The sequence below is a fragment of the Lentzea sp. NPDC036955 genome (assembly GCF_055608005.1).
Genome location: NZ_JBVJRC010000007.1, coordinates 281,608 through 509,401 on the forward strand (window position 1 = coordinate 281,608; position 227,794 = coordinate 509,401).

Genomic DNA, 227,794 nt, shown 5'->3' on the forward strand with positions numbered 1-227,794 from the left:
GTTGCAGCGAGTCACGTGGCGGCGGCCACAGCGGTTCTCAGCGCCCTCTCAGCTCACCAGAACGCCAGCGGCCCCGCTCACCAGGGGGCGAACGGGGCCGGAGAACGACATGGGTGGTTATGCGGCGGCCACTGCCTTGGGCGGCTCGCCGATCTTGCTGGTGAGCCGGTGGCTGAGCATCGGCTGCAACCGCAGGTCGGACAGGTCGTCCGAGAGCGTCGTGGGCAGCACGCGGCCGCCCTCCAGCTTGCCGCGCCCGTGGTCCGCACGACCGCTCTGAACGGTGTCCGGCACCGTGTCCGGCGTCTGCTGGACGGCGCCGATGTCGGAGGCGACGTGGTGCAGGAGCTCGGACAGCGGCAGTTCCAGTGCCTCGCAGATGGCCGCGAGGAGCTCGCTGGACGCCTCTTTGCGGCCGCGCTCCACCTCGGACAGGTACCCCAGGCTCACGCGGGCGGTCCGAGAGACCTCGCGCAGCGTGCGGCGTTGGTTGGTGCGGGCATGGCGAAGCCGATCACCGATCGCCTCGCGCAGCAGCACGGTCATCGCGCGCCTCCTTCCGGCCGGCCGTGTCCCTACGTTACCGATCGACACCGACAACGGGCAGTGACTTCCGAACACGTCCGCCCAGGGCGAACGAACGGTTGGTCGTCATTTGTTCCCGTCCGCGGTGCCCAGCAGCTCGTCCGAGAGCAGGACCAGGGCTTTTTCCACCGCTGTGAGACGGACCGCTTTTCGGTCGCCACTCACGGTGATGGTCCGCACCGTGGACACTCCAGGCCCGCTCAAGCCGATGTGGACCGTGCCTGGAGCGACGCCGTCCTGCGGGTCCGGTCCGGCGACCCCGGTGAGCCCGATCCCCCAGTCCGCCCCGCACCTGGTCCGGGCACCGCCGGCCAGCTGGAGGGCCACCTCGGGGTGCACGGCACCGTGCTCGTCGAGCAGCTGCTGGTCCACGCCTGCGAGCTCGTGCTTGAGCTCGGTGGCGTAGACGATCAACCCACCGCGGACCACGGCACTCGCCCCCGGTGTGTCGACGATCGTCGCGCACAGCAGACCCGCGGTGAGCGACTCGGCCGTGGCGACGGTCTGGTTCCTCGCCTTGAGCAGATCGACCACGTTCGTCATGCGACGGCCCGATCTGCCCTTGCTTTCATCTTGAACGCCCTGATGACGTAATCGATTCCCGTCACCACGGTGAGCACCAGCGCCAGTGCCATGATCGCCCACGCGACCAGCTCCAGCACGTCGTTCCCCGGCAGCACGAACAACCCGATCGCGATGACCTGCGCGAGCGTCTTGGCCTTGCCGCCGCGGCTGGCCGGGATGACGCCGTAGCGGATCACCCAGAACCGCAGCAGCGTGATGCCGACCTCGCGCACGGCGATGGTGATCGTGATCCACCACGGCAGCACGTCGAGGATGCTCAGCCCGACCAGCGCGGACCCGGTGAGCGCCTTGTCCGCGATCGGGTCGGCGATCTTGCCGAAGTCGGTGATCAGGCCGTGCTTGCGGGCGAGCGTGCCGTCGATGTGGTCGGTGAAGCTCGCGACGGCGAACACGCCGAACGCGATCAGCCGCCAGGTCGTGTCGAAACCGCCAGCTTCGAACAGGGAGAACAGGAAGACCGGAACGAGGACCAGCCGCGTCATCGTCAGGATGTTCGCGACGTTGAGCAGCGGGACCTTCCGGGCCTCGGTCATGTGCCCACTACCCCGATCGGCTCGACCACGAGGTCGACGCCCTCGGAGTCGACGACCCGGCAGCGGACGAGGTCACCGCGCTTGAGGTCCTCGGCTTCGAGCACGATGCACTCGCCGTCGACCTCGGGCGCCTGGTGCTCGGCGCGCCCGACGCAGTCGCTCTCCTCGTCCTCCTCGTGCTCGATGAGCACGACGACCTCGGTGCCCACCCGGTCCTCGGCGCGCTGGCTGGTGAGCTCCTCGACGAGGTTGCCGATCCGGGTGACCCGCTCGGCGATGGTGTCGGCGTCGAGCTTGCCGTCGAGGTCCTCGGCCTCGGTGCCGTCCTCGTCGGAGTAGCCGAAGATGCCGACCGCGTCCAGGCGCGCCTCGGTGAGGAACCGCTCCAGCTCGGCCAGGTCCTCCTCGGTCTCACCGGGGAAGCCGACGATGAAGTTGCTGCGGATGCCCGCCTCGGGCGCGTGCTCGCGGATCTGCCACACGAGCTTGAGGAAGCTGTCGGTGTCGCCGAACCGGCGCATGCGCCGCAGCACGTTCTCGCTGGAGTGCTGGAACGACATGTCGAAGTAGTTCGCGACCTTGTCGGTCTTCGCGATGGCGGCCACCAGGCTCGGCTTGGTCTCGGCCGGCTGCAGGTAGCTCACCCGCACCCGCTCGACGCCCGGGATGCCCGCGAGACGCGGCAGGAGCTGTTCGAGCGCACCCTGCTCCCGCGGCAGGTCCTTGCCGTAGCTCGTGGAGTTCTCGCTGACGAGGAAGAGCTCCTTGACGCCGTTCTCGGCGAGCCACATGGCCTCGGACACGACCTCGTCGGGGTGCCGCGACACGAACGCGCCGCGGAAGCTCGGGATGGCGCAGAAGCTGCACCGCCGGTCACACCCGGACGCGATCTTCAACGGCGCCACGGGCGCGTCGTCGAGCCGCTTGCGCTGGACCTTCGTCGGCCCCCAGCCGTGGCCGGGCACCTGCACCGCGTCCTTGGCCTCCTGGCGCTTGACCGGCGTGATCGGCAGCAGCGTGCGCCGGTCCACCGGCACGTGCGACTCGACCGGCTTGCCGTGCAGCACGTCCTGCAGCCGCTCGGCCAGGTCGTTGTACTGGTCGAACCCCAGGACCGCGGCCGCCTCGGGGAGGCTGTCCGCGAGCTCCTTGCCGTACCGCTCGGCCATGCACCCGACCGCGACGACCTTGGCGCCGGTGTCGGACGCGGCGAGCAACGTGTCGACCGAGTCCTTCTTGGCCTGCTCGACGAAGCCGCACGTGTTGACGACGACGACGTCCGCGCCCTCGTCCACCAGCTCCCAGCCGCCCTCGCCGAGCCGTCCGGCGAGCTCTTCGGAGTCGACCTCGTTGCGGGCGCAGCCCAGGGTCAGCAGCGACACGCGTCGCGGAGTGGTGGGAGAAGACACGGCGCTCAGCGTAACCGCCCCGGGTGCCGACGCTTGAATCGCGCTGCCGGGACGTCCGGGCCCGGAGTGTGCGAGGCGACGTATCCACAATCTGTCCACTTCTCGCTACTTCCGTGAGTGCACTCTTCGGCACGTGCTCGTCGAGGCGTTGAGGTCGGGGTACGCGGTGCCTGCGCTGCTGCTGGTGTTCGCGCTGGTCAGCCGACCTGTCTGGGTGGAGTTGGCGCGGACGTTCCGCGAATGGGTGCGATCGGCCGCTGTCCGGCGTCGCGCCGACCTGGAGGAGAAAGTGGTCAACCACGCCCTGCACAGCCGGTCCGAGAACCAGCGCAGGCACTCCGTGGAGATGCTCCGCCTGCTCCTCAACGCGCCCGAGCCCTCTCCCGGGGAGCTACCGCCTCCCGATCCCGAACCGGTCGAGAACCCCGACGAGGGCGCGGCCCATACTTGACGGTTGTGACCAGTGGGGTAGTCGTGCGGCGCGCCCGCACCAGCGACGTGCGCGCCATGAAAGCGTTGATCGACGGGTATGCCGGCAAGGTCCTGCTCTCCAAACCCCTGGTCACGCTGTACGAGGCGGTCCAGGAATTCTGGGTGGCCGAGGAGGACGGCGAGCTGCTCGGGTGCGGCGCCCTGCACGTGATGTGGGAGGACCTGGCCGAGATCCGCTCCGTCGCCGTGTCCCCCGTCGCGCTGGGCCGCGGGGTCGGGCACCGGATCGTCGCCCAGCTCATCGCCACCGCGAAGGAGCTGCAGCTGGCCCGGATCTTCGTGCTCACGTTCGAGACGCGGTTCTTCGGCAAGCACGGGTTCGTGGAGATCGAGGGCACGCCGGTGAGCCCGGAGGTCTACGAGGAGATCATGCGGTCGGTGGACGAGGGTGTCGCCGAGTTCCTCGACCTGAGCTACGTGAAGCCGAACACGCTCGGCAACAGTCGGATGCTCCTGGAGCTATAACCCTTCGAGTATTCACTCGAAGAGTCTTGACTCGACTAACGCGGGCGCACCAAGCTCGTACCCGTGTCCGAATCGCTCACCATCGACGAGCTCGCCGCCCGTGTCGCGCTGCCCAGCAGCACCATTCGGATGTACCAGACGAAAGGTGTGCTGCACGCGCCGAGACGGCAGGGGCGCGTGGCGTACTACGACGCCTCGCACGTCGAGCGGCTGACGTTGGTGCAGCGGTTGCAGCAGCGGGGGTTCTCACTGCCCGCGATCGCCGAGCTCATCGCCGCGCGCGAGAAGGGTGAAAGCGTCGCCACGGTCCTCGGCATGGGTGAAACCGAGGGGCCGGACGACTGGGTGCGGATCAAGGTGCGCGACATCAAGCACCTCGTGCCCATGGGTGAGGTCCAGCCGCGTCTCCTCCTCCGGGCAATGCGGCTGGGTCTCGTCCGCTGGAAGTACGGCTGGCCGCACGCGCGCAGGTGGGCCCTCGAAGCCGGTGGGCGGCTCGCGGGGCTGAGGGTGCCCAGCGACGACGTGATGGACAGCTTCACCCGGCTCCGCGCGGCCACGGACTCCATTGCGGCGGACTTCGTGCGGTTGTTCGAGCAGCGGTTCTGGCCGGAGCTGGCCCGCAAGGCCGGTGACGACAACCAGTTGGAGAACGTCCGCTCGCTGCTCGTCGAGCTGACCTTCACCGCGGAGACCGCGGTGGTCGGCACGCTGCGGGAGTCCATCCGGGACGCGGCGGAGGAGTTCGCGGCGCGGCACGGGTTGTTGCCCAGCGACGACTTCCAGCCCGCGTGGGCCGAGCAGCCGTTGCCGCCGATCGCCGAGAACATCGTCGATCCGGCCGGTGACCTGCCGAGCGAGCAGGAGATCGAGAACTTCCTGCGCAGAGGGGACGAGGACGAGCCTGGTCGCTGACCCGGCCTGGTGCTCGTCGTGCGCACCACGCAGTCTGTCCGATGTGGACCCCGAGAGCTGAGCGGCGGTTCAGCAGTGGCGGCACGAACCGCGGTGCGGTCACCTGACGTTCACCGGATCGTGTCTACCGGCACCTGTGGATCACCGGCTACAACGGAACGAGACCCCGCTCACACACAGAGGAGCCCGTCATGTCGAAGACCGTGCGCTCGGCATTCGTGGGTGTCGCCGCGTCCGTGGCCCTGATCTTCACCGGCGCGCCCGCCCAGGCCGTGGACATCGTCGCGGTCACCGACGACTACGTGTTCACGAAGACCGTCGGCCAGTTCACAACACTGCGTGCCCAGCAGCCCTACGCGGACCAGCTCGACTGGTCGTCCGACGGCTGCTCGTACTCGCCGGACAGCCCCTTCGGCTTCAAGTTCCAGCCCGCCTGCCACCGCCACGACTTCGGCTACCGCAACTTCAAGCGGCAGTCGCGCTTCACCGATGCGAACCGGCTGCGCATCGACAACCGCTTCAAGTCCGACATGTACGGCATCTGCGCCGGCAACTGGGCGTGCAACCGCACGGCCGACGTGTACTACGCGGCCGTGCGCCAGTTCGGTGGCAGCGGCTCGTCGACGGCGGCCACTCTGCAGCAGGCCGGGCTGCGGTAGGTCGCCCGGCACTGTCAGACCCGCTGAGTACGTTGAAACGCAGGGGTCCCCGATCAGGGGGTACCCCTGCGTCAGCGTTCGACGGGAGAGGAACGGGCGCGGCCGGACCTCGCCGAGCCGGACCTCGCCAGGCCAAATCTCGCCAGGCCAGACTTCGCCGAGCTGGACCCAGCCAAGCCGGACCCAGCCAAGCCGGACCCAGCCAAGCCGACCTCGCCAAGCCAGTCCTCACGCCCCCAAGCCCGCCCCATCACACCGGACCCGTCAGCCCACCCGAGCCCCGAACGGCCCAGACGCCCTAGTCCTCGTCGCCCGGCCCGCCACCGCGCATCAGGTAGATCACCGACTCCAGCTCGTCCGGCTTGATCAGCACCTCCCGCGCCTTCGACCCCTCCGACGGCCCGACCACGCCCCGCGTCTCCAGCAGGTCCATCAACCGGCCGGCCTTCGCGAAGCCCACCCGCAGCTTGCGCTGCAGCATCGAGGTCGAGCCGAACTGCGAGGTCACGATCAGCTCGGTGGCCTGGACGAGCAGTTCGAGGTCGTCGCCGATGTCGGCGTCGATCTCCTTCTTCTCGCCGGCCTTGGCCGCGGTGACGCCGTCGGTGTACTCGGGCTGTGCCTGGTTCTTGGTGAAGTCGACGATCTGGGCGATCTCCTCGTCGCCCACGAACGCGCCCTGGATGCGCACCGGCTTGCCCGCGCCCATCGGCAGGTACAGGCCGTCGCCCATGCCGATCAGCTTCTCGGCGCCGGGCTGGTCGAGGATGACCCGCGAGTCGGTCAGCGAGGAGGTCGCGAACGCCAGCCGTGACGGCACGTTCGTCTTGATCAGGCCGGTCACGACGTCGACCGACGGGCGCTGCGTCGCCAGCACCAGGTGGATGCCCGCGGCACGCGCCTTCTGCGTGATGCGGACGATGGCGTCCTCCACGTCGCGCGGCGCGGTCATCATCAGGTCGGCGAGCTCGTCGACGATCGCCATGATGTACGGGTACGGGCGGTACACGCGTTCGGAACCGGGGGGTGCGCTGATCTCGCCGGACTTCACCTTGCGGTTGAAGTCGTCGATGTGGCGCACCCGGTTGACCTGCATGTCCTGGTAGCGCTGCTCCATCTCCTCGACGAGCCACGCCAGTGCCGCCGCGGCCTTCTTCGGCTGCGTGATGATCGGCGTGATCAGGTGCGGGATGCCCTCGTACGGCGTCAGCTCGACCATCTTCGGGTCGATGAGGATCATCCTGACCTCGTCGGGCGTCGCGCGGGCCAGCAGCGAGACCAGCATCGAGTTCACGAACGACGACTTGCCGGAACCCGTGGAGCCCGCGACCAGCAGGTGCGGCATCTTCGTCAGGTTCGCGGTGACCATGTGGCCCTCGATGTCCTTGCCGAGGCCGATCACCATCGGGTGCGTGTCCTTGACCGTCGAGCCGGCGCGCAGCACGTCGCCGAGGCGCACCATCTCGCGGTCGCTGTTCGGGACCTCGATGCCGACCGCGGACTTGCCGGGGATCGGTGCGAGCAGCCGGACGTTGTCGGTCGCGACCGCGTAGGCGATGTTCTTGGTCAGCGCGGTGATCTTCTCGACCTTCACGCCGGGGCCGAGCTCGACCTCGTAGCGCGTGACCGTCGGGCCGCGGGTGAAGCCGGTGACCTGGGCGTCGATCGAGAACTGGTCGAGGACGCCGGTGATGGCCTCGATCATCTGGTCGTTGGCCTTGCTGCGGGCCTTGGGCGCGTCGCCGTCCTTGAGGATGGTCGGCGGCGGCAGCTGGTAGTCGCCCTCGACGGCCCGCACGGCCATCGCCGGGGCGGGTGCCTTCTTCGCGGACTCCTTCGGCGCGGGCTTCGGCGCCGGTTCCGGTTCCTCCAGCGGCAGCTCGATCTCCGGTTCCGGCTCCACCGGTGCCACGGCCTGGCGGCGGCGCGACGGGCGCCGCAGCTTGACCGGCTTCGGTTCCTCCTCCGGCAGCTCGTCGTCCTCGTCCGCGAACACGTCGGTCTTCTGCCGCGGGTGCAGCAGGGACCGGATCCGCTCGGGCGCCTGGCGGATCGGCGTGTGCGTCACGACCAGCAGGCCGTAGGAGAAGATCAGGAACAGCAACGGTCCCGCGACCCAGGACGTGAGGCCCTGCGCCAGGAACCCGCCGGCCAGGTAGCCGAGGGCGCCACCGGCGTCGCGGCGGGCGACGGGGTCCATCGGCAGGCCGCCGATGAGGTGGAACATGCCGAGCACGCCGATCATCATCAGCAGCGAGCCGATGATCAGCCGCGGCCGCGCGTCGGGCACGGCGTCGGTGCGCATCAACGTGATGCCGATGCCCAGCAACACCACCGGCACGATCACCGCGGGGAACCCGACGGAGCTGCGCACGGCGACGTCCACCCATTGGCCGACGGGACCACCCGCCTGCCACCACACACCGGCACCGGTGATGAACGCCAGCGCGATCAGCAGCAGCCCGAGCCCGTCACGGCGGTGCTCGGGATCGAGGTCCTTGGTGCGGCTCACCGTGCGCACCACACTGCCGACGCCACGTCCCACGCCGCCCCACACAGCGCTGACGGCGCCGCCGCTCTTGCGCGCGGGGGGCTTTCTGGACGCGGTGGACCGCGCCCGTGGCTTCGCTGGTGCTTTGCCGCGTGACGTGGTCTTTCTCGAAGTCCCTGTGCGCCCGGCCATGTGTACAAGGTAGTCCCTTGCGCCTCACCAGCCTCGTTCGCAACTGGGACGCGCGCGAAACCCCATCGTTCACCCGTTCGTGCACGAAGACGATCCGACACGCCGTACGCTGCCCCGCGTGTCCACACCGCTCTTCTGGCGCGTGCTCATGGTGGTCGACCGCGGCCTCGTCGCGCTGACCGGCAAGCTCGAGGTTTCCGGTGACGTGCCACCGGATCTGCTCGGCAAGCCGTTGCTGCTCGCCTCGAACCACATCGGCAACCTCGACCCGTTCGTGCTGATCGCCGCGTGCCGCAAGGTCGGGATCAACCCGCGGTTCATGCTCGCCGGCGGCCTGCTCGACGCCCCGGTCATGGGCCCGGCCCTGAAGGCGTGCGGTCACCTGCGCGTCGACCGCGCGTCGGCGAACGCCGGTGAGGCCATGCACCGCGCCGTCGCGGCGTTGCGCAACGGCGGCGACCCGATCGCCGTCTACCCCGAGGGCAAGATCACCCTCGACCCCGGCATGTGGCCCGAGCGCGGCAAGACCGGTGTCGCCCGCATGGCGCTGGGCGGCGACATCCCGGTGATCCCCATCAGCCAGTGGGGCGCGCACGAGGCGGTGTACTGGGGCAACCTGCACGTCAACGGGTGGCGGGACCTCCTGCCGTACCTGACGTCGTGGTTCTCCGCGGTCCGCAAGCGCCCGACCTTCAAGGTGCACTTCGGCAAGCCGGTCGAGCTCGGTGACCTGTCCGCGGACACGATGGGCGACGCCCGCCGCGCGCACGAGCGCATCATGCGCGCCATCACCGAGAACCTGGTGCCGCTGCGCCTGGACGAGCCCGACCTGCCGCGCTTCCAGGACCCGACCCGCCCGACCACCGGCGTCTCCCCCTGGCGGCCCGCCTGACCGCGTAGGCGATCACCGTGACCAGCATGAGGAACGGCGCCGGGCTGCCCGCCCAGAGCCCGATCGCCAAGTCTGCCGCGGGCACGACCAGCGCCAGCGCGAACGCCTTCGCGCTCGCCACGGGCAGCTTGACCCCCGGGTCCGCCCACGGCGTGCGCCCCCAGGGCTTCGCGACGCTGAGCCACGTCTGGAACGAGAACGCGCTGATCATGCACGCCGTCCCGACCGGCAGCCACGGCGTGACGTGCCCCTGGGCCGCCGCTTCGAGGTTGTCGCTCAGGATGAAGATCCCCGCGTAGAGCTGCACGACGGTGATCGCGAACTTCGCGGTCACCCACCAGTGCCGGAAGAACCCCCACGGCGTCGTGGCGCTGAGCATCATGCCGGTGAACGCACTGGCCGCCCCCATGAACGCCAGCACCCGGTGGTCCAGCACCCGCGCCATGCGAAAAGCGCTGCCGTCACCGGTCTTCAGGCCGTAGAGCACCAACGCCAGCAACGCGACGGCCTGGCTGAGCCAGCCCACCGACGTCACGACGTGCAGCCACACCACCAACGTCCTCAACCGCTTCGCCATGACGTGTAGTGTGCCTACACATCGGCTCGCTACGCATCAGGGATCTCCCCCGGGTGCTCCTAGGCCAGCTCGTGCAACCGGGCCCGGACCTCCGCCGTCAACGGGTGGTCGTAGTCCTCGTAGATCGTCAGCGCTTCCAGCAGGTGCGTGCGCGCCACCTCGGGCTGCCCGGAGCTGGTCTCCCCCAGACCGTGCAGCGCCTCCGCCAGGCTCTTGCGGTCCCCCAGCACCCGCAGGGCCTCGACGGCGGTGCGGAACGAGTCACGGGCCTCGGCGCGTGCGCCGAGGCGGAGCTGGGCGCGGCCGATGCTCACCAGCGCCATCGCCTTGCCGTGCACGGCGCCGTGGGAGTCCATCAGGTCGTAAGCCATCCGTGCGGACGCGAGAGAAGCCTCGAACTGGCAGGCGGACCGCAGGATGTCGCTCAGGAACAGCCGCGTGCCGCCCTCGCCGAACCACGAGCCGACCGCGGCGTGCTGGTCGAGTGCGAGGCGGAAGCGGTCGACGGCGAGGTCGAACTGGCGCAGGCCGCCGTAGGCCATGCCGAGGCCCGTCAGGCTCCAGGCGGCGCCGACGCGGTCGTCGATGTCGCGGCGGAGTGCGAGGGCCCGGTCGAAGAGCTCCAGCGCGTCGGCGAAGCGCTGGCCGCGGCAGGCGGCGAGGCCCAGGCCGTGCACCGCCCAGGCGCGGGCGGCCTGGTTGCCGTCGACGGCGGCGGCGCGTTCGGCGACGCGGTAGGTGCGGGTCCACTCGTCGAGCGCGCTGGAGACGATGAAGTAGTTCCACAGCGCGACGGGGATCTGCCAGGCGGTGGAGGAGTGCGCGTCCTCGGCGAGGCGGGTCACGGCGAGCAGGTTCGCGGACTCCGCGCGGCACCAGCCGAAGGCGTCGTCGTGCGACGTGAAGTCCTGAGTGGACAGCGGCGGCAACAGGAACGCCGGGTGGTCGGGCGGGGAGATGGCGAGACCGGCGGCGTTCGCGGTGTCGGCGTACCACCGCAGCAGGCGGGTCACGGCCTCGGAGCGGCCGGTGCCGGACTCCTCGGTGGCGCTGAGCTCGGTGGCGTACAGGCGCAGCAGGTCGTGCAGGCGGAAACGGCCGCGGGCGACCTCCTCCAGCATGTGGCCGCCGGCCAGCACGTCGAGCAGGGTCCGCGCGCGCGACGAGGGGACTCCGGCCAGCGCGGCGGCCGCGGCGAGGCTGATCTCGGCACCGGGGTGCAGGCCGATGAGCCGGAACATCCGCGCGGCGTCGGGTTTGAGGGCCAGGTAGGACCACGAGAACGCGGCGCGCACGGCGGTGTCCTCGTCGTCGCCGGTCGCGAGGACGTTGAGGCGGTCGCGTTCGTCGGCGAGGTCACCGGCCAGGTCGGCCAGGGTCAGGTGCGGGCGGGTGACGACGCGTTCGGCCGCGATCCGCACCGCCAGCGGCAGGTGACCGCACAGCTCGACGAGCCGCGCGGCCGCCTCGGGCTCGGCGGCGACGCGGTCGGGGCCGACGGCGGAGGTCAGCAGCGCCAGCGCCTCGTCACGGGTCAGCGTCGACAGCGTCACCGGGTGCGCGCCGTCGCGGGCGACAAGACCACCGAGGTGGTTGCGGGAGGTCACCAGCACCATCGACGACGACCGGCCGGGCAGCAGCGGGCGGACCTGCTCGGCCAGCCGCGCGTTGTCGAGCAGCACCAGCACGCGCTTGCCCGCCAGCACGCTGCGGTACAGCGCGGACTTCGCGGGCAGGTCCTCCGGAATGCGCTCAGGCGGCACGCCGAGGCTCTGCAACAGCTGGTGCAGCGCGGCGGCGGGCTGCACCGGCGGCGACGAGGCGTCGAACCCGCGCAGGTCGACGTGCAGCTGCCCGTCCGGGAACCGCTCGGCGACCTGGTGCGCGAACCGCACGGCCAGCGCGGTCTTGCCGACACCGCCGGTGCCGGTGATGGCGACGAGCGCCGGGTTGTGGTCGTGCGGCACGACCTCGGCGAGCTTCGCGAGCTCCTTCGCACGGCCGGTGAAGTCGCGGATCTCGTGCGGCAGCTGGACCGGCACCAGCGCGGGGGCGACCGGTTCCGGCTGCGGCTCGTGCCGGCCGACCAGCAGCTGCTCGTGCAGCTGCCGCAGCTCGGGACCGGGCTCGATGCCGAGCTCCTCGACCAGCAGCCGGCGCAGGTCCGCGAAGACCGCCAGCGCCTCGGCCTGCCGGCCACCGCGGTACAGCGCGGACATCAGCAGGCCGTGCAGCCTCTCCCGCAGCGGGTGTGCGTTGATCAACGTCGTCAGCTCCGCCGCCACCTCCGCCTCACGCCCGACGGACAGCATCAGCGCCGCACGCTGTTCCACGGCCGTGAGCCGCAGTTCGGTCAGGCGCGCGCGTTCGACCGCGGCGAACGGCCCGGGCACACCCTCCAGGGCAACGCCGCGCCACAGCCCGAGGGCGGCGTCGAACGCTCTGATGGCGGCCGCCGGCTCACGGCGCAACCGCCCGGCCTCGTCCAGGTGGGCGCGGAACATCGCGACGTCGTTCGCGTCGGCGGGCAGCCTCAGCAGGTACCCGGTGTCCGTGGAGAGCAGCACCGAGCTCGGCGCGCGCGAGGCCCTGCCCGGCTCGAAGAGGCGCCGCAGACCGGCGACGTAGGTGTGGATGCCGTTGTCGGCGCTGGCCGGCGGCTCGTCACCCCAGACCGCGTCGATCAGCTCACTGCGGGACACGACGTGGTTGGCGCGCAACGCGAGCACCGCCAGCACGGCGCGCTGCCTGGGCGGCCCGAGGGTGAGCTCCTGGCCGGCCACGGTCGCCGCGAGCGCGCCCAGCAGACTGACGCGCAACTCGTTCTGCACCCTTTGTCCCACTTCGTCGCTGTCCGCAGTCAGCTAGCAACCTACCGTCAGGGTTCGTCCAGAAGCCATCCAGAGTCCGTGCAGAGCCCTTCTCCACACTTCACATCAGGTGGATTGGGCCGAAATGAGGGGGGCGGGGATGAACGCGGCCGAGGTGTTCGACACGCTGGGGCTGGAGTACCAACGAGCATGGTCGCACCAGCCGGCCCTGCACGGCACCCTCGCCTGGTTCGCGGCGACCCAGCCGGCCGGCTCGCGCGTGCTCGACATCGGGTGCGGCACCGGCGTTCCGGTCGCCCGCACGCTCGCCAAGGCGGGCATGAGGGTCACCGGTCTGGACGTCTCGCCCGTCATGGTCGACCTCGCCACCGAGCAGGTCCCCGACGCGACGTTCCACAAGATCGACATCCGCGACTTCGAGTCGCCGCCCGGTTCCTGGGACGTCATCTGCGCCGTCTTCTCGCTGCTGCAGATGACGCAGGCGGAGATCATCGACACCCTCGGCCGCGTCTCGACCTGGTTGCGGCCCGGCGGCCACTTCTTCCTGGCCACCGTGGCGATCGACGTCGAACAGGTCCGGCTGCCCTGGATGGGGCAGGAGATCGAGGTGTCCTCGTTCTCCGAGGAGAACTTCGAGGCGCACCTCGGCGAGGTCGGCCTGCGGGTCGTGCGCCGGAGCCGGCCGGTGTTCACCCCGTCCTACCCCGGCGCCATGCCCGAGGAGTCGCTGCACCTGGTGTGCCAGCGCCCCTAGCGGCTCAGTGGTGCGCGGCGAGCGCGCGGCCGATGTAGTGCGCCGACAGCGTGGCGAAGATGTACGCCTGGAGCACCTGGATCAACGCTTCCAGGAACACGATCGCGATGGCGAGCGCGAACCCGAGCAATGACACCGGCTTGAGCCACACGTTGGTTTGCAGCAACAGGAACTCGCTGCCGAGGGTGAACACGAGCACCAGCAGGTGGCCCGCGAACATCGCCGCGAACACCCGGATCGCGAGGTTCACCGGGTCGAAGAAGAACTTGAGGATGACCTCGGTCGGGATCAGCAGGCCCCACAGCACCGGCTTCGGCACGCCCTCGATGACGAACTGGTTGCGCAGGTAGCCGCGCAGCCCGAACTTCCTGATGCCCACGAAGTGGTAGAGCGGGAAGACGATGAGCAGCGCCACCGCCACCGGGAACCCGAAGTGCGTCATCGTCGGGAACTGGACCAGCGGCACCAGCCCGTAGAGGTTGTTCACCAGCACGAAGCAGAAGATGCTGACGATCAACGGCACGTACGGCGCGAACTCCTTCGCACCGATCTGCTCCCGTGCGATGTTGTTGCGCCCGAAGTCGTAGATCGACTCGGCGGCGAACTGCCAGCGGCCGGGCACGACCGTCAACTTCCTCGTCGTGGCCAGGAAGAAGACCGTGATGATCACGATCGACAGCGCCAGCAGCACCATCGGCTTGGTGATCTCAAGGGCGAACGGCAGCCCGAACGGGTCGTGCCAGGTGAAGATCGGCGGTAGGTAGATGTCCGGCTTGCCGGGTGGGTTGAAGACGATGTCTGCGGCCATGGGCGTCCCCCTCGTCCAAGGTCTGGGACCAAACTTTATCGGACGAGGGGGACGCAGGTCACAGCAGGGTCACGGAAATCGGACCGATGATCAGACGGGGATGACGGTCGGCACGATCATCGGCCGGCGCCGGTAGGCCTCCGCGACCCAGCGCCCGACCACGCGGCGCACGGCCTGCGCGATCCGGTGGGTGTCGGTGATGCCCTCGGCCTCGGTGCGCGCCAGCTCCATCTCCACCAGCGGGACGACCGCCTCCAGCGCCTTCGGGTCGTCGGAGAACCCGCGCCCGGAGATCGTCGGCGCCGTGACGGCCCTGCCGGTCGTCCGGTCGATCGCGACGGAGATCGAGATGAACCCGCCCTCGCCCAGCACCAGCCGGTCCGACAGCGTCGACTCGCCCACATCGCCCACGGACAGGCCGTCGACGTACACGTGACCGACGACGACACGTCCGCTCACGGCGGCCTTGCCATCCACGAGGTCGACGACGACGCCGTCCTCGGCGATCACGACGTGGTCCTCGGCCACACCGGTCGCCACGGCCAGAGCGGCGTTCGCGCGCAGGTGGCGCCACTCGCCGTGCACCGGCATGACGTTCGACGGGCGCACCGCGTTGTAGAGGAACAGCAGCTCGCCCGCGGGCGAGTGGCCGGAGACGTGGACCTTGGCGTTGCCCTGGTGCACCACGGTGGCGCCGAGCTTCGCGAGGCCGTTGACGACGTTGAAGACCGCGTTCTCGTTGCCGGGGATCAACGACGACGCGAGGATCACCGTGTCGCCCTCGCGGATCGAGATCTGCCGGTGCTCACCGCGGGCCATGCGCGACAGCGCCGACAGCGGCTCGCCCTGCGACCCGGTGGAGACGAAGAGGACCTCGTCCTCCTCCATCCGCATGGCCACGTCGAGGTCGACGAACAGGCCGTCCGGCACGTTCAGGAAGCCCAGCTCGGACGCGATGCCCATGTTGCGGACCATCGACCGGCCCACGAAGGCGACCTTGCGCTTGTACTGCACGGCCACGTCGAGGACCTGCTGGACGCGGTGCACGTGCGAGGCGAAGCAGGCGACGATGACCCGCTGGTCCGCCTTGCGGATCACGTTCTCGAGCACCGGGCCGATCTCGCGCTCGGGCACCACGAAACCAGGCACCTCGGCGTTCGTCGAGTCGACGAGGAACAGGTCCACGCCCTCGTCGCCCAGCCGCGAGAACCCGGCGAGGTCGGTCAGCCTGCCGTCGAGCGGCAGCTGGTCGAGCTTGATGTCACCGGTGTGCAGCACCAGGCCCGCGGCGGTGCGGATGGCGACGGCCAGCGCGTCCGGGATCGAGTGGTTGACGGCGAAGAACTCCAGCTCGAACGGGCCGAAGGGGTGGCGTTCGCCCTCCTTCACCTCGACGAGCCGCGGGTTCTGGCGGTGCTCCTTGCACTTGGCGGCGAGCAGCGCCAGCGTGAAGCGCGAGCCGACCACGGGCACGTCGGGGCGCAGCTTCAGCAGGAACGGCACGGCACCGATGTGGTCCTCGTGACCGTGCGTCAGGACGATCGCGTCGATGTCGTCGAGCCGGTCCTCGATGGCGCGGAAGTCGGGCAGGATCAGGTCCACGCCCGGCTGGTCGTCCTCGGGGAACAGAACGCCGCAGTCGACCACGAGCAGCCGGCCGGCGTGCTCGAAGACGGTCATGTTGCGGCCGACCTCGCCAATTCCGCCGAGTGCGACGACGCGGAGGCCGCCTTCCGGCAGTGCGGGTGGCAGTTCGGTCGAGTGGGTCACGCGTTGACTCCCAGTTCGGCCGCGATGGCCTCGATGTCCTCGGCGGCGGCCGGCACGAGCGGAAGACGCGGGTCACCCACGTCGAGTCCGCGCAGGCGCAGCGCCGCCTTCGTGTACGTAACGCCGGGAACCCGGCGGAAGGGTCGCAGCAGCGGCAGCAGCGACTCGTGGAGCTCCCTCGCCCTGACCACGTCCCCGCTCTCGTAGGCGTCGGCCATGTCGCGGAGGCGGTCTGCGGCGAGGTGGCCGATGACGCTCACGAACCCGACCGCGCCCACGGCGAGCCACGGCAGGTTCAGCGGGTCATCGCCCGAGTAGTAGGCGAGGTCGGTGCTCGCGATCACCCGGCTGCCCGCGTGCAGGTCGCCCTTGGCGTCCTTCACGGCGAGGATCCGCGGGTGCTCGGCGAGCCGCAGGATCGTGTCGACCTCGATCGGCACCACCGCACGCGGCGGGATGTCGTAGAGCATGACCGGCAGCCCGGCCGCGTCCGCCACGGCCGTGAAGTGGGCCAGCAGCCCCTCCTGCGGCGGCCGCGAGTAGTACGGCGTCACCACCAGTGCCCCGTGCGCGCCCGCCTTCTCGGCCTGCTGCACGAGGTGGATGCTGTGCGCCGTGTCATAAGTGCCCGCACCCGCCACCACGGTCGCCCGGTCGCCGACGGCCTCGACGACCGCCGTGATCAGCGCGGCCTTTTCCCGGTCGGTGGTCGTCGGGCTCTCCCCCGTGGTCCCGTTGACGACCAGACCGTCGTTGCCGGAGTCCACCAGGTGTTTCGCCAGCTCCTGCGCCTTGGCGAGGTCGACCTCGCCACGCGTGTCGAAGGGCGTGACCATGGCGGTGAGAACGCGGCCGAACGGGCGGTTCGGCCCAGCGTACGGGCTTCCGGACATGCGCGGAACGTTACCCGAGGTCACACACTTCGGTTCACCGACCGCACGCGTGCCACGGCGGCGGCGTCACCGCTGTACTCGACGCGCGCCTGGTCGCGCCCGAACGCCAGCAGGACCAGCTCGGCCACCTCACCGGTGATCACCACGCCGTTCGCGCCCGGCTTGGCCACGACGTGCTCGCCGTCGGGCCGCACCAAAGTCACCCCGTCGGGCGACGAGCGGTAGGTCATGCGCGCGGTGAGCGGCAGCAGCTTCCACAGCGCGCGTTCGCGAGAGGCGTCGTACGGGCGTGGCTCCCAGTCGGGCTGTGCGCGGCGCACGTCCTCGTGGTGCACGAAGTACTCGCCGGCGTTGATCAGCTCGTCGACCGGCTGGATCCAGAACGGCGGTGTGCGCACGAGGTCGAGCAGCTCGCTCCACGCCTTGTGCGCGTACTCGCCCTGGACCTTCTCCGTCCACTTGGCGAACGCGGGCACGAGGATGCCCGGCGCGGTGTCCGGGCGGCGCTCGCGGATCGCCAGGTGGGCGGCGAGGTCCCTGGTCAGCCAGGGGCTGCACAGGGTCGGCGCGTCCGGGCCGAGCTCGGTCATCAGGTCGACGAGCGCTTTGCGTTCGTCGCGGGCTAGACCCACGTCATGTCCTCCTGGCCGGGCTCAGCGCAACGCCTCCATTGCACCACAGCCGGGTCAGGGCTCGTTCGGCCTGTAGCAGCCGGTGAAGCCCGCCGGCTTGGCCGAGCCGCCGGCCAGCAGGGACACGGTCTGGGCGCGGGTGAGGTTCTCCGGGTAGTCGGGCCAGTCCGGTTCCTGGCCGTTGACGTGCAGCTCGTCCAGCCAGTAGCCGGACTGGCCGGAGGTCTTGGCGAACTCCAGGTCGCAGCCCTTCACCCGGACGACGACCTCGATGGTCTTCTCCGAGGACTTGACCGTGCGCTTGCCGATCTTCTTGGTCTTCTTCTCCTTCTCCGTGCTGGGCTCGCCGGGGTTGGTGAAACCGGCGGCCTTGAGCTCGGAGACGAACCTGTCCTCGTTGTTCGCGCACGCGGGCAACGTGGCCGCGCAGCCGAGGACCAGCAACAACGAGATGATCCGTCTTTTCACCGTCAGCTGTCCTTCTTCGCGCTGATGCTGCCGTCGAGCTTGCTGCCGTCCTTGGCGCCGGCGACGCAGAAGACCTTGCGCTGGGCGCTGCCGCTCTTGTCCTTCTCCCACGCCGACTGCGAGGGCACCAGGACGGACATCTTCAGCTTCGAGCCGTCCTTGATCCACTGCGAGTCCAGCATCAACTGGCAGCGCGGGATGCCGACGTCCTTCAGCGCCTCGACGCCAGGGTAGGCCGCGTCCGGGAGGCTCGACGACACCGGCAGCAGGTCGATCGCGTCGAACACCTCGAAGTCGTGCGGCTTGTCGCACTCCTCGCGGGCGTCGGAGTCGAGCTGCTTGGTGGGCGCGACCTCACCGACGCCGCAGTAGTTCTCGTACAGGGCGAACACCGGCACCTCGCCGCCCTCGCCGTAGGTCATGGCGCTGGTGCCGCCGCTCGTGGGCGAGGTGAACCAGCTGTGCGTGTAGATGCCGCCGACGAACGCCGCGACGGCGATGGCCGCGGCCGCCACCGACGCGATGATGCGGGTTCGCTTCTTCTTCGCCGGGTCCACGGCCGCGGTGTTCTGCTGGTACTGCTGCGTCGCGACCGGCGGGATGCCGGTGGGCGGCGTGGGCTGGTTGCCGATGCTGGAGAGCATGGCGCGGGCCTGCGGGCCGGACAGGCGGGCGTTCGGGTCGGCGATCAGCAGACCGGTGATCACCGCGCCGAGCACGCCGGTGGCCCTGGTCAAGCGCGGGGTCTCGCTCATGATCGCGTGCAGCGTGGAGGCCGTGGAGGAGCGCTCGAACGGGCTCCAGCCCTCGACGGCGTAGCAGAGCGTCGCGCCCAGCGCCCACAGGTCGGACGCGGGGCCGGCCTCGTGGCCGTGGATGCGTTCCGGTGCCATGTAGGCGGGCGAGCCGATGAGGCTGCCGCTGGTGGTGAGGCGCGGGTCGTCCACGGCCTGGGCGATGCCGAAGTCGGTGAGCTTGAGCTTGCCGTCCGGGCGGACCATCAGGTTGCCGGGCTTGACGTCGCGGTGCACGATCTTCGCCTGGTGCGCGGTCTCCAGCGCGGACAACGCCTGCAGCGCGATCGACACGACCTGGTTCGGCGGCATCGGGCCGTGCGTGCTGATCAACGTCGAGAGCGTGGCCGCCTCGACCAGCTCCATGACGATGTACGTCGTGCCGTTCTCGTTGATCGCGTCGTAGACGGTCACGATGCCGGGGTCGTTCAACTTGCCGGCCGTGCGCGCTTCACGCAGAGCGCGCTCTTCGAGCACACGGCGTTCTTCGTGCGCGAGGCCGTCCGGCAGGTGCAGTTCCTTGATGGCGACGAAGCGCCCGATGTGACGGTCCTGTGCGCGCCACACGATGCCCATGCCACCGCGGCCGAGCTCGGCCACCAGGGCGTACCTGCCCGCGATGACGCGCGGTTCGACAGCCTGTCCGTGCAACGTGCGCTCCTACGACCTCGGAACCGGGGGGCGTTGACGGTACTTCAGACCCGCCGACTGGAGGATCGGTTCCTACGCTTCCGGCGCTACAACCAGTTCGTGACCTGCGGCACGCAGCGCGACGACAGCGCGGTCGAGGTCGCTCTGCTTCACCAGCAGGTGGTCGGTGTCGTAAGTGGACAGCGCGAACAACGGGACGCCCGCCGCCGCCAGCTCACCGGCCAGCGCGGCCATGATGCCGGTCAGGGTGAACTCCAGCGGCCCGCGCACGGTGAGCAGCCGCCAGCCCTCCTCGGCGGTGCCGACGGGCAGCTCGAACGACGACGGCGCGATGACCGACACCTCGTCCGGGGTCCTGGTCACGGACACCAGGACGTCGGTCAGGTCCAGCAGCCCTGCGGGCAGCGGGGTGCCGGGTGCCAGGCGCGTGACGGTGTACCCGCCGGGGCGGACGTCCACGATGAGCCGCTTCATGACCGTCAGCCTTCAACGACCAGCGGGCTGGAGGCAACTTCGGTGCCGTCCGGGAGTGTCGAGACGACGAAGTCGGCGAACGCGTTCGGCGCGGCCTTCGTCAGCTCGCGCAGGCACGCCACGGCCAGTTCGCGCAGCTCCACGTTGATGTGCTCGGTGGCGCGCATCGCGATGAAGTGCCGCCACGAGCGGTAGTTGCCCGTGACGACGATCTCGGTGCCGGTCGCGTTCGGCAGCACGGACCGGGCGATCTGCCGCGCGCGCCGGCCGTTGACGGTCTTCTCCAGGCTGTGCACCAGGTCCTCGTAGGCGCGCAGGCTGGCGTCGGTGGCCGCGACGAACCGCGCGTGCAGCTCGGGGTCCGCCGCGATCAGCGCGGGCTCGACGACGTCGGTCGGGTCGGTGCGCTGGGAGAGCTGCGAGTACGAGAAGTGCCGGTGCCGGATCAGCTCGTGGGTGAGCGAGCGGGGCAGCTCGGTCAGGTAGAGGGTGGCGCTGCCGTGCTCGAACGCGGCCAGGTGCCCGACGTCGAGCAGGTGGTGCAGGAACGTCGCGTTCGTGTTCGTCATGGGGTTGGAGCGGTCCCAGGACTGGTAGCAGGCCCGTCCGGCGAACTCGACGAGCGCCGCGCCGCCGTCCGCGTCGGTCGTCCACGGCACGTCGTCCGGCGGGATGAACTCGGTTTTCGCCACCAAACGCACTCTCGGCATGGTGCCGACACTAGCCGGTGCTTGCGCGACACCACGAGTGACGTCATAGTGATGTCATGGATCTGTCGCCCTACATCGCGTCACTGCGCGAGGACCTGGCGACGGCCGCATCTGCGGGGGACGAAAGCACCCGTCGAACGGCCGCCGCGTTGTCCGCAGCGCTCGAGCCAGCCGCGCGACTGGCGATCATGAACGCACTGTCGGACCTGGCAGCCGAGGTCACCGCCTCGTTGGACGGCCAGGTCGTGGAGGTCAGGCTGGCCGGCCGCGACGTCCAGGTGGTCGTCACCGGTTCGGCCCCCGAGCAGGACAGCGGGCCGCAGCAGGACGTGCCACCACCGTACGTCGCCGGTGACGCCACCGGTGACATCAGCCGCATCACGCTGCGGATGATCAACGAGCTGAAGGCGAAGGCCGAGCAGGCCGCAGCCGCCCAGGGTGTGTCGCTGAACTCGTTCATCCAGCAGGCCGTCGGCGGTGCCATCCAGGGCAAGCACCGCGAGCACTGGAAGCAGCAGCACAAGGGGCCGAGCGGACAGGGCGGCTCCGGCTCGCGCGTCCGCGGATGGGTGCAGGGGTGAGCGGGATGACCGATCCGTCGAGTGGGCCGACCGCCGTCGTGCGGCAGCAGAGCTTCGAGTTCGCGGGTGTCGCGGAGATCGACATCTCGCTGCTCAGCGGCCGGGTGCAGGTGCACCTGGTCAACGAACCGGGCGTGCACGTCGAGGTGCGCCACGACCCGGCGGCGGGCAACACCTGGACCGAGGGCCTGTCGAGCGTGCTCAGCTGGGTCAGCGGCCAGTTCGGCTCCGACCGGGGCACCCCGGTCGCCGGGCCGGAGGAGGCCGTGCGGGACGCCCGCGTGGAGTTGCTGGGCAACCGGCTGCGCATCGAGTCGTCGAAGGCGCTGCCGTTGCGCGCGGTGCCGCTGTCGGTCGTCGTGACGGCACCGGCGGGCTCGCACGTGCAGTCCAAGACCGGTGCCGCCGACGTGTCGGTGACCGGCGAGGCCGGCCGGGTCGACCTGAACACCGGCACCGGCGCGGTGAACGTCGACCGCGCGACCGGCGAGGCGAAGATCAACTCGGGGTCGGGCACGGTCCGCCTCGGCACGATGCTCGCCCGCCTCAAGGCCAAGACCGGCAGCGGTGACGTCGAGGTGTCGTCCGTGGGTGACAACGCCGTGCTCATCACCGGTACCGGCGACGTGTGGCTGGGCGCGGTGCAGGGTGACGTCATGGTGCGCACCGGCAGCGGTGACCTGACCGTGGCCGACGCCGCCGCGGGCGACATCCAGCTCGGCACCGGCTCGGGCAACATCCGCGTCGGCATCCGCTCCGGCACGCTGGCCAAGATCGACCTGGTGTCCACGTCCGGTGCGGCGCGCAGCGACCTCGACGTCTCCGCGGAGCCGCTGGGCGAGGCCGCGCTGTCCGTCACCGGCCGCACCGGCAGCGGCACCGCCCTGGTAACCGCCGCAACAAGCTGACCCCAGGGGAACGCAGGGGCCCCGCGTTCCCCTAAGGGAAACGCGGGACTCCCGCGTGACTTCCGCTTCGGCGGACCGCACGCGGGGACCTCCCGTGCTCCAGTGGAGTACGAAAGCTCCCCGCGTGCACTTCGGGCTAGGGCTCCTGGAACGGTTTTGAGCCGCCGGGGACGTCGTCCGGGAAGATCGGGCAGCGGATCTCCCCGGTCAGGAACTTCCGCACGAACGACGAGAACGTGCCGTCGTAGGACCAGCTCTGCCGCAGGTCCGTGATCACGACGGTCCACTCGTCCGGCTCGCCGGCGGTGTACCAGAGGCAGTGGTCGCCGCCCAGCGTCGTGCCCCACGGCAGCAGCCCCGGCTGCTCCGGGTGGGCCCGCAGCCCCGGCTGGCGCCGCACCGCCCGCAGGACCTTGGGCGCCTGCGACATCCAGTTCATGAACCCCGCACGTGCCGTGGGGTGCAGGATGCGGACGTAGCCGCCCACGATGAGCGGCGGGTACGCCTCCGCGAGGTGCACGTAGTCGGTCGGCAGGGGTGTGCCCAGCCGTGCCCGGACGGCGTCCCAGTCAACCGGGTCCGGACGCCGCTCGGGCGCTCCCAGCAGGTCGATCCACTCGTCAGGCGGCACCGCTCACCTCCGTGACCCTCAAGCATCGCCTGCGGAACTCGGACCTCGGTTGTACCGCAGTCCAGCGATCACCAGGGAGACGACGGCGTCGAACGCGGCCTGAATGTGAGGATCCCCCCACTCGGGCGCGTGGCTCGGGTGGTGGAACCGGTCCGTCGCGTCCCACACCGCCTGTGCCGTCACAGCGACGTCGTCCGCCATGAACTCCTGGGTTTCCACTCCCGCGCGGATGATGCGCGCGAGCAGCTCCACCATGTGCCCGACGTGGTACTCCGGGATGCTGTCGCTCTCCTTGACCAGCACCTGGAACGTCTCGAACAGCTCGGGTTCCTCCAGGTGCGCGCGCCGCTTGCGGTCGAACAGCTCCTGCAGCCACGCGCGCAGCCGGTCGGACGCGCTGCCCCCGTGGTCCGACATCGCGGCGAACTCCCGGTGGGTGTGGTCGAGCCACCGGCGCGTCACGGCCTCCCGCAGCGCCGCCTTGGTCGGGAAGTGGCGGTAGACGCTGCCGTGGCTCACCCCGAGCGCCTTGGCGACGTCGACCACCGTCGCCTTGGCCGGCCCGTACCTGCGCAGGACCTCTTCGGTCGCCACGAGGATCGCCTCCCCGGTCAACGCCTCCGCCACGTCCTCACCTCTCGCTGTCCAGCATCGCCATCTGCTCGGCGGCGTACCGCGTGCCCGCGGCCGCCCCGACCGGGACGACGGTGTCGATCTCCCGCAGCTCCTGCTCGGTGAGCTCGACGTCGAGCGCGCCGATCGCCTCGCCCAGCCTCGCACGCTTCGTCGTGCCGATCAGCGGCACCACGGTGTCGCCCTTCGCCAGCACCCACGCGATGGCCAGCTGGGCCACCGTGACGCCCTTGTCGGCGGCGATCCCGGCGAGCTTCTCGACCAGGCCGAGGTTGTGGGTGAGGTTGTCGCCCTGGAACCGCGGCGTGTGGCTGCGCCAGTCGTTCGCCGCGAACTCCTTGCTCGGCGTGGCCGAGATGAGCCCGCGCGACAGCACCCCGTACGCGGTGATGCCGATGCCCAGCTCCCGGGCCGTGGGCAGGATCTCCGCCTCGATGCCCCTGCTGAGCACGCCGTACTCGATCTGCAGGTCCGTGATCGGGTGCATGGCGTGCGCCCGGCGCAGCGTCTCCGCGCCCACCTCCGACAACCCGATGTGCCGCACCCACCCCTTCTCGATCTGCTCGGCGATCGCGCCGACCGTCTCCTCGATCGGCACGGCCGGGTCGAGCCGCGCCGGCCGGTAGACGTCCACGTAGTCCGTGCCGAGCCGCTCCAGCGAGTAGGCCAGGAAGTTGGCCACCGCCGCGGGCCGGGTGTCGAACCCGATGAACGCCCCCGCGCGGTCTCGCATGCCGCCGAACTTGACGCTGAGCTGGACCTCGTCGCGGCGGCCCTTGATCGCCTCGCGGATCAGCAGCTCGTTGTGGCCCTGACCGTAGAAGTCACCGGTGTCGAGCAGCGTGACCTCGGCGTCCAGGGCGGCGTGGATCGTGGCAATGCTCTCGTCCCGATCGGCCGGTCCGTACGCGTTGGACATGCCCATGCAGCCCAACCCGAGCGCGGACACGACCGGGCCGGTGCTGCCGAGCTGACGCTTCTGCATGACGAACTCCTCCTCTGTGGCTGAGGTCGACTATGCACCTTGGGATGACAGATTTCAACATCTGTCAGCCGTTATTTGTACGCTCCGCGCTTCACGCCTGCGCGGCCGCCAGTTCGCCTGCCAGATCTCCCTTCGGCACGACCAGCACGTCCTCCAGGCCCAGCCACTCCGCCATGTGCGCGAGCTCGGCCGCCAGCTCCGCCGCCACGCGCGGCCGGTCCACCTCCGGTTCCGCGAACGCCGACTGCACCCGCAGCACCCCCGCTGCCCGGTCCGCCTTGAGGTCGACCCGCGCCACCAGCCGGCCGTCCAGCAGGAACGGGAACACGTAGTAGCCGTGCACCCGCCGCGGCTCCGGCACGTAGATCTCGATGCGGTACCGGAAGCCGAAGATCCGCTCGGTGCGGGCCCGTTCCCAGATCAGCGGGTCGAACGGGCACAGCAGCGCCCGCCCGGTCACCCGGCGCGGCGCCTTCGCCTCGACGTGCCGGTAGGCAGGACCGCGCCAGCCGTCGACCGCCACCGGCTCCAGCACGCCCTCCTGCGCCAGCTCGGCCACCGCCGCCTGCGAGCGCCGCGGGTCGAGCCGGTAGTAGTCGCGCAGGTCCGGTTCCGTGGCAACGCCCAGCGCCACCGCCGCCCGCGTGACCAGCTCACGCGCGCCCTCCTCCGGACTCAGCCGCCGCGCCAGCACGTCCGGCGGGATGACCCGCTCGGTGAGGTCGTAGAGCCGTTCGAAGCCGCGGCGCGTGCCCGTCGTCAGCACGCCGACGCCGAACAGCACCTCGCAGATCCGCTTGACCTCCGACCAGTCCCACCACGGACCCTTCGCCCGGCCCGTGTCGCCCATCAGCGCCTTCTCCAGCGCGCCCGCGCCGATCGGGCCGAGCTCCTTGACCGCCGCCAGCACCTCGTCCACGAGCTGGGGCGAACGGTCCACGATCGTCTGGTAGTTCTGCCACCAGCCGCGCTTCTTCGCCCCGGAGTGGAACAGCGGCCAGTCGGCCACCGGCACCAGCGACGCCTCGTGCGCCCACGTCTCCACCAGCATCCGCGGCCTGCGCGCCGAATGCGTCCACGCCGCGTCGTCCAGCAGCACCGGTTCGTACGCACCCAGCCGCGAGAACAACGGCATGTAGTGCGCGCGCACCGCCACGTTCACCGAGTCGATCTGCAACAGCTGCACCCGCGACAGCACGCGCTGCAGGTGCCTGCGCGTGGCCGCTGACGGCCGCCCGTCCGTGAAACCCTGCGCCCCCAGGGCGATCCGCCGGGCGACGTCCGCACTCATCCTCTGCACCCCGTCGATGCTGCCACGCACCCCTGACAATTCCCCGGGGGACGGCCGATAAGGTGCGGCAATGGCCGACGCCGGCGTGCACACCGCCACCGCGAACGACGTTCCGGAGATCATCCGCATCCACCGCGAGACCTGGCGCCTCGCCTACGCGCAACTGCTGCCGGAAGACGTGCTGAGCACGCTCGACACGGACGAGGCGTGGTCGCTGGCCGTGCAGAACGGCGCCGTGCTCGTGGCGACTGAGGGCGAATGGACCGTCGGTTTCGCCGTGGCGACCAAGGCCCCGGACGACGAGGTCGCCAGGGCGGACGGGTCGCTGCCCGAGGACGCCGCGACGACCGCGTTGCTGAGCGTGCTCACCGAACCCCGCTGGGGCCGCCGCGGCCACGGCACCCGGCTCGTCGCCGAAGCGTGCCGCGAGCTTGAGAAAGCAGGCGCCACCAGGGGGATCGCGTGGGTCCCCGAGGCCGACAAGGCGTCGCGGAACTTCTACGAGCGACTGGGCTGGACGGGTGACGGCACGGTGCGCACCCTGGACGCGGGCGGTCGTCCGTTGCGCGAGGTGCGGCTGTCCGGTCCGCTCGAGGTCCGACTCGGCGACTGAGAACTGTGTAGCCTCGGGCGGGTGTTCGGCTTGGTGGGCCTCACCTTCGGCATCGCTCTCGGCTCCGCGCTCCTCCCCTTCATCAGCATCGAAGCGTGGGTGGTGGGGCTTGGCGCGCGCTGGCCGGGCCTCCCGTTCTGGGTGGTCGGGCTCGTCGTCGCCGTCGGCCAGGTGCTGGGCAAGCTGGTGTACTTCTACGCGGCGCGCGGTGACATCCAGCTGCCGAAGTGGTTGCACCGCAAGAAGAAAGAGCGCACGAAGCCAACGCTGGCGCAGCGCTGGTTCGGCGAGGGCACCCGCATGCACCGGTGGGGCGACTGGATCCACGTGAAGTGCCGGGCGCACCCGAACTGGATGGCCGGCACCCACGCTGTCAGCTCGCTGGTGGGTCTGCCGCCGTTCATGGCGACGAGCGTCCTCGCCGGCCTCGCCGGGATGTCCACGCTGGTCTTCGTGGTCACCGGGCTGGTCGGCCGGTTCGCCAGGTTCAGCCTCCTGTGCGCCTCACCCGGCCTGATCATGGCGTGGCTCTAGCCGAACACGATCGACACCGCCACCGAGAACGCGATCACGAGCGCGGCGAACACAACACGGGTCTCCTTCAGCACGTGCCTCAAACTAGCGAGCCCGCACCGGACAAAGCCACGTGCAAACGGGTGAGAGCCGGATGATCCAGCTCTCACCCGCCGTTTCACGCCCGATCATTCGAGCACGAGCACGCCATCCGGCAGTCCCGGCACCTCCACGGAGTGCCACATCGGCTTCCAGTCCGGGATCTCCAGCATCCGCCGCAGGTCCGCGAACCCGCTGAGCCAGCCCATCCACGACCCGTACGGCGGCCGCTCCGGATCGAACCCGCTCTGCACGAACGTCAGGTGCGTCTTCCCGCCCGACTCGGCGAGCTCCCACGACGACACCATCCCGTCCGGGAACTCGATCGCGAACCGGTTCTCGTCGAGCGCGAGGACCTTGCCGGGGTTCGGTTCGTCGTCGAAGCTCCCCATGGCCCACCGGCCGCCGACGTGCGGCTCGATGGACGCCCGCGCCCCGAACCACCGCTGGAACTTCTCCATGTCGGTCAACGCGTCGATGATCCGCGCGGCCGGCGCCGCGATGTCGACCTCGAACCGCTGCTCGGACGTCGAGAAGTCGCAGAACCCGAACACCTCGCGTCCTTCGACGTGCTCGACGAGGTTCGCGAGCATGAACGACCAGAACGTCTGCTCGACCCCGGCGTGCACCTCGTCCACGATCGCCTCGCCCCACTCCGGGTACGGCGACTGCGCGGCGACGACAACGGTCTCCCCGTCCCGTTCCTCGACGGACAGCTCCACCGTGTGCTCCTCGCCGTGCAGGAACCACGAGAACCGCACCGACCGCTCGTCGAACCCGAGCAGCTTCTGCCGACCCCGCTCCCCCTCCGGCGTGAACCGCCCCCAGAACTCGAAGACGCCGCGCTCCAGGTCCACCTCGGCGTGCTCCGCCAGCCACACGCGCAGCTCGCCGGCCCTCGTCAACGCCTCCCGCACGCGCTCGACCGAAGCCCGTGCCCGAACGCGCACCACTCCCGTGCTCATCGGTTGTCTCCCTTCGGATAGCAGGCGAGGGCAACGCGGAACGCATCACCCTCGTCCCCGCCATAACGGGTGAACAGCTCCTGCAACGTCGTCTGCAGCTCGGCCAGGAACCGCTGCCGGTCCTCCGGCCGCACGCGGATCTCCCCCGACACCCCGACCGACGGCAGCTCCCCGTCCCGGTCGAGCGCCGCGATGTCCGACTGCACCTGCTCGGCCAGGTCCACGAGGTGCCCCAGCGCCAGCTCGTCCCTGGTCCCGATCCGCCCCACCAGCGCGGGCGACAGCCAGTACGACCGCGCCACCGCCTGGTAGAGCCCCTCGTGCACCCCGCGCACCTTGCGTTCGGCGACCTGAACGGCCAACCCGGCCTTGACCAGCTGCTTCACGTGGTAGTGCACCCGCTGCGGCGTCTGCTCCAGCACCTCGGCGACCTCGGTGCACGACCGCGGCGCGGCGAGCTGCCGCAGCACTTCGATCCGCTGCGGCTTGAGCAGGGTCTCGGCCTGCTCCATCCGGTCCAGGTAGATGACGTCTCTCATCGCAAAAACAACTTTGAACGTTCAAAGCTTTTTTGTCAATGGCGCATGTGCCTGCTCGCCGGTCGAGGGCCGCTTTCACCCGCACAAACGAACGCAGGGGTCCCCGTTGCGGGAACCCCTGCGTCTCACCGTGTCCAGCACCCCGACGAGGTCAGGAGTGCAGCTGGATCGCCTTCTTCATCGTCTCCCGGGCCCGGCCGCGGTCCCCGGCGACGTCGTACGCGTACGCCAGCCGGAACCAGGCGCGCCAGTCGTCGGGCGAGGTCTCGACCTCACCGCGCCGCTCCTCGAACCACGCGTCCGCGGCATCCCGGTCGACCCGCCCGGACGGACGGCGCGGCAGGTGCGAGACGTCCGGCAGCAGCCCGTCCGCGTCGAGCTCGCGGGCCATCCTCTCGGTCTCCCACCCGAACCGCAGGTTCGAGTACACGAGCCACACACCGAGCAGCGGCAGGATCAGCACGCCGACGCCGAGCAGCACCGCCACCACGTCACCGGTGCGCAGCAACGCCACGGCACGGCCGGCCAGCAGCACGAAGTACACCGCGAGGGCCGCGATCAGCAGCCCCACGGTGATCCGGGTCTTCACAGGTCCAGGTACTTGTCGAGACCGACCGCGAGCCCCGGCCGCGAGACGATCTCCCGCACCCCGAGCACCACCCCCGGCATGAACGACGTGCGGTGCAACGAGTCCTGGCGCAGCGTCAGCGTCTCGCTCTCGCCGCCGAACACGACCTCCTGGTGCGCGATCATGCCGGAGATGCGCAGCGAGTGGACGCGCACGCCGTCGACGACGGCGCCACGGGCACCCGGCTCCTCCTGCGTGGTCGCGTCGGGCATCGGGTCCATGCCCTCGCGGGCCGCCGCGATCAGCCGGGCCGTGTGCGCGGCCGTGCCCGAAGGCGCGTCGGCCTTGCGCGGGTGGTGCAGCTCGATGATCTCCGCCGACTCGTAGTAGCGGGCCGCGATCTCCGAGAAGCGCATCAGCAGCACCGCGCCGATGCCGAAGTTCGGCGCGATCAGCACACCGACCGACGGCTGGTCGGCGAGCAGTGCCGCCACGGCGTCCAAACGGGACTGGTCGAAGCCGGAAGTGCCGACGACGCAGTGGATTCCGGCGCCGATGCAGAACTCCAGGTTCCCCAGCACGACGTCCGGGTGCGTGAAGTCGACGACGACCTGAGCGCCCGCGTCCACCAGGGCCGGCAACGGGTCGTCGGCGTCGAGTGCCGCCACGACCTCCATGTCCTTCGCCGCCTCGACGGCGCGGACCACCTCGGAGCCCATGCGGCCCCGCGCGCCGAGAACACCGACGCGAATCATGCAATCACCTCGTGTACCTGGTCCGGCAGATCGTCGGCATGATCGTAGGGACCGACCACCGCGGCGGCGACCGGTCGGCGCAGCAGATCACGTGCGAGCAGCGCCACTTCCTCGGCGGTGACCGCGTCGATCCGCGCGAGCGTCGCCTCGACGCTCAGGTGGTCGCCGTAGTTCAGCTCGGACTTGCCGATCCGCGACATGCGCGAGCTCGTGTCCTCCAGGCCCAGCACCAGCCCGCCGCGCAGCTGGCCCTTGCCACGGGCCACCTCGGCGTCGGACAGGCCACCGCGCGCCACGTCCACCAGCACCTCGCGGATCACGCCGGCGACGTCGCCGAGGCGGTCCGGCTGGCAGCCCGCGTACACGGCGAACGTGCCCGTGTCGGCGTACATGCCGACCGACGAGTACACCTGGTAGGCGAGGCCGCGGCGTTCGCGGACCTCCTGGAACAGCCGCGAGCTCATGCCGCCGCCGACCGCCGCGTTCAGCACGTTCAACGCGAACCGGCGCTCGTCGTGGCGGTCGAGGCCCTTCATGCCGAGCATCAGGTGCGCCTGCTCGGTGTCGTCGGTGTGCAGCACCAGCTTGCGGGCGTCGGCGATGCGCGCCCGGCCCGCCCGCGGTGCGACCGCGCTGCCCTCCCGCGACAGCCGGTCACCGATCGCCTTGCGCACCAGGCGCATGACGTGCGCGTGCTCGATGTTGCCCGCGACGGCGAACACCATGCGCGGCAACGTGTAGTTCTTCTTGTAGAACGAGTACAGGTTGTCCCGTTCCATGTCCTGGATGGACTTCTCGGTGCCCAGCACCGGACGGCCCAGCGCGTGCCCGCCGAACAACGCCTCGATGAACGCGTCGTGCAGCAGGTCCTCGGGGTCGTCGTCGCGCATCGCGATCTCTTCGAGCACGACACCGCGTTCGGTCTCGAAGTCCCGCGGCGCGCACAACGCCTCGAACACCACGTCCGCCACCAGGTCCACCGCCAGCGGCAGGTCCTCGTCGAGGACGTGCGCGTAGTAGCAGGTGTGCTCCTTGGCGGTGAACGCGTTCAGCTCGCCACCGACCGCGTCGATCTCCTCCGCGATCGCCGCCGCCGAACGCCGCGCCGTTCCCTTGAACAGCAGGTGTTCCAGGTAGTGCGCCGCGCCCGCGACCGCCGGGCGCTCGTCGCGCGACCCGACCTGCACCCACAGCCCGACCGAGGCGGACCGCACGCCGGGGATGCGTTCGGTGATGACCCGCAGCCCCGAGGGCAGCATGCTGCGCCGCACCTCGGAGCCCGCGGAGGTCTCGAGCACCCGCGTGCTGCCCGGCTTCTGCAGGTGCCCCAGCGCTGGAGTACGCGGACGGCCGCGGGTGGATGCACCCGCGGCCGTCACGTTGTTGTCAGTCGTGCTCACTGCGCGGGAGCCGCCTCAGCGGCCTCGGTGGCAGCGGGCGCCTCGGTGGCGTCGGACGCGGGCGCCTCGGCGGCGTCCTCGTTCACGACCACCAGGCTGATCTTGCCGCGCTGGTCGATGTCGGCGATCTCGACGCGGAGCTTGTCGCCGACCTTGACGACGTCTTCCACCTTCGCGATGCGCTTGCCGTTGCCCAGCTTCGAGATGTGGACGAGGCCGTCCTTGCCGGGCAGCAGCGAGACGAACGCGCCGAACGCCGCGGTCTTCACCACGGTGCCCAGGAAGCGCTCGCCGACCTTCGGCAGCTGCGGGTTCGCGATCGCGTTGATCATGTCGATCGCGGCCTCGGCCGAGGGGCCGTCCGCCGCACCGACGTAGATCGTGCCGTCGTCCTCGATGGAGATGTCGGCACCGGTCTGCTCGGTGATCGAGTTGATCATCTTGCCCTTCGGGCCGATGACCTCGCCGATCTTGTCGGTCGGAATCTTGACCGACGTGACGCGCGGAGCGAAGGCGCTCATCTCGTCCGGGTCGGAGATGGCCTCGGCCATGACCTCCAGGATGGTGTAGCGCGCGTCGCGGGCCTGGCCCAGCGCCGCCGCCAGCACCTCGGACGGGATGCCGTCGAGCTTCGTGTCGAGCTGCAGCGCCGTCACGAACTCCTTGGTGCCCGCGACCTTGAAGTCCATGTCGCCGAACGCGTCCTCGGCACCGAGGATGTCGGTCAGCGCCACGTAGCGGGTCTCACCGTCGACCTCGTCGGACACGAGGCCCATCGCGATGCCGGAGACCGGTGCCTTCAGCGGGACACCGGCGTTGAGCAGCGACAGCGTCGAGGCGCAGACCGAGCCCATGGACGTCGAGCCGTTGGAGCCCAGCGCCTCGGACACCTGGCGGATCGCGTAGGGGAACTCGTCCCGCTTCGGCAGCACCGGCATGAGCGCGCGCTCGGCCAGTGCGCCGTGGCCGATCTCGCGGCGCTTCGGCGAGCCCACGCGGCCGGTCTCACCGGTCGAGTAGGGCGGGAAGTTGTAGTGGTGCAGGTAGCGCTTGTGCGTCTCGGGGGACAGCGAGTCGATCTGCTGCTCCATGCGCAGCATGTTCAGCGTGGTGACACCCAGGATCTGGGTCTCGCCGCGCTCGAACAGCGCCGAGCCGTGCGTCCTCGGGATCACGGCGACCTCGGCACCCAGGTCGCGGATGTCGGTGACACCGCGGCCGTCGATGCGCACCTGGTCGCGCAGGATCCGCTGGCGGACCAGCTTCTTGGTGAGCGAGCGGAACGCCGCGCCGATCTCCTTCTCGCGGCCCTCGAACTGCTCGGCCAGCTTGTCCAGCGTGGCGGCCTTGATCTCGTCGAGCTTGTTCTCGCGCTCGGCCTTGCCCGCGATGGTCAGCGCCTGGGCGAGCTCGCCGGAGGCGGCCGACTCGACGGCCTCGAACGCGTCGGCCTGGTAGGCCGGGAACGTCGGGTACTCACCGGTCTCCTTGGCGGCGACCTGCGCGAGCTGCGCCTGCGCCTCGCAGAGGACCTTGATGAACGGCTTCGCGGCCTCGAGGCCAGCGGCCACGACCTCCTCGGTGGGGGCGACGGCGCCCTCGCCGATCAGGTCGATCACGTTCTCGGTGGCCTCCGCCTCGACCATCATGATCGCGACGTCGCCGGAGTCGACCACGCGGCCCGCGACGACCATGTCGAACACGGCCTTCTCGAGCTGCTCGTGGGTCGGGAACGCCACCCACTGGCCCTCGATCAGAGCGACGCGGACGCCACCGATCGGGCCGGAGAATGGCAGGCCGGCGAGCTGAGTCGACGCGGACGCGGCGTTGATCGCCACGACGTCGTACAGGTCGGCCGGGTTGAGGCTCATGACCGTGATGACGACCTGGATCTCGTTGCGCAGACCGTCCACGAAGGACGGGCGCAGCGGACGGTCGATCAGGCGGCAGGTCAGGATGGCGTCCGTGCTCGGACGGCCCTCACGCCGGAAGAACGAGCCGGGGATGCGGCCCGCGGCGTACATGCGCTCCTCGACGTCCACCGTGAGGGGGAAGAAGTCGAAGTGCTCCTTCGGCTGCTTCGACGCCGTGGTGGCGGAGAGAAGCATCGTGTCGTCGTCCAGGTACGCGACCACGCTGCCCGCGGCCTGGCGTGCCAGGCGCCCGGTCTCGAAGCGGATCGTGCGCGAGCCGAACTTGCCGTTGTCGATCACGGCAGTCGCCTCGTGAACTTCGATGTCCGTCATATAAGTGTTTCTCCTCGTCTTTTGGGACACCGCAACACGCGTTCTGACGAGGCCGGTCTTCGATCGAAGTCCTCTGGGGCGTTCCACCAGAGGGCCACTACCGAGGACCGGCGATAACTGCTTCGCGCGATGCGGGCCCTGTTTTGTTCCTCTTTGCAACCAGGGGTCTGTATACACCCGGTTGTGCGCCGAGGGGGAGCGACCGGCCGGTCACTCCCCCTCGGCGGGTATCACCTGCGCAGACCGAGGCGCTGGATCAGCGCGCGGTAGCGGTTGATGTCCACCTTGGTCAGGTAGTTCAGCAGACGGCGGCGACGGCCGACCATCAGCAGAAGACCACGGCGGGAGTGGTGGTCGTGCTTGTGCTGCTTGAGGTGCTCCGTGAGGTCGGCGATGCGCTTGCTCAGGAGCGCGACCTGCGCCTCGGTCGAGCCGGTGTCGCTGTCGTGCAGACCGTACTCACCGAGGATGGTCTTCTTCTGCTCCGTGGACAGTGCCACTGGGTGGTTCTCCTACTTGTTCAGGTCCGTGCGGCCCCACGCCCGCCGAATTGCTGGCCGGGGTAGCCGGTACTGGCCGCCACGGACCGCAGCCAGACCCAACTGCGAAGGTTATCAGGCACACCGCTCAACGGCGCGTTGACGTGCGCAACCCCACCCGTGCCACGGGCGAGTGGACGCCGTCTGCGCTGCTCACGAGCACCGCCTCGGCCGGCGTCCACGGGCTGCTCTCGAAGGCCGGCATCGGCTGGCCCCGATACCCGTAGGCCAACGTCAGGTGCGCTTTCCAATTGTCGTCCGCGCCCGCCGCCCGTGCCAACCCATTTAAGTCGCCGTCGATTCCCGCCCACAGGACCGTGCCGCGGAAGTCGCCGAAGCCCTTCACCCGCAGTTGCGGCGCGGGATGTCCCGCGAGTGCCCGGAAACGTTCCTCATCAGCGCTTTCGCCGTGAAAGCAGAGCGTGATGTGCCATTTCCCGGAGTTCGTCCACCCGATGTCGAGCGAACGGTCCAGCACGGCGTCGAGCTCGTCGACCACGTTCCGGGGCGGGAAGAGGGCGGTGAAGAACCTCACCGGGGCCCGGCGGCCCGGATGGCGCGGCGGAACAGCTCGGCGATCGCGGGGAAGTCCTCGTGCAGGAGGTCGGCGGCCTGCTGCAGCTCGACCCGGTCGGCGACGCGGCGCAGCACCGGGTACGCGACGCTCTCGTCGCCGTTGACCGGCAGCGAGTCGCGCGACACGGTCGGCTTGGAGTCGCGCACGTCGTCGAGCGCGCGCTGCAACGCCTCCGGCGCCCCGGTCGCCACGTCCGGCGTGAGCACCTTGCGCTCCAGCATGATCATCCGCGCGAGCACGGCCGGGTTGCCGATCTTGGCCCGCCGCCCGCTCATGACCTGGCTGAGCATGGGCGCGCTGATCCCCAGCACGTCGGCCAGCTGCGCCTGCGACACGTTGAAGGCCACGACCAAGCGCCTCACCCGGTCTCCCAGGGGTTCCCCGTACCACTCCCGCTGGAGGGCGAGGTTGCGCTGAACGATCTTGTGGTCCTCCACCTTGGCCTCTCCCGTAGCCTGCTTCGACCCGCATCCTGCCAGCACGAAGGCCGTCACATGCGCACTTCGTGCCATCTGACGGTCACGACTCGGTGAGCAGTTCCCTCGTTCGGTCTACATCCCGGTGCATCTGCTCCAGGAGCGCCTCGACGGAGTCGTACTTCTCCATCTCGCGGAGCCGTTCCACGAAGTCCACGGCGACCCGCTGGCCGTAGTAGTCCTCGTCCACGTCCAGCACGAACGCCTCGACCCGCCGTTCCCGTCCCGAGAACGTCGGGTTCGTGCCGACCGAGACGGCGGCCTTGAGCGTCCGTCCCTTGGCGTCGGTGAACCAGCAGGCGTAGATCCCGTCCGCGGGCACGGCCGCGAACCGGGGCGTCGACAGGTTCGCGGTGGGGAACCCCAGGTCCTTGCCCCGCCCGTCGCCCTTGACGACGATCCCCTCCAGCCGGTGCGGCCGCCCCAGCGCCTCCGCGGCGGCCTTCACGTCACCGGCGTCGATGCACGCGCGGATGTAGGTCGACGAGTAGGTCACGTCGTCAGCGGACACCAGATCAGCCCCCTCGGTCACAAAGCCGAACCGCTGCCCCAGCTGGCGCAGCATCGCGACGTTACCCGCCGCCCTGTGCCCGAAGGTGAAGTTCTCACCCACCACGACAGCCGCCGCGTGCAGCTTCTCGACCAGCACCTCGTGCACGAACTCGTCCGCCGGCATCCGGCTGGTCTCCAGGCTGAACGGCACCACCACGAAGTGGTCGACCCCGAGCTCCTCGACCAGCTGGGCCCTGCGCCGCAGCGTCGTGAGCTGGGCGGGGTGGCTGCCCGGCCGGACCACTTCGGACGGATGGGGGTCGAACGTCATGAGGACACCCGGCAGCCCCCGCTCCCGCGCGAGCTCGACGGCCCGGCCGATGAGCGCCTGATGCCCCCTGTGGACACCGTCGAACACACCGATGGTGACCACGCAGCGGCCCCAGCCGCCGGGGAGGTGATCCAGTCCGCGCCAGCGTTGCACGGTGATCAGCCTACGACGACGGCCGGTGCCGCTGCCCGCCTACCTCGCCAGGTCCTCCGTCACCACTTCTGCATCGTCCTGACCACCACGGCCTCGACGTCTTCCCCACGCATCGAGGCCGACAGGACCCGGCGCAGCAGTGCGCCCGCCTGTTCGAAGGCGAACGCCGACGAGTTCATCTCGTCGAAGCCTGCCTGGTCGACCACCAGCGTTCCGGCGGGCAGCTCCGCCCCACCGGAGAGAACGCCTTTCAAGGCCCCTTCCGGGAAGTCCTCCGGCAGGCCCACCTCGAACGGGTTCTTCCACAGCCGGGACGCGCAGGTGATCTCGCCGCCGGCCGACGTGGCGGCGCGGGGCACCCGCACCTCCAACACACCCGCCGACGCCTCTGCACCGAGTGGTGTGTAGGTCGCTCCGAGCAACGCCCTCGGAGCGACGCCGCCGAACCGCCGCAACAGCTCCACGGTCACGACGGTGCTGCCCGCCGCACCGGTGGCGGTCGCGGAGGAACGGTCGATGAGCCAGTCGTCCGCCAGCAGTGGAGCGCTCATCCGGCCGAACTCCACCGCGACCACACCGCGGCCCTGGAGATCTACTTCGATCATGCCGACATCTCACTTCCTCGGCGGCAGGCCGTTCTGCTTGCGCCACCACGGGCCGAACGACGGGTCGTTGTCGATGATGTCAACGTCGTAGTTCTTACCGGGGTCGTGGGTCTTGAGCGCCAGCTCGTGCGCGTCTTCGTACTTCATGCCCTGCTGCATGAGTCCGGACTCCGTGAGCTCGTGCCGCATGAAGTTCGTCTGGCTCTGCGGAAGCGGCCTTCCCGCCTGGAGGTTGCCCCTGATTCGGCCGATCATGAGGTCGTTGCTCGGCGAGTGGTCGAGCTTGCCGAGGTGCGCGGCGACCTCGTCCAGGTCCGTGAGCGTCGGGCTCGCAGCCCGTTCCAGCGGACTCAGCCGCACCACACCGCTGCCGGCGCGTTTGAAGATCTTCCCCCACGGTATGACGGCGAGGACCACACCTGCGGCGGCGAGACCGCATGCCCAGGTGACGCCGGGGTCCTGCACGCAGGCGGCTGTGGCCTCGATCTCACCTCCGAAGAGGTCCCACATCGTGAAGCCGCCTTGCCCGCAAAGCTCCGGCTTGTTGGCCTTGGTGTTCGAGTCGCAGCCGGCGAGCGGGTCCGGCGGCGTCGGCGGCACGGAGCCGGCAGGGCACAGGTCGTTGTGGTTGAGGTAGGTGTCGGGGTCGCACTCCTTGGGCGGCCGCACGCCGTCGGGATCGCGGTCGCGGTCCTGACGCCAGTGCACCGACGTCATCTCGCCTGGGCCGGACGACGCGAGCGACACCGAGCCGATCAGGGCGTTCGAGGGCACCACGAGCAGCATTTCGAGCTTGCGGTAGCTGTTGTTCACGTCGTTGACCGGGTTCGAGTACGTGCTCGCGACCTCGGAACGCCGGTCGGGCGCCGACGACACCGGCGGCTTGCGGTCACCGCTGAACGACGGCTGGGTCATCGCCTCCGGTACCGGCAACGGGTTGCGGCGACCGTAGTCCTGGGCCTGCTTGCGGGCGTTGACCGACGGGTCGGTCTGCTGCTGGGTCCTGCGCTGGTTCGAGTTGTTGTTCTTCCTGTTGTTGCTCGGGTTGCTGCTGCCCTGGTTGCTGCTGGACTGGTTGCTGCCACCGACACCGGGGTCCTCGTGGGTGCCACCGCCGGGGAACCACGAGCACAGCATCGGCATGAGGATGCAGAGACCGCCACCGCTGTCGTCGCCGCACGGGTTGCCGCCGCCGAAGCCCTTGCACGGGTAGTGGCCCGTCGGATCGACGTGGTTCACCGGCGACCCGAGCCCGTAGGAGTAGCGGTTGGCCATGCCGGACGGAGCGGCCGGCAGGGTCCACGAGTCGCGTGACTCGAAGCCGCCGCTGCCCGGGTTGTACCAGCGCGCGGCCATGTTGACCGTGCCGGAGGCCGGGTCGGTCCACTCGCCCTGGAAACCGACCGCGCGCTTGGCGCCGGAGGTGACCACGCCGAACGGGTCGTAGGCGGTCGAGTCGGCCAGCGACGTCATGGTGCCGGCCGGGTCGAGGGTGCCGACGACGTCGCCGTGCCGGTCGGAGACGGCCAGCTTCTTGTCGGTGCCCTGGCCGATGGCGAGGACCGAGCCGGAGGCGTCGCGGCCGTAGACCGCGGTGCCGTCCGACACGACCGCGCTGGACGTGCCGCTGTACTGGAACGACTTGTCGTTGCGCTTGGTCACGCGGTCCAACGCGTCGTACGTGTACGTCTGCGCGCCTTGGCTCACCATGCGGTCGAAGGCGTCGAACGAGGCCGTGACACCCGCACGGGAGGTCACGCCGCCGCGCGCGTTGTGGGAGACCACCGCTCCGTTCTCGGTGCGGAGGCGGTTGCGTTCGTCGTAGGTCGACTGGGCGTCGCCCACGCGGGTGCGGTTGCCCGCGGCGTCCCAGCCGTACGAGACCGTTCCGGCCGGTGAGGTCCAGGACTTCAGGCGGCCCGAGTGGTCGTAGTCGTAGGTCTGCTGACCGGCGGCCGTCGTGCCGGTCGAGGTCTTCGTGAGCACCCGGTCGGCGCGGTCGTAGGTGTAGGCGACGGACGCGGCGCCGGCGACGGTGTCCTTGGCCAGGCGGCCGCCGTCGTCGTAGTCGTAGGTGCGCGTGCGGCCGTTGCCCAGGTCGAGCGTCTTCAGCAGGCCCGCGGTGTCGTAGCCGAAGGTCTGCGTCAGACCGGTCACGCCGTCCTGCACGGACTGGGTCCGCCCGAGCAGGTAGGTGAACCGGGAGGTGCCCGATGCGTCGGTGCGCGCGGTCAGGTTGCCGTCGTCGTCGTACTCGCGCGACGCGGTGCCGCCCGGTCCGGACGACGTCAGCAGCAGGCCGCGGTCGTTGTAGGTGAACGTGTCGGTGCCGCCCGCGCTGGACGAGCCGACCAGGCGGCCCAGCGCGTCGTAGTCGTAGCCGCGGTCGGTGGTGGCCGCCTCGGCGCCCGAGCCGGTCTCCTTCGTCAGCCGGCCCAGCGGGTCGAACGTGCGGGTGCGGACGACACCGCCCGGCGCGCGTTCGGACACGGGGTCGCCGGCCGCGTTGTAGGTCGTGGTCCACGTGCGGTCGGCCGGAGCGGGGTGCTCCGCCGTCGCCGCCTCGATCGTGGACTCCGGCAGGCCGAGCGTGTTGTAGGTGTAGGCGGTGCGGTTGCCGCGGCCGTCGACGAACCGCGTGCGGTTGCCGGCCGAGTCGTAGCCGGAGGACGTGGTGATCGACTCGGTGTCGGAGACCGGCTCGACCTGGCCGACGGTGCGGTTGAGCGCGTCGTGGGTGTAGGTGGTCTTGCGGCCCAGCGGGTCGGTGGCGGTGGTCAGGTTGCCGGCGGCGTCGTGGACGAACGTCGAACGGCTGACCAGCCCGCCGGACGCGCTGAGGCGGCGGACCGACTCGACCCGGCCCGCCTGGTCGTACCCGGTGAACGTGGCGCGGCCGGCGCCGTCGGCCACCTTGATCCGGCGGCCCGCGAGGTCGTAGCCGAAGGAGTTGACGACACCGGCGGGGTCGGTGCTGCGGACGAGCGAGCCGAGCACGTCGTACTCCAGCTTCGACTCGGCGCCCAGCGGCGACCTGACCTTCTCCAGGCGGTTGGCCGCGTTGTAGGAGTAGGTGCTCGTCAGGGTCTTGGCGGGCGACCGCTCCAGCACGGTGCTCGTGGCGAGGCGGCCGAACATGTCGTAGGTCGACTCGGTGCGCGCACCGCTCTCGTCCACGGTGGACAGCAGCTCGCCGGTCCTGGTGTAGGTCCGCACGACGCTGCCGGCCGGGCCGGTGGTCTTCACCACGCGACCCATCTGGTCGTACTCGAACGTCGTCGACGCACCGCGCGCGTCGACGGTCTCCAGCACGTTGCCGTTGCCGTCGTACCGCGCCGTGGAGAAGCCCTCGACCGGCTGCGACGCACCGGGCGGTGTGTAGGAGGGCGCGGAGGCCTTGACGGTCCGGCCCAGCCGGTCGACCTCGGAGCGGTGCACGACGCCGTTGGCGTCCTGCGCCTGCTGCGACTCGCCGAACGCGTTGTAGCCGATCTTCGTCACGGGCCGCACGGTCGCGGGGTCGTTCTCGGCGGTCACGACGGAGACGGCGGGCGAGGTCGTGCCGACCAGGCGGCCGGCCTCGTCGTAGGTCAGGTCGGTCGTGAACGCGGCGGCGCTGGCGCCCGGTTCGTTGCCCCGCGGCGGCACGACCTTGCGCACGAGACCGCGCTGGTCGTACTCCCACGTGGTGCGCAGCCGGCCGGTGTTCAGGCGCACGTCCTCCGACGTGCGCCGGCCGAAGGCGTCGTAGCCGTAGTCGACGACCTCCGCGGTGCCGCTCTGCAGCTGCCCCGCGTTGGAGGTGTTGCCGGTGCGGGTGACCTGGGTGATGCCGCCGTTCAGGTTGTAGGCGAACGCGGTGCGCCGGTCCAGGCCGCCGGGGTCGTCCACGGTGGTGAGCGTGCGGCCGACGGCGTCGTAGGTGTACTTCGTGACGAGGTTGCCGGGCTGGCGGCGTTCGACGAGGTTGCCGGCGCCGTCGTAGGAGTTCGTCTCCAGGTCGATCTTCGGCGGTGCGCCGGTCCCCGTGCCCGCTCCCAGCAGCTTGCGGGAGAACAGCAGGTCGTCGCCGTAGTAGTCGCGCACCTCGGTGCGGTTCATGGCGTCGGTGGTGCGGGTGAGCCGGCCGGCCCGGTCGTAGCTGTTGCGCTGCACCACGAGGTAGCCGTTGGGCAGCGCCGGCGCGCCCTCGGGGTCGCCGTTCCAGCCGCGCAGCCGCACCTCGGACACCGCGTTGCGGGCGGTGTAGGCGAACTCGGTGCGCACGCCGTCCGCGTTGACGACGAACGTGGTGTTGCCGAAGGAGTCGTACCCCAGCGAGATCTCCCCGCCCTCGGCGTCGACCACCCGCTCGACCCGGCCGCGCGAGTCGTAGTGGGTGAACGTCTCCCGGGTCGGGTCGCCGCCGGTGAGGTCGGCGCGCGACACCCTCGTCTGGTTGCCGTCGGCGTCGTACTCCAGGGACGTCTGCAGGACGTGCGTCTTGCCGGTGAGCACGTTCACGACACCGGGTGCCGTGACGCGCACGAGCCGAGAACGCTCGTCGTACCTGTACGTCGTCAGCAGCCCGTTGGGGTAGGCGTCGGAGATGGTCTTGCCGGTGACCTTGCGGCCCAGCGCGTCGTACGTCGAGACCTGCCGCAGACCGCTCGGCGACCGGACCTCGGCCACGTCACCGTTGCGGTGGTACAGGTACGTCGTGACGGCGCCCATCGGGTCGCGGCTGGTCTTCACCAGTCCGGCCGGTTCGTTGCCGCCGCCGACGGCCGCGGAGCTGCCGTCGGTGTAGGTGTGCTTCACGGACGCGTTGTCCGCGGTCACCTGCTCCAGCAGCCGGCCCTTGGGGTCGTAGGAGTACCGGGTGAGGTAGGTGTTGTCGGTGGCGCCGGCCGACCGCCCGTCGCGGTGCTCGATCACCTTGTCGTTGCGCGGGTCGGTCAGGTCGGCCGGGTTGAGGTAGTAGGTGTAGTGGGCGACCTGGCAGTCCGCGGCACGGCGGCAGGTCTTGCGGGACTTGACGTTGCCGCGGGGGTCGTGCGCCAGGACGACCTGGTTGCCGACCTCGTCGGTGATCGTCGTCTGGAACCCGGCCTCGTCGTAGGAGAAGTTCCGCACGCCCTGGAACTCGACGTTCACGAAACCACCGCCACCGGTGACCGGGACGTCGCAGAAGCTGCCGTCCGGCTGCGGCGCGCAGGTGGGCTCACCGGGTGCCGGTGCCGTGGAGCCCGGCGGGCGGTCCTCCTTGCGGGTCTCCATGCCGAGCGGCGAGAGGTAGCGCAGGATGCGTCCGCGCAGCGGGTCGAAGTCGTAGAAGTGGTGGCGGTTCCCGGGGTCGGTGACCCGGACCGTGCGCACCGGGTTCTGCTCGTTGCCGGTGAACGCGGGCGCGCCGAACCGCCACGAGCCGCCGTTGCGGTCGATCTGCTCGCTGACCCGGTCGCGGACCGTGTCGTAGCGGACCTCGCCCGCGACCCGGCCGCTCGGCAACGTCACCCGCGCCACCTGGGCGCCGGGCATCTTCGCGGCCTGCACGTGGGCGTTGACCTCGTTGAGCCCCAACGGGTGCGCGTAGACGGCGACCTCGTCGACCTCGCCCTGGAAGAACCACTGCGGCGCACCCCACGCGGGGCCGGAGCTGTTGCCCGCGCCGAGCTGGCCGTGCTTCAGCGCCGCCGTCTGCACGTCACCGGCGATCTCGCCGACCTTGGCGCCGTCGAGGTAGAGGACCTGCGTGGCGACGTCCGCGCTGAGCACGACGTGGTGCCACTGGCCGTCGTTGACGGTGCCCGTGGTGGTGATCGGCGCCGGCTGGGTGGCCGCGGTGGTGGTGAACCGGGCGCGCAGCTTGCCGTCCGTGCCGACGTACATGCCGTTGAACGCGGAGTTCTCGGTGAACGGCTTGTCGGCGAACGCGGCGAGCGGACCGGACTTCGTGGTCTTGAACCACAGCTCGACGGCGACGCTGCGGTTCTTGCGGATGGCGTTGTCCGGCAACGTGACCCGCGACTTGGTGCCGTCGAACGACACCGCGCTGTCCGGTGAGCCCTGGGCCACACCGGTCACACCGCGGGTCACGTCGGTGTACGTGGCCGCGTCGTTGCCCAGGTTGAGGCCGATCTGGCTGTGCGCCTTGGCGGAGCCGTCGGTCTCGCCCAGCGTCCAGTAGGACTCGGGCCGGGTGTCGAGGACCGTGCTGCGGTAGTGCGAGCCCCAGCCGTAGGAGTAGGTGGTGCAGCCGCCCTTCGGGTCGCAGACCTCCTCCAGCCGCCGCCCGCGTTCGGGCAGGTCGGTGGAGTAGGTGTAGGCCCACTTCAGCTCGGTGCCGTCGACGGTCGCGCTGACCTGCGTGACGACGTCGCCGGTCCAGGTGAAGGTCAGCGCGCGACCGGAGGCGGGGTTGCCGGCGGAGGTGAGCCGGCCCGTGGTGGCGTCGTAGGTGAAGTCGATGAAGCGACCGCTGTTGTCGGCGATCCTGGCCAGCTTGCCGTCGGGGCGGAAGAAGTAGCCGGTCGAGTTCTTGTCGACGAGCGTCCAGCCGCTGTCGTTGCGGAAGAACGTGGCGTAGCGGCCGGGCGGGGGCGAGTAGGTGCCGCCGCCGTTGTGGCCGAAGCGGACCTGCTGGCCGTCCGGGTAGGTGACCACGGCGTTGCCGGAGCCGTCGGTGTCCTCGACGACCCGCATGTCGAACTGGGTGCTCCAGCCGGCGCCGAACGTCAGGTTCCGGCGCGGGTCGAGGCTGTTGTAGGTGCGGGACACGCCGAGCGCGGGCCCGACACCGCCGACCGACAGGTCCACCGCGCTGGTGCGGTAGTTGCCGACCTGCGCGTCCACCTCACCGGTGCTGCCGCTGTAGGGCGCGTTGCCCAGGTGTGAGGTGATCTCCGGCTGCGGCACGGCGGTGAGCAGCGCGCTGCCCTGGACCGGCTGGCTCTCCGCGCCACCGGAGTCCTTCACGAACGCGTTCCACAGGTAGGTCTTGCTCCACCGCAACGCGCCTGCCGGCACGGTCCACGACTGGTTCGCGCTGTACCCGGAGTCCACACAGGACGACGCGTTGTCCTTGTCGCAGACCTTGAACCGGTACTGCAGGCCGGCACCGCCGTTGTCGATGTCGATGCCGCCGGCCCACAGCGTGGGGCGCAGCGTCGGTGCCGAGTAGCCGTTCGGCGGGTACTGCTCCTGCAACGCCGGCGGCACGTTCTGCATCTCGAGGTTGAGCACCGCGGGCGGGATCTGCTCGTCGACGAAGTACGCGTGTCCCTTGCGGTGCATGGAGAACTCGAACGTGTACTCGCCCCAGTCCGCGGGCGGGAAGATCTTCGCCTCCAGCGCGACCGTCTGCCCGCGGCCGACGTCACCGGTGAGCGTCGCGGAGTCGTTCACCTGCACCATGGGCGCACCGCTGGCGGCGAACTGGCGGTACGACAGCACGTACTCGCCCGGGGTCCACGTGGTGGCGCCCCGGTTCGTCACGCTGATGCCGATCGTGCCGGGCACACCGCCCTTGAGCAGCGCGGGCTTGGGCACCGGGCGGTCGAAGCGGTACTCGGCGTCGTACGGGGTGTGCGTGATCGAGAGCTTCGGCTTGTTCGCCGTCGCGTGACCGTAGAACTTCTTCCAGCCGTAGACGTCGGTCTCGGAGGCGCGGACCGTGAGGCCGTAGTTGGCCTGCTGGCCGGTCACCCAGCGCTGCACGAGGTCGCGACCGGCGGCGCCGAGGTCGATCGCGGCGGTGGCCTGCGGGCAGTTCGACCGCGAGCTGCCCGGCGCGATGTAGCCGTAGGCGAACGACGAGCTCGCCAGCTCACCACCGTAGGCGGGGCCGGGGTAGGAGTACGTGCCGGCGAACGCGTTCCAGCCCTGCGTGACCGGGTGCACCGACACCGGCCGGGCGCCGCAGGAGTACGACCACTCGTTGGTGAGGCCGAGGGCGGCGCCGAAGATCCGGTGGTTGCGCAGGGTGTTCTCGATGCCGGAGAAGTCGAGGTAGGTGGCGGCGTTGATCCGCGTGCCGTTGTCGACCACGGTGCCCGCGCGCAGCTGGGCCCCGTCGGAGTAGCTGGTGTTCGACGAGCTGCCGACGCGCTGCACGTACATGGTGTGGCCGGACTCCGGCGTGGTCACCGTCGGGTCGACCACGACCGGGTACTTGCGCGCCGGGTCTCGGAGCCACGCGTCGTCGAGCGTGACCCGCAGCACCTGTCCGGCCAGCTCGTACCGCACGCCCTTCGACTGGACGCCACCGGCGGGGCCGTCGTGGGCGTCGACCATGAACCCGGCGGGCACGACGGCGGCGACCTTCCCGTCACGGCCGGTGAGCTCCAGGTTGCCGTTGCTGATGCGCGGCGTGAGTCCCTTGAGGTGCAAAGGGAAGTCGAACATCCGCGGCGTGTCCGCGGAGTGCAGGACGATGGACTCCTTGACCGTGCCCGCGCTGACGTCGAACCTGAGGTCGACCCGCGGCTGGACGGCGGGGTAGGTCACCGAGGAGCCGCTCACCTGCCCGGCGGACGCGGCGGACCCGCGCAGGGAGAAGCCGAGCTCGTGGTCGCCGTCGAGGGCGTACCGCACGAGCGGCGTGGCGTCGGCCGCGGCGGCGAGCCTGATGTCGACGCTGTCCGAGGCGTTGCGCCAGCCGCCGCCCGCGGCCACCAGGCTCGGGTCGACCGGTGCCCAGCTGCCGTCCGGCCCGCGGTGGTTGATCGGCTCCTGGCTGACCTCGGTGGTCTCGGTGCCGTCGGCGTTGCCGAACGTGCGGCTCGTCTCGGTTCGCCGGTCGGCGAGCTCCTTGCTCGTGGCGGCGTCGAACCCGCGGACGGCGCCGCGTTCCCTCGTGACGACCTCGGTGGGGTTGTCCTTCGCGGACGGTGTGTCCTGGCCCTTCACGGGCTGGTACTCCGCCTGCAACGACCGGGGGTCTGCCCTGTTCGCCGCCGGGTCGCCGTTCGCGGCGGCCGCGTCACCCCACTGCTGTCCGGGCCCGGACGCCGGGCCCATCGCGGCGATGGTGCGCTGCAACGCCTCCGGGAAGACCTCCGCGAGCGCGGGACCGGCGATGGTGAGCACCAACACACCCACGAGTCCGGCCAGACCGGCACGCCGGCCGCGGCTGCCCGGCGCCCGTTTTCCGGGCATGCTGAAGAACCGCGGTTCGGCCACGTCGAATCCCCCCATGTGTCCACCCAGGCCGCCTTGCCCGGCACCTCCCCAGGTCGGACACGACGCAGCGCACAGGATGCGTTCCGGCGCCGCGGAAAGCAAGCCCCTTGCGGTGGGCGGGGTGCGCGCCGCATGCTTCGTGCGCGGTGCACGGGCCAAGGGAGGGGCGCGGGCCATCGCCCAACTTCACACATGCCCTGGGGGGATCGATGCGACCTGAGCTGTCGCGAAGAAGAAGCACGTCCATCGCCGTCGCGCTGGCGGTGGTGCTCGGCACCGTCGTGGCACCGGGCACGTCCGTCGTCGCCCGCGCGGCCGATGACTACCTGAGGTGCAACTCCGAGGCGCTGATCTTCACCGTCTACCCGGACGGCAACCTGTGGCTCTACCCGCACCAGGAACCGGAAACCGGTGCCGCGCAGTGGAACCAGTGGAACCAGGTCGGCTCCGGCTGGGCGTCGCGGGCGTTCGGCGGCCCCGACCGCCGGGTCTACGACGTCAAGGAGAACGGGGAGCTCTGGCGCTTCCGGCTGGACCCGAACACCGGCTGGGAGGACGGCGGCAGCGGGCGCAAGATCGCCGACGGCTGGCAGGACCACGCCGACGCGAACTTCAAGAACAGGGTCACGGTCGACCCGCTCGGCCACTTCTACGACGTGGACAAGGCAGGCAACCTGCACTGGCGCTCGTACGACGAGTCGGGCGGCGCCTGGGCCGCCACGGTCATCGACACCGGCTGGGAGCAGTACGACCTCATCACGGCCGCGGGCAACGGTGTGGTCTACGCCCGCAAGGCCGGTTCCGCCGGTGAGCTGTTCCGCTTCCGCTACCACGCGCCGTCGCAGCGCTGGCTCGAGTACGCGAAGCCGGTCGGCTTCGGCTGGCAGATGTTCAGCCGCGTCTTCTCCCCCGGCGGCGACGTGCTGTACGGCACGCGACCGGACACCGGCCAGCTGCTCTGGTACCGCTACGACGAGACGAACGGCACCTGGCAGGGCGACCCGGTCACCGGCTTCGGCCGGGAGGTCGGCAACGGCTGGCACGACGACCTGTCCGTGTTCGCGCTGACCGACAACTGCGTCCGCACCCCGGAGCCGAACCCGGACCGCCCGGTCGTGCCGCGGAACCGGCTGGCCGCCGCGGCGCTCACCAAGACGTCCAACGGCTACCTGCAGTACGCCTACGTCGCGAAGGACGGCATGCTCGTCCACGCCGAGGTGCGCAGCCTCTCCGGCGGCCCCAACGGCTTCGAGACGTTCCCCGGTGTCACGAACCTCACCGGTGTTCCGTCCATCGTGGACAACCAGGACCAGTCGCTGCGGATCGCGGCGCACACCGAGGACTCCGACGCCCGCGGCGCCTTCCAGGCCCAGCCGGGGGCCTCGTTCGGCGGTCTCGCCGACCTGGGCGGCCGGATGCAGTCGCCGCCGCAGCTCGTGCGCACCAACGGCCTCGTCTCGTACGTGGCCGTGGACAAGGACGGCTTCCTCTGGACGCGGTCGCAGAAGACCGCGAACGGCGACCTGCTCCCGTGGTCGCGGGTGAAGGGCCAGTCGTTCCAGACCGGCGAACCCCGCCCGACCGGTCAGCTCACCGTGCTGGCGGTCGACAACACGATCAAGGTCGTCGCGTTGCGCACCGACGGCACGTACGGCACCACGGCGCTGACGCCGACCACGGAAACCGTTGTGTGGCAGAACAACGGCGGCACGGGCAACACCGGTCCCGCCGCCGCGGTCGCGCTGGACGGCGGCGTCCTGCAACTGTTCGCCCGCAGGACAGACGGCAAGGTCTACACCCACAGCTCCGCGGCCAACGGCACGTGGACGCCGGTCCTCGGTGAGCTCTCGCCGGGCGTCACGGCGGCGGGCCCGCCCAGCGCCGTCCTGGCACCCACCTCCGGCACGCTGGAGGTGGCCGTCCGCGGCACTGACGGCTTCACCTACCGCACCGGTCAGCAGGCCCACGCCTCGACCGCGTGGTGGCCGTGGCACGAGATCACCGCCTACGCCGACGAGACGGAGGTGGACCCGACGCTGTCGCTCGCCGAGAACACCTGGGTCATCGCCTACCGGACGCCGGCGGGCCTCCCGAAGCTGCGCTCCTTCGTCCCGGCGCCGTCGACGACGAGTGCCACGGCCCGGTCCGCGGCACCGACGGGCAACGGCTCTTTCGTGGACGTTCCGCTGAGCCGCTGACGAGGTCGTGCTCCAGCGCTGACCACCCGCCGGGAAGGCCGCCTTCCCGGCGCACCGCACTTCACCTTCCACCTCTGGGGAGATCCCATGCGACCACAGCTGTCGCGCAGAAGAACGCTGCCCGCGGTCATGGCCGTCCTCGCCGCGACGGGCGTCCTGACCGCCGCACCGGCGTTGACGGACGCGGTACGACCGGCCGTGGCCGCCGACGAGTTCACCTGCCAGCAGACGGCCCGCCTCTGGGCGGTGCGCGCCACCACCAAGCTGCACCTGCACGAGCACCACGCGCCGGCGACCGGTGCCGACGCGTGGAGCAACGGCTCGGAGGTGAGCTCGGGCTGGCCGGCGGCGAGCTGGGCGGGCCCGGACGGCCGCATGTACTACCTGAACGCGGCCGACGGCACGTTGCAGCGGCACCGCTGGCTCGGCACCGGCTCGCCGTCCTGGGAGAACGGCGGCACCAGCAAGCCCATCCGCGAAGGCATGGGCTACTACGCCGATCCCGCCGGCGCCAGGAAGCTCACGATCGACAGCACCGGCGCGTTCTACATGGTCGACGGCAACGGCGGGCTGTGGCGCCGCACCTACGACGAGGCCACCGGTGTCTGGGACGAGCTGGCGATCGACAGCGGCTGGGACCGGTACGACCTGATCTTCGCGGCCGGTGACGGCGTGCTGTGGGCCCGCCAGCCGAACGGCGCGATGTTCCGCTACCGCTTCCACGCCGGCTCGCAGCGCTGGCTCACGCCCGCGCCCGTCGCGATCCCCGGCATCCCGTGGGAGCAGTACCAGAACCTGACCTCGCCCGGCGCGGACGTCATCTACGGCATCCGCGACAACAAGGTCTACTGGTTCCGCTACTCCGAGACAGCCCACCACATCACCTCCGGCGTGCAGGCGGGCACGTGGTGGACCGACGGCGTCACCGCGCTCGCCGCTCCGGACGCGTGCACCCTCGTCACCGAACCGGGTCCGGCCCGCCCGAGCGTCCCGCCCACGGGGTACGCCAAGCCCGCGCTGCTCAAGACCTCCGACGGCCACCTCCAGTTCGCCTACGTCAACGGCAACAGCGACGTCGTCCACTCGGACATCGCCGACGTGCGGGTCGGGCCCCACCCGTTCAGCGCCCTCCCGGACACCGCCGTCGACTTCCGCGGCACGCCCGCGCTCGCCGAGAACACCGACGGCAGCACCAGGATCTGGGCCCGCGCCACCGACGCCGACGCGCGCGTCTTCGACCGGCAGGCGATCAACTCCTGGAAGGCGCCGGTCAACCACTTCGGCCGGATGCTCACCGCGCCGCAGGCCGTCCGCACCTCGGACGGCAAGGTCGGCTACGTCGCGCTCTCGGCCGACGGCCACGTCTGGGCGAAGCAGTACGGGTCGAACGGCACGCTGTACCCGTGGCGCAGGCTGACCGCGCAGCCGATCAGCGCGACCGGGCACGTCACCGCCGTCACGACGGGCACCTCCATCCACGTGGTCGCCCTGCGCACCGGCGGTGACTACTGCAAGCTCACGATCACGCCCACCGCGGTCGGCGACTGGTCGTGCGGCGGCTCCGGCGGCACGGACGCGGCGGCCGTGGTCCCCTTGGCGGACAACACCCTCCAGCTGTACGCGCGGCGGGCCGACGGCAGGGTCTACACGACCCGCACCACCGCGAGCGACACCCTGACCGGCGCGTGGACCGCGGTGCCGGTCGACCTGCCGGGGGGCGCCCTGGTGGTGGGCGACCCCGCTGCGCTGAGGGCACCCGACGGCACCGTCCAGCTGTCCGTGCGCGGCAGCGACGGCTGGATCTACCGCACCGGTCAGCAGGCCCCCGCCAGCACGGCGTGGTGGCCGTGGACGGAGATCACGAACTACTCCGACGAGGCAGGTTCCGACCCGGCCATGTCGCTCGCCAACGACACCTGGCTGATCGCGTTCCGCACCCCCGACGGCGTGCCGAAGATGCAGTTCTGGGTGCCGAGCACGACCGCGGCGCGCACGGGCGGCGCTCCTGTCGCCGACCAGGGCTCGTTCACGTCCGCCGGCGACTGACACGCCGCTCTTCTGCTCAGAAAGGCTTGAACCGCATGAACTTCCGAAGATTCGCCCTGCCCGCGGTCGTCGCCACCGCGGTGGCGGTGCTGCCCGCCGCGGTCACCGCTCCCACTGCCGCCGCGGTGGACTCGTTCACGTGCAAGACGACCGCGCCGATCTTCGAAGCGCGGACGGGTGGCGGGTTGCACATCCACTACCACGAGGAGCCGGAGACCGGTCAGAACGTCTGGGGCAACAACGCCGGCATCGGCAACGGGTGGCCCGCCTCGACGTACGCCGGGCCCGGCGGCAAGGTGTACTACATCAACTCGGCCGGCGAGGTGCACCAGCAGATCTGGCTGGGCACCGGCTGGGACAAGAACGGCGAGTCGACGAAGATCGACACGTCGGACAGCTGGAAGATCTACAACACGGACCCGGCCTACCGGCAGCGCCTGACCATCGACGCGCGCGGCGACTTCTACTACGTCGACGCCGCCGGGGCGCTGCGGATGAAGCGGTACAACCAGACCTCGAACAGCTGGGCCGAGTGGTACCTCGACGGCGGGTGGAACCAGTACGACGCGATCGTCGCCGCCGGCGAGGGCGTGCTGTGGGCCCGCACCCCGGCCGGTGACGTGTACCGGTTCCGCTACCACGCCCCGTCCCAGCGGTGGGTGTCGCGCAGCGGCAAGCTTGCTACGGGGTGGAACGCGCACAGCACGCTGTTCTCCCCCGGCGGCGACATCGTCTACGGCATCCACGCCCAGTACCGGACCGTGTGGTGGTACCGGTGGATCGACTCCGAGCAGCGCTTCGCCACGGGCAGCGGTGCCCAGCCCGCCGGCACGAACTGGGCGGCGGACAGCGCGACGACGACGGCGGCACCGGACACCTGCGCGGTGACCGGTGTGACGAACCCGGCGATCCCCGCGGCCGCGTCCGAGCCGACGGCCAAGCCGTCGTTGCTGAGGTCCACCACCACGGGCAACCTCCACTACAGCTACGTCGACAACGCGAAGTCGTTGGTGCACGGGGAGATCACCGACCTGTCGGGGACGACCCCCAACGGGTTCGAGACGCGCACCGGCTACTCGTCCTTCACCGGTGCGCTGACGACGGGTGAGAACGAGAACGGCATGATCCGCGTCTACGGGCCGGGTACCGACTCGAACGTGCACGGCTTCCTGCGCAACTCGCCCGGTGTGTGGAACCCGCACGCCGACTTCGGCGGGTACATGGTCAGCGCCCCGCAGTTCGTGCGGACCGCGAACAAGATCCAGACGATGGTGGCGATCGACTCCTCCGGTGCGCTCTGGCTGCGCCAGCAGCGCGTGCTCAACGGCGGTTTCCCGTCGTGGCGCAGGCCGGGTGGCGCGGCACCGGTGGCACCGGGCAGCAAGGACTTCACCGCGTACGCGCAGGGCGACACGATCGTGCTGGTCGTCCGCAACGCCGACGGCCGCCAGTGCAAGGCGGGCATCACCGACCTGGTGCAGACGGCGTGGCAGTGCACCACCACCAACGGGTTCACCAGCGCGGCCGCGGTCGTCGCCCTGCCCAACAACGTCGTGCAGCTGTTCGCGCGCAAGTCGGACGGCACCGTCCACACCGTCCAGACGACGTCGAGCGGCACGATCCCGGACACCTGGACCGCGGTGCCCGGCTCGTTGCCCAGCGGCGTGACGGCGGTCGGCGCTCCGTCCGCGCTCTTGGCTCCGCAGGGGACGGTGCAGCTCGCGGTGCGCGGTGACGACGGGTTCGTCTACCGCACCGGGCAGGTCGCGTCGGCGGGCACGGCGTGGCACCCGTGGACCGAGGTCACGAACTACGCCGACGAGACCGTGGTCGACCCGGCCGTGTCGCCGGCCGGTGACACCTGGGTCATCGCGTTCCGGACCCCCGGCGGTGTGCCGAAGCTGCTGCGCTGGGTGGCGGCTGCCTCGGCGGCGGCCAGGTCCGCCACGGCGACCGACGGCGCCGGCGAGTTCGTGGACGTGCCGTTGCAGGGCTGAGGAAGTGGTGCGGCGCAGGCCTTGCGGGGGCTGCGCCGCACCTCCGGGGTCATCCGGCCGGGCTGAGCACCACCACGGGCTTGGCCTGGCCGTCCTCGTCCTTGGCCAGCGCGATCACGTGGCCGTCGGGTCCGAACACGCCGTAGGTGCCGTCGAACCCGCCGGCGCTCAGGCGCTGGCCGTGGGACAGCGCCGCGGCCTCCAGCGGGTCGATCTCGCGGCGCGGGAACGCCGTGCCGACCGCCGCGTCGAGGTCGAGCGACAGGCCGGGGGTCTCCTCCAGCTGCTGCAGCGTGCGGGCCACGCGCAGGTCGAACGGGCCGACCCTGGTGCGGCGCAGCGCGCCGAGGTGGCCGCCGACGCCCAGTGCGGCGCCGAGGTCGCGGGCCAGGGCGCGGACGTAGGTGCCCGACGAGCACTCGACCATGACGTCGAGCAGCACCTTCTCGTCCTCGCGGCGGCTGAACAGCACGTCGAAGCGGTGCACGGTGACCGGGCGGGCGGGGATGTCGACCTGCTCACCGGCGCGGACCCGTGCGTAGGCGCGCTTGCCGTCGATCTTCACCGCGCTGACCGCGGACGGGACCTGCTGGATGGGGCCGGTGAGCTTCGCGATCTCGGCCGTGATCGCGGCGTCCTCGACGTGGCTCGCGTCCGCGGTGGACAGCACCTCGCCCTCGGCGTCGTCGGTCGTGGTGGCCGCGCCGAGCACGATCGTGGCGAGGTAGGCCTTGCTGTCGAGCGCGAGGTGGCCGAGCAGCTTCGTCGCGCGTTCGATGCCGAGCACGAGGACACCGGTCGCCATCGGGTCGAGCGTGCCGGCGTGCCCGACCTTGCGGGTGCCGAGGATCCTGCGCACCCGTGCCACCACGTCGTGCGAGGTCATGCCGTCCGGCTTGTCGACGACGACCAGGCCAGGTGCAACAGAACTTTTCACGGCCGCTGATCCTAAGCGACGCGCAGAGCGTCCCAACGCCGACGCCGCAACTGCACCGGCACCGTCTCGCCGCGCGCCTCCGCCGCGAACACCGCGGCCCGTGCGCGCCGCCACCAGACCAGCATCCGCCAGGCGCCCAACGCGAGCACCACGACGAGGAAGCCGAACGCGACGCGGAAGGCGTTCTGCGGGCTCAGCACGTTCTCGAGCAGGTCCAGCAGGACACCGACGCCGAGCGCCGCCACCGTGACGGCGAGGAAGCCGCCGACGTTGACCAGGCCGCTGGCCGTGGACTGCCGGTGCGACGGGTTGTAGTCACGCGCCAACGCGAACGCCACGCCCGAGATGGGGCCACCGATCGTGAGCACGAGGAACACGACCGCGATGACCGGCGACGGCACGTGACCGCCCGGCCACAACAAGAGCACGCCCCACCCGATGAACGCGAACGCCAGGAACCAGCCCGCGATCGGCATGCGCCACTCCGGGTTGCGCGAGAACAACGCGCCGATGATCGGACTCGTCACGATCGCGCCGATGACCAGCAGTCCGAGCGTGGACGACGCCGCCTTCGGTGACATGCCCTGCGCCTGCACGAGGTACGGGAAGCCCCACAGCAGGCCGAGCACAGCGGGCGTGGACATGGTGCTGAAGTGCGCCCAGAACCCGAGCCGGGTGCCCGGGACGCTCCACGCCTGCCGGACCTTCGGCCAGATCCTGCGGAACGGCACGACCTCCGGCTTCGGCGTGACGGTTCCCGGCGGCACGTCGCGGACCTTCAGGAACGCCACCGACGCGTACAGAGCGGTCGCGCCGCCCGCGATGAGGAACGCCCACGTCCAGCCGATGCTGCCAAGCATGAGCGTGAGGGGCACCGTCGCGACGAGGTTCCCCACGCCCCCAAGCGCGGCCGTGATCGCGACGACCAACGAGTACTTCCGTGGTGAGAAGTGCGCCGCGACGAGCCGGATCACGCTGATGAACGTCATCGCGTCACCCATGCCCAGCACCGCGCGCGCGACAAGCCCGAGGGGATATGACTCGGCTATCGCGAAGAGGAGCTGCCCCGTGCCCATGAGCAACGCGGCGGCGGTGAGAACCTTCCTCGGCCCGTAGCGGTCCACGAGCAGACCGGTGGGAATCTGCATGAGGGCGTACACCCCCACCTGCAGCACGGTGAACACACCGAGCTGCGCGGGCCCGAGCCCGAAGCGCTCACTCGCTTCCAGCCCGGCCACGCCGAGCGTGCTGCGGTGGAAGACGGCGGCGAAGTAGACGAGTACGGCGGTGGTCCAGATCAGCCACGCGGCACGAGCAGCATCTCGATCTTGGCGGACGACCGGCAAGGCGACACTCTCCCCAGGTCGGAGACGGGCAGACATTAGTTACATCGCCTAAACAACCTTCTTGGTAACGATTCCATGCCGTGAACTCGGCCACAGCCCACCCTGCGGGACAGCCGTCACCGGACGGCGCCCTCGACCGCCCACTCCCCGGTCCGCGTCCGCCACACCACCGCGACCAGCCGCAGGACCATGAACGCCGACAACCCGGTCCAGATCCCGGCGAGCCCCCACTCGAACGCGTACGAGGCCCACACCAGCGGCAGGAACCCGACCACCGCAGACCCGAGCGTCGCTGTCCGCATGAACTTCACGTCCCCCGCCCCGAGCAACACCCCGTCGAGCGCGAACACCACGCCCGCGATCGGTTGCAGCGCAACGAAGAACCACCACGCGTTCGGCACCTCCGCGAGCACCCCGGCGTCCGAGGTGAACGCCCTCGGCAACACCGACGCCACCGCGGCGAACACCAGCCCGAGCCCGATCCCGAACACCAGCCCGTACCGCGTCACCTGCCAGGCGAGCCGCTCAGCCCGCCGGCGCCGCGACGCCCCCAGCGCCGCCCCGACAAGCGACTGCGCCGCAATCGCCAACGAGTCCAGCACCAACGCCAGGAACGTCCACAGCTGCAACACGACCTGATGCGCTCCCACAGCCGCAATAGACGTCCGCGCCGCAACTGACGCCGCACTGATGAAGCACGCCTGGAACGCCAAACTCCGCAGCACCAAATCGCGCCCCATGCCGAGCTGCGCGCGCATAGCCGCCCAATGCGGCCGCAACGGCACCCGCTCCGCAACCAACGCCTTGAAGAACAACCCCGCCGACAACACCTGCGCGACGACGTTGGCGATCGCCGACCCCTCCAGCCCCCACCCCGCGCCGTACACGAGCGCAGGGCAGAGCACGGCACTGATCCCGTTGCCGATCAAGATGTACCGCAACGGCCGCCGCGTGTCCTGCACCCCGCGCATCCACCCGTTGCCCGCCATCGTGACCAAGATGAACGGCGCCCCGAACAACGCGATCCGCACCCACTCGACCGCCGCATCCGCAACCGCCCCACCTCCGGCGAGCACCTCCGCCAACGGCCGCGCGAACACCTGCCCCAGCAACACCACGAGCACACCCGCGGCCAACGCCAGCCACGTCGCCTGCACCCCTTCGGCAACGGCATCCCCCCGCCGCCCCGCACCGTGCAACCGCGCCGTGCGCGCAGTCGTGCCGTACGACAGGAACGTCAGCTGCGTCGACACCTGCGTCAGCAGCACACCCCCCAGGGCGAGGCCGGCCAACGGCAACGCACCCAGGTGGCCCACCACGGCGGTGTCGACGAGGACGTACAGCGGTTCCGCGGCCAGGACGCCCAGTGCGGGCACGGCCAGGCCGATGACGCGACGGGCAGGCACGTGGTCGCCGTCGCCGTCGTCGTTGTCGTTGGCCGTGCCGGCGTGGTCGGCACCGGCTGGCGCGCCGGCGCGAACGGCATTCACCCCCGCACCCGCGGCGCCTGCTCCATCCACGGTCCCTGCCGAGGCCGCAGCATCCCGGCCCGCATCACTCCGGCCCGCAGCGCCCCGGTCCACGTCCGAGCCCTGCCCACCGACCCCTAGCCCCTGTTCCTCCACACACCGAACCTAGGCGCTCAAGCCGCACGACCGAACTACTTAGCGATGGAAAGCACTCCCGCCCCACCTCGTTTCCGCACCCCCGCGCGCTTCCTCCCCAGCGAGGGAGCCGAGCGACGAGATCCGGACATCCACCAGCCCACATCCACCCGTTCGAGTGAAGGAGCAGGGATGGGAGCAGGAACCCGCTCAGGCCCGCTGCGGCAGCCCGAACACCTGCTCCCGCGCCACGGCCAGCGCCGAGTGCAGGGCCCCGGACCGGACCGGGTTCGCGGTGATCTGGGCGAGCTGCACCGAGGTGCGGGGGACGACCAGCTTCAGCAGTTCCTCCGACACCAGCTCGCACAGGGTCTCGCCGCCGGCCTGCGCGACTCCGCCGGACAGCAGCACCAGTTCCGGGTCGAGCACGCACACCACGTTCGCCAACCCGTGAGCGATCCTACGGGCGAGGTCCGACAAGAACGCGCGGCCGGAAGCGCCGGCCTCCAGCCCGGAAGCGCAGACCTCCAGCGCGGCGGAAACGGCCTCCACGCCGGAGGTGGCGGTGATGCCGTGCGAGGCGGCGAGGGCCACGATCGCCTCGTTGTCCACCTGGTCGCCGTAGCGGCCGCCGGGGATCTGCATCGAGTCGACCTCGCCGGCGCCGCCGGTCACGCCGCGCAGCAGGGTGCCGTTGACGACGATGGCCGAGCCGATCTCGTCGGCGGGCCAGAAGAGGACGAAGTTGCGGACGCCGACGGCCTTGCCGGTGCTCATCTCCTCCAGGGCGGCGAGGTTGATGTCGTTCTCGATCGACACCGAGGTGCCCAGCAGGGTGCGCAGGGTCGAGGGGAGGTCCACCTCGACGAGGCCGGGGAGGTGCGGGGCGAAGCCGAGGAAGCCGGTGGCCGGGTCGACGGCGCCGGGGGTGCCGACGACGACGTGGGACAGGGCGTCCAGGCGCAGGCCGGCGAGAGCGGCGGCCTTCTGGACCGCGGTGCGGAAGGCCTGGAGGGTGTCGGTGGCGGGCATCGGGGTGCTGTGCTCGGCGAGCAGGGTGCCGGTGATGTCGGCGATCACCACGTCGATCAGCTCGGGCGTCAGCGCCACGGCGGCCACGTGGCCGACGGCGCCGTTGACGGCCCACATCTGGGCGCGCGGGCCGCGGCCGCCGCCGCGCAGGCCGGTGCGGACGACCATGCCGTCCTCTTCGAGGCGTGCGAGGAGCTGCGCGGTCGCCGGCTTGGAGAGGCCGATGACCTCCTCCAGCTCGGCGCGGGTCATGGCGCCGCTGCGCAGCAACGTCTCGATGGCCGCGCGGTCGTTGATCTCCCGCAGCAGGCGCGGGCTTCCGGTTCTCGTCATGACTCCACCCGCTCCAACGCGCCCTTGAGCGCGGCGACGACCTCCGCCGGTGCGCCCTCGAACGTGAACCCGGCGGCCAGGCGGTGGCCGCCGCCACCGAGCACCTGGGCCACCTCGCGCACGTCCACCCGGCTCACCGCGCGCAACGACACCGACCAGCGGCCGGGGCGCAGTTCCTTCAGCACAGCGGCGACCTCGGCCTCGGAGGTCGAGCGCACCACGTCGATCACGCTCTCCACCTCCTCGCTGCGAACGCCCTGCGCGTCGTCCAGCCCGACGACCGCGTGCACCAACCCGAGACCGCCCGCCGCGGCCGGGTCCAGCTCGGCGCGGGCGAGCACGCGCGACAGCATGCCCAGGTACGCGAACGGGTGGGCGTCCATCAACGGCCGCGTCACCCGGTAGGCGTCCACTCCGGTCTCCAGCAGCCGCGCGGCCGTCCGGTGCGCGGCGGGTCCGGCGTTGCGGAAGCCACCGGTGTCGGTCACGAGGCCCGCGTAGATGCAGCGCGCGATCGGCTCGTCGAGCTCGACGTCCATCTCGTCGAGGAGCTTCAACGCGATGAGCACCGTCGCCTCCGCGTGTTCGTCGACGCAGTGAACGGTGCCGTAGCGCGTGTTCGACACGTGGTGGTCGACGACGATCACGGGTCCGCAGGCGCCGGCGACGCGATCTGCCAAGGGCCCCAACCGCTGCAGGCTCGCGGTGTCCAGGACGACCAGCAGCTCGGGGTGGGCGGGCACCTCGTCGCGGTGCACCAGCAGTCCGGCGGTGTCCAACGCCCGCAACGACTCCGGCACGACCTCGGGGTCACCGAACGCCACCCGCACCCGCGCACCGCGCCGGTGCAACGCCAGACCGAGCGCCAGCGCGCTGCCCAGCGTGTCCGCGTCGGGGTTGATGTGCGCCAGCAGGGTCACGTCACGGGCATCTGCCAACAGCCGTGCGGCCTCGGCGATGGTGGTGCTCAGGTCGTCTGCCACAGGGAGACGTTAACCGCTCGTGGTCCGGCTGTGTGACAAGGCACCCATTCCTGTGCGGCTTTCCGGCGACGGAGCTGGCAGGAGCGGTGCGAAGTGGACGGTCCCCGGCGTGTGCCGGAGACCGTCCCGATTCGTCAGTCCTCGTCCTCGTCGGCCCGCGGCGCCTTGTACGGGTCGGCCTCACCGGCGGGTGAGGCACCCGCGGCGAGACGGGCGACCTCGGCGTCGGCGGCCTGTGCCTGGGCGAGCAGCTCGTCCATCTTCCGCGCCGTGTCGGGCACGGTGTCGGTCATGAACGTCAGCGTCGGCGTGAACCGGACGCCCGTCTGCTGCCCGACCATGGAGCGCAGCACGCCCTTGGCCTTCTCCAGTGCCGCGGCGGCACCGGCGTAGTCGGGCTCGGAGTCGAGACGCTCGCCCAGGACCGTGTAGTAGACGGTCGCGTCGTGCAGGTCGCCGGTCACCTTCGTGTCGGTGATGGTGACGCGGGCCAGGCGCGGGTCCTTGACCTCGTGCTCCAGCGCGGAGGCGACGATCTGCGAGATCCGCTTGGCGAGCTTGCGGGCACGTGCCGTGTCGGCCACGAGCCTCCCCTTCCTAGTCGTCCTCCGGCCCCACGAGTCGTGTGCGGGCGGAGAGCAATTCCAGTTCGGGACGTCCGGCGACGAGCCTTTCACAGCTGTCGAGCACGTCCCTGACGTGCGCAGCGTCGGCAGCAACCACTGCTACGCCGATCAAAGCGCGTCGGTGCAGGTCTTGATGGCCGGCCTCGGCGGCCGCCACCTCGAAGCGCTTGCGCAGCTCCGCCACGACCGGGCGGACCAGCGAGCGCTTCTCCTTCAACGAGTGGACGTCGCCCAGGAGCACGTCCAGTTCCAAAGCCCCCACGTACATGGGCAAGATCCTCCAGAAGAAAGGGGTGCGGAGCCACCGGTTAAAGCGGCTCCGCACCCCCTCATCGGCCGACTAGGCGCGCGGCTTCTCGCGCATCTCGAAGGTCTCGATGATGTCTTCCAGCTTGAGGTCGCTGTAGTTGCCGAGCGTGAGACCACACTCGAAACCTTCGCGGACCTCGGTGGCGTCGTCCTTGAACCGCTTGAGCGAGCTGATCGGGAGGTTCTCCGCGATCACCTTGCCGTCACGGAGCAGGCGAGCACGCGCGTTGCGGCGGATCTCGCCCGACAGGACCATGCAACCCGCGATCGTGCCGACCTTGGAGGACTTGAAGACGTCGCGGATCTCGGCGCGGCCGAGCTGGACCTCTTCGTACTCCGGCTTGAGGAGACCCTTGAGGGCCGCCTCGATCTCGTCGATCGCCTGGTAGATGACCGTGTAGTACCGGACGTCCACGCCTTCGCGGTTCGCGAGCTCGGTCGCCTTGCCCTCGGCCCGGACGTTGAAGCCCAGGACGATGGCGGAACCGGCCACGGCGAGGTTGATGTCGCCTTCGGTGATGCCACCGACACCGCGGTGGATCACGCGCAGCTCGACGTCGTCGCCGACCTCGATCTTCATGAGCGCGTCCTCGAGGGCCTCGACGGTACCCGAGTTGTCACCCTTGATGATCAAGGTGAGAGCGCTGGTTTCCTTGAGCGCGGCGTCCAGGTCCTCCAGGCTGACGCGCTTGCGCTTCGCCGCGTTGGCGGCGTTGCGGGTGCGTGCCTGGCGGCGCTCGGCGATCTGCCGTGCAACCCGGTCTTCCTCCACCACGAGGAACGTGTCGCCGGCGCGGGGCACCGACGTCAGACCGATGACCTGCACCGGACGCGACGGGGTCGCGACGGTGACGTCGTCGCCGTGCTCGTCGACCATGCGGCGGACGCGACCGTACGCGTCACCCGCGACGATCGAGGAGCCGACGCGCAGCGAACCGCGCTGCACGAGCACCGTGGCGACCGGGCCGCGACCGCGGTCGAGGTGCGCCTCGATCGCGACACCCTGGGCCTCCATGTCCGGGTTGGCCCGGAGGTCCAGCGAAGCGTCGGCGGTCAACAGGATGGCCTCGAGGAGGCTGTCGATGTTGATGCCCTGCTTCGCGGAGATGTCGACGAACATCGTGTCGCCGCCGTACTCCTCGGCGACCAGTCCGTACTCGGTGAGCTGCTGGCGGATCTTGGAGGGGTTCGCACCCTCCTTGTCGATCTTGTTGACCGCGACCACGATCGGCGCCTGAGCGGCCTGCGCGTGGTTGATCGCCTCCACGGTCTGCGGCATCACGCCGTCGTCAGCGGCGACGACGATGACCGCGATGTCGGTCGCGTTCGCACCACGGGCACGCATGGCGGTGAACGCCTCGTGGCCCGGGGTGTCGATGAAGGTGATGAGCCGCGGGTTGCCCTCGAGCTCGGTCTGCACCTGGTACGCGCCGATGTGCTGGGTGATGCCACCGGCCTCGCCCTCGTGCACCTTCGCCTTGCGGATGGTGTCGAGCAGGCGGGTCTTGCCGTGGTCGACGTGACCCATGACGGTCACGACCGGCGGGCGGACCTGCAGGTCGTCCTCGTCACCGGCGTCCTCGCCGTAGGTGATGTCGAACGTCTCGAGCAGCTCGCGGTCCTCCTCCTCGGGGGACACGACCTGCACGACGTAGTTCATCTCGGAGCCGAGCAGCTCCAGGATCTCGTCGGACACCGACTGGGTCGCCGTGACCATCTCGCCCAGGTGGAAGAGCACCTGCACGAGCGACGCCGGGTTGGCGTTGATCTTGTCGGCGAAGTCGGTCAGCGAGGCACCGCGCGGCAGGCGGATCGTCTCGCCGCTGCCCTTGGGCAGGCGGACGCCACCGACCGAAGGCGCCTGCATGTTGTCCATGTACTCCTGGCGCTTCTGCCGCTTGGACTTGCGTCCACGGCGCGCCGGACCACCCGGACGACCGAAGGCACCAGCGGTTCCACCGCGACCGGCACCGCCACCGCCGCCGGGACGACCGCGGAAACCGCCGCCACCAGCGGGCGCGCCGCCGCCGCCACCGGCACCGCCGGGACGGAAACCGCCGCCACCGCCACCGCCGCCACCGGGACGGAAGCCACCGCCACCGCCACCGCCGCCACCGGGACGGAAGCCACCGCCACCGCCACCGCCGCCACCGCCGCGGAAGCCGCCACCGCCGCCGCCCCCACCGGGACGACCGCCGCCACCGCCACCGCCACCGGGACGGCCACCGCCGCCACCAGGACCAGGACGGTTACCGGCCGGACGGTTGCCCGGCATCATGCCGGGGTTCGGCCGCGGGGGCATGTTGCCCGGGTTGGGACGGGGACCGCCCTGACCCGGCGCCGGGCGAGGACCGCCCTGACCGGGGCCGGGACGACCGCCACCCTGTGCGGCCGCGGGACGCGGACCACCCTGACCGGGCGCACCGCTCGGACGGGGGTTCGCCGGACGCGGGTCACCGGGCTTCGGACCACCGGCGGGGCGGTCGCCGCCCTGCTCGGGCCGAGGGCCGGGACGGGGTCCAGGACGCGGCGAGGGAGCGTTGCCGCCACCGACGCCGAAGGGGTTGTTGCCCGGACGCGGGGCGCGCGGGCCGGCAGGCTTGGGAGACTGCGGGCGCGGCGGGACCACGGACGGGGACTGCCCACCAGCCGACGCGGCCGGGGCCTGCGGCTGCTGCTGGGGCTGTTGCTGCTGGGTCTGCTGCGGAGCCGGGCGGGGGCCCGGACGCGGGCCACCCGGCTTGGAGCCGGGAGCCGGGGCAGCCTTGGGGGCGGCCGGAGCCGACGCGGCGGGTGCCGGTGCGGCGGCCGGGGCCTGGGGCTGTGCGGGCGCGGCGGGAGCCGGGGCCTGCGCGGCAGGAGCTGCCGGAGCGGGCTTGGGCGCCGCCGGGCGCGGTGCCGCCGGACGCGGGCCGGGCATGGCCTTCGGCGCGGCGGGCTTGGTGTCGGACGCTGCCGGCCTGGACTCCGCCGGTGCGGCGGGCGCTGCGGCAGCAGCGGGTGCGGGTGCCTTCGGCTTCGGAGCGGACGGCTTGGGAGCCGGCTTCGAGGACTTGGCTTCGTAGGCGTCGCGAAGTCGCCGGGCCACGGGGGCCTCGACGGTCGACGACGCGGACTTCACGTACTCGCCCTGTTCGGCGAGCTTGTTGAGAACTTCCTTGCTCGTAACACCGAGCTCTTTCGCGAGCTCATGCACGCGGGCCTTGCCTGCCACTGCTCTCCTAGGTCGTGAGGCCGGCGGGCAAGTCCCATCGACCTCGTCTTAACGTCGCGCGTTCATGTCTTCAGCTTCACGGCTGACTCATGACGGGTCGACCTGCTTCCTTGTTGCTTGCTGGCCCTGGGGCTGTCCCGAGGCCAAGTTCCCGTGCTGCTCGACGTGCTCGCGCAGCGAAGCGACGTCGAGTGCTCCCTGGACCTTGAAGGCCCGCGAGAACGCTCGTCGCCGCTCGGCGTTGCGGAGACATTCGAGATCGAAATGCAACCAAGCACCCCGACCCGGAAGCCGCCGACGGACGTCCGGGACCACCGAACCGTCCACCGCGACCACTCGCAGCAGCTCAGAGGGCAACGTCCGAGCTCGGCACCCGACACACGTGCGAACAGGGCCGATGTGCTGGGAACCCGATCCCGACGTTGATCCGTTGATAATTCTATCCCCTGGAGCTCATTCAGCCGAACTGGATGTGACCGCTCCGGCAGCCGGAGCCTCCGCGTCGCTGCGGATGTCGATGCGCCAGCCGGTCAGGCGGGCGGCCAGACGGGCGTTCTGCCCCTCCTTGCCGATCGCCAGCGAGAGCTGGAAGTCGGGCACCACGACACGGGCCGTCTTGGCCCGTTCGTCGAGCACCCGCACGGACACAACCTTCGCTGGTGACAGGGCATTCCCGACGAAGGTGGCCGAGTCGTCCGAGTGGTCGATGATGTCGATCTTCTCGCCACCGAGCTCGTGCATGACGTTGCGCACACGGGCTCCCATCGGGCCGATGCAGGCGCCCTTGGCGTTCACCCCGGAGACCGTCGACTTCACCGCGATCTTCGAGCGGTGACCTGCCTCACGTGCCACCGCGGCGATCTCCACGGTGCCGTCCGCGATCTCCGGGACCTCGAGGGCGAACAGCCGCCGCACGAGGTTCGGGTGCGTGCGCGAGAGGGCGATCTGCGGGCCGCGGGCGCCACGGGAGACGCTCACGACGTAGCACTTGATCCGCTCGCCGTGGTTGTACTGCTCGCCCGGCACCTGCTCGGCCGGCGGCAGCACGCCCTCGGTGTCCCCCACCTGGACGACGACCATGCCGCGGGCGTTCGCGCGGGCGTCGCGCTGCACGACGCCGGCGATGATCTCGCCCTCCTTGGTGGAGAACTCGCCGAAGGTGCGCTCGTGCTCGGCGTCGCGCAGGCGCTGCAGGATGACCTGGCGCGCCGTGGTGGCCGCGATCCGGCCGAAGCCCTCCGGGGTGTCGTCCCACTCCTCCTGGACCACGCCGTCCGGGCCGAGCTCCTGCGCGAGCACGCGCACGACCCCGGTCTTGCGGTCGATCTCCACCCGCGAGTGCGAGTGGTGCCCTTCGGTGTGCTTGTAGGCGGTCAGCAGTGCTGACTCGATCGCCTCCAGGACCGTCTCGAAGGGGATGTCCTTTTCACGTTCGATCGCCCTCAGGGCGGCGATGTCGACGTTCACCTCGGCTCCTCCTCCGGTGCTTTCCGAGTGAGCCGAGCCAGTTCCTCGACCGGCGGCTGCTTGAACTCGATCTCCATTACCGCGCGTTCGACGTCGCGGTACTCCACGCGCTTCAGCTCGCCCTGGTGCAGCAGCTCGACGCCGCTCTCGTCGCACTCGCCGACGCGGCCGAACCACTCGACCCGGTCCGGCTGCTTGACCTTCACGAGGCGCAGGTGCGCGCGCTTCCAGTGGCGCGGGTGCGTGAGGGGCCGGTCGACACCCGGCGAGGTGACCTCGAGGGTGTACGGCCCGTTGATCAGGTGGTCGTGCGCGTCGAGCGCGGCGGACACCACGCGACTCGCCTCGGCGACCTCGTCGAGCCCGATGCCGTCCTCGCCGTCCACGACGACCTTGACCAGACGGCGGCGCCCAGCCTGATTCACGTCGAGTGCGTCGAGGTCGAAGCCGGCGGCTTCGAGCGCTTCCCGCACAACGGGTGCTAGCTGCGCGGCAAGCTCTCCGCGCGGCGGGCTGGACACGTGGTGTCTCCTTCAGTTCGAACGCATGAAAACCCCGACCGACGGTGTTTCGGCGGCCGTGGGCGCCCAGGGTATCTCGTTCGCCCGCCTGCCACCGCCCCACCGTCCGCTGGCAAGATTGGTTCGCGTGATCTCCGAATCGGTCAGCCGCCGCCGCGTGCTGCTCGCGGTGGCCGCCGCACCTCTGGCCGTTGCGTGCACCACAGAACCTCCCCCGCCTCCGCCGCCGGACCCGTTGTCGGCGCTGGCTGCGCAGGCGCGTTCGGACGCGGCGCTGGCGACGTTGCTGACGGCGGTGCCGGCCGCCGCGGAGGTCGCGAAGGCCCGTGCGGCGCACGCGCAGCTGTTGCAGGCGGAGGTGGACCGCGAGCGCCCGCCGCTGTCGTCTGCGGTGCCGCCCGTTCCCCCGACCCCGCCGCAGCCGCCGAACCCGGTCGCGGCGCTGCGCTCGGCGCTGGACGAGTCGGTGCGCGCCGCGTCGGAGGCCGTGGCTGCGCTGCCGTCCTACCGCGCGGGCCTGGTCGGGTCGGTGGCGGCGGGCTGCGCCTCGCTGCGGGAGGTGCTGGCGTGAGCACGGAGGCGGTGCAGACCGCGCTGGGCACCGAGCACGCCGCGGTGTGGACCTACGGGCTCGTATCGGCGTTCCTGGACAACCCGGCGGTCGCCGAGGGCGCGAACGCGCACCGCGCGCGCCGGGACACCACGGAGCGATGGCTGAAGGACCACAACGCGACGCCGAACCCGCCCGCCGCGGCATACCTGCCGCCGTCGCCGGTGTCGGACGGGCCGTCGGCGATCGCGGCCCTCGTCGCGGTCGAGCAGGACGCGTGCGCGGCCTGGCGCGGGGTGCTGGAGCGGACCGACGACGCGGCGCTGCGCACGAGTGCGCTGGACGCGTTGACGACGGCGGCGGTGCGGGCGACGCGGTGGCGCAAGGCCGCGGGGACCACTCCGGCGTCGATCACGATGCCGGGCGTGGCCTCCGGCTAGCTCCCGCTAGTTCCCGATGGAGGACGCGAGGCGGAGCGCGTCCTGGGAGACCTTCTTCATCTCCTTGTTGTGCGCGAGCGCGTCCTGGCCCTTCGTCAGCGCGTCCGACTCGACGATCACGACCTCGCGGTCGCGCACCTCGGAGGCGTACCCGCCGTTGGCCAGCGTCGTCAGCGGCGGGACGCTCACGGCCTTGTCGAGCACCAGGTCCTTGATGTTGCCGGTGCCGTTCTGCTCGGTGAGCTCCTTGAGCTTCCTGGCCTCTTCCGCGGTCTTCATCCGCACGACGGACACCGAGGAGTACACGGTGCGCCCGTCGGGCAGCTTGGCCGTGTAGAACGCCCGCGTCAGCTGGACGCACGGGGTCGCCTTCAGGAACTCCTGCGTCTTGGTGGTGGCGTGGGCGGCGCAGTCGCTGTCCTTCACCGGCTCCGGCAGCTGCGGCGAGGTGGTGAACTCGAACTCGCCCGCGGTCTTCTGCGGGGCCGCCGCCGGCTTGTCGACCGGGTCGGTGGGTTGCAGCACCCACCACACGAAGCCGGACACCACCGCCACGCCGACCAGTGCGAGCGCCCTGCCGAACCAGATCCGCTTCGGCGTCTGCGCCGGCCGCTGCTGTTGTTGCTGCTGCTGCTGCGGGGGCAGCTCACCGCGGCGGCTGTCCATGATCGACTGCAGCTTCACGAGCTCGTCGGCCGGGTAGAGCGGAGCGGTGTCGGTCGGCCTCGGTGGGAAGCGAGGCAGGTTCTGGGTCACCTCTTCGGGTGATTCGCGTGGTTCCGACACAAGGACCCACGGTAACGGACGGCGTTCAGCTCAGCGCTGCGAGCACCCGATCAACGTCTTCGGCCGTGTTGTACAGGTGGCACGCATATCGGGTCCTACCTGCGCGAACGGACGAAACGACGCCTTCGGCGGCCGGCTCCCCCACTGAGACGATCGCCGAGCCGGTGGGCGGCAGACCCATTCCGGTGAGGAGCCGATCCGTCAGACCGACACAGTGCGCACGCACGGCCGTGAGGTCCAGCGAGGCCACCCACGGCAACGCGACCGCCGCACCGATGTGCGCGAACCACGTCGGTGACAGGTCGAACCGCCGTGCGTCCGGGCGCAGCAGCAGATCGGTGCCGTAGTTCTCACCCGTGCTGTACCAGTTCGCCGCCACGGGCCGCAGCGACTCGAGCCGGTCCGGCCGCACCGCCAGCCACGCGGCACCGCGGGGTGACATCAGCCACTTGTAGGCCACGCCGACGACGAAGTCGGCCCACTCCAGCGACAGCGGCATCCAGCCGGCCGCCTGCGACACGTCCAGCAGCACCGGTTTGCCCGACGCCCGCAGCGCGCCGAGGTCCGCGACCGCGCCGTCGGCCGACTGCACCACGCTGACCGCGACGAGGTCGCACTCGTCGACGGAGGCGGCGATCCGGTGGCCGGCCGCGACGAACGGCAGCGAGACGCTGGTGAACTCGCCCGGTTCGACGAACACCCTCGACCCGGCCGGCAGTGACTGGGCGACCAGTGACGCGAACTGCGAGACGGTGGCGCCGCACGCGACCGACGTCGCGGGCACGCCCACGAGCTGTCCAAAGGCCGCACGGGAGGTCTCGACCGCGTCGGTGAACGACGAGGACGTGTCCTGCCCGCGCCGCCAGCGTTCGTGGGCGGCGGCCACCGCGTCGGCGACGTGCCGCGGTGGCACGCCGATGGACGCCGTGTTCAGGTACCCCGGCTCGACGTCGAAGACCGCCCCGAACGCCTCACGCATGGACGAGCTGCTTGCCGCGCTTGCGCCGCGCGTACACCTGCTTGCGCACCTTCGCGATCACGGTCCCATCCTGCCCGACCACGTCGGTGTCGAACCAGAGCAACGCCTTCGCGCCGGACGACGTCTGCCCCAGGACCTCGGACACGTGCTCGTCGGTCAGCCGGAACTCGGCGCGCACGGTGCCGCGGCCGGGTGCGACGAACTCGATCTCACCGGCCCGGTCCCACACCACGTGCTCGCCCTTGAGCTGGTTGAACAGCAGCAGCACCCAGAACGGGTCGGTCATCGCGAACAGCGAGCCGCCGAAGTGGGTGCCGAAGAAGTTGCGGTTCCACGGGCGCAGACGCATGCGCACGCGCGCATACCGGTAGTCCGGCGAGATCTCCTCGACGTGGACACCGGCGAACAGGAACGGCGGCCACAGGTTCATCCCGCGGCGCAGGCGGCTTGCCTTCATAAAAAACAGTGTTACACAACGTTCGCCAGACTGTCCGCAACTTCCTCCGGCGACGGCATGTGACGTATCTCCCGGGCGATCTGACCAGCGGCTTCCCGGTACCGGCCGTCCGTCAGCAGCAGCCGCGCGCAGTCCGCGATCGGCCCCGCGCTGAACGCCTGCGGCCGCACCGCAGCACCGGCCGCGACGAGGGCGGTCGCGTTGGCGGACTGGTCGGCGCCCTGCGGCAGCACCACCTGGGGCACCCCGGCGACCAGCGCGCCCAGCATCGTGCCGCTGCCGCCGTGGTGGACGACGACGTCGGCGTACCGGAGCACCTCGGCCTGCGGCAGCCACGGGTGCACCGTCACGTTCGGCGGCACGTCGGTGAGCTCGACCCGCGGCGCGGCGACCACCACCTGGACGTCGGAGAGCTTGCCGAGCCCGACGACCGCCTCGGCGAGCAGCTCGCGCGTGCCGAACGCGGTGCCGAGCGTCAGGTAGACGAGCTTGCCCGCCGTGCGCACCGGGACCTCGCCGGGCGGCGCGAACGGCACCGGCCGCAGCGGGATGCGGTCCTGCTCCAGGAAAGCCGGGTCCTGCAACGAGGGCGGGCAGATGTCGACGTGCCGCCCGCCCTCCGGCCGCACCAGCCCGATGCCGTCCGGGAACATCCGACCGAACCCGTGCCACACGGCGGGGAAACCGCGCCGCCGCGCCTCCGACACCACCTCGGGCACCGCCCAGCCGCCGACCACGAGGTCGGGCAGCAGCCGTTCCAGCTCCTGGGCGATGTCCTCGGCGTAGATCTCCCCGAACACCAGGCCCGGCCGGAACGGCCGCAGCCCGAGCTTGCCCAGCATCGGGTGCATCTCCTCGCCGACGGCGAAGTGCACCTCATGGCCGGCATCGCGCAGTGCGACCGCCAACGGGATCAACGGATAGGTGTGGCCGACGGCGGCCATGCTGGCGAACAGCACACGCATGCCGTGACGATACTGAGTCCCCATGGGAACCAACCGCGACAAGATGATCAACGGCGAGCCGTACCTGCCCGCTGACCCCGAGCTGGACGCGGACCGGCGGCGCGGCTGGCGGGAGATGGCCCGGTTCAACGCGCACGACCCGGAGGACCTCGACGGGATGTACGCGATCCTCAAGGGCTTCGTCGCGGAGATCGGCGAGGGCACGACGTTCATGCAGCGCCTGCAGATCGAGTACGGCTACAACACCCGCGTCGGCGCCAACAGCTTCATGAACTACGGGGGCGTCATCCTCGACTGCGGCCCGGTCACCATCGGCGACCACGTGATGATGGGCCCGAACGTGCAGCTGCTGACCGCGTTGCACCCGATCGAGGACCACGACGCGCGCATCGCGGGGTGGGAGACGACCGCCCCGATCGTCATCGGCGACAAGGTGTGGTTCGGCGGCGGTGTGATCGTGTGCCCGGGAGTGACCATCGGCAACAACACGGTCGTGGGCGCGGGCAGTGTCGTGACGCGTGATTTGCCTGCTCACGTGCTCGCGGTCGGCAACCCCGCGCGGGTGGTTCGTAAGATCTGAGGTCATGCGCAGCGAGGAGATCCAGGTCCGCACCGGTGCCGAGGAGGTCGTGCACGACCTCACCCGCGAGTGCGAGCGGTTCCTCCAGGAGGAGAACGGCGACGGCCTGCTGCACGTGTGGGTGCCGCACGCCACCGCCGGCGTCGCGATCATCGAGACGGGCGCGGGCAGCGACGACGACCTGCTGACGGCGCTGGAGCACGTCCTGCCCCGCGACGTGAGGTGGCGGCACCGGCACGGCACCCCGGGCCACGGCCGTGACCACGTGCTGCCCGCGCTGGTGCCGCCCTACGCGACGATCCCGGTCCTAGGCGGCGTGCTGGCGCTCGGCACCTGGCAGTCGGTCTGCCTGGTCGACACCAACGTCGACAACCCCGTCCGGACGGTCCGGCTGAGCTTCCTGGCCGGCTAGCACCAGCACCAGCCCGGCCAGCGCGATCCCGGCGAACACCCACCACGCCGTGCCCGCCGAGCCGTCGTGCCGCACCGCCCGCAGGCCCTCGGTGGCGAACCGGAACGGCGTCCACGACCACAGCGCCACCCGGTAGACGGAGTTCAGCAGCTCCGGCACCTGGCCGGCCACCGCGGGCGCCATCAGGTAGAGCACGCCGAGGACGCCCATCGCGCGGATGCCGAGGTGCTTGAACAACCCGGCCTGCAGCAGCGCGAACGCACCGGCGACGGCGAAGAGGAACGCCAGCGCGCCACCGGTGAGGCCCACGCCCCACCACGCGAGCAGACCGGTCACGGACCCGACGGTGAGCACGGCGGCGGTCACCGCGGACAGGAGCCGGAACCGGGTGCCCCTGAGCAGCACGAACAGCACCCCGGCGACCATCCCGCCGATCCACAGGAGACGGCGGGTGCCTCGACCCGCACCGGCAGTCCGGCGCCCTGGGCCACCCCGGTCAGCACCTGCTGCGCGACCTGCGTGCCGGACGGGTTGACCGCGGGGTCGAGCCGGACCACGGCCTGGCCGGGCGTGATCTCCAGGACGCCGTAGACCTCCCGGCCGGCCAGCAGCGCCCGCGCCTCGGCGGCGGTGACCAGCGCGGTGCGCATCGCGACCTCCATAGTTCATCATGTGTTGAATTCGATGGCCGCGACGGTACGCCGGTCACGATCTGGAAGTCAACGCTTGATGAATTAAGGGCTGTCGGGGTCACGAGGTACGGTTTCCCCGTGACTTACCCAGGTGGCGGCGGCGGGCAGGGCGGCTGGAACGAGCAGCCCGGTTGGGGTCAGCAGCAGGGCGACTACCCGACCGGTGGCTACCAGGGCAGCGGCGCCTACCCCCAGCAGGAGGGCCACGCGCAGCCGGTCGGCTACCCGCAGACCGGTGGCTTCCCGCAGCAGCACCAGGGCTACAACAGCGGGTACGGCGGCCTGGGCGTCTACGGCGGGGGCGGGTTCGACCAGCAACCGCCGAAGAAGAGCAAAACAACGTTGTGGGTGGTGCTCAGCGCGGTCGTCCTCGTGCTGCTGGTGGGCGGCGGTGTCACGACGTACCTGCTCATGAACAAGTCCGGCGACTCCGGCGCGCAGCCGACGACGTCGGCCTCGGCGTCGTCGACCCCACCGACCACGTCCCAGCAGCCCAACGGCGCCGGCACGTGCAAGGACGAGAGCTGGCAGTGCGTCCAGACCACGCTCGGCTACACCTACCAGGTGCCGAAGGACTGGACCCAGGTCGACGACCGGGTCCCGGTCGAGGGCTTCGAGGGCGTTGCGCTGTCCAGCGTGACCTCGTACGGCGACTACAAGTGCGAGGAACGCTCCTACACCAAGGGCACCAACGGCGGCGCGTTGCTGGACAAGGGCGACATCAACGCGGTCGCCACGAACTTCACCAAGGCCGTCGCCACCCAGTACTACTCGTCGGGCGGCGCCCCTCAGGTCGCGCTGACCGAGCCCAAGCCCGTGAAGATCCAGCACACCCAGAAGGACGGCAAGAAGATCGTCGTCGAGGGCGTGCAGGTCGACGCCACGGTCACGCAGACCGCGAACAAGTGCCTGGCGTCCAAGGGCATGGTCAAGGTCCTGCTGCTCAACGGCACCGGCAAGCTGCACGCGCTGGTGGTGAACGGCGACCTCGAAGGCGGGGGTGGCGGCGACAAGCCACCGCTGCTCAAGGAGACCGACCTGCAGAAGATGATCGACTCGCTGCAGCCGAACACCTGACCCCTACTGCTCGCGCGTGAACCCGTGGCTGCGCTCCACCTTCGCGACGTGCAGCGTGTAGCTCTGGTACCAGTCGTCCCGTCCGCGTTGCTGTGCCGCGCGGTGTTCGGCGTTGGTCCGCCACTGCGCGAGCGCTTCGGCGTCGCGGAAGTAGCCGACGGTGATGCCCAGCCCGCCGGGGTTCTGCGCGTGGTCGATGCCGAGGAACCCGGGAACCTCCCTGACCAGTTCCTCCATGCGCGCGTTCGTGTCGCGGTAGCCGCTCTGCTCCTGCGTGCGCACGGTGGTGAAGACCGCCACGTAGTAGGGCGGTTCGAAGGCCTGCACCGGGACCGGCGGCTGATCGCTCATGGCGTCACCGTAGGGCGGGGACACCCTGCGATCCACCAACTTTTCGCGACGTCCAGAACGCGGGAACGCCGGGCCGCGCGGTGTTCCCGCGCAGACCCGGCGTCCAGTCGTCCGACTAGCCCCTGACGACGGCCACGAGGTGGTCGACGGCCTCGGCCACCGGCACCTCGACGCGCTCGCCGGAGCGGCGGTCCTTGACCTCGACGACCCCGTTCTGCAGGCCGCGGCCGATCACGAGGATCGTCGGGATGCCGATCAGCTCGGCGTCGGCGAACTTCACGCCGGGGCTCGCCTTGCGGTCGTCCAGGAGCACCTTCACGCCCTTGGCGTCGAGCTGCCGCGCGAAGTCCTCGCCGGCCGCGGTCAGCGCCTCGTCCTTGCCGGCGATGACGACGTGCACGTCGGCGGGCGCAACGTTGCGGGGCCAGATCAGGCCGCGGTCGTCGTGCGACTGCTCGGCGATCGCCGCGACCAGGCGCGAGACGCCGACGCCGTACGAACCCATGGTGATGCGGACGGGCTTCGAGTCCGGGCCCAGCGCGTCCAGCGAGAACGCGTCGGCGTACTTGCGGCCCAGCTGGAAGATGTGGCCGATCTCGATGCCGCGCGCGGCGACCAGCACGCCCTTGCCGTCGGGCGACGGGTCGCCCTCGCGGACCTCGGCGACGTCGATGACGCCGTCGGGGGTGAAGTCGCGGCCCGCGACCAGGTCGACGACGTGGTGGTCGGCCTTGTCCGCACCCGTCACCCAGGCGGTGCCGGTGACGACGCGGGGGTCGGCGAGGTAGCGCACGCCGTTGTCCTGCAGCGCCTTCGGTCCGATGTACCCCTTGACCAGGAAGGCGTTCTTCGCGAAGTCGCCCTCCTCCAGCATCGCGACCTCGGCGGGCTCCAGCGCGGCCTCGAGGCGCTTGAAGTCGACCTCGCGGTCACCGGGGACGGCGACGGCGAGCAGCTCCCACTCCTTCGTGCCCGGCTGGCGGGTCTTGATGAGAACGTTCTTCAACGTGTCCGCCGCGGTGAACTTGCGGTCGGTGCTGGCGTTGAGGAAGTCCACCAGGCTGTCGATGGTGGGCGTGTTCGGCGTGTGGTGCACCTGCGCGGCGGGCTTGTCCTCGACCGGCTGCGCGGGGGGCACGGGCGTCCGCACGGCCTCGACGTTGGCCGCGTACCCCGACTCGGTGGACTTGACGAAGGTGTCCTCACCCGTCTCGGCGACCGCGAGGAACTCCTCCGACGCCGAGCCGCCCATCGCACCGGACGTGGCGGAGACGATCACGTACTCCAGGCCCAGCCGGTCGAAGATGCGGATGTAGGCGTCGCGGTGGTCGCGGTAGGACTGGGTGAGGCCCTCGTCGGTGAGGTCGAACGAGTACGAGTCCTTCATCAGGAACTCGCGCCCGCGCAGGATGCCCGCACGGGGCCGCGCCTCGTCCCGGTACTTCGTCTGGATCTGGTACAGCGTGACCGGGTAGTCCTTGTACGAGCTGTACTCGCCCTTCACGGTGAGCGTGAACAGCTCCTCGTGCGTGGGGCCGAGCAGGAAGTCGGCGCCCTTGCGGTCCTTGAGCCGGAACAGGTTGGGGCCGTACTCCTCCCACCGGTTCGTCGCCTCGTAGGGCTCCTTGGGCAGCAGCGCGGGGAACTGGATCTCCTGCGCTCCGAAGGCGTCCATCTCCTCGCGGACGACGGCCTCGATGTTGCGCAGGACCTTGAGCCCCAGCGGCAGCCAGGAGTACCCGCCCGGCGCGACGCGGCGGACGTAGCCTGCGCGCACCAGCAGCTTGTGGCTGGGCACTTCGGCGTCCGCCGGATCCTCGCGAAGGGTGCGCAGGAACAACGACGACATCCTGGTGATCACGGTGGGTACTCCTCGTTCACGGGCTGTTGGAGCAGCCTACTGGTTGGTGCGCGCACGAACGTGCACGCGGTGCTTCCCACGGGTCCTGAGCTGCACGAACCCGAAACTGTCAGACCCGCTGAGTAGCGTCCCTGCCATGTCCCTGACCATCGCCATGATCACGATCGACACCGGCGACGCGCGCAAGCTCGCCGACTTCTGGACCGCCGCCCTGGGCACCGCGGTGCAGAACGACTGGGGCGAGTTCATCGTCCTCGCCCCGACCGCGGAGGGCGCCCCCGCACTCGCCCTCCAGCAGGTGCCGGACGTCACGCCGGGCAAGAACCGCGTCCACCTCGACTCCCACGTCCCCGACCGCCTGGCCGAGGTCGCGCGTCTGGTCTCCCTCGGCGCCACCGAGATCGGGGTGCACAGCGTCCCCGGCCTCGTCTGGTCGGTGCTGACGGACCCGGACGGCAACCAGTTCTGCGTCGGCCAGCCCGGCGAGGAGCTGTAGGCGCCACGGACGTCTCGGCGCCCGGCCCGGGCTGTGGAGCTAGTCCGGGTCTGGAGCCGTTCCGGCCAGCGTCACCTCGAACCCGCTGCGCTCGTGCACGCCGAGCGCTCCGGGGTCGAGCCGGCCGCGCACCACCCCGGACCCGTGCGTTCACACGCCGAACGCCCAGGTCCGAACCGGTCGTGTCCCGCCCAGGCAGCCCTGCCGCGTCCAAGCCAGTACCCGGCTCACCCGCGCAGCCCTGCCCGCCCTGGTCCCCCGCTCCAGCCGATCCGGACCCGCCCAGCAGCCCAGCAGCCCTGCGCGCCCAAGCCGACACCCGGCCCACCCGCGCAACCCTGCCCGGCCCGGTCCCGCACTCCACCCGATCCGGACCCGCCCAGCAGCCCTGCCGCGCCCAAGCCGACGACCGGCCCACCCGCGCCCAGCCCTGCTCACCCGGTCCGACAAGCCGAGCCTGATCCGTCCGACCAGGCCGTCCAGCCCGGCCCGTCCCGCTCAGCCCAGCCCGCTCAGCCCAGCCCGTCCCGCTCAGCCCAGCCCGTCCCGCCCGACCTCGTTCGTCAGACGAGCTCGACCGGCACGCCGTAGTCGACCCACGTCCGCGCCACCCGGAACCCGGCCCGCTCGTACACGCCGAGCGCCCCGGTCGAGTTGGCCGTGTCGACCGACAGCCCCGCCCGCTGGTACCCCTGCGTCCGCGCCTGAGTCAACGTCCAGCTCAGCAACGCCGACGCCAGGCCACGCCCGCGGTGCGCGCTGAGGGTTCCGACGTCGCCGATCCAGAGTTCGCGGACGCCGGTCTGCTCCTCGACGGCCGGGTAGTGGCGGGCCAGCACGAAACCGACGACCGCACCGGAACCGTTGTCCAGTGCGAGGAAGGAGGTGTCCGGCACGAACCTCTTGCTGTCCGTGAAGGACGCCGCCCACTCCTGCGGGGTGCGCTCGGTCGAGCCCCAGTGCTCGGCGAAGGTCGTGTTCACGACCCGACGGGTCTCTTCGGAGCGGTCGGGGGTGAACGGGACGACCGAGTAGCCCGGCGGGACCGGGAGCTGGGCGAGTGACTCGCCCAGTGCCACCTCCATCTCGTGGAAGTGGCGGTCCGCGGTGAAGCCGAGCGACGCGCACAGTGCGACGTGGCCGGCCGAGCGGCTCTCAACCATCGTGGTCGCCACCAGCGGTACGGCCGGGTGGGTGGCCAGGTGCAGCGTCCGTGCCATGGACACCATGCGCGGCAACAGCTCCCGGCCGATGCCACGGCGGCGGAACGACGGGTGGACCATCCCGTCGATCCGCAGGCGGTGGACGTCAGCGGGCTTCGCGCGCGGCTCGAGCAGGCCGTAGGCGACGAGCTCGGAGCCGGCCAGCACGGCGAGCGAGGCCGTCGGCAGGTCCGCCTTGGCGAACGACTGGGCGAAGTCCTCTTCGGACAGCAGTTCGCCGGTGTCGTCGGCGGCTTCCGCTGCCGTGCACAGCGCGGTGACCGCGGGGATGTCCGCGGTGGTGAGCGCGCGCCACACGAGTTCCACGACGGTCGAAGCTACGCGGAGGTGATGCCCGCAACAACTGAATAACGCGTTGCCCGGCAGCGCGTGCGGGGCCATGCTGCCCGACGATGACGACTCCAGAGATCACGCCGCTGTACGACGACGTCACGTTCCACGGACCGCTGTCCGCGGACAGGGCCGCGCGCCTGGTCGACTCGCTGCTGCCGCTCGACGGCGGGCACGTGCTCGACCTCGGGTGCGGGTGGGCGGAGCTCCTGCTGCGCACGCTCGAGGCCGCGCCCACCGCCACCGGCACCGGTGTCGACCTCAAGGAGGACGACATCGCGCACGGCCGCGCCAACGCCGAACGGCGCGGGCTGTCCGGGCGGGTGAGCCTGCACGTCGCGGACGTGGCCCGGTGGCAGCCGGACCGCCCGGCCGACGCCGTGATCGTCAACGGCGCCACCCAGGTGTGGGGCGGAGACCCGTTGCAGCACACCGAGAACGCGCTCGTCGCGGCCAAGGGGCTGCTGCGCCCCGGCGGGAGGTTGTTGCTGGGCGAGGGTTTCTGGGAGCGGGAACCGACGAGCGCGCAGCTCGCCGCCATGCCGGTTCCGCGCGACCAGTACCGCTCGCTGGCCGGGCTGGTCGACCACGCGCTCGGCCACGGTTACCGGCTGCTCGCGGCGGAGCAGGCGAGCCTCGACGAGTGGGACGTCTTCGAGAACGGCCACGGACTGGCCTGGGAACGCTGGTTGCGCGCCAACCCGGACTCCCCGCACGCCGAGGAGGTCAGGGCCAGGGCCGACCGGCAGCGCACCTACCGGCTGCACGGCTGGCGGGGCGTGCTCGGCCTCGCCTACCTGACGCTGCAGGCACCCTAGGCGGCCGGCGGGCCGACGAAGCCGCGCCGCACTCGCCCGGACCGGCTCGAAGCCGCGCCGCACGCACCGTGACCAGGTCGGCCGCGTCCCGACGGGCCGACCGTCCACGCCGTCCGGAGGCGCCACGCAGGTCCGGCGGTTCCACGGCGTTGGCCTAGGCTTGCGAACCGTGCTGGTGCTGCTTCCCCCGTCGGAGACCAAGGCGATCGGCGGCGACGGCGCGCCGCTCGACCTCGACGCGCTGTCGTTCCCCGAGCTCAACCCGGTGCGCGACAAGCTGGTGTCCGCGCTGGCTGATCTCGCGGCGGACGTCCCGGCGAGCCTCAAGGCGCTCGACATCTCCGAGCGGCAGGTCGACGAGGTGCACCGCAACGCGTCCCTGCGCACGTCGGGAACCACGCCCGCACTGCTGCGCTACACCGGCGTGCTCTACGACAACCTCGACTTCCCCTCGCTCCGCAAGGCCGAGAGGGAACGCGCCTACCAGCGGCTCGCGGTCGCGTCCGCGCTGTTCGGGGCGGTGCGCGGCGGTGACCCGGTGCCCGCGTACCGGTTGTCCGGCGGCAGCGCCCTGCCCGACCACGGCAGCCTGCGCACGCTGTGGAAGCCCTCGCTGGAGCCGGTGCTGAGGGAGGCGGACGAGTTCGTCGTCGACCTCCGTTCCGGCGCGTACTCCAGCCTCGCGAAGATCCCGCACGCCGTCGTCGTCCGGGTGGTCACGAGCGAAGGCAAGGTCGTCAGCCACTTCAACAAGGCGCACAAGGGGCTGCTCGCGCGCGCCATCGCGAAGTCCAGCGCGGAGCCGGCGGACCTGAAAGGCCTGGTCAAGCTCGCGCGGAAGGCCGGGTTGACCATGGTGCCGACGGGCGAGAAGACGGCCGACCTGATCACGGCGTAATTCGGTTGCGGGCACCGGGCCCGCACGGCAGACTCTTCCCCGAAGCGTGACAACGGAGCTGGATCGAGGAGGTGCGACATGTCAGAGCCTGTCTTTGGGCGCGGCACCGCACTCGCGACCCGTCCAGCCGCCCTTCGCGCCTGATCAGCACCGTTTGATCGCAGAGCGCCAGTGGGGCGGTCACCTTCAGCTCTTGGGAGACCCCACCGTGCGCGAGCACGATCTCTACGAACGTTACGAGTCTGCTTTCGAAGGCGCCGACGACACCATGCGGCGCAAGGGAAAGCGCACCACCAAGCGCGGCGACGACGCGGAGCCCACCCGTCACGGCCGCATGACCGAGGCCGAGAAGGTGCGCGTCGCGCGAGTGCGCGAGGACCAGCTCAGCACGGCCGACACCCCCGAGGACGGCGACCGCTGGTCCACGTGGGGCGACGCCGAGCAGGGCCCGAAGCCGCACCCGAGCTGGCTCATCACCGAGCTGGCCGCGGTGGACCGCGAGCTCGGCATCGTGAAGACCGGCAAGGAGGCGGACGTCTTCCTGCTGGAACGCGCGATCGGCGAGCGGTCGAGCCTGCTCGCCGCCAAGCGCTACCGCAGCAACGACCACCGGATGTTCCACCGCGACGCGGGATATCTGGAGGGTCGCCGGATGAAGAAGTCCCGCGAGATGCGGGCGATCCAGAACCGCACCGCGTTCGGGCGCAACCTGATCGCGGAGCAGTGGGCGGTCGCGGAGTTCGCCGCGCTCACCCAGCTGTGGCAGATCGGCGCGCCCGTGCCGTACCCGGTGCAGCGCAGCGGTACCGAGCTGCTGCTGGAGTTCATCGGGGACGCCGAGGGCAACGCCGCGCCGCGGCTCGCCCAGGCGCGCCCGGACGAGGACGAGCTGCTCGACCTGTGGCGGCAGCTGGTCGCGACGCTGATGACGCTCGCGGAGGCGGGCCTGACGCACGGCGACCTGTCCGCGTTCAACCTGATGGTCCACGACGGCCGGTTGATCATGATCGACCTGCCGCAGGTGGTGGACCTGGTCGCGAACCCCCGCGGCGTGGAGTTCCTCGACCGCGACGTCCGCAACATCTGCGGCTGGTTCGCCGCGCGCGGCCTGCCACCGGAGATCGGTGAGCCGTCCGCGCTGGTGGCGACGCTGCTGGACGTGGCGGGTATGGGGTGACTCACCTTGCGCGCCCGGCCGTGTCCAACGACACTGCCGGGCGCGCCGGTCACTCGCACTGATCAGCTAGACTGTAAGAGCACCGATGCAGGCTTGACCGCCGTTGACCGGTGCGTCCACCTACTCATTCAGGCGTGAACACCACGCCGGGCTCGTCCTTGTGAACTGGCACCGCGACAAGCGCGGGGCAGCCTTGAGACGTGCCATGTCTCGGAGGTTTGTTTTGCCATCAATGTCCGAAGGCCGTTCCGAGCGCGCACAGAGCCGCAGGTCACCGCGGCGCCGCTCGGGTCGCCAGGGCAACTCCTCACGCCCGCAGCAGCGGGTCGAGGAACCGATCGTCGCCGAGCACTTCGAGAGCACGCTGCCGGAAGGCCCGCTGCCCTCGTTCGCCGAGCTCGGCCTGGCTGACGCGCTGATCAAGTCGCTCGTCGCCAACGACATCACCGCACCGTTCCCCATCCAGGCCGCCACCCTGCCCGACGCGATGTCGGGCCGGGACATCCTCGGCCGTGGCCAGACGGGCTCCGGCAAGACGCTGGCGTTCGGCCTCGCCATGCTGACCCGCCTCGCGGGCGGCCGCTCCACGCCGCACAAGCCGCGTGGGCTGATCCTCGTCCCGACCCGCGAGCTCGCGATGCAGGTGGAGACGGCGCTCATGCCGCACGCCCGCGCGCTCAACATGTGGTGCCGCGTGGTCGTCGGCGGCACGTCGTTCCCGCGCCAGATCGACCACCTGCGCCGCGGCGTCGACCTGCTGATCGCCACGCCGGGCCGGCTGTCCGACCACGTCCGCCAGGGGACCTGCGACCTGTCCCAGGTCGAGATCACCGCGCTGGACGAGGCCGACCAGATGGCCGACATGGGCTTCATGCCCCAGGTCCGCGCGATCATGGACCTGACCCCGCAGGACGGCCAGCGCCTGCTGTTCTCCGCGACGCTCGACGGCGACGTGGACAAGCTGGTCCGCCAGTACCTGCACAACCCGGTGACGCACTCGGTGGCCCCGGCCACCGCGAGCGTCACGACGATGGACCACCACCTGCTGTTCGTGTCCGCCGAGGACAAGCAGAACGTGGTGACCGAGGTGGCCGCGCGCGAGGGCCGCACGATCATGTTCGTGCGCACCAAGCACCACGTCGACCGCCTGGCCAAGAAGCTGCGCTCGGTCGGCGTCCACGCCGGCGCGCTGCACGGCGGCAAGGCCCAGAGCGCCCGCACCCGCGTGCTCGGCGAGTTCCGCGAGGGCACCACGCCGGTCCTGATCGCGACGGACGTGGCCGCCCGCGGCATCCACGTGGACGACGTCTCGCTCGTCGTGCACGTCGACCCGCCGGCCGACCCGAAGGACTACCTGCACCGCGCGGGCCGCACCGCGCGCGCCGGCCAGTCCGGCACGGTCGTCACGCTGGTCACCCACGACCAGCGCCGCGCCGTCCAGGGCATGGCCGCTCGCGCGGGCATCCGCCCGGAGAGCACGAAGGTCCGCCCCGGTGACGAGGACCTGATCCGCATCACCGGTGCCCGCCTCCCGAGCGGCGAGCCGGTCGTCGAACGCGAGAAGCCCGCCCGCCGCTCCGGCGGCAGCGGCCGTCGCTTCGGCGCCCCCGCGGCCGGTGGCCGCGGCGAGTTCCGCGGCGGCTCCGGTCGCCGCTCCGAGGGCGGCGAGTTCCGCAGCGCCCCGCGCCGCCCAGCCGGTGAAGGCGGCGGTCCCCGCCGCGGCGGCAGCACCACCGGGCGCCCGCGCCGGGCGCCGCAGCACTGATCGACTGATCTGATGAGGGCCGCTTCCCCGCGTTGGGGAGGCGGCCTTCGTCGTCGGCGGTCAGCTCGCCTGGGCTGGCTGCCGCGGACGTGGCACCGCAGCTCCAGTCGGAGGGCTGTTCTTGGCGTTGACGGGCAGTCGTTCGTGTCCGCCCTGCCGACCTGTTGGTTCGACGAGGGCCGCCTCTCCGGTCGGGAAGGCGGCCCTCGTCGCGCGCCGAGTTGTCCACAGATCGCCGAGCGGTGGGTTGACACGGCCGGATCTTGGTTAGGTTGAGTGGAGGTGGGTGGTCTGCCCCCAGGGAGGGCGGGGCCCTGCCCTGCGCCGGATTTTGACTCGCGGGACCCGGCTTGCGCCGTCACCGGGCCGCGGGCTCGACTCGCGCCGTCACTGGGCTGCGGGTCCGACTTACGCCGTCACTGGGTTGCGAGCCTGGCTCGCGCGGTCGCTGAGCTGCGGGCCCGACTCGCGCGGTCACCGGGCTGCGAGCCTGGCTCGCGCCGTCACCGGCCCGCAGATCCGCCTCACGCGGTCGCTGGGCCGCGGGCCCGACTTGTGCCGTCACCGGGCCGCGGGCCAACTCGCACCGTCACCAGGCCGCAGGCCCGACTTACGCCGTCACCAGGCCGCAGGCCCGACCTGCGCGGTCGCGCCGCCGGGTCAGCAGTGCGCAGACGCTGGCCACCCAGCCGTGTTCAGCCGGTCGGCGCGCTGGTGAGCGGAGTGGTCGCGAGCGAATTCAAGTGACCGGCGCCGTGGGTCGTGGCGGCGCAGGAACCGGTGGACCTGCGGGGCCCACCGGTCGAGCGGCGTCGAGCGGCGTCGAGCGAGAACTCGGCTAGGCGGGCGCGATGCCGGCCACCGGGCCGACCACGATGATCGCCGGCGGGCGCACTCCCCAGGTCACGACGTCCGCGCCCAAGGTTTCCAGAGTGGACCGGTACACGCGCTGTGCGGAGGTGCTGCCCTCCTGCACGACGGCGACGGGCGTGCTGCCGGGGCGGCCTTCCATCAGCGCCGTGGCGAACGCACCCGCGCGTTCGACGGCCATCATCAGCACGACTGTGCCCTGCAGCCGTGCGATGGCGGGCCAGTCGACGAGGGAGCGCGGGTCGTCCGGTGCCACGTGACCGGAGACGACGACTACCTCGTGTGCCACCCCTCGGTGCGTCACGGGTACACCGGCCAACGCGGGCACACCGAACGCCGAGGTCACGCCGGGTACCACGGTCACCGGGATGCCGGCCTCGGCGCACGCGAGCAGCTCCTCGAAGCCGCGGCCGAAGACGTACGGGTCGCCGCCCTTCAGGCGGACGACGAACTTGCCCTCCTTGGCGCGGTCGACGAGCGTCTGGTTGATGAAGTCCTGCGTCGCCGCGCGACCGTAGGGGATTTTGGCCGCGTCCACGACCTCGACGTGCGAGGGCAGTTCCTCCAGCAGTTCGCGGGGGGCGAGGCGGTCCGCGACCACCACGTCCGCCTGGGCCAGCAAGCGCTTGCCCTGCACCGTGATCAGCTCGGGGTCGCCGGGGCCGCCGCCGACCAGGGCGACGCCGACCGGCGGGGTGGACTGGTCGGCGATCCGGCCGTCGCGCAACGCCGCCACGACGCCGTCGCGCACCGCTGCCGAACGGCGGTGCTCACCGCCGGCGAGCACGCCGAGCACCATGCCGTCGTGCGAGCCCACGGCCGGTGTGACCGCCGTGCCCTCCACGGCGATGTCCGCGCGCACGCAGAACACGCGCTGTGCGAGCGCCTCTTCGCCGATCTGGGCGTTCACCTCGATGTCCGACGTGCACGCCAGCACGTACCAGGCGCCTTCGACGTCTCCCGGCTCGAACAGCCGCTCGTGCCACGTCAGCTCCCCCGCGTCGACCATGCCCTGCACGGCGGGGGTCACGACGGGCGAGACGAGCTCGACGACGGCGCCGGAGGCGATCAGGCGGGGCAGGCGCCGCTGGGCGACGGTGCCTCCGCCGACCACGAGGACGCGCCGGCCCCGGAGATCGAGGCCAACCAGGTAGTGCTGTTCAACGGGCATGCGTAGAAGCATCCACACGAGACCGGCCGTGTCCAGCCGAAGGGAACATGGTCACAGGCGCAACAGCTCGAAAGACGTCGCCAGGACGCCGCCGAACCGCTGGCCGACGGCCTCCGCCATGCCGCGCAGGAACGGTTCCGGCTCGGCCATGTCCCCGCTCAGCGCATCGAGATACGCCTTGTGGGCGCGCAAGGACTCCACGGAAGCGTCGAACGAGCCGGTGATGTCCACGGCGTGCGTGGCAATCGGCGAGGATGCCGCCGCCACGTACCGGACACCGTTCCACGGCTCGATGTCCAGATCCCGGAACACCCACCGGTTGCCCGCGTCGCGCACGGCGTCGACGGCGGCCCGGCCGACCGCGATGTGGTCGGCCATGTTGAGGTTTCCGCTCGGCCACGTTTCGCGGAAGTTACCGGTGATCACGAACTCCGGCCGGTGCCGGCGGATCGCGGCCGCGATGTCGCGCCGCAGCGGCAGCCCGTACTCGATCATGCCGTCCGCGTGGTCGAGGAACTCGACCTCGGTCACGCCGACGGCCGCGCAGGACGCGATCTGCTCCTCGACCCGCAACGGCGCGCACTCCTGCGGTGAGAGCGAGTCGATGCCCGCCTCACCGCGGCACGCGAGCAGGTACGCGACCTTCTTGCCCTGGGCGGTCCACCGCGCGATGGCGCCCGCACCGCCGTACTCCATGTCATCGGGGTGGGCGACGACGACCAGCGCGCTCGCCCAGTCCTCCGGCATTGCTTCCAGATCCGTCATCCGGGCAGCATACGACCGCGCACCCCGGGTCCACTGTGGACGCGGGGTGCGCGGTGGCGAAGTGCTTACAGCTGAGCGGTGATCACCGAGTTGTACGGCGCGATCCGCGCGTACACGCCGGGGTAGCCGGCGCCGGCGCAGCCGCGGCCCCAGGACGTGGCACCGATGAGCTTGCCGCCGTAGACCAGCGGGCCACCGGAGTCGCCCTGGCAGGTGTCGACGCCGCCCTGCGGGAAGCCCGCGCACACCATGGAGGTGTTGCTGTACTGCGAGTAGGCGGTCTTGCAGGTCGAGTCGGACGTCAGCGGCACGTTCGCCTGCAGCAGGTAGCGCGACGCCGAGCCACCGGAGGACGTGGTGCCCCAGCCGAGGATCAGCGCGGAGTTGCCCGCGGCGTACAGCGCGGTGTCGGACGGCGTGGCGAGCGGCAGGGTCGCCGAGCTGATGTTGCGGTCCAGCGTCAGCACGGCCACGTCGTAGCCGGCGGTCGCGGTGGTGTAGCTCGGGTGCGACCAGATGCGGGTCACGTTCGCGACGGTGCCCGCGGTGCTCTGCTTGTCGTCACGGCCGTGCACCACGCGGGTGCTGGAGGCCGAGCGGCCGGCGACGCAGTGGGCGGCGGTGACGACCTTGTTGGCCTTCACCAGGGTTCCGCCGCAGAACTGCGAACCGGTGGTGGAAGCGAGGTAGACGACCCACGGGTAGGTCGCCGTGCTGGCGCGCGTACCACCGACGATCATCGGCGAGACGTCGTCGGCGTTGGCTGCGGGAGCCGTGAAGAAGATGCTCGCGAGAGCGGAGACCACGACAGACAAGATCAGGCGACGCAGGGTTTTCGCCATGTTGCCAGTCCTTCCCGATGACGCTGTGTGTGCAGGGTGTCCAGCGGCGGCACACACAGCGTCACGCCCGGGATCGAAGTGGCACAACCGCCACTAGTCGGACATGTCCGGCTTCACAGTTGACTCACGCGATGCCGCGCGCGGTGAACGCGGCCTGGACGGTGGCGGCGTCCTTGTCGCCGTAGAGCTTCTTCGCCGCGGCGACCGTCGCCTTGGCAGCGGCCGCGAACGTCGTCGAGGGGGCGTAGGAGAACTGGCCCTCCAGCACGATCTTCGCCGCCTTGTCGCGGCCGAACGCCTTGTAGACGTCGAACAGCGCCCGCGACCAGATCTGGCCGTCGAAGTGGACCTCGCCCTTGCGGTCGGCGTACTTCAGCTCGGTGTCGGTGCGGCGCAGGCAATGCGGCGTCTCGGTCGTGTACGCCGTGGCGTCCCAGTCCATGATGCACGCGAGCGGCGTCGTGGCCGTGTCCTTCGCGTCGCGCGAGGACATGATCAACGCCCACCAGTCGCCGAAGCCCTCACCGATCGAGCCCGCCTCCGTGGTGGAACCGAAGCCGGGCACCTGGGCGTCCTGGATCGCGTGGCCGAGCTCGTGCCACACCACCTCGACGTCCTCGGCGTCGTCCACACCGCCGGTGCCGAACGTGATCTGGTCCTTCGACGGGTCGTAGAACGAGTTGTCCTCGGTGAGGCCGATCGTGGTGATCTTCTGCGCCTCGTTGTTGACGTTCGTGAACCCGAGGCCCTGGATGTACTTCTGCGCCTCGGTCACGCCCCAGTACGCGTTGACCTGCTCGAAGAGGTCGTTGGCGCGCGTGTACTCGAACTTGTTCGCCTTGCTGTAGGCCAGCTTGCTCTTCGGCCCGGTCAGCGTCGCGTACTTGCCCCTGAGGTAGCCGGAACCGTCCAGGTGGGACAGCGTCACCGACCGGTAGGCCGCGGCGGGCACGGCGGAGTCCGCGTCGTCGGCGTCGGTCAGGTTCTGGTTCTGCAGCGCGGAGACGGGGTTCGGGCTGAACACCTTGCCGGTGCCGTCCGCGTGCTTGACCAGGCTCTCGGTCCGCACGACCGCGCCGGTCTCCGCGTGCACCAGCGTGCGCTCGGACCCCTTGCCGTTGTCCGAGATCACCTCGTAGACCAGGCCCGTCCCCGGCAGGACGGTCAGCTTCGCCGCCTCGGGCACACCGGCGGACCTCGTCCGCGCGTCCTCGGCGGTGACGGCGGGCGTGAGGTCGACGGCACCCACGGCGATGCGGCCGTCGTCCACGGTCTTCGCGCCGGTCGCCTTGTCGACGTGCTCGACGTAGTAGGCGCCCAGCACCGGTTTGCCGTCGAAGGTCTGCTCGTACCAGGTGTGCGTGGCGGTCAGCGAGTCGCGCACGGCGAGCAGGCGCAGGCCGTCCTTCGGGGCAGCGGCGGCGGCGTTGATCGTGAGCATGGACAGGGCGACACCTGCTGTGCAGGCGACCGCGACGAGACGACGGGCTCTCATGTCGCTCTCCAGTGCATCCGGGCCCGGCAGGGTGGGCCGTGTGCATGGCGACGCTAATCCGCAAATCTTCTGGGTAGACCCTACGAAAGAAGGAAAAACGCTACCGTTCCCACACTCCGGGAACAACAACCACGTCGGCTTCGACCGGATTGTCCAGCGTTGGTCCAGTTCCGAACGCGACGTGCGCGACCGCAGCGCCACCCTCCGCGAGCTCCGGCGCACCATCGGCACGCGTCTGGGTGCCCGGCCGCAGCAGAGCGGCCACCGCGTGCACGGCCTCAGGCGTGCCCACGACGACCGCGGCCCGCCGGATTTCCGCCTCCGCACGCGGCGTGCGCTGCTCGGCGCCGCCGGGACCGAGGCCGACGAGCGCGAGCCGGCCGCGCGGCAGCACCCGTGCCGCGGCCACGGTCACGTTGTCCCGCTTGAACTTCTCCGCTGCGAGCTCGACCGGTGCGCCGTGCGCGACCTGCCGTGCGCCGCACAGCGCCGCCGCCTCCGCCACGCTCGCGGTGCCCAGCGAGTTGCGCACCACCGAGCTCGGGTTCGGCACGCCGACCGCGTTGAGCTCCTCGGCGCTGAACGTGATCAGGTCGGCCGTGTCGCCGTGCCAGAAACCCCAGTCCTCCACCGCGTCCACGATGCCGGGCTCGTCCGCCTTGACGTCGACCGTCGCGAACGCCTTGATGGCGCGCAGGTCCAGGCCGCCCTGCGCGTCCAGCTCGGCCAGCGCGGCACCCACGCTCGTGGCCGACGCACCCCGCGCCGACCCCACGCCCACGACGAGCGTGCGCGGCACGATCCGCAGCACGTTGTCCTTCGGCGCGGCGGCGCGGTCGTCGATGACGATCACCCACGCGGCGTCCTCGCCGGCCGACACCACGTTCGCCGACAGCGCGGGCAGCGGGAAGCTCAACGGGTTGCGCAGCACCACCTTCTCGCCCGACTCGATGGCCGCCGCGCACGCGGCGACGTCGCCGTCGGCCGTGGCGTCGAGCTGCTCGACGAGCTCGTCCAGCACCGAGTCGATCGACGGGCCGGTCGTGACGACGGCGGTGCGGTTCAACGCGTCCGCGACGCGCCACGCCAGGTCGTCCGCGGCACCGGCGAGCGCCACCGCGAACCCGGCGTCCACGCACACCACCGCGGGGTCGGTCCGCTTGTCCCGCAACAGGGGCGCGATCAACCGGACAGCGGTTCCCGCGTCGAGGAACAGCACGAGCGCGTCGAGCCGGTCCCACAGCCGGTGCACAGCGGGCCGGATCGGCCCGTCCGGCACCACGGCGTCCGAGCCCAGCACCCCGGCGAGGTCGGCCGCGTCACCGCGCTGGGCCGTCCCCGCGAACACACCGATCACGGCCGGACTCCCCGCACCACGACACCGCCGCCCACCCACGACATCACTTCTTGGTTCCCCACACCACGGTCACCGGCGCCGCGGCGCCGAAGCCGGAGTCGAGCAGGCGGGAGGCGGTCAGCTGCACGCCCTCCACCTCGTACCCGGCCGCCCGCAACGCGTCCCGCGTCGGCACGACCTCGTCCACCCGCTCGGCGACCACGACCACGCGCCGCGCGTTCACCGCCGCGCACGCCCTCACCTCGGGCAGCGACCCGCGGCCGACGAACACCGCCTCCGGGCGCGGTAACGCCGTCGTGTCCAGCCCGGCCTCCTCCACGCGCACGTCCACGCCGTGCGCGGAGGCGTTCGCGATGATCCGCACGCACTCCACCGGGTCCGGTTCCACCGCCACGACCGCGGCACCGAGCCGTGCGCACTCCACGCCGACCGCGCCGGAGCCCGCGAGCACGTCCCACACCAGCACACCGGGCCTGGGCGCGAGCACGGCCAGCACGAACGCGCGGACCTCGGCGCCCAGCACCTGCGTCCTGGTGGAGAACGCGTCCTCGGGCAGCGCCCACCCGGTGCCGCGCAGGAACTCGGTGTCCGCCAGGCACAGCACGGCCTCCGGTGCGATCCAGCGCCGGGTGACCGCATCCTTCGGGTCCACTGTGGACAGCTCACCGACGTCGGCGACCACGAGCGTGCGCCGCCAGCCGGCCAGTCCCGCACCGATCTCGGCCGGACCGGCGCCGGCCGCCACCTTCACGATGACGGCGGACCGGGCGCGGCACAGGTTCAGCGCGGGCCGCAGGCCGTCGGCGGCGTCCACGACCTCGACGCCGGGCCGGCCCGCCGCTTCCCGCAGCTCCTCGACGAGGGCTGACATCAGTTGGCGCGCTTGGGCTTGCGGGCGGTGGACCGGCGCTTGGGCGGGTTCGAGGTCGAGGCCTGCACCGTCGGCGGCTTCGGCGTCGCGGCAGCGACCACGGTCAGCTTCGGCTTGGGCTTCTGCGAGGACTCCTCAGCCTGCTTGCGCACGGACTGCTGGAGCTCCTCCACCGCGTTCCAGGCCGGGTTCGGCTCGGCGGAGGTCGCGGGGGCGACCGGGACGGCGGGAGCGGGCACCGGCTCGTCCGCACGCGTCGCGATGCGCGAGGCGGCCCTGCGCGACCAGCGGGTCGGGCGGGCGGTGCGGGCCGGTTCGTCGGCGGCGGCCGCGGTCGCGGACTGGCGGCGGGCCGGTGCGGCCTTCACCGCGGCGCCGACCAGGAAGAGCGTCGGGCGGTACAGCTTGTGCTGCTTCACCACCGCCTCCAGCTCGCCGACCGTGGTGTGCACGACCAGCTCGTCGGCCTGGCTCACCTTGTACGCGACGACGACCGGCGTCTCGGCGGTGTAGCCGCCCTCCAGCAGCTGCTCCACGAACTGGCCGGTGCGCGCACCGGAGACCGTGGCCGCCATCGTGGTCTGCAGTGCGGCGAACTCGCGGACGCCCTCGCTGCCCTCCGGCGCGAGGAACACAGCGGAGGAGGCCTCGGTCAGCGTGATCTCGCGGCCGATCCGCGCGGCAGCGGCGGCGACGACCGACACGCCCGGCACGACCTCGACCTCCAGGCCGAGGCGCTGGCACAGGTCGTGCTGCTCCTGCACTCCGCCACCGGTCGCGGCGTCGCCCGCGTGCAGCCGCACGACCTTCAGCCGCGCGGCGGCGGCACGGCGGTACAGGTCGGTGATCTCCTCCGCGGTGACGCGGGAGAAGTCGACCAGGTCGGCACCCTCGCGCGCGTGCTCGCGGACGCACTCGGCCTCGACCGCACTGGGAGCCCAGACGACGACGTCGGCCTCGGCGATGCGGCGCGCGCCGCGGAGGGTGATGAGGTCGGCGGCACCCGGACCGGCGCCGACGAAGGAAACCCGACCGGTCGTCGTCACGACAGCTCCACAGGGGTTGGACGAAAGGCTTAGGCGAAGACCGTACCGCCTGCCGAACCCGCCACGAACGGGTGGCAGGCCCGCACGAACCTGGCCACCGCCTCCGGGTCGCCGGCCGGGTGCGTGTGCAGGTACGAGGCGTGCACACCGCCGACGACGAACCCCTCGGCCACCGGCCGGTTCTCGACGCCGCGCCAGTGCCACGCGGGCGGCAGCGAGTGCGGTGTGGACAGCTGGGTGCGGTGGAACTCGTGGCCGGTCACGCGACCGCCCGGCGGGTGCAGCGACGAGCCGGTGGCCGCGACGGCGTCGCGGTAGCCCAGGGTCAGCTTCGGCGTCATGAAGCCCTCCGCGTCGAGCACGCCGCACATCTCGTGCCCGTCGAGCGAGCGCGCGAGGTACAGCAGCCCGCCGCACTCGGCGTGCACCGGCGCGCCCGAGCGGGCGAACCGCGCGACCGCCTCGCGCAGCGGCGCGTTGGCCGACAACGCCTCCGCGTGCTGCTCGGGAAAACCACCCGGCAGCACCAGACCGGCGGTGCCCTCGGGCAACCGGTCGTCGCGCAATGGGTCGACGACGGCGACAGCGGCACCGGCCGCCGCCAGCACCTCGGCGTGCTCCGCGTAGCCGAACGTGAACGCCGCCCCGCCGGCCACCGCGATCACCGGTTCCCCGCGGACGGCCTCGACCTGCGGTTCCCACGGTGCCACGGCCATCGCCGGCACCGATGACGCCAGCGCGCGCACCGCGTCCAGGTCGACGTGCTTGGCCACCGCGGCGGCGATCGCGTCGACCGCGGAGACCGCCTCGCTGCCGTGCTCGGCCGCCGTCACGAGCCCCAAGTGCCGTGAGGGCAACGAGAACTGCGCGTCGCGCGGCAGCACGCCGAGCACGTCCAGGCCGACCTCGTCGCACGCCGACCGCAGCACCTGCTCGTGGCGCTCCGACCCGACCTGGTTGAGGATCACGCCGCCGAGCCGCACGGTCGGGTCGTAGCCGCGGAAGCCGTGCAGCAGCGCCGCGAGCGACCGGCTCTGCCCCCGCGCGTCGACCACGAACAGCACGGGCGCGCCGATCAGCTTGGCCACGTGCGCGGTCGAGCCGATGCCCGCGGTGTCGACGCGGCCGTCGAACAGGCCCATCACGCCCTCGACCACGGCGAGGTCGCAGCCCCTCGACCCGTGCGCGAACAGGCCGGCGATGCGGTGCTCGCCGACCAGCACGGGGTCGAGGTTGCGGCCGGGCCGCCCGGTCGCGAGCCCGTGGTAGCCGGGGTCGATGTAGTCGGGTCCCACCTTGAACGGCGCGACCCGCGACCCGGCCCTGCGCAGTGCGGCCATCAGGCCCGTCGCCACCGTGGTCTTGCCACTGCCCGACGCGGGTGCGGCGACGACCAGCCGGTTCACCACTCGATCCCCCGCTGGCCCTTCTGCCCCGCGTCCATCGGGTGCTTGACCTTGGTCATCTCGGTCACCAGGTCGGCGGCGTCCACCAGCTGCTGCGGCGCGTACCGGCCGGTGATCACGACGTGCTGGTGGCCCGGCCGGTTGACCAGCACCTCCACCACCTCGTCGACGTCGATCCAGCCCCAGTGCAGCGGGTAGGTGAACTCGTCGAGCACGTAGAGGCCGTGGCGTTCGGTCTCCAGCCGGCGGCGGATCTCCTGCCAGCCCTCCAGCGCGGCGGCGGAGTGGTCCTCCTCGGTGCCCTGCTTGCGGGACCACGACCAGCCCTCGCCCATCTTGTGCCACTCGACCGCGCCGCCTTCGCCGGTCTCGTCGTGCAGCCGGCCGAGCGCCTTGAACGCGTTCTCCTCGCCGACCTTCCACTTGGCGGACTTCACGAACTGGAACACGCCGATGTCCCAGCCCTGGTTCCAGCCGCGCAACGCCAGGCCGAACGCCGCCGTCGACTTCCCCTTCATCTCACCGGTGTGCACCATCAGCAACGGCCGGTTGCGCCGCTGTCGCGTGGTGAGGCCGTCCTGCGGCACCGCGGTGGGTTGTCCCTGTGGCACTGGGGTCTCCTCCCTAGGCGGCGCGGACGACGCCGGCGAGGTGGTCGGCGCTGAGCTGGTCGAGGCGGACGCAGGTGCCCCGCAGGGCGTCGGCGACCTTGGCCGCGAGCCCGAGCCTGATGTGGCCCTGTTCGCAGTCCACGACGACGACAGCGGTCTGTTCGAGCAGCGCGGCGGCCTTGAGCGCGTCCTTCGTGGGGTCGCCGCCGAGACCGGACGACGTGGCGCGGCCGTCGGTCAGCAGCACCACGAGCGGGCGCTTGCGGGGGTCGCGCAGCCGTTCGATCTCAAGAAGCTTGTGCGCCTTCAGCAGTCCGTCCGCGAGCGGGGTGCGGCCGCCGGTGCGCATCTTCTTGAGACGCGTCGCGGCGGCGTCGACCGAGGTGGTCGGCGGCAGCGCCACCTCGGCCTGGTTGCCGCGGAACGTCACCACGCCGACCTTGTCGCGGCGCTGGTAGGCGTCGCGCAGCAACGAGATCACCGCGCCGCTGACCGCCGACATCCGCTTCTGCGCGGCCATCGAACCCGAGGCGTCCACGACGAACAGGACGAGGTTCGACTCCTTGCCCTCGCGGACGGCCTTGCGCAGGTCGCCCGGCACCAGCTTGAGGCCGGCACCGGTGCGCCCGCGGTCGTGCTGGTGCGGTGCCGCGGTGGCGAGGGTGTCGACGAGGTGCAGCCCGCTTCCGTCCACTGTGGAGGAACGCACGACCCGGCCGGTGCGCGCGCGTGCCCGCGACCGCTTGCCAGGAGCGCCTTCGCCGACGCCGGGCACCTCCAGCAGCCGGGCCTTGAACGCGGGCGACGGCTCGGGTGCGGGCCGGTCGCCCTGCGCGTTCCCGTTCCCCTTGGGGCCGTCCTGCGGTTCGGGCAGCTCGCCGCCGCCGGGGCCGTTGTCGTCGGGGCCGTCGGTGGGATCGGGTTCCTGGTCCTCTGGCTCTCGGGCGTGCTCGGCCGCCTGCCGCATGGCGTCCTCGAGCTGCTGCTCCTCGATGCCCGGCTCGTCGAACGGGTCGCGCCGGCGCCGGTGCGGCAGCGCGAGCCGCACGGCGACCTCGACGTCGGTCTCCTCGACCTCGGCGGCACCGCGCCAGGCCGCGTGGGCGGTGGCGGTGCGGGCGACCACGAGGTCCGCGCGCATGCCGTCCACCTCGAACGCCGCGCAGACGGCGGCGATCCGGCGCAGCTCGCCGTCGGGGAGGGACACGGTTTTCAGGGCGGCGCGGGCGTTGGTGATCTGCTGCTTGAGCCGGGCGTCCTCGTCGGCCCAGCGACCGGCGAACGTCTCCGGGTCGGCCTCGTAGGCGAGCCGGCGCCGGATCACCTCGGTGCGCACGGCCACGTCCCGCGCGGCCTTCACCGACACCGTGAGCCCGAACCGGTCGAGCAGCTGCGGACGCAGCTCGCCCTCCTCCGGGTTCATCGTGCCCACCAGCAGGAACTGCGACGGGTGCGCCACCGAGACGCCCTCGCGCTCCACGTGCGCCCGCCCCATCGCCGCCGCGTCGAGCAGCAGGTCGACCAGGTGGTCGTGCAGCAGGTTGACCTCGTCGACGTAGAGCACGCCCCGGTGCGCCGCCGCGAGCAGGCCGGGCTGGAACGCCCGCACGCCCTCGGTCAGCGCCTTCTCCAGGTCGAGCGAGCCGATCAGGCGGTCCTCGGTGGCGCCCACGGGCAGCTCGACCAGCCGGGCGGGCCTGCGCTCGCTCCCGACGTGCGGTGCGTCCGGGCAGTCCGTGCTGCCGGGCACGCAGCCGAACCGGCAGTCGCGCGACACGTCGAGCTCGGGCAGCAGGGCGGCGAGGGCCCGCACGACGGTCGACTTCGCGGTCCCCTTCTCGCCGCGCACGAGCACGCCGCCGATGCCGGGGTGCACCGCGTTCAGCAACAGGGCGAGCCGGAGGTCGTCGTGTCCGACGACGGCCGAAAACGGGAACATGCTCCAGCGAGTCCTTCCTCGGGTGTCCACGCCCGGGTCCGGTCGGGTAAGAGGGGGACGAGTTCCTGACTCCCGACGCGCGTCGGTCACAGTCGCGGGACGGCGCCGGATTCGCACCGGCTTCCTCGCGCTCCCCTCACAGCCCCGAGATCGTCGCACCTCGCACCGGCAGGACCAACCCCGCGGTCAGGTGGCCTTCACGACAGGGCGCTCCCCCACCGCGCTCACCACGACGACCACCAGCGTGATACCGACGCCGACGAGGACCGCCGCGGAAGCGCTGAACGCCTCCATCGCCACCGCCGAGATGCCCGCCGACGCGCTGTACCCCACCCCGGCCGCGGCGTACATCACCGAGTAGGCGGGTGCGTGCGCGTAGGACGGCAGGCGTTCGCGCAGGGCCAGGCTGCGCGACACCATCGCACCGGACTGGAACAGGCCGGCCACCAGCAACCCGGCGGCGATGCCCGCCACCCCCGGCAACACGGCCACCAGCGCGATCGACCCGGACATGGCCACCAGCAGCACCAGGCACTGCACCCGCAGCGAGCCCGGCCACGTGCGCAGCCCGTACAGCACCGCGCCCCCGGCGCAGGCCAGCGCGAACCAGGCGAGCAACGGCCCGGCCCAGCCCACCGCGATCCCGCGCTGCTCCAGCAACGCCGGCAGCATCAGCTCGGTGGCCGCGAACACCGCGTTCGAGGCGGTGCCGGTGAGGTAGATCGGCCAGGCCCGCCACAGCGACCGGCTGATCGGCGCGGTGACCGGTTCCGGGGCGGGCAGCCAGCGCAGCCCCAGCGCGCCGACCAGGAAGAACGCCGCCGCGAGCACCAGCGGCACACCGGGGTGGACCTGCAGCGCGAGGAACACCACCAGCGCGGGTGCCGCCGCCCAGACGACCTGCGACAACACGGCCTCGCCGCTCAGCGCCCGCGCCGCCCGCGACTCGGGCACCAGCGAGGTGAGGATCGCGCGGGTGCCACCCGGAGCCGCGGCGGGTGCCGCGCCTGCCACGAACACGACCGCGAGCAGCACCGGCCCGTCGACGAACGGCAGCACCGCGAACGCCAGCGCACCGACGACCATCCCCGCCGGCAGCTGCCCGCGCGACCGGCCGAGCCGCGCGCCGAGCACCGCCGACCCGGCGATCTCGCCGACCACGTACAGCGCCGCCGCCCCTGCGCCGAGCGCGTAACCGCCGGAGGTCGACCGTCCCAGGAACACCAGCGCGAGCGGCGCCATCGCCACCGGCAACCGGCTGCCGGCCGCGACGAGCCCCCACAGCAGGAGCGGACGGCTCACAGCGACCCGCGGAACTGCCGCCACGCCTCCCTGACCTCGTCCGCCGTCCACTCCAGCGCCGGCTCGGCGACGGTGACCTCGGTCTTCGCCAGCTGCCCCGACCGCCAGAACCGGCCGAGGAACTTCCCGCTCAGCTCGGTCAGCCGCGCCGGATCACCCGGCAGGTGCAGCGCGAACTGGTGCGTGTCCGGTTCCGGCAGGTCCATCGCCGCCGCCACGACCTTGGCGTGCTCGACGTAGCGGCCCAGCCGCGGCAGCACGGTGTCGAGGCCGTGCAACGCCGACAGCGCCGCCGGCCACTGCTGGAACAGCATCCCGCCGTACCGGTGCCGCCACACCCGCGCCTGCTCCACGAAGTCGGCGGACCCGGCGAGCGCCGCGCCGGAGATGCCCTCCAGCGACTTGTAGAACGACACGTAGACCGAGTCGAAGAGGCCGGCGACCTCGTCCAGCGGCTTGCCCAGCCCGTGCACGGCCTCCCACAGCCGCGCGCCGTCGAGGTGCACCACCGCGTCCCGCTCGCGGGCGGCGTCCACGATCGCCACGAGCTCGTCCCAGGTGGGCAGCACGAACCCGGCTTCGCGGTCGGGCACCTCGACCAGCAGCGTGCCGAACGGTTCCGGGCACGCCGCCACCTCGTCGTTCGCCACGCGGACCGGGCGCAGGCCGGACAGCGCGGTCAGCGCGTCGTCCTCGTGGTGCAGCGGGTGGGCCTGCGGGTGCATCGCGACGATCGGGTTGTGCGTGCGGTCGGCCCAGCAGCGCAACGCGATCTGCTGCGCCATCGTCCCGGTCGGCACGAACAGCGCCGCCTCGGTGCCCAGCAGCCGGGCGACCCGCGTCTCCAGCTCCTCGACCGGGCCGCCGTCGCCGTAGCGGTCCGGGGCGGCGTCCGGCACCGGGCCGAGCGACTCCAGCAGCGTCTTCTTGCGGACTCCCGAGAGCTGGCGGTTCATCACCCCGGCATCAAACACCGGCCGCGAGCGACTCCGCGAGCGGGATGTCCCCGTCCCGCAGCTGTTCACCGAGCACCAGCGGCGAGATCGCCGGGCTCATCGCGCGACCGTGACGGACCGAGGCGCGCGGAACGACAGGAGGTTCAGCCACTCCGGCTCGTCACCGGCGAGCCGGAGCGAGGGCTCGTGCTCGGCCACGGTCCGCAGCACCACCGCGGCCTCCAGCCGGGCCAGCCCCGCGCCCAGGCAGAAGTGCCGCCCGTACCCGAACGCCAGGTGCCTGGGGTCGTCCTCCTCACCGCTCAGCACCAGCACGAGCTCCGCACCGGCCGGGACGCGCACACCGGACAGCACGACCTCCCGCGCGGTGAGCCGCCGCCACGTCACCACGGGCGTCTCGGTGCGCAGCACGTCCTCCACGAACGCCTCCGCGACACCGGTCAGCGGCAGCCGTTCCCACACCGAGCGGTCCCGCAACGCCCGCCGCAGCGCCGTGGACAGCAGCTGCGTCGTCGTCTCCTGACCGGCGATCAGCAGGAAGTAGCAGAGCCCGGCGGAGTCCTCCGCGGACACACCGGCGTCGGCCAGCGCGCAGAACAACGCCCCGTCCCGGGCCTCGTACCGCTTGACCAGCCACTGGTGGAACGCGCCGACGTCGTCGACCAGCTCCAGCTGCCGGTCACGCGTGATGTCGCCCCAGAAGAACTCCAGCGACGCCGTGCTCCACCGCTTGAGCGTCGGGATGTCCACGTCGTCGAGCCCGAGGAGGTCCATCAGCACGATCGCCGGCAGGTCCCACGCCAGCGACCGCACGAGATCTGAGCCACCAAGCCGTTCCACGGCGAGTGCGCGGATGCGGGGCTCCACGGCGGCGACCCGTGCCGGGGTGAAGAACGACGCGACCAGCCGCCGCAACCCGGCGTGCGAGTCAGACCCGTTGTTCGCGAGCGTCGGCGGCAACGAGAACCGGGCCCTGACCAGGGACCGGAGCGCTGCCGGCGCCACCGGCGTGACCGCGGTCAGCGCGTTGTCCGGCAGGTAGGTCACCGGGTCGGCGAGCACCGCGCGCACGTCGGCGCAGGACGACACCACCCAGCGGCCGTCGCAGAACTGGACCGGCGAGGTCAGCTCGGCGCGCGTGAAGGTGAACAGGTCCACGAGCGGCACGCTAGTCGGCGGATGGGAGACTCAGTCGGTGAGCGTGAGCACAACTGAGGCGTCGTCCAGCGGTGGTGAGGCGACGTTCGACTGGATCGACGTCAGGGCCCAGGCGCGCGCCAAGGCGGGTCTGTCCCGGCGCCTGCGGCCGCGTCAGGCCGACTCGGCGGACCTCGACCTCGCGAGCAACGACTACCTGGGGCTCGCGCGGGACAAGCGGGTCGCCGGGGCGGCTGCCGCGGCCACGCTCAAGTGGGGTGCGGGGTCGACGGGATCGCGCCTGGTCTCGGGGTCGACGGAGCTGCACGCCGAGCTGGAGTACGAGCTCGCGAACTTCTGCGGCAGCCAGTCGGCGCTGGTGTTCTCCTCCGGCTACGCGGCGAACCTCGGCGCGGTCACCGCGCTCACCGGCCCCGGCACGGCGATCGTCGCCGACCAGCACATCCACGCCTCGCTGATCGACGGCACGCGGCTGTCCAAGGCCGACGTCGTGGTCGCGGAGCACTGCAACGTGGGCAAGGTCCGGCACGCGCTGGAGACCCGCGGCAAGCGGCGCGCGATCGTGGTGACCGACTCGGTGTTCTCCGTGGACGGCGACATCGCCCCGCTCGCCGAGCTGCACGAGGCCTGCCGCGCGAACGGTGCCGGGCTCGTGGTCGACGACGCGCACGGCCTCGGCGTCGTGGGCCCCGGCGGGCGCGGCGCGGTCGCGGAGGCCGGGCTCGTGCGGGCACCGGACGTGGTCACGACGCTGACGCTCAGCAAGTCGCTGGGCGCCCAGGGCGGTGCGGTGCTCGGACCGAGCCGGGTGATCAAGCACCTCGTCGACACCGCGCGCACGTTCATCTTCGACACCGGTCTCGCCCCGGCCAGCGCCGCCGCCGCACTGGCCGCCATCAAGATCCTGCGCGAGGAGCCGGACCGCCCCGAGCGCGCGCTGACCGTGGCGCACGACCTGAGCTTCCGCCTGAAGGAGGCCGGGTTCCAAGTCAGCACGCCGACCGCGGCGGTGGTGAGCGTGCGGGCCCCTTCGCCGGATCAGGCGTTCCGGTGGGCCGAGGCGTGCCGCACCAACGGCGTGGTCGTCGGCTGCTTCCGCCCGCCGTCGGTGCCGGACCAGATCTCGCGCCTGCGGCTCACCGCGCGCGCCGACCTGACCGAGGCCGACATCGAGCGCGCGGTGCGCGTGATCACGGAGTGCGCCGCATCCGCAGGTGTGGAATCCCGTCCTCGATGAACTCGGCGCCCTCGGGCACGAAGCCGAACGAGGCGTAGAAGTCGGTGACGTAGGTCTGCGCGTCCAGCACGCACGGCGCGGTACCGACGTCGACCAGCGCCGCCTGCACGAGCCGGCGGCTGAACCCGCGGCCGCGGGCCATCCGGCCGGTCACGACGCGGCCGATGCGGAACGTGCCGCCGGGTTCCTCGGTGAGCCGCAGGTACGCCAGCGGCTCGTGCGTCGCGTCCGCCTCCAGCCAGAAGTGCCGGGTGCCCTGCTCCAGGTCGCGGCCGTCCACGTCGGCGTAGACGCAGTTCTGCTCGACGACGAACACGTCCTGGCGCAGCCGCAGGATCGCGTAGAGCTGGGCGGGGCTCAGGTCGAGCCCCCACTGCCGGCGCAGGGTGGCCGGGAACGGTGTGGTTCGCACCGGACCTTGGATATCAGAAGCCGACCGTGGACCGGTAGTGAGCCAGCCGCGTGTAGACGCCCGGCTCGTCCGGCCGCGCACACCCGCGCCCGTACGACACGACACCGGCGAGCCTGCCCTTGACGACCAGCGGCCCGCCCGAGTCGCCGGTGCACGCGTCCTTGCCACCGCGCCCGGCGCACAGCATCGCCCCCGGCCGGTAGTCCGGCTCCTTCGCCGCGCACTCGCCGTCCGGCAGGATCGGCACCGTCACCTTGCGCAGCGACATCGCGGGTTTGTCGAGCTCCGCGGTGCGGCCCCAGCCGAGCACGACACCGCTCTCGCCCGCGTCGCCCAGCGCGATCGTCCGGTACGGCAGCTCCCGGTCCAGCGTCAGCACCGCCACGTCGTCGCCCTGCGTGACGTCCTTGAAGTCGGGGTGGCGCCACACGTTCGTCACCGCCGCCTCGGCACCCTCGGTCGTGCGCAGGTCCGTGCGGCCCGCGATCACCCGCATGTGCTCGACCGGGCGCTGGGTGCGGCCCGCGAGGCCCTTCACCGTGGCGCAGTGGGCCGCCGTCACGACCTTGTCCGGGGCGACGAGCGCGCCACCGCAGATCAGCTGCCCGTCCGGGGTGGTGATCGCCACAACCCAGGGCGTGTCGGCCGCCCGCGCGGGTGTCCCCCCGACGATCGCGTTCGCCGTCGCTGCCCCGCTGACCAGCGGGACAACGGCGGCGAGCACGGCAAACCGCTTACGCCTCACGGGTCACTCCTCGTTGCGCCAGGTGGACGATTGGTCACCAACGGTAGCGAGCACGTTAGGACGGCGTCAAAACCGGAGAATTTGGTGTTAGTGTTCCATCTGGCCGGAGATTTTGCGGTCAGTGTCATAGATCACGGGGGTATGTGCGGTGTTGTTCGACTTCAGCCAGGTTCCGGCCTTCCTCATCGCGTGCGCGGTCGTCATCGTGACCCCCGGTGTCGACGCGTTCCTGCTGCTGCGCACGTCGCTGCGGTCGGGAGTGCGGTCGGGGCTGCTCGCGCTGGCCGGCATCCACACGGCCGCCGCGGTCCAGGTGGCGCTGGTGATCTCGGGCCTGGGAGTGGTGCTCGCCCGGTACCCGGCGGTGCTCGTCGCGTTGCGCTGGATCGGTGCCGGCTACCTGCTCTACCTCGCGGTTTCCATCGCACGCGGGCTGCTGAAGCGCGGTGTGCGGGAGCCGGAGGAGGTCGTCGGCGACCGGCCGTTCCGGCAGGGCTTCCTGACCAACATCACGAACCCGAAGATGATCCTGTTCGCGCTGGCGTTCCTGCCGCAGTTCATCGGATCGGGTGAACCGGCAGCGCAGCTCACGATGCTCGCGGCGGTGTTCCTCGGCCTGGCCGCGGTGTGGGAGCTGATGATCGTGCTGGCGGCGAGCAGCGTCGCAGGACGGCTGCGCCGGCCCGGGGTCACGAAGGCGCTGGACGTGGTGTGCGCGACCGTGTTCTTCACGATGTCCGTCGGCCTCGTGGTCTGAGACGGCTCACCGCGGCGGCCGGTCCGGGGACGAGCCGTCAGGACGTCCGCACGCGCAGCCGGGGCAGCACTCGGCCGGGGATGGAGCCCGACGGCGACTCACCGATGCGTTCGGCGCCCATCCGCAGGTAGAACCCCTCGGCGTACGGGTCGGCGTCGATGTCGAGGTGGTCGTAGCCGGCGGCGGACGCCACGGCGTGGTCCCACAGCGCACGACCGAGCCCGGTGCCGATCGCGGCCGGCTCCACCCACAGGTCGGTGAGCTCACCCGCGGGCGGCGTCCCGCCGATGCCGTACCAGCCCAGCACGACGCCGTCCCGTTCGGCGACCACGTGCAGCCGCCGCTCCACGTCCTCCGGCCGGACGGTGAGCTCGGCGCGCACGGCCTCCAGGAACGCCGCGTCGTAGGGCCAGTGCGCCTTGGCCGCCAGCGCCAACTCGGTCAGCGCGCCCGCCTCGTCCGGCCGGGCCCGTCGCAGCACCACCACGGGCCCAGGCTGGCACAGCGCCGGGCCCGCGGCGACCGGGTTTCACGGCCGGACCGGGCGGGTCCTCATGCCGGGGGCTCCTCCGCGGGAGGCTCCTCCGCCGGGGGTTCCACGACGCCCACGACCGGCTGGAGGTCCTTCGCGTACCGGGCGACCCGGACGTACACGCCGGGCTTGCCCCTGCGCGCGCAGCCCTCGCCCCACGACGTGACGCCGACGAGCCTGCCCGCCGCCACGACCGGGCCGCCGGAGTCGCCCTGGCAGGTGTCGACCTTGCCCTCGGGGTAGCCGGCGCAGAACATGTCCGCCCGCACGAACTGCGGGTAGGAGCCCGCGCAGTCGGCGTCGGGCAGCACCGGCACCGTCGCCCCCATCAGGTAGCGGGAGGTCCTGCCGTTCTCGCTGGTGCGGCCCCAGCCGAGCGCCCGCAGCGGGGTGCCGGGCCGGTAGAGGTCGGTGTCGGCCTGCCCGGCGATCGGCAGCGGGGTGAACGGCAGCGGCGTGGCCATGGTCAGCACGGCGAGGTCCTCGCCCCGGTCGGCGGCCACGTACTGCCGGTGGACCCAGACCTCGACCGGCGTGGCGACCACGCCCTCCGAGCTCTTCTTGTCCTCGCGGCCCGCGACGACGCGGAACTGGGAGGCGGGCCGGCCGACCGCGCAGTGCGCCGCCGTCAGGACCTTCGTCGGGGCGACGATCGTGCCGCCGCAGAACTGGTAGCCGTTCGGGTCGGTCAGGTAGACGACCCACGGGGTCGTGGCGATGGGGACCCGTTCACCGCCGACGACCTGTTCGTCGGCGGCAGCGGTGCCCGCCGTCAGGAGCAGAGCCAGGACCACAACAGCGAGTCGTCTCATGACTCCAGATGGTAGCTACTCCGCTGGTCCATTTGGAGCAACTTTGCCCCACATCTTTCCCGCGGCACCCATCACGGTCTCGCCGATGTCGTTGATCGTCTTGATCAGCGGGTCCGCTGAGCTGCTCGCCGACTCCCGGTAGGACCGCGCCGCGCTCTTGACGTCGTCGGTGAGGTTGCTCGTCGGGTGGTCGTCCTCGCGGCGCGGGTAGACGCCGGTGAGGATCTCCCGGTACTCCTCGCCCGCGGCCCAGCGCTGCAGCTGCGCGGCCCTGACCACGGCCAGCGGGTGCGAGCGGCGCTCGTTGTCCATCAGCTTCAGGATGCTGTCGCGGATGTCCTCGCCCTCGTACTCCTTCGCCTGTTCGAGGAACGCCGCGATGTCGACCTGGCCGCCGATGTCGCCCGCGAACGCGAGGTGCACGCGCAGCGCGGCCTGCGGGTCCTGGCAGGCGAGCAGCCCGGCCCGGTCGCAGGACAGCTCGGTCTTGCGCTGCCACTCGTAGAGGGCGGCGATGACCGCGCGCAGGGCGAACGCGCCCGCCGGCATCCAGCCGAACGCGTACTGCAGGTTGAGCAGGCGTTCCAGGATGGTGTTGTAGAGCCCGTGGCCGGACATCGCGTGGCCGGTCTCGTGCCCGAGGACGAACCGCAGCTCCTCGCGGTCGAACCGCTCGACCAGCGCGGAGTTCAGCACGATGAACGGCTTGTCGATGCCCCGCGTGAACGCGTTGACCTCCGGAGAGTGCCGGACGAAGACCTCCGGCGCCTCCTCCAGGTCGAACGCGGCGGCGACCTCGTTCTGGATGCGGTGCAGGTCCGGGTACTGCTTCGGGCCCACCCGCACCGAGGAGGCGACCTGGACCAGGCGTTCCCCGCGTTCGGAGAACGCCGCCGCGACCGCCTTGACGATCGGTGCCACGGCCGGCACGGCGCGGAGCACGGCGAGCGCGCCCCGGTCGGCTGGGTGTTCGTAGGCGCGCGAGCTGATCCCCGGGAAGCGCACCCTCGACGACTGTTCGATGTCCCCCGTCATCGGTCCAGGTTAGACACGATCCGGACAAGGGTGCGCGGAATCGCCGGTTTTCGGGAGCAGACTGGCGCCGTGAGCGACGAAGACACCACGGTCCTGCCGTTGCGCGGCGGGGCCACCGCGACCCTGGTCCGCAGGCGGGCCGCGCAGGCCGACCGCGGCGCGATCCTCTACGTGCACGGGTTCGCCGACTACTTCTTCCAAGAGCACGTCGCCGAGCACTACAACGCTCAGGGCTACGACTTCTACGCCGTGGACCTGCGCGGCTACGGGCGGTCGTTGCGCGACGGCGAGGTGCCGAACTACACGACCGACATGGCCGTGTACTTCGAGGAGATCGACGCGGCCGTCGCCGTCGTCCGCGCCGAGCACTCGCGGGTCGTGCTGATGGGCCACTCGACCGGGGGGCTCACGACGTCGCTGTGGGCGCACGAACGGCGCTCGGAGGACCTGATCGACGCCCTCGTGCTCAACAGCCCGTGGCTGGACGTCGTCGAACCGCCGCTCCTGCGGCGGGTGGTGAAGCTGCTCGGGAAGGTCGCGCCCTCGGTGAAGGTCCGCGGCGGGCTGGGCGACGCGTACGGCGCCTCGATCCACTCCTCGCGCAACGGCGAGTGGGACTTCGACCTGAGGTGGAAGCCGCTCGACGGGTTCCCGGTGCTGGCCGGGTGGATCCGCGCGGTGCTCGTGGCGCAGGAGAAGGTGCACGCCGGGCTCGACGTGCGCGTGCCCGTGCTGGTGCTGCACTCCGACCGCAGCACGCTCGGCGCCCGCGAGTGGAACGAGGACGTGGCGAAGGCCGACGCGGTGCTCGACGTCGAGGGCATGCGCAGGTGGGGACCGAAGCTCGGCACGTCCGTGAAGGTCGTGGAGATCAAGGCCGGCCTGCACGACCTGTTCCTGTCGCCGGAACCGGTGCGCGCGGCGGCGCTGGCGGAGGTCGACGCGTTCTTGAAAACGGCTTGACCTCGACTCAGCTGGAGGTCGCAGACTGGGCGTCGTGAACATCGACTTCAACGCCTGGTACGCGCTCGAAAGCGCGATGCAGGACAAGGAGAACCGCCGCGTCAGCCGGGCGACGTTGAAGCGCGTCGCCCGGTTCGCCCGCCCGCAGCGGCCTGCGGTGCTGGCCCTGCTCGCCACCAGCGCGGTGGCCGCGGTGCTGGCGGTGGCGAGCCCGGTCCTGGCCGGCCGCGTGGTCGACACGATCATCGGCGGCCGCGACCTGGACCTGGTGGTGTGGCTGGCACTCGCGATCGCCGGCGTCGCCGTGCTGGAGGCCGGTTTCTCGCTGGCCGAGCGCTGGCAGTCCGCCCGCGTCGGCGAGGACCTGATCCTGCGGCTGCGGCAGTCCGTCTTCGACCACGTGCAGCGCATGCCGATCGCGTTCTTCACCCGCACCCGCACCGGCGCCCTGGTCTCCCGGCTCAACAACGACGTGATCGCCGCGCAGCGGGCGTTCTCCGAGACGATCTCCGGTGTCGTCACGAACCTGATCGCGCTGGTGCTCACGCTGGTCGTGATGCTGACGCTGTCGTGGCAGGTCACCGTTCTCGCGATGGCGCTGCTGCCGGTGTTCCTGATCCCGGCGCGGCGCATGGGCAGGCGCCTGGCGTCCATGCACCGCGAGGCCGCGAACCTCGACTCGGCCATGACGACCCAGATGACCGAGCGGTTCTCCGCTCCCGGCGCGACCCTGATCAAGCTCTTCGGCCGCCCCGCCCTGGAAAGCGCGGAGTTCGGTGCGCGCGCTCGTCGTGTGCGTGACATCGGTGTGCGCACGGCCGTTGCGCAGTGGCTGTTCCTGGTGGCGTTGACGTTGGTGTCGTCGCTGGCCCTTGCGTTGGTCTACGGCCTCGGCGGCTACTTCGCGTTCATGGGTCAGATGGCACCCGGCACGATCGTGACGCTGGCGCTGCTGCTGACGCGCCTCTACGCCCCGTTGACCGCCTTGGCCGGTGCACGTGTGGACGTGATGACGGCGCTGGTGTCGTTCGAGCGCGTCTTCGAGGTGCTCGACCTGCCGCCGCTGATCAAGGAGGAGCCCGACGCGGTCTCCGTGCCCGACGGCCCGGTCTCGGTGGAGTTCGACGACGTCCACTTCGCCTACCCGGCCGCGGACAAGGTCTCCCTGGCCTCGCTGGAGGAGGTCGCCACCCTCGACACGCGCGGCGGTGACGCGGTCCTGCGCGGCATCTCCTTCACGGCCGCGCCGGGCTCGCTGATCGCACTGGTCGGCGCCTCGGGTGCGGGCAAGTCGACGATCGCCTCCCTGCTCCCCCGCCTGTACGACGCCGACTCCGGCGCCGTCCGGCTGTCCGGTGTGGACGTCCGCACGCTGTCGTTCGACTCGTTGCGCGAGACCGTCGGCATGGTGACGCAGGACGGCCACCTGTTCCACGAGTCGATCGGCGCCAACCTGCGCCTCGCCGCACCGGCCGCCACCGACGAGGAGCTGTGGGACGCCCTGCGCCGCGCCCGCCTCGCCGACCTGGTGTCGTCGTTGCCCGACCAGCTCGACACGGTCGTCGGCGAACGCGGCTACCGCCTGTCCGGCGGCGAGCGCCAGCGCCTCACCATCGCCCGCCTGCTGCTCGCCAAGCCCCGCGTCGTGATCCTGGACGAGGCCACCGCGCACCTGGACTCCCGCTCCGAGGCGGCCGTGCAGGAGGCACTGGTGGAAGCCCTCGCCGGCCGCACCTCGCTGGTGATCGCCCACCGCCTGTCCACCGTCCGCGCCGCCGACCAGATCCTCGTCGTCGACGCCGGCCAGGTCGTCGAACGCGGCACCCACGAGTCCCTGCTGGCCCTCGGCGGCCACTACGCCAAGCTGTACCGCACCCAGTTCAGCGAAGAGCCGATCGGAGCGCCGTGACCATCCCCTCGCCCGACAACCTCTACCCGTTGCCGGACATGCCCCGCACCGTGCTCCTCAAGCCGTTGGTCAAGAACCCGCAGATCGAGATCGGCGAGTACACCTACTACGACGACCCGCACCACGCCATGGAGTTCGAGCACCGCAACGTGCTCTACAACTTCGGCCCCGAGAAGCTGGTCATCGGCCGCTACTGCGCGCTGGCAGAAGGGGTGCGGTTCATCATGTCCGGCGCCAACCACGGCATGTCCGGCGTGTCGGCGTTCCCGTTCACGATCTTCGGCGGGGCCTGGGCGGAGAAGACGCTGGACATCGCGCTGGGGGCGCCGTCGCGCGGGGACACGGTGGTGGGCAACGACGTGTGGCTCGGGTACCGGTCGGTGGTCATGCCCGGCGTGCGGATCGGTGACGGGGCGATCGTGGCCGCCGGGTCGGTGGTGGTCGGGGACGTGCCCGCGTACGGGATCGTCGGCGGCAACCCGGCCCGGCTGCTGCGGACGCGGTACAGCGACGAGGAGGTCGCCGTGCTGCAACGGGTCGCGTGGTGGGAGTGGCCCGTGGAGAAGGTGACGGAGCACGTGCGGGTGATCATGGCGGGGACACCGGCCGAGCTGGCCGCGGTCGCGGCGGCGGAAGGCTTGCAGGACCCGCCGGCAGCACGGGACGGGACCGGTTCGGTGGCGTCTGAGTGAACATCGCTGACGGACCGTGGTGATCGCGCGACCATGGGCACATGGAGTACGACCGCTACTGCGACCTGACGATGCGCGGCGGCACGACCAGCGGAGTCGTGTACCCGCTGGCTGTCGCGTCGCTGGCACGCCACTACGAGTTCCGGCAGATCGGCGGCGCGTCGGCGGGGGCGATCGCCGCGGCGTTCGCCGCCGCCGCCGAGAAGGGGCGCGGCAGCGGCGGGTTCGAGAAGCTCGCGGGGCTGGTCGACTGGTTCGCCGGCGGCACCGGGGCGGACCGGTGGCGGCTGGCGCAGCTGTTCCAGCCGAACGCCAAGACGCGCGCGCTGTACCGGATCGTCGTCGCCACCATGCAGCAGCGGGCGACGACCGGGCGCAGTGCGGTGTCGTGCCTGTTCTTCGCGTTGCTCGGCGCGGTCGGGTTGCGGGCGAAGGCCGTGCTCGGGCTGATGGCGCTGCTGTGGCTGACCGGGCCGGTGCTGTGGTCGGCGTGGCTGGCGCCGCGGGAGTACCTGCCGTGGCTCGCGATAGCGCTCACGGTCGTGGCGGTGGCATGTGTGCCGTTGGTGTTGTGGCCGTTGCGGAACAGCTTGCCTTGGCAGGCATGGGTGTTCATGGCGGTGCCGCTGGTGCTCGGCATGGTGTTCGCCCGGCACTACGGCACGGCGGCGGTCGTGTTGCTGGTGTGGCTGGTGTTGACGCTGGCGATGGTCAGCGCGTTGATCGCCACGTACGCGTATGCGATGCAGCGGTACATGAAGAACAACGCGCGCGCCGTCCACTTCGGACTCGTGCCGGGCACGGGTGACTTCCGGCCGTCGTGGCTCGACCGGTTGGCGGGGGTGCCGAAGTCGACCGGGGTGCCGCCGCTCGCGGACTGGCTGGCGGACCGGCTCGACGAGCTCGCGGGCACCGAACGCGCGTTGACGTTCGGGGATCTGGGCGAGGTCAACCTCGTGCTGATGACCACCGACCTGTCCGAGGGGCGGCCGTACCGGTTGCCGCTCAGCGAGGAGTGGCAGTACTGCGAGGAGTGCCTGGGGTACGTGCTGCCGCGACGGGTCGTGGAGCAGCTGGACGGCGTACCGGCGGACGGCCGGTGCCCGCTGCACGAGCACATGCCGTTGCGGCAGCTGCCGGGCCGGGAGCGGTTGCCGGTGGTGGTGGCGGTGCGGATGAGCCTGTCGTTCCCCGGCCTGATCGCGGCGGTGCCGCTGTGCCGCGGCGGGAAGGTGCACTGGTTCTCCGACGGCGGGATCACCAGCAACTTCCCGATCCACTTCTTCGACGCGCTGCTGCCGCGGTGGCCCACGTTCGGGCTGAGCCTGCAGTCCTACCCCGACGGCGACACGGCCGAGGTGTGGCTGCCCGAGCAGGACGCGTCGGACAGCGGGACGCCCTACCGGCAGCTCACCTCGATGCCGGGGTTCCTGATGTCCATCCTGGACACGTTCCTCGACTGGCGGGACACGATGCAGTCGGCGCTGCCCGGCTACCGCGGCCGCATCGCGCACGTGCGCCAGGCGGAGGACGAGGGCGGCACGAACCTGTTCATGACGCCCGAGACCATCCGCACGCTGGCGTTGCGCGGGCAGAAGGCCGGCGATCTGCTGCGCGAGCGGTTCACGCAGCAGCAGAACACCGACCGCTACCGCTGGATCCGGCTGCGCATGGCGTTGCGCGAGTACCAGGAGCTCGGCGTGCAGGCCGAGGACCGTGAGGCGCTCTACGACGCCGTGCTCGCCCGGTTCGAGATCCCCGAGGCGCTGCACGAGTGGTTCCGCACCCCACCGGCGGACGGCGACCCGTACCGCGACGCGATCGAGGTCGCGCTGGACGACGTGGGCCGGCTCGCGGAGGGCGGTCCGTTCGACGGGGTACCGCCGGTGGACCCGGATCTGCGGCTGACACCGCCCGAGTGAGCGCGCTACCCTCGTGGACATGACGCGCCGATTCAGCCACCCCCGACCCGCGGCGGTGGCGCGCGCCTGAACCACCTTCCCGCCGGTCGGGGGACCTCGCACCAGCACCCCACGCCGAGAACGGGAAGAACCCATGTACCGCACCGATGAACTCGTGCGCGCCCTGAAGGTCCGCGACCTCACCGATCCCGCCCAGGGCCCGCACGCGATGCAACTGCTGATCGCCGACCTCAAGGCAGCGTTGCCGGACACGAGAGAAGTGCGCCACCATCCGCTCGTACCGGTGGAGCACAACTACGAGCACCTCGGCTATCCCGCCGACGCCATCACGCGCGATGCCCGCTACACGAGGTACGTCAGCGAGACGTGCATGTTGCGCAGCCACACGACGGCGATGATCCCGCCCGCGCTCAAGGACGCGCGGCCCGACGTCACGCTCCTGTGCCCCGGTCTGGTCTACCGCCGTGACACGGTCGACAGGCTGCACACGGGCACACCGCACCAGCTCGACCTCTGGCGCATAACGCACGGAGCCGAACCGCTCGAAGACCTGATCCACGTGGTCGTGAGCACGGTTCTCCCCGGCAAGCGCTACCGCACGATCGACGCCGAACACCCGTACACCACGCACGGCAAGCAGATCGACGTGTGGCACGACGGCCAGTGGGTGGAGATCGGCGAGTGCGGGTACGCGGCGCGGCACGTCCTCAAGGACCACCCGCACGGGCTTGCGATGGGGCTGGGCCTCGACCGGTTGGTGATGCTGCGCAAGGGCGTTCCCGACATCCGCCTGCTGCGCAACGGGGACGCGCGCATCGCGGAGCAGATGCGGGACCTGGCCGAGTACCGCCCGATCTCCCGGCACCCGGCCGCGACCAGGGACATCTCGATCGTGGCCGACGGGCACGAGGACGCCGAGACGCTCGGTGACCGGATTCGCGCGCTGGACCCGCAGGACCTGGTCGAGGAGATCGCGGTTCTCAGCGAGACACCGGCCGAGGAGCTGCCCGCGCACGTCCGGGAGCGCCTCGGTGTCCGGCCGGGGCAGAAGAACGTGCTCATCCGCGTGACGATGAGGGCGCCGGAGCGCACCCTCACCGACCGCGAGACGAACGAGCTGAGGGACCGGCTGCTTCAGCGCTTGCGGGCGACCGCGCCGTAGATGCTGATGCGGTCCTCGTAGGAGTCCGGGCGCCACTCGTTCACCGGGACGACGCCCGGCTCCAGCACGTCCATGCCGTCGAAGAAGCGGACGACCTCGGCGTGCGAGCGGACGCTGATCGCGTTGTCGGTGCTGCGGTACACCGCCATGACCTGCGCGGCCTCCTCCTGTTCCTGCGGCGAGAGGCCGTCGTGGGTGGCGTGCGTGATCGCCAGGTACGAGCCGGAGGGGAACGCGGCCATGTACTCGGCGGCGGCGCCGTACGGGTCGTCGGAGTCGGGCACGAAGTGCAGGGCCGCGATGATCAGCACCGCGACCGGCCGGTCGAAGTCGAGGACGTCGCGGGCGGCGTGCAGCACCTTCGCGGGCGCGCGCAGGTCGGCCTGCAACGCCGTGGCGTGCGGGTTGTCGGCGAGCAGCGCGGTGCTGTGGGCCACGGCGACGGGCTCGAAGTCCACGTAGACCACGCGTGCCGACGGGTTGTCCTGCTGGGCGATCTCGTGGACGTTGCCCACGGTCGGGATGCCGGAGCCCAGGTCGAGGAACTGGTCGACGCCCTCCGCGACCAGGTGGCGCACGGCCCTGCGCAGGAACGAGCGGTTGGCCCCCGCGCTGTGGGCGATGCCGGGGAAGATCTTCTCCACCTGCTTGGCGGCGGCGCGGTCGGCTTCGAAGTTGTGCGAGCCGCCCAGGTAGTAGTCGTACATCCGCGCGACGCTCGGACGCGTGACGTCGACCGTGGACGGGACCCACTTCAGCTCTTCCTTCACGCGAAGATCCTCGCTAATCGCCGCACGGGTGTCCACCGCCACACGCCCGGTCGCCCGCCGTGTCACCCGCTTCCCCGCTCGCTCACAGCGAACGGACCGGGGGAACACCACCCCGCTGAAGTTGGTTGAGCGGTACAGACTCAACTTTGGAGGGTGATGGAGATGGGCGAGACGTTGGCCCTGCCGGTGCTGCCGCTGGACGACGTTGTGGTGCTGCCCGGCATGGTGGTGCCGATCCGCATCTCCGGTGCGGAGGCCAGCGCGGAGGCCCGTGCCGCCGTGGACGCCGCCACGACGGCGGCGAACCACCAGGTTCTGCTGGTACCACGGCTGGACGGGAAGTACGCGGCGGTCGGCACACTGGCCGAGATCGAGCAGGTGGGACGCCTGCCGGGCGGTGAGCGCGCGGCGGTCGTGCGCGGTACCAAGCGCGTGCGGATCGGGACGGGGACCACGGGGCCGGGTGCGGCGCTGTGGGTGAACGCGACCGTCACCGACGAGTCGCCGGTCACCGACCGGACGCGGGAGCTGGCCCGCGAGTACCGGGCCATCGTCACGAACGTCCTGCAGACGCGGGGTGCGTGGCAGATGGTCGACTCGGTGCAGCAGATCACCGACCCGTCCGCGCTCGCCGACCTCGCCGGCTACGCGCCCTACCTCGACGAGAAGCAGAAGATCTGGCTGCTGGAGACGAGCGACGTCACCGCGCGGCTGGAGAAGCTGGTCGAGTGGGGACAGGCGCACCTGACCGAGCTCGACGTCAACGAGACGATCGCGAAGGACGTCAAGGAAGGCGTCGAGAAGCAGCAGCGGGAGTTCTTGCTGCGCCAGCAGATGGCCGCGATCCGCAAGGAGCTGGCCGAGCTCGACGGCAAGCCGGCGTCCGAGGAGGCCGACTACCGGGCCCGCGTCGAGGCCGCGAGCCTGCCGGAGAAGGTCGAGAAGGCGGCGCTCGCCGAGGTCGAGAAGATGGAGCGCACCTCGGAGCAGTCGCCGGAGGTGGGCTGGATCCGGACGTGGCTCGACACCGTCCTCGAACTGCCGTGGAACGAGCGGACCGAGGACTCGTACGACATCAAGGCCGCGCGTGAGGTGCTCGACGCCGATCACGCGGGTCTGGACGACGTGAAGCAGCGCATCACCGAGTACCTGGCCGTGCGCAAGCGCCGGGCCGATCGCGGTCTTGGTGTCGTGGGCGGTCGTCGTTCCGGTGCGGTGCTCGCGCTCGTCGGTCCCCCCGGTGTCGGCAAGACGTCGCTGGGCGAGTCCGTGGCGCGCGCCATGGGGCGGAAGTTCGTGCGGGTCGCTCTGGGCGGCGTGCGCGACGAGGCCGAGATCCGCGGTCACCGCCGCACGTACGTCGGCGCGTTGCCGGGCAGGATCGTCCGTGCGATCAGCGAGGCCGGTTCGATGAACCCGGTCGTGCTGCTCGACGAGATCGACAAGGTCGGCTCCGACTACCGCGGCGACCCGACGGCGGCGTTGCTGGAGGTGCTGGACCCGGCGCAGAACCACACGTTCCGCGACCACTACCTGGAGGTCGAGCTCGACCTCTCGGACGTGGTGTTCCTCGCGACCGCGAACGTGCTGGAGTCGATCCCGGCGCCGCTGCTCGACCGCATGGAGCTCGTGCAGCTCGACGGCTACACCGAGGACGAGAAGGTCACGATCGCCCGCGACCACCTGCTGCCGCGCCAGCTCGACCGGGCCGGTCTCACGGTGGAGGACGTCGCGATCGACGAGGCCGCCCTGCACCAGCTCGCGAGCGAGTACACGCGGGAAGCCGGTGTGCGGCAGCTGGAACGGTCCCTCGCGCGGATTCTGCGCAAGGTGACCGCGAAGGTCGCACTGGGCGAGCGGGAGCTGCCGATCGAGGTCGACCGGCCGTCGCTCAAGTCGTACCTGGGCAGCCCGAAGAACACGCCCGAGTCGGCGGAGCGGACCTCGGTGCCCGGTGTGGCAACGGGTCTGGCCGTCACGGGCGTCGGCGGTGACGTGCTGTTCATCGAGGCCTCGCTGGCCCCGAAGGACACCGGGTCGACCGGCGTCACGCTCACCGGCCAGCTCGGCGACGTGATGAAGGAGTCGGCGCAGATCGCGTTGTCCTACCTGCGTTCGCACGACGACAAGGCCGCGGCGCTGGCCGACCGGGGTGTGCACGTCCACGTCCCGGCGGGTGCGGTGCCGAAGGACGGGCCGTCCGCGGGCGTGACGATGACGACGGCGCTGGCCTCGCTGCTGTCCGGCCGCCCGGTGCGCTCGGACGTGGCGATGACCGGTGAGATCTCGCTGACCGGCCGGGTGCTGCCGATCGGCGGCGTGAAGCAGAAGCTGCTCGCCGCCCACCGCGCCGGCATCACGACCGTGCTGCTGCCCCAGCGCAACGAGCCGGACCTGGACGACGTGCCGGAGTCGGTGCGCGAGCAGCTGACCGTGCACTTCGTCTCGGACGTGTCCGAGGTGCTGCGGCACGCGCTGTCGGCGGAGACGGCCCAGGAGACCGTTGCGGCGTAACGGTCTCCGGTAGACCCCCGCGGGGGCAGCAGCGGCGACTGCTGCCCCCGCGGGGCTTTTCAGTGACCGATGTCGATGACGAGCCGGTTCGGACCCGTCAGCGTGAACACCCGGTGCCACGACGCGGCGTCGCCGTACCCGACGGCGATGCCCAGCGTGGCCTCGAAGTCACAGGTGAGCGCGACCCCGCGGACGTTCTCCAGACCGGGCGTCGGGAAGTTGCGCGACCCGGTGTAGGTCGGGTTCCCGGCGTCGTCGTGCGCGGCCGCACCGATCAGCGTGACCTCCAGGACCTCGTTCCCGGGAACGGCGACCGGCAGCCCCGACCCGCAGTTCGAAACAGCGGTGACCTCGCGGACCCGGTGCTCGGCCGGCAGGCCGGACAGGTCCAGCACCACCCGGTCGAACCCGGTGTTGCGGCCGGTCCTGATGTCGGACAGCGTCGGTGTGCTCTGCGCCGACGCCGTCGGGACGACTGTGCCGACCGCGAGCACCGCCACCAGCACCGCGGTGAGACGTGTGTTCATCTTCGGCCCCCTCTCAAGGCTCGTTCGATGACCTGAAGACGTGTGAGCCGGGCCACAGTTGCGTCGCCGCCGCGGGTGGATGTCGATGACGACCGCGGATGCGCGGTCAGGCGAGGAAGTCCTCCAGCGGCACCGGCGTCAGCCCGTCGTGCTTCGCCCGCTCCAGGAACGCGGTGAAGTCCTCCACGAACGTGGTGCGGAAGTGCATGAGCACGATGTCCCCCGGCCGCAGCCGGTCGCCCACCTGGAACTGCACCCGGCCGTCGTTGACCGCGGCGGTCCAGTTGACCAGCGCCTTGAACCCGCAGCCGGCAGCCGCCCTGCGGGTGTTCGCGTCGTAGTTGCCGAACGGCGGGCGGAACAACGTGGGCCGCTTGCCGTACTCGGCCGCGAGGAAGTCGGCGTTGCCGCAGATCTCCTGCCGCTGGAACTCGTAGCCCTTGCCCTGCAGGTTCGGGTGGTTCGTGGTGTGGCTGTGGACCGTGACGGGCATGTGCTTGAAGTAGTCCTTGTGCCCCTCGGCGTACTTGGTGTTGAGGAACAGCGACGGCCACACGCCCGCGTTCTCCATCAGCTCGCGCGCCTTCGGGTGCTGCACCGCGCCGTCGTCGATCGTGATGAACACGTACGGCTTGGCGGTTTCGATGCGCGTGACGACGGGCACCATGCCGTCGTGGACCGCCGGCGCGTGCGCCTGCACCGTGCCGTACGTGTACGGCGGCTCGAACATCCGCTTCGGCTGCTCGGTCGTGGCGGTGGTCGTCTGCGGCGCCGTCGTGAGCACCGGCCCACCCGGCTGCGCGTCGGGTTGCCGCGCACATGCGACCAACACCACGACCAGCACAAAGGCAGCACAAAGCCGCAACTTGGACATCATTTCCCCCTCCACGCGGAAGACGCCGCGCAGGCACTCATGGTTGCACGGGGATAAGGTCGAAATGATCACAAAGAGGAGGAGTTCCGATGAGCCTTGAGCGTCCAGTCGCTCCCGACCCCTACGCCCTGCTCCCCGCGGTCGGCACGTTCTCCGTCACGTCCGCGGACGTCCGCGACGGCGAACAGCTCCCCGACGCCCAGGTGTTCGAGGGCGGCAACACCTCGCCGCAGCTCTCCTGGTCCGGTTTCCCGGCCGAGACCCGCAGCTTCGTCGTCACCTGCTTCGACCCGGACGCCCCGACCCCGTCGGGTTTCTGGCACTGGGTGGCCGTCAACCTCCCGGCCTCGACCACCTCGCTGGACACCGGCGCCGGCGAGTCCGACGCCACGCTGCCCGGTGACGCGTTCCACGTCCGCTCCGACTACGGCACCCGCGCGTTCGGCGGTGCCGCCCCGCCCAAGGGCGACCACCCGCACCGCTACTTCTTCGTGGTGCACGCGGTCGACGTCGACGCCCTCGACGTGGACTCCGACGCCTCCCCCGCGGTGGTGAGCTTCAACCTCGCGTTCCACACGCTGGCGCGCGCGATCATCACGCCCACCTACCAGCACTGACCTGGTCCGGCCGTGCCCGGTGCGCCCGCGGGCGGGCCGGGCACCGTCGTGCGGCGGGCCCCGTCTCGGGAACACCGGTCCCCGAACAATGGTTGGATCGTCACGTGAGGCACTTCGACCTGGTCATCATCGGCACCGGCTCCGGCAACTCGATCCCGAACGACGCCATGGCGGACTGGCGGATCGCCATCCTCGAAAAGGGCACGTTCGGCGGCACCTGCCTGAACGTCGGCTGCATCCCGACGAAGATGTTCGTCCACACCGCCGACCAGGCCGCGGCGCCTGCCAACGCGAAGAAGCTCGGCGTGGACGCGCACCTGGACGCCGTGCACTGGCCGGAGATCCGCGACCGGATCTTCGGCCGGATCGACCCGATCTCGCAGGGCGGCCGGAACTGGCGGGCCAACGAGAACGCCAACGTCACCGTCTACGAGGGCACGGCGCGGTTCATCGACGCGCACACGATCGACACCGGCACCGGCGAGACCATCACCGCCGACCGGATCGTCATCGCGGCGGGGTCGCGGCCCACCACCCCCGACATCGCGGACCTCGACACGACCGGGTTCCACACCAGCGACACCGTCATGCGGCTGGACGAGCTGCCCGAGAGCCTCATCATCGTGGGCAGCGGGTTCATCGCCTCCGAGTTCGCGCACGTCTTCAGCAGCTTCGGCGTGCGGGTCACGGTGATCGCGCGGAGCAACCTGCTGCTGCGGCACGAGGACCTGGAGGTCGCCGAGCGGTTCACCGAGGTCGCGAAGACCAAGTGGGACGTGCGGTTGCAGCGCAAGACCACGCGCGCCGAGAAGACCGCCACCGGGGTGCGGCTGCACCTCGAAGGACCCGACGGCGAGGAGACCGTGGAGGCGCAGCAGCTCCTCGTCGCGGTCGGCCGGCAGCCCAACACCGACCTGCTCGACGCGGGCAAGGCGGTCGAGCTGCACGAGGACGGGCGGGTCAAGGTCGACGAGTTCCAGCGCACCAGCCAGCCGCACATCTTGGCGCTGGGCGACATCAGCTCGGACTACCAGCTCAAGCACGTCGCCAACCACGAGGCGAAGGTCGTGCAGCACAACCTGCTGCACCCGGACGAGCCGATCGCGAGCGACCACCGGTTCGTGCCGGCCGCGGTGTTCTCCAGCCCGCAGATCGCGAGCGTCGGGCTCACCGAGGAGCAGGCCAAGGCCCAGGGCATCCGGTACGTCACCGCGAGCCAGGCCTACGCGAGCATCGCGTACGGGTGGGCGATGGAGGACCGGACGGGCTTCGCGAAGCTGCTCGCCGACCCGGCCACCGGGCAGTTGCTCGGCGCGCACATCATCGGGCCGCAGGCCTCGACGGTGATCCAGCCGCTCATCCAGGCGATGAGCTTCGGCCTGGACGCGAAGACCATGGCGCGCGGGCAGTACTGGATCCACCCGGCGATGCCGGAGCTCGTGGAAAACGCACTCCTCAACCTACCTCTGGACTGAAGCAAGCCCTTCCAACGGCGCCGCGCCACGCCGACTCCCCTGCTGCTAACGGCATCTGCAAGTACCAGTACTTGCAGATGCCAGCAGAGCAAGGGGTTAGGACTGTTGGACGCGCACGGTGTTGCCGGCCGGGTCGCGGAACACGCAGTCACGGGCGCCCCAGGGCTGCGAGGTCGGTTCCTGCACCACGTCCGCGCCGCCCGCCTGGAGCTTGTCGAACACGCCGTCCAGGTCCGGGGTCGCGAGCGTGATGTACGCGTAGCTCCCCGCCGCCATCATCTCCGCGATCGCGGTGCGGTGGGCGTCGGTGAGGCCGTCGGCCATGGCGGGCGGTTCGAGCACGACCGACGACGCGGAACCGGCGGGTGCGACGGTGATCCAGCGGTGCGCGCCCTGACCGACGTCCAGGCGGACCTCCCAGCCGAGCAGGTCGCGGTAGAACGCGAGCGAGGCGTCCGGGTCGGTGTGCGGCAGGAACGTGGCGTGAATGGTGATGTCCATGCCGGCAACGCTATGAGCAGCGCGAACGCCGTGCTTCTCGATTCCTGACCGAAGCTAGACGTAACGGGGACGGCCGGCGACCCAGCCGAGCGCGGTCAGCGCGGCGAGCAGGACGAGCTGCAGCACCAGCGACACCGTCCACGACCCCGTGGCGTCGCGCAGCAGGCCGAACGCGAACGGCCCGGAGGCCGCGATGAGGTAGCCGAGGCTCTGGGCCATCGCCGACAGCCGCGCGGTGTCCGTCGTTGACTTCGTGCGCAGCGACATCATCAGCAGCGCCAACGGGAACATGCCCATGCCGAACCCGATCAGCACCATCCACAGGCCGGGGGCGGCGGCCGGTGCCACGAGCATCCCGAGGATTCCCGCGAACGACAGCACGCCCAGCACCAGCACCATCGGGCCCTGGCTGGAGAACCGGGCGGCGATCGGTGGCACGAACAGGCTCACCGGCACGCTCAGCAGCATCGAGACCGCGAGCAGAAGGCCGGCGGTGTTCCGGTCCACGCCGGCGTCGACGAGCATCGCGGGCAGCCAGCCCATGACGGTGTAGGCGAACAGCGACTGCAGGCCGAAGAACACGGTGATGACCCACGCGAGCGGGCTGCGCAGCAACGAGCGCTTCTCCGCCGGGGTCGCCGGCTTCACGACCGTGGCGGAGGAACCGTGCCGGGCCGCGGCGGACCAGACGAGCACCGCGCCCAGCGACAGCAGCGCCCACGAGCCGACCGCGAGGCGCCACGAGCCGAGGAGGTCCTCCAGCCGGGGCGTGAGCGCCGCGGCGAGTGCGGCACCCGCGGCGAGCGTTCCGGTGTACACGCCGGTGAGCAGGCCGACGCGGTCCGGGAACGACGCCTTCACCACCACGGGGATCAGCACGTTGGAGACCGCGATGCCCGCGCACGCGATGAAGGTGCCACCCAGCACGACCCACGGGCCGTCGACCACGCGCAGCACCAGGCCGAGCGTGAGCACCCCCAGTGACAGCCCGATCGCGCGGGCCATGCCGAGGCGGCGGCTGAGCCACGGCGCCGCGAACGCCGCGAAGCCGAAGCACAGCGCCGGAACGGCCGTCAGCGCGCTGGTCCACGCGGCGGAAACGCCGAGGGCGGCGCGGACGTCGCCGAGTACCGAGGCCAGACTGGTGACCGCTGGGCGGAGATTCGCCGCCGCGAGGGCGACCCCGACCGCGAGGAGCGTGGACCCGACCAGCGGAACGTGACGATTCTTGACGACCGTCACCCTGCGACCCCGATCGGTGGCAGTCTGTGCGGCACTAGTCGTCTGCTGGATCGTCACGCGCACCACTATCGCAGACATGGGATGTTCGGATGAAAGGATGACGCTGTGCCGTTGGCCACTACCCGACGGACGGGCCTCGTCGACCAGGTGATCGAGCAGATGAGAGGTGCGATCACCAGCGGCGAATGGCCCGTCGGGCAGCGCATCCCGCCCGAGCCCGAGCTGGTCACGGCGCTCGGGGTGGGTCGGAACACGGTTCGCGAGGCCGTGCGGGCGCTGTCGCACGCAGGCCTGCTGGAGGTGCGGCAGGGCGACGGCACGTTCGTCCGCGCCACCAGCGAGATCTCCGGCGCCGTGCGCCGGATGTGCGGAACGGAGCTGAAGGAGGTCCTCCAGGTCCGCAGGACGCTGGAGGTCGAGGGCGCACGACTGGCCGCCAAGCACCGCACCGACGCCGAGCTGGCACAGCTCACCGAGCAGCTGCGCCGGCGCGACGCGGCGATGGAGGCGCAGGAGTGGGCGGAGGTCGTCGAGCACGACACCGCGTTCCACGTGCTGCTCGTGCGGTGCTCGCACAACACGCTTCTAGCCGAGCTCTACCAGGGCTTGACCGAGGCGGTCAAAGCTTCGGTGGCGGCCTCTGTGGACACCAGCCAGCCCGGTCGTGACCAGGTGTCGCACACCGGGCTGCTGCACGCGGTCCGCGACGGCGACCAGGAGAAGGCGGCGATCGAGGCGGGCGGGTTCTTCGAGGAGCTGATCGAGAAGTTCTGCTGAACGCGGACAGCACCTGTCCGCACGAGCTCATAGCGTGGGGGCCATGGAGATCGCGCCGTTCCGACTCGAGATCCCGCAGGCCGAGGTCGACGACCTCCGCTCCCGGCTGGCGAACACCCGCTGGCCGGAGGACGACCTGCCGGGCGTCGGCTGGTCCTACGGCATCCCGCTGAGCTACCTGCGACCGCTCGCCGACTACTGGGCCGACGGGTTCGACTGGCGTGCGCAGGAGGCGCGGATCAACGCCCACCCGCAGTTCACGACGGAGATCAGCGGGCAGCGCATCCACTTCCTGCACGTCCGCTCGCAGAACCCGGACGCGCTGCCGCTGCTGCTGGTGCACGGCTGGCCCGGCTCGTTCGTCGAGTTCCTGGACGTCATCGAGCCGCTCTCGCGGGACTTCCACCTGGTCATCCCCTCCATCCCCGGCTTCGGCTGCTCCGGGCCGGTGAAGAAGCCCGGCTGGAACGTGCTGCGCATCTCGTGGGCGTTCGCGAAGCTCATGGAGGGCCTCGGCTACGACCGCTACGGCACCCAGGGCGGCGACTGGGGCTCCGGCATCGCGCAGGAGATCGGCCGCGTCTTCCCCGAGCAGGTCGTCGGCGTGCACGTGAACATGCTGCAGACCTTCCGGCCGCAGGGCGTCAACGACCTCTCACCGGAGGAGCTCGGGGCGCTGGAGTCGCTCGACCACTACCAGAAGGAGCTTTCCGGCTACATGCACCAGCAGCGCACCCGCCCGCGGACGCTGGCCTACGGCCTGACCGACTCCCCCGTCGGCCAGCTGGCGTGGATCGCCGAGAAGTTCCACGACTGGACCGACAACGACGGCACGCCCGAGAGCGCCGTCGCGCGCGACCACGTCCTCACGAACGTCTCGCTCTACTGGTTCTCCCGCACGGCCGGCAGCTCCGCCGCCCTCTACAAGGAGCAGGCCGCGTCCTGGGGCAACCAGCAACCCACCACGGTGCCGACCGGCGTGGCCGTCTTCCCGCACGACATCAGCCGGCCGGTGCGGTCGCTCGCGGAGAAGATGATCCCGACGATCGTGCACTGGACCGAGTTCGACCGCGGCGGGCACTTCGCCGCGATGGAGGAACCGGACCTGCTGGTCCAAGACATCAGGAAGTTCTTCGGCTCACTGTGACCACTCTTTCGAACCGCACGCTCAACCGGACGCTGCTCCAGCGGCAGCTGCTGCTGGAACGCACCGACATGCCGATCGTGGCCGCCGTCGAGCACCTCGGCGGACTGCAGGCCCAGGCCCCGATCCCGCCCTACCTCGCCCTGTGGACCCGGCTCAAGCCGTACAGGGTCGACGCGCTGAGCAAGCTCATCATCGACCGCTCGCTGGTGCGGATGACGTTGTGGCGCGGCACATTGCACCTGATCTCGGCGGATGACGTCCACCTCATGCGCACGGCGTTGCAGCCGGAGCTGAACAAGTGGGCGAAGATCGTGATGCCGCCCGCCACCCGCGTCGAGATCGACCTCGAGAAGCTGGCCCGCATCACCCGCGAGTACATCGACACCGAACCGCGCACGGTCGCGGAGATCGGTGCCCACCTGGAGGAGCACTTCCCCGAGGCCAGGGCGCGCGAGCTGTCCACCCAGGCGCAGATGCTGGTGCCGATGGTCCAGGTGCCCCCGCGCGGCATCTGGGGCGTCGGCGGGGTGCCGCAGAACGTCGCGATGGCCACCTGGCTCGGCCGGGAGCTGCCCTCGTCGGCCGACGTGCCCGAGCTGATCAAGCGCTACCTGCGCGCGTTCGGCCCGGCGACGCTCGCGGACGTGCAGGCGTGGTCGCGGCTGATCGGGCTCAAGGCGCACGCCGCCGGCCTCGACCTCGTGGAGTACGAGAACGAGGACGGCAAGGTCCTCTACGACGTGCCGGACGGCGTGATCGTCCCCGCGGACACCCCCGCACCCGCCCGGCTGCTGCCCGCGTTCGACAACGTCCTGCTGGGCCACGCCGACCGCACCCGGATCATGAGCGAGGAGGCCCGCTCCCGCTGGGGCGCGGTGCGCAACGGGGTGTTCCCGCCGACGTTCCTGGTCGACGGGTTCCTGCGCGGCACGTGGAACGTGGTGGAGACCAGGGACACCGCGACGCTGACGATCGAGCCGTACTTCAGGACCACCAAGAAGGACCTGGCCGGCGTGGAGCGGGAGGCGAAGGCGGTGCTGAAGGTGATGGCGCCAGGGAAGGAGCACGTCATCGAGCAGCGGCAACCTGCCTGAGCACGTCGAGCGCCGCGGTGATCGCCGGGCGGCGCGAGGCCTGCGTGCGCCAGATCGCGTAGAGCGTGCGGGTGGGGGCGGGCCGCATCGGGACCGCCCGCACGTTCTCCGGCACGACCCCCCTGCCCAGCCGCGGGATCAGCGCGACCCCGATCCCCTTGCTCAGCAACGCGAACTGAGTCTGGTACTCGCTGACCCGGTAGGCCAGCTCCGGTTCGATGCCCGCGCCGTGGAACGTCCGCACCAGCCAGTCGAAGCAGATCGCCCCCTCCGGCTGGCACATCCACCGCTCGCCCGCCAGGTCGGCGGGCACCAGGAACTCCTTGTCCGCCAACGGGTTCGACGTCGGCACCAGCACCTCGGCGAGGTCTTCGCACAGCGCCACCCGCGACAACGAGTCCGGCACCGGCAGCGGCGTGTTCTCCCAGTCGTGCACGACCGCCAGGTCGAGCTCTCCGCGTGCCACGGCCTCGGTCGCGAGCGGCGGGTCGATCTCCTTCATCCGCACGTCCAGCGCGGGGTGCTGCTCGGCGAGACCGACCAGGACGTCCGGCAGCACCCCGCGCGCCGCCGTGGCGAACGCGCCGATGCACAGCCGGCCGACCGCGGCACCGCGGTGCTCCTCCAGCGCCACCTCGGCCTCTTCGACGAGCTTCAGCACCTGCCCGGCCGTGTCGGCCAGCAGCAGCGCGGCGTCCGTCAGCGCCACCCCGCGGCCACGCCGTTCGAGCAACGTCGTGCGCGTCTCGCGTTCGAGCTTCGCGATCTGCTGGGAGACCGCGGACGGCGTGTAGCCGAGCACGTCGGCGGCCTCGCCGACGGTCCCGTAGGTCGCGACGGCGTGCAGGGCCCGCAGGCGTCCGAGATCGAGCATGTAGCGATGCTAAACCCAATACCCCACGACTTGGAACTGGTGCTAAACAGTCGTGCGGCGCACGCTGGGCAGCGTGAACCCACGCCACGTCCTGCTCGCCGTGCTGGTCGCCGCCATCTGGGGCTTCAACTTCGTCGTGCTCAAGGTGGGTCTCGACGAGTTCCCGCCGATCCTGTTCTCCGCGCTGCGCTTCCTCGCCGCGGCGGTGCCGGCGATCTTCTTCGTGGGCCGGCCGAGCGTCGCGTGGAAGTGGGTGGTGGCGGTCGGGCTTGTGCTCGGCGTCGCGAAGTTCAGCTTCCTGTTCATCGGCCTGCACGCGGGCATGCCCGGCGGGTTGTCGAGCCTGGTGCTGCAGAGCCAGGTGATCTTCACGGCGGTGTTCGCGGCGGTCGTGCTGCGCGAGCGGCCCAGACCCGTGCAGGTCACCGGCATCGCGCTCGCGGTGGCGGGCATGGGGATCATCGCGTGGGACTACGGGCTGTCGTCACCGCTGCTCGGGTTCGTGCTGGTGATCGCGGCCGCGGCGTGCTGGGGCGTGTCCAACGTGCTGATGCGCTACGCGCGGCCCGCGGACACGTTGCGGTTCATGGTGTGGGTGAGCGCGGTGGCGGTGCTGCCGCTGTTCGCGCTGTCGGCGCTCACCGAGGACATGAGCGCGCTGGGCCGCATGGACTGGGCGGGCGTGGGCGCGATCGGGTACGTCGCGTGGGTCTCGACGCTGCTCGGGTTCGGGATCTGGGGGTTCCTGCTGCGCCGCTACGAGTCGTCCGTCGTCGCGCCGTTCTCGTTGCTGGTGCCGGTGTTCGGGATGTTCTCGGCGTGGGCGTTCCTGGGCGAGGACCTGACGGCCGTCCGCGCGGCGGCCGGTGGGCTGGTGCTGGCGGGGCTCGCTATCCCGCAGCTGGTGGGGCGCCGGGCGGCACGAACGGCAGTCCCGCCGGAACCCCTCGTTCCAGCAGGTCGGTGACGGCCTTCGTGTCGAGGTGGTCGGCGACCAGGTCGCCCAGCAGGTCGAGCTGGGCCTCGCGGGCGGCCTGGAAGCTCACCTCGCCCGGCACGAAGTCGCGCCCCGACCGGTCCGCCGCCCACCGCAGGAACCGGCGGCGGAACCCGTCGTTCTCCAGCAGGCCGTGCCAGTGCGTGCCCAGGACGCGGTCGGTCTCGGCGCCCTCGTCACCGACGAGCGGGCGTTCCCCGCTGCGCACGACCTGGCCGTGGTGGATCTCGTAGCCCGTGACCGGCTCGCCCCACGCCACGTCCGACGGCCTGGCCAGGGTCTTGCGCGCGGCGAAGCGGACGTCGACGTCGAGCAGGCCGAGCCCGTCGACCGCACCGTCACCGGACTCGACGTCGTCCTCGATGCGCCGGGACAGCATCTGGAACCCGCCGCAGATGCCGAGGACCGGGCCGTCGAACCGCGAGACCGCCTCGGCCAGGCCCGTTTCCCGCAACCAGCGCAGGTCCGACACGGTCGCCTTGGAACCGGGCAGCACCACCAGGTCCGCGTCCGCCAGCCGGGACGGCTCGGTGACGAACCGCACGGACACACCGGGTTCGCAGGCCAGCGCCTCGACGTCGGTGGCGTTCGAGATGCGCGGCAGCCTGACCACCGCGACCCGCAGCCAGTCGCACACCGGTGGCTGCGGCCGGCCGATCACGCCGTCCGCGGTGTAGGACAGCGAGTCCTCCGCGTCGAGCCACAGCTCCTCCCGCCACGGCAGCACGCCCAGCACCGGCCGCCCGGTGAGGTGGCGGAGCTGGTGCAGGCCGGGTTCGAGCAGGCGCGGGTCGCCGCGGAACTTGTTCACCACGAACCCCGCGACCAGCGCCTGGTCCGCCGCGTCCAGCACCGCCACCGTGCCGAAGAGGTGAGCGAGGACACCGCCGCGGTCGATGTCACCGACGACGAGCACGGGCAGCCCGGCGCGGGTGGCCAGGCCCATGTTCGCGATGTCGTTGCGGCGCAGGTTGATCTCGGCCGGTGAGCCCGCGCCCTCGCAGACCACGACCTCGTGGTCGCGCCGCAGTCCGTCCAAAGTGGACAGCACGGTGCCGAGCAGCTCCTGCTTGCGCTCCCGGTAGCTCAGCGCCGAGACCTCGCCCCGCGCCTCGCCGAGCACCACCACCTGGGACGTGCGGTCGCTGCCCGGCTTCAGCAGCACGGGGTTGAAGCGCACGCTCGGCTCCTTGAACGCCGCCCGCGCCTGCACCGCCTGCGCACGGCCGATCTCGCCGCCGTCGAGCGTGACGAACGAGTTGTTGGACATGTTCTGCGCCTTGAACGGCACGACGTCGACCCCCTGCCGCGCCAGGAACCGGCACAGTCCGGCGACCAGGACGCTCTTGCCCGCGTCCGAGGTCGTCCCACAGATCAACATCGCACCCCGCATGGACGCCAATGCTGCCATCATCACGGGCATGGTCACCGTCGTGCTCATGCACAGCCCTTTCCTAGGCCCGTCGAGCATGCGTCCGCTCGCCGACGAACTGGCCTCAGACGGGGTGGCGGTGCTCCTGGTGGACCTGCAGATGACGGTGAACGAGGCCCCGGTGCACCAGCGGCTGATCGGCGCGTTCGCGGACGCGCTGGAGGACTCGGGTGTCGCCGGACCGCTGGTGCTGGTCGGGCACAGCGGCGCAGGTCCGTTGCTGCCGGGGTTCGCCGACGCGCTGGAGACCGAGGTGGCGGGGCTGGTGTTCCTCGACTCCGACCTGCCGACGCCGGGCAGGGCGTGGCGCGACACCGTCGACCCGGCGCTGGTCAGCCAGGTCAAGGCGTCGGTGCGCGACGGCAAGCTGCCCCGCTGGGACCGCTGGTTCGACACCGACCCGCTGACGCTGGTGCCCGCTGAGCTGCGCGGGGAGATGCGCGACGAGGCGCCCGAGGTGGCGTGGGAGTTCCTGAAGGAGCAGCGGCCGGTCGTGGAGTGGGACGGACCGTGCGGGTACGTGCTGCTGTCGGCGGTCTACGAGGACGCGGCGGACGCGGCCGAGAAGGTCGGCTGGCCGGTCGAGCGCGTCGAGTCGCACCACCTGGCGGCCGCGACGTCGCCCTCGGCGGTCGCGGCCGCGCTCAAGGCCGTCCTCAGCAGACTGTGAGGATCTCCGAGCCGGTCTCGGTGACGACGATGGTGTGCTCGAACTGGGCGGTCCAGCTCTTGTCCTGGGTGGTGACGGTCCAGCCGTCGTCCCACATGTCGTGCTCGAAGCCGCCGAGCGTGATCATCGGCTCGATCGTGAACGTCATGCCCGGTTCGAGCACGGTCTTCATCGACGGCTCGTCGTAGTGCAGCACCACGAGGCCGCTGTGGAAGTCGCGGCCGATGCCGTGGCCGGTGAAGTCGCGGACCACGCCGTAGCCGAAGCGGTTCGCGTACGCCTCGATGACGCGGCCGATGACGTTGATCTCCCGGCCCGGCTTCACGGCCTTGATCGCGCGCATGGTCGCCTCGTGCGTGCGCTCGACGAGCAGCTTGGCCTCCTCGGAGACGTCGCCCGCGAGGAAGGTCGCGTTCGTGTCGCCGTGCACGCCGCCGATGAACGCCGTCACGTCGATGTTCACGATGTCGCCGTCCTCGACCACCGTCGAGTCCGGGATGCCGTGGCAGATGACCTCGTTCAGCGAGGTGCAGCACGACTTCGGGAAGCCCCGGTAGCCCAGCGTCGAGGGGTACGCGCCGTTGTCGCACAGGAACTCGTGCGCCACCGCGTCGATCTCGTCCGTCGTGACGCCGGGGACGACGACCTTGCCGGCCTCCTGCAGCGCCTGGGCGGCGAGCCTGCCCGCGACCCGCATGGCCTCGATGATCTCCGGCGTCTGCACCCACGGGTCGTTGCCGCGCGTCGGCGCGGGCTTGTCGACGTACTCGGGGCGAACGATGCGCGACGGCACCGGACGACGTGGAGATTGCACACCGGGTTGCAGCGGAGCACGAACAGCCATGGTCTCCACCCTACTGGGCGACGACGGAACCACCTCGGACCTGGTCCTGCGCGTGCGGCCACAGCCGTTCCGCGTGGAGCAGGCGTTCCCGCAGCGCGGAGAGGTCGTCAGGGCTCATCACGGCACAGCCTTGAGGAACCGCGCAGCGACGTCCACCGCCGGGGTGGAGGTCTCCCCGCTGAGCACCAGGGTCGCGAACGCGAGATCACCCCGGTATCCCATGAACCACCCGTGTGAGTGCACGCCGTCGCCGAACTGGGCGGTACCGGTCTTGCCCCGCACGTCCCCGTACGGCTTGAGCTGTGGTGCGGTGCCGTAGTCGACGACCTCGCGCATCATCTGCCGCACCGGGTCGAGCGCCGTGGGCGGGGCGGGCTGCTTGTCGGCCTTCGTCTCCTTGCCGCGCACCAGCTGCGGCGTCGGCATGGACCCCTTCACGATGGACGCGGACACCAGCGCCATGCCGAACGGCGAGGCCAGCACCTTGCCCTGGCCGAACGCGTCCTCCGCGCGTTCCACGACGTCCTGCGCCGGCGGCAGCGAGCCGGTGATCGTGGTGAGGCCCTGGATGTCGAAGTCGACGCCCAGGCCGAGCGACAGCGCGGTGTTCGTGAGCAGGTCGGCCGGCATGTCGACGGCGAGCTGCGCGAACGTGGTGTTGCAGGAGAACGCGAACGCCGAGCGCAGCGGGATGGTGCCCTTCTCGAACTCGTTCGAGTTCGGCACGACCCGGCGGCCCGCGATGGTGGTCTTGCCGGGACACGGCAGCGGGGTGTCGGCGGTGGCCTGACCGGACTGGACAGCGGCGAGCGCCGTCACGGCCTTGAACGTCGACCCCGGCGGGAAGCGGCCGGTCAGCGCCAGCGCCCCCTGCGCGTCGGCGGCCTCGTTCTGCGCGACGGCCAGGACGTCACCGGTGGACGGCTGGAGCGCGACGAGCATCGTGGGCTGCTGCAGCGGCTCGACGGCGTCCTCCGCGGCGGTCTGCACGATCCGCGACAGCGCGGTGCCGATCGCCTTCGCCGGCTCGGGCGCCTGCTGGTGCAGCTCGTCGACCTCGGCGCCCTGCGCGTTGACCGTGGCGACGCGGAAGCCGGTGTGGCCCGCGATCTCGTCCTCGACGGCCTTGCGGATCGCGGGCAGCACCTGCGACCCGAACGTGCGGCTGGGTGCGAGCAGCGAGGTCTGCGAGCTGAACCGCACGCCGGGCAGCTCGTAGATCTTCGGCTTCACGGACTGGTAGTCCGGGTCCCGCAGCGCCGCGACCTGGTAGGCCTGCCCCTCCGGCGTCTTGGCCGCGCCGTCGGTGATGGACTGCTGGGTGATCGCCTTGTCGAGCGGGCTCAGCGCCTCCCCCAGCGCCCTCGCGACGGCGGCGACGTCACCGGCCTCCTTGGGCACCAGCAGCACCGACACGACCCGTTCCGGCGAGAGCAGCGGCGTCCCGTCGCGGTCGAGCACCGGCGCGGGGTCGGGCCTGAGCTCGGTGAGCTTGACGGTCTGCTGTGGAGCGAGCTTGGGATGCGGCACCGACGTGGCCCAGCGCACCTTCCAGGCGTCGCCCTCCCGCCGGACCTCGAACTTCGTCGGGTACGACCAGTGCCGCCCCTTGCCGAGGTCCCAGTCGAGCGAGACCGACGCCTCGGCCGCCGTGTCGCCGTTGTTGCGGATCTGGTCGACCTTGCTGGTCAGCTTCTCCGGCTTGAGCGCACCGCGGAACTTCTCCAGGGTCTCCTTGGCGTCGGCGGGGTTGTCGGTCAGGTTCGCCGCGCCCTGCACGTCACCGGAGGCGAGCTTGCCCAGGAAGTCGCCGGTGATCTCCGGAGCGCCGGGTTCGTCCTCGAACAGCCCGCAGCCGCTCACCGCCACCAGGACCGCCGTGGTCATCGCCAGAAGTCGCACGGCCGCGAGTATGCCCGTTTCAGAAGAGGACCGTGGCGTACTGCCCGACCTGTTCGAACCCGATCCGCCGGTAGGCGGCCTGCGCCACGTGGTTGTAGCCGTTGACGTAGAGGCTCGCCGTGCGGTCCAGGTGGTGCACGAGCCGGCTGGCCACCGCCGCCGTCCCCGCGGTGCCGAGCCCCTCACCCCGCCGTTCCGGTCGCACCCAGACCCCCTGGATCTGCCCGACCCGCTTCGACATGGCCCCGATCTCGGCCTTGAAGACGACCTCGCCGCCCTCGAACCGGGCGAACGCCCTCCCCGCCGCGATCAGCTCGCTCACGCGGGCCCGGTAGCCCGCGCCGCCGTCCTCCGCGCACGGGTCGATGCCGACCTCTTCGATGAACATGGCGATCGCGGCCGGCAGGTACCGGTTGAGCTCGCTGGGCCTGACCTGCCGCACCATCGGGTCCGGCGCGACGTCGGGGGTCCGGCTGAGCGCCATCAGCGGCTGGTCACCGCGCACCTCGCGGGCCGGTCCCCAGTCGCCCTGCAGCTCGTCCCACAGCGTCAGCACCTGCTCGGCCGGTCCGACCAGGCTGGAGCACATGCGGCCCCTCCTGCGCGCCCGGTCCGCGAACATGCGGATGGCGCTGGGGCTGCCCCGCAGCGGGATGAGGTTCGGCCCGGAGAAGCACAGGCCGTCGACCTTGCCGCGCATCGGCCGGGCGTCCGACCCCCACATCTCGCCCCCGAGGCGCCACGGGTCGAGACCGGCGGTCTCCACCCTTGCCGCGACCATGCACGCGGCCACGGGGTCGCTGTCGAGCACCCCGCGCACGTCGATCAGGTCGCGCTCGTCGAGCACGCGCGCTCCGGCCAGCCTCAGCACGTCATCCAGCGTGCCAGATTTGCCGCGCGTGTGGGATCAGCCAACAGTGCGGCCTGATCGTGACTGACCGCACTGCGAGTACCCCCAACTCATGATCATTCCGCTCATGACCGCACCCAACTAGTTCGACGATCGCCGAACTGGTTGGGTGCGGTCACGAGCCTGTTGATGTTGAGTTGGGGGTACTCGCAGACGCCGTCAGCCGACCGTGACCGCCGGAGTGCCGCCCTCGACGGGCTCCATCTCCTCGGCGAGGCGCATCGCCTCCTCGATCAGCGTCTCCACGATCGCGTGCTCGGGCACGGTCTTGATGACCTTGCCCTTCACGAAGATCTGGCCCTTGCCGTTGCCCGACGCGACGCCCAGGTCGGCCTCGCGGGCCTCGCCGGGGCCGTTCACGACACAGCCCATGACGGCGACGCGCAGGGGGACCTCCATGCCCTCCAGACCGGCCGTGACCTGCTCGGCGAGGGTGTAGACGTCGACCTGGGCGCGGCCGCAGGACGGGCAGGACACGATCTCCAGCTTGCGCGGGCGCAGGTTGAGCGACTGGAGGATCTGGTGGCCGACCTTGATCTCCTCGACCGGCGGTGCGCTCAGCGACACCCGGATCGTGTCGCCGATGCCCTGCCGCAGCAGCGCGCCGAAGGCCACGGCCGACTTGATGGTGCCCTGGAACGCGGGACCGGCCTCCGTCACGCCGAGGTGCAGGGGGTAGTCGCACTGCTCGGCCAGCAGCTCGTAGGCGCGGATCATGACGACCGGGTCGTTGTGCTTGACCGAGATCTTGATGTCGTGGAAGTCGTGCTCCGCGAAGAGCGAGGCCTCCCACATCGCCGACTCGGCCAGCGCCTCCGGGGTCGCCTTGCCGTACTTCTGCAGCAGCCGCGGGTCGAGCGAACCCGCGTTGACGCCGATGCGGATCGGGGTGCCGTGGTCCTTGGCGGCGGCCGCGATCTCCTTCACCTGGTCGTCGAACTTGCGGATGTTGCCGGGGTTGACGCGCACGGCGGCGCACCCGGCCTCGATGGCGGCGAACACGTACTTCGGCTGGAAGTGGATGTCCGCGATCACCGGGATCTGCGACTTCCTGGCGATGGCGGGCAGCGCGTCCGCGTCGTCCTGAGACGGGCAGGCGACGCGCACGATGTCACAGCCGGCCGCGGTGAGCTCAGCGATCTGCTGGAGCGTCGCGTTCACGTCCGACGTGAGCGTCGTCGTCATCGACTGGACGGAGACGGGGAACTCGCTGCCGACACCGACGTTGCCCACCATCAGCTGCCTGGTCTTGCGACGTTCCGACAGCACCGGCGGCGGCAGTGCCGGCATTCCGAGCATCACGCCGTCACTCATGGGTTGTGCACCTTTCCGTAAGTCACTGCAACCTGATCGGGTTGACGATGTCGGCGGTCACGGTCAGCAGCGTGATGGCGCCGCCGAGGAAGATGACCACGTAGGTGAGCGGCAGCAGGCGCATGTAGTTGACCGGGGCGCCGGCGGGTTTCCCGCGCAGCTTCCTCACCCAGTCTCGCACCCGTTCGTAGAGGTTGACGGCGATGTGACCACCGTCAAGCGGCAGCAGCGGCAGGAGGTTGAACACACCCACGAAGAAGTTCAGACCCGCGAGCATGAGCACGAAGAACGCCCACAGCCCGCGCTCGGCCGCGTCACCGCCCAGGCGGGAGGCACCGACGACGGAGATGGGGGTGTCCAGGTCGCGTTCGCCGCCGCCGATGGCCTTGACCACGGCCGGGATGCGCTCGGGGAAGCGCATGAGGCCCTTCCAGGTGTTCACGAACATGTCGCCGGTGAACGCCACGGCCGCCGGGACGGCCTCGACCGGCCCGTAGGTGAACGACTCCTTCGGCAGCACGCCGATCGCGCCGATCTCCTTGGTCTCCTTGCCGCCCTTGCCGTCGGTGAGGGTGCGGGTGACCTTGGCCACGTCGACGGTGACCGTCATCTCCTTGCCGTCGCGCAGGATCTTGAACTCGGTCGGGCCGGTGCGCTCGCGGGTGACCCGCTGCATGTCCGGCCACGTCGGCGTCTGCTGGCCGGCGATCGCGACGATCTCGTCACCGGGCTGCAGGCCGGCGTTCCTGGCGGGCGCGGGCGAGCCGGACGGGCACGAGCCGTCGGTGACGTTCGCGACCGGCACGCACGGCGTGACCTCCTGCAGCACCGGCAGGCCCTTGTTGTTCGGCAGGCCCAGCGACATCGCGAGGACCAGCAGGATGATGAAGCCGAGGATGAAGTGCGTGATGGAGCCCGCCGACAGCACGACGACGCGCTTCCACACCTTCTGGTTGTAGAACGCGCGCTTGCGGTCGTCCGGGTGCACCTCCTCCAGCGCCGTCATGCCGGTGATCTCGCAGAAGCCACCGGCCGGGATCGCCTTCAGGCCGTACTCGGTCTCGCCCTTGCGGAACGAGAAGAGCTTCGGGCCGAACCCGATGAAGTAGCGCGTGACCTTCATGCCGAAGGCCTTGGCGGTCAGCAGGTGCCCGAACTCGTGCAGCGCGATCGAGACCGCGATGCCGAACGCGAACAACAGCACCCCGAGGATGTTGATGAATGTGTTCACGGTGACGTTCAGTTCCTTCCGACCAGCTCGCGGGCGCGTGCGCGTGCCCAGTCCTCGGCGGCGAGGACCTCCGCCACATCGGCGGGGTCACTCTGCCAGTCGCCCGCCTCGCCGACGACTTGGCCGATGGTGTCGACGATGGACAGGAACGACGTCGCACCCGCGACGAAAGCTGCGAGGGCCTCCTCGTTCGCTGCGTTGTAGATCGCGGGCAGACACCCGCCCGCACCGCCCGCCTGCCGCGCGAGCTCGACCGCCGGGAACGTGACGTCGTCCAGCGGCTCGAACGTCCACGAGGTGGCGTTGTCAAAGGTACAGGCGGGTGCGGCACCGGCCACGCGGTCGGGCCAACTGAGACCGAGCGAGATGGGAAGCCGCATGTCAGGCGGCGAGGCCTGCGCGAGTGTAGAGCCGTCTGTGAACGTCACCATCGAGTGAATCACCGACTGCGGGTGCACCACCACGTCGATGCGGTCGTAGGGCACCTTGAACAGCAGGTGCGCCTCGATCAGCTCCAGCCCCTTGTTGACGAGGTTCGCCGAGTTGATCGTGACGACCTGGCCCATCGACCACGTCGGGTGCGCCATCGCCTGCCCGACGCTGACGTCCGCGAGCTCGGCGCGGGTCTTCCCGCGGAACGGCCCGCCGGACGCCGTCAGCACCAGCTTGTGCACCTCGTGCGCCGCACCACCGCGCAGGCACTGGGCCAGGGCCGAGTGCTCGGAGTCGACGGGGACGATCTGGTCCGGCTTGGCCGCCTTCAGCACGAGGGGCCCGCCCGCGATGAGCGACTCCTTGTTCGCGAGCGCCAGCGTCGCGCCGGACTCCAGCGCCTTCAGCGACGGCTCGAGCCCGCGCGACCCGTCCATCCCGTTGAGGACGACGTCCGCGGGGCACGCCTCGATCAGGTCGACCATGCTGGTCAACGTCTTGACACCGGGCACCTGGGCACCGCTGGCCACCGCCACGACGGGCACGCCGAACTCGGCTGCCTGCTCCGCGAGCAGGTCAAGCTGACGTCCACCCGCACCGAGCCCGACCACCCTGAACTGGTCGCGGTTGCGGCGGATGACGTCGAGCGCCTGGGTGCCGACGGAGCCGGTCGAGCCCAGGATCAGGACAGTGCGTGGAGTACTCATCGCCCCTCATTGTTCCGGAGAGTGCCTGAGAGCCCGGCACAGCCCGCTACTTTGATAACGGAGTGGTTTTGGAGGTGTGAAGTCGCCAGTTCGGGGGCATTCCGTCCGCGTCAGGCAGATGGAAGGAGACTTTCCGTGGGCATCCTTGGATGGATCGTGCTCGGCCTGTTGGCCGGAGCCATCGCGAAGGCCGTCATGCCGGGGAAGGACCCCGGCGGAATCATCATCACGATGCTGCTCGGCATCGTGGGCGCGATCCTCGGTGGATTCATCGGATCGGCGCTCTTCGGGACCGACCTCGGTACGTTCTTCGATCTGCGCACGTGGCTGCTCGCCATCGTCGGGTCGTTGATCCTGCTCGGCATCTACCGCCTCGTGACAGGGCGACGAAGCCGCGTGTAGGCGCACATGACGTTTGGGGCCGTTCGGGTGACACCCGAACGGCCCCTTCGTGTTGTTTGGCGGGTTCGCCGGGAAGCTGGTCGCGAACCCGCAACCAGGCCGGACTCAGCCGCAATCGCTTGCGCCCGCTCGCGCGGCGTGCCGGGAGCGGACTATCCCGCCAGGCCCGCATCGCGTGCCAGCAGTGCCGCCTGCACCCGGTTCGTCAGCCCCAGCTTGGCCAGCAACCGCGACACGTACGTCTTCACCGTCGCCTCGGACATGTGCAGCTTGGCCCCGACGTCCGCGTTGGACATCCCCTGCCCCAGCAGCGCCAGCACCTCGACCTCGCGCTCGGTCAGCCCCGCGACGGCCTTCTGCGCCTCCTGCCGCTTCGGCTGCCCGGAGGTCGCGACCATGCCGACGACCCGTGACGTGACCATGGGTGACAGATAGGCCTCGCCGTTGTGCACCGCGCGCACGGCGCGCAACAGCTCCTCGGGCGCCGAGTCCTTCAAGAGGAACCCAGCCGCGCCGTCGGACAGCGCGCGCACGATGTTCTCGTCCTCGCCGAAGGTCGTGAGCATGACGACGCGCACGGACGGTGCCACGACGCGCAGTTCGCGCGCGCAGGCAAGGCCGTCCATGCGGGGCATGCGGATGTCGAGCACGGCCACGTCGACGCGGCGTTCGCGCACGATCTGCACGGCCTCGCGGCCGTCGCCGGCCTCCGCCACCAGCTCGATGTCGTCGGCGGTGCCGAGGATGGCCTTGATGCCCGCGCGCATCAACGGCTCGTCGTCGGCGATGAGCACCCGGATCATGGCTCGTTCCTCTGGACGTGGATCTTCTTCTCGACCAGCTTGCCGTCCTTGAAGCAGAAACGCACCACCCGGGTGCCCTTCGCGAGGTACGACTGCTCGTCGGTGATGTGGTAGACGCACCGGGAGCCGGGTGGCTCGGGGGCGGCCTGGGAACGGCGTTCACCGTCGCCGACCAGGGGTTCGTCACCCGCGGGCAGCAGGGCCATCACCTCGGGCTCCGGCTGGCCCACCGAGATGCTGTCGAGGGTCTGCTCCGACACGACCTCGGTGACCGGCTGCGCGCCGAGGTAGGTGAAGCCGCCGATGATGACGGACAGCACCAGGGACGCGCCCGCGATGGAGCCGATGCCGGCCCACTTGCGCAGGCGGCCGGGTGACTGGGTCTCCTCCTGCTCGTCCTCGGGGTCGTCGGGGAGCGGGGCTTCCTCGTACGGCAGCACGGCGGCGATGCGGAAGCCACCGGACGGTAGCGCGCCCACGTGCAGGACGCCGCCGGCAACGCGCACGCGTTCGCTGAGACCGATCAGGCCGACGCCCGGCTCACCGGTCGATGAACCGTTGCGGGACGGGTTGTTGCGCACCTCCACGACGAGTGCGTCCGGCTCGTACTTCACCGTCACCTGCACGGCCGCTCCAGGCGCGTGCTTGGCCGCGTTCGTGAGGCCTTCCTGTGCGACGCGATAGGCGGCGTGAGAGACACGGGACGGCAACGGGTGCGCTTGCCCGCCACGGACCAGGCTGACGAGCACGCCTGCCTTGCGCGCGTCGGCCACCAACGAGTCGATGGACTCCGCTGTGCGTGTCGCGGGGTCGTCGTCGGGGCCGTCTTCCGCGCGCAGCACCCCGATGATCGACCGCAGCTCGCCCATTCCGGTCAACGCCGCCGAGCGCAGCACGCCGATCGCCTCGCGCTGCTTCTCCCCCAGCGACGGGTCCAGCGCCAGCGCGCCGGCGTGCACGGAGATCAGCGACAGGCGGTGGCCGAGGCTGTCGTGCATGTCCTGGGCGATGCGGCTGCGTTCGCGCAGGCGCACCTGCCGCGACAACAGCCGGTGTTCGCCGCGCATCCGCGCCTCGCGGTCCTGCATGGCCTGCACGAGCGCCTCGCGCTGGGCGAGGTAGCGGCCGACGAGGAACGGCAGCGCCACGGCCACGCCGAAGATCGTGATCAGGATGAGCATGCCGTAGACGGGTTCGATCTCCAGCGGCCGTGCGTCCCAGTCCCACAGCAGCACCACGACGACGAACGTGATCGCCGTCGACACCACCGCCTTGACCCACGACTCGATCCGGCGGCCGGCCGTGTAGCTCAGCACCACCATCAGCGCCGCCCCGATGAACGGGATCGCCGCGGCCGCGATCATCACCGTCGCGGGCAGCGCGTGCCGCAGCGGCAGGAGCACCAGGTAGACGGCGAAGTAGGCGGCGAGCAGCCAGCCCGTCACCCGCTGCTCGGCCCACGGGCCGGGCCAGAGGTCCAGCAGGACGACGGCGACCGCGACGAGCACGTCCCCGGCGACCCGCACGGGCGTCAGCGCCCTGAACCGCGCCAGGTTGTCGGCGACGAACGCCTCGGCCCTGGCCCGCACAGCAGTAGTCACGCGGTCCAAGCTACGAGACGTCCCACCACCGCGCGGCACGCTGGAGTATCGGTTTCCCGCGACGAAAGTTGACCCTCAGACCAGCTGCGCGGTGGACCCGGCCCTCCGCGCCCGCCACGACGCGAGCACCACACCGATGATCAGCAGCAGGGCCGTGGCCGCCACCATCAACGTCGACAGCGCCACGACCTCCGGCGAGATGCCCCGCTTCGAGGCCTGCGCGTAGACGAACACCGGCAGCGTCGTCGACCCGACACCGGTCAGGTACGACGAGATCACCACGTCGTCGAACGACAGCAGGAACGCGAACGCCGCACCCGCCACCACCGCGGGCGCGACCAGCGGCAGCGTCACGGTCCGGAACGCCACGAACGGCGACGCCCCGAGGTCGGCCGCGGCCTCCTCCAGCCGGACGTCCATCCCGGACACCCGCGACCGCACCACTACGACGACGAAGCTGAGCGAGAACGCCACGTGCGCGAACAGCAACGCCCCGAATCCGAGCGGGATTCCGGCAAGCTTCACGAAGAACCCCAGCATCGCCACACCCATGACGACCTCGGGCACCACGAGCGGCAACGACAGCAAGACCGTCCACAGCCCACGACCGGGGAACGCGCGCCGCAACCCGAAGGCCGCCAACGTGCCGATGACCGTCGAGATCACCGCGGACGCCAACGCCAGCTGGAGCGTCAGCTGCAACGACTCCAACACGCGGGTGTCGCGGAACAGCTCCTCGTACCACCGCGTCGACACGCCGCTGATGCGCGACAACGACCGCGAGGAGTTGAACGACGCGATGGCGAGCCACACGATCGGCGCGTACAGGAACACGAACACGAGCAGAGCGACCGCACCGAGCGCCCACGGCCGACGGTTCACAGCACGTCCTCCCCACGCCGCCCGCGCAACACGAGCACGAGCACCACCAGCACGAGCAGCAGCACCGCCATCGCCGACCCCAGCGGCCAGTTGTTGCCGCCGCGGAACTGGTCGTCGATCACCGACCCGAACGTCGACTGGTCGACCCCGCCGAGCAGCTTCGGCGTGACGAAGTCGCCCGCCGAGGGCACCAGGACCAGCAACGACCCGGCCAGCACGCCGGTGAGCACGCCCGGCAGCACGATCCGGAAGAACGTCGACACCCGCCCGTGCCCGAGGTCGTACGACGCCTCCACCAGCCGGAAGTCGAACCGCTCGCACGCCACGTAGAGCGGCAGCACCATGAACGGCAGGAACCCGTAGGTGAGCCCGAGGACCACCGCGCCGTGCGTGAGCAGGAAGCCGCCGTCGCGGTCGAGCCCCACCCAGCCGAGCACGGTGTTGACCAAGCCCTCGCCGTCGAGCAGCGCCTTCCACGCGTAGATCCGCGCGAGGTAGCTCGACCAGAACGGGATCAGCACCGCCGCCAGCAACGCCGTCCGGTACCGGCCGCCGTGCCGCGCGATGAACCACGCCAGCGGGAAGCCGAGCAGCAGGCACGCGACCGTCGTCGCCACCGCGTAGACCAGCGTCCGCCCGAAGATCGGCAGGAACGCCGGGTCCAGCGCCGTCAGGTAGGCCTGCGTCGTCCACGGCAGCACCGCGCGGGCCACGCCGGTGTCCCGCGTCGCGAAGCTGAACTGGACGACGAGCGCGAGCGGTGCGATCAGGAAAATCCCCAGCCACAGCCCGGTGGGCGTGAGCAGGGCGTTGGCCTTCAGCCAGCGTCGGAGCACGAGCGCACATCCTGCCACGTGCCCGCTCCCGTACCGTGGTGGTCAAGGTTGTCGGCAGGACCACATGCCGCGGACGCTTCCCGGCAAGGGGGTAAGCGGTGCTGGAGCAGCTGAACGGCCATGAAGACCCACATCCGATCTACGAACGGATCCGCGCACGGGGACCGCTGACGCGCGACGGCGGCCTGTGGACCACGACCAGCCACTCGCTGGTGAACAAGATCCTGCGCGACCGCCGCTTCGGCGTGCGATACGCCAACGGCACCTATCCGGGCACGCCGAACGTGCTGTCCGGGTCGTTCCTGGAGCTGGACCCGCCCGACCACACCCGGTTGCGCAGGCTGGCCGCGCCCGCGTTCAGCCCGAAGAAGATCGACGGGTACCGGCCGCGGGTCGAGGAGGTCGCCGGCGCGCTGCTCGACCGGGCCGGTGCCGAGTTCGACCTGATGAGCGACTTCGCGCAACCGCTGCCGATCGCCGTGATCAGCGAACTGCTCGGCATCCCGGACGCCGACACCGGCGACTTCGCGCACTACGGCCGTCTCGTCGCGGAGTCGTTCGACGGCAGGGTCTCCCCCGAGAAGGACAAGGCCGACGACCGGGTCTTCGCGTTGTTCGAGCGGCTCATCGCCGAACGCAGGACGCGGCCCGGCGACGACGTGATCAGCGCGCTCGTGGCCGCGGAAGCGGAGCAGGAGCTCACCGTGCCGGAGTTGCTGAGCACGCTGGCGCTGTTGCTCATCGCGGGCTTCGAGACGACGGTCAACCTGATCGGCAACGGCGTGCGCGCGTTGCTCGACCACCCGGCGCAGTGGGCGTTCTTCACAGCGCACCCCGGCATCGCGCCCGACGTGGTCGAGGAGACGCTGCGCTGGGCGCCGCCCGTGCAGTTCACCACCCGGCTCGCGCACGAGCCGGTCACGTTGTCGGGTGAGGAGATCGGCGTGGACGAGGGTGTCCACCTGCTCCTCGCCGCCGCGAACCGGGACCCGCGGGTCTACCCGGAGCCGCACCGCTTCGACGTGATGCGGGTGCAGCAGCCGGAGCACCTGGCGTTCTCCAGCGGCCTCCACTACTGCCTGGGCGCGGCGCTCGCGCGGCTGGAGGGCGAGGTCGCGTTCCGCGCGATCGCGCGTGCGGCGCCGGACCTGCGGCTGGCGGGTCCGGCGACGTTCCGCGAGTCGGTGCTGATCAGGGGGATGCTGAGCCAGCCGGTCAGCCGGTCTTGACCTTCGTCCAGGCGTCGGCGTACCGCGCCTCGACGTCACCACCGAGGTCCTTGGTGAACGGCAGCTTCTTCAGCTGCTCCTCCGACGGGTAGACCAGCGGGTCGTCCAGCAGCTCCTTGTCGATCAACGGCTTGGCGGCCGCGTTCGGGCTGCCGTAGCGCACGGCGTTGGACAGCTCGGCGCCGGTCTCGGCACCGAGGACGTAGTCGATGAACCGGTGCGCGTTCTCGGCGTGCGGCGCGTCCTTCGGGATGACCAGCAGGTCCACGTAGGACAGTCCGCCCTCGGACGGGATGGCGTACGCCACGTCCTCGCTGGTCTCACGCGCCTGGAACGCGTCACCGGAGTAGGCCTGCGCCAGCCGCACCTGGCCGGAGGTGAGCGGCTCGATCACGTCGGAGGTGATCTGGCCGAGCTTCTTCTTCAACGACAGCAGGAAGTTCGCCGCGTCGTCGATCTGCTTCGCGTCGGTGGTGTTCGGGTCGTGACCGAGCCCCAGCAGGCCCAGCGCCATGCCGTCGCGCGCCTCGTCGAGGATCGTGCTGCGGCCCTGCGCGTTCGGCAGGTCGTAGGCGGAGAACCCGGTGACGTCGCCGCCGATCTGCGACTTCGAGTACGCGAGACCGGTCGTGCCCCACGCCCACGGCACCGAGTACCTGTTGCCGGCGTCGTAGTCGGCCTCGACGAACCGCTTCTCCAGGTTCTTCAGGTTCGGCAGCGACGAGTGGTCCAGCGGCTGCAGCAGGCCCGAGCGCAGGAACCGGCGCAGGAAGTTGTCCGACGGCACCACCAGGTCGTAGCCCGCGGAGCCGGAAGCGATCTTGGCTTCCATCTCGTCGTTGGTGGAGAAGTTGTCGTAGGTGACCTGGATGCCGGTCGCGGTCTGGAAGCCCGGCAGGGTGTCCTTCGCGATGTAGTCGGTCCAGTTGTAGAAGTTGAGCTTGAGCTCGTCCTTCAGGTTCTTGGCCTTCGCCGCGGCCGAGGTGGCACCGCCGGTCGTCGGCGCCTCACCGACACCGCAGGCGGCCAGCGCGAAGAACGTCATCGAGCCCAGCATCGTGCGCCGGGTCACCCGCGCTGAGTCGTTGTCCCACAGACGGGCGATCCGGACGTTCTTGTCAGTCATCAGCCTTCTCCAGCAGCACGGTGAACTCGGGGTCCCACGCCATCCGCACCGGTTGTCCCGGCGCGCCCGCGTCGTCGATGCGCTGGGCGTTCTGCACGAACGCCACCAGCTCTCCCACCGGGGTGTCCACGACGAACTGGGTCGACACGCCCGTGTAGACGACGTCGTGCACCACGCCCTGGAGCACGCACCAGCCCGTGGGCGGTTCCGCGGTCTCGTTGAACAGGTGCACCTTCTCCGGGCGCACGGTCGCGGCGACCTTCTGCCCGTGGGCGGCGCTGCCGGTCAGCCGCGCGCGCAACCGGGTGGCGCCGGGAGCGGTCAGCTCGGCGAAGCCGCCGTCCACTCCGGACACCTCGGCGTCCAGGATGTTGGACGTGCCGATGAACCCGGCGACGAACCGGGTGGCGGGGCGTTCGTAGACGTCCTCGGGGTAGCCGACCTGCTCGATCTTGCCGGCGTTCATCACGGCGATGCGGTGCGAGAGGACCAGCGCCTCCTCCTGGTCGTGCGTGACGTAGAGGAACGTCGTGCCGACCTCGCGCTGGATGCGCATCAGCTCGATCTGCAGCTCCTTGCGCAGCTTCGCGTCGAGCGCGCCGAGCGGTTCGTCGAGCAGGAGCAGCTGCGGACCGGCCGCCAGCGCCCGCGCGATGGCGACGCGCTGCTGCTGGCCGCCGGAGAGCTGGGCGGGCCTGCGCTGCGCGAACTGCGACAGCCGCACGAGTTCCAGGTGCTCGCCGACGCGCTTGCGCAGCTCCTCGCCGCGCAGCTTCTTGCGCTTGAGGCCGTAGGCGACGTTGTCCCACACGGACATGTGCGGGAACAGCGCGTACGACTGGAAGACGGTGTTGACGTCCCGCCGGTACGGGGGGACGCCCACCATGTCGTTGCCGTCGAGCTCGATGCGGCCCTCGTCCGGGTCGACGAATCCGGCGATCATGCGCAGCACCGTGGTCTTGCCGCAGCCGGACGGGCCGAGCACGGAGAAGAACTCGCCCTCGTGGACGTCGAGCGAGATCCCGTCGACCGCCACCTGGTCGGAGAAGCGCTTGCGCACCCCGTGCAGGCCGATCTCGACGGGGGCGGACGTGTCCGGGGTGGAGCCCTCGGCGGGGGAGAAGCCGGTCAAGTCGGTGGCGCCTTCGCAGGGTGGGACGGGTGGGCCGCGCTAACGGTAACGGTGCACGACCCCGCTGATAAGGCGTGCGCGCGCGACCTCACACATCCGCGCGCGTCCCCGTGTGCGACGATGACCAGGTAACCGGATGAGCAGTGGAGGAAACCGTGGCTTCGTCCTCGGAACTGGACAAGCGTCCTGCCGTCGACCCTCACGAGGAGCCGTCGCACGAGTGGGGCTGGCACGGCACGCTGCCCAAGGGCACCCGGATCGCCGGCTGGCTCTCCGCGATCTTCTGCTTCCTGATGCTGATCGGCAACCACCACGGTCGCATCGAGAACATCTACCTCGTCGCCACCGGCGTGGTGATCATCGCCCTGCTGGTGTGGGACATGGCGCGCCGCAAGACGTCCTGGCGGCGCTAGTCCCCCGTCAGACCTCCAGCACGAGCTTGCCCTGGGTGCGACCCTTCTCGCCCAGGGCATGCGCTTGTCCGGCCTCCTCCAGCGGGAACGTCGCGTCGACGTGCACCCGCAGCGCACCGGACTCGACCAGCGCGGTGATCGCCTCCAGGCCCGCGCGGTCCGGCTCGACGAGGATCGGGCTGGTCCTGATGTCGTCGCGGTGGCCGACGGCGACCCCCGACGGCACGCCGACGAAGAGCCCACCGGGCTTGACCGGTGCCGACGAGCTGCCGCCGACCAGGTCGACGAGCACGTCGACGTCGCGGCCCCCGTACTCGGCGACCGTGTAGTCGACCACCTCGTCCACGCCGAGGTCCTTCAGGAACGCGTGCTTCTGCGCCCGTGCCGTCCCGATCACGTGCGCGCCGCGGGCCTTCGCGATCTGCACCGCGAGGTGCCCCACTCCCCCGGCCGCCGCGGTGACCAGCACCTTCTGCCCCGGCTGGACGTCGGCGGTGTCGGCCAGGACCTGCCACGCGGTGAGCGCGGCGAGCGGCAGCGCGGCCGCCTCGACGTGGGTGAGGCCCTGCGGCTTGCGCGCGAAGTGGCGCGACGGGGCGGTGACGTACTCGGCGTAGGCGCTCGCGGCGTGCGGGAAGCGCGGCATGCCGTAGACCTCGTCACCGGGCTTGAGGGTCGTGACGCCGAAGCCGACCTCCTCGACCACGCCGGACACGTCCCAGCCCAGCACGAGCGGGAACGTCTGCAACCCGGCCATGCCATCGCCGGCGCGGGTCTTCCAGTCGACCGGGTTGATGCCGGCCGCGTGCACCCTGACCAGCACCTCCGTCGGAACGGGCGTGGGCTTGGGCAGGTCGATGAGGGTCAGGACCTCTGGTCCGCCGAACTCGGTCTGGCTGATCGCTCGCATGTGCACAAGCTTGCGTGACCTGGTCACCGTTCGCAATCAGACACTAGTTTGTGCACTAGGTACCTGGTAGAAACTATCCGTGATCAGGAACGTTTACTCGAAGATGTGCCCGTGCCGCGACCTGCTGGACATGGTCGCGTCGAAGTGGACGGCTCTGGCGATCGGCGCGATGGAGAACGGGCCGGTGCGCTTCGGCGAGATGAAGCGCGAACTGGAGGGCATCAGCCAGAAGATGCTCACGCAGACGTTGCGCGCGCTCGAACGCGACGGGCTCGTCACGCGCACGGTGTACCCCACGGTGCCGTTGCGCGTGGAGTACGAGCTCACCGAACTGGGCCGCAGCGTGATCGAACCGCTCGCGGCGCTGCGGGTGTGGGCGCAGCAGAACTACGACTCGGTCGCCGAGGCGCGCGAGACGTTCGACAACACCGCGCCCGTCGGCCTGGAGCCCGCCACCACCCGTTGAGGGGTCAGCAGCCGTCGCGTCCGCGAGGTGGTCTGTCCCCGACCTGATCGGTCTCCGCTCTTTCTGCTGCGGAGCCATTCCCAGCCCATGGGCACTGTTGCAGGTATGCGCATGCGGCAGTTGGCTCATCGACATACGTCCAGGTGAAAGGACCAGATCATGTCGGTGACCGACGAGTTGCTCGCCCACAACGCCACCTACGCCGCCCAGTTCTCCGGCCCTCTGCCCCTACCGCCCTCGAAGCAGGTCGCCGTGGTGGCGTGCATGGACGCGCGCCTCGACATCTACCGCGTGCTCGGGCTGAACGAGGGCGAGGCGCACGTGATCCGCAACGCCGGCGGCGTCGTGACCGAGGACGAGATCCGCTCGCTCGCGATCAGCCAGCGGCTGCTCGGAACTAGGGAGATCATCCTCATCCACCACACCGACTGCGGCATGCTGACGTTCACCGACGACGACTTCAAGCGCTCGATCCAGCAGGACGTCGGCGTGAAGCCGCCCTGGGCCGCCGAGGCGTTCGCCGACCTGGAGGAGGACGTCCGCCAGTCGATCGCGCGCATCACCGGCAATCCGTTCGTGCCGGTCAAGGACTCCGTACGAGGCTTCGTGTTCGACGTGGCCACCGGGGCCTTGACCGAGGTGGAACCGTAGACCTCCGACGCTGCCGGCCAGGCCCTGGCCGAGACCTCGGTCCGGGCCGAGCGGCGTGCGGGCCGCAGGCCGCGGCGATCTCCTGCCCGCGTGTCTCGCACGGTCAGTCGGCGTCGCGCCACGGGTTCAGCAAGGTGATCCCCGTGTCTGCGAAGTCCTTGATGTTGCGGGTGGCCAAGCACGCCGCGAAGCGGCGGCAGATCGCGGCGATCTGCGCATCCGCCATGCTGATCGGGGAGCCTTGTTCCTCGCGTTCCGCTGCGATCTCGCCGTAGTACGTGGCCGCCGCGCCGTCGAACGGCAGGATCTGCCCCTGGAAATCCTCAACCAGGAGTTCTGAGACCTTGACCGCGAGCGCGGATTTACGTTGACCGTCCGGCATTCGCTCAACGCCGTACGCGAGCTCGGCAGCTGTGACGGCGGTGATGAAGACTTCGTCGGCCGGGTACCGATCCACCCAGCGGACCACCTCGTCGTTCGGAACCTGCCGCATGAGTTCGGAAACGACGTTGGTGTCAAGAACGATCACTCGGGAAACTCCGCCGCTCGCGCCGACTCAGCACGCTGGGGCAGTTCGAACGAGACTTCATCGATATCGGTGAAGCGTTGCCGAATCCTCGTTCCCATACCAGGCCCCGAGTCGGACTTGGTCAACACAGCGGCGAGGATCGCACGCACCTCAGCTTCCATTGATCGGCCGTGTTCAGCCGCACGAATTCTCAGCTTCGCCTTCAGACTCTCGTCGAAGTCACGGATCGTGAGGACCGCCATGACCCACCTCCAATGCTGTCATTGCAGTCAATGCTAGCACTCAAAGGCTCGTAGTTGCGGTCATGCCCGCCCGACAGGTCAGCCCTCGGCCGCGAGCTGACCGCAGGCCGCCGCGATCTCCTGCCCGCGCGTGTCCCGCACGGTGCACTCGACACCCTGCTCCCGCACCCGCCGCACGAACTCCCGCTCCACCGGCTTCGGCGAGGCGTCCCACTTCGAGCCCGGCGTCGGGTTCAGCGGGATCAGGTTCACGTGCACGAGCTGCCCGAGGTGCTTGCGCAGCTTCTTGCCGAGCAGGTCGGCCCGCCAGCCCTGGTCGTTGATGTCGCGGATCAGCGCGTACTCGATGCTGACCCGGCGCCCGGTCTGGTCGGCGTACCCGCGGGCTGCCTCCAGGACCTCGGCCACGTCCCAGCGGGTGTTGACCGGCACCAGCGTGTTGCGCAGCTCGTCGTCCGGCGTGTGCAGCGACACCGCAAGCCTGACCTGCAGCTTCTCCTCGGTCAGCTTCTTGATCGCGGGCACCAGTCCGACCGTCGACACGGTGACGGTGCGCTGCGAGATGCCCAGCCCGTCCGGCGCCGGCGCGGTGATGCGGTGCACGGCCTCGATCACGCGCTTGTAGTTCGCGAGCGGCTCACCCATGCCCATGAACACGATGTTCGACAGCCGGCCGGGCCCACCGGGCAGCTCGCCGTCGCGCATCGCCGCGGCACCCAGGCGCACCTGGTCCACGATCTCCGCGGTCGACAGGTTGCGCTGCAGACCGCCCTGACCGGTCGCGCAGAACGGGCAGGCCATGCCGCAGCCGGCCTGCGAGGAGATGCACAGCGTCGCGCGGTCCGGGTAACGCATGAGGACGCTCTCGATGAGCGTGCCGTCGTGCGCGCGCAGGAGCGTCTTCGCGGTCGTGCCTTCGTCGGTGGTGACCTTGCGCACGACCGTGAACAGCGGCGGCATCAGGTCGGCGACGAGCTTGTCGCGCGTGGCGGCCGGGATGTCGGTCATCTCGGCCGGGTCCACGGTCAGGCGGCTGAAGTAGTGGTTCGACAGCTGCTTGGCGCGGAACGGCTTCTCACCGAGGGCGGACACCGCCTCGGCGCGTTGCGCGGGCGTGAGGTCGACCAGGTGGCGCGGCGGCAGGCCGCGCTTGGGCGCGTCGAAGACGAGGGGAAGCGAGGTCATAGCACATCCAGTGTCCCACGAACTTCGCCAACACAAGACCGTTGCATCGCGATAGCTTCCGATATATCGTTAACGACATGATGATGAGACCACACCACAGGAACCGCGTTCACAGGCACCGCCACGGCCCGTTCGGAGGCGGTGGCAGGGGCGGCCGCCAACGGCGCGGCAACGTCCGTGCGGCTGTGCTGTCCTTGCTGGCAGAACGCCCGATGCACGGCTACGAGATCATCCAGGAGATCGCCCGGCGCACCGGCGGCGGCTGGAGCCCGAGCCCCGGCTCGGTCTACCCGACACTGCAGATGCTGGCCGACGAGGGCCTGATCTCCTCCGCAGAAGAAGGAGGCAAGAAGCTGTTCACCCTCACCGAGCACGGCAGGACGGAGCACACGGCCCCGCCCTGGCGCGACATCAACTTCCAGCTCGACCCGGTCGACGGCGAGCTGCGCACCGCGATCCGGCTGCTCGGCAGCGCGATGGAGCAGATCTCCCACGCGGGCACGCCCGAGCAGAAGGCCCGTGCCGTCGAGCTCTACAACGAGCTGCGGCGCAAGCTCTACGCCATCCTCGCCGAGGAGTGACCTACCACCGGTCGTGCACGTGCGGCCTGATCAGCTCGTCGTACACCGCTTCGACCGCCTTCTGGTCCACTCCGGTCAACTCAGCCGCCGCCGCGTTGGACCGCGCCTGCTCCACGTTGCGAGCACCGGGGATCACCACGGTGACACCGGCCTGGTCCACGATCCACCGCAGCGCGAACTGCGCCATGGACGCGCCCTCGGGCACCAGCGGCCGGAGCCGTTCCACGGCCTCCAGCCCCACCTCGAACGGCACCCCGGAGAAGGTCTCGCCGACGTCGAACGCCTCACCGTTGCGGTTGTAGTTGCGGTGGTCGTCCGCGCCGAACTGCGTGTCCTTGCTGTACTTGCCGGACAACAACCCGGACGCCAGCGGCACGCGCGCGATGATCGCGACCCCCGCCTCGGCCGCCTTGGGCAGCACCTCTTCGAGCGGCTTGAGCCGGAACGCGTTCAGGATGATCTGCACGCTGGCCACGTTCGGCCGCTTGATCGCCTCGAGCGCTTCCTCGACCTTCTCCACCGACACGCCGTAAGCAGCGATCCGCTGCTGCTCCACCATCTCGTCGAGCGTGTCGTACACCTCGTCCCGGCTGTACACCGGCGTCGGCGGGCAGTGCAGCTGCACCAGGTCGAGCGTGTCCACCCCGAGGTTGCGGCGGCTGCGGTCGTTCCACGCGAGGAAGTTCTCGCGGTTGTACCCCTCCGTGGTCTGCGCCGGCAGCCGCCGCCCCATCTTGGTGGCGACGAAGACGCCGTCGTCCTTGCGCTCCTTGAGGAACCGCCCGACAAGCGTCTCGCTGCGCCCGTCGCCGTACACGTCCGCGGTGTCGAAGAAGTCGACCCCCGTGTCGGCGGCGGCGTGCAGCAGCGCGAGCGCCTCGCTCTCGTCCACCTCGCCCCAGTCGGCGCCGAGCTGCCAGCACCCCAGCCCGACGACGCCGACCTGGCGGTTCAACCTGCCTGCGTTTCGCTTCTCCACGAACCGAAGCCTAGTCCGGCCGGAACAAGCTCACTCGTTCGGGAAGAGCGCATCCTCGACAGCATCAAGCTCTTCTTGAGAGAGCTCAGGAGGTGTCCAACCGAGCGAAGCCGCGTGTCTCACGAATTCCTCCGGTACGCACACGTTGTAAACGCGTACATAGTGAGCGAGATCAGACGGCCACAACCAGGTTCCGTCGGTAAGCGTCTCCAGGCGACCGATTCGGGTCTGCTCTTCGCTCAGTACGTCGTCCACGAAGGAGGTGGTCACGGCAAAGGTGGAGCCGCGCTCGAGGTAGGCCGCCAACCGTTCCTGAAGTTTCGGGTCACTCTTCCCAACGCAGTCCTGTATGGACGGATCATCAGGAGCTCCATGGATCAGCTCGCGAAAGTTGCCGAGCGAACGAACAGCCATGAACCGCTTCTCCAATCAAGTGACGCTCAGGTCGCTACGGCAGCCGAGCAGATCCAGTGCAGGGAGAAGGCCTCGATCTACGCAGCAGTGACCGGCGGTGATCTTCGAAAGTATTTCACAATACTCCTGAATCGGGGAGCTACGACTGGTCACCAGAGCGGGCGATCGGGCACGAATGGACGCAAATGACCGTCTTGACAGACCCAGACGGTCGGATTTACTAGATTACGAACGACGGCGAACTGATTCCAAGGGCGATTTCTACGCGATTGACGGCACCAGCAATCTGACCTGGGCACGCTACGACGAGCAGGCCTCCGCGTGGACGAAGAGGGTGCTCGCCACCGGGTGGAACAACGGCACCCTGTACCGGACCCAGTACCACGCGGACGTCCAGCGCTGGGGCTCCTACCTGAAGCTCGTCAACGATGGCGGCTGGAACATGCACCGCAGGGTTTTCTCGCCAGGAGCGGACGTTCTCCACGCCGTGGAGAACAACAGCCAGGGCACATTGTGGTGGTACCGCTGATCAGACACGACCAACACGTGGAGCGAAGCCCGCAACTTCAGCGGGGCTGGGCAGCCGATTGGCAGATCGGCGCAATGTCCAACGCCTGCACGCTCGCCGGCCTGCCCTCGCCGGAGCGACCGGCACCGCGGCCGGTGCAGGACCTGGCCAGGAGTGAGCTGATCGAGACCACGAACGGCCTGATCCAGGGCTTCTACGTCGACACGTGGGGCACGTTGAAGAGCGCCACGCAGCAACAGGGCTCGGCGGTCGACTTCCTCACCATCGAGTCGATCGAGACGCCGACCACGATCAGCACGACGCCCAGCGCGATCATGTCGAAGGACGGACGGCCGAACGTCTACGCGCTCGGCACCAACACCGACACCTACGAGGCCACGCGTCTGCCGAACGGCATCACCTGGCCCGCACTGTCGTCGTTCGGCGGTTGGACCACGAGTCTGACCAAGGCCGTGAAGTACGCGGACGGCCGGATGCAGTTCTTCGCCCTGGACTCGCAGGGCTCTCTGATCGGCCGCACTCAGGAGACCCTGGACGGCCACGTGTGGCCTTGGACCAAGGTGGGCTTCTCCGCCCTTTCCGGCGAGGTGATCGCGTTTCCGGCCGGCAACCAGCTCGAGGTGGTGGTCCATGACAGCAACGGCGTCGTCGCGAGCTCCCGGTTCGAGAACAGGACCCAGGCGGACACCGACCCGTCGATGCTCGCGACGAGTACCGGCAAGGTCGTCGTAATGTACCGCAACGTCGACGAGCTGACCTTCACCTTCGAGCTCGCAGCTCCGGCCGGTGTGGCCAGCCGCTCCGCAGGAGCACCGATGGACCGGTACGTCGGCGGTCCTTCGCCGAAGCCGAAGAAGCGCTGAGGCCGTGTGAGCTGGGGAGCCACGCTCTCCAGCTCACACGATCAGCCCGGTCGGCTTGCGCCGCACGTGCAGCCGATACCCCACCGGAAAGCTCAATCCCTCAACGGACGCGATCGCCCGCTCGGCCACCCCGGCGGAGAACTCGATGCGCAACACCGACTCCAAGGCCTCGCGCGACTCGAACCGCCACTCGGCGACGACCCGGCGCAACGAGAACCCGTTGTCCGTGAAGAACTTCTCCACGGCGGCCGGGTCGTACCGCGGCTCGTCCGCGCACAGCCACGGCCCGTACGGCGCGGCCGACCCGTCGAGGTCGACGATCGCGATTGCGCCACCCGGCCGCAGCACGCGGTCCGCCTCCCGCAGCCCCGGTTCACATCCGGGACCGAAGAAGTACGCCGTCCGCGCGTGCACCAGGTCGGCCGAGGCGTCGTCGAGCGGCAACCGCTGGGCGGGCCCGGACACGACGCGGGTGTTCGGCAGCCCGGCCACCCGTCGACCAGCCCGCGCGACGAGCGGCGGGTGGGGTTCGACGCCCACGACCGAACGCGCGGACGCGGCGAAGATCGGCAAGTGGAAACCGTCACCGCAGCCGACGTCGACCACGTCGGCCGCGTCGAACGGGCACTCCTCGCGCAACGCCGCCCAGATCGCGCCATGCACGTCCTGCGCGCGGTTCTCCACCTCGTAGACCTCAGGCCAATGCCAGATGTTCGGGCTCGGCACCACGTCCACCGGGCGCACCGCCGCCAGCGCCGCCCGCACGAATCCCCTCACGCAGCCACTGTAAGACCTCTATTTGCCGGTGACCGTACGAATTCGTCCACTTACGGCGTAGCGTGACCGCATTCCTTCCCTGCAGGAGGCGGCAGTGTCGATCGCGCCCAACACACCCCAGCTCGCGCCCTTACTCGGAGGCAGCCCGTGCTGGGTCGAACGCTCCGTCGACGACCTCCGGGCGACGATCGAGTTCTACACCGGACTGTTCGGCTGGCACTACGCCGACGACAACGGCTGCACGGTGGCGATGGTCGACGGCGTCCCCGTCGCCGGCTTACCGCAGGGTGAACCGGAGCCGTGGCGGTTGTACCTGGTCACGCCGCACGCGCGGGCCACAGCGGAGAAGGCCCTCCTGCTCGGCGGCTCGGTGCTGCGCGACCCCGAGGACGGGGCGGACCACACCCAGAGCGCCGTGATCAGCGACCCGACCGGCGCCGTCGTCGGGTTCCGGCACGTACCGGAGGACTGGCGGTTCGGCATGAACGGGCACGGCGCCTACGCGTGGGCCGAGCTCAACACCCGCGACGGCGCGGCGGCCGACGAGTTCTTCGGCGAGCTGTGCGGCTTCGACATCACGCAGATCGGCGACGGGCAGCGGCTGGACTACGCGTCGTGGTCCATCGAGGGCGTCGAGGTCTTCGGCCGGCAGAAGATGGGCCGCGAGTTCCCCTACGGCGAGCGTTCGCACTGGATGGTGTACTTCAACGCCGCGCCGGAGATCGGCACGGACTCCGTGGCCTACCGCGTGCTGGAGCTCGGCGGACGGGTCACCGTGGAGCCTTACGACACGCCGTTCGGGCGCATCACCGTGGTCGAGGACCACGCGGGAATGGCGTTCTCCGTGATCGACCCGTCCCGCGTCGTCGAGGCCGAGCCGCGCACCGCGGTGGACGACCCGTTCGACGACTAGTGGGGCGTCACTGCACGAACAGGTGCAGCAGCAGCCAGGAGGCGACGGCGGACGGCAGCAGCGAGTCCATCCGGTCCATGATGCCGCCGTGGCCGGGCAGCAGCGTGCCCATGTCCTTGATGCCGAGGTCGCGCTTGATCAGCGACTCGACCAGGTCGCCCGCGGTGGACGTGACGACGATCGCGGCGCCGAACAGCGCGCCGTGCCACCATTGGCCGTCCAACAGCGTGGTGACGGTGATCGCGCCACCGACCACGCCGGCGACCAGTGAACCGGCGAAGCCCTCCCAGGACTTCTTCGGGCTGATCGTCGGCGCCATCGGGTGCTTTCCGAGGAACACACCGGCCGCGTACCCGCCCACGTCGGACAGCACCACGCCGATGATGAACGCGAACGCGCGGCCCGCACCGTCGTCGGGGACGACGAGCATGGCCGCGAACGCCGCGAACAGCGGCACGTAGACGACGGTGAAGACCGACGCGCTCAGGTCGCGCAGGTAGCCGTCGGACCCGCCGCGGAACCGCCAGAACATGCAGACCAGCACGGTGACCACGAGCGTGGTCATCATGCCGTCGCGGCCCAGCGGCCAGGACAGCCAGATGATTGCCTGGCCGCCGATGAGAGCGGGCCACAGGGCGACGTTGATGCCGCCCTTCTTGAAGGCGTTCGCGAGCTCCCACGTCGACACCGCCGCGGCGGCCGCGACGATGCCGATGAAGGTCTCCTTGACGGTCAGCAGCGACGCGATGATCACCGCGCCGAGGCCGACGCCGACCAGGACCGCCGACCTCAGGTCACGTCCCGCCCGCGACGGCTTCGACGCGGGCACGTCCGCGGGACCGCCTGCCACCTGTGCTCCCATCACGACCTCCGCCCGGCCAGGGCAATCACGCCTGCCGCGACTCGGCCGGGCGAACCATCAGGGGGAATCAGACTTCGAGGAGCTCGGCTTCCTTGTGCTTCACGAGCTCGTCGACCTGCGCGGTGTACTTGTGGGTCAGAGCGTCGAGCTCCTTCTCACCACGTGCGCCGTCGTCCTCGCCGACCTCGCCGTCCTTGACGAGCTTGTCGATCTCTTCCTTCGCCTTGCGGCGGACACCGCGGACGGAGACGCGCGCGTCCTCGCCCTTCTGCTTGGCGACCTTCACCATGTCCCGGCGGCGCTCCTCGGAGAGCTGCGGGATGACGATGCGGATGACGGTGCCGTCGTTGCTCGGGTTGACGCCCAGGTCGGAGTCCCGGATCGCCTTCTCGATCGCGTTCAGCTGGCTCGCGTCGTACGGCTTGACGACCGCCATGCGCGCCTCGGGGACCGAGATGCTGGCCATCTGGTTCAGCGGCGTCATCGAGCCGTAGTAGTCGATGTTGATGCGGTTGAACATCGAGGGAGTCGCTCGACCGGTCCGCACGGAGGCGAGGTTCTCCTTCGCCACCGAAACCGCCTTCTCCATCTTCTCCTCGGCGTCGAGGAGGGTCTCGTCGATCACGACTGCTCCTTGCTCTGCGTGTTCGTGCCCTTGTCCCGGTCCAGGTCTGATCCCACCAGGTCTAGAAGGCGGGCCGGCCACCGGGGGTGTTGACCAGGGTGCCGATCTTCTCACCACGGACCGCGCGCGCGATGTTCCCCTCGGTGAGGAGGTTGAAGACGAGGATCGGCATGTTGTTGTCCATGCAGAGGCTGAACGCCGTGGCGTCGGCGACGTTGAGGCCGCGCTCCAGCACCTCGCGGTGGGTGATGTTGTCGAACATCAGCGCGTCCGGGTCGATCTTGGGGTCGGCCGTGTAGACGCCGTCGACGGCCTTGGCCATCAGCACGATCTCGCAGCCGATCTCCAGCGCGCGCTGGGCGGCGGTGGTGTCGGTGGAGAAGTACGGCAGACCCGCGCCGCCACCGAAGATCACGACGCGGCCCTTGTCCAGGTGGCGCATCGCGCGGCGGGGGATGTAGGACTCGGCGACCTGCGTCATCTGGATGGAGGTCTGCACGCGGGTGTCGATGCCGTGCTCGCGCTCGAGGAAGTCTTGCAGCGCCAGGCAGTTCATGACCGTGCCGAGCATGCCCATGTAGTCGGCGCGCGAGCGGTCCATGCCGCGCTGCTGCAGCTCCGCACCGCGGAAGAAGTTGCCACCACCGATGACGACGGCCACCTGCACGCCGGACCGGACGACCGCAGCGATCTGCCGGGCGACTGTCTGGACGACATCGGGATCGACCCCGACGCCACCACCGCCGAACATCTCGCCACCGAGCTTGAGCATCACCCGGTTGTAGCCGTGGCTACCTTCTTCGCTCACAGGTCAGTCCTCCTCAGCGCCATTGGTCAGGACATAGCAAGGGCGGGGTCGCCGTCTTCTCGCAACCCCGCCCTCACCGTGATCAGCTCTGGCCGACCTCGAACCGAGCGAAACGGGTGACCGTCACGCCGGCCTCGTCCAGCAGGGCCTTGACCGTCTTCTTGCTGTCCGTCACGGAAGCCTGCTCCAGGAGCACGACGTCCTTGAAGAAGCCGTTGACGCGACCCTCGACGATCTTGGGGAGCGCGCCCTCGGGCTTGCCCTCCTCGCGAGCGGTCTCCTCGGCGATGCGGCGCTCGTTGGCGACCAGGTCCTCGGGGACCTCGTCACGGGTGACGAACTTCGGGCGCATCGCGGCGATCTGCATCGCGGCACCCTTGGCGGCCTCGGCGTTGTCGCCGGTGTACTCGACCAGGACGCCCACGGCGGGCGGCAGGTCGGCGGCGCGCTTGTGCAGGTAGGTCGAGACGGCACCGTCGAAGTCGACGGCCTTGGCCAGCTCGAGCTTCTCGCCGATCTTGGCGGAGAACTCCTGGACCAGCGCGTCCACGGTCTTGCCGTCGACCTCGACGGCCTTGAGGGCCTCGACGTCCGCGACCTTGTTGGCCTTGGCGATCGCGACGATCTCGTCCGCCAGCGCGATGAAGTCGGCGTTCTTGGCGACGAAGTCCGTCTCGCAGCGCAGCTCGACCATGGCACCGTCCTTGACGGCGACGAGGCCGTTGGACGTGGTGCGCTCGGCGCGCTTGCCGACGTCCTTGGCGCCCTTGATGCGCAGGATCTCGACGGCCTTCTCGAAGTCGCCGTCAGCCTCGTCCAGGGCCTTCTTGCAGTCCATCATGCCGGCGGCGGTGAGCTCGCGGAGCTTCTTGACGTCCGCGGTGGTGTAGTTCGCCATCGTTTTCCTTCTGCGATGTACGCGCTTGAGTCACGCGGCGCCCGCTGGTGCGCGGGCGCCGCGTGGGAGATCAGGACTGGACGGGCTGCTCTGCCGCAGCCGGGGCCTCGGCGGAGGTGCTGGCCTCGGCAGAGGTGCTGGCCTCGGCGGAGGTGTTGGTGAGGAGCTCCTGCTCCCACTCCGCCAGCGGCTCGTCGACGGCGACCTCGGGCTTGTCCTGGCCCTCGGCGGCGTCGCGACGGGCACCGGAGCGCTGCATGAGACCGGCGGCGGCGGCCTCGGCCACGACCTTGGTCAGCAGGGCGGCGGAACGGATCGCGTCGTCGTTGCCCGGGATCGGGTAGTCGACCTCGTCCGGGTCGCAGTTCGTGTCGAGGATCGCCACGATCGGGATGTTCAGCTTGCGAGCCTCACCGACCGCGATGTGCTCCTTCTTGGTGTCCACGATCCACACGGCGCTGGGCACCTTGGACATGTCGCGGATACCGCCGAGCGTGCGCTCCAGCTTGTCCTTCTCGCGGTTCATCATCAGGATTTCCTTCTTGGTGAAACCCTGGAAACCGCCGGTCTGCTCCATCGACTCGAGCTCCTTGAGGCGCTGGAGCCTCTTGTGGACCGTCGAGAAGTTGGTGAGCATGCCGCCCAGCCAGCGCTGGTTCACGTAGGGCATGCCGACGCGGAGCGCCTCGTTGGCGATGGCCTCCTGCGCCTGCTTCTTGGTGCCGATGAACAGGATCGACCCGCCGTGCGCGACCGTCTCCTTGACGAACTCGAAAGCCCGGTCGATGTAGGTCAGCGTCTGCTGCAGGTCGATGATGTAGATGCCGTTGCGCTCGGTGAAGATGTAGCGCTTCATCTTCGGGTTCCAGCGGCGGGTCTGGTGCCCGAAGTGCACGCCGCTGTCGAGCAGCTGCTTCATGGTTACGACGGCCATGGCCGGTTCGCACCTCATCTGTCGGACGCGCCAGGTCTCACCTTGCGCGTCGGTTCGGTTGACGCCTCCGGCCGGGGTGGCCGTCGGCCCTGGTGCCGTAGCCGTCGCCCGCACCCGCGGAGCATCTCTGCACCGCCAGGACCGTCGGACGTCGTGACTCGACCCAGCTAGCGACAGCAGGTCGGATCTGCGTTGGCACGCGAAGTCGTCCCGCACAGACGGGACGCGCCCGACAGTCTACGCCCCACCCCCGACAAACCTCGAATCGGCAGGTAGCCGGAGGGAGCACTTGTCCACAACCCCCGAGTTGTCCACAGTTCCCAGCTCGCCGGTGGTCCCCGGGACACCCCCTACCCGAAGCTGTCCCCATGCTCCTCCCCACCACCCTGCTCCTGGCGACCCTCCTGACCCCGGCCACCACGCGCTGCTCGTGGCCCCTGCCCCCGCCGCACCCCGTGGTGCGCGCGTTCACCGCCCCCGCCACACCGTTCGGCCCCGGCCACCGCGGCGTCGACCTGGCCGCCCCCGCCGGCACACCGGTGCTGGCAGCCGCCGACGGCACCGTCGCCTACGCGGGCGCGGTCGCCGCCAGAACCCTGGTCTCGCTCCAGCACCGCGGCCCCCTGCGCACGACCTACGAACCGATCACGCCCGCGGTCACCGCCGGGAGCACCGTTCGCCGCGGCGAGGTGATCGGCCACCTCCAGCCCGGCCACTGCCCGACCCCGTGTCTGCACTGGGGCGCCCGCCGCGGCCACGACTACGTCGACCCGCTCCGCCTGCTCTCCTCCGGCCGCGTCCGCCTGCTCCCCACACCCCCGCCGTCCACGGCCCGCAGCCCGTGATCCGCAGCCCGTGACCCGCCCTCCGCTCACCGCCCGCACGGGCCGCTCGCGCACCCCGGTTCCACTGCGCAACCGATCGCCACTCGATCGAGTGAATTGCCCCAGACACCCCTCCGGGAGGCCCGATTCACCCTCGTTTCCGAGCCCCACTCACCTCTTCGAGACCTCAAGCCGCCCCTTCGTGGCGCACTCCGACACGACAGGGGGACCACGACTCGGGCACGTTCCGGGCGCGAGGTGGTGAGCCATGGCCCCGATCGGGCAGCGGCGAAATGCCCCGTTCGGGCGGCGGGTGCACAGCGCGAGCCACAGCGCGAACCGCAGCTCGGTCCGGCGGTCCCTGGTGAACCACCCTGTCCACCAGCCCCGACCCACCCTGTCCGCAACCCCAGCTCCTCCAGCCCGGCCCAGCGGCTTCGGGTCTACGAGCCTCAGGCCCACCAGGCTCAGTCCACCAGCCCGGTCAGGCGGCCTCAGGCCACCACCCACCCCAGTCGATCAACCGTGGCCCAGCGGTCATGTTCCGGCGGCGAGACCACAGGCGCGTGTCAACGGCAGCCCGGTGCGGACCAGGTTGCGACGGAAAGGAGGCGGTCTAGGCCTCAGACTGCTCGTTGAGCTTCGTGCGCAGGCGCAGGACGGCGCGGGTGTGCAGCTGGCAGACGCGGGACTCGGTCACGCCGAGGACCTTGCCGATCTCGGCGAGCGTCAGGTTCTCGAAGTAGTACAGGGTGACGACCACGCGGTCGCGTTCGGCGAGTTGGGCGATGGCGTCGGCGAGCTGCCGGCGGCTGTCCTGGTCGACGAGGCTCGCGACCGGGTCCTCCGCGGCGTCGTCGGGCAGCGACTCGGCGAGCGAGGAGCCGCCCTTGTTCGGCGCGATCAGCTCGTCGAGGGCGACGACGCTGGTGAGCTGCAGCTGGCCGTAGAGCTCGCGCAGTTCGGCCAGCCCGATCTTGAGCTCTGCGGCGAGCTCGCGGTCGGTGGGCGTGCGCTGGAGCTTGGCGCCGAGGCGTTCGAGGGCGCGTTCGACGTCGCGGGCGCGGCTGCGGACCGAGCGCGGCACCCAGTCCTGCGAGCGCAGGTCGTCGAGGATCGCACCGCGGATGCGCTGCATGGCGTAGGTCTCGAACTTGAGGCCGCGTTCCGGCTCGAACTTCTCGATGGCGTCGACGAGGCCGAAGATGCCGGACTGGATCAGGTCGGCCACGTCCACGTGCGCGGGCAGGCCGGTTCCGACGCGACCGGCGACGTACTTGACCAGCGGCGCGTAGTGCAGGACGAGGCGGTCGCGCTCGTTCTGGTCGCGCGACCCGCCGTAGCTGCGCCACAGCGCGACGATGCCGGCCTCGACGTCGTCACCGGACCGCACGTCCGCGCGCGTCACCGCGGTCGGAGCGGCCACAGGCGTGCCGTTGACGTGCGTGTCCGCACCGGGTTCTGGGGCCGACCCGGTGCTCACCTCAGTGCGCGGCGCGCCGTTCTGACGGTGACCGTTGCTCGCCTGCTTGATGGCGGTTGCGGGCACGATGGGTTCAGGGGGCACGGTCGCCGTACGCGATCCTCCCCCTGCGGCGTCAGGAACGGGGGTGGGTTCGGTCATGGATCGCCTTCAGCCGTTCGACAGTGACGTGTGTGTAAAGCTGAGTCGTTGCGAGCGTAGCGTGACCGAGCAGTTCTTGGACGGTGCGCAGGTCCGCTCCTCCTTCCAGCAAATGGGTCGCAGCGGAGTGGCGCAACCCGTGCGGCCCGATGTCCGGTGCGTCCGGCACCACGGCGACGACCTCGTGCACCAGCTGGCGAACGGCCCGCTGGTTGAGCCTGCCGCCGCGGGCGCCGAGGAACAGCGCCGGCGGTGAATCGGCTGCTACCAGGGCATTCCGGCCTTGGTCGAGCCAACGCCGCAACGCTCGCTCGGCCGGAACGCCGAACGGTGCGGTGCGCTCGCGTCCACCTTTGCCAAGAACTCGAATCACCCTTAGGGAGTAGTCGACGTCGTCGAGGTCAAGCCCGCAGAGCTCAGCCACGCGGACACCTGTGGCGTACAGCAACTCCACCACGGCCTGATCACGCAGCGCAACCGGATCGCCCTCGGAAGCGCCAGAGGATACGGCCTCCATCGCGTCCTTCGCCTGATCCACCCGCAACACCGCCGGCAACGTGCGGTGCGGCCGCGGCGCGGCGAGCCGCGGACCGGGGTCTGCGGCGAGGTGCCCGGCTCGGTGCGCCCAGGCCGTGAACGTCCGCGCCGCCGCCGCACGCCGCGCGAGGGTCGTGCGACTCGACCCTTCCGCGCGTTGAGCAGCGAGCCACGACCGCAGCCCGGTCAGGTCGATCCGGCCCACGTCGGCGTTCTCCGGGCTGTCCCCCGCGACGTGTCCGAGCAGCGCGACGACATCTCCCATGTACGCGCGCACCGTGTGCGGCGAGAGATCACGCTCCAACGTGAGGTGCCGTTCGTACTGCCGCAACGCCTCCGCGACGTTGGTCGGCAGTTTTTCTCGCAGGCGAACGAGATCGACACGGCGTGTCCGACCATGCGGCGGCGGGGACATAGGCCAAGACGCTGCGCCAGTCGGGGCGTTTGGTCAAGTCTCGCCACACCCCCACGCCGTCTGGGAGCGCTCTCATGATCGTTCAGCCGGTAACGTTCCCACTCCCCGTGACGACAATCGGCACAACAACGGCCACGGATCACCTTTCGGAGTAGCGTTCACGGCCACCACGACCGCCCAATCGGCCGAAGGCCCACCTTCTTCCCTCTCGACGTGGAATGAAGCCCTAACACCAGAACCGCTGACAGATTCATTTTGACTCCACAATGGACAGATGAGAAGCGCAGGTCATGCGGTCACCTGATCACCGCGGCACCTCCACCCGCTGCCAGCCGCCGTCGGCCTGCAGCGCCAACCCGGCCAGCTCCAGCTCGGGCAACAACGCCCGCACCCGTTCCAAGGCCACCCCGGACTCGACCGACGCGACCTCGGCACTGACCGCGCTGCGCTTCCCGAGCGCCTCGTACACGCGCATCGCCTCGCCCTGCGGTGCGCCGATCTCGCTCTGCTTCTGCGCGGGCTGGGTGGCGAGGTCGTCCCCGAACCGCCCCACCGACTCCACGACCTCCGCAACGGAACTGACCGGTTCCGCCTGCCGGTCCCTGAGCAGCTCGTGGCACCCGGCAGAGCTCGCGGACGTCACCGGCCCCGGCACGACCATGAGCACCCGCCCCAACGCCACCGTGATCGCCGCCGTGTTCTTGGCCCCGCTGCGCCGCCCCGCCTCGACCACGACGGTCCCGACCCCCAACGCCGCGATGAGCCGGTTGCGCGTCAGGAACCGGTGCCGCGCCGGCGTCACCCCCGGCGGGTACTCGCTGATCACCAGTCCTTCCTTCGCGATCTTCCCGAGCAACCCCTGGTGCCCGGCCGGGTAGGCGATGTCCACCCCGCAGGCCAGCACCGCGACCGTCACCCCGCCACCGCCGAGCGCACCCCGGTGAGCCGCACCGTCGATCCCGTACGCCGCACCGGAAACAACGGTCACCCCGGCCTGCGCCAGCCCGTACCCGAACTCGGCGGCAACGTGCTCGCCGTACCCGCTGGCAGCCCGCGACCCGACGACGGCCACCGCTTTCTCGGTGACCTCCCCCAGGTCGTACGGCCCCCGAACCCACAACGCCAACGGCTCACCACCACACCGCAACCGCCGCGCGTGCCCCAACGTCAACGCGATGAACGGCCACCCCGGCCACTCCGCGTCCTCGGGCACCACCAACCGCCCACCCCGCCCAGCGATGCGCTCAAGGTCTTCATGCGCCCGCTCCTCGGCCCTGCGCGCGGACGTCTGGCTGACCACCGACGGCGAAACTTCGCCGCTTCGCACCAACCGCGCCGCCTCCACCGGCCCCACCTCCGACACCAGCCCGGCCAGCGCCCCGGCATGCGGTTCAGCAACACGCGAGAGGTACGCCCTGGCAAGACGAACGTCGTCGGGCGCGGTGCCGGTCACTGGAACCACCACCAGGGAAGCCACCGCTGCCATGGACGTGGCCACCACGGCGGACTGGTGGAAGGAGTCCATACGCGGACCACCGAGGGCAGCCGGAAGGACGGCAGGCTTGCGATCGGCGAGGCGGCGATGGCCAGGGCGGGCGAGGCGGGGAACAGGTTCACGGTCGGGCTCCTGTCTGGGGTGTCTGAGGTGGGTGGGTTGATCGGTTCGTGAGCGGACGGGCTGAGGAGAGCTGGAGGCGCGTAGGCGGCGTTGTGGGGGAGGAGAGCGGGACGCCCGCCGGGGAGGGCGGGCGTCCCGCTTGTGGGGCCGGACGCAGAGCCGGGGCTCGAACGCCCTGCGTCCGGCTGTCTGGGGGTCGTGCGGTTCCGGAAGGGCGGGGGGTGGGGCTGGGCGCGGAGTGGGAGTGGGCTCCGCGCCCGGCGGTCTGGTGGTGGCGGAGTACGGCGGGAGGTGGACGGCGGCCAGCGCCGGGTCGGGTCGGGGCGGGTTGAACGGGTCGGGCCGAACGGGGCGGGTCGAACGGCGTAGTTCGGGCCGGGGATGTGTCGGTCCTGGGCGGCGGGCGAGCCCGGTCGGGCTGGGTCGGGGAGGAACTGGGCCGGGCGGGACTCGGCCGGGCGGGATCGGGCGGACGGGATCGGGCAGACGGGATCGGGCGGGACTGAGCTGATTGAGCTGGGCGGATCAGGACAGAGGGCTTGGGCTTGCCGGACGCCGCCTTGGGCCTGGCGGACGCTGCTTTGGCTTTGGTAGGCGCCGCCCTCGATGTGCGGTGATGACCGTGCTGGAGCGGCGGCGGCGGCGGTGGGGCGGTGGCCGTGGGGCGGCGGTGGCCGTGGGGCGGCGGTGGCCGTGTGGTGGGGCAGCGGCGGTGTGGCAGCAGTGGCCGCGGGGCGGAGGCGGGGCGGCGGTCGCCGCAGTGGGGCGGGCGGTGGCGTTGCTGGGGCTGGTTGCCCGCGCGGGCGAGGTGGGTTGTGGACCGTGGGTGGGTTGTGGGTGGGTGGGTTGTAGGCAGGCGGGTTGGGGGTAGGTGGGCGGGTTGGGGGTAGGTGGGCGGGTTGAGGTGGGTTAGTAGCGGTCGCGGAAGGAGAGGGCTGCGGCCACGTGGTCGGAGGTCGGGCGGGCGGACTCGGAGAGGTCGGCGAGGGTCCAGGCGACGCGGAGGCAGCGGTCGGCGCCGCGGCCGGTCAGGGCGCCGGTGGCCAGGGCGCGGTCCAGGAGGGCGGTCACGGGGCGTGGGAGGGCGAACTCGCGGCGGAGGGAGGGGCCGGGGACGTCGGCGTTGGTCTGCCAGGGGTGGCCGTGGGCGGACCAGCGGGCGGCGGCTCGGGTGCGGGCGGCGAGGACGCGGGCTCGCACTGTGGCGGTGGGTTCGGGTGGGGTGGCGTCGGCGTTCGACATCGCGGTCATCGGGCGCATGCGGACGCGCAGGTCGACGCGGTCGAGGAGGGGGCCGGAGAGGCGGGACCGGTAGCGGCGGCGCACGGCCGGGGTGCAGCAGCAGTCGATCTCCTTCGGCGGGGCGCAGGGGCAGGGGTTCGTGGCGAGCACCAGCTGGAAGCGGGCCGGGTAGCGGGCGGTGCCGTCGCGGCGGGCGATGCGGATCTCGCCGTCCTCCAGGGCGGTGCGCAGGGACTCGATGGCCTTCTGGCCCCATTCGCAGGCCTCGTCGAGGAACAGGACGCCGCGGTGCGCGCGGGAGGCGGCGCCGGGTTTCGCCAGGCCGCTGCCGCCGCCGACCAGGGCGGCGATCGAGGTCGTGTGGTGCAGCGTCACGAACGGCGGGCTGGACACCAGCGGCGCGTTGCTCGACAGCACGCCCGCCACCGAGTGGACGGCGGTGACGGCCAGCGCGTCCTGGCGGCTCAGGGGTGGCAGCAGGCCGGCGAGGCGTTCGGCGAGCATCGTCTTGCCGGTGCCCGGCGGGCCGGTCAGCAGCAGGTGGTGGGCGCCCGCGGCGGCGACCTCCAGGGCCCAGCGCGCCTCGGGCTGGCCCACGACGTCGGTCAGGTCGGGGACCTGCGGCGGTGGCGGGTCGGCCAGCTCGGGGACGGGTGCCAGCGCCGGGACGTCGCCGCGCAGCCACGTGAGCACCTCGCCCAGCGTCTGCGCGCCGTGCACCTCCACGCCGTCGACCAGGGCGGCCTCCGGCAGCGCGTCCACCGGCACCACGGCGGTGCGCAGGCCGGCGCGGCGGGCGGCCAGCAGGGCGGGCAGGACGCCGCGGACCGCGCGGACCCGGCCGTCGAGCGCCAGCTCGCCCAGCAGCACGGTGCTGCCGAGGCGGTCGGGCGGGACCGAGCCGGCGGCCGACAGGGTGGCGCAGGCGATCGCGAGGTCGTAGCTGCTGCCGCCCTTCGGCAGCGCCGCCGGGGACAGGCCCAGCACGATGCGCTGCTTGGGCCACTCCTCCCGCGTGTTGCGGACGGCGGCCTTCACCCGCTCCTTGGACTCGTGCAACGCGGCGTCGGGCAGCCCGAGCAGGTGGGTGCGCGGCTGGCCGACCCCCACGTCCGCCTCGATCTCGACCACGAGGCCGTCGACGCCGTACAGCGACACCGACCACGCCTGCGCGAGGCCCACGTCAGGCCCCTCGCAGGTGCTGCACCTGCGGTTCGCCGCCCGGTGGCCAGAGCACCGAGATCAGGTCCACCCGCACGGGGCACCACCCGACCTGGTGCGCGCCGAGCCAGCGCAGCGCCGTGCGCCGCAAGCGGCTCAGCTTGCGTTCGTCGACCGCCTCGTCCGGACGCCCCCAGGCCGGCGCCGTGCGCGTCTTGACCTCGACGACCACCAGCTGGCCGCTGTCGACCGCGACGACGTCGAGCTCTCCGTCGCGGCACGTCCAGTTCCTCGACAGGACCACCAGGCCCTGCTGCTCCAGGTACCTGCACGCCAGGTCCTCACCCCTGCGGGCCAGGTCCTGCTGCGGCCGCCTGCGGACCAGTACCGGTGCTTCCATCGCCTTCGCCTCCCTGCGGGTCGTTGGGTACGACCTTGCAGGGTGGGGCGGGGCGGGTGGTGGGGCCGAGGGGAATCTGTGGACAACTCGGTGGCTGTGGACAAGTCGGCCGTTGTGGATCTTGAAACGGCGGAGTTGTCGGTGGGGTGTGCTACGTGGGGAACGGCCCGCTCTCCGGCAGGCGCAGGTCCGGCTTGTCCAGCTCCTCCACGTTCACGTCCTTGAAAGTGATGACACGAACGTTCTTGACGAACCTCGCGGGCCGGTACATGTCCCACACCCACGCGTCCGACATGCGCACCTCGAAGTACACCTCGCCGTCGGCGTTGCGCACCTGCACGTCCACCGAGTTGGCCAGGTAGAACCGCCGTTCGGTCTCCACGACGAACGAGAACTGGCTGACGATGTCGCGGTACTCCTTGTACAGCGACAACTCCATCTCGGTCTCGTACTTCTCGAGATCCTCTGCACTCATTACGCCTCCGCGCGGTTCATCTGCTCCGCGCCCTCCCTCGTCGCGAGCTCCCCGATGTTCTCCGGGGAAGCCCCATTCTGGACCACGGCCGTCGCGGCCATGCTGCGCGCCACCCTGTGCGGCGCGGCGAGACCGTGCTTCTGTGCCGCGGCGGCCACGTTCACCCATGACCAGCGGTGCTCCGCGCACGGCCCGTGCTCCATCAACGCAGCCGTGTGCTCGGCCGTGCAGTAGCCCTTGTGCACGTTGAACGCGTACTCCGGACACCGCTCGTGCAGCTCGGCCATGATGCGGTCCCGCGTGACCTTGGCCAGCACCGATGCCGCCGCCACGCACGCTGCCGCCTGGTCGCCCTTGATCACCGCGACGCTCGGCGCGGGCATCCCCGGCACCTTGAAACCGTCGGTGAGCACGTACCCGGGTTGCGTCGACAGCTGCGCCACGGCCCGGCGCATGCCCTCGATGTTCATGACGTGGATGCCGAACGCGTCGATCTCGGCCGGCGACACCACGACGACGGAGTGATCCAAAGCACGCTTGCGCACCAGGTCGTACATCCGGTCGCGCGCCGCCGCGGTCATGAGCTTCGAGTCGTTCAGGCCCTCGAACCGCGCCGCGTCACCCGGCCGCAGCACGCACGCCGCGATCACCAGCGGCCCCGCGCACGACCCGCGCCCCGCCTCGTCTACACCGGCGACCGGACCGAGGCCACGGCGTTCCAGCGTGCTCTGCAGCGCCCAGTTCCCCGACGAGCCGCGTACGACCGCACGGGGCGGCATCAGCATCGTCATCGGCGGAATCGGTCCCGCAGTCGGCGTCCGAGCAACAGAAGCGGCCACGCGGCGACGATACCCAGGCCCATCGGGACGGTTTCCTGCCATCCCGGCGCACCCATCGACACGACCTGCGGGTTGTGGTCCGACACGCCCTGCCACCGCGACGGGGGCAGCACGATCACGCGCGCCTTGCCGATCACGTCGTCCACCGGGACCAGGCCGTTCAGGCCACCCTGCCCCTGGCAGCGCGAGTCGCACGAGTGGTTGCGGTTGTCGCCGAGCACGAACAGCTTGCCCTCGGGGATCTTGAGCTCCTCGAACGACTCCTGCACCGCCTCGGTGCCCTCGTCGAAGTGCTTGTACGGCTCGTCGAGCGGTTTGCCGTCCACGAGCACCCGGTTCTGCTCGTCGCAGCACTTCACCGTCTGCCCGCCCACGGCGATCACGCGCTTGACGAAGTCCTCCTCGTTGGCCGACGGCAGGCCGACCAGCGACCCGAGCCACGACAGGCCCTCCGAGACCGGGTTGCCCGGCTCGTCGACGAGGAAGTCGTTCTGCCAGGCAGGCGGCCCGCGGAACACGATCACGTCGCCGGGCGCGGGCTCGCTGAAGCGGTAGGTGACCTTGTCGACGAGCACCCGGTCGCCGTAGCAGTCGGTGCACCCGTGCAGCGTCGTCTCCATCGACTCCGACGGGATCATGTAGACGCGGCCGAGGAAGACCTGGATGCCGATCGCGAGACCGAACGCGACCAGGATGAGAACCGGCAGTTCCTTCCAGAAGTTGCCCTTTTTCTTCTTCTTCGAGGTTTCGCCCGAAGCGTCCGAAGTCGGCTCGTCACTGGACGGCGTGTGCTCTGGATCGACGTCAACCACGAGATCAGCCTAGGGGCTGAGGGTTGTGGTCGGACACCGCACGCCACCGTTCTTTCGGGAAAACGACGTACCGCGCCTTGCCGATGACGTTCTCGACGGGCACTGTGCCCGCTACGCCCCCGCCGCCCTGTTTGCGCGAATCGGTGGAGTTCATGCGGTTGTCGCCCATTACGAACAGGCGCCCATCCGGAACTCGTATCGGCGCGAACGGTTCGTGGTCGGCCGGCGACGTGCCCGCCTGCCAATGCACATAGGGCTCATCGAGCGGTTTGCCGTCGACCACCACGCGGTGCTGCGCGTCGCAGCACTCCACGGTCTGACCAGGCAACGCGATGACGCGCTTGACGAAGTCGCGTTCGTTCGCGGGCGCGATGCCCACCAGCGAACCGACGTTGCGCACAGCGCGCGCGATCGGGTTCGTCGACGGCGGGGCGCCGCGGAAGTCGTTCGTCCCCCACGCCTCGGGGCCGCGGAACACGACCACCTCGCCCGGTTCGATGTCGCTGAACCGGTAGGTGAGCTTGTCGACCAGCACGCGGTCGTTCTCGCACCCGGAGCAGCCGTGCAGCGTGCGTTCCATCGACGCCGAGGGGATCACGTAGACCCGCGCCACGAACGCCTGGATCAGCACCGTCAGCACGACCGCCGTCACGACGACGTGGAGAACATCCCTCCAGACAAGAGCACGCCCCCGCCCCGGTTCATCCGGTGCGGAGGCGTCCTCGAAGTCTTCTGGGCCTGAAGCCACCGATCAGGAGACCGGACGGGCCTCGCGCTTCTCCTTGATCTTGGCGGCCTTGCCGCGCAGCTCGCGCAGGTAGTACAGCTTGGCGCGACGCACGTCACCGCGGGTGACGACCTCGATCTCCGAGATGTTCGGGGAGTGCACCGGGAAGGTGCGCTCGACACCGACGCCGAAGGAGACCTTGCGGACGGTGAAGGTCTCGCGGATGCCGCCGCCCTGGCGACGGATCACGACGCCCTGGAAGACCTGGACGCGCTCGCGCTGGCCTTCGATGACGCGGACGTGGACCTTCAGCGTGTCGCCGGCGCGGAAGGCCGGGACGTCGGAGCGCAGCGACTGGGCGTCAAGTGCGTCCAGGATGTTCATCGGTGGTCCTCACGTGTGTCTGTGAACTCCCCAGAGCATGTTCCATGGCTGTGCACGACATGATGGGGGTCGGCTTGGTGCGCACGCCGATGTGACACCGGCTGCGGCAACTGGTCCAGTGTGCCAGACCAGGCACTCCGGGACGAAATCGGGCTACTCCCCGCCCTCGCGCAGGCGTGCGAGCAGGGCCCGGTCGTGCTTGTCGAACGCGTCCGCCGGCAACGCCTCCAGCAGGTCAGGACGCCTTTCGAGGGTCCTGGCGAGCGATTGGTCACGCCGCCAGCGGTGGATCAGCCGGTGGTTGCCGGAGCGCAGCACGTCCGGTACCGCCAGCTCGCGCCACACCTCGGGCCGCGTGTAGCTCGGGCCCTCCAGCAGGCCGTCCTGGAACGAGTCCTCGGCGTGCGACTTCGGGTTGCCGAGCACGCCGGGCAGCAGCCGTGCGACCGCTTCCACGATCGCGAGCACCGCCACCTCACCGCCCACCAGCACGTAGTCCCCGATGGACACCTCATCGACGCGCACGCGCCGTGCGGCGTCATCGACGACACGCTGGTCGATGCCTTCGTAACGGCCGCACGCGAACACGAGGTGCGATTCGCCCGCGTACTCGTGGGCGAGCGCCTGCGTGAACGGGCGTCCGGCCGGCGTCGGGACGATGAGGCGCGTGGAGTCCGTGCACACGTCATCGAGCGCGTGGCCCCAGATGTCCGGCTTCATGACCATGCCGGGCCCACCGCCGTACGGGCTGTCGTCGACAGCCTTGTGCACGTCCTGGGTCCAGTCGCGCAGGTCGTGCACGCCGACGCTGATCAGGCCCTTGTCGATCGCCTTCCCGAGCAACGCGGCACGCAGCGGCGCCAGGTACTCCGGGAAGATCGTGACGACGTCAATCTGCATCGAGCAGGCCCTCTGGCGGGTCGATCACGACACGGCCACCGCGCACGTCCACGGTCGGCACGATCTCGCGCACGAACGGGATCAGCGCCTCACCGCTGTCGCGGAGCACGACGAGCAGCTCACCGCCGGGTCCGTGCAGGACCTCCTTGACCGTGCCGAGCTTCGTGCCGTCGACGAGCTCCGCCGCGAGCCCTTCGAGCTCGTGGTCGTAGAACTCGTCGGGGTCGTCGTTCGGCGGCAGGTCGTCGGTGCTGCCCAGCAGCAACGTGCCGCGCAACGCCTCGGCGACGTCGCGGGTGACGACCTCGGCGAAACGCACGAGCAGCCGCCCGGCATGAGGCCGGGCGGCTGACACGGTGAGGCTTCGGGACGTGCCGTCACGCAGCTTGGCCTGGAGCGTGGCTCCGAGCGCGAACCGCAGTTCGGGTGAATCAGTGCGCACGTCAACGGCTAGCTCGCCGGTGATCCCGTGCGCCTTGGCCACACGGCCGACAACGACGTCCATTTGCCCTTGAAGTTCGTTCAGCGGTCGGTGTCGACGACGTCGACCCGCACACCACGACCGCCGATGCCGGCCATCACGGTGCGCAGAGCCGTCGCGGTGCGACCGCCGCGACCGATCACCTTGCCGAGGTCGTCCGGGTGGACGTGGACCTCGAGGGTGCGGCCGCGGCGGGTCGTGACGAGGTTCACCCGGACGTCGTCCGGGTGGTCGACGATGCCGCGAACGAGGTGTTCGAGGGCGTCAGCCAACAAACTCACGCCTCGTCCTTGGTGGCCTCGGCGTCAGCCTTGGGGGCCTCGTCGGCCTTCTTGGCCTTCTTCGCCTTCGGCGTGGTGGCCTCGGTCATCGGCTCCTCGTTCGCGGCGGCGAGCGCGGCGGCGAACAGGTCGGCCTTCGACGGCTTCGGCTCCTTGACCTTCAGGGTGCCCTCGGTGCCCGGCAGGCCCTTGAACTTCTGCCAGTCACCGGTGATCTCCAGCAGGCGCTGGACCGACTCGGTCGGCTGCGCGCCGACACCCAGCCAGTACTGCGCACGCTCGGAGTCGACCGCGATGAACGACGGCTCTTCCTTCGGGTGGTACTTGCCGATCGTCTCGATCGCCTTGCCGTCGCGGCGGGTGCGCGCGTCGGCGACCACGATGCGGTAGTACGGCTGGCGGATCTTGCCGAGACGCTGAAGCTTGATCTTGACGGCCACGGGCCTGGTACTCCTCGAACTCTGTGTTGGTGGTTCGCACAGCCGCGGCCCGGGCAGAGGGGCCGACCGCGGCGGACAGCGGTCAATTGTGCCAGAGGGGAGCCGCCGAACCCGAATCGGGGCGGTCTAGGCGAACGCGGCGACCGTTCCCAGCGCCTCTCGCACCGCCTGCGCGTGGTGCACGGCACCCGGCGTGTCGCCGTGCACGCACAACGACTCGGCCCGCGTCTTGAGCACCGTGCCGTCGACGGCGACGATCTCGCCGTCGAGCAGGCGCTTGGCCCGTTCCACGACCTGTTCGGTGTCCGTGAGCAGGGCGTTCGGCTCCGAGCGCGGCACCAGCGTGCCCTGCGGGGTGTAGCCGCGGTCGGCGAAGGCTTCCTGCACCGCGCGCAGGCCGGCGGCCTCGGCCTTCGTGAGCAGCTGCGAGCCCGGGAGGCCGAGGACGGGCAGGTCCTTGAACGCCTTGATGCCGTCGACCACGGCTTGCGCCTGCCTCTCGTGGTGCACCGTCGCGTTGTAGAGCGCGCCGTGCGGCTTCACGTAGACGACCTCGGTGCCCGCCGCTCGCGCGCACGCGTCGAGCGCGCCGATCTGGTAGAGCACCTCGTCGGCCAGCTCGGCCGGGTCGGCGTCGATGAACCTGCGGCCGAAGCCCGCGAGGTCGCGGTAGGACACCTGGGCGCCGACCCGGACGCCGTTGCGCGCGGCCTGCTCGCACACCCGGCGCATGGTCGACGGGTCGCCCGCGTGGAAGCCGCAGGCGACGTTCGCGCTGGTGATGACGCCCAGCAGCGCCGTGTCGTCGCCCAGCTGCCAGATGCCGAAGCCCTCGCCGAGGTCGCTGTTGAGGTCCATCAGATGACACCGACCGAGAGCAGCAGGAGGGACAGACCGGGGAGGAAGTTGTTCATCACGTGCGCAACGATGCTCGCCCCGAGCCTGCGGGTGATCAACCGGGCCACCCCGATCGGGATGGCGATCACCAGCAGCAGCCACGTCCGTTGCGGCTCCAGGTGGCTGACCGCGAAGATCACGGTGGTCAGCACGAACGCGGCCCACCGGCTCCACCCCTGGCGCTCGACGGCACCCCACAGCAGCCCGCGGAAGATGATCTCCTCGCAGATCGGCCCGATGAAGCTCATGTAGAGGAACATCGTGATCGCGGCCGCGAGCGGCAGGTTCGCCTGGCTGAAGAGCTCGGCGATGGCGCTGGTCGCGTTGCCCTCGCCGACGATCTTGGCCCACGCGGTGGCGGCGACGTAGGTGAGGACGAAACCGGCGACACCGATCTTCAGGCCGATCGCCACGTCCTCTTTCGTCATGCTCAGCCTGAGGTCGACCACGGGCCCGTTGCCGCGCACGTAGGTGATCACCACGGCCAGGGTGGCGGCGAGCAGGATCGGCACCAGCGACCCGATCAGCACCAGCGACGTCGAGTTCTCCAGGGTCGCGCCGACGCTGCTGCCGACCGCGGTGATGAACACGGCCGACAGGATGAAGACGGCCTCCACCAGGAGGAACGCACCGAAACCCCAGCGCTGGCCGACCCGCTCCGGCTCCGGGTTGCGGCTGACGTCGCGCACGCTCTGGAGGAAGGTGCGCTTGGGGGACTCCTGCTCGTTCACGCTCTGCAATTTAGTCACGCCGCGGCTGCCAGCGGCTGTACTGCGTGCGGCGTGGTGTGTGGCGTGGTGTGTGGCGCACTCATCGGCTCACCTCGCGATCGACGGCTGCTGAGACACCGGTGCGGGACCGGTGCCTCGCGATACGAGTGGAGTGGGGACAGCGATCAGCGGCCCCGAATCCGAGGTTAGCGTGCTGCACCGGTGGAACCCGGCCAAGCGCCTGGCCAAAAGATGGTCAGATCGGGGCCTTGGCGGGTGTCCTTCTCCTCGTAGTCGAATCGGCGGGCGGAGAGGGGTCCAAACCTCCGCGCCGCGGTCAGCGGGCCAGCGGGTTCTCCCGTTCCATGTGCGAGAGCTTCGCCGGGTTGCGCACCGCGTAGAGCCCGCTGATCCGCCCGTCGTCGATGCGCAGCGCGATGACCGTGTCGAGCTCGCCGGCGAACTTGAGCACGAGCGCCGGGTAGCCGTTGACCTGCGCGGGTTCCATGGACCAGCCGGTCACCCTGGTGAGGCCGCCGAGCAGCATGCGGGCGACCTTCGCGGCGCCGACGACCGGGCGGGGGACGGCCTGCTTGACGCCGCCGCCGTCGCCGAGGAACACGACGTCCGGTGCGAGCAGGTCGAGGAGTCCTTGCAGGTCACCGGTCTCGGTGGCGCGCCGGAACGCGGCCAGCGCGGCACGGGTGGCCGCCTGGGTGACGACCTCGCGCGGGCGGCGGGCGGCGACGTGGGAGCGGGCGCGGTGGGCGATCTGGCGGACCGCGGCCGGGGTCTTGTCGACGGCGGCGGCGATCTCGTCGTAGTCCAGGTCGAAGACCTCGCGCAGGACGAAGACGGCGCGTTCGGTCGGGGTCAGGGTCTCCAGGACGAGCAGCACGGCCATCGAGACGCTGTCGGCGAGCTCGACGTCCTCGGCGACGTCCGGGGCGGTGAGCAGGGGTTCCGGCAGCCACGAGCCGACATAGGTCTCCTTGCGGCGGCCGAGGGTGCGCAGGCGGTCGAGGGAGTGGCGGGTCACGATGCGGACCAGGTAGGCGCGGTGGTTCTCGACGGTGCCGTGGTCGACGCCGGACCACTTCAGCCACGTCTCCTGCAGCACGTCCTCGGCGTCGGCGGCGGAGCCGAGCATCTCGTAGGCGATCGTGAAGAGCAGGTTGCGGTGGCTGACGAAGGTGTCCGTCGCGGTGTCCGGCATCGGTGTCCCCCTTGAACGTGGCCTCCCCACCAGACGCCACCCGATCGGGTCCTGTGACAGTGGCACGGGTCACAACGGCGGCCTGTCACACGGTCTGGAGCGGCGGCGTCCTGTGGGCACCGAGCAAGACCCACGAGGGAGGAACACCATGGAACCCCGCTTCGACCTCTTCGCCACCGAGACCGGCGCCAAGATCGCCAAGCGGTTCGCGGGCCTCGGCCAGGCGGTGCACGGCACGTCGCTGCCGACGCTCACGGCCGAGCTGGTCAGCCTGCGGGCGAGCCAGCTCAACGGCTGCGGCTTCTGCCTCGACATGCACGTCAAGGAAGCCGTCGCCGCCGGTGAGGACCCGCTGCGGCTGCACCTGGTGGCCGGGTGGCGCGAGACCACCGTGTTCACCGAGGCCGAGCAGGCCGCGCTGGCGTTCGCGGAGGAGGGCACGCTGCTCACCAGGGACGGTGTCAGCGACGAGACCTGGGAGAACGTGCGCAAGCACTACGACGACGAGCAGGTGGCCGCGCTGGTGTGCCTGGTGGGGCTCATCAACGCGGCCAACCGGATGGCCGTCATCACGCAGCGGAAGGGCGGCTCGTACCAGGTCGGTGCGCTCGCCCGGGCTCAGTAGACCCGGCCCCGCAGCATGACCAGGCGCGGTGACCGCAGGACGTCGAGGTTCGTGCGCGGGTCCTCGTCGTACACCACGATGTCCGCGGCCGCGCCCTCGGTCAGCGACGGGAAGCCCAGCCACTCGCGGGCGTTCCACGACGCGGCACCGATGGCGTCGGCGGCGCTCATGCCCACGCGGTGCAGCGCGGCGATCTCGTCGACGATGCGGCCGTGCTGGATGCCACCGCCGGCGTCGGTGCCCGCGTAGACGGGGACGCCCGCCTCGACCGCCTTCGCCACCGTGGTGGCGACGCGGGCGTGCAGGTCGCGCATGTGGCTGGCGTAGGCCGGGTACTTGCCCGCCTTGTCCGCGATGCCGGGGAAGGTCTCGATGTTGATCAACGTGGGCACCAGCGCGGTGCCCCGTTCGGCCATCATCGCGATGGTGTCGTCGGTGAGGCCGGTGCCGTGCTCGATGCAGTCGATCCCGGCGCCGATCAGGCCGGGCAGCGCGTCCTCGCCGAACACGTGCGCGGTGACCTTGGCGCCGGCGTCGTGAGCGACCTTGATCGCCTGCGCCAGCTCGTCGTCCGTCCACAGCGGGGCCAGGTCGCCGACGCCGCGGTCGATCCAGTCGCCGACGAGCTTCACCCAGCCGTCGCCCTGCGCGGCCTGCTCGGCCACGGCGGAGGCGAGGTCGGTCTCGATCTCCACGCCGATGTGCGGCAGGTACCGCTTCGGCTTGGCGATGTGCCGGCCCGCGCGGATGATCCGGGGCAGGTCGAGGCGCTCCTGCAACGGCGTCGTGTCGACCGGCGACCCGCAGTCGCGGATCAGCAACGTGCCCGCGGCGCGGTCGGTCAGCGCCTGGTCGACGGCCTCGGGCAGCTCGACGCCACCCTGCGGGCCGAGGCCCACGTGGCAGTGCGCGTCGACCAGGCCCGGTACCAGGAAACCGCCGTCGACCAGTGTCTGCGCACCCGGAACGGGCCGGGTGCGCACGCGGCCGTTGACCACCCACAGGTCTCGCGGCTCGCCGTCCGGCAGGACGACGCCGCGCAGGTGCATGGTCACTTCTTCTTTTTGTCGTCGCCGTCGAACTTGAACTTCGACGGGTCGAAGCCGGGCGGGAGCTCGTTCAGGCTGCCGCCGAGGTCGGGGAGGCCGCCGGGAGGCATGCCGGGGAGCTGGCCCATGCCGGGGAGGCCGCCCATGCCGGGCATCATCCCGGGGAAGCCGCCCTTGATCTTGGGGGGCGTCGGGCCGCGGCCCTTGCCCTTCTTCCCCTTCTTGCCCTTGCCCTTCTTGCCGCCACCGCCGCCGAAGCCCATCCGGCCGGCCATGGAGGCCATCATCTTGCGGGCCTCGAAGAAGCGGTTGACCAGGTCGTTGACGTCGCTGACCTTGACGCCGGAGCCGTTCGCGATGCGCAGCCGGCGGGAGCCGTTGATGATCTTCGGGTCGTCCCGCTCCGCCGGGGTCATGCCGCGGATGATCGCCTGGATGCGGTCGAGGTGCTTCTCGTCCAGCATCCCCAGCTGGTCCTTCATCTGACCGGCGCCGGGGAGCATGCCGAGCAGGTTCGCGATCGGGCCCATCTTGCGGATCGCGAGCATCTGCTCCAGGAAGTCCTCCAGCGTCAACTGGCCGGAGTGCAGCTTCTGCGCGGCCTTCTCGGCCTGTTCCTGGTCGAAGTGCTGCTCGGCCTGCTCGATGAGGGTGAGCACGTCACCCATGCCGAGGATGCGCGACGCCATCCGGTCCGGGTGGAAGACGTCGAAGTCCTCGAGCTTCTCACCGTTGGACGCGAAGAGGATCGGCTGGCCGGTCACCTCGCGGACCGAGAGCGCGGCACCACCGCGGGCGTCACCGTCGAGCTTGGTGAGCACGACACCGGTGAAGCCGACGCCGTCGCGGAACGCCGTGGCCGTGTTGATCGCGTCCTGGCCGACCATCGCGTCGACGACGAACAGGACCTCGTCCGGGTTGACGGCCGCCCGGATGTCGACGGCCTGCTTCATCATCTCCTCGTCGACACCGAGCCGGCCGGCCGTGTCGACGAGCACGATGTCGTGCTGCTTCGCCTTCGCTTCCTCGATGCCGCGGCGCGACACCGAGACCGGGTCGCCCACGCCGTTGCCGGGCTCGGGTGCGAACACGGGCACGCCCGCGCGCTCACCGACGACCTGCAGCTGCGTGACCGCGTTCGGGCGCTGCAGGTCGGCCGCGACGAGCAGCGGCGTGTGCCCCTGCCCCTTGAGCCACTTGGCGAGCTTGCCCGCGAGCGTCGTCTTGCCGGCACCCTGCAGACCCGCCAGCATGATCACCGACGGCGGGTTCTTCGCGAGGTTGAGCCGGCGCGTCTCACCACCGAGGACGTTGACGAGCTCCTCGTTGACGATCTTCACGACCTGCTGCGCCGGGTTGAGCGCCTGGTGCACCTCCGCGCCCTTGGCGCGTTCCTTCACCTTGGCGATGAAGCCGCGCACCACGGGCAGCGCGACGTCGGCCTCGAGCAGCGCGACCCGGATCTCACGCGCGGTGGCGTCGATGTCGGCGTCGCTGAGCTTGCCCTTGCCGCGAAGGCCCTGGAGGACCGTGGTCAGCCGGTCGGAAAGCGTCGAGAACACGCCTCCCAGACTAGCTGGCCGCCGTGGGGAGATCCGGGAGACGTCCGTCTTGCCCGAACTCAGGCCCCTCTCGCCGTGCTTCGAGTCCTCCGGCACGGGCGTCGCCGGCCTGATCAGCCCACGGTGATCCGCAGGCCGCCGGACGTGCCCGCGCGGGTCAGCAGCGTCACCGACCGGAACCCGAACGGCACCCAGCCCGACTCGAAGCGCTCGCGCATCTCCACGCCGCGGCGCACGTGCCGTTCGAACGCGTGGGTGCGCACGATGCGGCGGCGCGCGATCTGGCCGTCCAGGGCCTGGGCGGCGGTGGCGTCGAGCCACAGGAAGTGGCGGGCGCGGCCGGAGAGCAGGCCGGCCAGGACCAGCATGGAACGGGTGCCGGGGCGGGTGGACGGCTCGTGGACGACCAGCAGGCCCGGGCTGAAGAGGGCCGCCCGGAACACGCGCAGGCGGTGGGTGAGGTGGACGACGACGCGCCAGTACCGGTACGGCAGCGGGATGCGGGGTTCGAGGAACGTGCGGACCTGGTCCGAGTCGAGCACCGTGACCGGCTCGTCCGCTTTCAGGCGGGTGAGCAGCGTCGTCTTGCCCGCGCCGGGGATTCCGGCGAGGACGACGAGTGAGCGGCGCTGCACTCGGACGGCGGTGGTCTGCGTGTTCAACACGGCGGTCATGTCCTAGAAGACGTCTGGGCCGGCCCTCTCGTTCAGTTTGGTCCGATTCATCACCGAATGCACGGAAAAATCCGGGTGATCAAGCGCACCGTCTGAGAGGAGACCGGCAACCGCGGCCGGAGCCACCGGCGGTGTCGGTCGCGCGGTGGCCTCCCCCAGCCCCGCCAACGCCCACCACCGGTCTGCCCCGGCCGGGCCACCTCGTCCGGGAAGCGGTCCACCCCTCGAAGGACGCTTTCCGGACACGACGAAGACTGCCCTGTTCCGCGGCGCCGCAGGAGCGTGAGCACCCCGAGTGGTTGTGCGTAGGAATACTCATCCACTACCTGGCCGCGTCGAGCACGGCGCGTTCGACGCGCCGCCGGTCCAGGTCGGAGCCGGCGATGCTGAACGAGTCGACGACCGTGGCGCCCAGCGTCGAGACGCGCGCCCACCGCACGTCCACGCCGCACTGCTCCAGGGCGCCCGCGATCCGGTGCAGCAGGCCGATGCGGTCGGCCGCGCGCAGCTCCAGCACGACCGCGCCGGTGGCCTCGTCGTCGAACCACAGCACGCGCGCGGGGGGCGGGTCGAGTGGCGGGCCGCCGTAGTCGCGTTCCTTGGCGGCGAGCTTGTCGGCCAGCGGCAGGGAGCCCTCGATGGCCCTGGCGAGTTGTTCGCGCAGCAGGGCGGCGTCAGGGAGTGAGCCGAACCGCGGGGAGACCGTGAACGCGTCGACCGTCGCGCCGCCGTGGGAGCGCAGGGTCGCCGCGTGGACCTCCAGCGAGTTCAGCGCGAGCACGCCCGCCGCCTTCGACAGCATGCCGGGGCGGTCGGGGGCGAGCACCGTCACGACGGCCGCGTGGTCCTGCTTCTCCAGCAGCACGTCGGGTTTTCCGGTCGCCGCGACGCGTTCGGCCATCGCCACGTGGGCCGGGTCGAGGGGTTCCGGCTTGGGCAGCGCCTCCCCCGCCATGGCCGTGCGGCAGCGGGCGACCAGGTCGGCCAGCAGCAACGCCTTCCAGTCCGTCCACACGCCGGGACCGGTGGCCAGGGAGTCCGCCTCCGCCAGCGCGTGCAGCAGCTCCAGCAGCACCGCGTCGCCGCCGAGGGTCTCGACCACGCGGTGCACGGTCGCCGGGTCCTCGACGTCGCGGCGGGTCGCTGTGTGCGGCAGCAGCAGGTGGTGGCGGACCAGGGCGGACAGCGTCGCGACGTCCTGCGGCCACAACCCGATCCGCTCGCCGATCGCCGTGGCCAGCGCGGCGCCGACCTCGGAGTGGTCCTGCTGCCGGCCCTTGCCGATGTCGTGGATCAACGCGCCCAGCAGCAGCAGGTCGGGCCGTGACACCGTTGTCGCCAGCCGGGCGGCGTGCGCGACGGTCTGCACGAGGTGCCGGTCGACGGTCCACATGTGCGCGGCGTCGCGCGGCGGGAGGTCCCGCACGGCACCCCACTCGGGGAACAGCCGGCCCCACAGCCCGGTGCGGTCCAGTGCCTCCACCACGTCCACGAGCCCGCTGCCGCTGCCCAGCAACGCCAGCAGCTCCTCGCGGGCCTCGCGCGGCCACGGCTGGCGCAGCTCCGGCGCCGAGTCCGCGAGCCGGGTCAGCGTTCCGGCCGCGATCGGGTGCTTCGAGCGCGCCGCCGCCGTCGCGACGCGCAACAACAGCGCGGGATCACGGCTCGGGATCGCGTCACGGGCCAGGGACACCTCGGACCCGTGCAGCACAACGCCTTCATCGAGCGGCCGGCGCGGCGGCTGGCCCCGCAGGAACGCCCCGAGCCCCCGTTTCGGAACCGCGGCACGGGCCGTTCGTGTGGCCACGTCGAACGCGTACACGACCGTTCGCGCGGCGGAGGAGAGCGACCGGGCCAACGCGAACCGGTCGGCCAGCCCCAGCGCGGAGGCCACCTCGTCACCGTCCTGCGCGCGCAGCACGTCACGGGGTTTGCGCGCCACCCTGCGGAGCTCGGTGCGCACGTCCAGCAGCAGCTTGCGGGCCTCGTCCACGTCGGCCGACGGCCGGTCGACCAGCTGGGCCACCGACAGGGCGTCGAGGATCGTGATGTCCCGCAGCCCGCCGCGGCCGTGCTTCAGGTCGGGTTCCACGCGGTGCGCGATCTCGCCGCTGCGCGCCCACCGCTTGGTCGAGGACTCGGCGATCTCGTCGAGCCGGTTGCGCACGTTGCCGCGCCACGCCTGCCGCGCGCCGTCGGCGAGCTTGCGGGTGATCTCCTGGTCGCCCGCGACGTGCCGGATGTCCAGCAGCCCCAACGCGGTCCGCAGGTCTCCGGCGGCCACGCGCAGTGCCTCGCCGACCGTGCGGACGGAGTGGTCGAGGCCGATGCCGGAGTTCCACAGGGGGTACCAGAGCTTCTCGGCGATCTCGTCGATGTTCTTGAGACCGCCGTGCACGAGCACGAGGTCCAGGTCGGAGTAGGGCACGAGCTCGCGCCGCCCCAGCCCGCCGACCGCCACCAGCGCGACACCCGGTCCGGATGTCCCAGCTGCGCCCGCGTGTTTGGTCAACCAGAACTCGTGCAGGTCCACGAGTGCCTCGCGCAGCGGTTCGGCGGCCAAGCGACGACGACCTGGCACGAGCAGCCTCTCGCGGGCTCGCACCAGGTCGTCAGCCGTGACGACGGCCGTTTCGTTGTTCTCCACGGGCCGTCTCCCTCAGTCCTTAGAGCGCGTCCGATCCGCGTTCGCCGGTGCGCACCCGCACCACGGCGTCGACCGGGGTGACCCAGACCTTGCCGTCGCCGATCTTGCCGGTGCGGGCGGCCTCGACCACCGCTTCCAGCACCTTGTCGACGGCGGTGTCGTCCACGACGACCTCGATCTTGATCTTGGGCACGAAGTCCACCGAGTACTCGGCGCCGCGGTAAACCTCGGTGTGGCCCTTCTGGCGGCCGTAGCCCTGCACCTCGCTGACGGTCATGCCGAGCACCCCGAGCTGTTCGAGGGCGCCCTTCACGTCGTCGAGCGTGAACGGCTTGATGATCGCGGTGACCAGCTTCATGACTTGTTGCTCCCCTCGAGGACCGCGGTCGCACCCGCGGCCACGCTCGGCTTGCCGGTTCCCCGCGCACTGGTGAGGCTGCCGTACTCGTAGGCGCGCTCAGCGTGCTCGGACTCGTCGATGCTCGCCACCTCGGCCTCCTCGGTGGCGCGGAACCCGACGGTGAACTTCACCAGGTAGCCGAGGAGCAGGCTGATCACGAACGAGTAGCCCAGCACCGCGACCGCGCCGACGGCCTGGCGCCACAGCTGGTCGAAGCCGCCGCCGTAGAACAGGCCGTTGATCTTGGCCGGGGCCGCCTCGCTGGCGAAGAGGCCGATCAGGATCGTGCCGGACAGGCCACCGACGAGGTGCACGCCGACGACGTCGAGCGAGTCGTCGAAGCCCAGGCGGTACTTCAGGGACACGGCCAGTGCGCACAGGACACCGGTGATCGCACCGACCGCGATGGCACCGATCGGCGTGACCGACGAACAGGCGGGCGTGATGGCGACCAGGCCTGCGATGATGCCCGACGCGGCACCGAGCGTGGTGGCCTTGCCGTCGCGGATGCGCTCGGTGAGCAGCCAGCCCAGCATGGCGGCGCAGGTCGCGACGAGCGTGTTGACGAACGTGACACCGGCGAGGCCGTTGGCGCCCAGCGCGGAACCGGCGTTGAACCCGAACCAGCCGAACCACAGCAGACCGGCGCCGAGCACGACCAGCGGCAGGCTGTGCGGCTTCATCGGCTCCTTCGGCCAGCCGACGCGCTTGCCGAGGACGATCGCGAGCGCGAGACCCGCCGCACCGGCGTTGATGTGGACAGCGGTGCCACCGGCGAAGTCGATCGCGAGCAGCTTGTTGGCGATCCAGCCACCGGGGTCGATGACGTTGCCGTCGGCGTCCTTGCCGTCGAAGTCGAAGACCCAGTGCGCGACCGGGAAGTAGACGACGGTGGCCCACAGGCCCGCGAACAGCAGCCACGGGCCGAAGCGGGCGCGGTCGGCGATCGCACCGGAGATGAGGGCGACCGTGATGATCGCGAACATGGCCTGGAACGCCACGAACGCGGTGCTCGGGATCTTGCCGGCGAGCGAGTCCGCACCCAGCAGCCCGTCGAGGCCGAAGAACTCGAACGGCTTGCCCAGCAGGCCGGCGCCGACGTCCGCGCCGAACGCCGTCGAGTACCCGAAGAGCACCCACAGGACACCGACCACGGCCATCGCGCCGAGGCTCATCATGATCATGTTGAGCACGCTCTTCGAACGGACCATGCCCCCGTAGAAGAAGGCGAGGCCCGGCGTCATCAACAGCACCAGGGCGGCGCTGGTGAGCACCCAGGCGGTGTCCCCTGTATCCACTTCGACCTCCACTGCACGTCGGTTGCAGGGAGCATCGGCATGGCCTGTTTCACGCGCCCGCGCAGAACGTTTCGCCGAGGTGAACTGTCGGGGCGGGGGTGTTACGACCGCGTTTCGCCGCGTTCACGGCTTCGGTTCGGTCACCTCACGGCGCCGGTCCGGTCACGAGGCGTGTCCCGCCCCGCTCACCCGCCCGTGACGTGAACCGCGCCCCCGGCGTACACACCGGGGGCGCGGTTCACGACGGGTGACGGACTAGAACGGGCCCACCGTGACCTTCGGCTTCGCCGACAGCACGGCCGGCTCGAGCGGCGGCTCGACGGCGGCGCAGGTGGTGCCGTTGCGCGGCAGCTTCAGCGACAGCAGGTACTCGTTGTTGATCTTCAGCGTGCACTCGCTGCGGTCGTAGACGCCGTGGCCCCAGCCCTCGTAGGTGACGAAGACGGTGGTGTCACGGGACTGCCGGTGCGCGTTGACGGCCCACTCGTACACCGTCGCCGTGTCGTAGCGCGAGTTGGTGAGCAGGATCTTCGGCGCGTTCTTGATCTTCAGCGGGCGCTGGGCGTTGGTGGCCTTCGGGAAACCGACGCAGCCCATCATGGCGCCGTGGCCGATCGACGAACCACGGGTGTTCGGCGCGACGCGGTTCTCCAGGGCGTTGAGGGCCTGGTACTCGCCCCACGAGCCGACGCGCAGGTTGTAGTCGTTGCAGAAGATGCCCGCGAACGGGTTCTCCGCGGTCTCCCCCGCGGCGAAGGCCTTGGCGGGCGCCGGCGCACCGGCCACGAGCGTCGCGATCCAGTCGGCGAACGGCTTGAACGACGGGCCGTAGCCCATGCCGACGACGTTGGCGCCGAGGTTCTCCGCGGTGATCTTGCGGCCGCTCTCGTCGACGAGCTCACCGCGGTCGGCCCTGGCGAGCAGGTCCTTCCAGATCTTGCGGAGGTCCTTGCCGTAGAACGGCGAGGCCGGCGTGCGGTCGCTCCACTTGACCCACTCGTTGAACATGTCGTCCGCGCCACGCGCCTCGGTCTCGAGGAACTTCCACGTGCCGAGGCTGTGGTCCATGTTCGAGTCGATGATCATGGCGCGGATGTTGCGGCCGTACTGCTCCGCGTAGTGCTGGCCCATGATCGTGCCGTACGAGACGCCGTAGTAGTTGATCTTCTGCTCGCCCAGCGCGCGCCGGATCGAGTCGATGTCGTGCGCCACGTCCCTGGTGGAGGCGTGGTCGAAGATCGCACCGGACTGCTTGCGGCAGTCCGCGCGCAGCTCCTTGTTGAACGCGACCAGCCGGTCGAACTCGGCCTTCGACTTCGGGTACTCCGACGGCGACTTCTGCAGCAGGTCGAGCGAGCACTTGATCGGCTGGCTGCGTGCGACACCGCGCGGGTCGAACCCGATGACGTCGAACCTGTCGACGATCTCCTTGCTGAAGTACCGGTCGGCGCCGAAGGAGAAGTCGACGCCGGAACCGCCCGGCCCACCGGGGTTGATGACCATGGCGCCGATGCGCTGCGCCGGGTCGTTCGCCTTGCGCCGCGACACGGCGAGCTGGAACTTCTCGCCGTTCGGCTTCGCGTAGTCGATCGGCAGCGTCAGGAACCCGCAGTCGACCGTCGGCACCTCCTCGCAGGGCTTCCAGTCGATCGCGCCGACCTTGAACTCCGGCTGTGCCTGCCCCTGCTCCGCCGCGGTGGCGAGCGGAGCCATGCCCAGAACCAATGCAGAACTCGCGAGCGCGGCCCCGAAGACGCGCATCATCGGTTGCATGGATTTCCTCCCTAGATCCCCGATCTGGCGAGAGGAAACGCTTCCACCGTTCGTGTGATCCGTACAACCGACCGAAGTATGGGGGCGAATCAGACCGTAGTCGGACAACCACCCTCAGTTGGTCGTTTCAGACCACACCGTCCGCAGGTGAGCTAGGCCGTCACTCGTAGGGGTACCGAGCAGACGGAGCCTTGCCATCCCGCCGTCGGGGTGGATGTCGAGCCGCGCGTGGGTCACCTCCGGGGCGTCCACGAGGAACCGGTGCCGGGTGTCGGGTTGCAGCCGGGTCAGCGGCAGCACGTCGAACCACGCGTCCGGGTCCCGGCGCGCGTCGCAGCCGCTGACCGATGCCCAGCCCGGCGCGTTGCCCTTGAAGTGGCTGGTGTCGAGCTCGACCAGCCGCACCACGCCGGCCGCCGCGAGCTGCACGGACACCCAGTCGTTGCCGTCGTCGCGGCGGCGCGCGGTCTCCCAGCCCTCACCCATCACCGTCGCCTGACCGGGGGCGATGAGGTTGTTGGGCGAGCTGTAGAACATGTTGCTGCACCCCACGACGACCGCGCCGTTCTCCAGTGCCGCCAGGTCGACGCCGCCGACGAGCAGGCGCGGGTCGGCGACCGGCTGACCGTGCACGCGCAACCGGGCGACTCCGCCGTCCGGGTCGATGGTGAGGCGGACGTGCGTGACGCGGCGGTGCTCGGTGACGTCGAAGAAGTGCTTCTCGTCGCCCTGGAGCGGCGAGCGTCCGACCAGCGGGAACCACCCGGTGATCTCGTCGGCCGCCGGGTAGCCGTCGACCTGGGCGCCCTCGACCCAGCAGAACGGCGGGTAGTTGCCTTTGAAGAACGCCGTGTCGACGACGATCCCGCGCACCACGCCGGGCATGCCGAGCCGGACCACGGCCTGGTCGACACCGGGCTCCCGGCGGCGCCGGGTCTCCCAGCCGTCGTAGATCTGTCCTTTGTGACCGAAGGTGTAGACCTGGTAGACCGGCTCGGCGGGCTTGACCAGGTTCTCCCGCTCTGCGAACAGCTCGTCGTTCGCCCACACCACACCGCCGCCGACCGCGCGCGAGGCGAGGTCGGGCAGCCGGGTCCACTCCGTCATGCTTCTCCTCTGCGTAGCAGCTTGCCGGGGGTCGTGCCGGTCTCCTTGCCGCGCAACCACGTCTGCCGCACCACGCCGTGCAGCTCGCGCCCGTGGTAGGGCGTGACGGGGTTGCGGTGGTGCAGCGCGTTCCGGTCCACCACGAACGTCTGGTCCGGTGCGAACACCACGAGGTCCGCGTCCTTGCCGACCTCGACGGCGCCCTTGGTCGTGAGCCCGGCCTGTCGTGCCGGGTGCGCCGCCATCCAGCGCACGACGTCGGTGAGCCGGAAACCGCGGTCGCGGGCGCCCGTCCACACCGCGGGCAGGCCGAGCTGCAGCGACGCGATGCCGCCCCATGCCGTGGCGAAGTCGCCGGCCTTCAGCTCGGCGGTGCTCGGCGAGTGGTCGCTCACGACGAGGTCGACCACGCCGTCGCGCAGGCCCTGCCACAACGCCTCGCGGTTGACCTCCTCGCGGATCGGCGGGCAGCACTTGAACTCCGTCTGCCCGTCGCGGATCTCCTCGGCGGTGAACGTGAGGTAGTGCGGGCAGGTCTCCGCGGTGATCGGCAGGCTCTCCCGCTTCGCGGCCCCGAGGATCGCCAACGCGTCCGACGACGACAGGTGCAGGATGTGCGTGCGAGCGCCGGTCTTGCGGGTCAGCTCGACGACGTCGCTGATCGCCTTGTTCTCGGCCTCGCGCGGCCGGGACGCGAGGAACCCCGCGTAGTCCGGCTCGGAGTCGCGGACCGTGTGCGCGTCCTCGGCGTGCACGATGGTCAACGCGTCGAGCGCCGCCAACCGCCGCAACGCCACGTCGAGCTCCGGCACGGTCACCGCGGGGAACTCGTCGACGCCCGAGTGCAGCAGGAAGCACTTGAAGCCGAAGACGCCCGCCTCGTGCAACGGCTTCAGGTCGTCGAGGTTGCCGGGGACGATCCCGCCCCAGAACCCGACGTCCACCGAGACGTTGGCCGCGGCCTTGCGCTTGGTCTCCAGCGCCGCGACGTCGACGGTCGGCGGGATGCTGTTGAGCGGCATGTCGATGATGGTGGTGACGCCACCGGCGGCCGCCGCGCGGGTGGCGGTCTCGAAGCCCTCCCACTCGGTGCGGCCGGGGTCGTTGACGTGCACGTGCGTGTCGACGAGACCGGGCAGCAGCACCTCGTCGTCCGCGAGGCGCACGACGTTCGGCGACTCGATGAACGGTTCGACGGCGACGATCCGGCCGTCGGCGACACCGACGTCGCACGCGATCTCGCCCTGCGGGGTGACCACCCTGCGGGCGCGGAACACCAGGTCCATGTCCCTCACTCTGACACCCAGTCGCGCGCGATGCGACCACCGAGACCCACCAGCAGCTCCTCCGCCCGCGCCAGGCACCGGGTGAGGTCCGGTTCGACGTCCAGCAGCGCGTAGGCGGCCTTCAACCCCAGGTCACCGGGCTCGACCGAGCACTGCCCTGCCACCGCGACCACCGGCACGTCACCGGAGGCCCGCACGACCCCGTACGGCGCCTTCCCGTGCCTGGTCTGGGCGTCCAGCGAGCCCTCGCCGGTGATCACCAGCGACGCGTCCGCGACCGCTCGGGCGAACCCGGCCAGCTCCAGCACCACCTCGATGCCCGGCCGGAACCGGCCGCCCAGGCAGAGCGCCGCAAACCCGATCCCGCCGGCCGCTCCGGCTCCCGGCCGGTCCGCGAGCTCGGGTCCGGTCCGCTGCGCGAACGCCGCCAGCCGTTCTTCGAGGAGCTCCACCAGCTCGGGTGACGCCCCCTTCTGCGGGCCGTAGACGGCGGCCGCACCGGACGGTCCGAGCAGCGGGTTGTCCACGTCCGAAGCGAGCACCAGGTCGACGCCGTCGAACGAGGTGTCCCCGAGCGCTTCGAGCATGCCCGCACCCCCGTCGGTGCAGGCGCTGCCGCCCAGCCCGAGCACGACCGTCGTGCAGCCGACGTCCAGCGCGGCTCTCAGCAGCTCACCGACGCCGTGGCTGGTGGCGTCGAGCGGAGCGGGTTCGGCGAGCAACGTCAGCCCGGCCGCCGAGGCCACCTCCACCACGGCGGTCCGGTCCCGCACCGCGAACGACGCGGGCACCGGCTCGCCGACCGGTCCGGTGACCCAGCGCCCGACCCGGACGAACCCGGCGGCGACGGCGGCGTCGACCGTGCCGTCACCGCCGTCGGCCACCGGCAGACAACGCACGACCGCGTCGGGCACCGCCTCCCTCAGGCCGCGCGCGACGGCAGCGGCGACCCGCGGAGCGGTGAGCGATCCCTTGAACTTGTCCGGCGCAATGAGTACGCGGGGAGCTTTCGTACTCTCCTGGGGTGCGAAAGGGCCCCGCGTGCCATCGAATGGCGTCACGGGAGGGGCTCGTACTCGTGCATCGCGGCGATGGACGTGCCGTTGGCGGTGTTGCCCTCGCGTTCGATCATGATCTCCACGAGCACCGGCCGTGACGTGCGGTCGGCCTCCTTGCGAGCCCACTCCAGCGAGGAGCGGATCTCGCCGGGGTCGGCGACCCGGACGCCGGAGCAGCCGTAGGCCTCCATGATCTTGACGTTGTCCGAGCCCGTGGTGTCGTAGTGGATGTCGACCTCGTACCTCATGTCGTAGCCGCCGTGGTCCTCGGCCATCCGGATCAGGCCCAGGTACTCGTTGTTCAGCATGATCAGCACGAACGGCACGTCGTACTGCGCGCCGACCGCGAGCTCCTCCACGAGGAACTGGAACGAGTAGTCGCCCACGATGCCGACGACCTCGGCGTCCGGCCTCGCCTTCTTCACTCCGATGGCCGCCGGGATCTCCCAGCCGAGCGGGCCGGCCTGGCCGCAGACCTGGTAGTGCCGCGGCTTGTGCGCCTTCTGGTGCTGGCCGGACCAGATCTGGTAGAGCCCGATCGCGGTGACGAAGTAGGTGTCCGGGCCGTAGAACTCGTTGATCTCCTTGAACACCCGCGGCGCCTTGACCGGCACGGTGTCGAAGTCCTCGCGCCGCAGCAGCGTCCGCTTGAGCTCCTGGCAGCGTTCGACCCAGGCGCCCTTCTCCCGGGGACCGTGCTGCTTCGCCTCGTCCAGCAGGGCCCGCAGGAACAGCTTGGCGTCCGCGACGATCCCGAGGTCCGGCCCGAACACCTTGCCGATCTGGGTCGGCTCGACGTCCACGTGGATGAACCTGCGGTCACCGCGGTAGGTCGCGAGGTCGCCGGTGTGCCGGTCGCCGAACCGCGCGCCCAGCGCCAGCACCAGGTCCGACTCCAGGAACGACGCGTTGCCGTAGCGCTGCGAGGTCTGGATGCCGGTCATGCCCGCGTAGAGCGGGTGGTCCTCGTCGAGCGCGCCCTTGCCCATCAGCGTGGCCTGGACGGGGATCTGCAGGAGCTCGGCCAGTTCCAGCAGCTCAGCGGACGCCTCGCCCAGGACGACACCGCCACCGGCGAGCAGCAGCGGGCGTTCGGCGGCCAGCAGCATCTCCAGCGCGCGCTCGACCCGTGCGGCACTCGGAGCGCTCCGCTGCACCGGCAACGGTTCGTCGATCGTCGAGTCCCACTCGATCTCCTGCTTCTGCACGTCGATCGGCAGGTCGATCAGCACCGGACCCGGCCGGCCGGAGCGGGCGATCCGGAACGCCTCGCGGAAGATCCACGGCATCTGCGCGGCTTCCTTGACCTGCACCGCCCACTTCGTGACGGGCGCGGCGATCGAGACGATGTCGACGGCCTGGAAGGCCTCCTGGTGCAGCTTGGAGACCGCGGCCTGGCCGGTGATGCACAGGATCGGCACGGAGTCGGCCTGCGCGGTGTAGAGCCCGGTGATCATGTTCGTGCCGGCCGGGCCCGAGGTGCCGATCGCGACGCCGACGTTGCCGGTCGTGCGCGACCAGCCGTCGGCCATGTGCGTGGCGCCCTCCTCGTGCCGCACGATGAGGTGCTCGATGCCGCCGTCTTCCTCCATCGCCTTGTACAGCGGGAGGATCGCGGCGCCGGGGCAGCCGAACACGACGTCGACGCCCTCGGACCTGAGGACCTCGACGACCGCTTGCATGACGGGGATCTTCGGCATCTGTCAGGCCCTTCCCGCGAAGTTCTCGATGACCTTGAGCAGCGCGGAGTGGTCGAGTGAGCCGTACCCCTGCGCGCGGGCCGCCGCGACCAGTGCGGCGATCTGGTTGGTGACCGGCAGCGCGACGTCGGCGGCCCGTGCCGCGTCCAGTGCGATGCCCATGTCCTTGTGGTGCAGGTCGATCCGGAAGCCGGGCTGGAACTCGCGGGCGATCATCGACTCGCGCTTGAGGTCGAGGATCCGGTTCGCGGCGAGACCGCCGGCGAGCACGTCGAGGCCCGCCTTCGGGTCGACACCGCTCGCCTCCAGCAGCACGATCGACTCGGCGACCAGGGCGTAGATGCCGCCCACCATCAGCTGGTTGGCGGCCTTCACGACCTGCCCGGCGCCGTGCGGCCCGACGTGGACGACCGTCTTGCCGACGACCTCCAGGAACGGCCGCGCGGCCGCGAAGTCCCGCTCCTCACCGCCGACCATGATGCTGAGCGACGCCTGCACCGCGCCGGTCTGACCGCCGGACACGGGCGCGTCGAGCACCCGCACGTGCGCCATCCTCCGCGCGATGTCGATCGAGGTGGACGGGCGGATCGTGCTCATGTCGACCAGCAACGCGCCGTCGTCGAACGTCACCTCGTCGACGACGGCCTCGACCTGCGGGTGGTTCGGCAGCATCGTGATGACGACCTCAGCGCCGCTCACGGCCTCCTGTGCGGACGACGCGTCCTTGCCGCCGTCCGCGACCAGCTTGTCGAGCGAGGCCGGGCTGAGGTCGAAGCCCGTCACGTCGTGCCCCGCGGCCACCAGGTGGGCCGCCATCGGGCTGCCCATGATGCCGAGGCCGATGAAACCGATCTTCGTCATGCTTGGTCCCTCCACGCGAAGGAGTGGGTGACGGGCTTGTACTCGGCGCCGACGAAGCCGGTGTAGCCGTTGGCGCGGAGCTTCCGCAGGTGCCCGAAGAGGTCGAGCTCACCGGTACCGGGTTCACCGCGTCCGGGAGCGTCGGCGACCTGCACGTGACCGATGCGGTCCACGTGGCCGGCGAGCGCGTCGAGGTCGTCGCCGTTCGTGGCGAGGTGGTAGAGGTCCGCGAGCAGCTTCACGTTGCCGCGGTCGACCTCGTCGATCAGGTCGAACGCCTGCCGGGCGGTCTTGATCGGGTACCGCGGCGCGCCGCTCAGCGGTTCGACCACGACCTGCGCGCCGATCTCCGCCGCGACGTCGGCGGCGAAGCGGTAGTGGGAGATCGTCTGCGCGGTGGTCTCGAAGTTGCCGTGCAGCGCGTTGAGCGTGCGGCAGCCCAGCCGGCCCGCGATGGCCGCGGTGATCTCGACGTTCGCGCGGAACTCCGTCTCACGGCCCGGCCAGCTCGCCAGTCCCCTGTCCCCTGCGGCCATGTCGCCCGCGTAGAGGTTCAGGCCGACCAGGCGCACCCGCGCGTCCACGATCGCGTTCTCGAACGCCTCGACCTCGCGCGTCTCCGGTACGGCGTCCGCGAACGGCCACCAGATCTCGACCGCGTCGAACCCGGCGGCTCGCGCCGCTGCCGGGCGTTCCAGCAACGGCAGCTCCGTGAAGAGCATGGACAGGTTTGCGTCGAACATCTTCGGCGATTCCTTCCACATAGCGGAAGTTAGATTCCGTACAACGGAGACACTAGACATTCCGCGAGCCTCAGGTCAAGAATGTGGAAGTTCAATTCCGCGATGTAGAAACTTGGAGAGCCGTGGAGAGCTTCAACAGCGCCCCGGAGTCGGAACTCCGCCCCCTGCTCACCGAGTGCCTCGCGGTACCCCGCTGGGTCGACGCGATCCTGAACGGCCGGCCGTACGCGTCGGTCGATGCGCTCCTCGCGGCTTCTTCGGTTGCCGCACAAGGGCTTTCCGACGAGGAGGTGCTCGGTGCCATCGCCGGGCACCCGCGCATCGGCGAACGACAGCGCGGTGGCGGGGTGTCGGCGAGGTGGTCGCGGTCGGAACAGTCCGGTGTGGACAGCGGTGAGGTTGATCGCCTGGCGGCTGCGAACGCCGCGTACGAGGATCGGTTCGGGCACATCTACCTGGTGTGCGCGACCGGCCTGAGCGGTGCGGAGGTGCTCGACGACCTGTCCTCCCGGATGGACAACCCGCCGGACGTCGAACTCCGCGTCGTCAACGACGAACTCGCGAAGATCGCCGCGCTGCGGCTGCAGAAGCTGATCGGGAGCTGATCGACATGGCCATCGTCCTGGGCCCCAACCAGTACGGCAAGGCGGAGAACCGCCTCGTCACGGTGTCGCGCAACGGTTCGGTGCACACCATCAGGGATCTGACCGTCAGCACCTCGCTGCGCGGCGACCTCGCCGACACGCACCTCACCGGCGACAACGCCAAGGTGCTCGCCACCGACACGCAGAAGAACACCGTCTACGCCTTCGCGAAGGAGGCGCCGGTCGGGGAGGTCGAGGACTTCGCGCTGCGGCTCGGCCGGCACTTCGTCGGCTCGCAGGAACCGATCACCGGTGCGCGGATCCTCGTCGACGAGCACTCGTGGAACCGCATCGACGGGCACGACCACGCGTTCGTGCAGGGCTCGAACGAGAAGCGCACCACGGCCGTGACGATCGAGGGCGCGCAGGCGTGGGTCGTCTCCGGCCTGCGGGACCTGGTGGTGCTGAAGTCGACCGGGTCGGAGTTCCACGGCTACCCGAAGGACCCGTACACCACGTTGAAGGAGACCGACGACCGCATCCTCGCGACGTCGGTGACCGCGCGCTGGCGGTACACCGGCACGGACGTGGACTGGGCGACGTCGTTCACCGAGATCCGCTCGACGATGCTGAGGACGTTCGCGGACAAGCACTCGCTGTCGTTGCAGCAGACCCTCTACGCGATGGGCGAGGCGGTGCTGAACACCCGGCCCGAGGTCGCGGAGGTGCGGCTCTCCATGCCGAACAAGCACCACTTCCCGGTGGACCTCAGCCCGTTCGGCCTGGAGAACGACAACGAGGTCTTCTACGCCGCCGACCGCCCGTACGGCCTCATCGAGGGGTCGGTGCTGCGGGACGACGCCCCCGGCGCCGGTCGAGCCTGGAGTACTTTGCCAGCCTTCTGAACACCACCGGGGTGAACAGGCTCGCGGGCGGCGCGACCATGTGCACGACCCGGAGGAAGCGGCGGAACAGGTCGGGGTCGTGCACGATCCCGACCTGCCACTTCTTCAGGTACCAGCCGAGCAGGCCACCGCGCTTGGTTCCCACCCAGCCGCGGTCGGCGTTGCTCGACATCGCCCACGTCCCCCGCGTGGTCCGCGCGACCTGCCGCTGGAAGTCCCGGCAGCCCTTGGCGCTGAAGTCCCCGTGGCGGCGGAACAACAGCGCCTCCATCGCCGCGACGGTGATCCCCTGGCCGTACACGGGGTTGAACGCGCACACCGCGTCGCCCACCGCCACCAGCCCGCCCGGCCACCGCGCGGTGTCCTCGAAGGCGTTGCGGCGGCTGGCCGTGCGGGCGAACAGGTAGACGGGCGTGAGCGGTTCCGCGCCGGCGAGCAGCTCCGTGATGGGCACCCGCAACGACCCCAGGAACTCCCGGTAGCCCTCGGGGTCGCGCGGCGGGTGGTCACCGGCGGCGCCCTGCGCGGTCACCATGACCCGGCCGCCCTCGACGCGCATCGCCGCGACCCCGCGCCGCAGGTCGGGTGCGGACAGGCTTTCGGCGTACACCACCGGGAAGTCCGCCGGTGCGGTGTAGGTCCGGGTCGCGTACCCGGTGCGGGAGTCGACCACCTCGGGTTCCGGCGTGGTGATCCCCGCGGCGGCGAGCCAGTCCCGCAGCTTCGACGACCGGCCGGACGCGTCGACCACCAGATCGGCGTCCACCCGGCCGGCGCGGGTGAGCACGCCGTCCACGACGCCGTCGCGCATCGACAGCCCGGTGACGTGCACACCGGTCATGAACTGCGCCGTGACCCGGCGGCGGATGCGGGTCTCCAGCAGCGGGCGGCTGAGCGAGAGCAGCGGCATGCCCGTGGGTGCGGCGGCCAGCCAGCCGAGCGGGTTGAGGATTCGCATGTCCCCCGCGTCGGCGAGCTCCGCACCGGCCAGCACCAGCTCCTCGCGCAGACCGGGGAACAGCTCCTCCAGCAGCTCACCGCCGCGCACCAGCAACCCGTGCACGTGCCTGCCCTGCGGCACCCCGGCCCGGTACTCCGGTTCGCCGGACAGCTCGTCGCGTTCCAGGACCACCACGTCGTCGCACGTCTCGGTCAGCACCCTGGCGGCGAGCAAGCCGGCGATTCCCCCACCGATCACCACGGCCTTCATGGAGCCATTGAACCAGCGTTCAGCCGGGCGTCACCGGTTCTCGGACGAGCGCAGCGACATCTGCTGGTCGCGCCAGGAGTGGAACAGGTCGGACTCGCTGTACCAGTCCACCCCGGTCGGCCGCTTCCCCGTGGTCATGAACTCCACCAGCAGCTGCCGGTACAGGCCGAGCGGAACCCCCACGCCGGGCGGGAAGTCCGTGTACTTCTCGTTCACGTACGGCGCCTCTGGCGAGCCCTTCGGCCAGCCCATGAACTCGTTGTCGACGTAGTACAGGTAGCCCCACCCGCCGCGGACGGCGAGCACGACGTTGTGGTCAGGATCCCCCTCGGGGGTGAGCGGCCGGCCGAAGTGGTCGAGCGACCCGTCGTTGCACTCCGGCCGCCCCAACAGCCCGATCAGGGTGTCCACATCCGCTGCGCACGCGACGACCTGGTACCTGTGCTCCGCCGCGTCGAGGTCCGGCAGCCCGGTCCACAGGCCGGCTCGCATGCTCATGGGAGCCACCCTGCACCCATTGCCCACACCCGTCGACACCCGCTGCCAGAACCACCTGAACGGGCGAGCACCGGTCAGTCCGACCGGGCGGCGAGCCCCCGCAGCGCTGTTTCGTCGAGGCCCGTCGCCGCGTGCACCTCGGCCGGGTCGAGCGCCCCGCAGTCCACCGCGCGGAGGAAGAACGCCGACAACGCCCGAGCGGTCGCGGGTTCGTCCAGCACACCGCCGGCGACGCGCCGCACGTAGTCCTCCAGCCGCCGGGCGTCCGCGGCCAGCCCCTCCCGGTAGAAGGCGTACACGGCCGCGTAGCGCGTGACCAGCTGCGCCGGGTGCAGGTCCCAGCCCTGGTAGAAGCCGTGCTCCAGCGACCGCCTGGTCAGCTCGTAGTGGGTCAGCCAGCCGTGCTGCTTCTGCTCGCCGACCGGCAGCACGTTGGTCGACCCGTCGGACAGCCGCACGCCGGTGCCCGCCGCGGAGACCTGCATGACGTGCCGTGCGAAGTCGCACGCACCGTGCGCCAGGTGTTGTTGCGCCGCAGGCAACCCGCAGTCCGCGGTGTAGTCGTAGGTCCCGAAGTGCAGGCCGCTCACCCGGCCCCGTCCCGCGGCGATGAACCCCGGGATCGCGAGCCGGCCCTGGTCGTCCACGACGGACCGGGCGGTCTCGACCTGGATCTCGAACCGCAGGTCGCCGCCGAAGAGGTCGAGCACGTCCGCGAACACCTCGACCTGCTCGGCGGAGGTGACCTTCGGGAACGTGATCACGAAACCCGGCGGGACCTCTTCCAGCGCGGTCAGGAAGATGTCGAGCGTGCGCAGCCCGCGTTCGCGCGACGCCCTGGTGTCGAAGGACTTGATCCGCACGCCGAACGACGGCGGCGCGGTCCCGTTCTCCAGCCAGCGGGACACGATGTGCGCCGTGCTCTCGGCGTCCATGTCCTCGACGTCGTCCTCGGGCGCGCCGTAGCCGTCCTCGAAGTCGATCCTGAGGTCCTCGACCGGTTCCCGGCGCAGCTTCGCGCGGACCCGGTCGAGCACGCCGTCGGGCAGCTCCGGCAGCAGCTCCTCGTCGATGGACTCCAGTGCCTCGCGGCCCCAGTCGTCGACCGTGGACCCGATGAGGCGGCCGGCGGGCACGTAGCACGTGTGCACGGGCTGACGGCCCACCGGCACCTTGCGCTCCACAGTGGACAACCGCGCCGTGACCCGTGCGACGTCGTCGGGCGACAGGGATGTCTCGTACATCAGATGCGCTCGTAGGCGGGCAGTGTCAGGAAGTCGACGAAGTCGTCGGACAGCGCGACCTGCTCGAACAGCTCGGCCGCCGCGGCGACGTGCTCGCCCTCGACCCCGCCCTTGACCCGGTCCAGCACCTCGCGGACCACGTCGGCGGTCACCGGGGTGCCGTCGTCGAGCACGACGGAGTTGTGGACCCACTGCCAGAGCTGCGACCGGCTGATCTCCGCGGTGGCCGCGTCCTCCATCAGGTTGTGGATCGCCGCCGCGCCGTTGCCGCCCAGCCACGACGCGATGTACCGCACGCCGACGTCCACGGCGCTCTCCAGCCCGGCCCGCGTCGCCGCGCCGCCCGCCGACGTGAAGTCCAGCAGCTGCTCCGCGGTGACGCTGACCTCCGGGCGCTGCTTGTCGACCTGGTTGGGCCGGTCGCCCAGCACCCCGTCGAAGATCTCACGGCAAATCGGCACGAGGTCAGGATGCGCCACCCACGACCCGTCGAAACCATCGTTCGCCTCGCGCGTCTTGTCCTCGCGCACCTTGCGCAGCGCGTTCTCCGTGACCTCCGGGTCGCGCCGGTTGGGGATGAACGCCGCCATGCCACCCATGGCGAACGCACCGCGCTTGTGGCAGGTCTTCACCAGGAGCTCGGTGTACGCGCGCATGAACGGCGCCGTCATCGTGACGCTGTTGCGGTCCGGCAGCACGTAGTCCGCGCCCGCGTCCCGGAAGTACTTGATGACGCTGAACAGGTAGTCCCACCGTCCGGCGTTGAGCCCCGACGCGTGGTCGCGCAGCTCGTAGAGGATCTCCTCCATCTCGAACGCGGCGGGGATCGTCTCGATGAGCACCGTGGCGCGGATCGTGCCGTGCGGGACGCCCAGCAGCTGCTGAGCCGTGGTGAAGACGTCGTTCCACAGCCGCGCTTCGAGGTGCGACTCCATCTTCGGCAGGTAGTAGTAGGGCTTGCCCAGCTCCGCGTTGTGGAAGAAGTGCAGCCCGAAGTCCACGAGCGCGCCGACGGCGTTCTTCCCGCCGAACTGCAGGTTCCGCTCGTCGAGGTGCCACCCGCGCGGCCGCACGACGATCGTGGGGTACGGCCCGCCCTTGAGCCGGTACTCCTTGCCCTCCTGCGAGGTGAACTCGATCGTCTCGCGCGCCGCCTCGTACAGGTTCACCTGCCCCTGCACCACGTTGTCCCAGTGCGGGGTGTTCGCGTCCTCCAGGTCCGCGAGCCACACCTTGGCCCCGGAGTTGAGCGCGTTGATCGTCATCTTGCGCTCGGTGGGCCCGGTGATCTCGACCCGGCGATCCCGCAACGGCTCCGGCGCCGGCGCGACCTGCCACTCGCCCTCGCGGACGTCCCTGGTCTCCTCCAGGAAGCCGAGCGGCCGGCGGTCCTTGCGGCGGGCGAGCAACTCGTCGCGGCGCGCGGCGTGCGCCTCGTGCAGCTTCGCGACGAACTCAAGAGCCTCTGCGGTGAGGACCTGCACCTGGAGCCACCTCTCTCGGTTTTGCTGTGTGGACTATAGTTTCTGCATTGCGGAACGGCAACGGAAGGAGCCGCACGTGTCCACAGGTGGCGTGCAGTCCCTGCAGCGTGCCTTCGACCTGCTCGAACACCTCGCCGACGCCGGCGGTGAGGCGTCGCTGTCCGAGCTGGCCGTGTCCTCCGGCCTGCCGCTGCCGACGATCCACCGTCTCATCCGCACCCTCGTCACGCTCGGCTACGTGCGCCAGAACAGCAACCGCCGCTACACCCTCGGCTCGCGCCTGATCCGCCTCGGCGAGACCGCCTCCCGCCAGTACGGCACCTGGGCCCGCCCGTTCCTCTCGGCCCTGGTCGACTCGGTGGAGGAGACGGCGAACCTCGCCGTGCTGGACGGCGACGAGGTCGTCTACGTGGCGCAGGTGCCGTCGAAGCACTCGATGCGCATGTTCACGGAGGTCGGCAGGAGGCTGCTGCCGCACGGAACGGGCGTGGGCAAGGCGATGCTGTCGCAGCTCCCCCGCGACGACGTGCGCGCGCTGTTGGAACGCACCGGCCTCCCGGCCTACACCCCGAACACGATCACGGACGCCGCGGAGCTGCTGGACTCGCTCGACGAGATCTCCGCGCGGGGGTACGCGCTGGACGAGTCGGAGCAGGAGCTGGGGGTGCGCTGCATCGCGGTGCCGGTGATCGGCGGGCCGACGCTGGCCGCCGTGTCGGTGTCGGGGCCGGAGGGGCGGCTGACGAAGGACGCGGTGAACCGCATCCTGCCGGAGGTGCTGGCGGTGGCGAAGAAGCTGGCGGACCAGACCGCTACCGCCTGACGTGCATTTGGCCACGCCGACGCCGAAGGCGAGGCGTGAAGGCCTTTTCTCGGGCGGTTCCGCGGCGGGTGGCTTCCCCGTCTAGCGCTCCGATCGTCCTGCCGGGCCCGAGGAGGGATGTCAAGCAGGCACGCTTTTCGCCTGCTTGACATCCCTCCTCGGGTCTGGCGCGCTCTGGTGCGCTAGACGGGGCAGACGCCCACCGCAACGCAACCACCAACGCAACCGGCAGCCGCACAAAGCAACAGGCGTGCCATCAACCCACTCATCGCGCTGGGGGCTTCTTTGGGAGTGTCGGGGTCTGGGGCGGAGCCCCAGGAACCACCCGAATCGCCAGGTACGACCTCAGCCCAGCAGCGCGTCCACGAACGCGCCCGGCTCGAACGGGGCCAGGTGGTCCGCGCCTTCCCCGAGCCCGACGAGCTTCACCGGCACGCCCAGCTCCCGCTGCACCTGGAACACGATGCCGCCCTTGGCGGTCCCGTCCAGCTTCGTCAGCACGATCCCGGTGATGGCGACCTGCTCGGCGAACACGCGTGCCTGCGTCAGGCCGTTCTGCCCGGTGGTCGCGTCGAGCACGAGCAGGACCTCGTCGACCACGGCCTGCTTCTCGACGACGCGCTTGACCTTGCCGAGCTCGTCCATCAGGCCCTTCTTGGTGTGCAGGCGGCCCGCGGTGTCGATCAGCACGGTGGACACGCCGGTGTCCACGCCGCGCTTGACCGCCTCGAACGCCACCGAGGCCGGGTCGCCGCCCTCGGGGCCGCGCACGGTCTCCGCGCCGACGCGCTTGCCCCACGTCTCCAGCTGGTCCGCGGCAGCGGCGCGGAACGTGTCCGCGGCACCCAGCAGCACCGTGCGGCCGTCGGCGACCAGCACACGCGCGAGCTTGCCCGTGGTGGTGGTCTTGCCCACGCCGTTGACGCCCACGACGAGCAGCACGGCCGGCTTGCCCGCGTGCGGCAGCGCCTTCAGGGAGCGGTCCATCGACGGGTCCAGCGCCGCGACCAGCACGGAGTGCAGCAGCGCACGTGCCTCGGCCTCGGTGCGCACGCCGGTGGAGGCGATCTTCGTGCGCAGCGTGTCGACGATCTCGGTCGTGGTGGCGGCGCCCAGGTCCGCGATCAGCAGCGTGTCCTCGACGTCCTGCCACGAGTCCTCGTCCAGGTCGCCGGCGCCGAGCAGGCCCAGCAGGGACGAGCCGAAGCCGCTGCGGGACTTCGCGAGCTTGCCGCGCAGGCGCTCCAGGCGCCCGGCGGTCGGCTCGATCTCCTCGATCTCGGAGGCCTCCTCGGGGAGGTCGACCTCGACGAAACCGCGCTTGACCGAGTCGCGCGGCACGGAGGCGTCGTCACCCACACCGGGCTGGCCGTCGACCTCGGTGCGGTCGGCGACCGGGTGGTCGACCGGTGCGACGGGCTCAGGCGCGACGGGCTCGACGAGCTTGGGCGCGACGGGTGGGACGGGCTTGACGGGTGAGACGGGCTTGACGGGCGCGACGGGCTCGGCGACCACCTCCGCCTCGGCGTGGGCGACGGCCTCCGCCTCGGACGCGTCCGGCGCGGCCGGTGCGAGCGAGAAGCCGGACGAGGCCTGGTAGCCGGCCGGGCGCGGCGTCTCCTCCTTCTGGGTCAGGCTGATGCGACGGCGACGCGTCAGCACCACGCCGGTCACCAGCGCGGCGATCAGCACGACCGCGACGACGATGAGGATCAGGATCAGGGAAGACGTCACGGGAGCATCGTTTCACAGCGGTGCATGTGACCTGTCAACGAGATAGTGCTCAATTAGGCGAAGATTTCACCGCAGCTCTTGCGCCTGAACACGGTGTGGAATAGACCACACGTCGTGAGGGTGATCGGACTGATATCCGGCACGTCGATGGACGGCATCGACGTGGCCGTCGCCGACCTGGCGATCAGCGGTGACGTCGTCGAGCTCGTGCCGGTGCAGCACGCCGAGCACCCGTTCCCGAAGGACCTGCTGGAGATACCGAGGGACGCGGCTGAAGTGTGCGCCTTCGACACGTCGCTGGGGCAGGCTTTCGGCGAAGTCGCCGCCGGCTACCTCCCGGCGGACCTGATCTGCTCGCTCGGCCAGACCGTGCACCACGAGGTGCAGGACGGCGACTGCCTGGGCACGTTGCAGCTCGGGCAGCCGGCCTGGATCGCGGAGCGGACCGGCCTGCCGGTCGTCGCCGACCTGCGGGTGCGCGACGTGGCCGCCGGTGGGCACGGGGCGCCGCTGGCGAGCACGCTCGACGCGCTGTGGCTCGCCGGGATGGTCGACACGCCCGCCGTCGCGCTCAACATCGGCGGCATCGCGAACATCACCGTCGTGCGGCCGGGCTCCGCGCCCATCGCCTACGACACCGGGCCGGGCAACGCGCTGCTCGACGCCGTGGTCGAGGTCCTGTCGGACGGCCGGCGCCGCCAGGACACCAACGGGGAGTTCGCCCGCCGCGGCACCGTTCGCGAGGACATCCTCGGCAAGCTGCTCGCCGACCCGTACTACGCCACGCCGTGGCCGAAGTCGACCGGCAAGGAGCTGTTCAACGCCGAGTACCTGCACGGGTTCCCGACGGTCCCGGCCGAGGACATGCTGCGCACCCTGGTGGAGCTCACCGCGCGCACCATCGCGGACGCCTGCCGCGCGCACGACGCCGGCGTGGTCGTCGCCTCCGGTGGCGGGATGCGCAACCCGGTGCTCGTGGAAGCGCTCACCCGTGCGCTGCACCCGATCCCGCTGCGGATCAGCGACGCGCTCGGCCTGCCGCGCGACGGCAAGGAGGCCTACCTGGCCGCGCTGCTCGGTTTCCTGACCTGGCACGGCGTCGCGGGCAACACGCCGTCCGCGACCGGGGCGTCCGGGCCGCGCCTGCTCGGCAGCATCACTCCCGGCAACGGGCCGTTGCGCATGCCGCAGCCGCACGGCACCGTCGTGACCAAGCTCAAGATGGGGGACCCGAAGTGCGCGGACTAGACCTCGCGATCATCGCCCTGTTCCTCGTCGGCATGCCGTTGCTCGGCACGTGGATCGGCGGCAGGCAGAAGTCGGCCACCGACTACTTCGTGAGCGAGAAGCGCATCTCGTGGTGGGTGGTGTGCCTGTCGGTGGTGTCGGCGGAGACGTCGACCCTCACGGTGCTCAGCGTGCCCGTGATCGCCTACATGGCGACGCCCGCGCAGGGCGGCATGACGTACCTGACGCTCGCGCTCGGGTACATCGTGGGCCGGATCGTCGTGTCGTTCGTGCTGCTGCCACGCTACGTGAAGGGCGACCTCGTCACCGCGTACGCGTACCTGGGCCAGCGCTACGGCAACGGCATGCGCGCCACGGCGTCCGTCACGTTCCTGTTCACGCGCCTGCTCGCGGACGGCATCCGGCTCTTCGCCACGGCCATCCCGATCAAGGTCGTGCTGGCGCAGTACGGCATCACCGCGTCGTACTGGGTGATCGTGCTGGCGCTGGGCATCGCGATGGTGTTCTACAGCTTCTTCGGCGGCGTGCGCGCGGTCGTGTGGGTCGACGCGATCCAGATGCTCTGGTACGTCCTGGGCGGTCTCGTCGTGATCTGGGTGCTGGCCGGCAAGCTGCCCGACGGCTGGTTCGGGAAAGCCGCCGACGCGGGCAAGTTCCAGCTCTTCGACTTCACCTCGTCACCGCTGACGGGCGCCTACCCGTTCATCGCGGCGTTCTTCGGCGGTGCCCTGCTGTCGATGGCCTCGCACGGCGCCGACCAGCTGATCGTGCAGCGGCTCATGGCGACCAGGGACGTCAAGGCCGCGCAGAAGGCGCTGATCGCGTCCGGGTTCGTGGTGTTCCTGCAGTTCGCGTTCTTCCTGTTCATCGGCGTGATGATGTGGGCGTTCTACAACGGCGTGGACCCGGTGAAGGACCTGGGGCTGAACAACAAGGACGAGCTGTTCGCCCACTTCATCGTCAGCATGCCGAGCGGCCTGTCCGGCTTCGTGATCGCGGGCATCCTGGCCGCGGCGCTGTCGTCGTCGCTGGGCGCGCTGGCGTCGAGCACGGTCACCGACGTCTACGAACGCGTCCGCAAGACCCCGATGACCGACGAGGAACGCCTGCGCCACGGCCGGATCTGGACCCTGGTGTGGGCGGGGCTGCTGATCGTCTGCGCGGGCCTGTTCGCCTCCTCGAACAAGACCACGGCGGACCCGATCGTGGTGCAGGCGCTCGGCATCGCCGGCTACACCTACGGCGCGCTGCTCGGGGCCTTCCTCCTCGGCCTGGTCTTCAAGCGCGTCACGCAGGCGGACGCGGTCATCGCGTTCGTGGCGACGGTCCTCGTCGTCGGGTTCGTGATCCTGGGCGTCAAGTTCGTCGGGAACACCCCGACGATCGACTTCGCGAAGGCGGACGCGACGCGCAAGTCGTTGACCGGCTGGTGGAACACGCCCCTGGGGGTGGCGGTCACGTTGCTGGTCGGCGGGTTGCTGTCACTGCGGCACCCGGCTGGGCGTTCAGGCGGTGTGCCGGTAGGCGACGAGCTCGACGTGCAGCCGAAAGCCTAGGCGGTCGAACATCCGCTGCGAGCTCTCGTTGCCCGCGTGGATCGACGCGGCGGCCTGCGGTCGTGCACCGTGGTCCGCCGCGAGCTTCCACAGCAGTTCGGTGACGAGGGCAGCGCCCACGCCCTGACCGCGGACGTCCGGTTCCACGGCCACGAAGTCGACGTAGTACTCCTCGGGCTGCGCCTTGCCCGCGGCGTAGCCGAGCACGCGCCGGCCGTCCATGGCGACGACGACGGTGCGGTTCTCCGGTTTGGACTCGACGAGCTGCTTGCCGGACAGGTACGTGCGCGGAAAACATCGCTCGTGCAGCACGGCAACGGCCTCGTGCACGTGCGGATCGGTGGGCAGGACGCGCATCTCACGCTCGCTGGGGCACTTCGCGTCCCGCAGCAGCAGCGTGCGCAGATCCCCGTTGTCGAGCACGTGGATGGCACTCGCCTTGCCGGCGCTGAACCCGTGCCGCTCGGCGAACGCCGCGAGTCGCCGGTGGGCGGTGTGCCCGTACAGCTCGAGGTCGGTGATGCCGGTGAGCATCTCGGCGGCCCTCCGGAACATCGCGTCGGCGGTCTGGTCCCAGATCCGGCTGCCCGCCGGGTGGTTGACCGGCACGTCGACGAACGGCCCGTGCAACCACGCACGGCCCAGCTCGCTGTCGACCTCGACGCTGAACATGCCGGTGATGTTGTCATCGGCGTCGGTGGCGACCACGGTGCAGTCGGCCCAGCTCGGCTCGAACTCGCCGAGCTCGGCGCGGAGCTCGTCGACTGTCTCACCGAGGTAGCCGATGTGGTGCGCGTTGTCGGCCTGGAGCCGGACGAGCAGCGCCATCGTGGCGCTCAGGTCGCCAGGTTCGGCGAAACGGATGTCGTACATGCAGGGAATGGTTGCTCGCACGGCCGTTCGAAGCGAGGGAGTTTTCGCGGGTGTCTCAACTGACGCGGTTGAACCGGCTCTGACCTGCGCATACTCTCCTTCACAGCAGCCTGACGGTACAATCGCGCCGTGCCCGAGGAGGACCGCCCCGCCAACTCGGTGACAGGTGAGGTACCGGGGGCCGTGGTCCAGGTCCGCGGCGATCTCGACGGCGGCGTACACATCACCACAACTGCCCTTCCGGAGGTGGTCTTTCCGATACGCGTGGGCGTCGTGCCACGGCAGGCCGACTGCTACCAGGACCGCCCCGCGGACGCGCCGCTCGCTCCAGGGCTGACCGTGCTCGCCGGCATGGGCGGTGTCGGCAAGACGCAGACCGCCGCGCACCACGCCCGCACCTCCGCCGCAGACCTCGTGGTGTGGGTAACCGCCACGACACGCGAGGCCGTCCTCTCCGGCTACGCCGCGGCCGCGGTGGGCCTCCGACTGGCAGCGCGCGAGACGGACGCAATGGTCGCCTCCACCGAGTTCCTGTCATGGTTGAACTCCACCGCGCGGAGCTGGCTGGTCGTTCTCGACGACATCACCGACCCTGCCTCAGTGCGTGGTCTCTGGCCGCCCGACTCCGGCCCGACCTTGGTGACCACTCGACGGCGTGACTCCGCGCTTGCACGAGCCGACTCCCGGATCGTCGACGTGCACACCTTCAGCGCCGCCGAGTCCTCGTCTTACCTCGCGGCGAAGCTCGCCACCTACCCGCATCTCCACGACGGTGCCGAGACGCTCGCCGAAGAGGTCGGCCACCTGCCGCTGGCACTGGCGCAGGCCGTGGCCTACCTCGTCGACCGGGGCTTGACCTGCGACGAGTACATGGACAGGTTCCAACGCAGGAAGCTCAATGCGCTCGTGCCCGATCCGTCAAGCCTGCCCGACGACCACCAGGCGACGGTTGCCGTTACCTGGTCCATGTCGATCAAACTGGCGGACGCCCTCTCACCAGTGGGATTGGCCAAGCCGATGTTGCAGCTCGCATCAGTGCTCGATCCGCACGGCATCCCCGCCGCGATCCTCACGAGCGAGCCGGCTCGAGCGTGGCTGACACAGGTCACCGGCCGTTCAGTCGACTCTCACGATGCTGCCGACGCGCTGCACTGCCTGTACAGACTGAGTCTCACCCAGCTGAACACCGATCTCGGCAACCGCGTTGTCGTCTTGCACCCGCTGGTGCAGCGCGTCACGCGTGACGACATGGAAGCCGACACACGGCATGCCGTTAGGCGCACTGCGGCCGATGCGATCTACGCCGCATGGTCGGAACACCCACGCAACTTCGATCTTGTTCGTTTGCTGAGCGCCAACACCGCCGCACTCACCGCGGTCGCCATCCCCGATCTCGTCGAAGCCGACTGTCACGGTCTCCTGCTCAGGCATGGCACCTCCCTCAAGGAGACAGGGCTCGTCGACGAAGCCTGTGAGTACTACGCACGCGTGCTCGACGAGGCGCGACCTCGCCTGGGCGACTTTCACCTCGACGTTCTCATGTTCCGCTACCTCCTGGCACAGACGCGATCCCAGAACGGCTACGCCGGCGACACCCTCGATGAGCTCATCCGGCTACGAGATGACTCCACTCAAGTCCTGGGTGCGCACAGCCCGTTCACACTGGCCACGAGGCAGACTCTGGCGAACGCACGAGCGCACGCAGGTGACGCCGGCGGAGGTGTCGCCGAGTTGGAGCACCTGCTGCGCGAGGTCAGCCACCTTCACGGCGATGATCACCAGCTCGCGTTGGTGATCCGGGGAAATCTGGTCGGCTATCGGGCTTTCGACGACGCGGACGCTGCCGTTCGGGATCTCGAATCACTCGTCGAGGACCAGACCCGGCAGGGTGGTGCGGACCACAGGACCACCATTCTGATCCGGCTCGGACTGGCGGCGGCCCGTGTGCACGCGGGAGATTTCCGTCGAGCGATCGATGAGCTCGAACAACTCGTCGAGGTCTCCACGAAGGCCGTCGGTGCTGACCATCCGCACACGGTGAGGGCGAACGGTTTCCTGGCCAAGCTGCGTGCGGGGCCGACGTGACGCAGATCTCAGCATACTGGCAAATCAACAGGTGATTCGAGCGGCAACCACCAGATTCGGGCTTGCAGCCCAGGTGAGGGTGGGGGACTCTTCTACGGTGAGTGAGGAAACGATCCAACTCGATCTCAACGAATCCGGGGTGGCCGTCGACCTGCCGCTGCCGACGAACAACCGGGACCAGGTCCAGGGTGTTCCGTACCGGCCGGTCGAATTCCGTGACGATGATCTGCCCACCGCCCTCGAACGTGCCGCCGCGTGGCTGCGGCAGACGCAGGAGTGGCTGGGCGAACCCGTGGACGTCATCGCGGTCCACCTGGACTACGACGACACCAAGGGGAACCCGTACTACGACCTCAAGTTGCTCTGCAACGACGAGGACCTCGCGGGTGTGCCCAGGGTCATCCGGGACAAGGAAGGTACCGCTACCGGCGAGTAGCCGTTCCGGCTACTTTCTGAGGCATGTCGGATCTCGTGTACCCCCCGGTGATCGCCGCGGCCAAGCTCATGTTCCGCGTGCTCGACCTGCGGATCACCGTCAAAGGGGCGCATCACGTGCCGCATGAGGGCGGGGCGGTGCTGGCGTCGAACCACGTCAGCTACCTCGACTTCATCTTCGGCGGTTACGGGGCGCTCCAGTCGGGGCGGCTCACGCGGTTCATGGCGAAGCACGAGATCTTCGCCAACAAGATCGCAGGCCCGCTCATGCGCGGCATGCACCACATCCCCGTCGACCGGAGCGCGGGTCAGGCCTCCTACCAGCAGGCACTGTCCGCGCTCCGCGGCGGCGAGGTCGTCGGGATCTTCCCCGAGGCGACCATCAGCCAGTCGTTCACCGTCAAGGACATCAAGTCCGGGGCGAACCGGCTCGCGCACGAGGCGGGTGTGCCGCTCGTGCCCGTCGCCCTGTGGGGCACGCAGCGGTTGTGGACCAAGGGGCGCAAGAAGGACCTCACGCAGCGGCACGTGCCCGTCACCATCCTGATCGGCGAGCCGTTCGAGGCCTCCCCCGGCGACTCCGGCGACGAGTTGCTGCGCGAGCGGATGCAGGACCTGCTCGACACCGCCCAGGCCGACTACCCCAACGAGCCGGGTGCGTGGTGGGTGCCGCGGCACCTCGGTGGCACCGCGCCGACACCGGAGGAAGCCGCGCGGCTCGACGCGCGCAGGCCTGAGTAGACCCCATCGAACCGCCTCTGACCTGCGGATGCAAGGTTTCCACAAGCTCGGCCGTGCACAGTTTGTCCTGCGAGCCGGGACGTGGTGCGGTGGAACTGGGGGATCACACCCCGCCCGGAGCGCGAGCTGCGTCAGAGCGGTGGCGAGGGGGCTCCCGGAGGGGGAGGCCACCGCGCTGACGCAGCCGGAAGGCCGCGACCGGAGCCGGTTCACGCCCCCCAGGCGCCCGCTCCGGTCGCCCTCGTCCTAGGCCTCGTTCGCGGGCTCGGGTTCCTCGCCCTTCGTCCGCAGCCGCTGCGAGATCACCTGCGAGATGCCGTCACCGCGCATCGAGACGCCGTACAGGGCGTCCGCGATCTCCATGGTCGGCTTCTGGTGGGTGATGATCAGCAGCTGCGAGTGTTCCCGCAGCTGCTCGAACAGGCTGATCAGGCGGTGCAGGTTCGTGTCGTCCAGCGCCGCCTCGACCTCGTCCATCACGTAGAACGGTGAGGGGCGGGCGCGGAAGATCGCCACCAGCATCGCCACGGCGGCCAGCGACTTCTCGCCGCCGGAGAGCAGCGACAGGCGCTTGACCTTCTTGCCGGGCGGGCGGGCCTCCAGCTCGATGCCGGTGGTCAGCATGTCACCGGGCTCGGTGAGCACCAGCCGGCCCTCACCGCCGGGGAACAGCACCTTGAACACGACCTCGAACTCGCGCGCCACGTCCTCGTAGGCCAGCGTGAAGACCTCCAGGATCTTGTCGTCGACCTCCTTCACGACGGTGAGCAGGTCGCGGCGGGTGTCCTTGATGTCCTCCAGCTGCGTGGAGAGGAACTTGTAGCGCTCCTCCAGCGCCGCGAACTCCTCCAGCGCCAGCGGGTTGACCTTGCCCAGCAACGACAGGTCGCGTTCGGCGCGCTTGGCGCGGCGGGCCTGGGTGTCGCGGTCGTAGGGCGAGGGCTGCGGCTCGGAGACCTGCTCGCCGCGTTCCTTCGCCGCCTGGTACTCGGCGAGCTCGGCGGCGGTGGCGGGCACCACCACGTCCGGGCCGTACTCGTTCACGAGGTCGTCGAGGCCGATGCCGAAGTCGTCGGCGATCTTCGTCTCCAGCTGCTCGATGCGCATGCGCTGCTCGGCGCGCAGCACCTCGTCGCGGTGCACGGCGTCGACGAGCTTCTCCAGCTCGCCGGACATCTCGCGCACGAGGTTGCGCACCTGGGTCAGCAGCAGCTCGTGCTGGGCGCGGCGTTCCTGGGCCTGGTCGCGTTCACGGGCGGCGCGGGCGAGGGAGACCTCGATGCGCTCCAGCGCCTGCTCACCGCCGCGCACCACGGCCTTCGCGACCACGGCGCCACGGGCGCGGTGGGCGGTGGCGCGGGCGTGGCGTTCGCGGGCCTCGCGTTCGGCACGGGCGGCGCGGCGCAGGCTGTCGGCCTTGCCCTGCAACGCACGCGCGCGTTCCTCGGCGGTGCGCTGCACGAGCCGGGCGTCCATCTCGGCCTGGCGCGCGGAGGCGAGCTCGGCGGCCAGCTCGTCGCGCTGGTCGGTGTCCGGCTCGTCGTCCATGGTCTGCTCTTCTTCGGCCATCAGCAGCCGCTCTTCGAGCTCGCCCAGCTTCAGCAGGGCCTCCTCGCGCGACCGCTCGACCTTCGCGCGCTGCTCGGTGATGCGGCCGACCTCGGCCTGCGCCGAGCGCACCGCGGCGGCCATCCGGTTCAGCCGCTCGCCGGAGCGGGCCTGGCGGACCTTGGCCTCCTGCACGGCCTCCTTGACCGCGTCGAGCACCTTGCGGCGGGCCTGCTGCTCGGCACGGGCGCCCTCCAGCGCCGCGGAGGCGTGCTGCAGCGCGCGTTCCGCGGTGGCCAGCTGCTCCTGGGCCTCGTCGACCGCGGCCTGCACCTCGATCACGCTCTGGCCCTGGCCGCCGGAGCCGCCGACGGCCCAGTCCGTGCCGAAGAGGTCACCGTCACGGGTCACCGCGCGCACGTTCAAGCCGGCCGCGGTGTCCAGGTCGTCCACCACGGCGAGGCGGTCGAGCGCGCGGGCCAGTGCGGGACGCAACGCCTCGGGCGCGTGCACGACGTCGACCGCCCACCGCGCACCGTGCGGCAGCGGTCCCCACTGAGCGGTGTCCACAGTGGACCCATGACCGCCGATCAGCACCCCCGCGCGGCCGGCGTCCTTCTCCTTCAACAGCTTCAGCGCCGCGAGCGCGCCGTCACCGGAGGACACCGCCACGGCGTCGGCGATCGGGCCGAGCGCGGCGGCCAGCGCCACCTCGTAGCCGGGGTCGACGGTCAGCAGCGCGGCCACGGACCCCAGCAGGCCAGGCACGTCCGACGCGAGCAGCGCGCCGGCGCCGTCCTTGCGCGTCAGACCGAGCGACAGGGCGTCGACGCGGGCCCGCCACGACGCGATGTCGCGTTCGGCGGTGCGCTCGGCCTTGACCAGCTCCTCGACGCGCTGGCGGCCCGCGTCGTTGGCCTGCACGGCCTGGCGGAGCCGTTCGTCGAGGTCGTTGTCACCCTCGTCCTCGAAGCCGGTGACGGCCTGCGCCTCGGCCAGCTCGACGGACGCGAGCTCGACGCGTTCCGCGGCCTCGGAGAGCGTGCCGGAGAGGCGTTCGATCTCCTCGGCGGTCGCGTTCGTCTTGCTGCGCAACGCCTCCACCTGACCGGACAGCCGCGCGAGGCCCTCCCGGCGGTCGGCGATCGCGCGCACGGCGGCGATGTGCGCCTTCTCGGCCTGGGAGACCATGCGCTCCAGCTCGGCGCGCGTCTCCACGGCCTCCGCCAGCGCGATCCGGGCCTCGGTCACGCCCTCCTGGAGCTCCAGCTCCATCTCGGCGGTCTCCTCGGCCTCGCGGTCGAGGTCGTCCGGGTCACGACCGCGCGACGGCGCGTCCACGTCCGCGGACAGGTGCCGGGCGCGTTCGGCGGCCAGGCGGACGGTGCCGCGCAGGCGTTCCTCCAGGGCGGACAGCCGGTACCAGGTGTCCTGGGCGGCCTGCAGCTTCGGGGTGTCGGCGGCGACCCGCTCCTCCAGCTCGTTCTGCTGGTGCTGGGCGGCCTGCAACGACTTCTCGACCTCGGCGCGGCGTTCGCGGGCCCTCGCCTCGTCGTGCTCCTCCTGGGCGATGGCCGCGCGCTGCGTCACGAGGTCGTCGGCGAGCAGGCGGAGCTTCGAGTCCCGCAGCTCGGACTGCACGACCTGGGCGCGGCGGGCGATCTCGGCCTGCTTGCCCAGCGGCTTGAGCTGGCGGCGCAGCTCGGCGGTGAGGTCGGTGAGGCGGGTCAGGTTGGCCTGCATCGCCTCCAGCTTCCGCAGCGCCTTCTCCTTGCGCTTGCGGTGCTTGAGGACGCCGGCCGCCTCCTCGACGAACGCGCGCCGCTCCTCCGGCTTGGACTCCAGGATCGCGGCGAGCTGGCCCTGACCGACGATCACGTGCATCTCGCGGCCGATGCCGGAGTCCGACAGCAGCTCCTGGATGTCCATGAGGCGGCAGGAGCTGCCGTTGATCTCGTACTCGGTGGCGCCCTCGCGGAACATCCGGCGGGTGATCGACACCTCGGTGTACTCGATCGGCAGCACGCCGTCGGAGTTGTCGATCGTCAGCGTCACCTCGGCGCGGCCCAGCGGCGCGCGGCCGGAGGTGCCCGCGAAGATGACGTCCTCCATCTTGCCGCCGCGCAGGTCCTTGGCACCCTGCGTGCCCATCACCCAGCGCAGCGCGTCGAGCACGTTGGACTTGCCGGACCCGTTGGGGCCGACCACACAGGTGATGCCGGGCTCGAAGCGCAGCGTGGTAGCCGAGGCGAAGGACTTGAAGCCCTTCAGCGTCAGGCTCTTGAGGTGCACGCCGCGCAGAGTACCCAAGCGCTTGCGCCGGTTGCGGGAGGCGGGGGCCGACCTGCGCCCCTAAGGGCGGAGGGTGACCAGCAGGCCGCTCTCGTCCGACACCTCCAGCCGGTCGATCTGGTCCACCCGGAACGACGTCGAGCCGGGAATCCGCTCGTCAGCGGTGTGGTCGGACCCCCACCAGCCGCCGATCTCCCGCTGCCCGCGCCGGTCGAACACGATGACCTTGCAGCGCGCGCCCGGTTTGACGTTGCCGAGCTTGAACCGCAGCTCGGTGCCCCAGGTCTTCTGGATCATCGCGACCTCGGCGTTCACGCCGGTGCCGGCGTCCATCGCCGCCCACGTCGGTGCGGGCGGTGGCCGCAGGAACAGGATGCCGCCGGCGAGCGCGAGTGCGACGAGCACGGCCGCGCACACCAGCAGCACACGGCGGCGGCGACGGTGGTCGCGGACCGGTTTCGGCGGCTCGGCGGGCAGCTCGTCGAGGTGCTCGACCTCCCGCAGGCTCAGCCGGCCGAGCAGGCCCGGCAGCGGGGCGAACCGCAGCACCTCGGCCCGGCACGCTTCGCAGCCGGGCAGGTGGCGTTCGAACGCAGAGCGCTCCTTCAGGTCGAGCGATCCGAAGAGGTAGGCGCCGACGTCGACGGTGTGCGCGCAGCTCATGCCTCGGTCACCCCTCTCTCCTCCAGGGCGTCGCGCAGCGCCCGCAACGCGTAGAAGCAGCGCGACTTGACCGTGCCCGGCGGGACGCCGAGCGTCTTGGCGGCCTCCGCGACCGTGCGGCGCCGGTAGTACAGCTCGATGACGACGGCGCGGTGCTCCGGTGTGAGGGCCCGCAGCGCCGAGGCGATCTGCCACGCCTGCAGCACGTGCTCGACCTGGTCGCTGACCGGTGGCAGGTCCACGGGTTCGAGCGGCACCTCGGTCGCGCGTGCGCCGCGGCGCCGGTAGCCGGAGATGACCAGGTTCTTCGCGACCGTGTAGAGCCACGGTGCCGCGTCGTCGGGTTCCAGCTCGTCGTGGTGGCGCCACGCCCTGAGCAACGTCTCCTGCACCACGTCCTCTGCCTGTTGGTAGTCGCCGTCGACCAGTCGCAGCACGTAGTGCAGCAACGGGCCTCGCCAGCGTTCGTACAGCTGGTTGAGGACGTCTTCGCCGGAGTCCACGGTCTCCTCTACGCCACCGGTCGCCGGAAGGTTCAGCGTTCGACGAAGCCGTTCAGGCCGCCGCGGGCGCCGGACCACTGCTCACCCACCGATTCGACATGGCCGGGAGTTTCACCCGAACGGAGAGCCTTCAGGAGTTGTTCACACTTGTCCCGTGGTCCCTCCGCGACCACCTCGACCCGGCCGTCCTCCCGGTTCGAAGCACTCCCCACCAGGCCGAGCTCCAGTGCTCGGGCCCGCGTCCACCAGCGGAAACCCACGCCTTGCACTCGTCCGCGCACCCACGCGTTCAGTCGTACGTCCACCTCCGAATGGTCGCGCAGTGACCCGAGGTGACCGAAGACGCACCCTGGGCTTATCACCCATTAGTGGTACGGTCCCCAGCCGTGAGTGCCCGCAGCCTCTTACTCGGCCTGCTGATCGGTGCGACCGGCGTCGGCGGCCTCGCCGTCAGCGGCACCTCTCCCCTCGGCATCGGTGTCACCTCCGCCGCGCGGCAGGAGAGCACCGACGCGGCGAACCAGTTCGGATCGGGCAGCGCCGCCGCACCCGGCAGGCAGACCGCGGGCGGCACCCCCGTCCAGGGCACCGCCACCCCGTCGTCGTCCTCCTCCGCTCCCACCACGTCCACGACGACGGCGACGCCCTCCTCGACCTCCTCGTCGGCGGCTCCCACCACCACGACGACGACCCAGTCCGAGGCGCCCAAGCCGCCGGACCCGCCGAAGCCGCCCACCGGTGACAAGACGCCGGAGCAGGCCGTGCTCGCCCTCGTGAACGACGCCCGCGCCGCGAAGGGCTGCAAGGCGCTCGTGATCGACGACCGCGTCACCACCGCGGCCCAGGCGCACAGCACCGACATGGCGAGCCGCAAGTACTTCAGCCACGACACCCCCGAGGGCGTGGACTTCGCCGAGCGCATGAAGGCGGCCGGGTACCCGAAGCCCGGCGGCGAGAACATCGCGCAGGGCTACCGCACCGCCGAGCAGGTCATGCAGGGCTGGATGAACTCCTCCGGCCACAAGGCGAACATCGAGAACTGCAAGTTCACGACCATGGGCGTCGGCCTGGACACCCGCGGTTTCTACTGGACGCAGAACTTCGGCTTCTGACGGCTCCACAGACGGCTACTGACGGTTCGAGCAGGGGAAACTTCGTGTACGAGAGCCCGGAACCCGACGCGCGTTCACGCTTTCGCGGTGCGCCCCAGATCATCCTCGCCGCCTCCGGCGTGGTGCTGGCCACCGTCTTCGCCGCGGTCGCCTCGCTGGCCGCGGGCTCGGACTCGGCCGCGGAGGCGCCCGTCCAGCAGCCGCCGCGCAAGGAGGCCGTGCGCGACGCGCTGAGCACCACCTCCACCACGGTGCCCACCACCTCGTCGGTCGCGGAGGTGACCTCGACGACGGCGGAGACGACCACGTCGGCCACCACGACCACGACGAAGCGGCCCACGCGGGTCACCACGATCACCCGCCCGGACGGCACCACGACGACGGTGACGACCGAGGAACCGCCGCCGGTGACGACGAACCCGACGACCACCACGACTGTCGTGACGACGACCACCGCGATCACGACGACCACCACCACGACGGCGCCGGCCACAACGACCACGGCGCCGTAGGGTTACGCCCGTCCCCACGACGTGACACAGGGTTACACGAAGGTGTGGCCCTGCTGAGGTCTTGGTGCGTTTCCGCCGATAACTCGAACGCAAAGCCATCCAACCGGGTTTCCCACGAGGAGATGGGTGTGTTCGAGGTAGATCATCCGCAGTCACCCGGCTCGCCGGCCGCACCGCAGAAGAAGCGCGTCGGCACGGCCGTCGTGCTGGCCGCCGGTGGCGTCGTCGTGGCCACGCTGTTCGCCACCGTCGCGGCCATGCTCGCCGGCTCCGGCCAGGAGGCCGCCCCGGAACGCGCGACCGCGGACGTCGTGCAGACGCTCACCTCGGTGGCCCCGGACGGCAGCACCAGCACCGTCGTCGTCACCGTGTCGTCGTCGGTCAAGGGGGCGGGCAAGGCCGGCTCGGACCGCAGGCAGGCCGCGCGTCCCGACGAGCAGCCCCGGCCGCAGGAGCCGGCCGCGCAGCCGCAGGTGACGACGAACCCCGCGGTGCCGACCGAGACGCACAGCAACCCGCCGACGTCGTGGACCGAGCCGGCCACGTCCACCCCGTCCACCGGGTCGTCCACGTCGAGCACGGCGCCGACCACGCCGTCGTCGACCGTCGGCACCTCGCCGGTCCCGCCCCAGCCGTAGGCGCCCTCAGGGCTCGAACCGGTAGCCCATGCCCGGTTCGGTCAGCAGGTGCCGCGGCCGGGCCGGTTCGGGCTCCAGCTTCCGCCGCAGCTGCGCCAGGTACACCCGCAGGTAGTGCGTCTCCTTCTCGTACGCGGGGCCCCAGACGTCCCGCAGCAGCTGCTTCTGGGCGACCAGCTTGCCCGCGTTGCGCGCCAGCACCTCCAGCAGTCCCCACTCGGTGGGCGTGAGGTGCACCTCCGCGCCGTCCCTCAGCACCCGCTTGGCCGCGAGGTCGACGGTGAACGAGGCCGTGTGCACGACCGGCTCGTCCTCAGGGCCGGTCACGGCGGAGCGGCGGACGGCGGCGCGCAACCGGGCGAGCAGCTCGTCCATGCCGAACGGTTTCGTCACGTAGTCGTCGGCGCCGGCGTCCAGCGTGTCGACCTTGTCGTGCGAATCCGTGCGCGCGGACAGCACGATGATCGGCAACGTCGTCCAGCCGCGCAGGCCGGCGATGACGTCGGTGCCGTCCATGTCCGGCAGGCCCAGGTCCAGGACGACGACGTCGGGCCGGCCGTCGGCGGCGAGCCGCAGCGCCGTCGCGCCGTCGGGTGCGGTGAGCACCTCGTAGCCGCGGGCGGACAGGTTGATCCGCAACGCGCGCACGATCTGCGGCTCGTCGTCGACGACCAGCACCTTCGTCACGGGGTCCCCTCCTCGGCCGGCAGCGCGATCACCACGGTGAGGCCGCCGCCGGGCGTGTCCTCCACCGTGATCGTGCCCGCCATGGCCTCGGTGAAGCCCTTCGCCACGCTCAGACCGAGACCAACGCCACCCGGTGTGCGGTCGCCGAGCCGCTGGAACGGGGCGAAGACCGCCTCCGCCGTCCCGCTGGGCAGGCCGCGGCCGTGGTCGACGACCCGCAGCTCGACGTGGTCGCCGTGGGCGCTGGCCCGCACCGCCACGGCACCGGCGTAACGCAGCGCGTTGCCGACCACGTTCGCGATCACCCGTTCGAGCAGCCCGATGTCGGCGCGCACGAGCGGCAGCGTCTCGGGGACGTCGACCTCGACGTCGCCGTTCAGGCCGCGCAGCGCCAGCGCCACCGCCTCGTCGCAGCCGACCGCGCGCAGCTGCGGCTCGACCGCACCGGTCGCGAGGCGGGAGGAGTCGAGCAGGTTGTCGACGAGGCCGGTGAGCCGGTCGGCCGACTCCTCGACGGTCTCCAGCAGCTCGGCCGTGTCCCGGTCCGACAGCGTCAGGTCCGGGTCGCGCAGCGCCGAGACGGAGGCCTTGATGGACGTCAGCGGCGTGCGCAGGTCGTGGCCGACGGCGGAGAGCAACGCGGTGCGCAGCTCGGTCCGCGACGCCTGCCGCTGGGCCTCCAGCGCCTGCTCGGCCATCCGCTGCTGGCGCAGCGCGAGCAGGGCCTGACCGGCCGCCGCCTCCAGCACCCGCCGGTCGGAGGCGGGCAGCGACCGGCCGCGGGCCGCCAGGTGCACGTCCGCGGTCACCGCGATGTCGATCTCGGCGTCGTCCGGCTCGTCCGGCGAATGCGCGCCCACGGCCGCCACGCGCCGCCATTCGCCGTCGGCCCGTTCCAGCAGCGCGACCGACGTCAGGCCGAAGTTCTCCCGCACCTTCTCCAGCAGTCGTGCGAGCGGATGGGGGTTCGTCAGCACGGTGCGCGCGTACGAGGCGAGGAGGGTTGCTTCGGTGCGAGCGCGCGCGGCCTGGGTGGCGCGTCGGGCGGCGTAGTCCACCACGAGCGCGGTCGACACGCCCACGATGATCATCGCGACGAACGTGAGCACGTTCTGCTGCGCGTCGATGGTGAACGTGTAGAGCGGCTCGGTGAAGAAGAAGTTCAGCAGCAGCGCGCTCAGCAGGGCCGTCGCGAGCGCCGGTCCGAGGCCGCCTGCGGTCGCGACCACCATCGTCACCAGCAGGTAGCCGATGACGGTCGTGGAGAAGTTCAGGCCCTCGCGCAGGGTCGCGCCCGCCGCCGTGACCGCAGCGGGTCCGGCGACGGCCAGGACCCAGCCCAGCGCGAGCCGTCCCGGACGCAGCGGGCTGGCGGCGAACCGGGCCCGCCAGCCGGAGCCGGTCGCCGCGTGCGTGACCATGTGGACGTCGATCGCACCGGACTCCTGCACGACCGTCGAACCGATGCCCGCGGAGAACACACGTGCGAGCCGCGACCGGCGCGAGGTGCCGACCACCAGCTGAGTGGCGTTCACCCCGCGCGAGAACTCCAGCAGTGCCGTGGGCACGTCATCGCCCACGACGGTGTGGAACGTGGCCCCGACGTCCTCCGTGAGCGTGCGGTACCTCTGCAACGAGTGCGGATCGGCACCCGCGAGACCGTCACCGCGCAGGACGTGCACGACGAGAAGGTCCGCTCCCGCGCGCGCTGCGATGCGGCGCGCGCGACGGATGAGCGTTTCGCTCTCCGTGCCGCCGGTGATGGCGACGACGACTCGTTCGCGCGTTTCCCATGTGTCCGTTATCTGCTGTTCGGTGCGATAACGCAGCAACGCGACATCGACCTGGTCCGCGACCCACAGCAGTGCGAGCTCCCGCAACGCCGTGAGGTTGCCGACGCGGAAGTAGTTGCCGAGCGCGGCGTCGATCTTCGTGGCCGCGTACACGTCGCCGTGGGCGAGCCGGCGCCGCAAGGCTTCCGGTGTGAGGTCGACCAGCTGGGTCTGCTCGGCTTTGCGCACGACCTCGTCCGGGACGGTTTCCTGTTGCGGCACGCCGGTTATGCGCTGGACGACGTCGTTCAGCGATTCCAGGTGCTGCACGTTGACGGTCGAGAGGACGTCAATGCCGGCGTCCAGCAGTTCTTCGACGTCTTGCCACCTTTTTGCATTACGCGAGCCGGGTGCGTTGGTGTGCGCGAGCTCGTCGACGACGGCGACCTCGGGCGCGCGGGCGAGCACCGCGTCCACGTCCATCTCGGTGAGTTCGACACCGCGGTGCGTGCTCCGCCGCCGCGGCACGATTTCCAGTCCGCTGAGAAGGTCCGCGGTCTTCGCGCGGCCGTGCGTCTCGACGAGGCCGACGACCACGTCCGTGCCGCGTTCCCGGCGGCGGTGCGCCTCGCCGAGCACCGCGAACGTCTTGCCGACGCCCGGAGCGGCACCGAGGTAGATGCGGAGCTCGCCACGCCTGGGTTTCGCACTCACCTCGTCAGTCTGCCCCCGCACCCCCACCGGCCGTTCGGAGGCACGCGCTACGCCACCCGGGCACACCGGCGCTCCTTCGCGGATCTTTGTCACACGTTCTGACCGATCGGAACCACGGTGCCGCACGCCACCCGTTCGCGGGAACCGCAGTGCGCTTTTTACGCCGTTTACCAGCGCATTCAAGCGTGCTGGACGCGCGCTGTGACACCTCCGGTCACCACAACGGCCGAATGGGTTATCGGCAATTGGCGGATAGCGCGCGGAGCGTGAATGAGGGAAAGTGCCAGGGTTCGTGTCCGAATTCGGACAATCACATGCGCGCGGAGAAACGATGCCCACCACCGTCACCAACCACGAGGCACTTCAACTCGTGGTGGCCGTGCACCGGCTGGTGCGAAGTCTTCGACAGGCCGCTCCGGCCCGTCGTCTGCAACCCACCCAGTTGTTGGTGCTGTCAGAACTGAGCGCCCACGGCCCGATGCGGATCGGCGAGATCGCGGTGCGCGCGCTGTGTTCGCAGCCGACCGCGACAACGGTCGTGACCAGCCTGGAGTCCACCGGACTGGTCCGCAGGGAGCCCGACGCGGCCGACGGAAGGGCCACGATTGTGGTGCTCACCGAAGTCGGCCGCGAGACGATCCTGTCGCTCGCTCACGGCGAAGCAGAACTATTGAGTGAAAGAATGTCGGAACTTTCGCCGGAAGACCGCGAACACCTGCGGTCCGCCATGCCCGTATTGCGCCACCTGGCCGACCCGCAGGAAAACAAGTAGGAGCGGGACCCCCCGACGGGTCCCGCTCCCGGCATTACTTGCTAGGTGGCACAGAAGTGGGTGTCACCGAGCTCGACGGTGCGCCACTGGAAGGCGGTGGCGCACTCGAACTCACCGAACTCGGCGCCGATGACGGAGTGTCCGCACTCGGTGTCACGGTGTAACAGACACCGTTTTCGTAGTCGATCTTCGGCCGCGGGTACTGGTTCGCCGGAATCATCGGTTCCTCACCGCGGTTCTGGCAGCCGTAGTACCGGTCGGACGCGTTGATCGGCTGCCCGTCCTGGTCGTACAGCAGCACGTTGGTGAGCAGCTTGCCGTTCTCGTCGCGGACGTAGATGTTCTCGTACTCGCGCACGACCGGGGCCGAGTACGACTGCCGCGCCGGGCCGCCGAACCGCAGCTGGTCGGCCGCCACGTCGATCACCGAGAACAGCACGCCCACCGCCAGCGCGCTGACCGGCAGGGTGAACCACAGCCACCGGCGGTCGGTCTTGGCCCGCGGCGCCGCGAACACCGACACGACGGCGATCGCGGCCAGAGCGAGGAACCCGAGCAGGTCACGACCGGCGAGCAGCACGGCACCGAGCCCGAGCAGCCCGGCCCGCACCAGCCACCACGCGGGCTGCAACGACCGCAGGTAGGTCAGCGCGCGTTCGGCCGGCGTGCCCTCCTGCGGCGTCAGCCACTCCTTGAGCTTGACCGTCTCGCGCAGGTTCATCACCTCGGCCTGCTGCGGACCGCGGTCCTGCACCAGCGCGAGGCTGAGCACCAGGATCACCGCCGGCAGCAGCAGGATCGCCGGCTCCCGCAACGCCGCGGCCCCCGCGAGCAGCGTGATCCCGGTGGCCGCCGCCAACCCCCACGCCGCCGCACGCGGCCGCGTCAGCAGCGCCTGCTTGACCGTGACCGGCACCCGCTCGGTCCGCGGCGGGTACCCGGCGGCCTGCCGCAGCTCCCGCGCGTACTGCTCGGGCGGCCCGAGCCGCCGCTCGATCGTCTCGTCCTCGCCCAGCTCGGTCGACAGCTCCGCGAGGTGCGCCTCGACGTCCTCCATGATCTCGGCGACCTCGTGCGGCGGCAGGTCGTCGAGCGCGGCCCGCATCCCGGCCACGTAGTGCTCGACACCCAGTGCCTGCGTGTTCATGCGACCTCCCCGAGCAGGCCGTCCAGCGTGCTGGCGAACGACCGCCACGTGTCCCTCGACTCGGCCAGGCGCACCCGGCCGGGCTCGTTGATGCTGTAGTACTTGCGGTGCGGGCCCTCTTCGCTGGGCACCACGTACGACGTCAGCATCCCGGCGTTGTAGAGCCGCCGCAGCGTCCCGTACACCGACGCGTCCCCCACGTCGTTCAACCCCCCGGCGCGCAGTCTGCGCACCACGTCGTAGCCGTACCCGTCGTCCTTGCGCAGAACCGCAAGCACGGCCAGGTCCAGCACCCCCTTGAGCAGCTGACTGGTGTCCATGGCCCCTCCGACGCACTGTTGCGTGGTGAACAGTACTACGCATCGCACAGTACTGTCGAACCCGTTGATGCTCCGGCGCGACGAGAACGGCCTCCCGTCGTAGGACGCGGGAGGCCGGTGCCGGTTGGCGTCGTCAGCTCGGACAGCCGGACGCCCCGGTCGGCTCGCCGAGCTTCACCGCCCCGAGCGTGATCTTCACGGTGGCCTCGGGCGTGCTGCCCGCGGCCGCGGACTGGCTGACCACGACCCAGTTCCGGTCGGCCACCTGCCGCCGCCCCTGCCCGGTCGCGTCCTCTGACGACAACACGAAGAACCCGGCCGCCTGCAACGTGTCCTGCGCCTTCTGCAGGTCGAGGCACACGACGTCCGGCACGGTCCCCTTCGCGGGCGGCGGCAGGCTCGTCGACGCGTCCGTGGGCTTGCGGACCTCCAGCACCACCTCCGTCCCGCCCGGTGCGTCGGCGCCGGCCTCCGGCAGCTGGGAGGTGACGACCCAGTTCCGCGGTTCGAGGACCGGCCGCCGCTGCCCGGTCGCGTCCTCCTCGACCACCCGGTATCCCCGTGCCTTCAGCACCTCGCGCGCCTCGGCGAGCCGCAGCTCCACGACCTTCGGCACCTTCTCCTCGGCAACGGTGGGCGTGCTCTGCGCGGTCGGGCCCGGCGGTGGCGTGTTCCCGCACCCGGCGAGCACGAGGACGAGCAGGGCAATGACGATCTTCATCCGGCGTGCTCCTGTCGGGTGGGCGGAACGCTGATCTCGGCAAGCCGCGCGCGCACCCGTTCGACGTGAGCGGGCAGGTCCGCCACGACGGTCCGGCGCTGCCACCGCTGCAAGCGGAACGCGAGCTCGAAGGTGACGGGACAGCACAGCAGCGCCACGACGACGGAGCCGGCGAGGAACGCCCCGTAGGACGGAACGGCGCCCTCGGCGATCGCGAGCACCGCGGAGCCGGCCACCGCGGCGAGGACGAGCACGTACGCCGCCGGCAGCAGGCTCCCCGCCTGCCGCAACCACGCCCACCTGCCCAGCCGGGCGAAGTCGTCCATCCGCCGCCGCGCCCACTCGACCTGCCCGAGCACGAACTCGACCTGGTCCCGCTCGGCCCTGGTGAGCAGGTCGCGTTCGGCCACGAACCGGCCGGCGTGCGCGAGCACACCGCGGACGGGCTCGGACCTCGGTTCGAGGTGCGGGTACGGCCACAGCTCACGGCGGCGTTCCTCCACCCACCGGTGGCCTCTCGCGAAGGCGTACGCGGCGACCACCAGCATCACCGCCACGACCGCCCGGTACGACAGCACCGCGCCGAGGAGGAGCAGGAGGAGACCGATGCCCGCGACGAGCAGGCCGTTGGTGATCTTCGAGTTCGGCCCGGCCTCGGCGAACAGCACGTCGTACCGGTCGTACAGGTGCCGGAGCGCGTAGCAGGCCGCGACCACCACCAGCCACACGACCAGCACCACGGTCATCGCGATCGACAGCGCCACCAGGAACTCCTCCGGCTGCCCCTGCCCCGCCGGAGAGTGCGCCAGCACCCACGGCGCCGTCAGGCCGGTGACCACCGCCGCGCCCATCTCCGCCCGGAAGTGCTTGCGGCGCACAGGCTCCGGTCGTTCCGCCGCCGGCAGGGGCTCGGTGGCGACCCGCACCTCCAGCGCTCGCAGCAGCTCCGCCAGCTCCTTCTTCCAGCTGCCGAAGCCGATCCGCCAGTACTGCCGGGTGCCGAGCTCGGCCAGACCGGGGAAGTCCTCGGCGAGCAGCTGCTCCTTGCCGGGCAGCCGGGCGTTGTCGAGCAGCACCGGGACGAGGTGCAGGCCCATGGCGAGCGCGGTCTCGACCTCCCAGCGCGCCCAGTCCCACTTCTCACCGCGACGCGCACGGAGGTCGTCCAGCCACTCGCGGTGGATCACCACCAGCACGACCTCGCAGCCCCGCAGCCAGTCGCGGAGCCGGGACGGGTAGTGGACGCCCGGCTCCAGCTCCACGTCGACGAGCACCTTCTCCTCACCGAAGTGGTGCTGGAGGCGTTCGACGATCGCCTCGATGGTCTGGGCGTGCACACGCCGTTCGCCGTCGTGCATCTTGCGGTAGCTGACGAAGATGCCGCCGCTCATCGCGCCGACTCACCTGCTTCCCGGGGCCCGTCGGTCCAATCCGCTCGAACTCTTGTCGCGCACGGTGTCCGTACCGCTACGGTCGCACGCCATGGGAGGCATCTTCCTGAACTACCGGCGCCACGACGAGCGCCTCGCGTTCGTCCGGGGGCTGTACGAGCGGCTCGCCGAACGGTTCGGCGCCGGCACCGTCTTCCTCGACTCCGCCTCGATCGGTCACGGCCGGCGCTACCCGAACCAGCTGCGCCGCCACCTCGACCGGTCCGACGTGGTGCTCGTCGTCGTGCACGACGGCTGGGCGCGGGAGCTGCGGACCGACGGCACGGACTGGGTGCACAACGAGATCAGGTGGGCCCTCGACGCCGGCAAGACGATCATCCCGGTGCTCTTCGGCGGCGCGAGGATGCCGCGGGCGCAGGAACTGCCGCGCACGATCAGGGAGCTGGCCAACTTCCAGGCCCACCGGGCCGACGACGACCCCGGTCACGACCTCCTCGTCGACAAGATCGCCGCGGAACCCCGGCGGCGGGCCGCCATCGCGCAGACGCCGCCGAAGCCGTGGGCAGGACCGGTCGCCGGGGTGGCCGGCGCCGTCGCGTTCGCCGCGCCGATCGTGCTGGTGCCGGGCGACTGGCAGGAAGCGGCCGTCTACCTTTGCGTGTTCGGGGTAGTGGTGCTGGCGGCGGTGCTGTTCGCGGTGTCGGTGGTCTCGCTGGCGCGCAAGCCGCTCAACACGGCCGAGCGGCTCTCGCAGTACGTCGACCCGACCCGCTACCACCTGGCCGTCGGTGCGCCGCTGCTCATCCTGCTCGAATCGGTGGTCGTGGCGTTCGTGTTCAGCTCGCCGGTCAACCCGCGGCTGCGCCCGTTCCTGGTCGTCGGCGCCGGTGTCGGCGTGCTGTACCTGGTGTTCCTCGTGCTGGGCAACTACCAGACCGAGAAGTTCCGCGAGGACCACTGGCCGGTGCGGCTGCGGCACCCGGTGAAGCCGGCTCCGGTGCGCCGCGAGCTCGAACGCCTGCGGCGCAAGCACGCCACCGCCGACGCGGAACGGGTCCGCTGGCACCTCGTGCACCTGGAGAACGCCGCCGACGTGCTCGCACGGGACGCGAGCCGCGGCCGGTGGCGGTGGCTGACCTCCGACCCGACGGGCTACCTGGTCGCCTACACGGCGTGGGCTGCGGCATCGGTCGGGCTGCTGACGTCGGCGGCACTGCCGGCGATGCGGCTCTGGGTCCCTGCGGTCGCACTCGGCCTCGTCGCGGCGATGGCCTGGGCCACGGTCGAGGCGGCGTTCCGCCGGCAGCGCTGGGTGCGGCGCGAGGTGGCCGACGAGGTGCACGTCCAGGTGCAGCGCATCCAGGACCGGGTCACGCGGCCGTGAGGCGTCAGAGGCGCGGGCGCGGCTGACAGCGCGGGCAGGAGAACGACGACCGGTTCATGAACGGCTCTCGGACCATCATCGCGCCGCACCGCTTGCAGGGCCGGTTCTCCTGGCCGTACGCGTTGAGCGAGCGGTCGAAGTAGCCGGACTGGCCGTTGATGTTGACGTAGAGCGCGTCGAACGACGTGCCGCCCTGGCCGAGGGCCTCGCGCATCACGTCGGTGGCGTGGTCGAGCAGCTCGGCGGCCTTGACCTTGGTGAGCTTGTCCGTCATGCGGGTGCCGTGCAGCTTGGCACGCCAGAGGGCCTCGTCGGCGTAGATGTTGCCGATGCCGGAGACGAGGGTCTGGTCGAGCAGGGCCCGTTTGACCTCCGTGTGACGCAGGCGCAACGCGCGCACGGCGGCATCACGGGAGAAGAGCGGGTCCATCGGGTCGCGGGCGATGTGCGCGACCGTGTCCGGGACGAGGGTGCCGTCGACCTCGACCAGCTCAGCCAAGGCGAGGCCGCCGAAGGTTCTCTGGTCGACGAAGCGCAGCTCCGGGCCGCCGTCGGCGAACCGGAACCGAACGCGAAGGTGTTTCTCGTCCGGTGCCGTGGACGGCTGGACGAGCATTTGGCCGCTCATGCCCAGGTGGGCGAGCATGGCGGCTTTGTCGGCCAGTTCCACCCAGAGGTACTTGCCACGGCGCCTGGCTGCGGTCATCGGCTGACCGGCCAGGCGCGCGCAGAAGTCCGCGGAGCCCAGGTCGTGCCGGCGGATCGCACGCGGGTGCAGCACCTCGACCGAGGAGATCACCCGGCCGGCGACGTGGGCTTCGAGGCCGAGGCGGACTACCTCGACCTCTGGGAGTTCGGGCACGTCAGGCTTCGGACTTGCCCTCGTCGACGGGCTGCGCCTCGATCACGGCGGCCTGCGGCTTGGTGGGCTTGAGCACCCACACACCGGCCCGGCTCGTGTCCCTGACCAGCACAAGGCCCTGGATTCCTCCGCTGCGGGAGGTGTTCACCGGCCCGCGGACGGTGCGGGTGCGGCGGTTCGTGCGGTTCCTGGTCGCATACATTGCGGTCTCAGTCTTCCTCGGTTGGGGCGGTCCCTGGCGTCACCGAGGCGCCATTCTGTCCGTTCGCGGACGAGGCCGGCTCCTGCTCGGCCTGCACGCGTTCCGACAGAACATGATAGGCCGCTTCCGCGGCCTTCTGCTCGGCTTCCTTCTTGGTGCGCCCATCACCCTTGCCGTAGGGCTGACCACCGACGAGCACCGTGGCGGTGAACTCCTTGCGGTGGTCCGGCCCCTGGTCGTCCACGCGGTACTCCGGGACGCCGAGACTGGCTTGAGCGGTGAGCTCCTGCAGGCTTGTCTTCCAGTCCAGTCCAGCACCCAGAAGCGGAGCTTTGGCCAAGAGTGGATCGAACAGCCGGTGAACGAACGTTCGTGCGGTATCGATACCGAACTGCAGGTACACCGCACCGATGACGGCTTCCAGGCCGTCGGCGAGGATGCTCGCCTTGTCCCTGCCGCCGGTCAGCTCTTCGCCGCGGCCGAGCAGCAGGTGCGCACCGAGTCCGCCCTCACCCAGGTTGCGTGCGACCCCCGCGAGCGCGTGCATGTTGACCACGCTGGCGCGGAGCTTCGCGAGCTGACCCTCCGGGAGGTCGGGGTGGGTGCGGTAGAGGTGGTCGGTGACGACCAGCCCCAGCACGGCGTCCCCCAGGAACTCGAGACGCTCGTTCGGCGGCAACCCGCCGTTCTCGTACGCGTACGACCGGTGGGTGAGCGCGAGCACGAGCAGCTCGGCGTCCAGGTGGACGCCGAGCGCTTCGAGCAAAGTCGCGCGGTCGGCTCGCGGAGCGCGCGGCGGCTTTCCCCCCACTACGTGGCCGAGGAGATCAGGCCGGCTGAGCGACCTGGCGGCCAGCGTACTGACCACAGGCCGGGCAGGCGACGTGCTGCGGCTTCGGCTGGCGGCAAGCCTTGTTGGAGCACGCCACCAGGTGCACGGCAGACGTCTTCCACTGGGAACGGCGCGCACGGGTGTTCGAGCGCGACATCTTCCGCTTCGGGACGGCCACGACTACTTCTCCTCGTTGTTGTCATCGCTGAACCGCTCTTGCAACGCGGCCCAACGAGGGTCGATCGTCTCATGCCCGTGGTCGGGCCCGAGCTCCGCCCACCTGCCACCACACTCGGGGCACAGCCCCTTGCAGTCCGGCTCGCAGAGCGGCGCCTGCGGCAGCGCGAGGACGATGGCGTCCCGCACCACAGGCTCGAGGTCGATCAGATCGTTCTCGATCCGACTGATCTCGTCTTCGTCGGTGGTCTCGTCCGTGGTGCTGTCCGGCCACGCGTAGAGCTCCGTGATCCGGACCTCGACCTCATCGGAGATGGGGTCGAGACACCGCGCGCACTCACCTTCGACCTTGGCGAACGCCGTCCCCGACACGAGCACGCCCTCCACGACCGACTCGGTGAGGAGGTCGAGCTCGACCTCCCCGCCTTCCGGCACCGCGATCACCCCCAGCAGACCCACTCCTGCGGCGGGTACCGACCGGATGAAGGGTCGGCTGGAACCGGCGCGACGGCCGAGGTCCCTGGTGTCGATGACCCAGGGTCCTGATGCTGTGGGACGCGTGGACGCGTGGCGATGCTCAGTCATGATCGGGTTGGGTGCTGGAACGGGGACCTACCACGTCCAGCCGGTCCAGGGTACGGGACGACGCCTCCGCGAGTGAAATCGCCAGGTGATCGCACCTGCCCGACGTAACACGAATCACACGTTCAGGTGCCCCCTCCCCTGTCCCCGGACGGCACGCGGGGACCCCGCGTGCCCTTCTGGGGTACGCAAGTTCCCCGCGTGCCCTCTGGAAACGCGAAGGGGTGAAAGTCAGGAGCCGTAGTCGAACGGTGCCGCGGCGCCCGCGACGGCCGGGCCGCGCAGGTGCGAACGGCCCTTGCCGACCGACCGCAGGGTGTGCGCGAGGAGGTCCTCGAAGTCCGCGAGCTTGCCGTCCACGTAGGCGTCGCACTCCGACCGCAGCCGGATCGACTCGTTCTGGGCGGCGTCGAGCAGCCGGGCGGCCTCGGCGTGGGCCGCGCGGACGACCTCCTGCTCGTTGACGAGCCGGGCCTGCTCGGCGCGGCCCTCCTCGGTGGCGCGCTCGTAGTTGGCCCGGCCGGCCTGGATCATCCGCTCCGCCTCGGCGTGCGAACGGCCCACCAGGTCGTCGTACTCCTGCCGGCCGGCGGCGACCGTGCGCTCCGCCTGGTCCTCCGCCTCCGCGACCATCCGCTCGGCGCGGGCGCGGGCGTCGGACAGCATCGCCTCGGCCTCCGCCTGGGCCTCGGCGAGGATGCGATCGGCGTCCGAACGGGCCTTGGACACGCCGGTCTCTGCCTCGTGCTTGGCCTTGCCGACGAGCTCTTCCTTGTGGTCGAGCACGTCCTGCGCGTCGTCCAGCTCGGCCGGGATGGCGTCGCGCACGTCGTCGAGCAGTTCGAGCACGTCACCACGCGGCACGACGCAGCCGGAGGTCATCGGAACTCCGCGCGCTTCCTCGACGATCGTCACCAGCTCGTCGAGTGCCTCGAACACCCGGTACACGTCTCACTCCCTAACCCCTGTGGCTCCCACCCACAAGTGTGCCCTGCCGGTCTCCCCGAAAGAGGGAGATCGGCAGGGCGTGTCAAGATTCGGTGACACCTTGGGGGGACCGTGGAGATCATCATCAGGCGTGCGACCGCTGCCGATGTGGACCCGATCGTGGCGATGCTCGCCGACGACCCGCTGGGCGCGACCAGGGAGCGGCCGGGCGACCCGGCGTACCTGGCGGCGTTCGCGGTCATCGACGCCGACCCGCACCAGCTCCTGGCGGTCGCCGAGGCCGGCGGGGAGGTGGTGGGCACGCTGCAGCTCACGTTCACCTCCGGCCTGTCCCGCCTGGGCATGACCCGCGCGACGGTGGAGGCCGTCCGGGTGCGCTCCGACCAGCGCGGCAACGGCCTGGGCGAGCGCCTGCTGCGGTGGGCCGCCGACGAGGCGCGCGCACGCGGCTGCGGCATGCTCCAGCTGACGACGGACGCGTCACGGGTGGATGCGCACCGGTTCTACGAGCGGCTCGGCTTCACCGCGTCGCACGTGGGGATGAAGCTGGCCCTCTAACGGGTCTCGGCGAGGCGCTGCTGCAGCCGCTGCTCGACACTGGCCGGCAGCAGCGTCGACACGTCGCCGCCGTAGGTCGCCACTTCCTTGACCAGCGACGACGCCAGGAACGAGTACTGCGGGCTGGCCTGCATGAACAGCGTGTCGACGCCGGTGAGCTGGTGGTTCATCTGCGCCATCTGCAGCTCGTAGTCGTAGTCGCTGACCGCGCGCAGGCCCTTGACGATGGCCTTGATGTGGTTCTCGCGGCAGTAGTCGACCAGCAGCCCGTGCCAGGAGTCCACCCGCACGTTGTCCCACTGCGACGTGACGTCGCGGAGCATGTCCTGCCGCTCCTCGACGTTGAACAGGGTGCGCTTGTTCTTGTTGATGAGCACGGCGACGACGACCTCGTCGAACAGGTGCGCGGCTCTCCCGATGATGTCCAGGTGGCCGTTGGTCACCGGGTCGTAGGAGCCGGGGTACACGGCACGCGTCATGAGCCGGACGTTAGCACCCGATCGGATGCCGCCAGGCGGGTCCGTGGTTCTCGTCACCCATCGGCACGCACTTGCGCCCAGTACACCGCCGTGTCCCCGTATCGCTTGGCACGCAAGGGTTCCACCCCGTCAGGCCACGCTGGTTCGACACTTCGCGAAGCACGTTCGACGATCAGGACGGCGTCCCCGGTGAGCCTCGGCGCGATCCCGCGGAGCACCTTGGCGAGCTCGTCGTCCCCCACCGCGTACGGCGGGTCGGCGAACACCACGTCGAACGTCCCGCCCTCGGCGGTGACGTACGCCTCGGCCGTGCGGTTGGCGACGGTCGTGTTCGCGAACCCGAGCTCCCTGGCGTTGCCCTTGAGCACCTCGGCCGCCCGCTTGTCCGACTCCACGAACGTGGCGTGCCCCGCACCCCGGCTGAGCGCCTCGAACCCCAGCGCGCCCGACCCGGCGTAGAGGTCCAGTACCTGGGCGCCGTCGAGGTCCATCATCGCCTCCAGCGAGCTGAAGAGCGCCTCCCGCACCCGCTCGGAGGTGGGCCGCGTGCCCTTGGGCGGCACCTTGAGCCTGCGGCCGCCCGCGGTGCCGGCAACGATTCGTGTCACCGGCTCATCGTCCCAGGCGCCGCGAGCGCGGGGCCTGGCCGGGCGGCGGGCCCCGACCGGCGTGGGGCTGGTCGGCCCGAAGCGGGCGGGGCCGACGCCGCTCGGGCCGAAGCCGGAGGCGAGGCGTTCAGCGCTCTGCACGCGGGCTTCGGCGGTGGTGGCTTCCCGGCTTCTTCGGGAGTGCCGGGGTCCGGGGCGAGGTCCCGGGAACAGCCGAGCCGGCCTCAGGCCAGCCCCTGCCACCACCCGTCGACCTCGCCCGGTGCGTCCACGTCCACCCGCTCCCCCGGCCGCGGCACGGCCAGCCGCATCCCGCGGGCCTTGACCTCCCGCCACACCCGGTCGATCGGCTCGCCCCACGGGTGCAGCGCCAGGTTGAACGTGGCCCAGTGCACCGGGATGAGCAGCCCGCCGCCGAGGTCGTCGAACGCGCGGACGCCGTCCTCGGGCGTCATGTGGATGTCGGGCCACGCGTCGTTGTACGCGCCGACCTGCATGAGCACCGCGTCGAACGGGCCGTGGGCCTCGCCGATCGCCTTGTAGCCGGCGAAGTAGCCGGTGTCGCCGCTGTAGAACACCGAGCGGTCGCCGCGGGCGATGACCCAGGAGGCCCACAGGGTGTTGTTGCGCTGCACCGAGCGGCCGGAGAAGTGCTGGGCCGCGGTGCAGGTGAGGGTGAAGCCGTCCACGGAGAACGACTCGTCCCAGTCGAGCTCGACGACGCGGTCGGCGGGCACGTCCCAGGCCGCGAGGTGGGCGCCGAGGCCCAGCGGCACGACGAAGACCGCGGTCGTGGTCGTGGTCAGCTCCCGCACGGTCGCCATGTCGAGGTGGTCGTAGTGGTCGTGCGAGATCACGACCGCGCTCACCGCGGGCAGGTCGGACAGCCGGTGCGGAACCGGGTGCAGGCGCTTGGGGCCGAGGTGCGCGGACGGCGAGACGCGGTCGCTCCACACCGGGTCCACGAGGACCGCGGCGCCGTCGACCTCGATCAGCGCGGAGGCGTGGCCGTACCAGGTGACGTGCAGGCCGGAGGCGACCGGCGCGGAGGGGGCCACCAGGGGGACCGGCGCGGACGGCGTGCGGTCGTCGCCGCCGAAGAGGAAGTCGCGCATCGAGAAGGAGTCGCGGTCGGGGACCGAGCTGACCTCCCTGTCGTTGTGGAACCTGCCGTTGCGGTAGCGCGGTGAGCGCGCCATCTCGAACGGGTCCGGCTTGCCCCCCAGCTGCTTCGGCACGTCCCGCAACGCCCACGCCACGCCCGCGAGCCCGAGCAGCCCGGCCAACGCCTTCTTCATGTCCATCCCTCTTCCTGACCCGGTGACCGGTGCAACGCAGGGAATCGTCGTGGAGTTCCACGGTCCGCGCAGCACGAAGGCCCGGCCGGAGCACCGGCCGGGCCTTCTCACGCGAAGATCACTCCAGGACGATCAGGAGGTCGCCGCCCTCCACCTGCTGGGCGCCGCGCACCGCCAGGCGCTGCACCACACCCGCCTTCGGTGCGGTGATCGCGGCCTCCATCTTCATGGCCTCGATCGTCGCGACGGTCTGCCCGGCCTCGACCGAGTCGCCCTCCTCCACGGCGGCCGTCACCACGCCGGCGAACGGGGCCGCCACGTGGTTGGGGTTGCCGCGGTCGGCCTTCTCCGCCGCCGGGACGTCGGCGGCCACCGAGCGGTCGCGCACCTGGATCGGGCGGAGCTGGCCGTTCAGGGTCGCCATGACCGTGCGGATGCCGCGCGCGTCGGCCTCGGAGATCGCCTCCAGGCCGATCAGCAGGCGGACGCCCGGCTCCAGGTCGACGGAGTACTCCTCACCGGGGCGCAGGCCGTAGAAGAAGTCCTTGGAGCGCAGCACCGACGTGTCGCCGTAAGCCTCGCGGTGGGTCAGGAACTCCCGCGTGGGCGCGGGGAACAGCAGCCGGTTCAGCGTGGCGCGGCGGTCGTCCGCGAGACCCGCCTCGTCCTCCGGTGAGAGCTCCTCGACCGGCTTCGGGGCTGACCGGCCCTCCAGCGCCTTCGTGCGGAACGGCTCCGGCCAGCCGCCGGGCGGGTCGCCCAGCTCGCCGTGCAGGAAGCCGATCACCGAGGCGGGGATGTCGAACTTGCCGGGGTTCTCCTCGAACTCCTCCGGCTCGACACCGGCGCCCACGAGGTGCAGCGCGAGGTCGCCGACGACCTTCGACGACGGCGTCACCTTCACCAGGTGCCCGAGCATCCGGTCGGCCGCGGCGTACATCGACTCGATCTCCTCGAACTTCTCCCCGAGGCCCAGCGCGACGGCCTGGGTGCGGAGGTTCGAGAGCTGACCACCGGGGATCTCGTGGTGGTAGACGCGACCGGTCGGGCCGGGGATGCCGGACTCGAACGGCGCGTAGATCTTGCGCACCGACTCCCAGTACGGCTCCAGGTCGCAGACGTTCTGCAGGTCGAGGCCGGTGGAGTGCTCGGTGTGGTCGGTCAGCGCCACGATCGACGACAGCGGCGGCTGCGAGGTCGTGCCCGCCATCGACGCGGTGGCGCCGTCGATCGCGTCCACACCGGCCTGGACCGCCGCGAGGTACGTCGCGAGCTGGCCGCCCGCCGTGTCGTGCGTGTGGAGGTGGACCGGGAGGTCGAACTCCTTGCGCAGCGCGGTGATCAGCCGGGACGCGGCCGGTGCCCGCAGCAGGCCCGCCATGTCCTTGACGCACAGCACGTGCGCGCCCGCGCCGACGATCTGCTCGGCCAGCTTGAGGTAGTAGTCCAGCGTGTACAGCCGCTCGTCCGGGTTGGACAGGTCGCTCGTGTAGCAGAGCGCGACCTCGGCCACGGCCGTCCCGGTCTCGCGCACGGCCTCGATCGCCGGGCGCATCTGCTCGACGTCGTTGAGGGCGTCGAAGATCCGGAAGATGTCGATGCCGGTGTTCGTGGCCTCCTGCACGAACGCCTTGGTCACGGCCTCCGGGTACGGCGTGTAGCCGACCGTGTTGCGGCCGCGCAGCAGCATCTGCAGGTTGATGTTCGGCACCGCCTCGCGCAGCGCAGCGAGCCGCTCCCACGGGTCCTCCGCGAGGAACCGCAGCGCCACGTCGTAGGTCGCGCCGCCCCAGCACTCCAGTGACAGCAGCTCCGGCGTCATGCGCGCCACGTGCGGCGCGACGGCGAGCAGGTCCTTGGTGCGCACGCGGGTCGCGAGCAGCGACTGGTGGGCGTCGCGGAACGTCGTGTCGGTGACGCCGACGGCCCTGCTCTCCCGCAGCCACCGCGCGAAGCCCTCGGGGCCGAGCTCGGTGAGCTTCTGCTTGGACCCGGCGGGCGGCTCGGCGCCGAGGTCGACGGCCGGCAGCTTCTCCCGCGGGTCGACCGCCGTGGGGCGGGTGCCGTTGGGGTGGTTGACCGTGACGTCGGCGAGGTAGGTGAGCAGGCGCGTGCCGCGGTCGGCCGAGTGGCGCGCCGTCAGCAGGTGCGGGCGCTTCTCGATGAACGACGTGGTGACGCGGCCCTCGAAGAAGTCCGGCTCGTCCAGCACGGCCTGGATGAACGGGATGTTCGTGGACACGCCGCGGATGCGGAACTCCGCGATCGCGCGGCGCGCGCGGGCGACGGCGAGCGAGAAGGTGCGGCCGCGGCAGGTGAGCTTCACGAGCATCGAGTCGAAGTGCGGGCTGATCGCCATGCCCGCGCCCGCCGTGCCGCCGTCGAGGCGGATGCCGGAACCACCCGGCGAGCGGTAGGCGCTGATCGTGCCGGTGTCCGGGCGGAACCCGTTGGCGGGGTCCTCGGTGGTGATGCGGCACTGCAGCGCGGCGCCGCGCAGCTGGACGGTGTCCTGGGACAGGCCCAGGTCCTCCAGCGTCTCACCGGAGGCGATGCGCATCTGCGACTGCACGAGGTCGACGTCGGTCACCTCCTCGGTGACCGTGTGCTCGACCTGGATGCGCGGGTTCATCTCGATGAAGACGTAGTTGCCCTGGGGGTCGAGCAGGAACTCCACGGTGCCCGCGTTGCGGTAGCCGATGTGCCGCGCGAACTTCACGGCGTCGTTGCAGATGCGGTCGCGCAGCTCGGGCGCCAGGTTCGGCGCGGGCGCGATCTCGATGACCTTCTGGTGGCGCCGCTGCACCGAGCAGTCGCGCTCGAAGAGGTGGATCACGTTGCCCTGGCCGTCGGCGAGGATCTGCACCTCGATGTGGCGCGGCTCGACGACGGCCTGCTCCAGGAACACCGTCGGGTCGCCGAACGCCGACTCGGCCTCGCGGGAGGCGGCCTCCAGGGCCTCGCGCAGCGCCGCCGGGCCGTCGACCTTGCGCATGCCGCGGCCACCGCCACCGGCGACGGCCTTCACGAAGACCGGGAAGCGCATCGTCTTCGACGCTTCGAGCAGCTCGTCGACGTCGGAGGACGGCGCGCTCGACTCCAGCACCGGCAGACCGGCCTCGCGGGCGGCCGCGATGGCGCGCGCCTTGTTGCCGGTCAGCTCCAGGACCTCGGCGACCGGGCCGATGAACGTGAGACCCGCCTCGCGGCAGGCCATCGCGAGCTCGGGGTTCTCCGACAGGAAGCCGTAGCCGGGGTAGATCGCGTCGGCACCCGCCTTGCGCGCGGCCTTGATGACCTCCTCGACCGAGAGGTAGGCGCGCACCGGGTGACCGGGCTCACCGATCTCGTACGACTCGTCCGCCTTCAGGCGGTGCAGCGAGTTGCGGTCCTCGTGAGGGAAAACGGCGACCGTTCCCGCGCCCAGTTCGTAGGCGGCTCGGAACGCGCGAATCGCGATCTCGCCGCGGTTGGCGACAAGAACCTTGCGGAACATCCGTTGCCCTCCCGGAGTTGCTCGACGGTCAGTTCAGGCACGTTACCGTGCGACTCTTGCCTGTTGGGAGGACTGTCTCACGTGATGGGTGTCATCCTGATCGGTCTTGCCCCGTGAGGATTCTCGCGGTTTGAGCGTGGCGCGGACACCCGCCACCCGGTCGGACTCCTGCCGGTAGTGGGTTTGACCGGATCGAGTGACGATCATGGTCACAATCTCGGTAGGGTGAGCCATATGGCCGGGGCTGATGGAGCCGGGCAGCCTACTGCCCGCACACCGCATTTCGACGTTGTCCTCCGTGGTTACAACCAGCGACAGGTGAACGAGCGGGTCACCCGCTTGGAGTTCGACCTCAAGAACTCGAACAGGTCGCGCGACGCGGCGGCGGCGCAGGTGGCGGAGCTGACGAAGCTGCTGAACACGCTGCGCGCCGACCTCGACAAGACCAAGATGCAGCTGCACAACCTCGCCAACCGGCCGGTGGACGCCTCCAACGTCACCGAGCGCGTGCGCGTGATGATGACGCTGGCCGAGGAAGAGATCGCGGACATCCGCAAGGGCGCGCTGGACGCGGCGAACGCGACCCGCGCCGAGGCCGACAAGCACGCCGCCGAGCAGCGCGAGCACCACCAGCGCCTGCTCGCCGAGACCGAGGCCCGCCGCAAGCAGCTCGAGGTCGCCCACCAGCAGCGCACGACGGAGCTGGAGAAGCAGTTCGCCGAACGCCGCTCCGAACTGGAGGCCGAGTTCGAGGCGCTGCGCACGAAGCTCACCGCCGAGCACGAGGCGCTGGTCGCCGAGGTCCGCGCCGCCGGCGAGCGCGTGACGGCCGACTTCGACCGCAAGTCCGCCGACCTGGACGCCCGCCGC

At 70.7% G+C, this 227,794-nt stretch carries 219 protein-coding genes, 1 pseudogene and 1 riboswitch (1 of these 221 cut by a window edge); of the genes and pseudogenes, 64 read left to right on the forward strand and 156 right to left on the reverse strand.

Annotated features, from left to right (window positions below):
• Positions 1-117: 117 nt before the first annotated feature.
• From ACZ7CF_RS25050 to rimO, 4 genes are all read right to left on the reverse strand, one after another.
• Positions 118-546: a helix-turn-helix domain-containing protein gene (locus tag ACZ7CF_RS25050; protein ID WP_470370714.1), complete on the reverse strand. Its 429-nt coding sequence runs from the start codon at positions 544-546 to the stop codon at positions 118-120.
• 105 nt (positions 547-651) lie between these two features.
• Positions 652-1,128, reverse strand: a complete 477-nt coding sequence (locus tag ACZ7CF_RS25055; RefSeq protein ID WP_458430709.1) for a CinA family protein — start codon at positions 1,126-1,128, stop codon at positions 652-654.
• Positions 1,125-1,703 (reverse strand): CDP-diacylglycerol--glycerol-3-phosphate 3-phosphatidyltransferase, encoded by a 579-nt coding sequence (gene pgsA / locus ACZ7CF_RS25060; RefSeq protein WP_470370715.1) that lies wholly within the window; start codon positions 1,701-1,703, stop codon positions 1,125-1,127. Before pgsA ends, ACZ7CF_RS25055 begins: the two co-directional genes overlap by 4 nt.
• Positions 1,700-3,112 (reverse strand): 30S ribosomal protein S12 methylthiotransferase RimO, encoded by a 1,413-nt coding sequence (gene rimO / locus ACZ7CF_RS25065; protein WP_360390608.1) that lies wholly within the window; start codon positions 3,110-3,112, stop codon positions 1,700-1,702. The genes pgsA and rimO overlap by 4 nt, the downstream gene beginning before the upstream one ends.
• 133 nt (positions 3,113-3,245) lie before the next feature.
• Between rimO and ACZ7CF_RS25070 the strand changes: the two genes are divergently transcribed.
• The 4 genes from ACZ7CF_RS25070 to ACZ7CF_RS25085 all read left to right on the forward strand — a co-directional run bounded on the left by ACZ7CF_RS25070 (position 3,246) and on the right by ACZ7CF_RS25085 (position 5,643).
• The gene (locus tag ACZ7CF_RS25070; RefSeq protein ID WP_470370716.1) at positions 3,246-3,563 is read left to right on the forward strand and encodes a hypothetical protein; all 318 of its coding nucleotides are present in this window, start codon (positions 3,246-3,248) and stop codon (positions 3,561-3,563) included.
• 5 nt (positions 3,564-3,568) lie between these two features.
• The gene (locus ACZ7CF_RS25075) at positions 3,569-4,069 is read left to right on the forward strand and encodes an amino-acid N-acetyltransferase (RefSeq protein WP_360390615.1); all 501 of its coding nucleotides are present in this window, start codon (positions 3,569-3,571) and stop codon (positions 4,067-4,069) included.
• A gap of 63 nt (positions 4,070-4,132) precedes the next feature.
• A complete protein-coding gene (locus ACZ7CF_RS25080; RefSeq protein WP_458430705.1) occupies positions 4,133-4,984 on the forward strand; it encodes a MerR family transcriptional regulator in 852 nt (283 codons plus the stop codon).
• Positions 4,985-5,175: 191 nt separating this feature from the next.
• The gene (locus ACZ7CF_RS25085; protein ID WP_470370717.1) at positions 5,176-5,643 is read left to right on the forward strand and encodes a phospholipase; all 468 of its coding nucleotides are present in this window, start codon (positions 5,176-5,178) and stop codon (positions 5,641-5,643) included.
• 298 nt (positions 5,644-5,941) lie between these two features.
• Here ACZ7CF_RS25085 and ACZ7CF_RS25090 read toward each other — a convergent pair whose 3' ends face one another.
• Positions 5,942-8,326: a DNA translocase FtsK gene (locus ACZ7CF_RS25090; protein ID WP_360390623.1), complete on the reverse strand. Its 2,385-nt coding sequence runs from the start codon at positions 8,324-8,326 to the stop codon at positions 5,942-5,944.
• A gap of 118 nt (positions 8,327-8,444) precedes the next feature.
• On the opposite strand from ACZ7CF_RS25090, the gene ACZ7CF_RS25095 reads away from it, so the two are divergent.
• The gene (locus tag ACZ7CF_RS25095) at positions 8,445-9,218 is read left to right on the forward strand and encodes a lysophospholipid acyltransferase family protein (RefSeq protein ID WP_458430703.1); all 774 of its coding nucleotides are present in this window, start codon (positions 8,445-8,447) and stop codon (positions 9,216-9,218) included.
• On the opposite strand, the gene ACZ7CF_RS25100 is transcribed toward ACZ7CF_RS25095, so the two are convergent.
• Positions 9,115-9,795 (reverse strand): hypothetical protein, encoded by a 681-nt coding sequence (locus ACZ7CF_RS25100; RefSeq protein ID WP_470370718.1) that lies wholly within the window; start codon positions 9,793-9,795, stop codon positions 9,115-9,117. The two genes, ACZ7CF_RS25095 and ACZ7CF_RS25100, sit on opposite strands and share 104 nt — an antisense overlap.
• A 59-nt stretch (positions 9,796-9,854) precedes the next feature.
• Positions 9,855-12,626: an AfsR/SARP family transcriptional regulator gene (locus ACZ7CF_RS25105; RefSeq protein ID WP_458430701.1), complete on the reverse strand. Its 2,772-nt coding sequence runs from the start codon at positions 12,624-12,626 to the stop codon at positions 9,855-9,857.
• A 139-nt stretch (positions 12,627-12,765) separates the two neighbouring features.
• On the opposite strand from ACZ7CF_RS25105, the gene ACZ7CF_RS25110 reads away from it, so the two are divergent.
• Positions 12,766-13,380, forward strand: a complete 615-nt coding sequence (locus ACZ7CF_RS25110; protein ID WP_360390630.1) for a class I SAM-dependent methyltransferase — start codon at positions 12,766-12,768, stop codon at positions 13,378-13,380.
• A gap of 4 nt (positions 13,381-13,384) precedes the next feature.
• On the opposite strand, the gene atpB is transcribed toward ACZ7CF_RS25110, so the two are convergent.
• The 8 genes from atpB to thyX form a co-directional block, all read right to left on the reverse strand.
• Positions 13,385-14,188: a F0F1 ATP synthase subunit A gene (atpB, locus tag ACZ7CF_RS25115; protein ID WP_360390633.1), complete on the reverse strand. Its 804-nt coding sequence runs from the start codon at positions 14,186-14,188 to the stop codon at positions 13,385-13,387.
• 90 nt (positions 14,189-14,278) lie between these two features.
• Positions 14,279-15,958, reverse strand: coding sequence for a ribonuclease J (locus ACZ7CF_RS25120; RefSeq protein WP_360390636.1), 1,680 nt, complete (start codon positions 15,956-15,958; stop codon positions 14,279-14,281).
• Positions 15,955-16,851, reverse strand: coding sequence for a 4-hydroxy-tetrahydrodipicolinate synthase (dapA, locus tag ACZ7CF_RS25125; RefSeq protein ID WP_458430699.1), 897 nt, complete (start codon positions 16,849-16,851; stop codon positions 15,955-15,957). Before dapA ends, ACZ7CF_RS25120 begins: the two co-directional genes overlap by 4 nt.
• Positions 16,852-16,871: 20 nt before the next feature.
• Entirely contained in the window at positions 16,872-17,483 is a 612-nt protein-coding gene (locus tag ACZ7CF_RS25130) for a TIGR03085 family metal-binding protein (RefSeq protein ID WP_360390641.1), read from the reverse strand.
• Between the two features lie 54 nt (positions 17,484-17,537).
• Positions 17,538-17,951, reverse strand: a complete 414-nt coding sequence (locus ACZ7CF_RS25135; RefSeq protein ID WP_470370719.1) for a hypothetical protein — start codon at positions 17,949-17,951, stop codon at positions 17,538-17,540.
• Positions 17,952-17,953: 2 nt separating this feature from the next.
• Positions 17,954-19,396: a serine/threonine-protein kinase gene (locus tag ACZ7CF_RS25140; RefSeq protein ID WP_458430697.1), complete on the reverse strand. Its 1,443-nt coding sequence runs from the start codon at positions 19,394-19,396 to the stop codon at positions 17,954-17,956.
• A gap of 72 nt (positions 19,397-19,468) precedes the next feature.
• Positions 19,469-19,870 carry an ACT domain-containing protein gene (locus tag ACZ7CF_RS25145; protein ID WP_470370720.1) on the reverse strand — a complete coding sequence of 134 codons (402 nt, stop codon included), beginning with the start codon at positions 19,868-19,870 and terminating at the stop codon, positions 19,469-19,471.
• Positions 19,871-19,875: 5 nt separating this feature from the next.
• Positions 19,876-20,580 carry an FAD-dependent thymidylate synthase gene (thyX, locus tag ACZ7CF_RS25150; protein ID WP_458430696.1) on the reverse strand — a complete coding sequence of 235 codons (705 nt, stop codon included), beginning with the start codon at positions 20,578-20,580 and terminating at the stop codon, positions 19,876-19,878.
• Positions 20,581-20,636: 56 nt separating this feature from the next.
• On the opposite strand from thyX, the gene ACZ7CF_RS25155 reads away from it, so the two are divergent.
• Positions 20,637-21,161: a toxin-antitoxin system HicB family antitoxin gene (locus ACZ7CF_RS25155; RefSeq protein WP_360390654.1), complete on the forward strand. Its 525-nt coding sequence runs from the start codon at positions 20,637-20,639 to the stop codon at positions 21,159-21,161.
• A 5-nt stretch (positions 21,162-21,166) separates the two neighbouring features.
• Positions 21,167-22,069, forward strand: coding sequence for a DUF4097 family beta strand repeat-containing protein (locus ACZ7CF_RS25160; RefSeq protein WP_360390656.1), 903 nt, complete (start codon positions 21,167-21,169; stop codon positions 22,067-22,069).
• Positions 22,070-22,205: 136 nt separating this feature from the next.
• On the opposite strand, the gene ACZ7CF_RS25165 is transcribed toward ACZ7CF_RS25160, so the two are convergent.
• The 4 genes from ACZ7CF_RS25165 to ACZ7CF_RS25180 all read right to left on the reverse strand — a co-directional run bounded on the left by ACZ7CF_RS25165 (position 22,206) and on the right by ACZ7CF_RS25180 (position 25,609).
• Positions 22,206-22,700 (reverse strand): hypothetical protein, encoded by a 495-nt coding sequence (locus ACZ7CF_RS25165; protein ID WP_360390659.1) that lies wholly within the window; start codon positions 22,698-22,700, stop codon positions 22,206-22,208.
• A gap of 18 nt (positions 22,701-22,718) precedes the next feature.
• Positions 22,719-23,327 carry a TetR/AcrR family transcriptional regulator gene (locus ACZ7CF_RS25170; RefSeq protein ID WP_458430695.1) on the reverse strand — a complete coding sequence of 203 codons (609 nt, stop codon included), beginning with the start codon at positions 23,325-23,327 and terminating at the stop codon, positions 22,719-22,721.
• Positions 23,328-23,331: 4 nt separating this feature from the next.
• The gene (locus ACZ7CF_RS25175; RefSeq protein ID WP_470370721.1) at positions 23,332-24,318 is read right to left on the reverse strand and encodes an aldo/keto reductase; all 987 of its coding nucleotides are present in this window, start codon (positions 24,316-24,318) and stop codon (positions 23,332-23,334) included.
• Positions 24,319-24,409: 91 nt separating this feature from the next.
• A complete protein-coding gene (locus ACZ7CF_RS25180) occupies positions 24,410-25,609 on the reverse strand; it encodes a winged helix-turn-helix domain-containing protein (RefSeq protein WP_360390667.1) in 1,200 nt (399 codons plus the stop codon).
• 70 nt (positions 25,610-25,679) lie between these two features.
• On the opposite strand from ACZ7CF_RS25180, the gene ACZ7CF_RS25185 reads away from it, so the two are divergent.
• Both ACZ7CF_RS25185 and ACZ7CF_RS25190 read left to right on the forward strand, forming a co-directional pair.
• A complete protein-coding gene (locus tag ACZ7CF_RS25185; RefSeq protein ID WP_470370722.1) occupies positions 25,680-26,222 on the forward strand; it encodes a GNAT family N-acetyltransferase in 543 nt (180 codons plus the stop codon).
• Between the two features lie 21 nt (positions 26,223-26,243).
• Positions 26,244-26,756 carry a hypothetical protein gene (locus ACZ7CF_RS25190; RefSeq protein ID WP_360390672.1) on the forward strand — a complete coding sequence of 171 codons (513 nt, stop codon included), beginning with the start codon at positions 26,244-26,246 and terminating at the stop codon, positions 26,754-26,756.
• Positions 26,757-26,923: 167 nt separating this feature from the next.
• On the opposite strand, the gene ACZ7CF_RS25195 is transcribed toward ACZ7CF_RS25190, so the two are convergent.
• From ACZ7CF_RS25195 to ACZ7CF_RS25250, 12 genes are all read right to left on the reverse strand, one after another.
• Complete coding sequence (locus ACZ7CF_RS25195; RefSeq protein WP_470370723.1) at positions 26,924-27,799, reverse strand: SRPBCC domain-containing protein; 876 nt, start codon at positions 27,797-27,799, stop codon at positions 26,924-26,926.
• A complete protein-coding gene (locus ACZ7CF_RS25200) occupies positions 27,796-28,338 on the reverse strand; it encodes a helix-turn-helix domain-containing protein (protein ID WP_360390677.1) in 543 nt (180 codons plus the stop codon). Before ACZ7CF_RS25200 ends, ACZ7CF_RS25195 begins: the two co-directional genes overlap by 4 nt.
• Before the next feature lie 151 nt (positions 28,339-28,489).
• Entirely contained in the window at positions 28,490-28,927 is a 438-nt protein-coding gene (locus ACZ7CF_RS25205) for a hypothetical protein (protein WP_360390680.1), read from the reverse strand.
• Positions 28,924-29,661 carry a 4-hydroxy-tetrahydrodipicolinate reductase gene (dapB, locus tag ACZ7CF_RS25210; RefSeq protein ID WP_360390682.1) on the reverse strand — a complete coding sequence of 246 codons (738 nt, stop codon included), beginning with the start codon at positions 29,659-29,661 and terminating at the stop codon, positions 28,924-28,926. Before dapB ends, ACZ7CF_RS25205 begins: the two co-directional genes overlap by 4 nt.
• Positions 29,658-31,061: a M16 family metallopeptidase gene (locus tag ACZ7CF_RS25215; RefSeq protein WP_458430691.1), complete on the reverse strand. Its 1,404-nt coding sequence runs from the start codon at positions 31,059-31,061 to the stop codon at positions 29,658-29,660. Before ACZ7CF_RS25215 ends, dapB begins: the two co-directional genes overlap by 4 nt.
• Complete coding sequence (locus tag ACZ7CF_RS25220; RefSeq protein ID WP_470370724.1) at positions 31,058-33,307, reverse strand: polyribonucleotide nucleotidyltransferase; 2,250 nt, start codon at positions 33,305-33,307, stop codon at positions 31,058-31,060. The genes ACZ7CF_RS25215 and ACZ7CF_RS25220 overlap by 4 nt, the downstream gene beginning before the upstream one ends.
• A gap of 230 nt (positions 33,308-33,537) precedes the next feature.
• A complete protein-coding gene (gene rpsO, locus ACZ7CF_RS25225; RefSeq protein WP_360390691.1) occupies positions 33,538-33,807 on the reverse strand; it encodes a 30S ribosomal protein S15 in 270 nt (89 codons plus the stop codon).
• A gap of 127 nt (positions 33,808-33,934) precedes the next feature.
• On the reverse strand, positions 33,935-34,381 hold the full coding sequence (locus tag ACZ7CF_RS25230) for a 2'-5' RNA ligase family protein (RefSeq protein WP_470370725.1): 447 nt from the start codon (positions 34,379-34,381) through the stop codon (positions 33,935-33,937).
• The gene (locus tag ACZ7CF_RS25235; RefSeq protein WP_360390696.1) at positions 34,378-34,860 is read right to left on the reverse strand and encodes a helix-turn-helix domain-containing protein; all 483 of its coding nucleotides are present in this window, start codon (positions 34,858-34,860) and stop codon (positions 34,378-34,380) included. Before ACZ7CF_RS25235 ends, ACZ7CF_RS25230 begins: the two co-directional genes overlap by 4 nt.
• Positions 34,861-34,942: 82 nt before the next feature.
• Entirely contained in the window at positions 34,943-35,875 is a 933-nt protein-coding gene (locus ACZ7CF_RS25240) for a bifunctional riboflavin kinase/FAD synthetase (protein ID WP_360390699.1), read from the reverse strand.
• Between the two features lie 59 nt (positions 35,876-35,934).
• On the reverse strand, positions 35,935-36,480 hold the full coding sequence (locus ACZ7CF_RS25245) for a hypothetical protein (protein WP_360390701.1): 546 nt from the start codon (positions 36,478-36,480) through the stop codon (positions 35,935-35,937).
• Between the two features lie 9 nt (positions 36,481-36,489).
• On the reverse strand, positions 36,490-45,657 hold the full coding sequence (locus tag ACZ7CF_RS25250; protein ID WP_470370726.1) for a LamG-like jellyroll fold domain-containing protein: 9,168 nt from the start codon (positions 45,655-45,657) through the stop codon (positions 36,490-36,492).
• A gap of 194 nt (positions 45,658-45,851) precedes the next feature.
• On the opposite strand from ACZ7CF_RS25250, the gene ACZ7CF_RS25255 reads away from it, so the two are divergent.
• From ACZ7CF_RS25255 to ACZ7CF_RS25265, 3 genes are all read left to right on the forward strand, one after another.
• The gene (locus tag ACZ7CF_RS25255; protein WP_470370727.1) at positions 45,852-47,840 is read left to right on the forward strand and encodes a tachylectin-related carbohydrate-binding protein; all 1,989 of its coding nucleotides are present in this window, start codon (positions 45,852-45,854) and stop codon (positions 47,838-47,840) included.
• An 87-nt stretch (positions 47,841-47,927) separates the two neighbouring features.
• The gene (locus ACZ7CF_RS25260) at positions 47,928-49,886 is read left to right on the forward strand and encodes a tachylectin-related carbohydrate-binding protein (protein ID WP_470370728.1); all 1,959 of its coding nucleotides are present in this window, start codon (positions 47,928-47,930) and stop codon (positions 49,884-49,886) included.
• A gap of 35 nt (positions 49,887-49,921) precedes the next feature.
• On the forward strand, positions 49,922-51,883 hold the full coding sequence (locus ACZ7CF_RS25265) for a tachylectin-related carbohydrate-binding protein (RefSeq protein ID WP_360390712.1): 1,962 nt from the start codon (positions 49,922-49,924) through the stop codon (positions 51,881-51,883).
• 49 nt (positions 51,884-51,932) lie between these two features.
• On the opposite strand, the gene truB is transcribed toward ACZ7CF_RS25265, so the two are convergent.
• The 11 genes from truB to rimP all read right to left on the reverse strand — a co-directional run bounded on the left by truB (position 51,933) and on the right by rimP (position 64,255).
• Positions 51,933-52,820 (reverse strand): tRNA pseudouridine(55) synthase TruB, encoded by an 888-nt coding sequence (gene truB / locus ACZ7CF_RS25270; RefSeq protein WP_360390715.1) that lies wholly within the window; start codon positions 52,818-52,820, stop codon positions 51,933-51,935.
• 11 nt (positions 52,821-52,831) lie between these two features.
• A complete protein-coding gene (locus ACZ7CF_RS25275) occupies positions 52,832-54,166 on the reverse strand; it encodes an MFS transporter (protein ID WP_360390718.1) in 1,335 nt (444 codons plus the stop codon).
• A 116-nt stretch (positions 54,167-54,282) separates the two neighbouring features.
• Positions 54,283-55,572, reverse strand: a complete 1,290-nt coding sequence (locus ACZ7CF_RS25280; RefSeq protein ID WP_458434332.1) for an MATE family efflux transporter — start codon at positions 55,570-55,572, stop codon at positions 54,283-54,285.
• A 408-nt stretch (positions 55,573-55,980) separates the two neighbouring features.
• Positions 55,981-57,135, reverse strand: a complete 1,155-nt coding sequence (locus tag ACZ7CF_RS25285; protein WP_470370729.1) for an ROK family protein — start codon at positions 57,133-57,135, stop codon at positions 55,981-55,983.
• Positions 57,132-58,118 (reverse strand): DHH family phosphoesterase, encoded by a 987-nt coding sequence (locus ACZ7CF_RS25290; protein WP_470370730.1) that lies wholly within the window; start codon positions 58,116-58,118, stop codon positions 57,132-57,134. Before ACZ7CF_RS25290 ends, ACZ7CF_RS25285 begins: the two co-directional genes overlap by 4 nt.
• A 134-nt stretch (positions 58,119-58,252) precedes the next feature.
• On the reverse strand, positions 58,253-58,702 hold the full coding sequence (rbfA, locus tag ACZ7CF_RS25295) for a 30S ribosome-binding factor RbfA (RefSeq protein ID WP_360390725.1): 450 nt from the start codon (positions 58,700-58,702) through the stop codon (positions 58,253-58,255).
• A gap of 13 nt (positions 58,703-58,715) precedes the next feature.
• Positions 58,716-59,012: a DUF503 domain-containing protein gene (locus ACZ7CF_RS25300; protein WP_360390728.1), complete on the reverse strand. Its 297-nt coding sequence runs from the start codon at positions 59,010-59,012 to the stop codon at positions 58,716-58,718.
• A 72-nt stretch (positions 59,013-59,084) separates the two neighbouring features.
• On the reverse strand, positions 59,085-62,267 hold the full coding sequence (gene infB, locus ACZ7CF_RS25305) for a translation initiation factor IF-2 (RefSeq protein ID WP_458430684.1): 3,183 nt from the start codon (positions 62,265-62,267) through the stop codon (positions 59,085-59,087).
• An 87-nt stretch (positions 62,268-62,354) separates the two neighbouring features.
• A complete protein-coding gene (locus tag ACZ7CF_RS25310) occupies positions 62,355-62,603 on the reverse strand; it encodes a YlxR family protein (RefSeq protein WP_470370731.1) in 249 nt (82 codons plus the stop codon).
• Between the two features lie 117 nt (positions 62,604-62,720).
• A complete protein-coding gene (nusA, locus tag ACZ7CF_RS25315; protein WP_360390734.1) occupies positions 62,721-63,734 on the reverse strand; it encodes a transcription termination factor NusA in 1,014 nt (337 codons plus the stop codon).
• A complete protein-coding gene (gene rimP / locus ACZ7CF_RS25320) occupies positions 63,731-64,255 on the reverse strand; it encodes a ribosome maturation factor RimP (protein WP_360390736.1) in 525 nt (174 codons plus the stop codon). The genes nusA and rimP overlap by 4 nt, the downstream gene beginning before the upstream one ends.
• Before the next feature lie 127 nt (positions 64,256-64,382).
• On the opposite strand from rimP, the gene ACZ7CF_RS25325 reads away from it, so the two are divergent.
• Entirely contained in the window at positions 64,383-64,826 is a 444-nt protein-coding gene (locus tag ACZ7CF_RS25325; RefSeq protein ID WP_360390739.1) for a hypothetical protein, read from the forward strand.
• A complete protein-coding gene (locus ACZ7CF_RS25330) occupies positions 64,823-65,245 on the forward strand; it encodes a ferritin-like domain-containing protein (protein ID WP_458430681.1) in 423 nt (140 codons plus the stop codon). Before ACZ7CF_RS25325 ends, ACZ7CF_RS25330 begins: the two co-directional genes overlap by 4 nt.
• A 6-nt stretch (positions 65,246-65,251) precedes the next feature.
• Here ACZ7CF_RS25330 and ACZ7CF_RS25335 read toward each other — a convergent pair whose 3' ends face one another.
• From ACZ7CF_RS25335 to ACZ7CF_RS25350, 4 genes are read right to left on the reverse strand one after another with little or no spacing between them, the layout of a single operon-like run.
• Positions 65,252-66,001: a hypothetical protein gene (locus tag ACZ7CF_RS25335; protein ID WP_458430678.1), complete on the reverse strand. Its 750-nt coding sequence runs from the start codon at positions 65,999-66,001 to the stop codon at positions 65,252-65,254.
• Between the two features lie 55 nt (positions 66,002-66,056).
• Positions 66,057-67,010: an aminotransferase class V-fold PLP-dependent enzyme gene (locus ACZ7CF_RS25340; RefSeq protein WP_470370732.1), complete on the reverse strand. Its 954-nt coding sequence runs from the start codon at positions 67,008-67,010 to the stop codon at positions 66,057-66,059.
• Positions 67,003-67,467, reverse strand: a complete 465-nt coding sequence (locus ACZ7CF_RS25345) for a DUF4442 domain-containing protein (protein ID WP_470370733.1) — start codon at positions 67,465-67,467, stop codon at positions 67,003-67,005. The genes ACZ7CF_RS25340 and ACZ7CF_RS25345 overlap by 8 nt, the downstream gene beginning before the upstream one ends.
• 11 nt (positions 67,468-67,478) lie before the next feature.
• Complete coding sequence (locus ACZ7CF_RS25350; RefSeq protein ID WP_470370734.1) at positions 67,479-68,432, reverse strand: glycosyltransferase; 954 nt, start codon at positions 68,430-68,432, stop codon at positions 67,479-67,481.
• Between the two features lie 22 nt (positions 68,433-68,454).
• On the opposite strand from ACZ7CF_RS25350, the gene ACZ7CF_RS25355 reads away from it, so the two are divergent.
• Complete coding sequence (locus tag ACZ7CF_RS25355) at positions 68,455-69,012, forward strand: sugar O-acetyltransferase (RefSeq protein ID WP_360390754.1); 558 nt, start codon at positions 68,455-68,457, stop codon at positions 69,010-69,012.
• 4 nt (positions 69,013-69,016) lie between these two features.
• Positions 69,017-69,424, forward strand: coding sequence for a YjbQ family protein (locus tag ACZ7CF_RS25360; RefSeq protein ID WP_360390757.1), 408 nt, complete (start codon positions 69,017-69,019; stop codon positions 69,422-69,424).
• On the opposite strand, the gene ACZ7CF_RS25365 is transcribed toward ACZ7CF_RS25360, so the two are convergent.
• Both ACZ7CF_RS25365 and ACZ7CF_RS25370 read right to left on the reverse strand, forming a co-directional pair.
• Entirely contained in the window at positions 69,320-69,850 is a 531-nt protein-coding gene (locus ACZ7CF_RS25365) for a hypothetical protein (protein WP_470370735.1), read from the reverse strand. The two genes, ACZ7CF_RS25360 and ACZ7CF_RS25365, sit on opposite strands and share 105 nt — an antisense overlap.
• Positions 69,787-70,074 (reverse strand): hypothetical protein, encoded by a 288-nt coding sequence (locus ACZ7CF_RS25370; RefSeq protein ID WP_470370736.1) that lies wholly within the window; start codon positions 70,072-70,074, stop codon positions 69,787-69,789. The genes ACZ7CF_RS25365 and ACZ7CF_RS25370 overlap by 64 nt, the downstream gene beginning before the upstream one ends.
• Positions 70,075-70,194: 120 nt before the next feature.
• Here ACZ7CF_RS25370 and ACZ7CF_RS25375 point away from each other — a divergent pair, with 120 nt between their 5' ends.
• The gene (locus ACZ7CF_RS25375; RefSeq protein WP_458430670.1) at positions 70,195-71,193 is read left to right on the forward strand and encodes a DUF8017 domain-containing protein; all 999 of its coding nucleotides are present in this window, start codon (positions 70,195-70,197) and stop codon (positions 71,191-71,193) included.
• A gap of 3 nt (positions 71,194-71,196) precedes the next feature.
• On the opposite strand, the gene ACZ7CF_RS25380 is transcribed toward ACZ7CF_RS25375, so the two are convergent.
• Both ACZ7CF_RS25380 and ACZ7CF_RS25385 read right to left on the reverse strand, forming a co-directional pair.
• Positions 71,197-71,544: an antibiotic biosynthesis monooxygenase family protein gene (locus ACZ7CF_RS25380; RefSeq protein ID WP_360390769.1), complete on the reverse strand. Its 348-nt coding sequence runs from the start codon at positions 71,542-71,544 to the stop codon at positions 71,197-71,199.
• A 115-nt stretch (positions 71,545-71,659) separates the two neighbouring features.
• Entirely contained in the window at positions 71,660-73,405 is a 1,746-nt protein-coding gene (locus ACZ7CF_RS25385; RefSeq protein ID WP_360390772.1) for a proline--tRNA ligase, read from the reverse strand.
• Positions 73,406-73,541: 136 nt separating this feature from the next.
• Between ACZ7CF_RS25385 and ACZ7CF_RS25390 the strand changes: the two genes are divergently transcribed.
• The gene (locus tag ACZ7CF_RS25390) at positions 73,542-73,901 is read left to right on the forward strand and encodes a VOC family protein (RefSeq protein ID WP_360390774.1); all 360 of its coding nucleotides are present in this window, start codon (positions 73,542-73,544) and stop codon (positions 73,899-73,901) included.
• Between the two features lie 563 nt (positions 73,902-74,464).
• On the opposite strand, the gene ACZ7CF_RS25395 is transcribed toward ACZ7CF_RS25390, so the two are convergent.
• Positions 74,465-75,430: a GNAT family N-acetyltransferase gene (locus ACZ7CF_RS25395; RefSeq protein WP_470370737.1), complete on the reverse strand. Its 966-nt coding sequence runs from the start codon at positions 75,428-75,430 to the stop codon at positions 74,465-74,467.
• A gap of 86 nt (positions 75,431-75,516) precedes the next feature.
• Here ACZ7CF_RS25395 and ACZ7CF_RS25400 point away from each other — a divergent pair, with 86 nt between their 5' ends.
• The 4 genes from ACZ7CF_RS25400 (at position 75,517) to ACZ7CF_RS25415 (ending at position 80,112) form a co-directional block, all read left to right on the forward strand.
• Positions 75,517-76,272: an SAM-dependent methyltransferase gene (locus ACZ7CF_RS25400; protein ID WP_360390778.1), complete on the forward strand. Its 756-nt coding sequence runs from the start codon at positions 75,517-75,519 to the stop codon at positions 76,270-76,272.
• Positions 76,273-76,441: 169 nt separating this feature from the next.
• Positions 76,442-77,170, forward strand: a complete 729-nt coding sequence (yaaA, locus tag ACZ7CF_RS25405; RefSeq protein ID WP_360390780.1) for a peroxide stress protein YaaA — start codon at positions 76,442-76,444, stop codon at positions 77,168-77,170.
• A 208-nt stretch (positions 77,171-77,378) separates the two neighbouring features.
• On the forward strand, positions 77,379-78,347 hold the full coding sequence (locus ACZ7CF_RS25410; protein WP_470370849.1) for a serine protein kinase RIO: 969 nt from the start codon (positions 77,379-77,381) through the stop codon (positions 78,345-78,347).
• Positions 78,348-78,570: 223 nt separating this feature from the next.
• A complete protein-coding gene (locus ACZ7CF_RS25415) occupies positions 78,571-80,112 on the forward strand; it encodes a DEAD/DEAH box helicase (RefSeq protein WP_458430664.1) in 1,542 nt (513 codons plus the stop codon).
• Between the two features lie 838 nt (positions 80,113-80,950).
• On the opposite strand, the gene cobA is transcribed toward ACZ7CF_RS25415, so the two are convergent.
• From cobA to ACZ7CF_RS25480, 13 genes are all read right to left on the reverse strand, one after another.
• Positions 80,951-82,153 carry a uroporphyrinogen-III C-methyltransferase gene (gene cobA, locus ACZ7CF_RS25420; protein WP_470370738.1) on the reverse strand — a complete coding sequence of 401 codons (1,203 nt, stop codon included), beginning with the start codon at positions 82,151-82,153 and terminating at the stop codon, positions 80,951-80,953.
• Positions 82,154-82,204: 51 nt separating this feature from the next.
• The gene (locus ACZ7CF_RS25425; RefSeq protein WP_470370739.1) at positions 82,205-82,918 is read right to left on the reverse strand and encodes a PIG-L deacetylase family protein; all 714 of its coding nucleotides are present in this window, start codon (positions 82,916-82,918) and stop codon (positions 82,205-82,207) included.
• Between the two features lie 65 nt (positions 82,919-82,983).
• Positions 82,984-83,760, reverse strand: coding sequence for a S1 family peptidase (locus tag ACZ7CF_RS25430; protein ID WP_360390788.1), 777 nt, complete (start codon positions 83,758-83,760; stop codon positions 82,984-82,986).
• A gap of 124 nt (positions 83,761-83,884) precedes the next feature.
• Entirely contained in the window at positions 83,885-85,255 is a 1,371-nt protein-coding gene (locus tag ACZ7CF_RS25435; RefSeq protein ID WP_470370740.1) for a M36 family metallopeptidase, read from the reverse strand.
• Between the two features lie 100 nt (positions 85,256-85,355).
• On the reverse strand, positions 85,356-86,612 hold the full coding sequence (locus ACZ7CF_RS25440; RefSeq protein ID WP_470370741.1) for a cobalamin biosynthesis protein: 1,257 nt from the start codon (positions 86,610-86,612) through the stop codon (positions 85,356-85,358).
• A 43-nt stretch (positions 86,613-86,655) separates the two neighbouring features.
• Positions 86,656-87,483 (reverse strand): hypothetical protein, encoded by an 828-nt coding sequence (locus ACZ7CF_RS25445; RefSeq protein ID WP_470370742.1) that lies wholly within the window; start codon positions 87,481-87,483, stop codon positions 86,656-86,658.
• Positions 87,483-88,529, reverse strand: a complete 1,047-nt coding sequence (locus ACZ7CF_RS25450; RefSeq protein ID WP_470370743.1) for a cobalt-precorrin-4/precorrin-4 C(11)-methyltransferase — start codon at positions 88,527-88,529, stop codon at positions 87,483-87,485. Before ACZ7CF_RS25450 ends, ACZ7CF_RS25445 begins: the two co-directional genes overlap by 1 nt.
• Before the next feature lie 29 nt (positions 88,530-88,558).
• Entirely contained in the window at positions 88,559-89,935 is a 1,377-nt protein-coding gene (locus ACZ7CF_RS25455) for a cobyrinate a,c-diamide synthase (protein WP_360390800.1), read from the reverse strand.
• A complete protein-coding gene (gene cobO / locus ACZ7CF_RS25460; RefSeq protein WP_458430652.1) occupies positions 89,932-90,546 on the reverse strand; it encodes a cob(I)yrinic acid a,c-diamide adenosyltransferase in 615 nt (204 codons plus the stop codon). The genes ACZ7CF_RS25455 and cobO overlap by 4 nt, the downstream gene beginning before the upstream one ends.
• Before the next feature lie 13 nt (positions 90,547-90,559).
• Positions 90,560-92,485 carry a putative cobaltochelatase gene (locus tag ACZ7CF_RS25465; RefSeq protein ID WP_470370744.1) on the reverse strand — a complete coding sequence of 642 codons (1,926 nt, stop codon included), beginning with the start codon at positions 92,483-92,485 and terminating at the stop codon, positions 90,560-90,562.
• A 59-nt stretch (positions 92,486-92,544) separates the two neighbouring features.
• Positions 92,545-92,612, reverse strand: a riboswitch (cobalamin riboswitch).
• Positions 92,613-92,671: 59 nt separating this feature from the next.
• On the reverse strand, positions 92,672-93,787 hold the full coding sequence (locus ACZ7CF_RS25470) for a hypothetical protein (protein WP_360390809.1): 1,116 nt from the start codon (positions 93,785-93,787) through the stop codon (positions 92,672-92,674).
• Positions 93,784-94,743: a threonine aldolase family protein gene (locus tag ACZ7CF_RS25475; RefSeq protein WP_470370745.1), complete on the reverse strand. Its 960-nt coding sequence runs from the start codon at positions 94,741-94,743 to the stop codon at positions 93,784-93,786. Before ACZ7CF_RS25475 ends, ACZ7CF_RS25470 begins: the two co-directional genes overlap by 4 nt.
• Positions 94,744-94,839: 96 nt before the next feature.
• The gene (locus tag ACZ7CF_RS25480; protein ID WP_470370746.1) at positions 94,840-95,901 is read right to left on the reverse strand and encodes a cytochrome P450 family protein; all 1,062 of its coding nucleotides are present in this window, start codon (positions 95,899-95,901) and stop codon (positions 94,840-94,842) included.
• Positions 95,902-95,944: 43 nt separating this feature from the next.
• Between ACZ7CF_RS25480 and ACZ7CF_RS25485 the strand changes: the two genes are divergently transcribed.
• Positions 95,945-97,138, forward strand: a complete 1,194-nt coding sequence (locus ACZ7CF_RS25485) for an 8-amino-7-oxononanoate synthase (protein WP_360390818.1) — start codon at positions 95,945-95,947, stop codon at positions 97,136-97,138.
• Here the strand turns inward: ACZ7CF_RS25485 and ACZ7CF_RS25490 are convergent.
• The gene (locus ACZ7CF_RS25490; RefSeq protein ID WP_360390821.1) at positions 97,092-97,550 is read right to left on the reverse strand and encodes a GNAT family N-acetyltransferase; all 459 of its coding nucleotides are present in this window, start codon (positions 97,548-97,550) and stop codon (positions 97,092-97,094) included. The two genes, ACZ7CF_RS25485 and ACZ7CF_RS25490, sit on opposite strands and share 47 nt — an antisense overlap.
• Positions 97,551-97,563: 13 nt before the next feature.
• Positions 97,564-98,295 carry a S1 family peptidase gene (locus tag ACZ7CF_RS25495; protein WP_470370747.1) on the reverse strand — a complete coding sequence of 244 codons (732 nt, stop codon included), beginning with the start codon at positions 98,293-98,295 and terminating at the stop codon, positions 97,564-97,566.
• 148 nt (positions 98,296-98,443) lie between these two features.
• Between ACZ7CF_RS25495 and ACZ7CF_RS25500 the strand changes: the two genes are divergently transcribed.
• On the forward strand, positions 98,444-99,052 hold the full coding sequence (locus tag ACZ7CF_RS25500; RefSeq protein WP_470370748.1) for a LysE family translocator: 609 nt from the start codon (positions 98,444-98,446) through the stop codon (positions 99,050-99,052).
• 37 nt (positions 99,053-99,089) lie between these two features.
• Here the strand turns inward: ACZ7CF_RS25500 and ACZ7CF_RS25505 are convergent, their stop codons facing one another.
• From ACZ7CF_RS25505 to ACZ7CF_RS25515, 3 genes are all read right to left on the reverse strand, one after another.
• Positions 99,090-99,539, reverse strand: a complete 450-nt coding sequence (locus ACZ7CF_RS25505; RefSeq protein WP_470370749.1) for a GNAT family N-acetyltransferase — start codon at positions 99,537-99,539, stop codon at positions 99,090-99,092.
• A gap of 65 nt (positions 99,540-99,604) precedes the next feature.
• On the reverse strand, positions 99,605-100,396 hold the full coding sequence (locus tag ACZ7CF_RS25510; RefSeq protein WP_360390832.1) for a S1 family peptidase: 792 nt from the start codon (positions 100,394-100,396) through the stop codon (positions 99,605-99,607).
• A gap of 15 nt (positions 100,397-100,411) precedes the next feature.
• Positions 100,412-101,431 carry a M48 family metallopeptidase gene (locus ACZ7CF_RS25515; RefSeq protein ID WP_470370750.1) on the reverse strand — a complete coding sequence of 340 codons (1,020 nt, stop codon included), beginning with the start codon at positions 101,429-101,431 and terminating at the stop codon, positions 100,412-100,414.
• A gap of 69 nt (positions 101,432-101,500) precedes the next feature.
• Between ACZ7CF_RS25515 and ACZ7CF_RS25520 the strand changes: the two genes are divergently transcribed.
• From ACZ7CF_RS25520 to srmL, 5 genes are all read left to right on the forward strand, one after another.
• Positions 101,501-102,394 (forward strand): alpha/beta hydrolase, encoded by an 894-nt coding sequence (locus ACZ7CF_RS25520; protein WP_360390839.1) that lies wholly within the window; start codon positions 101,501-101,503, stop codon positions 102,392-102,394.
• Positions 102,395-102,470: 76 nt separating this feature from the next.
• Positions 102,471-104,303, forward strand: a complete 1,833-nt coding sequence (locus tag ACZ7CF_RS25525) for an ABC transporter ATP-binding protein (protein ID WP_470370850.1) — start codon at positions 102,471-102,473, stop codon at positions 104,301-104,303.
• A 38-nt stretch (positions 104,304-104,341) separates the two neighbouring features.
• Positions 104,342-104,995, forward strand: coding sequence for a CatB-related O-acetyltransferase (locus ACZ7CF_RS25530; RefSeq protein WP_360391490.1), 654 nt, complete (start codon positions 104,342-104,344; stop codon positions 104,993-104,995).
• Between the two features lie 41 nt (positions 104,996-105,036).
• Complete coding sequence (locus tag ACZ7CF_RS25535; protein WP_470370751.1) at positions 105,037-106,917, forward strand: patatin; 1,881 nt, start codon at positions 105,037-105,039, stop codon at positions 106,915-106,917.
• Positions 106,918-107,050: 133 nt separating this feature from the next.
• Entirely contained in the window at positions 107,051-108,079 is a 1,029-nt protein-coding gene (gene srmL, locus ACZ7CF_RS25540) for a PheS-related mystery ligase SrmL (RefSeq protein WP_470370752.1), read from the forward strand.
• On the opposite strand, the gene ACZ7CF_RS25545 is transcribed toward srmL, so the two are convergent.
• The gene (locus ACZ7CF_RS25545) at positions 108,052-108,849 is read right to left on the reverse strand and encodes an SAM-dependent methyltransferase (RefSeq protein WP_458430640.1); all 798 of its coding nucleotides are present in this window, start codon (positions 108,847-108,849) and stop codon (positions 108,052-108,054) included. The genes srmL and ACZ7CF_RS25545 overlap by 28 nt on opposite strands.
• 162 nt (positions 108,850-109,011) lie before the next feature.
• Here ACZ7CF_RS25545 and lon point away from each other — a divergent pair, with 162 nt between their 5' ends.
• Complete coding sequence (gene lon / locus ACZ7CF_RS25550) at positions 109,012-111,363, forward strand: endopeptidase La (RefSeq protein WP_470370753.1); 2,352 nt, start codon at positions 109,012-109,014, stop codon at positions 111,361-111,363.
• A gap of 59 nt (positions 111,364-111,422) precedes the next feature.
• Here the strand turns inward: lon and ACZ7CF_RS25555 are convergent, their stop codons facing one another.
• Both ACZ7CF_RS25555 and ACZ7CF_RS25560 read right to left on the reverse strand, forming a co-directional pair.
• A complete protein-coding gene (locus ACZ7CF_RS25555; protein WP_360390854.1) occupies positions 111,423-111,890 on the reverse strand; it encodes an AMIN-like domain-containing (lipo)protein in 468 nt (155 codons plus the stop codon).
• Positions 111,891-111,996: 106 nt separating this feature from the next.
• On the reverse strand, positions 111,997-112,767 hold the full coding sequence (locus ACZ7CF_RS25560; protein WP_470370754.1) for a polysaccharide deacetylase family protein: 771 nt from the start codon (positions 112,765-112,767) through the stop codon (positions 111,997-111,999).
• 86 nt (positions 112,768-112,853) lie between these two features.
• Between ACZ7CF_RS25560 and ACZ7CF_RS25565 the strand changes: the two genes are divergently transcribed.
• The gene (locus ACZ7CF_RS25565) at positions 112,854-113,381 is read left to right on the forward strand and encodes a YbhB/YbcL family Raf kinase inhibitor-like protein (protein ID WP_360390856.1); all 528 of its coding nucleotides are present in this window, start codon (positions 112,854-112,856) and stop codon (positions 113,379-113,381) included.
• Positions 113,382-113,485: 104 nt separating this feature from the next.
• Positions 113,486-114,856 carry a mycothione reductase gene (locus ACZ7CF_RS25570; protein ID WP_470370755.1) on the forward strand — a complete coding sequence of 457 codons (1,371 nt, stop codon included), beginning with the start codon at positions 113,486-113,488 and terminating at the stop codon, positions 114,854-114,856.
• A 96-nt stretch (positions 114,857-114,952) separates the two neighbouring features.
• Here ACZ7CF_RS25570 and ACZ7CF_RS25575 read toward each other — a convergent pair whose 3' ends face one another.
• Complete coding sequence (locus tag ACZ7CF_RS25575) at positions 114,953-115,357, reverse strand: VOC family protein (protein ID WP_360390862.1); 405 nt, start codon at positions 115,355-115,357, stop codon at positions 114,953-114,955.
• Positions 115,358-115,411: 54 nt separating this feature from the next.
• A complete protein-coding gene (locus ACZ7CF_RS25580) occupies positions 115,412-116,599 on the reverse strand; it encodes an MFS transporter (protein ID WP_360390865.1) in 1,188 nt (395 codons plus the stop codon).
• A 105-nt stretch (positions 116,600-116,704) separates the two neighbouring features.
• Between ACZ7CF_RS25580 and ACZ7CF_RS25585 the strand changes: the two genes are divergently transcribed.
• The 3 genes from ACZ7CF_RS25585 to ACZ7CF_RS25595 are packed head-to-tail and all read left to right on the forward strand — an operon-like array spanning position 116,705 to position 119,617.
• On the forward strand, positions 116,705-117,376 hold the full coding sequence (locus ACZ7CF_RS25585; RefSeq protein ID WP_470370756.1) for a FadR/GntR family transcriptional regulator: 672 nt from the start codon (positions 116,705-116,707) through the stop codon (positions 117,374-117,376).
• A 43-nt stretch (positions 117,377-117,419) separates the two neighbouring features.
• Positions 117,420-118,523 carry an epoxide hydrolase family protein gene (locus ACZ7CF_RS25590; protein WP_360390870.1) on the forward strand — a complete coding sequence of 368 codons (1,104 nt, stop codon included), beginning with the start codon at positions 117,420-117,422 and terminating at the stop codon, positions 118,521-118,523.
• Positions 118,520-119,617 (forward strand): winged helix DNA-binding domain-containing protein, encoded by a 1,098-nt coding sequence (locus ACZ7CF_RS25595; protein WP_470370757.1) that lies wholly within the window; start codon positions 118,520-118,522, stop codon positions 119,615-119,617. The genes ACZ7CF_RS25590 and ACZ7CF_RS25595 overlap by 4 nt, the downstream gene beginning before the upstream one ends.
• On the opposite strand, the gene ACZ7CF_RS25600 is transcribed toward ACZ7CF_RS25595, so the two are convergent.
• On the reverse strand, positions 119,592-120,491 hold the full coding sequence (locus ACZ7CF_RS25600) for a LysR family transcriptional regulator (RefSeq protein ID WP_470370758.1): 900 nt from the start codon (positions 120,489-120,491) through the stop codon (positions 119,592-119,594). The genes ACZ7CF_RS25595 and ACZ7CF_RS25600 overlap by 26 nt on opposite strands.
• A 73-nt stretch (positions 120,492-120,564) precedes the next feature.
• Here ACZ7CF_RS25600 and ACZ7CF_RS25605 point away from each other — a divergent pair, with 73 nt between their 5' ends.
• A complete protein-coding gene (locus ACZ7CF_RS25605) occupies positions 120,565-121,458 on the forward strand; it encodes an EamA family transporter (RefSeq protein ID WP_360390878.1) in 894 nt (297 codons plus the stop codon).
• Here ACZ7CF_RS25605 and ACZ7CF_RS25610 read toward each other — a convergent pair.
• Positions 121,382-122,881 carry a cobyric acid synthase gene (locus ACZ7CF_RS25610; RefSeq protein ID WP_470370851.1) on the reverse strand — a complete coding sequence of 500 codons (1,500 nt, stop codon included), beginning with the start codon at positions 122,879-122,881 and terminating at the stop codon, positions 121,382-121,384. The two genes, ACZ7CF_RS25605 and ACZ7CF_RS25610, sit on opposite strands and share 77 nt — an antisense overlap.
• A 46-nt stretch (positions 122,882-122,927) precedes the next feature.
• On the opposite strand from ACZ7CF_RS25610, the gene ACZ7CF_RS25615 reads away from it, so the two are divergent.
• The gene (locus tag ACZ7CF_RS25615) at positions 122,928-123,590 is read left to right on the forward strand and encodes an alpha/beta fold hydrolase (protein WP_470370759.1); all 663 of its coding nucleotides are present in this window, start codon (positions 122,928-122,930) and stop codon (positions 123,588-123,590) included.
• On the opposite strand, the gene map is transcribed toward ACZ7CF_RS25615, so the two are convergent.
• From map to dxr, 6 genes are all read right to left on the reverse strand, one after another.
• Entirely contained in the window at positions 123,577-124,434 is an 858-nt protein-coding gene (map, locus tag ACZ7CF_RS25620; RefSeq protein ID WP_360390883.1) for a type I methionyl aminopeptidase, read from the reverse strand. The two genes, ACZ7CF_RS25615 and map, sit on opposite strands and share 14 nt — an antisense overlap.
• A 117-nt stretch (positions 124,435-124,551) precedes the next feature.
• On the reverse strand, positions 124,552-126,336 hold the full coding sequence (locus tag ACZ7CF_RS25625; protein WP_470370760.1) for a penicillin-binding transpeptidase domain-containing protein: 1,785 nt from the start codon (positions 126,334-126,336) through the stop codon (positions 124,552-124,554).
• A gap of 19 nt (positions 126,337-126,355) precedes the next feature.
• Complete coding sequence (locus ACZ7CF_RS25630; protein WP_360390888.1) at positions 126,356-127,207, reverse strand: GNAT family N-acetyltransferase; 852 nt, start codon at positions 127,205-127,207, stop codon at positions 126,356-126,358.
• A 198-nt stretch (positions 127,208-127,405) separates the two neighbouring features.
• On the reverse strand, positions 127,406-128,536 hold the full coding sequence (gene ispG, locus ACZ7CF_RS25635) for a flavodoxin-dependent (E)-4-hydroxy-3-methylbut-2-enyl-diphosphate synthase (RefSeq protein WP_360391496.1): 1,131 nt from the start codon (positions 128,534-128,536) through the stop codon (positions 127,406-127,408).
• A gap of 46 nt (positions 128,537-128,582) precedes the next feature.
• On the reverse strand, positions 128,583-129,791 hold the full coding sequence (locus tag ACZ7CF_RS25640) for a M50 family metallopeptidase (protein WP_360390891.1): 1,209 nt from the start codon (positions 129,789-129,791) through the stop codon (positions 128,583-128,585).
• Between the two features lie 8 nt (positions 129,792-129,799).
• On the reverse strand, positions 129,800-130,930 hold the full coding sequence (gene dxr / locus ACZ7CF_RS25645; protein WP_360390893.1) for a 1-deoxy-D-xylulose-5-phosphate reductoisomerase: 1,131 nt from the start codon (positions 130,928-130,930) through the stop codon (positions 129,800-129,802).
• Between the two features lie 135 nt (positions 130,931-131,065).
• Here dxr and ACZ7CF_RS25650 point away from each other — a divergent pair, with 135 nt between their 5' ends.
• Positions 131,066-131,332, forward strand: coding sequence for a GlsB/YeaQ/YmgE family stress response membrane protein (locus ACZ7CF_RS25650; RefSeq protein WP_360390895.1), 267 nt, complete (start codon positions 131,066-131,068; stop codon positions 131,330-131,332).
• Between the two features lie 152 nt (positions 131,333-131,484).
• On the opposite strand, the gene ACZ7CF_RS25655 is transcribed toward ACZ7CF_RS25650, so the two are convergent.
• From ACZ7CF_RS25655 to ACZ7CF_RS25670, 4 genes are all read right to left on the reverse strand, one after another.
• Positions 131,485-132,135 carry a response regulator gene (locus tag ACZ7CF_RS25655; protein ID WP_470370761.1) on the reverse strand — a complete coding sequence of 217 codons (651 nt, stop codon included), beginning with the start codon at positions 132,133-132,135 and terminating at the stop codon, positions 131,485-131,487.
• A complete protein-coding gene (locus ACZ7CF_RS25660; RefSeq protein WP_470370762.1) occupies positions 132,132-133,736 on the reverse strand; it encodes a sensor histidine kinase in 1,605 nt (534 codons plus the stop codon). Before ACZ7CF_RS25660 ends, ACZ7CF_RS25655 begins: the two co-directional genes overlap by 4 nt.
• Positions 133,737-133,811: 75 nt before the next feature.
• The gene (locus tag ACZ7CF_RS25665) at positions 133,812-134,618 is read right to left on the reverse strand and encodes an ABC transporter permease (RefSeq protein WP_470370763.1); all 807 of its coding nucleotides are present in this window, start codon (positions 134,616-134,618) and stop codon (positions 133,812-133,814) included.
• Complete coding sequence (locus ACZ7CF_RS25670; RefSeq protein WP_360390905.1) at positions 134,615-135,454, reverse strand: ABC transporter permease; 840 nt, start codon at positions 135,452-135,454, stop codon at positions 134,615-134,617. The genes ACZ7CF_RS25665 and ACZ7CF_RS25670 overlap by 4 nt, the downstream gene beginning before the upstream one ends.
• A gap of 98 nt (positions 135,455-135,552) precedes the next feature.
• Here ACZ7CF_RS25670 and ACZ7CF_RS25675 point away from each other — a divergent pair, with 98 nt between their 5' ends.
• Complete coding sequence (locus ACZ7CF_RS25675) at positions 135,553-136,683, forward strand: cytochrome P450 (protein ID WP_360390908.1); 1,131 nt, start codon at positions 135,553-135,555, stop codon at positions 136,681-136,683.
• On the opposite strand, the gene ACZ7CF_RS25680 is transcribed toward ACZ7CF_RS25675, so the two are convergent.
• Positions 136,670-137,809: an ABC transporter substrate-binding protein gene (locus tag ACZ7CF_RS25680; protein WP_470370764.1), complete on the reverse strand. Its 1,140-nt coding sequence runs from the start codon at positions 137,807-137,809 to the stop codon at positions 136,670-136,672. The genes ACZ7CF_RS25675 and ACZ7CF_RS25680 overlap by 14 nt on opposite strands.
• Complete coding sequence (locus ACZ7CF_RS25685; RefSeq protein WP_360390914.1) at positions 137,802-138,941, reverse strand: ABC transporter ATP-binding protein; 1,140 nt, start codon at positions 138,939-138,941, stop codon at positions 137,802-137,804. Before ACZ7CF_RS25685 ends, ACZ7CF_RS25680 begins: the two co-directional genes overlap by 8 nt.
• A gap of 155 nt (positions 138,942-139,096) precedes the next feature.
• Between ACZ7CF_RS25685 and ACZ7CF_RS25690 the strand changes: the two genes are divergently transcribed.
• On the forward strand, positions 139,097-139,354 hold the full coding sequence (locus tag ACZ7CF_RS25690) for a DUF2631 domain-containing protein (RefSeq protein WP_360390916.1): 258 nt from the start codon (positions 139,097-139,099) through the stop codon (positions 139,352-139,354).
• 7 nt (positions 139,355-139,361) lie between these two features.
• On the opposite strand, the gene ACZ7CF_RS25695 is transcribed toward ACZ7CF_RS25690, so the two are convergent.
• Positions 139,362-140,264, reverse strand: coding sequence for an NADP-dependent oxidoreductase (locus tag ACZ7CF_RS25695; RefSeq protein WP_470370765.1), 903 nt, complete (start codon positions 140,262-140,264; stop codon positions 139,362-139,364).
• Positions 140,265-140,367: 103 nt separating this feature from the next.
• Here ACZ7CF_RS25695 and ACZ7CF_RS25700 point away from each other — a divergent pair, with 103 nt between their 5' ends.
• Both ACZ7CF_RS25700 and ACZ7CF_RS25705 read left to right on the forward strand, forming a co-directional pair.
• Complete coding sequence (locus ACZ7CF_RS25700; protein WP_458434327.1) at positions 140,368-140,730, forward strand: winged helix-turn-helix transcriptional regulator; 363 nt, start codon at positions 140,368-140,370, stop codon at positions 140,728-140,730.
• Positions 140,731-140,889: 159 nt separating this feature from the next.
• On the forward strand, positions 140,890-141,381 hold the full coding sequence (locus ACZ7CF_RS25705) for a beta-class carbonic anhydrase (RefSeq protein WP_458430622.1): 492 nt from the start codon (positions 140,890-140,892) through the stop codon (positions 141,379-141,381).
• 103 nt (positions 141,382-141,484) lie between these two features.
• On the opposite strand, the gene ACZ7CF_RS25710 is transcribed toward ACZ7CF_RS25705, so the two are convergent.
• The 3 genes from ACZ7CF_RS25710 to rlmN all read right to left on the reverse strand — a co-directional run bounded on the left by ACZ7CF_RS25710 (position 141,485) and on the right by rlmN (position 143,337).
• On the reverse strand, positions 141,485-141,910 hold the full coding sequence (locus tag ACZ7CF_RS25710; RefSeq protein WP_470370766.1) for a PIN domain-containing protein: 426 nt from the start codon (positions 141,908-141,910) through the stop codon (positions 141,485-141,487).
• A complete protein-coding gene (locus tag ACZ7CF_RS25715) occupies positions 141,907-142,152 on the reverse strand; it encodes a FitA-like ribbon-helix-helix domain-containing protein (RefSeq protein WP_470370767.1) in 246 nt (81 codons plus the stop codon). The genes ACZ7CF_RS25710 and ACZ7CF_RS25715 overlap by 4 nt, the downstream gene beginning before the upstream one ends.
• A 78-nt stretch (positions 142,153-142,230) precedes the next feature.
• Complete coding sequence (gene rlmN / locus ACZ7CF_RS25720; protein WP_360390929.1) at positions 142,231-143,337, reverse strand: dual-specificity RNA methyltransferase RlmN; 1,107 nt, start codon at positions 143,335-143,337, stop codon at positions 142,231-142,233.
• A gap of 185 nt (positions 143,338-143,522) precedes the next feature.
• On the opposite strand from rlmN, the gene ACZ7CF_RS25725 reads away from it, so the two are divergent.
• Complete coding sequence (locus ACZ7CF_RS25725; RefSeq protein WP_360390932.1) at positions 143,523-143,918, forward strand: PadR family transcriptional regulator; 396 nt, start codon at positions 143,523-143,525, stop codon at positions 143,916-143,918.
• A gap of 1 nt (position 143,919) precedes the next feature.
• On the opposite strand, the gene ACZ7CF_RS25730 is transcribed toward ACZ7CF_RS25725, so the two are convergent.
• Together ACZ7CF_RS25730 and ACZ7CF_RS25735 are read right to left on the reverse strand one after the other, a co-directional pair.
• Entirely contained in the window at positions 143,920-144,897 is a 978-nt protein-coding gene (locus ACZ7CF_RS25730) for an aldo/keto reductase (RefSeq protein ID WP_470370768.1), read from the reverse strand.
• 30 nt (positions 144,898-144,927) lie between these two features.
• The gene (locus ACZ7CF_RS25735; protein ID WP_470370769.1) at positions 144,928-145,311 is read right to left on the reverse strand and encodes a hypothetical protein; all 384 of its coding nucleotides are present in this window, start codon (positions 145,309-145,311) and stop codon (positions 144,928-144,930) included.
• A 334-nt stretch (positions 145,312-145,645) separates the two neighbouring features.
• Here ACZ7CF_RS25735 and ACZ7CF_RS25740 point away from each other — a divergent pair, with 334 nt between their 5' ends.
• Positions 145,646-145,840, forward strand: coding sequence for a tachylectin-related carbohydrate-binding protein (locus ACZ7CF_RS25740; protein ID WP_470370770.1), 195 nt, complete (start codon positions 145,646-145,648; stop codon positions 145,838-145,840).
• Positions 145,841-145,914: 74 nt separating this feature from the next.
• Positions 145,915-146,703, forward strand: a complete 789-nt coding sequence (locus tag ACZ7CF_RS25745) for a DUF8189 domain-containing protein (protein WP_470370771.1) — start codon at positions 145,915-145,917, stop codon at positions 146,701-146,703.
• Positions 146,704-146,736: 33 nt separating this feature from the next.
• Here ACZ7CF_RS25745 and ACZ7CF_RS25750 read toward each other — a convergent pair whose 3' ends face one another.
• Complete coding sequence (locus ACZ7CF_RS25750; RefSeq protein WP_470370772.1) at positions 146,737-147,480, reverse strand: class I SAM-dependent methyltransferase; 744 nt, start codon at positions 147,478-147,480, stop codon at positions 146,737-146,739.
• A 94-nt stretch (positions 147,481-147,574) separates the two neighbouring features.
• Between ACZ7CF_RS25750 and ACZ7CF_RS25755 the strand changes: the two genes are divergently transcribed.
• Positions 147,575-148,393: a VOC family protein gene (locus tag ACZ7CF_RS25755; protein WP_360390943.1), complete on the forward strand. Its 819-nt coding sequence runs from the start codon at positions 147,575-147,577 to the stop codon at positions 148,391-148,393.
• A 7-nt stretch (positions 148,394-148,400) separates the two neighbouring features.
• Here the strand turns inward: ACZ7CF_RS25755 and ACZ7CF_RS25760 are convergent, their stop codons facing one another.
• The 5 genes from ACZ7CF_RS25760 to rpsB form a co-directional block, all read right to left on the reverse strand.
• A complete protein-coding gene (locus tag ACZ7CF_RS25760; RefSeq protein ID WP_360390946.1) occupies positions 148,401-149,255 on the reverse strand; it encodes a phosphatidate cytidylyltransferase in 855 nt (284 codons plus the stop codon).
• Positions 149,256-149,322: 67 nt separating this feature from the next.
• A complete protein-coding gene (frr, locus tag ACZ7CF_RS25765; RefSeq protein ID WP_360390948.1) occupies positions 149,323-149,880 on the reverse strand; it encodes a ribosome recycling factor in 558 nt (185 codons plus the stop codon).
• A gap of 61 nt (positions 149,881-149,941) precedes the next feature.
• Entirely contained in the window at positions 149,942-150,652 is a 711-nt protein-coding gene (pyrH, locus tag ACZ7CF_RS25770; protein WP_458434326.1) for a UMP kinase, read from the reverse strand.
• A gap of 118 nt (positions 150,653-150,770) precedes the next feature.
• Positions 150,771-151,586 (reverse strand): translation elongation factor Ts, encoded by an 816-nt coding sequence (gene tsf, locus ACZ7CF_RS25775; RefSeq protein WP_360390954.1) that lies wholly within the window; start codon positions 151,584-151,586, stop codon positions 150,771-150,773.
• A 70-nt stretch (positions 151,587-151,656) separates the two neighbouring features.
• Positions 151,657-152,520, reverse strand: coding sequence for a 30S ribosomal protein S2 (gene rpsB / locus ACZ7CF_RS25780; protein ID WP_360390957.1), 864 nt, complete (start codon positions 152,518-152,520; stop codon positions 151,657-151,659).
• Positions 152,521-152,888: 368 nt separating this feature from the next.
• On the opposite strand from rpsB, the gene ACZ7CF_RS25785 reads away from it, so the two are divergent.
• A complete protein-coding gene (locus tag ACZ7CF_RS25785; RefSeq protein WP_458430617.1) occupies positions 152,889-153,365 on the forward strand; it encodes a M23 family metallopeptidase in 477 nt (158 codons plus the stop codon).
• Between the two features lie 595 nt (positions 153,366-153,960).
• Here the strand turns inward: ACZ7CF_RS25785 and ACZ7CF_RS25790 are convergent.
• The 17 genes and pseudogenes from ACZ7CF_RS25790 to ACZ7CF_RS25870 form a co-directional block, all read right to left on the reverse strand.
• Entirely contained in the window at positions 153,961-154,893 is a 933-nt protein-coding gene (locus ACZ7CF_RS25790; protein ID WP_470370773.1) for a FliA/WhiG family RNA polymerase sigma factor, read from the reverse strand.
• Between the two features lie 49 nt (positions 154,894-154,942).
• On the reverse strand, positions 154,943-155,920 hold the full coding sequence (locus ACZ7CF_RS25795) for a tyrosine recombinase XerC (RefSeq protein WP_470370774.1): 978 nt from the start codon (positions 155,918-155,920) through the stop codon (positions 154,943-154,945).
• Between the two features lie 304 nt (positions 155,921-156,224).
• A complete protein-coding gene (gene dprA / locus ACZ7CF_RS25800) occupies positions 156,225-157,373 on the reverse strand; it encodes a DNA-processing protein DprA (protein ID WP_470370775.1) in 1,149 nt (382 codons plus the stop codon).
• Between the two features lie 1,074 nt (positions 157,374-158,447).
• Positions 158,448-159,962 carry a YifB family Mg chelatase-like AAA ATPase gene (locus ACZ7CF_RS25805; protein ID WP_470370776.1) on the reverse strand — a complete coding sequence of 505 codons (1,515 nt, stop codon included), beginning with the start codon at positions 159,960-159,962 and terminating at the stop codon, positions 158,448-158,450.
• A gap of 1 nt (position 159,963) precedes the next feature.
• Complete coding sequence (locus ACZ7CF_RS25810; RefSeq protein WP_360390974.1) at positions 159,964-160,341, reverse strand: YraN family protein; 378 nt, start codon at positions 160,339-160,341, stop codon at positions 159,964-159,966.
• Between the two features lie 151 nt (positions 160,342-160,492).
• Positions 160,493-160,816 carry a DUF2469 domain-containing protein gene (locus tag ACZ7CF_RS25815; protein ID WP_030468024.1) on the reverse strand — a complete coding sequence of 108 codons (324 nt, stop codon included), beginning with the start codon at positions 160,814-160,816 and terminating at the stop codon, positions 160,493-160,495.
• The gene (locus tag ACZ7CF_RS25820) at positions 160,816-161,607 is read right to left on the reverse strand and encodes a ribonuclease HII (RefSeq protein WP_360390977.1); all 792 of its coding nucleotides are present in this window, start codon (positions 161,605-161,607) and stop codon (positions 160,816-160,818) included. Before ACZ7CF_RS25820 ends, ACZ7CF_RS25815 begins: the two co-directional genes overlap by 1 nt.
• Entirely contained in the window at positions 161,604-162,467 is an 864-nt protein-coding gene (lepB, locus tag ACZ7CF_RS25825; RefSeq protein WP_458430612.1) for a signal peptidase I, read from the reverse strand. The genes ACZ7CF_RS25820 and lepB (ACZ7CF_RS25825) overlap by 4 nt, the downstream gene beginning before the upstream one ends.
• A gap of 16 nt (positions 162,468-162,483) precedes the next feature.
• A pseudogene (gene lepB / locus ACZ7CF_RS25830) lies at positions 162,484-163,215 on the reverse strand (signal peptidase I); the annotation flags it as partial.
• Positions 163,216-163,218: 3 nt separating this feature from the next.
• A complete protein-coding gene (rplS, locus tag ACZ7CF_RS25835) occupies positions 163,219-163,578 on the reverse strand; it encodes a 50S ribosomal protein L19 (RefSeq protein WP_360390982.1) in 360 nt (119 codons plus the stop codon).
• Positions 163,579-163,731: 153 nt separating this feature from the next.
• Positions 163,732-164,478 (reverse strand): tRNA (guanosine(37)-N1)-methyltransferase TrmD, encoded by a 747-nt coding sequence (trmD, locus tag ACZ7CF_RS25840; protein WP_458430611.1) that lies wholly within the window; start codon positions 164,476-164,478, stop codon positions 163,732-163,734.
• The gene (gene rimM / locus ACZ7CF_RS25845) at positions 164,468-164,983 is read right to left on the reverse strand and encodes a ribosome maturation factor RimM (RefSeq protein ID WP_360390988.1); all 516 of its coding nucleotides are present in this window, start codon (positions 164,981-164,983) and stop codon (positions 164,468-164,470) included. The genes trmD and rimM overlap by 11 nt, the downstream gene beginning before the upstream one ends.
• A gap of 17 nt (positions 164,984-165,000) precedes the next feature.
• The gene (locus ACZ7CF_RS25850) at positions 165,001-165,240 is read right to left on the reverse strand and encodes an RNA-binding protein (RefSeq protein ID WP_030468017.1); all 240 of its coding nucleotides are present in this window, start codon (positions 165,238-165,240) and stop codon (positions 165,001-165,003) included.
• On the reverse strand, positions 165,237-165,680 hold the full coding sequence (rpsP, locus tag ACZ7CF_RS25855) for a 30S ribosomal protein S16 (protein ID WP_360390990.1): 444 nt from the start codon (positions 165,678-165,680) through the stop codon (positions 165,237-165,239). Before rpsP ends, ACZ7CF_RS25850 begins: the two co-directional genes overlap by 4 nt.
• Before the next feature lie 126 nt (positions 165,681-165,806).
• Positions 165,807-166,538, reverse strand: coding sequence for a LamB/YcsF family protein (locus tag ACZ7CF_RS25860; protein WP_360390993.1), 732 nt, complete (start codon positions 166,536-166,538; stop codon positions 165,807-165,809).
• Positions 166,538-167,308: a type II CAAX endopeptidase family protein gene (locus ACZ7CF_RS25865; protein ID WP_360390996.1), complete on the reverse strand. Its 771-nt coding sequence runs from the start codon at positions 167,306-167,308 to the stop codon at positions 166,538-166,540. The genes ACZ7CF_RS25860 and ACZ7CF_RS25865 overlap by 1 nt, the downstream gene beginning before the upstream one ends.
• 316 nt (positions 167,309-167,624) lie before the next feature.
• Positions 167,625-168,503 (reverse strand): RNA polymerase sigma-70 factor, encoded by an 879-nt coding sequence (locus ACZ7CF_RS25870; protein ID WP_470370777.1) that lies wholly within the window; start codon positions 168,501-168,503, stop codon positions 167,625-167,627.
• A 148-nt stretch (positions 168,504-168,651) separates the two neighbouring features.
• On the opposite strand from ACZ7CF_RS25870, the gene ACZ7CF_RS25875 reads away from it, so the two are divergent.
• Entirely contained in the window at positions 168,652-169,128 is a 477-nt protein-coding gene (locus tag ACZ7CF_RS25875; protein ID WP_360391000.1) for a carboxymuconolactone decarboxylase family protein, read from the forward strand.
• Here the strand turns inward: ACZ7CF_RS25875 and ACZ7CF_RS25880 are convergent.
• The 13 genes from ACZ7CF_RS25880 to ACZ7CF_RS25940 all read right to left on the reverse strand — a co-directional run bounded on the left by ACZ7CF_RS25880 (position 169,122) and on the right by ACZ7CF_RS25940 (position 185,286).
• Entirely contained in the window at positions 169,122-170,177 is a 1,056-nt protein-coding gene (locus ACZ7CF_RS25880) for an amidohydrolase family protein (protein ID WP_470370778.1), read from the reverse strand. The genes ACZ7CF_RS25875 and ACZ7CF_RS25880 overlap by 7 nt on opposite strands.
• 2 nt (positions 170,178-170,179) lie before the next feature.
• Positions 170,180-171,739 (reverse strand): signal recognition particle protein, encoded by a 1,560-nt coding sequence (ffh, locus tag ACZ7CF_RS25885; protein WP_360391006.1) that lies wholly within the window; start codon positions 171,737-171,739, stop codon positions 170,180-170,182.
• Between the two features lie 113 nt (positions 171,740-171,852).
• On the reverse strand, positions 171,853-172,413 hold the full coding sequence (locus ACZ7CF_RS25890) for an AAA family ATPase (RefSeq protein ID WP_360391011.1): 561 nt from the start codon (positions 172,411-172,413) through the stop codon (positions 171,853-171,855).
• A gap of 322 nt (positions 172,414-172,735) precedes the next feature.
• The gene (locus ACZ7CF_RS25895; RefSeq protein WP_470370779.1) at positions 172,736-175,060 is read right to left on the reverse strand and encodes a [protein-PII] uridylyltransferase; all 2,325 of its coding nucleotides are present in this window, start codon (positions 175,058-175,060) and stop codon (positions 172,736-172,738) included.
• A 19-nt stretch (positions 175,061-175,079) separates the two neighbouring features.
• A complete protein-coding gene (locus ACZ7CF_RS25900) occupies positions 175,080-175,418 on the reverse strand; it encodes a P-II family nitrogen regulator (protein WP_360391016.1) in 339 nt (112 codons plus the stop codon).
• Positions 175,415-176,758: an ammonium transporter gene (locus tag ACZ7CF_RS25905; RefSeq protein ID WP_360391018.1), complete on the reverse strand. Its 1,344-nt coding sequence runs from the start codon at positions 176,756-176,758 to the stop codon at positions 175,415-175,417. The genes ACZ7CF_RS25900 and ACZ7CF_RS25905 overlap by 4 nt, the downstream gene beginning before the upstream one ends.
• Positions 176,759-177,013: 255 nt before the next feature.
• Positions 177,014-178,531 carry an alpha/beta fold hydrolase gene (locus tag ACZ7CF_RS25910; RefSeq protein WP_458430607.1) on the reverse strand — a complete coding sequence of 506 codons (1,518 nt, stop codon included), beginning with the start codon at positions 178,529-178,531 and terminating at the stop codon, positions 177,014-177,016.
• A gap of 114 nt (positions 178,532-178,645) precedes the next feature.
• Positions 178,646-179,638: an allantoicase gene (alc, locus tag ACZ7CF_RS25915; RefSeq protein WP_470370780.1), complete on the reverse strand. Its 993-nt coding sequence runs from the start codon at positions 179,636-179,638 to the stop codon at positions 178,646-178,648.
• The gene (gene allB / locus ACZ7CF_RS25920; RefSeq protein ID WP_470370781.1) at positions 179,635-180,924 is read right to left on the reverse strand and encodes an allantoinase AllB; all 1,290 of its coding nucleotides are present in this window, start codon (positions 180,922-180,924) and stop codon (positions 179,635-179,637) included. The genes alc and allB overlap by 4 nt, the downstream gene beginning before the upstream one ends.
• Before the next feature lie 5 nt (positions 180,925-180,929).
• Positions 180,930-181,916 (reverse strand): glycerate kinase family protein, encoded by a 987-nt coding sequence (locus ACZ7CF_RS25925; protein WP_470370852.1) that lies wholly within the window; start codon positions 181,914-181,916, stop codon positions 180,930-180,932.
• Positions 181,917-181,981: 65 nt separating this feature from the next.
• Positions 181,982-183,682, reverse strand: a complete 1,701-nt coding sequence (gene gcl, locus ACZ7CF_RS25930) for a glyoxylate carboligase (protein ID WP_470370782.1) — start codon at positions 183,680-183,682, stop codon at positions 181,982-181,984.
• Between the two features lie 3 nt (positions 183,683-183,685).
• Positions 183,686-184,543: an NAD(P)-dependent oxidoreductase gene (locus tag ACZ7CF_RS25935; protein WP_470370783.1), complete on the reverse strand. Its 858-nt coding sequence runs from the start codon at positions 184,541-184,543 to the stop codon at positions 183,686-183,688.
• Positions 184,540-185,286 carry a hydroxypyruvate isomerase family protein gene (locus ACZ7CF_RS25940; RefSeq protein ID WP_360391034.1) on the reverse strand — a complete coding sequence of 249 codons (747 nt, stop codon included), beginning with the start codon at positions 185,284-185,286 and terminating at the stop codon, positions 184,540-184,542. The genes ACZ7CF_RS25935 and ACZ7CF_RS25940 overlap by 4 nt, the downstream gene beginning before the upstream one ends.
• Before the next feature lie 122 nt (positions 185,287-185,408).
• On the opposite strand from ACZ7CF_RS25940, the gene uraD reads away from it, so the two are divergent.
• Both uraD and pucL read left to right on the forward strand, forming a co-directional pair.
• On the forward strand, positions 185,409-185,891 hold the full coding sequence (uraD, locus tag ACZ7CF_RS25945) for a 2-oxo-4-hydroxy-4-carboxy-5-ureidoimidazoline decarboxylase (protein WP_470370853.1): 483 nt from the start codon (positions 185,409-185,411) through the stop codon (positions 185,889-185,891).
• A 5-nt stretch (positions 185,892-185,896) separates the two neighbouring features.
• A complete protein-coding gene (pucL, locus tag ACZ7CF_RS25950; protein ID WP_360391040.1) occupies positions 185,897-186,775 on the forward strand; it encodes a factor-independent urate hydroxylase in 879 nt (292 codons plus the stop codon).
• Here pucL and ACZ7CF_RS25955 read toward each other — a convergent pair.
• The 4 genes from ACZ7CF_RS25955 to aceB all read right to left on the reverse strand — a co-directional run bounded on the left by ACZ7CF_RS25955 (position 186,702) and on the right by aceB (position 191,211).
• The gene (locus tag ACZ7CF_RS25955; protein ID WP_470370784.1) at positions 186,702-187,985 is read right to left on the reverse strand and encodes an FAD-dependent oxidoreductase; all 1,284 of its coding nucleotides are present in this window, start codon (positions 187,983-187,985) and stop codon (positions 186,702-186,704) included. The two genes, pucL and ACZ7CF_RS25955, sit on opposite strands and share 74 nt — an antisense overlap.
• Positions 187,986-188,015: 30 nt before the next feature.
• Positions 188,016-188,483: an Imm1 family immunity protein gene (locus ACZ7CF_RS25960; RefSeq protein WP_470370785.1), complete on the reverse strand. Its 468-nt coding sequence runs from the start codon at positions 188,481-188,483 to the stop codon at positions 188,016-188,018.
• 74 nt (positions 188,484-188,557) lie between these two features.
• Positions 188,558-189,727, reverse strand: coding sequence for a DUF6986 family protein (locus tag ACZ7CF_RS25965; RefSeq protein ID WP_360391047.1), 1,170 nt, complete (start codon positions 189,725-189,727; stop codon positions 188,558-188,560).
• Positions 189,727-191,211 (reverse strand): malate synthase A, encoded by a 1,485-nt coding sequence (gene aceB, locus ACZ7CF_RS25970; protein ID WP_360391050.1) that lies wholly within the window; start codon positions 191,209-191,211, stop codon positions 189,727-189,729. The genes ACZ7CF_RS25965 and aceB overlap by 1 nt, the downstream gene beginning before the upstream one ends.
• Before the next feature lie 76 nt (positions 191,212-191,287).
• Here aceB and ACZ7CF_RS25975 point away from each other — a divergent pair, with 76 nt between their 5' ends.
• Positions 191,288-192,034, forward strand: coding sequence for an IclR family transcriptional regulator (locus tag ACZ7CF_RS25975; RefSeq protein WP_360391053.1), 747 nt, complete (start codon positions 191,288-191,290; stop codon positions 192,032-192,034).
• Positions 192,035-192,379: 345 nt separating this feature from the next.
• Here ACZ7CF_RS25975 and ftsY read toward each other — a convergent pair whose 3' ends face one another.
• Positions 192,380-193,768, reverse strand: a complete 1,389-nt coding sequence (gene ftsY / locus ACZ7CF_RS25980) for a signal recognition particle-docking protein FtsY (RefSeq protein ID WP_470370786.1) — start codon at positions 193,766-193,768, stop codon at positions 192,380-192,382.
• Between the two features lie 114 nt (positions 193,769-193,882).
• Between ftsY and ACZ7CF_RS25985 the strand changes: the two genes are divergently transcribed.
• Both ACZ7CF_RS25985 and ACZ7CF_RS25990 read left to right on the forward strand, forming a co-directional pair.
• Positions 193,883-195,016 (forward strand): anhydro-N-acetylmuramic acid kinase, encoded by a 1,134-nt coding sequence (locus tag ACZ7CF_RS25985; protein WP_360391059.1) that lies wholly within the window; start codon positions 193,883-193,885, stop codon positions 195,014-195,016.
• Entirely contained in the window at positions 195,004-196,572 is a 1,569-nt protein-coding gene (locus ACZ7CF_RS25990) for a sodium:solute symporter (RefSeq protein ID WP_360391062.1), read from the forward strand. The genes ACZ7CF_RS25985 and ACZ7CF_RS25990 overlap by 13 nt, the downstream gene beginning before the upstream one ends.
• On the opposite strand, the gene ACZ7CF_RS25995 is transcribed toward ACZ7CF_RS25990, so the two are convergent.
• A complete protein-coding gene (locus tag ACZ7CF_RS25995; protein ID WP_360391065.1) occupies positions 196,522-197,445 on the reverse strand; it encodes a GNAT family N-acetyltransferase in 924 nt (307 codons plus the stop codon). The genes ACZ7CF_RS25990 and ACZ7CF_RS25995 overlap by 51 nt on opposite strands.
• 129 nt (positions 197,446-197,574) lie before the next feature.
• On the opposite strand from ACZ7CF_RS25995, the gene ACZ7CF_RS26000 reads away from it, so the two are divergent.
• The 3 genes from ACZ7CF_RS26000 to ACZ7CF_RS26010 all read left to right on the forward strand — a co-directional run bounded on the left by ACZ7CF_RS26000 (position 197,575) and on the right by ACZ7CF_RS26010 (position 200,706).
• Positions 197,575-199,530, forward strand: coding sequence for a DUF7779 domain-containing protein (locus ACZ7CF_RS26000; protein ID WP_470370787.1), 1,956 nt, complete (start codon positions 197,575-197,577; stop codon positions 199,528-199,530).
• Between the two features lie 97 nt (positions 199,531-199,627).
• A complete protein-coding gene (locus ACZ7CF_RS26005; protein WP_360391070.1) occupies positions 199,628-199,966 on the forward strand; it encodes a hypothetical protein in 339 nt (112 codons plus the stop codon).
• A gap of 23 nt (positions 199,967-199,989) precedes the next feature.
• Positions 199,990-200,706, forward strand: coding sequence for a lysophospholipid acyltransferase family protein (locus ACZ7CF_RS26010; RefSeq protein WP_470370788.1), 717 nt, complete (start codon positions 199,990-199,992; stop codon positions 200,704-200,706).
• A 246-nt stretch (positions 200,707-200,952) separates the two neighbouring features.
• On the opposite strand, the gene smc is transcribed toward ACZ7CF_RS26010, so the two are convergent.
• From smc to ACZ7CF_RS26030, 4 genes are read right to left on the reverse strand one after another with little or no spacing between them, the layout of a single operon-like run.
• Positions 200,953-204,546 carry a chromosome segregation protein SMC gene (gene smc / locus ACZ7CF_RS26015; protein ID WP_470370789.1) on the reverse strand — a complete coding sequence of 1,198 codons (3,594 nt, stop codon included), beginning with the start codon at positions 204,544-204,546 and terminating at the stop codon, positions 200,953-200,955.
• A 60-nt stretch (positions 204,547-204,606) separates the two neighbouring features.
• Positions 204,607-205,209: an anti-sigma factor family protein gene (locus ACZ7CF_RS26020; protein WP_470370790.1), complete on the reverse strand. Its 603-nt coding sequence runs from the start codon at positions 205,207-205,209 to the stop codon at positions 204,607-204,609.
• Positions 205,206-205,712 carry a sigma-70 family RNA polymerase sigma factor gene (locus ACZ7CF_RS26025; protein ID WP_360391082.1) on the reverse strand — a complete coding sequence of 169 codons (507 nt, stop codon included), beginning with the start codon at positions 205,710-205,712 and terminating at the stop codon, positions 205,206-205,208. The genes ACZ7CF_RS26020 and ACZ7CF_RS26025 overlap by 4 nt, the downstream gene beginning before the upstream one ends.
• Positions 205,713-205,744: 32 nt before the next feature.
• Positions 205,745-206,035 (reverse strand): acylphosphatase, encoded by a 291-nt coding sequence (locus ACZ7CF_RS26030; RefSeq protein WP_470370854.1) that lies wholly within the window; start codon positions 206,033-206,035, stop codon positions 205,745-205,747.
• Between the two features lie 63 nt (positions 206,036-206,098).
• Here ACZ7CF_RS26030 and ACZ7CF_RS26035 point away from each other — a divergent pair, with 63 nt between their 5' ends.
• From ACZ7CF_RS26035 to ACZ7CF_RS26045, 3 genes are all read left to right on the forward strand, one after another.
• Complete coding sequence (locus tag ACZ7CF_RS26035) at positions 206,099-206,824, forward strand: CAP domain-containing protein (protein ID WP_360391085.1); 726 nt, start codon at positions 206,099-206,101, stop codon at positions 206,822-206,824.
• A gap of 44 nt (positions 206,825-206,868) precedes the next feature.
• A complete protein-coding gene (locus tag ACZ7CF_RS26040; RefSeq protein ID WP_360391088.1) occupies positions 206,869-207,336 on the forward strand; it encodes a hypothetical protein in 468 nt (155 codons plus the stop codon).
• Between the two features lie 128 nt (positions 207,337-207,464).
• Positions 207,465-207,974 (forward strand): hypothetical protein, encoded by a 510-nt coding sequence (locus tag ACZ7CF_RS26045; RefSeq protein WP_360391091.1) that lies wholly within the window; start codon positions 207,465-207,467, stop codon positions 207,972-207,974.
• Between the two features lie 6 nt (positions 207,975-207,980).
• Here the strand turns inward: ACZ7CF_RS26045 and ACZ7CF_RS26050 are convergent, their stop codons facing one another.
• Together ACZ7CF_RS26050 and ACZ7CF_RS26055 are read right to left on the reverse strand one after the other, a co-directional pair.
• Complete coding sequence (locus ACZ7CF_RS26050) at positions 207,981-208,661, reverse strand: response regulator (RefSeq protein WP_470370791.1); 681 nt, start codon at positions 208,659-208,661, stop codon at positions 207,981-207,983.
• On the reverse strand, positions 208,658-211,147 hold the full coding sequence (locus ACZ7CF_RS26055) for a DUF4118 domain-containing protein (RefSeq protein WP_470370792.1): 2,490 nt from the start codon (positions 211,145-211,147) through the stop codon (positions 208,658-208,660). The genes ACZ7CF_RS26050 and ACZ7CF_RS26055 overlap by 4 nt, the downstream gene beginning before the upstream one ends.
• A 331-nt stretch (positions 211,148-211,478) precedes the next feature.
• On the opposite strand from ACZ7CF_RS26055, the gene ACZ7CF_RS26060 reads away from it, so the two are divergent.
• The gene (locus tag ACZ7CF_RS26060) at positions 211,479-211,919 is read left to right on the forward strand and encodes a MarR family winged helix-turn-helix transcriptional regulator (RefSeq protein ID WP_090095422.1); all 441 of its coding nucleotides are present in this window, start codon (positions 211,479-211,481) and stop codon (positions 211,917-211,919) included.
• A 34-nt stretch (positions 211,920-211,953) separates the two neighbouring features.
• Here ACZ7CF_RS26060 and ACZ7CF_RS26065 read toward each other — a convergent pair whose 3' ends face one another.
• The 4 genes from ACZ7CF_RS26065 to ACZ7CF_RS26080 form a co-directional block, all read right to left on the reverse strand.
• Positions 211,954-213,066, reverse strand: coding sequence for a DUF1700 domain-containing protein (locus tag ACZ7CF_RS26065; RefSeq protein WP_458430593.1), 1,113 nt, complete (start codon positions 213,064-213,066; stop codon positions 211,954-211,956).
• Positions 213,063-213,386 (reverse strand): PadR family transcriptional regulator, encoded by a 324-nt coding sequence (locus ACZ7CF_RS26070; protein WP_360391102.1) that lies wholly within the window; start codon positions 213,384-213,386, stop codon positions 213,063-213,065. The genes ACZ7CF_RS26065 and ACZ7CF_RS26070 overlap by 4 nt, the downstream gene beginning before the upstream one ends.
• Positions 213,387-213,519: 133 nt before the next feature.
• Complete coding sequence (locus ACZ7CF_RS26075) at positions 213,520-214,107, reverse strand: PASTA domain-containing protein (protein WP_470370793.1); 588 nt, start codon at positions 214,105-214,107, stop codon at positions 213,520-213,522.
• Positions 214,104-215,498, reverse strand: a complete 1,395-nt coding sequence (locus ACZ7CF_RS26080) for a toll/interleukin-1 receptor domain-containing protein (RefSeq protein WP_470370794.1) — start codon at positions 215,496-215,498, stop codon at positions 214,104-214,106. The genes ACZ7CF_RS26075 and ACZ7CF_RS26080 overlap by 4 nt, the downstream gene beginning before the upstream one ends.
• Before the next feature lie 91 nt (positions 215,499-215,589).
• Here ACZ7CF_RS26080 and ACZ7CF_RS26085 point away from each other — a divergent pair, with 91 nt between their 5' ends.
• Positions 215,590-216,882 carry a toll/interleukin-1 receptor domain-containing protein gene (locus ACZ7CF_RS26085; RefSeq protein WP_470370795.1) on the forward strand — a complete coding sequence of 431 codons (1,293 nt, stop codon included), beginning with the start codon at positions 215,590-215,592 and terminating at the stop codon, positions 216,880-216,882.
• A 4-nt stretch (positions 216,883-216,886) separates the two neighbouring features.
• On the opposite strand, the gene mutM is transcribed toward ACZ7CF_RS26085, so the two are convergent.
• The 6 genes from mutM to ACZ7CF_RS26115 all read right to left on the reverse strand — a co-directional run bounded on the left by mutM (position 216,887) and on the right by ACZ7CF_RS26115 (position 220,485).
• Complete coding sequence (gene mutM / locus ACZ7CF_RS26090) at positions 216,887-217,744, reverse strand: bifunctional DNA-formamidopyrimidine glycosylase/DNA-(apurinic or apyrimidinic site) lyase (protein WP_360391114.1); 858 nt, start codon at positions 217,742-217,744, stop codon at positions 216,887-216,889.
• A 1-nt stretch (position 217,745) separates the two neighbouring features.
• Positions 217,746-217,946, reverse strand: coding sequence for a hypothetical protein (locus ACZ7CF_RS26095; RefSeq protein ID WP_030467960.1), 201 nt, complete (start codon positions 217,944-217,946; stop codon positions 217,746-217,748).
• Positions 217,947-217,953: 7 nt separating this feature from the next.
• A complete protein-coding gene (gene rnc / locus ACZ7CF_RS26100) occupies positions 217,954-218,757 on the reverse strand; it encodes a ribonuclease III (RefSeq protein WP_470370796.1) in 804 nt (267 codons plus the stop codon).
• A gap of 16 nt (positions 218,758-218,773) precedes the next feature.
• Positions 218,774-218,956 (reverse strand): 50S ribosomal protein L32, encoded by a 183-nt coding sequence (gene rpmF, locus ACZ7CF_RS26105; RefSeq protein ID WP_030467958.1) that lies wholly within the window; start codon positions 218,954-218,956, stop codon positions 218,774-218,776.
• Between the two features lie 2 nt (positions 218,957-218,958).
• Entirely contained in the window at positions 218,959-219,540 is a 582-nt protein-coding gene (locus tag ACZ7CF_RS26110) for a YceD family protein (protein WP_360391120.1), read from the reverse strand.
• 228 nt (positions 219,541-219,768) lie between these two features.
• Positions 219,769-220,485: a DivIVA domain-containing protein gene (locus ACZ7CF_RS26115; protein ID WP_360391123.1), complete on the reverse strand. Its 717-nt coding sequence runs from the start codon at positions 220,483-220,485 to the stop codon at positions 219,769-219,771.
• A 117-nt stretch (positions 220,486-220,602) separates the two neighbouring features.
• Here ACZ7CF_RS26115 and ACZ7CF_RS26120 point away from each other — a divergent pair, with 117 nt between their 5' ends.
• Complete coding sequence (locus ACZ7CF_RS26120; protein ID WP_470370855.1) at positions 220,603-221,043, forward strand: GNAT family N-acetyltransferase; 441 nt, start codon at positions 220,603-220,605, stop codon at positions 221,041-221,043.
• On the opposite strand, the gene coaD is transcribed toward ACZ7CF_RS26120, so the two are convergent.
• The 4 genes from coaD to ACZ7CF_RS26140 form a co-directional block, all read right to left on the reverse strand.
• The gene (gene coaD, locus ACZ7CF_RS26125) at positions 221,040-221,522 is read right to left on the reverse strand and encodes a pantetheine-phosphate adenylyltransferase (RefSeq protein WP_360391126.1); all 483 of its coding nucleotides are present in this window, start codon (positions 221,520-221,522) and stop codon (positions 221,040-221,042) included. The genes ACZ7CF_RS26120 and coaD overlap by 4 nt on opposite strands.
• Before the next feature lie 53 nt (positions 221,523-221,575).
• Entirely contained in the window at positions 221,576-222,130 is a 555-nt protein-coding gene (gene rsmD, locus ACZ7CF_RS26130) for a 16S rRNA (guanine(966)-N(2))-methyltransferase RsmD (protein WP_470370797.1), read from the reverse strand.
• 224 nt (positions 222,131-222,354) lie between these two features.
• On the reverse strand, positions 222,355-223,428 hold the full coding sequence (locus ACZ7CF_RS26135; RefSeq protein WP_360391131.1) for an MBL fold metallo-hydrolase: 1,074 nt from the start codon (positions 223,426-223,428) through the stop codon (positions 222,355-222,357).
• Positions 223,429-223,546: 118 nt separating this feature from the next.
• Positions 223,547-226,924: a pyruvate carboxylase gene (locus tag ACZ7CF_RS26140; RefSeq protein WP_470370798.1), complete on the reverse strand. Its 3,378-nt coding sequence runs from the start codon at positions 226,922-226,924 to the stop codon at positions 223,547-223,549.
• A gap of 318 nt (positions 226,925-227,242) precedes the next feature.
• Between ACZ7CF_RS26140 and ACZ7CF_RS26145 the strand changes: the two genes are divergently transcribed.
• Positions 227,243-227,794, forward strand: partial view of a hypothetical protein gene (locus tag ACZ7CF_RS26145; RefSeq protein ID WP_470370799.1) — the start only. The gene runs 795 nt beyond the window's last position; only the first 552 of its 1,347 coding nucleotides appear in the window; it begins with the start codon at positions 227,243-227,245; its stop codon lies beyond the right edge, outside the window.

What these genes read in the sequence shown, in the direction of transcription:
- ACZ7CF_RS25525 (WP_470370850.1), top strand. Translation starts at nt 102,471, where the DNA reads ATGCAGGACAAGGAGAACCGCCGCGTCAGCCGGGCGACGTTGAAGCGC.
- ACZ7CF_RS25760 (WP_360390946.1), bottom strand. Translation starts at nt 149,255, where the DNA reads ATGGGAGCACAGGTGGCAGGCGGTCCCGCGGACGTGCCCGCGTCGAAG.
- ACZ7CF_RS25745 (WP_470370771.1), top strand. Translation starts at nt 145,915, where the DNA reads ATGTCCAACGCCTGCACGCTCGCCGGCCTGCCCTCGCCGGAGCGACCG.
- ACZ7CF_RS25615 (WP_470370759.1), top strand. Translation starts at nt 122,928, where the DNA reads ATGCACAGCCCTTTCCTAGGCCCGTCGAGCATGCGTCCGCTCGCCGAC.
- ACZ7CF_RS25875 (WP_360391000.1), top strand. Translation starts at nt 168,652, where the DNA reads ATGGAACCCCGCTTCGACCTCTTCGCCACCGAGACCGGCGCCAAGATC.
- ACZ7CF_RS25445 (WP_470370742.1), bottom strand. Translation starts at nt 87,483, where the DNA reads ATGTCAGCCCTCGTCGAGGAGCTGCGGGAAGCGGCGGGCCGGCCCGGC.
- trmD (WP_458430611.1), bottom strand. Translation starts at nt 164,478, where the DNA reads ATGCAGATTGACGTCGTCACGATCTTCCCGGAGTACCTGGCGCCGCTG.
- ACZ7CF_RS26135 (WP_360391131.1), bottom strand. Translation starts at nt 223,428, where the DNA reads ATGAAGAAGGCGTTGGCCGGGCTGCTCGGGCTCGCGGGCGTGGCGTGG.
- ACZ7CF_RS25530 (WP_360391490.1), top strand. Translation starts at nt 104,342, where the DNA reads ATGCCCCGCACCGTGCTCCTCAAGCCGTTGGTCAAGAACCCGCAGATC.
- rplS (WP_360390982.1), bottom strand. Translation starts at nt 163,578, where the DNA reads ATGAACATCCTGGACGCACTTGACGCCCAGTCGCTGCGCTCCGACGTC.
- ACZ7CF_RS25860 (WP_360390993.1), bottom strand. Translation starts at nt 166,538, where the DNA reads ATGGACCTCAACAGCGACCTCGGCGAGGGCTTCGGCATCTGGCAGCTG.
- ACZ7CF_RS25285 (WP_470370729.1), bottom strand. Translation starts at nt 57,135, where the DNA reads ATGACGAGAACCGGAAGCCCGCGCCTGCTGCGGGAGATCAACGACCGC.
- rpsB (WP_360390957.1), bottom strand. Translation starts at nt 152,520, where the DNA reads ATGGCCGTCGTAACCATGAAGCAGCTGCTCGACAGCGGCGTGCACTTC.
- ACZ7CF_RS25085 (WP_470370717.1), top strand. Translation starts at nt 5,176, where the DNA reads ATGTCGAAGACCGTGCGCTCGGCATTCGTGGGTGTCGCCGCGTCCGTG.
- ACZ7CF_RS25390 (WP_360390774.1), top strand. Translation starts at nt 73,542, where the DNA reads ATGTCCCTGACCATCGCCATGATCACGATCGACACCGGCGACGCGCGC.
- ACZ7CF_RS25785 (WP_458430617.1), top strand. Translation starts at nt 152,889, where the DNA reads ATGCTCCTCCCCACCACCCTGCTCCTGGCGACCCTCCTGACCCCGGCC.
- ACZ7CF_RS26065 (WP_458430593.1), bottom strand. Translation starts at nt 213,066, where the DNA reads ATGAACACGCAGGCACTGGGTGTCGAGCACTACGTGGCCGGGATGCGG.
- pyrH (WP_458434326.1), bottom strand. Translation starts at nt 150,652, where the DNA reads ATGCTCAAGCTCGGTGGCGAGATGTTCGGCGGTGGTGGCGTCGGGGTC.
- ACZ7CF_RS25510 (WP_360390832.1), bottom strand. Translation starts at nt 100,396, where the DNA reads ATGAGACGACTCGCTGTTGTGGTCCTGGCTCTGCTCCTGACGGCGGGC.
- ACZ7CF_RS25245 (WP_360390701.1), bottom strand. Translation starts at nt 36,480, where the DNA reads ATGATCGAAGTAGATCTCCAGGGCCGCGGTGTGGTCGCGGTGGAGTTC.
- ACZ7CF_RS25155 (WP_360390654.1), top strand. Translation starts at nt 20,637, where the DNA reads ATGGATCTGTCGCCCTACATCGCGTCACTGCGCGAGGACCTGGCGACG.
- ACZ7CF_RS25145 (WP_470370720.1), bottom strand. Translation starts at nt 19,870, where the DNA reads ATGAAGCGGCTCATCGTGGACGTCCGCCCCGGCGGGTACACCGTCACG.
- ACZ7CF_RS25600 (WP_470370758.1), bottom strand. Translation starts at nt 120,491, where the DNA reads ATGCTCGATCTCGGACGCCTGCGGGCCCTGCACGCCGTCGCGACCTAC.
- dapB (WP_360390682.1), bottom strand. Translation starts at nt 29,661, where the DNA reads ATGATTCGCGTCGGTGTTCTCGGCGCGCGGGGCCGCATGGGCTCCGAG.
- ACZ7CF_RS25255 (WP_470370727.1), top strand. Translation starts at nt 45,852, where the DNA reads ATGCGACCTGAGCTGTCGCGAAGAAGAAGCACGTCCATCGCCGTCGCG.
- ACZ7CF_RS25655 (WP_470370761.1), bottom strand. Translation starts at nt 132,135, where the DNA reads ATGATCCGGGTGCTCATCGCCGACGACGAGCCGTTGATGCGCGCGGGC.
- ACZ7CF_RS25795 (WP_470370774.1), bottom strand. Translation starts at nt 155,920, where the DNA reads ATGTCCCCGCCGCCGCATGGTCGGACACGCCGTGTCGATCTCGTTCGC.
- ACZ7CF_RS25715 (WP_470370767.1), bottom strand. Translation starts at nt 142,152, where the DNA reads ATGGCGGTCCTCACGATCCGTGACTTCGACGAGAGTCTGAAGGCGAAG.
- ACZ7CF_RS25870 (WP_470370777.1), bottom strand. Translation starts at nt 168,503, where the DNA reads ATGCCGGACACCGCGACGGACACCTTCGTCAGCCACCGCAACCTGCTC.
- ACZ7CF_RS25185 (WP_470370722.1), top strand. Translation starts at nt 25,680, where the DNA reads ATGGCCGACGCCGGCGTGCACACCGCCACCGCGAACGACGTTCCGGAG.
- ACZ7CF_RS25960 (WP_470370785.1), bottom strand. Translation starts at nt 188,483, where the DNA reads ATGAGCATGCGAGCCGGCCTGTGGACCGGGCTGCCGGACCTCGACGCG.
- ACZ7CF_RS25935 (WP_470370783.1), bottom strand. Translation starts at nt 184,543, where the DNA reads ATGACGAAGATCGGTTTCATCGGCCTCGGCATCATGGGCAGCCCGATG.
- ACZ7CF_RS25890 (WP_360391011.1), bottom strand. Translation starts at nt 172,413, where the DNA reads ATGACCGCCGTGTTGAACACGCAGACCACCGCCGTCCGAGTGCAGCGC.
- ACZ7CF_RS25560 (WP_470370754.1), bottom strand. Translation starts at nt 112,767, where the DNA reads ATGATGTCCAAGTTGCGGCTTTGTGCTGCCTTTGTGCTGGTCGTGGTG.
- dapA (WP_458430699.1), bottom strand. Translation starts at nt 16,851, where the DNA reads ATGTCCGGAAGCCCGTACGCTGGGCCGAACCGCCCGTTCGGCCGCGTT.
- ACZ7CF_RS25965 (WP_360391047.1), bottom strand. Translation starts at nt 189,727, where the DNA reads ATGTACGAGACATCCCTGTCGCCCGACGACGTCGCACGGGTCACGGCG.
- ACZ7CF_RS26095 (WP_030467960.1), bottom strand. Translation starts at nt 217,946, where the DNA reads ATGTATGCGACCAGGAACCGCACGAACCGCCGCACCCGCACCGTCCGC.
- ACZ7CF_RS25365 (WP_470370735.1), bottom strand. Translation starts at nt 69,850, where the DNA reads ATGGTCGCCGGGGTGCTGTTCGTGCTGCTCAGGGGCACCCGGTTCCGG.
- ispG (WP_360391496.1), bottom strand. Translation starts at nt 128,536, where the DNA reads ATGCCGGCACTGCCGCCGCCGGTGCTGTCGGAACGTCGCAAGACCAGG.
- ACZ7CF_RS25380 (WP_360390769.1), bottom strand. Translation starts at nt 71,544, where the DNA reads ATGAGCGATCAGCCGCCGGTCCCGGTGCAGGCCTTCGAACCGCCCTAC.
- ACZ7CF_RS25995 (WP_360391065.1), bottom strand. Translation starts at nt 197,445, where the DNA reads ATGTACGACATCCGTTTCGCCGAACCTGGCGACCTGAGCGCCACGATG.
- ACZ7CF_RS25575 (WP_360390862.1), bottom strand. Translation starts at nt 115,357, where the DNA reads ATGGACATCACCATTCACGCCACGTTCCTGCCGCACACCGACCCGGAC.
- map (WP_360390883.1), bottom strand. Translation starts at nt 124,434, where the DNA reads ATGGCTGTTCGTGCTCCGCTGCAACCCGGTGTGCAATCTCCACGTCGT.
- ACZ7CF_RS25565 (WP_360390856.1), top strand. Translation starts at nt 112,854, where the DNA reads ATGAGCCTTGAGCGTCCAGTCGCTCCCGACCCCTACGCCCTGCTCCCC.
- ACZ7CF_RS25260 (WP_470370728.1), top strand. Translation starts at nt 47,928, where the DNA reads ATGCGACCACAGCTGTCGCGCAGAAGAACGCTGCCCGCGGTCATGGCC.
- ACZ7CF_RS25695 (WP_470370765.1), bottom strand. Translation starts at nt 140,264, where the DNA reads ATGCGAGCGATCAGCCAGACCGAGTTCGGCGGACCAGAGGTCCTGACC.
- ACZ7CF_RS25435 (WP_470370740.1), bottom strand. Translation starts at nt 85,255, where the DNA reads ATGAGAGCCCGTCGTCTCGTCGCGGTCGCCTGCACAGCAGGTGTCGCC.
- ACZ7CF_RS25160 (WP_360390656.1), top strand. Translation starts at nt 21,167, where the DNA reads ATGACCGATCCGTCGAGTGGGCCGACCGCCGTCGTGCGGCAGCAGAGC.
- ACZ7CF_RS25940 (WP_360391034.1), bottom strand. Translation starts at nt 185,286, where the DNA reads ATGTTCGACGCAAACCTGTCCATGCTCTTCACGGAGCTGCCGTTGCTG.
- ACZ7CF_RS25195 (WP_470370723.1), bottom strand. Translation starts at nt 27,799, where the DNA reads ATGAGCACGGGAGTGGTGCGCGTTCGGGCACGGGCTTCGGTCGAGCGC.
- cobA (WP_470370738.1), bottom strand. Translation starts at nt 82,153, where the DNA reads ATGCCCGTTGAACAGCACTACCTGGTTGGCCTCGATCTCCGGGGCCGG.
- ACZ7CF_RS26140 (WP_470370798.1), bottom strand. Translation starts at nt 226,924, where the DNA reads ATGTTCCGCAAGGTTCTTGTCGCCAACCGCGGCGAGATCGCGATTCGC.
- ACZ7CF_RS25350 (WP_470370734.1), bottom strand. Translation starts at nt 68,432, where the DNA reads ATGCGTGTGCTGTTCGCCAGCATGGCCGCCGTCGGCCACACCTATCCG.
- rimM (WP_360390988.1), bottom strand. Translation starts at nt 164,983, where the DNA reads ATGGACGTCGTTGTCGGCCGTGTGGCCAAGGCGCACGGGATCACCGGC.
- dxr (WP_360390893.1), bottom strand. Translation starts at nt 130,930, where the DNA reads ATGAGTACTCCACGCACTGTCCTGATCCTGGGCTCGACCGGCTCCGTC.
- ACZ7CF_RS25345 (WP_470370733.1), bottom strand. Translation starts at nt 67,467, where the DNA reads ATGAAGGCAAGCCGCCTGCGCCGCGGGATGAACCTGTGGCCGCCGTTC.
- ACZ7CF_RS25425 (WP_470370739.1), bottom strand. Translation starts at nt 82,918, where the DNA reads ATGACGGATCTGGAAGCAATGCCGGAGGACTGGGCGAGCGCGCTGGTC.
- lon (WP_470370753.1), top strand. Translation starts at nt 109,012, where the DNA reads ATGGGCGAGACGTTGGCCCTGCCGGTGCTGCCGCTGGACGACGTTGTG.
- ACZ7CF_RS25465 (WP_470370744.1), bottom strand. Translation starts at nt 92,485, where the DNA reads ATGTTCCCGTTTTCGGCCGTCGTCGGACACGACGACCTCCGGCTCGCC.
- ACZ7CF_RS26020 (WP_470370790.1), bottom strand. Translation starts at nt 205,209, where the DNA reads ATGAGCTGCGCGCACACCGTCGACGTCGGCGCCTACCTCTTCGGATCG.
- ACZ7CF_RS25515 (WP_470370750.1), bottom strand. Translation starts at nt 101,431, where the DNA reads ATGACGGGGGACATCGAACAGTCGTCGAGGGTGCGCTTCCCGGGGATC.
- atpB (WP_360390633.1), bottom strand. Translation starts at nt 14,188, where the DNA reads ATGGCCGCAGACATCGTCTTCAACCCACCCGGCAAGCCGGACATCTAC.
- ACZ7CF_RS25360 (WP_360390757.1), top strand. Translation starts at nt 69,017, where the DNA reads ATGCGCAGCGAGGAGATCCAGGTCCGCACCGGTGCCGAGGAGGTCGTG.
- pgsA (WP_470370715.1), bottom strand. Translation starts at nt 1,703, where the DNA reads ATGACCGAGGCCCGGAAGGTCCCGCTGCTCAACGTCGCGAACATCCTG.
- ACZ7CF_RS25355 (WP_360390754.1), top strand. Translation starts at nt 68,455, where the DNA reads ATGGGAACCAACCGCGACAAGATGATCAACGGCGAGCCGTACCTGCCC.
- ACZ7CF_RS26085 (WP_470370795.1), top strand. Translation starts at nt 215,590, where the DNA reads ATGGGAGGCATCTTCCTGAACTACCGGCGCCACGACGAGCGCCTCGCG.
- alc (WP_470370780.1), bottom strand. Translation starts at nt 179,638, where the DNA reads ATGACGGAGTGGACCCGGCTGCCCGACCTCGCCTCGCGCGCGGTCGGC.
- ACZ7CF_RS25880 (WP_470370778.1), bottom strand. Translation starts at nt 170,177, where the DNA reads ATGCACCTGCGCGGCGTCGTCCTGCCGGACGGCGAGCCGCGAGACCTG.
- ACZ7CF_RS25475 (WP_470370745.1), bottom strand. Translation starts at nt 94,743, where the DNA reads ATGAACCGCCAGCTCTCGGGAGTCCGCAAGAAGACGCTGCTGGAGTCG.
- ACZ7CF_RS25555 (WP_360390854.1), bottom strand. Translation starts at nt 111,890, where the DNA reads ATGAACACACGTCTCACCGCGGTGCTGGTGGCGGTGCTCGCGGTCGGC.
- ACZ7CF_RS25820 (WP_360390977.1), bottom strand. Translation starts at nt 161,607, where the DNA reads ATGACGATGCTGATGCCGCCCCGTGCGGTCGTACGCGGCTCGTCGGGG.
- ACZ7CF_RS25050 (WP_470370714.1), bottom strand. Translation starts at nt 546, where the DNA reads ATGACCGTGCTGCTGCGCGAGGCGATCGGTGATCGGCTTCGCCATGCC.
- ACZ7CF_RS25370 (WP_470370736.1), bottom strand. Translation starts at nt 70,074, where the DNA reads ATGCGCACCGCGCTGGTCACCGCCGCCGAGGCGCGGGCGCTGCTGGCC.
- ACZ7CF_RS26060 (WP_090095422.1), top strand. Translation starts at nt 211,479, where the DNA reads ATGCCCACCACCGTCACCAACCACGAGGCACTTCAACTCGTGGTGGCC.
- ACZ7CF_RS26070 (WP_360391102.1), bottom strand. Translation starts at nt 213,386, where the DNA reads ATGGACACCAGTCAGCTGCTCAAGGGGGTGCTGGACCTGGCCGTGCTT.
- ACZ7CF_RS25200 (WP_360390677.1), bottom strand. Translation starts at nt 28,338, where the DNA reads ATGAGAGACGTCATCTACCTGGACCGGATGGAGCAGGCCGAGACCCTG.
- ACZ7CF_RS25700 (WP_458434327.1), top strand. Translation starts at nt 140,368, where the DNA reads ATGTGCCCGTGCCGCGACCTGCTGGACATGGTCGCGTCGAAGTGGACG.
- pucL (WP_360391040.1), top strand. Translation starts at nt 185,897, where the DNA reads ATGGCCATCGTCCTGGGCCCCAACCAGTACGGCAAGGCGGAGAACCGC.
- ACZ7CF_RS25055 (WP_458430709.1), bottom strand. Translation starts at nt 1,128, where the DNA reads ATGACGAACGTGGTCGATCTGCTCAAGGCGAGGAACCAGACCGTCGCC.
- gcl (WP_470370782.1), bottom strand. Translation starts at nt 183,682, where the DNA reads ATGCCGAAGATCCCCGTCATGCAAGCGGTCGTCGAGGTCCTCAGGTCC.
- ACZ7CF_RS26110 (WP_360391120.1), bottom strand. Translation starts at nt 219,540, where the DNA reads ATGACTGAGCATCGCCACGCGTCCACGCGTCCCACAGCATCAGGACCC.
- ACZ7CF_RS25900 (WP_360391016.1), bottom strand. Translation starts at nt 175,418, where the DNA reads ATGAAGCTGGTCACCGCGATCATCAAGCCGTTCACGCTCGACGACGTG.
- tsf (WP_360390954.1), bottom strand. Translation starts at nt 151,586, where the DNA reads ATGGCGAACTACACCACCGCGGACGTCAAGAAGCTCCGCGAGCTCACC.
- ACZ7CF_RS25110 (WP_360390630.1), top strand. Translation starts at nt 12,766, where the DNA reads ATGAACGCGGCCGAGGTGTTCGACACGCTGGGGCTGGAGTACCAACGA.
- ACZ7CF_RS25180 (WP_360390667.1), bottom strand. Translation starts at nt 25,609, where the DNA reads ATGAGTGCGGACGTCGCCCGGCGGATCGCCCTGGGGGCGCAGGGTTTC.
- ACZ7CF_RS25175 (WP_470370721.1), bottom strand. Translation starts at nt 24,318, where the DNA reads ATGCAGAAGCGTCAGCTCGGCAGCACCGGCCCGGTCGTGTCCGCGCTC.
- ACZ7CF_RS25910 (WP_458430607.1), bottom strand. Translation starts at nt 178,531, where the DNA reads ATGCAACCGATGATGCGCGTCTTCGGGGCCGCGCTCGCGAGTTCTGCA.
- srmL (WP_470370752.1), top strand. Translation starts at nt 107,051, where the DNA reads ATGTACCGCACCGATGAACTCGTGCGCGCCCTGAAGGTCCGCGACCTC.
- ACZ7CF_RS25955 (WP_470370784.1), bottom strand. Translation starts at nt 187,985, where the DNA reads ATGAAGGCCGTGGTGATCGGTGGGGGAATCGCCGGCTTGCTCGCCGCC.
- ACZ7CF_RS25590 (WP_360390870.1), top strand. Translation starts at nt 117,420, where the DNA reads ATGGAGATCGCGCCGTTCCGACTCGAGATCCCGCAGGCCGAGGTCGAC.
- ACZ7CF_RS26075 (WP_470370793.1), bottom strand. Translation starts at nt 214,107, where the DNA reads ATGAAGATCGTCATTGCCCTGCTCGTCCTCGTGCTCGCCGGGTGCGGG.
- ACZ7CF_RS25340 (WP_470370732.1), bottom strand. Translation starts at nt 67,010, where the DNA reads ATGCGTGAGGCGTTCGGGGCGGTCTTCGACGTCGAGCCGGGGTACCTG.
- ACZ7CF_RS26010 (WP_470370788.1), top strand. Translation starts at nt 199,990, where the DNA reads ATGTCGGATCTCGTGTACCCCCCGGTGATCGCCGCGGCCAAGCTCATG.
- ACZ7CF_RS25810 (WP_360390974.1), bottom strand. Translation starts at nt 160,341, where the DNA reads ATGGAAGCACCGGTACTGGTCCGCAGGCGGCCGCAGCAGGACCTGGCC.
- ACZ7CF_RS25535 (WP_470370751.1), top strand. Translation starts at nt 105,037, where the DNA reads ATGGAGTACGACCGCTACTGCGACCTGACGATGCGCGGCGGCACGACC.
- ACZ7CF_RS25815 (WP_030468024.1), bottom strand. Translation starts at nt 160,816, where the DNA reads ATGAGTGCAGAGGATCTCGAGAAGTACGAGACCGAGATGGAGTTGTCG.
- thyX (WP_458430696.1), bottom strand. Translation starts at nt 20,580, where the DNA reads ATGCCGAGAGTGCGTTTGGTGGCGAAAACCGAGTTCATCCCGCCGGAC.
- ACZ7CF_RS25400 (WP_360390778.1), top strand. Translation starts at nt 75,517, where the DNA reads ATGACGACTCCAGAGATCACGCCGCTGTACGACGACGTCACGTTCCAC.
- allB (WP_470370781.1), bottom strand. Translation starts at nt 180,924, where the DNA reads ATGGACCTGGTGTTCCGCGCCCGCAGGGTGGTCACCCCGCAGGGCGAG.
- rlmN (WP_360390929.1), bottom strand. Translation starts at nt 143,337, where the DNA reads ATGACCTCGCTTCCCCTCGTCTTCGACGCGCCCAAGCGCGGCCTGCCG.
- coaD (WP_360391126.1), bottom strand. Translation starts at nt 221,522, where the DNA reads ATGACGCGTGCCGTGTACCCCGGCTCCTACGACCCGGTGACCAACGGC.
- ACZ7CF_RS25090 (WP_360390623.1), bottom strand. Translation starts at nt 8,326, where the DNA reads ATGGCCGGGCGCACAGGGACTTCGAGAAAGACCACGTCACGCGGCAAA.
- ACZ7CF_RS25430 (WP_360390788.1), bottom strand. Translation starts at nt 83,760, where the DNA reads ATGGCGAAAACCCTGCGTCGCCTGATCTTGTCTGTCGTGGTCTCCGCT.
- ACZ7CF_RS25100 (WP_470370718.1), bottom strand. Translation starts at nt 9,795, where the DNA reads ATGGCGAAGCGGTTGAGGACGTTGGTGGTGTGGCTGCACGTCGTGACG.
- ACZ7CF_RS25220 (WP_470370724.1), bottom strand. Translation starts at nt 33,307, where the DNA reads ATGACGGACATCGAAGTTCACGAGGCGACTGCCGTGATCGACAACGGC.
- ACZ7CF_RS25680 (WP_470370764.1), bottom strand. Translation starts at nt 137,809, where the DNA reads ATGACTGACAAGAACGTCCGGATCGCCCGTCTGTGGGACAACGACTCA.
- ACZ7CF_RS25610 (WP_470370851.1), bottom strand. Translation starts at nt 122,881, where the DNA reads ATGCGGGGTGCGATGTTGATCTGTGGGACGACCTCGGACGCGGGCAAG.
- ACZ7CF_RS25250 (WP_470370726.1), bottom strand. Translation starts at nt 45,657, where the DNA reads ATGGGGGGATTCGACGTGGCCGAACCGCGGTTCTTCAGCATGCCCGGA.
- ACZ7CF_RS25300 (WP_360390728.1), bottom strand. Translation starts at nt 59,012, where the DNA reads ATGTACGTGGGGGCTTTGGAACTGGACGTGCTCCTGGGCGACGTCCAC.
- ACZ7CF_RS25265 (WP_360390712.1), top strand. Translation starts at nt 49,922, where the DNA reads ATGAACTTCCGAAGATTCGCCCTGCCCGCGGTCGTCGCCACCGCGGTG.
- ACZ7CF_RS25735 (WP_470370769.1), bottom strand. Translation starts at nt 145,311, where the DNA reads ATGGCTGTTCGTTCGCTCGGCAACTTTCGCGAGCTGATCCATGGAGCT.
- ACZ7CF_RS26080 (WP_470370794.1), bottom strand. Translation starts at nt 215,498, where the DNA reads ATGAGCGGCGGCATCTTCGTCAGCTACCGCAAGATGCACGACGGCGAA.
- ACZ7CF_RS25705 (WP_458430622.1), top strand. Translation starts at nt 140,890, where the DNA reads ATGTCGGTGACCGACGAGTTGCTCGCCCACAACGCCACCTACGCCGCC.